The 201,903-nt window shown below is 62.7% G+C and carries 190 protein-coding genes, 1 tRNA gene, 2 pseudogenes and 1 other annotated feature (1 of these 194 only partly in view); of the genes and pseudogenes, 102 read left to right on the top strand and 91 right to left on the bottom strand.

Annotated elements, in window-relative coordinates; translation table 11 throughout:
- Nucleotides 1-462 precede the first annotated feature (462 nt).
- A complete protein-coding gene (locus AC3YOG_RS18315) occupies nt 463-1,041 on the top strand; it encodes a carboxymuconolactone decarboxylase family protein (RefSeq protein ID WP_489936113.1) in 579 nt (192 codons plus the stop codon).
- Nucleotides 1,042-1,201: 160 nt separating this feature from the next.
- Here the strand turns inward: AC3YOG_RS18315 and AC3YOG_RS18310 are convergent, their stop codons facing one another.
- Nucleotides 1,202-1,390 (bottom strand): hypothetical protein, encoded by a 189-nt coding sequence (locus AC3YOG_RS18310; RefSeq protein WP_489936112.1) that lies wholly within the window; start codon nt 1,388-1,390, stop codon nt 1,202-1,204.
- A 678-nt stretch (nt 1,391-2,068) separates the two neighbouring features.
- Here AC3YOG_RS18310 and AC3YOG_RS18305 point away from each other — a divergent pair.
- Together AC3YOG_RS18305 and AC3YOG_RS18300 are read left to right on the top strand one after the other, a co-directional pair.
- Nucleotides 2,069-2,356, top strand: coding sequence for a GIY-YIG nuclease family protein (locus AC3YOG_RS18305; RefSeq protein WP_489936111.1), 288 nt, complete (start codon nt 2,069-2,071; stop codon nt 2,354-2,356).
- A 1,013-nt stretch (nt 2,357-3,369) separates the two neighbouring features.
- Nucleotides 3,370-4,611, top strand: a complete 1,242-nt coding sequence (locus tag AC3YOG_RS18300) for an MFS transporter (protein WP_489936110.1) — start codon at nt 3,370-3,372, stop codon at nt 4,609-4,611.
- A 49-nt stretch (nt 4,612-4,660) separates the two neighbouring features.
- Here AC3YOG_RS18300 and AC3YOG_RS18295 read toward each other — a convergent pair whose 3' ends face one another.
- The 4 genes from AC3YOG_RS18295 to AC3YOG_RS18280 form a co-directional block, all read right to left on the bottom strand.
- Entirely contained in the window at nt 4,661-7,162 is a 2,502-nt protein-coding gene (locus AC3YOG_RS18295) for an ABC transporter permease (protein WP_489936109.1), read from the bottom strand.
- Nucleotides 7,163-7,200: 38 nt separating this feature from the next.
- A complete protein-coding gene (locus AC3YOG_RS18290) occupies nt 7,201-7,932 on the bottom strand; it encodes an ABC transporter ATP-binding protein (RefSeq protein WP_489936108.1) in 732 nt (243 codons plus the stop codon).
- Between the two features lie 100 nt (nt 7,933-8,032).
- Nucleotides 8,033-8,551 carry a hypothetical protein gene (locus AC3YOG_RS18285; RefSeq protein ID WP_127753304.1) on the bottom strand — a complete coding sequence of 173 codons (519 nt, stop codon included), beginning with the start codon at nt 8,549-8,551 and terminating at the stop codon, nt 8,033-8,035.
- Nucleotides 8,552-8,748: 197 nt separating this feature from the next.
- Nucleotides 8,749-10,227, bottom strand: coding sequence for an alanine/glycine:cation symporter family protein (locus tag AC3YOG_RS18280; RefSeq protein ID WP_489936107.1), 1,479 nt, complete (start codon nt 10,225-10,227; stop codon nt 8,749-8,751).
- A 405-nt stretch (nt 10,228-10,632) separates the two neighbouring features.
- Here AC3YOG_RS18280 and AC3YOG_RS18275 point away from each other — a divergent pair, with 405 nt between their 5' ends.
- On the top strand, nt 10,633-11,058 hold the full coding sequence (locus tag AC3YOG_RS18275) for a GlcG/HbpS family heme-binding protein (RefSeq protein WP_172123466.1): 426 nt from the start codon (nt 10,633-10,635) through the stop codon (nt 11,056-11,058).
- A 40-nt stretch (nt 11,059-11,098) separates the two neighbouring features.
- Here the strand turns inward: AC3YOG_RS18275 and AC3YOG_RS18270 are convergent, their stop codons facing one another.
- Nucleotides 11,099-12,031, bottom strand: a complete 933-nt coding sequence (locus AC3YOG_RS18270) for a helix-turn-helix domain-containing protein (protein WP_489936106.1) — start codon at nt 12,029-12,031, stop codon at nt 11,099-11,101.
- A 152-nt stretch (nt 12,032-12,183) separates the two neighbouring features.
- Here AC3YOG_RS18270 and AC3YOG_RS18265 point away from each other — a divergent pair, with 152 nt between their 5' ends.
- From AC3YOG_RS18265 to AC3YOG_RS18245, 5 genes are all read left to right on the top strand, one after another.
- On the top strand, nt 12,184-14,277 hold the full coding sequence (locus AC3YOG_RS18265) for an ABC transporter substrate-binding protein (RefSeq protein ID WP_489936105.1): 2,094 nt from the start codon (nt 12,184-12,186) through the stop codon (nt 14,275-14,277).
- Nucleotides 14,278-14,344: 67 nt separating this feature from the next.
- On the top strand, nt 14,345-15,349 hold the full coding sequence (locus AC3YOG_RS18260) for an ABC transporter permease (RefSeq protein ID WP_489936104.1): 1,005 nt from the start codon (nt 14,345-14,347) through the stop codon (nt 15,347-15,349).
- Complete coding sequence (locus AC3YOG_RS18255) at nt 15,349-16,539, top strand: ABC transporter permease (RefSeq protein WP_489936103.1); 1,191 nt, start codon at nt 15,349-15,351, stop codon at nt 16,537-16,539. Before AC3YOG_RS18260 ends, AC3YOG_RS18255 begins: the two co-directional genes overlap by 1 nt.
- Before the next feature lie 10 nt (nt 16,540-16,549).
- Entirely contained in the window at nt 16,550-18,217 is a 1,668-nt protein-coding gene (locus AC3YOG_RS18250; protein ID WP_127753311.1) for an ABC transporter ATP-binding protein, read from the top strand.
- Nucleotides 18,218-18,229: 12 nt separating this feature from the next.
- Nucleotides 18,230-19,600, top strand: coding sequence for an alpha-glucosidase/alpha-galactosidase (locus tag AC3YOG_RS18245; protein WP_489936102.1), 1,371 nt, complete (start codon nt 18,230-18,232; stop codon nt 19,598-19,600).
- A 78-nt stretch (nt 19,601-19,678) separates the two neighbouring features.
- On the opposite strand, the gene AC3YOG_RS18240 is transcribed toward AC3YOG_RS18245, so the two are convergent.
- Nucleotides 19,679-21,133, bottom strand: coding sequence for an alpha-glucosidase/alpha-galactosidase (locus AC3YOG_RS18240; RefSeq protein WP_489936101.1), 1,455 nt, complete (start codon nt 21,131-21,133; stop codon nt 19,679-19,681).
- 104 nt (nt 21,134-21,237) lie between these two features.
- Between AC3YOG_RS18240 and AC3YOG_RS18235 the strand changes: the two genes are divergently transcribed.
- Nucleotides 21,238-22,110: a helix-turn-helix domain-containing protein gene (locus tag AC3YOG_RS18235; protein ID WP_489936100.1), complete on the top strand. Its 873-nt coding sequence runs from the start codon at nt 21,238-21,240 to the stop codon at nt 22,108-22,110.
- Here the strand turns inward: AC3YOG_RS18235 and AC3YOG_RS18230 are convergent.
- The 5 genes from AC3YOG_RS18230 to AC3YOG_RS18210 form a co-directional block, all read right to left on the bottom strand.
- Entirely contained in the window at nt 22,107-23,162 is a 1,056-nt protein-coding gene (locus AC3YOG_RS18230) for an ABC transporter ATP-binding protein (RefSeq protein ID WP_489936099.1), read from the bottom strand. The genes AC3YOG_RS18235 and AC3YOG_RS18230 overlap by 4 nt on opposite strands.
- A 64-nt stretch (nt 23,163-23,226) precedes the next feature.
- Entirely contained in the window at nt 23,227-26,421 is a 3,195-nt protein-coding gene (locus AC3YOG_RS18225) for an alpha-mannosidase (RefSeq protein WP_489936098.1), read from the bottom strand.
- Nucleotides 26,418-27,236, bottom strand: a complete 819-nt coding sequence (locus AC3YOG_RS18220; protein ID WP_489936097.1) for a carbohydrate ABC transporter permease — start codon at nt 27,234-27,236, stop codon at nt 26,418-26,420. The genes AC3YOG_RS18225 and AC3YOG_RS18220 overlap by 4 nt, the downstream gene beginning before the upstream one ends.
- Nucleotides 27,233-28,123, bottom strand: coding sequence for a carbohydrate ABC transporter permease (locus AC3YOG_RS18215; protein WP_489936096.1), 891 nt, complete (start codon nt 28,121-28,123; stop codon nt 27,233-27,235). Before AC3YOG_RS18215 ends, AC3YOG_RS18220 begins: the two co-directional genes overlap by 4 nt.
- Nucleotides 28,124-28,228: 105 nt before the next feature.
- Nucleotides 28,229-29,545, bottom strand: coding sequence for an extracellular solute-binding protein (locus tag AC3YOG_RS18210; protein ID WP_489936095.1), 1,317 nt, complete (start codon nt 29,543-29,545; stop codon nt 28,229-28,231).
- 279 nt (nt 29,546-29,824) lie between these two features.
- Here AC3YOG_RS18210 and AC3YOG_RS18205 point away from each other — a divergent pair, with 279 nt between their 5' ends.
- Nucleotides 29,825-30,901, top strand: a complete 1,077-nt coding sequence (locus AC3YOG_RS18205) for a LacI family transcriptional regulator (protein ID WP_489936094.1) — start codon at nt 29,825-29,827, stop codon at nt 30,899-30,901.
- Here the strand turns inward: AC3YOG_RS18205 and AC3YOG_RS18200 are convergent.
- On the bottom strand, nt 30,896-31,693 hold the full coding sequence (locus AC3YOG_RS18200) for a helix-turn-helix domain-containing protein (RefSeq protein ID WP_489936093.1): 798 nt from the start codon (nt 31,691-31,693) through the stop codon (nt 30,896-30,898). The two genes, AC3YOG_RS18205 and AC3YOG_RS18200, sit on opposite strands and share 6 nt — an antisense overlap.
- Nucleotides 31,694-31,822: 129 nt before the next feature.
- Between AC3YOG_RS18200 and AC3YOG_RS18195 the strand changes: the two genes are divergently transcribed.
- A complete protein-coding gene (locus AC3YOG_RS18195; RefSeq protein WP_489936092.1) occupies nt 31,823-32,212 on the top strand; it encodes a hypothetical protein in 390 nt (129 codons plus the stop codon).
- A 182-nt stretch (nt 32,213-32,394) separates the two neighbouring features.
- Nucleotides 32,395-32,745: a hypothetical protein gene (locus tag AC3YOG_RS18190; protein ID WP_489936091.1), complete on the top strand. Its 351-nt coding sequence runs from the start codon at nt 32,395-32,397 to the stop codon at nt 32,743-32,745.
- Nucleotides 32,746-32,757: 12 nt separating this feature from the next.
- Here the strand turns inward: AC3YOG_RS18190 and AC3YOG_RS18185 are convergent, their stop codons facing one another.
- Both AC3YOG_RS18185 and greA read right to left on the bottom strand, forming a co-directional pair.
- Nucleotides 32,758-33,249, bottom strand: coding sequence for a hypothetical protein (locus AC3YOG_RS18185; RefSeq protein ID WP_127753324.1), 492 nt, complete (start codon nt 33,247-33,249; stop codon nt 32,758-32,760).
- Nucleotides 33,250-33,861: 612 nt separating this feature from the next.
- Nucleotides 33,862-34,344 (bottom strand): transcription elongation factor GreA, encoded by a 483-nt coding sequence (gene greA / locus AC3YOG_RS18180; RefSeq protein ID WP_489936090.1) that lies wholly within the window; start codon nt 34,342-34,344, stop codon nt 33,862-33,864.
- A gap of 270 nt (nt 34,345-34,614) precedes the next feature.
- On the opposite strand from greA, the gene AC3YOG_RS18175 reads away from it, so the two are divergent.
- Nucleotides 34,615-35,565, top strand: a complete 951-nt coding sequence (locus AC3YOG_RS18175) for a LysR family transcriptional regulator (RefSeq protein WP_489936089.1) — start codon at nt 34,615-34,617, stop codon at nt 35,563-35,565.
- Between the two features lie 131 nt (nt 35,566-35,696).
- Nucleotides 35,697-36,059: a hypothetical protein gene (locus AC3YOG_RS18170; protein WP_127753327.1), complete on the top strand. Its 363-nt coding sequence runs from the start codon at nt 35,697-35,699 to the stop codon at nt 36,057-36,059.
- A 245-nt stretch (nt 36,060-36,304) separates the two neighbouring features.
- On the opposite strand, the gene AC3YOG_RS18165 is transcribed toward AC3YOG_RS18170, so the two are convergent.
- Nucleotides 36,305-37,423, bottom strand: coding sequence for a Gfo/Idh/MocA family protein (locus AC3YOG_RS18165; protein ID WP_489936088.1), 1,119 nt, complete (start codon nt 37,421-37,423; stop codon nt 36,305-36,307).
- Nucleotides 37,424-37,539: 116 nt separating this feature from the next.
- On the opposite strand from AC3YOG_RS18165, the gene AC3YOG_RS18160 reads away from it, so the two are divergent.
- From AC3YOG_RS18160 to iolB, 6 genes are all read left to right on the top strand, one after another.
- Nucleotides 37,540-38,382: a MurR/RpiR family transcriptional regulator gene (locus AC3YOG_RS18160; RefSeq protein WP_489889170.1), complete on the top strand. Its 843-nt coding sequence runs from the start codon at nt 37,540-37,542 to the stop codon at nt 38,380-38,382.
- A 150-nt stretch (nt 38,383-38,532) separates the two neighbouring features.
- Entirely contained in the window at nt 38,533-40,482 is a 1,950-nt protein-coding gene (locus tag AC3YOG_RS18155) for a bifunctional 5-dehydro-2-deoxygluconokinase/5-dehydro-2-deoxyphosphogluconate aldolase (protein ID WP_489936087.1), read from the top strand.
- Nucleotides 40,483-40,550: 68 nt separating this feature from the next.
- Nucleotides 40,551-42,398, top strand: coding sequence for a 3D-(3,5/4)-trihydroxycyclohexane-1,2-dione acylhydrolase (decyclizing) (gene iolD / locus AC3YOG_RS18150; protein ID WP_489936086.1), 1,848 nt, complete (start codon nt 40,551-40,553; stop codon nt 42,396-42,398).
- 161 nt (nt 42,399-42,559) lie between these two features.
- The gene (iolE, locus tag AC3YOG_RS18145) at nt 42,560-43,489 is read left to right on the top strand and encodes a myo-inosose-2 dehydratase (protein ID WP_489936085.1); all 930 of its coding nucleotides are present in this window, start codon (nt 42,560-42,562) and stop codon (nt 43,487-43,489) included.
- Nucleotides 43,490-43,525: 36 nt separating this feature from the next.
- Entirely contained in the window at nt 43,526-43,777 is a 252-nt protein-coding gene (locus tag AC3YOG_RS18140) for a hypothetical protein (RefSeq protein WP_489936084.1), read from the top strand.
- Entirely contained in the window at nt 43,722-44,522 is an 801-nt protein-coding gene (gene iolB, locus AC3YOG_RS18135; RefSeq protein WP_489936083.1) for a 5-deoxy-glucuronate isomerase, read from the top strand. The genes AC3YOG_RS18140 and iolB overlap by 56 nt, the downstream gene beginning before the upstream one ends.
- Nucleotides 44,523-44,525: 3 nt before the next feature.
- Here iolB and iolG read toward each other — a convergent pair whose 3' ends face one another.
- The 11 genes from iolG to AC3YOG_RS18080 all read right to left on the bottom strand — a co-directional run bounded on the left by iolG (nt 44,526) and on the right by AC3YOG_RS18080 (nt 57,493).
- Entirely contained in the window at nt 44,526-45,536 is a 1,011-nt protein-coding gene (iolG, locus tag AC3YOG_RS18130; RefSeq protein ID WP_489936082.1) for an inositol 2-dehydrogenase, read from the bottom strand.
- Between the two features lie 162 nt (nt 45,537-45,698).
- A complete protein-coding gene (locus AC3YOG_RS18125; RefSeq protein WP_489936081.1) occupies nt 45,699-46,715 on the bottom strand; it encodes an ABC transporter permease in 1,017 nt (338 codons plus the stop codon).
- Between the two features lie 38 nt (nt 46,716-46,753).
- Nucleotides 46,754-48,292 (bottom strand): sugar ABC transporter ATP-binding protein, encoded by a 1,539-nt coding sequence (locus tag AC3YOG_RS18120; protein WP_489936080.1) that lies wholly within the window; start codon nt 48,290-48,292, stop codon nt 46,754-46,756.
- Nucleotides 48,293-48,398: 106 nt separating this feature from the next.
- Nucleotides 48,399-49,316 (bottom strand): sugar ABC transporter substrate-binding protein, encoded by a 918-nt coding sequence (locus AC3YOG_RS18115; RefSeq protein ID WP_489936122.1) that lies wholly within the window; start codon nt 49,314-49,316, stop codon nt 48,399-48,401.
- A 426-nt stretch (nt 49,317-49,742) separates the two neighbouring features.
- Nucleotides 49,743-50,813 (bottom strand): Gfo/Idh/MocA family protein, encoded by a 1,071-nt coding sequence (locus AC3YOG_RS18110; protein ID WP_489936079.1) that lies wholly within the window; start codon nt 50,811-50,813, stop codon nt 49,743-49,745.
- A complete protein-coding gene (locus tag AC3YOG_RS18105; protein ID WP_489936078.1) occupies nt 50,810-51,664 on the bottom strand; it encodes a sugar phosphate isomerase/epimerase family protein in 855 nt (284 codons plus the stop codon). The genes AC3YOG_RS18110 and AC3YOG_RS18105 overlap by 4 nt, the downstream gene beginning before the upstream one ends.
- 5 nt (nt 51,665-51,669) lie before the next feature.
- Nucleotides 51,670-53,076, bottom strand: a complete 1,407-nt coding sequence (locus AC3YOG_RS18100; protein ID WP_489936077.1) for a CehA/McbA family metallohydrolase — start codon at nt 53,074-53,076, stop codon at nt 51,670-51,672.
- Nucleotides 53,073-54,185: an ABC transporter ATP-binding protein gene (locus AC3YOG_RS18095; RefSeq protein WP_489936076.1), complete on the bottom strand. Its 1,113-nt coding sequence runs from the start codon at nt 54,183-54,185 to the stop codon at nt 53,073-53,075. Before AC3YOG_RS18095 ends, AC3YOG_RS18100 begins: the two co-directional genes overlap by 4 nt.
- Before the next feature lie 5 nt (nt 54,186-54,190).
- The gene (locus AC3YOG_RS18090; protein ID WP_489936075.1) at nt 54,191-55,021 is read right to left on the bottom strand and encodes a carbohydrate ABC transporter permease; all 831 of its coding nucleotides are present in this window, start codon (nt 55,019-55,021) and stop codon (nt 54,191-54,193) included.
- Between the two features lie 2 nt (nt 55,022-55,023).
- A complete protein-coding gene (locus AC3YOG_RS18085) occupies nt 55,024-55,965 on the bottom strand; it encodes a carbohydrate ABC transporter permease (RefSeq protein ID WP_489936074.1) in 942 nt (313 codons plus the stop codon).
- 178 nt (nt 55,966-56,143) lie between these two features.
- Nucleotides 56,144-57,493, bottom strand: coding sequence for an extracellular solute-binding protein (locus AC3YOG_RS18080; protein WP_489889158.1), 1,350 nt, complete (start codon nt 57,491-57,493; stop codon nt 56,144-56,146).
- A gap of 314 nt (nt 57,494-57,807) precedes the next feature.
- Here AC3YOG_RS18080 and AC3YOG_RS18075 point away from each other — a divergent pair, with 314 nt between their 5' ends.
- The 9 genes from AC3YOG_RS18075 (at nt 57,808) to AC3YOG_RS18035 (ending at nt 67,759) form a co-directional block, all read left to right on the top strand.
- A complete protein-coding gene (locus AC3YOG_RS18075; RefSeq protein ID WP_248305302.1) occupies nt 57,808-58,848 on the top strand; it encodes a LacI family DNA-binding transcriptional regulator in 1,041 nt (346 codons plus the stop codon).
- Between the two features lie 5 nt (nt 58,849-58,853).
- Complete coding sequence (locus AC3YOG_RS18070) at nt 58,854-60,776, top strand: DUF5054 domain-containing protein (protein WP_489936073.1); 1,923 nt, start codon at nt 58,854-58,856, stop codon at nt 60,774-60,776.
- A gap of 102 nt (nt 60,777-60,878) precedes the next feature.
- Nucleotides 60,879-61,889, top strand: coding sequence for a LacI family DNA-binding transcriptional regulator (locus AC3YOG_RS18065; protein ID WP_489936072.1), 1,011 nt, complete (start codon nt 60,879-60,881; stop codon nt 61,887-61,889).
- Between the two features lie 329 nt (nt 61,890-62,218).
- Complete coding sequence (locus AC3YOG_RS18060; protein WP_489936071.1) at nt 62,219-63,370, top strand: extracellular solute-binding protein; 1,152 nt, start codon at nt 62,219-62,221, stop codon at nt 63,368-63,370.
- Nucleotides 63,371-63,396: 26 nt separating this feature from the next.
- A complete protein-coding gene (locus AC3YOG_RS18055) occupies nt 63,397-64,245 on the top strand; it encodes an ABC transporter permease (RefSeq protein ID WP_489936121.1) in 849 nt (282 codons plus the stop codon).
- 1 nt (nt 64,246) lies between these two features.
- Entirely contained in the window at nt 64,247-65,065 is an 819-nt protein-coding gene (locus AC3YOG_RS18050; RefSeq protein WP_489936070.1) for an ABC transporter permease, read from the top strand.
- 9 nt (nt 65,066-65,074) lie between these two features.
- Nucleotides 65,075-66,109, top strand: coding sequence for an ABC transporter ATP-binding protein (locus AC3YOG_RS18045; protein WP_127753348.1), 1,035 nt, complete (start codon nt 65,075-65,077; stop codon nt 66,107-66,109).
- 1 nt (nt 66,110) lies between these two features.
- Complete coding sequence (locus AC3YOG_RS18040; protein WP_489936069.1) at nt 66,111-66,947, top strand: glycerophosphodiester phosphodiesterase; 837 nt, start codon at nt 66,111-66,113, stop codon at nt 66,945-66,947.
- Nucleotides 66,944-67,759: an inositol monophosphatase family protein gene (locus tag AC3YOG_RS18035; protein WP_489936068.1), complete on the top strand. Its 816-nt coding sequence runs from the start codon at nt 66,944-66,946 to the stop codon at nt 67,757-67,759. The genes AC3YOG_RS18040 and AC3YOG_RS18035 overlap by 4 nt, the downstream gene beginning before the upstream one ends.
- 92 nt (nt 67,760-67,851) lie before the next feature.
- Here AC3YOG_RS18035 and AC3YOG_RS18030 read toward each other — a convergent pair whose 3' ends face one another.
- Nucleotides 67,852-69,438: a GMC oxidoreductase gene (locus AC3YOG_RS18030; protein ID WP_489936067.1), complete on the bottom strand. Its 1,587-nt coding sequence runs from the start codon at nt 69,436-69,438 to the stop codon at nt 67,852-67,854.
- A 219-nt stretch (nt 69,439-69,657) separates the two neighbouring features.
- Here AC3YOG_RS18030 and AC3YOG_RS18025 point away from each other — a divergent pair, with 219 nt between their 5' ends.
- Together AC3YOG_RS18025 and AC3YOG_RS18020 are read left to right on the top strand one after the other, a co-directional pair.
- On the top strand, nt 69,658-70,566 hold the full coding sequence (locus tag AC3YOG_RS18025) for a glycosyltransferase family 2 protein (RefSeq protein WP_489936066.1): 909 nt from the start codon (nt 69,658-69,660) through the stop codon (nt 70,564-70,566).
- Between the two features lie 156 nt (nt 70,567-70,722).
- A complete protein-coding gene (locus tag AC3YOG_RS18020) occupies nt 70,723-71,931 on the top strand; it encodes a hypothetical protein (protein ID WP_489936065.1) in 1,209 nt (402 codons plus the stop codon).
- 17 nt (nt 71,932-71,948) lie between these two features.
- Here the strand turns inward: AC3YOG_RS18020 and AC3YOG_RS18015 are convergent, their stop codons facing one another.
- From AC3YOG_RS18015 to AC3YOG_RS18000, 4 genes are read right to left on the bottom strand one after another with little or no spacing between them, the layout of a single operon-like run.
- Nucleotides 71,949-73,343: an HlyD family type I secretion periplasmic adaptor subunit gene (locus AC3YOG_RS18015; protein ID WP_489936064.1), complete on the bottom strand. Its 1,395-nt coding sequence runs from the start codon at nt 73,341-73,343 to the stop codon at nt 71,949-71,951.
- On the bottom strand, nt 73,340-75,490 hold the full coding sequence (locus tag AC3YOG_RS18010) for a peptidase domain-containing ABC transporter (protein ID WP_489936063.1): 2,151 nt from the start codon (nt 75,488-75,490) through the stop codon (nt 73,340-73,342). The genes AC3YOG_RS18015 and AC3YOG_RS18010 overlap by 4 nt, the downstream gene beginning before the upstream one ends.
- Nucleotides 75,491-75,505: 15 nt before the next feature.
- Entirely contained in the window at nt 75,506-75,817 is a 312-nt protein-coding gene (locus AC3YOG_RS18005) for a hypothetical protein (protein ID WP_489936062.1), read from the bottom strand.
- 27 nt (nt 75,818-75,844) lie between these two features.
- Nucleotides 75,845-81,190: a DUF4082 domain-containing protein gene (locus AC3YOG_RS18000; RefSeq protein WP_489936061.1), complete on the bottom strand. Its 5,346-nt coding sequence runs from the start codon at nt 81,188-81,190 to the stop codon at nt 75,845-75,847.
- A 618-nt stretch (nt 81,191-81,808) separates the two neighbouring features.
- Here AC3YOG_RS18000 and AC3YOG_RS17995 point away from each other — a divergent pair.
- Nucleotides 81,809-83,116: a glycosyltransferase family 4 protein gene (locus tag AC3YOG_RS17995; RefSeq protein ID WP_489936060.1), complete on the top strand. Its 1,308-nt coding sequence runs from the start codon at nt 81,809-81,811 to the stop codon at nt 83,114-83,116.
- On the opposite strand, the gene AC3YOG_RS17990 is transcribed toward AC3YOG_RS17995, so the two are convergent.
- Nucleotides 83,073-84,005, bottom strand: coding sequence for a glycosyltransferase family 2 protein (locus AC3YOG_RS17990; protein ID WP_127753358.1), 933 nt, complete (start codon nt 84,003-84,005; stop codon nt 83,073-83,075). The genes AC3YOG_RS17995 and AC3YOG_RS17990 overlap by 44 nt on opposite strands.
- Before the next feature lie 285 nt (nt 84,006-84,290).
- Here AC3YOG_RS17990 and AC3YOG_RS17985 point away from each other — a divergent pair, with 285 nt between their 5' ends.
- Nucleotides 84,291-85,181 (top strand): glycosyltransferase family 2 protein, encoded by an 891-nt coding sequence (locus AC3YOG_RS17985; RefSeq protein WP_489936059.1) that lies wholly within the window; start codon nt 84,291-84,293, stop codon nt 85,179-85,181.
- On the opposite strand, the gene AC3YOG_RS17980 is transcribed toward AC3YOG_RS17985, so the two are convergent.
- Together AC3YOG_RS17980 and AC3YOG_RS17975 are read right to left on the bottom strand one after the other, a co-directional pair.
- Entirely contained in the window at nt 85,178-86,416 is a 1,239-nt protein-coding gene (locus AC3YOG_RS17980; protein ID WP_489936058.1) for a glycosyltransferase family 4 protein, read from the bottom strand. The two genes, AC3YOG_RS17985 and AC3YOG_RS17980, sit on opposite strands and share 4 nt — an antisense overlap.
- Nucleotides 86,416-87,783, bottom strand: coding sequence for an O-antigen ligase family protein (locus tag AC3YOG_RS17975; protein WP_489936057.1), 1,368 nt, complete (start codon nt 87,781-87,783; stop codon nt 86,416-86,418). The genes AC3YOG_RS17980 and AC3YOG_RS17975 overlap by 1 nt, the downstream gene beginning before the upstream one ends.
- A gap of 289 nt (nt 87,784-88,072) precedes the next feature.
- On the opposite strand from AC3YOG_RS17975, the gene AC3YOG_RS17970 reads away from it, so the two are divergent.
- The 4 genes from AC3YOG_RS17970 to wecC all read left to right on the top strand — a co-directional run bounded on the left by AC3YOG_RS17970 (nt 88,073) and on the right by wecC (nt 93,650).
- A complete protein-coding gene (locus AC3YOG_RS17970) occupies nt 88,073-89,050 on the top strand; it encodes an FkbM family methyltransferase (protein ID WP_489936056.1) in 978 nt (325 codons plus the stop codon).
- Nucleotides 89,051-89,410: 360 nt separating this feature from the next.
- Nucleotides 89,411-91,246: a M10 family metallopeptidase C-terminal domain-containing protein gene (locus AC3YOG_RS17965; RefSeq protein WP_489936055.1), complete on the top strand. Its 1,836-nt coding sequence runs from the start codon at nt 89,411-89,413 to the stop codon at nt 91,244-91,246.
- Nucleotides 91,247-91,512: 266 nt separating this feature from the next.
- Entirely contained in the window at nt 91,513-92,364 is an 852-nt protein-coding gene (locus AC3YOG_RS17960; protein ID WP_489936054.1) for a WecB/TagA/CpsF family glycosyltransferase, read from the top strand.
- 26 nt (nt 92,365-92,390) lie between these two features.
- Complete coding sequence (gene wecC / locus AC3YOG_RS17955; RefSeq protein WP_489936053.1) at nt 92,391-93,650, top strand: UDP-N-acetyl-D-mannosamine dehydrogenase; 1,260 nt, start codon at nt 92,391-92,393, stop codon at nt 93,648-93,650.
- Here wecC and wecB read toward each other — a convergent pair.
- Entirely contained in the window at nt 93,623-94,801 is a 1,179-nt protein-coding gene (gene wecB / locus AC3YOG_RS17950; protein WP_127753365.1) for a non-hydrolyzing UDP-N-acetylglucosamine 2-epimerase, read from the bottom strand. The two genes, wecC and wecB, sit on opposite strands and share 28 nt — an antisense overlap.
- A gap of 460 nt (nt 94,802-95,261) precedes the next feature.
- On the opposite strand from wecB, the gene AC3YOG_RS17945 reads away from it, so the two are divergent.
- Nucleotides 95,262-95,945, top strand: coding sequence for a sugar transferase (locus tag AC3YOG_RS17945; protein WP_489936052.1), 684 nt, complete (start codon nt 95,262-95,264; stop codon nt 95,943-95,945).
- 12 nt (nt 95,946-95,957) lie between these two features.
- Here AC3YOG_RS17945 and AC3YOG_RS17940 read toward each other — a convergent pair whose 3' ends face one another.
- Complete coding sequence (locus AC3YOG_RS17940; RefSeq protein ID WP_489936051.1) at nt 95,958-97,268, bottom strand: polysaccharide biosynthesis/export family protein; 1,311 nt, start codon at nt 97,266-97,268, stop codon at nt 95,958-95,960.
- A gap of 193 nt (nt 97,269-97,461) precedes the next feature.
- On the opposite strand from AC3YOG_RS17940, the gene AC3YOG_RS17935 reads away from it, so the two are divergent.
- From AC3YOG_RS17935 to AC3YOG_RS17900, 8 genes are all read left to right on the top strand, one after another.
- Entirely contained in the window at nt 97,462-99,012 is a 1,551-nt protein-coding gene (locus AC3YOG_RS17935; RefSeq protein WP_489936050.1) for a GumC family protein, read from the top strand.
- Nucleotides 99,009-99,785, top strand: coding sequence for a CpsD/CapB family tyrosine-protein kinase (locus AC3YOG_RS17930; RefSeq protein WP_489936049.1), 777 nt, complete (start codon nt 99,009-99,011; stop codon nt 99,783-99,785). Before AC3YOG_RS17935 ends, AC3YOG_RS17930 begins: the two co-directional genes overlap by 4 nt.
- Before the next feature lie 386 nt (nt 99,786-100,171).
- Nucleotides 100,172-100,672, top strand: coding sequence for an acyltransferase (locus tag AC3YOG_RS17925; RefSeq protein WP_489936048.1), 501 nt, complete (start codon nt 100,172-100,174; stop codon nt 100,670-100,672).
- Complete coding sequence (locus AC3YOG_RS17920) at nt 100,669-101,706, top strand: Gfo/Idh/MocA family protein (protein WP_489936047.1); 1,038 nt, start codon at nt 100,669-100,671, stop codon at nt 101,704-101,706. Before AC3YOG_RS17925 ends, AC3YOG_RS17920 begins: the two co-directional genes overlap by 4 nt.
- On the top strand, nt 101,703-102,806 hold the full coding sequence (locus AC3YOG_RS17915) for a DegT/DnrJ/EryC1/StrS family aminotransferase (RefSeq protein WP_489936046.1): 1,104 nt from the start codon (nt 101,703-101,705) through the stop codon (nt 102,804-102,806). Before AC3YOG_RS17920 ends, AC3YOG_RS17915 begins: the two co-directional genes overlap by 4 nt.
- Nucleotides 102,796-103,512 (top strand): acyltransferase, encoded by a 717-nt coding sequence (locus AC3YOG_RS17910; RefSeq protein WP_489936045.1) that lies wholly within the window; start codon nt 102,796-102,798, stop codon nt 103,510-103,512. The genes AC3YOG_RS17915 and AC3YOG_RS17910 overlap by 11 nt, the downstream gene beginning before the upstream one ends.
- Nucleotides 103,512-104,486, top strand: coding sequence for an NAD-dependent epimerase/dehydratase family protein (locus AC3YOG_RS17905; RefSeq protein WP_172123520.1), 975 nt, complete (start codon nt 103,512-103,514; stop codon nt 104,484-104,486). Before AC3YOG_RS17910 ends, AC3YOG_RS17905 begins: the two co-directional genes overlap by 1 nt.
- A complete protein-coding gene (locus tag AC3YOG_RS17900) occupies nt 104,483-105,667 on the top strand; it encodes a DegT/DnrJ/EryC1/StrS family aminotransferase (protein ID WP_172123521.1) in 1,185 nt (394 codons plus the stop codon). The genes AC3YOG_RS17905 and AC3YOG_RS17900 overlap by 4 nt, the downstream gene beginning before the upstream one ends.
- On the opposite strand, the gene AC3YOG_RS17895 is transcribed toward AC3YOG_RS17900, so the two are convergent.
- Nucleotides 105,664-107,220 carry an O-antigen translocase gene (locus tag AC3YOG_RS17895; protein WP_489936120.1) on the bottom strand — a complete coding sequence of 519 codons (1,557 nt, stop codon included), beginning with the start codon at nt 107,218-107,220 and terminating at the stop codon, nt 105,664-105,666. The two genes, AC3YOG_RS17900 and AC3YOG_RS17895, sit on opposite strands and share 4 nt — an antisense overlap.
- Nucleotides 107,221-108,117: 897 nt before the next feature.
- Here AC3YOG_RS17895 and AC3YOG_RS17890 point away from each other — a divergent pair.
- Nucleotides 108,118-108,912 carry a response regulator transcription factor gene (locus AC3YOG_RS17890; RefSeq protein WP_127753376.1) on the top strand — a complete coding sequence of 265 codons (795 nt, stop codon included), beginning with the start codon at nt 108,118-108,120 and terminating at the stop codon, nt 108,910-108,912.
- A 359-nt stretch (nt 108,913-109,271) separates the two neighbouring features.
- Nucleotides 109,272-109,880 (top strand): AfsR/SARP family transcriptional regulator, encoded by a 609-nt coding sequence (locus tag AC3YOG_RS17885; protein WP_489936044.1) that lies wholly within the window; start codon nt 109,272-109,274, stop codon nt 109,878-109,880.
- Here AC3YOG_RS17885 and lhgO read toward each other — a convergent pair.
- A complete protein-coding gene (gene lhgO / locus AC3YOG_RS17880; protein WP_489936043.1) occupies nt 109,877-111,073 on the bottom strand; it encodes an L-2-hydroxyglutarate oxidase in 1,197 nt (398 codons plus the stop codon). The two genes, AC3YOG_RS17885 and lhgO, sit on opposite strands and share 4 nt — an antisense overlap.
- Before the next feature lie 222 nt (nt 111,074-111,295).
- Between lhgO and AC3YOG_RS17875 the strand changes: the two genes are divergently transcribed.
- Nucleotides 111,296-111,892, top strand: coding sequence for an NADPH-dependent F420 reductase (locus AC3YOG_RS17875; RefSeq protein WP_489936042.1), 597 nt, complete (start codon nt 111,296-111,298; stop codon nt 111,890-111,892).
- 8 nt (nt 111,893-111,900) lie between these two features.
- On the opposite strand, the gene AC3YOG_RS17870 is transcribed toward AC3YOG_RS17875, so the two are convergent.
- Nucleotides 111,901-112,488: an SOS response-associated peptidase gene (locus AC3YOG_RS17870; RefSeq protein WP_172123525.1), complete on the bottom strand. Its 588-nt coding sequence runs from the start codon at nt 112,486-112,488 to the stop codon at nt 111,901-111,903.
- Between the two features lie 132 nt (nt 112,489-112,620).
- Between AC3YOG_RS17870 and AC3YOG_RS17865 the strand changes: the two genes are divergently transcribed.
- Both AC3YOG_RS17865 and AC3YOG_RS17860 read left to right on the top strand, forming a co-directional pair.
- Nucleotides 112,621-112,926 (top strand): hypothetical protein, encoded by a 306-nt coding sequence (locus AC3YOG_RS17865; RefSeq protein WP_172123526.1) that lies wholly within the window; start codon nt 112,621-112,623, stop codon nt 112,924-112,926.
- A 485-nt stretch (nt 112,927-113,411) separates the two neighbouring features.
- A complete protein-coding gene (locus tag AC3YOG_RS17860; RefSeq protein WP_489936041.1) occupies nt 113,412-114,629 on the top strand; it encodes an MFS transporter in 1,218 nt (405 codons plus the stop codon).
- A 5-nt stretch (nt 114,630-114,634) separates the two neighbouring features.
- Here the strand turns inward: AC3YOG_RS17860 and AC3YOG_RS17855 are convergent, their stop codons facing one another.
- From AC3YOG_RS17855 to AC3YOG_RS17845, 3 genes are all read right to left on the bottom strand, one after another.
- Nucleotides 114,635-115,198, bottom strand: a complete 564-nt coding sequence (locus AC3YOG_RS17855) for an NAD(P)H-dependent oxidoreductase (RefSeq protein ID WP_489936040.1) — start codon at nt 115,196-115,198, stop codon at nt 114,635-114,637.
- An 84-nt stretch (nt 115,199-115,282) separates the two neighbouring features.
- Nucleotides 115,283-115,792: a 3'-5' exonuclease gene (locus tag AC3YOG_RS17850; protein WP_489936039.1), complete on the bottom strand. Its 510-nt coding sequence runs from the start codon at nt 115,790-115,792 to the stop codon at nt 115,283-115,285.
- A gap of 3 nt (nt 115,793-115,795) precedes the next feature.
- The gene (locus AC3YOG_RS17845) at nt 115,796-117,094 is read right to left on the bottom strand and encodes a mechanosensitive ion channel family protein (RefSeq protein ID WP_489936038.1); all 1,299 of its coding nucleotides are present in this window, start codon (nt 117,092-117,094) and stop codon (nt 115,796-115,798) included.
- Between the two features lie 108 nt (nt 117,095-117,202).
- On the opposite strand from AC3YOG_RS17845, the gene uvsE reads away from it, so the two are divergent.
- Nucleotides 117,203-118,240: a UV DNA damage repair endonuclease UvsE gene (uvsE, locus tag AC3YOG_RS17840; RefSeq protein ID WP_489936037.1), complete on the top strand. Its 1,038-nt coding sequence runs from the start codon at nt 117,203-117,205 to the stop codon at nt 118,238-118,240.
- Between the two features lie 17 nt (nt 118,241-118,257).
- Here uvsE and AC3YOG_RS17835 read toward each other — a convergent pair whose 3' ends face one another.
- Nucleotides 118,258-118,554 (bottom strand): hypothetical protein, encoded by a 297-nt coding sequence (locus tag AC3YOG_RS17835; RefSeq protein ID WP_172123532.1) that lies wholly within the window; start codon nt 118,552-118,554, stop codon nt 118,258-118,260.
- Between the two features lie 88 nt (nt 118,555-118,642).
- Nucleotides 118,643-118,987 carry a hypothetical protein gene (locus AC3YOG_RS17830; protein WP_489936036.1) on the bottom strand — a complete coding sequence of 115 codons (345 nt, stop codon included), beginning with the start codon at nt 118,985-118,987 and terminating at the stop codon, nt 118,643-118,645.
- A gap of 162 nt (nt 118,988-119,149) precedes the next feature.
- Here AC3YOG_RS17830 and AC3YOG_RS17825 point away from each other — a divergent pair, with 162 nt between their 5' ends.
- Together AC3YOG_RS17825 and AC3YOG_RS17820 are read left to right on the top strand one after the other, a co-directional pair.
- Entirely contained in the window at nt 119,150-119,461 is a 312-nt protein-coding gene (locus tag AC3YOG_RS17825) for a hypothetical protein (RefSeq protein WP_489889118.1), read from the top strand.
- 107 nt (nt 119,462-119,568) lie between these two features.
- Nucleotides 119,569-120,027 (top strand): annotated as a pseudogene (locus AC3YOG_RS17820) (cell wall hydrolase); the annotation flags it as partial.
- 9 nt (nt 120,028-120,036) lie between these two features.
- Here the strand turns inward: AC3YOG_RS17820 and AC3YOG_RS17815 are convergent.
- The 3 genes from AC3YOG_RS17815 to AC3YOG_RS17805 all read right to left on the bottom strand — a co-directional run bounded on the left by AC3YOG_RS17815 (nt 120,037) and on the right by AC3YOG_RS17805 (nt 122,210).
- Nucleotides 120,037-120,624 carry a DUF2076 domain-containing protein gene (locus AC3YOG_RS17815; protein ID WP_173087985.1) on the bottom strand — a complete coding sequence of 196 codons (588 nt, stop codon included), beginning with the start codon at nt 120,622-120,624 and terminating at the stop codon, nt 120,037-120,039.
- 79 nt (nt 120,625-120,703) lie between these two features.
- Nucleotides 120,704-121,297 carry an exopolysaccharide biosynthesis protein gene (locus AC3YOG_RS17810; RefSeq protein ID WP_489936119.1) on the bottom strand — a complete coding sequence of 198 codons (594 nt, stop codon included), beginning with the start codon at nt 121,295-121,297 and terminating at the stop codon, nt 120,704-120,706.
- Between the two features lie 172 nt (nt 121,298-121,469).
- Nucleotides 121,470-122,210: a glycosyltransferase family 2 protein gene (locus tag AC3YOG_RS17805; protein ID WP_127753392.1), complete on the bottom strand. Its 741-nt coding sequence runs from the start codon at nt 122,208-122,210 to the stop codon at nt 121,470-121,472.
- A gap of 130 nt (nt 122,211-122,340) precedes the next feature.
- On the opposite strand from AC3YOG_RS17805, the gene AC3YOG_RS17800 reads away from it, so the two are divergent.
- A complete protein-coding gene (locus AC3YOG_RS17800) occupies nt 122,341-122,877 on the top strand; it encodes a hypothetical protein (RefSeq protein ID WP_127753393.1) in 537 nt (178 codons plus the stop codon).
- A gap of 106 nt (nt 122,878-122,983) precedes the next feature.
- Entirely contained in the window at nt 122,984-123,604 is a 621-nt protein-coding gene (locus AC3YOG_RS17795) for a transglutaminase-like cysteine peptidase (protein WP_248305087.1), read from the top strand.
- 73 nt (nt 123,605-123,677) lie between these two features.
- On the opposite strand, the gene AC3YOG_RS17790 is transcribed toward AC3YOG_RS17795, so the two are convergent.
- Entirely contained in the window at nt 123,678-123,995 is a 318-nt protein-coding gene (locus AC3YOG_RS17790) for a DUF6949 family protein (RefSeq protein WP_489936035.1), read from the bottom strand.
- Nucleotides 123,996-124,109: 114 nt separating this feature from the next.
- Here AC3YOG_RS17790 and AC3YOG_RS17785 point away from each other — a divergent pair, with 114 nt between their 5' ends.
- A complete protein-coding gene (locus AC3YOG_RS17785) occupies nt 124,110-124,793 on the top strand; it encodes a hypothetical protein (RefSeq protein WP_489936034.1) in 684 nt (227 codons plus the stop codon).
- A gap of 5 nt (nt 124,794-124,798) precedes the next feature.
- Here AC3YOG_RS17785 and AC3YOG_RS17780 read toward each other — a convergent pair whose 3' ends face one another.
- The 3 genes from AC3YOG_RS17780 to AC3YOG_RS17770 all read right to left on the bottom strand — a co-directional run bounded on the left by AC3YOG_RS17780 (nt 124,799) and on the right by AC3YOG_RS17770 (nt 126,793).
- A complete protein-coding gene (locus AC3YOG_RS17780; RefSeq protein WP_127753396.1) occupies nt 124,799-125,017 on the bottom strand; it encodes a DUF3126 family protein in 219 nt (72 codons plus the stop codon).
- A 98-nt stretch (nt 125,018-125,115) separates the two neighbouring features.
- A complete protein-coding gene (cysE, locus tag AC3YOG_RS17775; protein WP_489936033.1) occupies nt 125,116-125,943 on the bottom strand; it encodes a serine O-acetyltransferase in 828 nt (275 codons plus the stop codon).
- Between the two features lie 79 nt (nt 125,944-126,022).
- Nucleotides 126,023-126,793 (bottom strand): alpha/beta fold hydrolase, encoded by a 771-nt coding sequence (locus AC3YOG_RS17770; RefSeq protein ID WP_489936032.1) that lies wholly within the window; start codon nt 126,791-126,793, stop codon nt 126,023-126,025.
- 142 nt (nt 126,794-126,935) lie between these two features.
- Between AC3YOG_RS17770 and AC3YOG_RS17765 the strand changes: the two genes are divergently transcribed.
- The 4 genes from AC3YOG_RS17765 to AC3YOG_RS17750 all read left to right on the top strand — a co-directional run bounded on the left by AC3YOG_RS17765 (nt 126,936) and on the right by AC3YOG_RS17750 (nt 130,318).
- On the top strand, nt 126,936-127,181 hold the full coding sequence (locus AC3YOG_RS17765) for a zinc-finger domain-containing protein (RefSeq protein WP_172123536.1): 246 nt from the start codon (nt 126,936-126,938) through the stop codon (nt 127,179-127,181).
- A gap of 21 nt (nt 127,182-127,202) precedes the next feature.
- The gene (locus AC3YOG_RS17760; RefSeq protein WP_489936031.1) at nt 127,203-128,396 is read left to right on the top strand and encodes an FAD-dependent monooxygenase; all 1,194 of its coding nucleotides are present in this window, start codon (nt 127,203-127,205) and stop codon (nt 128,394-128,396) included.
- A 125-nt stretch (nt 128,397-128,521) separates the two neighbouring features.
- Nucleotides 128,522-129,832 carry a TCR/Tet family MFS transporter gene (locus AC3YOG_RS17755; RefSeq protein WP_127753401.1) on the top strand — a complete coding sequence of 437 codons (1,311 nt, stop codon included), beginning with the start codon at nt 128,522-128,524 and terminating at the stop codon, nt 129,830-129,832.
- A 3-nt stretch (nt 129,833-129,835) separates the two neighbouring features.
- Nucleotides 129,836-130,318 (top strand): GNAT family N-acetyltransferase, encoded by a 483-nt coding sequence (locus tag AC3YOG_RS17750; RefSeq protein WP_489936030.1) that lies wholly within the window; start codon nt 129,836-129,838, stop codon nt 130,316-130,318.
- A 56-nt stretch (nt 130,319-130,374) separates the two neighbouring features.
- On the opposite strand, the gene gndA is transcribed toward AC3YOG_RS17750, so the two are convergent.
- Nucleotides 130,375-131,820 carry an NADP-dependent phosphogluconate dehydrogenase gene (gene gndA, locus AC3YOG_RS17745; protein ID WP_489936029.1) on the bottom strand — a complete coding sequence of 482 codons (1,446 nt, stop codon included), beginning with the start codon at nt 131,818-131,820 and terminating at the stop codon, nt 130,375-130,377.
- A 201-nt stretch (nt 131,821-132,021) separates the two neighbouring features.
- On the opposite strand from gndA, the gene AC3YOG_RS17740 reads away from it, so the two are divergent.
- Together AC3YOG_RS17740 and AC3YOG_RS17735 are read left to right on the top strand one after the other, a co-directional pair.
- A complete protein-coding gene (locus AC3YOG_RS17740; RefSeq protein ID WP_489936028.1) occupies nt 132,022-132,792 on the top strand; it encodes an SDR family oxidoreductase in 771 nt (256 codons plus the stop codon).
- Complete coding sequence (locus tag AC3YOG_RS17735; RefSeq protein WP_489936027.1) at nt 132,761-133,321, top strand: gluconokinase; 561 nt, start codon at nt 132,761-132,763, stop codon at nt 133,319-133,321. Before AC3YOG_RS17740 ends, AC3YOG_RS17735 begins: the two co-directional genes overlap by 32 nt.
- Nucleotides 133,322-133,372: 51 nt before the next feature.
- On the opposite strand, the gene AC3YOG_RS17730 is transcribed toward AC3YOG_RS17735, so the two are convergent.
- The 4 genes from AC3YOG_RS17730 to AC3YOG_RS17715 form a co-directional block, all read right to left on the bottom strand.
- A complete protein-coding gene (locus AC3YOG_RS17730; protein WP_489936026.1) occupies nt 133,373-134,857 on the bottom strand; it encodes a SulP family inorganic anion transporter in 1,485 nt (494 codons plus the stop codon).
- A 59-nt stretch (nt 134,858-134,916) separates the two neighbouring features.
- Nucleotides 134,917-134,972: a sequence feature (sul1 is cis-regulatory element that is thought to sense ions involved in sulfur or methionine metabolism; They are found in Alphaproteobacteria), on the bottom strand.
- 105 nt (nt 134,973-135,077) lie between these two features.
- Entirely contained in the window at nt 135,078-135,530 is a 453-nt protein-coding gene (locus AC3YOG_RS17725) for a CYTH domain-containing protein (RefSeq protein ID WP_172123543.1), read from the bottom strand.
- 1 nt (nt 135,531) lies between these two features.
- Nucleotides 135,532-136,440, bottom strand: coding sequence for a CHAD domain-containing protein (locus AC3YOG_RS17720; RefSeq protein ID WP_489936025.1), 909 nt, complete (start codon nt 136,438-136,440; stop codon nt 135,532-135,534).
- Nucleotides 136,441-136,570: 130 nt separating this feature from the next.
- Nucleotides 136,571-136,753, bottom strand: a complete 183-nt coding sequence (locus AC3YOG_RS17715; protein ID WP_172123545.1) for a CsbD family protein — start codon at nt 136,751-136,753, stop codon at nt 136,571-136,573.
- Nucleotides 136,754-136,863: 110 nt separating this feature from the next.
- On the opposite strand from AC3YOG_RS17715, the gene AC3YOG_RS17710 reads away from it, so the two are divergent.
- Nucleotides 136,864-137,535: an RluA family pseudouridine synthase gene (locus tag AC3YOG_RS17710; RefSeq protein WP_489936024.1), complete on the top strand. Its 672-nt coding sequence runs from the start codon at nt 136,864-136,866 to the stop codon at nt 137,533-137,535.
- On the opposite strand, the gene AC3YOG_RS17705 is transcribed toward AC3YOG_RS17710, so the two are convergent.
- The 5 genes from AC3YOG_RS17705 to AC3YOG_RS17685 all read right to left on the bottom strand — a co-directional run bounded on the left by AC3YOG_RS17705 (nt 137,514) and on the right by AC3YOG_RS17685 (nt 139,672).
- On the bottom strand, nt 137,514-137,816 hold the full coding sequence (locus AC3YOG_RS17705) for an ASCH domain-containing protein (protein WP_127753410.1): 303 nt from the start codon (nt 137,814-137,816) through the stop codon (nt 137,514-137,516). The genes AC3YOG_RS17710 and AC3YOG_RS17705 overlap by 22 nt on opposite strands.
- 2 nt (nt 137,817-137,818) lie before the next feature.
- Complete coding sequence (locus tag AC3YOG_RS17700; RefSeq protein WP_127753411.1) at nt 137,819-138,196, bottom strand: RidA family protein; 378 nt, start codon at nt 138,194-138,196, stop codon at nt 137,819-137,821.
- A 13-nt stretch (nt 138,197-138,209) separates the two neighbouring features.
- Nucleotides 138,210-138,295: transfer RNA gene (locus AC3YOG_RS17695), tRNA-Leu, on the bottom strand.
- Between the two features lie 31 nt (nt 138,296-138,326).
- On the bottom strand, nt 138,327-138,824 hold the full coding sequence (gene gpt, locus AC3YOG_RS17690) for a xanthine phosphoribosyltransferase (protein ID WP_127753412.1): 498 nt from the start codon (nt 138,822-138,824) through the stop codon (nt 138,327-138,329).
- Between the two features lie 80 nt (nt 138,825-138,904).
- The gene (locus AC3YOG_RS17685) at nt 138,905-139,672 is read right to left on the bottom strand and encodes a competence/damage-inducible protein A (RefSeq protein ID WP_127753413.1); all 768 of its coding nucleotides are present in this window, start codon (nt 139,670-139,672) and stop codon (nt 138,905-138,907) included.
- Nucleotides 139,673-139,804: 132 nt separating this feature from the next.
- Between AC3YOG_RS17685 and map the strand changes: the two genes are divergently transcribed.
- Both map and radC read left to right on the top strand, forming a co-directional pair.
- Nucleotides 139,805-140,641, top strand: coding sequence for a type I methionyl aminopeptidase (gene map, locus AC3YOG_RS17680; RefSeq protein ID WP_489936118.1), 837 nt, complete (start codon nt 139,805-139,807; stop codon nt 140,639-140,641).
- Nucleotides 140,642-140,718: 77 nt separating this feature from the next.
- Complete coding sequence (gene radC / locus AC3YOG_RS17675; protein WP_489936117.1) at nt 140,719-141,420, top strand: RadC family protein; 702 nt, start codon at nt 140,719-140,721, stop codon at nt 141,418-141,420.
- Between the two features lie 2 nt (nt 141,421-141,422).
- Here the strand turns inward: radC and AC3YOG_RS17670 are convergent, their stop codons facing one another.
- A complete protein-coding gene (locus AC3YOG_RS17670) occupies nt 141,423-142,157 on the bottom strand; it encodes a cytochrome c biogenesis CcdA family protein (RefSeq protein ID WP_489936023.1) in 735 nt (244 codons plus the stop codon).
- A 170-nt stretch (nt 142,158-142,327) separates the two neighbouring features.
- Here AC3YOG_RS17670 and rpe point away from each other — a divergent pair, with 170 nt between their 5' ends.
- The 4 genes and pseudogenes from rpe to AC3YOG_RS17650 all read left to right on the top strand — a co-directional run bounded on the left by rpe (nt 142,328) and on the right by AC3YOG_RS17650 (nt 145,337).
- Nucleotides 142,328-143,005 carry a ribulose-phosphate 3-epimerase gene (gene rpe, locus AC3YOG_RS17665; protein ID WP_489889100.1) on the top strand — a complete coding sequence of 226 codons (678 nt, stop codon included), beginning with the start codon at nt 142,328-142,330 and terminating at the stop codon, nt 143,003-143,005.
- Nucleotides 143,006-143,060: 55 nt separating this feature from the next.
- Nucleotides 143,061-143,449: pseudogene (locus AC3YOG_RS17660) on the top strand (VOC family protein).
- A complete protein-coding gene (purB, locus tag AC3YOG_RS17655; RefSeq protein ID WP_489936022.1) occupies nt 143,446-144,783 on the top strand; it encodes an adenylosuccinate lyase in 1,338 nt (445 codons plus the stop codon). Before AC3YOG_RS17660 ends, purB begins: the two are co-directional and overlap by 4 nt.
- A complete protein-coding gene (locus AC3YOG_RS17650; RefSeq protein ID WP_127753418.1) occupies nt 144,780-145,337 on the top strand; it encodes an RBBP9/YdeN family alpha/beta hydrolase in 558 nt (185 codons plus the stop codon). Before purB ends, AC3YOG_RS17650 begins: the two co-directional genes overlap by 4 nt.
- A gap of 53 nt (nt 145,338-145,390) precedes the next feature.
- Here AC3YOG_RS17650 and AC3YOG_RS17645 read toward each other — a convergent pair whose 3' ends face one another.
- Nucleotides 145,391-145,714 carry a DUF1476 domain-containing protein gene (locus AC3YOG_RS17645; protein WP_489889098.1) on the bottom strand — a complete coding sequence of 108 codons (324 nt, stop codon included), beginning with the start codon at nt 145,712-145,714 and terminating at the stop codon, nt 145,391-145,393.
- Nucleotides 145,715-145,945: 231 nt separating this feature from the next.
- Here AC3YOG_RS17645 and purC point away from each other — a divergent pair, with 231 nt between their 5' ends.
- The 8 genes from purC to grxD all read left to right on the top strand — a co-directional run bounded on the left by purC (nt 145,946) and on the right by grxD (nt 152,436).
- Nucleotides 145,946-146,710: a phosphoribosylaminoimidazolesuccinocarboxamide synthase gene (gene purC, locus AC3YOG_RS17640; RefSeq protein ID WP_489889097.1), complete on the top strand. Its 765-nt coding sequence runs from the start codon at nt 145,946-145,948 to the stop codon at nt 146,708-146,710.
- A gap of 21 nt (nt 146,711-146,731) precedes the next feature.
- Nucleotides 146,732-146,974 (top strand): phosphoribosylformylglycinamidine synthase subunit PurS, encoded by a 243-nt coding sequence (gene purS, locus AC3YOG_RS17635; RefSeq protein ID WP_127753421.1) that lies wholly within the window; start codon nt 146,732-146,734, stop codon nt 146,972-146,974.
- 277 nt (nt 146,975-147,251) lie between these two features.
- A complete protein-coding gene (locus AC3YOG_RS17630; protein WP_489936021.1) occupies nt 147,252-148,331 on the top strand; it encodes an acyltransferase family protein in 1,080 nt (359 codons plus the stop codon).
- Between the two features lie 87 nt (nt 148,332-148,418).
- Nucleotides 148,419-149,087 carry a phosphoribosylformylglycinamidine synthase subunit PurQ gene (gene purQ, locus AC3YOG_RS17625; protein ID WP_489936020.1) on the top strand — a complete coding sequence of 223 codons (669 nt, stop codon included), beginning with the start codon at nt 148,419-148,421 and terminating at the stop codon, nt 149,085-149,087.
- Nucleotides 149,088-149,116: 29 nt separating this feature from the next.
- Nucleotides 149,117-151,366, top strand: a complete 2,250-nt coding sequence (gene purL / locus AC3YOG_RS17620; protein WP_489936019.1) for a phosphoribosylformylglycinamidine synthase subunit PurL — start codon at nt 149,117-149,119, stop codon at nt 151,364-151,366.
- A gap of 70 nt (nt 151,367-151,436) precedes the next feature.
- Nucleotides 151,437-151,673: a BolA family protein gene (locus AC3YOG_RS17615; protein ID WP_127753425.1), complete on the top strand. Its 237-nt coding sequence runs from the start codon at nt 151,437-151,439 to the stop codon at nt 151,671-151,673.
- Nucleotides 151,674-151,678: 5 nt separating this feature from the next.
- On the top strand, nt 151,679-151,996 hold the full coding sequence (locus AC3YOG_RS17610; RefSeq protein WP_127753426.1) for a DUF6665 family protein: 318 nt from the start codon (nt 151,679-151,681) through the stop codon (nt 151,994-151,996).
- Between the two features lie 104 nt (nt 151,997-152,100).
- Nucleotides 152,101-152,436, top strand: a complete 336-nt coding sequence (gene grxD / locus AC3YOG_RS17605) for a Grx4 family monothiol glutaredoxin (protein WP_489936018.1) — start codon at nt 152,101-152,103, stop codon at nt 152,434-152,436.
- Nucleotides 152,437-152,486: 50 nt separating this feature from the next.
- On the opposite strand, the gene AC3YOG_RS17600 is transcribed toward grxD, so the two are convergent.
- Entirely contained in the window at nt 152,487-152,771 is a 285-nt protein-coding gene (locus tag AC3YOG_RS17600) for a Dabb family protein (protein ID WP_489889201.1), read from the bottom strand.
- A gap of 151 nt (nt 152,772-152,922) precedes the next feature.
- Between AC3YOG_RS17600 and AC3YOG_RS17595 the strand changes: the two genes are divergently transcribed.
- Both AC3YOG_RS17595 and AC3YOG_RS17590 read left to right on the top strand, forming a co-directional pair.
- On the top strand, nt 152,923-154,137 hold the full coding sequence (locus AC3YOG_RS17595; protein ID WP_489936017.1) for an MFS transporter: 1,215 nt from the start codon (nt 152,923-152,925) through the stop codon (nt 154,135-154,137).
- Nucleotides 154,138-154,260: 123 nt separating this feature from the next.
- The gene (locus AC3YOG_RS17590) at nt 154,261-155,508 is read left to right on the top strand and encodes a multidrug effflux MFS transporter (protein ID WP_172123562.1); all 1,248 of its coding nucleotides are present in this window, start codon (nt 154,261-154,263) and stop codon (nt 155,506-155,508) included.
- Between the two features lie 16 nt (nt 155,509-155,524).
- On the opposite strand, the gene AC3YOG_RS17585 is transcribed toward AC3YOG_RS17590, so the two are convergent.
- A complete protein-coding gene (locus tag AC3YOG_RS17585; protein WP_489936016.1) occupies nt 155,525-156,343 on the bottom strand; it encodes an inositol monophosphatase family protein in 819 nt (272 codons plus the stop codon).
- Nucleotides 156,344-156,345: 2 nt separating this feature from the next.
- A complete protein-coding gene (gene ttcA, locus AC3YOG_RS17580) occupies nt 156,346-157,200 on the bottom strand; it encodes a tRNA 2-thiocytidine(32) synthetase TtcA (protein WP_489936015.1) in 855 nt (284 codons plus the stop codon).
- Between the two features lie 180 nt (nt 157,201-157,380).
- Here ttcA and AC3YOG_RS17575 point away from each other — a divergent pair, with 180 nt between their 5' ends.
- Nucleotides 157,381-158,763, top strand: a complete 1,383-nt coding sequence (locus AC3YOG_RS17575; RefSeq protein ID WP_172123563.1) for an SbmA/BacA-like family transporter — start codon at nt 157,381-157,383, stop codon at nt 158,761-158,763.
- Nucleotides 158,764-158,952: 189 nt separating this feature from the next.
- On the opposite strand, the gene rpsD is transcribed toward AC3YOG_RS17575, so the two are convergent.
- From rpsD to AC3YOG_RS17550, 5 genes are all read right to left on the bottom strand, one after another.
- Complete coding sequence (rpsD, locus tag AC3YOG_RS17570) at nt 158,953-159,570, bottom strand: 30S ribosomal protein S4 (RefSeq protein WP_127753433.1); 618 nt, start codon at nt 159,568-159,570, stop codon at nt 158,953-158,955.
- Nucleotides 159,571-159,745: 175 nt separating this feature from the next.
- Nucleotides 159,746-161,017: an MFS transporter gene (locus AC3YOG_RS17565; RefSeq protein ID WP_489936014.1), complete on the bottom strand. Its 1,272-nt coding sequence runs from the start codon at nt 161,015-161,017 to the stop codon at nt 159,746-159,748.
- Nucleotides 161,018-161,092: 75 nt separating this feature from the next.
- Nucleotides 161,093-161,896 (bottom strand): RNA methyltransferase, encoded by an 804-nt coding sequence (locus tag AC3YOG_RS17560; RefSeq protein ID WP_172123564.1) that lies wholly within the window; start codon nt 161,894-161,896, stop codon nt 161,093-161,095.
- Nucleotides 161,897-161,999: 103 nt separating this feature from the next.
- Nucleotides 162,000-162,596 (bottom strand): GNAT family N-acetyltransferase, encoded by a 597-nt coding sequence (locus AC3YOG_RS17555; protein ID WP_164854834.1) that lies wholly within the window; start codon nt 162,594-162,596, stop codon nt 162,000-162,002.
- 96 nt (nt 162,597-162,692) lie between these two features.
- On the bottom strand, nt 162,693-163,268 hold the full coding sequence (locus tag AC3YOG_RS17550; protein ID WP_489936013.1) for a GNAT family N-acetyltransferase: 576 nt from the start codon (nt 163,266-163,268) through the stop codon (nt 162,693-162,695).
- Between the two features lie 99 nt (nt 163,269-163,367).
- Here AC3YOG_RS17550 and AC3YOG_RS17545 point away from each other — a divergent pair, with 99 nt between their 5' ends.
- The 5 genes from AC3YOG_RS17545 (at nt 163,368) to AC3YOG_RS17525 (ending at nt 168,765) form a co-directional block, all read left to right on the top strand.
- Nucleotides 163,368-163,808 (top strand): GFA family protein, encoded by a 441-nt coding sequence (locus tag AC3YOG_RS17545; RefSeq protein ID WP_489936012.1) that lies wholly within the window; start codon nt 163,368-163,370, stop codon nt 163,806-163,808.
- A gap of 129 nt (nt 163,809-163,937) precedes the next feature.
- Complete coding sequence (locus AC3YOG_RS17540) at nt 163,938-165,149, top strand: NADP-dependent isocitrate dehydrogenase (RefSeq protein ID WP_489936011.1); 1,212 nt, start codon at nt 163,938-163,940, stop codon at nt 165,147-165,149.
- A 79-nt stretch (nt 165,150-165,228) separates the two neighbouring features.
- Nucleotides 165,229-165,864: an exopolysaccharide biosynthesis protein gene (locus AC3YOG_RS17535; protein ID WP_489936010.1), complete on the top strand. Its 636-nt coding sequence runs from the start codon at nt 165,229-165,231 to the stop codon at nt 165,862-165,864.
- A gap of 56 nt (nt 165,865-165,920) precedes the next feature.
- Nucleotides 165,921-167,672: an alpha/beta hydrolase gene (locus tag AC3YOG_RS17530; protein ID WP_489936009.1), complete on the top strand. Its 1,752-nt coding sequence runs from the start codon at nt 165,921-165,923 to the stop codon at nt 167,670-167,672.
- A gap of 112 nt (nt 167,673-167,784) precedes the next feature.
- On the top strand, nt 167,785-168,765 hold the full coding sequence (locus AC3YOG_RS17525; protein WP_489889080.1) for a Tim44 domain-containing protein: 981 nt from the start codon (nt 167,785-167,787) through the stop codon (nt 168,763-168,765).
- A 77-nt stretch (nt 168,766-168,842) separates the two neighbouring features.
- Here the strand turns inward: AC3YOG_RS17525 and alaS are convergent, their stop codons facing one another.
- A complete protein-coding gene (gene alaS / locus AC3YOG_RS17520; protein ID WP_489936008.1) occupies nt 168,843-171,482 on the bottom strand; it encodes an alanine--tRNA ligase in 2,640 nt (879 codons plus the stop codon).
- 288 nt (nt 171,483-171,770) lie between these two features.
- The gene (recA, locus tag AC3YOG_RS17515) at nt 171,771-172,844 is read right to left on the bottom strand and encodes a recombinase RecA (protein ID WP_127753443.1); all 1,074 of its coding nucleotides are present in this window, start codon (nt 172,842-172,844) and stop codon (nt 171,771-171,773) included.
- Nucleotides 172,845-173,126: 282 nt separating this feature from the next.
- On the opposite strand from recA, the gene araD1 reads away from it, so the two are divergent.
- On the top strand, nt 173,127-174,122 hold the full coding sequence (araD1, locus tag AC3YOG_RS17510) for an AraD1 family protein (protein WP_489936007.1): 996 nt from the start codon (nt 173,127-173,129) through the stop codon (nt 174,120-174,122).
- Nucleotides 174,123-174,132: 10 nt separating this feature from the next.
- Here araD1 and AC3YOG_RS17505 read toward each other — a convergent pair whose 3' ends face one another.
- The 8 genes from AC3YOG_RS17505 to flgB all read right to left on the bottom strand — a co-directional run bounded on the left by AC3YOG_RS17505 (nt 174,133) and on the right by flgB (nt 180,758).
- Nucleotides 174,133-174,528 (bottom strand): DUF2237 family protein, encoded by a 396-nt coding sequence (locus AC3YOG_RS17505; RefSeq protein WP_489936006.1) that lies wholly within the window; start codon nt 174,526-174,528, stop codon nt 174,133-174,135.
- Nucleotides 174,525-177,098 (bottom strand): cell cycle histidine kinase CckA, encoded by a 2,574-nt coding sequence (gene cckA, locus AC3YOG_RS17500; protein ID WP_172123572.1) that lies wholly within the window; start codon nt 177,096-177,098, stop codon nt 174,525-174,527. Before cckA ends, AC3YOG_RS17505 begins: the two co-directional genes overlap by 4 nt.
- 207 nt (nt 177,099-177,305) lie before the next feature.
- Nucleotides 177,306-178,391, bottom strand: a complete 1,086-nt coding sequence (flhB, locus tag AC3YOG_RS17495) for a flagellar biosynthesis protein FlhB (protein ID WP_489936005.1) — start codon at nt 178,389-178,391, stop codon at nt 177,306-177,308.
- Nucleotides 178,392-178,401: 10 nt separating this feature from the next.
- Nucleotides 178,402-179,169, bottom strand: a complete 768-nt coding sequence (gene fliR, locus AC3YOG_RS17490) for a flagellar biosynthetic protein FliR (RefSeq protein WP_248305092.1) — start codon at nt 179,167-179,169, stop codon at nt 178,402-178,404.
- Nucleotide 179,170: 1 nt separating this feature from the next.
- A complete protein-coding gene (fliQ, locus tag AC3YOG_RS17485) occupies nt 179,171-179,437 on the bottom strand; it encodes a flagellar biosynthesis protein FliQ (RefSeq protein ID WP_127753448.1) in 267 nt (88 codons plus the stop codon).
- Nucleotides 179,438-179,528: 91 nt separating this feature from the next.
- The gene (fliE, locus tag AC3YOG_RS17480) at nt 179,529-179,852 is read right to left on the bottom strand and encodes a flagellar hook-basal body complex protein FliE (RefSeq protein ID WP_172123573.1); all 324 of its coding nucleotides are present in this window, start codon (nt 179,850-179,852) and stop codon (nt 179,529-179,531) included.
- Nucleotides 179,853-179,880: 28 nt separating this feature from the next.
- The gene (gene flgC / locus AC3YOG_RS17475; RefSeq protein WP_172123574.1) at nt 179,881-180,291 is read right to left on the bottom strand and encodes a flagellar basal body rod protein FlgC; all 411 of its coding nucleotides are present in this window, start codon (nt 180,289-180,291) and stop codon (nt 179,881-179,883) included.
- 14 nt (nt 180,292-180,305) lie between these two features.
- Complete coding sequence (flgB, locus tag AC3YOG_RS17470) at nt 180,306-180,758, bottom strand: flagellar basal body rod protein FlgB (protein WP_489936004.1); 453 nt, start codon at nt 180,756-180,758, stop codon at nt 180,306-180,308.
- Nucleotides 180,759-180,876: 118 nt separating this feature from the next.
- Between flgB and AC3YOG_RS17465 the strand changes: the two genes are divergently transcribed.
- Nucleotides 180,877-181,542, top strand: coding sequence for a flagellar biosynthetic protein FliO (locus AC3YOG_RS17465; RefSeq protein ID WP_248307054.1), 666 nt, complete (start codon nt 180,877-180,879; stop codon nt 181,540-181,542).
- Nucleotides 181,535-182,302 carry a flagellar type III secretion system pore protein FliP gene (gene fliP, locus AC3YOG_RS17460; RefSeq protein WP_489936116.1) on the top strand — a complete coding sequence of 256 codons (768 nt, stop codon included), beginning with the start codon at nt 181,535-181,537 and terminating at the stop codon, nt 182,300-182,302. The genes AC3YOG_RS17465 and fliP overlap by 8 nt, the downstream gene beginning before the upstream one ends.
- Before the next feature lie 3 nt (nt 182,303-182,305).
- Here the strand turns inward: fliP and AC3YOG_RS17455 are convergent, their stop codons facing one another.
- The 5 genes from AC3YOG_RS17455 to AC3YOG_RS17435 all read right to left on the bottom strand — a co-directional run bounded on the left by AC3YOG_RS17455 (nt 182,306) and on the right by AC3YOG_RS17435 (nt 188,840).
- The gene (locus tag AC3YOG_RS17455) at nt 182,306-185,596 is read right to left on the bottom strand and encodes a hypothetical protein (protein ID WP_489936003.1); all 3,291 of its coding nucleotides are present in this window, start codon (nt 185,594-185,596) and stop codon (nt 182,306-182,308) included.
- 181 nt (nt 185,597-185,777) lie between these two features.
- Nucleotides 185,778-186,815, bottom strand: a complete 1,038-nt coding sequence (locus AC3YOG_RS17450) for a MotE family protein (RefSeq protein WP_489936002.1) — start codon at nt 186,813-186,815, stop codon at nt 185,778-185,780.
- Nucleotides 186,812-187,258 carry a DUF6468 domain-containing protein gene (locus tag AC3YOG_RS17445; protein WP_127753455.1) on the bottom strand — a complete coding sequence of 149 codons (447 nt, stop codon included), beginning with the start codon at nt 187,256-187,258 and terminating at the stop codon, nt 186,812-186,814. Before AC3YOG_RS17445 ends, AC3YOG_RS17450 begins: the two co-directional genes overlap by 4 nt.
- On the bottom strand, nt 187,258-188,346 hold the full coding sequence (gene fliM / locus AC3YOG_RS17440) for a flagellar motor switch protein FliM (protein WP_489936001.1): 1,089 nt from the start codon (nt 188,344-188,346) through the stop codon (nt 187,258-187,260). Before fliM ends, AC3YOG_RS17445 begins: the two co-directional genes overlap by 1 nt.
- The gene (locus AC3YOG_RS17435; RefSeq protein ID WP_127753457.1) at nt 188,346-188,840 is read right to left on the bottom strand and encodes a flagellar basal body-associated FliL family protein; all 495 of its coding nucleotides are present in this window, start codon (nt 188,838-188,840) and stop codon (nt 188,346-188,348) included. Before AC3YOG_RS17435 ends, fliM begins: the two co-directional genes overlap by 1 nt.
- A gap of 281 nt (nt 188,841-189,121) precedes the next feature.
- On the opposite strand from AC3YOG_RS17435, the gene flgF reads away from it, so the two are divergent.
- The 6 genes from flgF to AC3YOG_RS17405 all read left to right on the top strand — a co-directional run bounded on the left by flgF (nt 189,122) and on the right by AC3YOG_RS17405 (nt 194,797).
- Nucleotides 189,122-189,859, top strand: a complete 738-nt coding sequence (gene flgF, locus AC3YOG_RS17430; RefSeq protein ID WP_489936115.1) for a flagellar basal-body rod protein FlgF — start codon at nt 189,122-189,124, stop codon at nt 189,857-189,859.
- Between the two features lie 16 nt (nt 189,860-189,875).
- Complete coding sequence (gene flgG, locus AC3YOG_RS17425; RefSeq protein ID WP_127753458.1) at nt 189,876-190,661, top strand: flagellar basal-body rod protein FlgG; 786 nt, start codon at nt 189,876-189,878, stop codon at nt 190,659-190,661.
- A gap of 11 nt (nt 190,662-190,672) precedes the next feature.
- Nucleotides 190,673-191,614 carry a flagellar basal body P-ring formation chaperone FlgA gene (flgA, locus tag AC3YOG_RS17420; RefSeq protein ID WP_489936000.1) on the top strand — a complete coding sequence of 314 codons (942 nt, stop codon included), beginning with the start codon at nt 190,673-190,675 and terminating at the stop codon, nt 191,612-191,614.
- Nucleotides 191,615-191,637: 23 nt separating this feature from the next.
- Nucleotides 191,638-192,375, top strand: a complete 738-nt coding sequence (gene flgH / locus AC3YOG_RS17415; protein WP_172123582.1) for a flagellar basal body L-ring protein FlgH — start codon at nt 191,638-191,640, stop codon at nt 192,373-192,375.
- 221 nt (nt 192,376-192,596) lie between these two features.
- Nucleotides 192,597-193,280 (top strand): HAD family hydrolase, encoded by a 684-nt coding sequence (locus tag AC3YOG_RS17410; protein ID WP_489935999.1) that lies wholly within the window; start codon nt 192,597-192,599, stop codon nt 193,278-193,280.
- A 32-nt stretch (nt 193,281-193,312) separates the two neighbouring features.
- Nucleotides 193,313-194,797, top strand: coding sequence for a cation:proton antiporter (locus AC3YOG_RS17405; protein ID WP_489935998.1), 1,485 nt, complete (start codon nt 193,313-193,315; stop codon nt 194,795-194,797).
- A gap of 100 nt (nt 194,798-194,897) precedes the next feature.
- Here AC3YOG_RS17405 and AC3YOG_RS17400 read toward each other — a convergent pair whose 3' ends face one another.
- Entirely contained in the window at nt 194,898-195,518 is a 621-nt protein-coding gene (locus AC3YOG_RS17400) for an SAM-dependent methyltransferase (RefSeq protein ID WP_172123585.1), read from the bottom strand.
- A 292-nt stretch (nt 195,519-195,810) separates the two neighbouring features.
- Here AC3YOG_RS17400 and AC3YOG_RS17395 point away from each other — a divergent pair, with 292 nt between their 5' ends.
- Complete coding sequence (locus AC3YOG_RS17395) at nt 195,811-196,290, top strand: VOC family protein (RefSeq protein ID WP_172123586.1); 480 nt, start codon at nt 195,811-195,813, stop codon at nt 196,288-196,290.
- Nucleotides 196,291-196,434: 144 nt separating this feature from the next.
- Here the strand turns inward: AC3YOG_RS17395 and AC3YOG_RS17390 are convergent, their stop codons facing one another.
- Nucleotides 196,435-196,737, bottom strand: coding sequence for a hypothetical protein (locus tag AC3YOG_RS17390; protein ID WP_489935997.1), 303 nt, complete (start codon nt 196,735-196,737; stop codon nt 196,435-196,437).
- Between the two features lie 196 nt (nt 196,738-196,933).
- Here AC3YOG_RS17390 and AC3YOG_RS17385 point away from each other — a divergent pair, with 196 nt between their 5' ends.
- Nucleotides 196,934-198,424 (top strand): carboxypeptidase M32, encoded by a 1,491-nt coding sequence (locus tag AC3YOG_RS17385; RefSeq protein WP_489935996.1) that lies wholly within the window; start codon nt 196,934-196,936, stop codon nt 198,422-198,424.
- Between the two features lie 72 nt (nt 198,425-198,496).
- Here the strand turns inward: AC3YOG_RS17385 and dksA are convergent, their stop codons facing one another.
- Both dksA and AC3YOG_RS17375 read right to left on the bottom strand, forming a co-directional pair.
- Entirely contained in the window at nt 198,497-198,916 is a 420-nt protein-coding gene (gene dksA, locus AC3YOG_RS17380; protein ID WP_127753467.1) for an RNA polymerase-binding protein DksA, read from the bottom strand.
- Nucleotides 198,917-199,075: 159 nt separating this feature from the next.
- A complete protein-coding gene (locus tag AC3YOG_RS17375) occupies nt 199,076-199,489 on the bottom strand; it encodes a flagellar assembly protein FliX (RefSeq protein WP_489935995.1) in 414 nt (137 codons plus the stop codon).
- 268 nt (nt 199,490-199,757) lie between these two features.
- On the opposite strand from AC3YOG_RS17375, the gene AC3YOG_RS17370 reads away from it, so the two are divergent.
- The 4 genes from AC3YOG_RS17370 to AC3YOG_RS17355 form a co-directional block, all read left to right on the top strand.
- Nucleotides 199,758-200,834, top strand: a complete 1,077-nt coding sequence (locus AC3YOG_RS17370) for a flagellar basal body P-ring protein FlgI (protein WP_127755253.1) — start codon at nt 199,758-199,760, stop codon at nt 200,832-200,834.
- A complete protein-coding gene (locus AC3YOG_RS17365) occupies nt 200,834-201,154 on the top strand; it encodes a rod-binding protein (protein WP_489935994.1) in 321 nt (106 codons plus the stop codon). The genes AC3YOG_RS17370 and AC3YOG_RS17365 overlap by 1 nt, the downstream gene beginning before the upstream one ends.
- Entirely contained in the window at nt 201,151-201,618 is a 468-nt protein-coding gene (locus tag AC3YOG_RS17360; protein WP_489935993.1) for a flagellar protein FlgN, read from the top strand. Before AC3YOG_RS17365 ends, AC3YOG_RS17360 begins: the two co-directional genes overlap by 4 nt.
- 247 nt (nt 201,619-201,865) lie before the next feature.
- Nucleotides 201,866-201,903 carry the 5' portion of a flagellin N-terminal helical domain-containing protein gene (locus AC3YOG_RS17355; protein ID WP_489935992.1) on the top strand. It continues 1,387 nt past the right edge of the window, so the window shows 38 of its 1,425 coding nt (coding positions 1-38); the start codon lies at nt 201,866-201,868; its stop codon lies off the right edge, out of view.

The following is a 201,903-nucleotide window of genomic DNA, read 5'->3' as shown; positions in this document are numbered from 1 at the left end:
ATTGACATTCCGACGCCGCGGACTGATCCCGATAGATGCTGCATCGAGTGGGCCACGAACCTGCAGAAGGAAAGAGGAAACCACGGCTACTCTGCCTCCCGGGCGCCGCGGCGTCAGCCTTGCCGCCCTTTGTGCCTCGCGCACCATCATCACGCCCCCGGGGGTAGAGGACATCGGTGCGCAGGGCTGGAGGTGGAGATTCCGCAAGAGGACGCCTTTAACGATGGGCTCGTACTCGACGCTCTGCGTGACAGCTTTATCAAGCGCACCGCATGCTGATCGCGACTACGGCCCTTCTGCTCACCTCTTTGCCCGCCTGCGCTCAGCCGAAGCCGGGCCGTCAGCAGCCGGCATCCTACAACGAACAGCTGAGGCAACTTTCGACAACCCCTTTGCCACATCGTACCAGGAGAACTCATCCACGAGAGAATGCAGCAGCATACACTAGCCAAGGAGGAGACGATGTTTATACGGACTGTGGGGCCGGACAAGGCCGAGGGCGAAGTGGCATCGATCTATGCGAACGAAGTCGCGTCAACTGGACGTGTCATGCAGGCCACCCAATGTTTGTCAGCCAGACCTGACATTCTGCCGCCGGTTGAGCATTTGCTGCACCAGATCCGGGACGGGTTCTCTCTGGGGCTGATCAACTTCCGCCTTATCACCTTGATAACGGCCAAGCACGTGCCTTCGAGCTATTGCTCTCACGTCTATTTCAAAGCGCTCTCGGCGATGATCGGGCGCGAGCAGACGCTGGCGGTGCATCGCGACTACCGAAACGCCGGGCTGACAGAACAACAAGTAGCCATGCTGGCCTATGCCGAGCAGATCACGATCAATGCTTCGCACATAACCCAAAGCAATATTGACGCGCTGCGCGCCGTCGGTCTGAGCGACCTCAACATCGCCGACATCGCCCTGGCCGCCTCGTTCCGGAACTTCGTAAGCCGCTACTTCGACGCTGTTGGGGCCAAAGCCGAGCCAGAGTTTCTGGACGGGGACTCCAACGTTCGCAAGGAGTTGTCGGTCGGCGGTCGCTGACGGAGACGCCTAACCGGCCCGTTGCCGCCGTTCAGCCAGTCCGATCAAGCTCTGAAAGCGGCTGTTCTGGTTCGGCGCCCCGGAACGGCTTCTTGCTGGGAAAGCGGACTGGCTGCTGGCGGTGCGCAGTCGCGGAAACTGGACACCGCTTTTCTCGCCATTATCTCAGCTGTTCGGCCACCTTTGTCGCAAGCAGTTCAATACCCTTTGTGACCATGCCAAAGGGCTGGCCCCCAATTTCGATCTGGCCAACATAGCGTGAAGCGCCGGTGACTTCAGCGAGCGCCGACCACTTGTCGAGCACCTTTTGAACCGAGCCACCAACGTGAGTGCCTTCGGGCGTGAGCATCTAGGATAGGTGGGGTGGTATCTGCCCCCTCAACATCGGATCCGAGGGCAGAACTTTGCGCGACTCCGGACCAGAACTTTGTGCGACAGATTTCTGCGGTGCAGAAAGCGATCAAAATTCAAAGGGATGCCAGGACCCTAGGGCAGAACTTTGCGACATTCACCAATTGATTGGCCCGACCTCCTCCGGTCGGGCCAATCTCGTAAGGAGAACAAAACGAGACTCATTTCCTAAGAATCAAAAAGGCCGAGGCGGCAACCTAGACCTTTGATCCGCGCAACCACCTGTGCGGCTCGCGTGGAGGCAATCTGAGTTGGAATCCAAACTGCAGGTTCACCCTGCAGCCGCCCTGTCCCTCGAGGCCGCTACGCGGCACCTCAGGATGAGGGCTGCCGCAAGGGCGGGGAAAACCGACGCCCCCAGAACCGATCTCCCACCCAGCATTACCGCCCCCTAGCCCTCATGGTGAGGCGCGAAGCGCAGCGCAGCCTCGAACCACGGGTGCGCAGCCCCGATGCCGTCCATAGCACCCACCGCGATTTCAGCAAGCCGCCCCCGTCCTTCGAGGCCGCTGCGCGGCACCTCAGGATGAGGGCTCCCAACACGCCTTGGTAATGGCCGCGCAAGCCCCTTGCACCCACCCCGTTTCCGCCCCGGCATCAGGCTCCGGAGGGCATCATGGAAGTCACCGTTTACCTGCTGCGCTGCTCGGATGGCTCCTTTTACACCGGCCTCACCAAAAAGCCGGTCGAACAGCGGGTTTGGGAACACAATGAGGGGCTCACTGAAGGCTACACCAAAAGCCGCCGCCCCGTGGAACTGGTGTTCACCGAAACCTATGAGCGGATCGTCGATGCCATCGAGCGCGAGCGGCAGATCAAGGGCTGGAGCCGGCGCAAGAAGGAAGCGCTGATCAGGTATGATTATGAGGCACTGCCTGCTCTGGCCAGCCGCAGGGAGCAGTGATTGCCTCCCTCGCCCTTCGAGGCTGCTGCGCGGCACCTCAGGATGAGGGCTCATCGAGGTCCCGCAACCGACCAGATCCATCCGGAGCCTTCATGGTGAGGTGCGCAGCGCAGCCTCGAACCACGAGGGCGGCCAACACCGGTCCCACGGCGCGCCCCCACCCACAAACTTATCCCCGCCCCCGAAACCTGGGGCATGATCACCCTGTTCCCGGGCAAGCTGCGCGGTCGCGACGAACGGTCGGTGCGGGAATATCGGATGGGTTTGGGGTCGCCCAAATTCCTTCGGGACGAGGATGATCCGGGACCGATTTCATCCCCCGGTCCAATGAAGCCCCTGGGCTTCTGGCGTTTGGCACGGGTCTAGCCACGGACGGTCCTCACCGAAGAGTCTCCGATGGAGCATGGGGCGAAGCTTGCTTCACCTTCTACCCTTTTGCCGGACGACCGGCACCGAGGCGAACTTCGCCCCATGTCGCAGTTCTTGCTGCGATGCCCGCCTGCCCATACCCGCACGGCCCAAGGCCGGTGCGGCTTCAGGCGCATCCAGCAGCCGATGGGGCCTGCTAGGCCTTTGGCTCCACCCCCTGGCAGATGCCGATCGAGGTCCAGCCGCCCTCGCACTGCGTACCGTCACGGCGCGGCTCAACCAGACACTGATGCTGGCGCCCTCCAGGGTCGTCATCACCTCCGTGATCGCGATCGGGGGGGTGCCGCTGGTTTCCCGGTCAACCGCATTGTGCCGGTTGCCAATAGCAGCTTCCTTGCCGAAAACCTCGCTGCCGCAAAGCTGCTGGAAATCGCTGCTATCGCGCTCCCTGCGGTGAAACAATGGTGCCGGCAGCACCAAGGCATCGAACAGCAGGATGCCGGCTGGATTGCGAATAATCCTCACCTGGTTCCGCTTACTCGGGGAGGCCGCACGGCATCAACCAACTGGTCGCGAGCCGGTCTGGCTTGGGACCGCTTCTGCGGTTCCGGGTTTTAACATTAGCACAAGGGCCGGAGAAACACATGCTGCGATCCATTCGCCCAATCCTGCCGGTGCTGGCCAGCGTCGCCATCCTCATGCTGGGCAATGGGGCGCTCAGCACCCTGATTGGCCTGCGCATGACCAATACCGGGGCAAGCTCGCTCGCCGTGGGCGCCGTGACGGCCGCGTTCTTTGCCGGCCTGACCTTTGGCTCGCTGCAGTGCTTCCGTTTCATCAAGCAGGCGGGCCATATCCGCGCCTTCGCGGCATTCGCCTCGGTCTATTCCGCCGCCTCGCTCGGCCATGCCCTGTCGGACAATCTCATCCTGTGGGCGGCCTTGCGCTTTGCCGAAGGCGTGTGCCTTGCCGGCATCTATATGTGCATCGAGAGTTGGCTCAATGCCGAAGCCAGCAACAAGACGCGCGGCCTGATCGTGTCGTCCTACATGGTCACGCTCTACGCGGCGATGGCTGCAGGCCAGCAACTGCTGAACCTCAATGCGGCCGGCAGCCCGCTGCTGTTCATGATCATCTCGATCCTGCTTTCGCTGTCGCTGGTGCCGGTCTGCCTGACCCGCTCGGCGCCACCGTCGCTGCCTGATGTCAGCTCCTTCAGCCTGCGCGCCCTCTACCAAGCCTCTCCATTGGGGTTGGTTGGCGTGTTCCTTAGCGGCGGGGTGATCGGGGCCATCTATGGCCTCGCGCCCGTCTATGCGGCCGCGACGGGCCTCGGCATGACGGGGACGGCAACCTTCATGACCGTGCTGATCGCCGGGGGCGTGCTGTTGCAATTTCCCCTCGGCAAACTCTCCGACGCCTTCGACCGACGCACCATCATCATCGGTGTATGCGGGGCCCTGGCGCTCTTGAGCATTGCTATGCTCACCTCCGGCTATGGCAGCTGGATGTTCCTGCTCTCTACCCTGTTGTTTGGCGGCATTTCCTTCAGCATCTATCCGCTCTGCCTCGCCCACGCCAATGATCACGTGGCGAGGGCCGACCTCGTCGCGGCCAGTGGCGGGCTGATCCTCCTCAATTCCGTGGGCTCGATCCTGGGCCCACTGATCGCATCGTTCAGCATGTCGCTGTTCGGACCCGATGGGCTCTTCATCTTTTCTGCTGCCATGGGTCTCGCAGCTGGCGGCTTTGGCATCTGGCGCACCCGGATCCGACCGTCCCCCCAAGCCAGCGACCAGGCCATATTCCGACCCATCCCCCAGACTACCCCGGTGGTCGCGCCCCTCCATGCCGACGTTGAGGCGCCGGGAAAACCGGCTAACTAGAAAAGCCCATCAGAAGGTCGAGTAGGTCCCGCCCCAAGGGCGACGCCGGCTACAACTCGCGCAGCAGCCGGGCCGGTGCAGCCGTGGTGGCGCGCAGCAAGGTCGCGGCCCCCAATGCGCCGGTAAGCGCAATGCTGGCGATCACGACACTGAACAGCGTGGCCGCCTCGGCGGTAAATTCCACATCAGTCAACAGCCGGCTGACGAGCCAGCCCAGGCCAAGTCCCACCACCATTGCGGGGATCGCCGCCAGCAGCCCGAGCACAAGATACTGCACCAGCGCCGTGGTCAGGATGGTTGGCCGCGCCTTGCCCAGCATCTTGTTGATCACGGCATCAGCCTCCCGCTGCTTGAGGCCGGTCGCAATGCTGCCCAGCACCACCAACAACCCATTACCGACCGCCAATCCACCCACGAGCAAGGCGGCGAAGGAAAGTTGCTGCAGCGCGTCCGTGACCTGCTTAAGCGTTTCACCCACAGGGATGAAGTTCACGTCCGGCAAGGTGCTGGCAAGCGCGCGCTCTACTGGCTCCTCGGCGCCGGGCGCCGCTGTCACCGCGGCAAACAGCGTCGTTGGATATTCCTCCAGCACGCCGGGCGAGAAGGTCGCGAGAAAGTCGATGCCGCCCTGCCAGGAATAATCGCGGAAGCTCGCGACCGTAACCGTGATCGGCTCGCCGAAAATGCTGAAGGTCAACTCGTCACCAACATCGACACCAAGGCCCTCCCGCAGGCTCCGGTGCAGCGAAACCAGGCCGGGCCCTTCATAGTTCGCCGGCCACCACTCGCCCGTCGTCACCACCGAGGAGGTCGGCAAGGCATCTCGATAGGTCAGGGGCACTTCGCCCGACAGCAGGAACGTGGCTTCGGGGCCGCGCGGCCGCAGCGTGTCCACGGGCTCACCAGCCACCTCGGCCAGCGCGCCGCGGAGCATGGGGGTCGCCACGACAGCTTCGATCCCAGCCGTGGTTGCCCGCATGGCCTCGAGATCTTCCATCTCGTCAGGGAACAGGTCTGAGGCCACCAGCGTGGGGACATCAAAGGCCGAAGCGCCGAGGAACTCCTGGCGCAGATTGCCCTGCAGCACGAGCACAATGATCAGCATCGTCAGCGTCATGCCTACCGCGGTCACGATGGAGGCGGCCGCCGTTTGCGACACTGCAATGGACCGCACGGCATGGCGCAGCACCTGCCCTGGCATTTCGGGCAGCCCGGCAATCGTCGCTCGTACCGCGCGGACAAAGAGCTGGAACAGCACCACCGAGAGCGCACTCGCCACGGCGAAGGCCGCGACCAGCAGTGCATCGCCGGTGATCAGATAAGCCAGCCAGAAGAGGCCAATACCGGCGATGATCATCGGCAGGCCCTGCGGCATGCGCAACAGATCGGTCCACTTGGCGCTGCCAACGTCCAGCCCCTTGGCGCGGAACAGCAGGATGGGCCGGATCGCCTGCGTGCGCTGCAGCGGCTGGTAGGAAAACGCGAAGGCGGTCAAGATCCCTGCCGCAGCTGCAACCAGCAGCGGTTGCGGATTGATGCTGGGCCGCAGGCCGATACCCATGGCTTCGCCCACATAAGGCAGCACGAAATAAGCAACACCGCCGCCAATGGCGATGCCAGCCACCACGCCAACCAGCGCCAGCGCGCCCACTTGGGACAGGAAGTGCACCAACACCCGGTTATGCGTCGCACCAATACTGCGCAGCACTGCAATCACCTGGGTGCGCTCGGCGATATAAGCCTGCATGCTGGTCCAGACGCTGACGCCCCCGATCAGCAGCGAGCCCAACCCGACAATCATCAGGAAGCGCATGAACTGGTCGTAATAGCGCACCATGTCGCCCAGCCCGTCGCGCGCCGTACGAATGGTCCAGCCGGTATCAGCCAGTGCCGTAGCGATCTCCCCCTGCACCGCTTCGGCGTCACCTTCCTCGAGCAGCAGCTTGTAGCGATACCATACGCCCAAACCCGGCAGCGGCGAGGTCCGATCCGATACGGTGGCAAAAGCATCGGTTGAAATCAGCGTCGTCAGACCCAGCTTGAAGCCGCGCACCGCCGCATCGGGCAACCTCGACAAGGTGCCGCGCGCCTCGAACTCGGTGCCCCCGAGCTGGAAGCGATCACCGACGCCGATCCCCAATTGGTCCAGCATCACCGCGTCAACCAGCGCGCCGAACGCACCTTCCTGCTCGCTCAAAAATTCGTTGGCGGCGGCATTCCCCAATTCAGGGCTGACCACATGCCCCACCAGCGGATACCCCTCGCCAGCCGCCACCAGGTCGACAAAGGCGTCCGCTTCAGCCCCCTTGGCGCGCAGATTGGTGTCCACGATCGGCGCAATCCGGCCAAACTGGCGCATCGCGTCAAGTTCCTCGGGCGTTGCAGGGCGATCGGCCCGCGACAACTCCAGATCACCGCCCATCAGTTCGGCGGCGCTGCGGTCCATGGCCTCGGTGATGCTGGCGCCGATCGAGCCAACCCCGCCAATCAGCGCGGTACCGATAGCAAGGCACGCGACCAGCAGCACAAAGCGGCGGAGGTCGCCGCGCATATCCAGCAACCCAACCCGGATGGCTCGCAACAAAGAGCTCATCGAGCTGCCGTGGTTTCGGTAAGGTGGCCCTGGCTCATGGTCAGCACCCGGTCGGCGCGCGCCGCGAGCTTGGGATCATGGGTGACCAGCACCACGGCGGTCTGATTCTTCCGGGCAAGGCCGAACATCAGCTCGATCACCACTTCGCCGGTCTTTTCGTCAAGATTGCCAGTGGGCTCATCGGCCAGCAACAGGGGCGGCTTGGCGATCATCGCGCGAGCAAGGCCAACGCGCTGCTGTTCGCCCCCCGAAAGTGCGGACGGCCGATGATCCGCCCGCCCGCCCAAGCCAACCGCTTCAAGCGCCTCAGCGGCGCGACGGCGCACCTCTGGCAGGGCCAGTTCAGGCGCGGCGATTTCGAGCGCGAGTCCGACATTCTCGATCGCGGTCAGCGATGGAATAAGATGGAAGCTCTGGAATACGATACCAAGGGAGCCCCTGCGGAACCGGGCAAGCTCGTCCTCGCCCATCGTGCCAAGGTCGGTGCCGCGCACCAGGATCTTGCCTGAAGTTGCCCGGTCCAGCCCCGCCAGCAGCATCAGTAGCGAAGTCTTGCCGCTGCCTGACGCGCCGACGATGGCGACCACTTCGGCGGGCCGGACCACCAGGTTGACATCGTGCAAAATGTTGAGCGGCCGGGATGCGACATTGAGCGTGTAACCAACGTCATGCCCCTCGATGACGTTTTGGTGCTGTCGGGCCAGGGCATTGCTCCCCATCTCATTCATTGATTCAATCCAACTCTGGCCATCACGAGGCCAGGCCAGACTGCCACGGATCTGTTCCGAGGAACAGAGCCGCAGCGTCGCGTCACCTGTCTGTCTTGAACTAGCGGTTGAAGGGGACCTGGGCGGTAAGCACCTCGCCCGAATTGTTGAATTCGACCTCGAAGTCCACCCGCACCTGATCATTCTTCAAGATGATCGTAGCGCCGATTCGCACGTCGCTGCCGCCGCGATCCTTCTGCTGCTCACGCAGGTTGAAGGTGATGTCGCTGCCCCGCTGCTGGCCAACAGCCGTGCCGGTAAAGCCGGCATTGGAGCTCATCGCCGCTTCGTAGCGGTCGGCCTGCCCGTTATAGGCGATGGTGCCACTCACCGACAGGGTTGAGCGCGCCAGATTGCAGCGGCCCGAATAGTTGATCTTGCCGGCATTGCCTCTGGTGATGTTCAGCCGGCAGCGCAGCGCCTCGGGCTCGTCCCCGCCAACCAAAGCACCGTTGCCGCGCCAGTCACCCGTGTAGGATGCAAGCAATGCCATGTTGGATTCGGCCGCGCTGGCCGGCGCGAGCATGGAGCCAATTTGCAACAAAGCGGCCAAGGCTGCGGTCACTACGTATTTTTTCATCGTCCAGATCATCTCTCAAAGGAACGCATGCAAACGCATGGTTTCGCGCTCGGATGCACTATGCCTATCAATTCATAAGATAAGCAATGAAACAGCGTTAAGGGTTCCCGCGCAGGTACACGAATCCGGCACCGCGACCACGCGCCCCACCCTTGAAGCCGCTGCGGCGCCCTCCAGCAACAATGCCAATTTCGCCCCTAGGCCCCCAAGGCAGGCGGGTTGCCCACCGGCTGCGCCCTGCCCTGCGATTCCTCTTTGGCATAGGGCCAGGCCGTGGGGTCGATATCGAGATCGCTGAAATCTTCGGGCCGGAATACTGGGCGCTCGACCCCTTGCTTTAGCTGGGCGCGGAAGTCGTTGAGAATGCGCAGCGCCACCGGGAACAGCATCATGATTGCCATGAGATTGACCAAAGCGAGGACCCCCATCAACGGGTCCGAGAAAAAGAACACGGCCGTGGCTGCCGGTGCCGAGGCGCCCAAAAACACGACAAGGACAATGCCAACCCGAAGAGCGTGCAGTGCCGCATCGTTCCCCGTGATCACCTTGAGCGCGGTTTCGCCTAGATAGTAATTGTAGATGATCGAGCTGAACGCAAACAGCAGGATCGCAAAGGTCAGCAGATATTGCGACCATCCACCCAACTGGCTGACGAGCGACTGCTGCGTCAGCACCACCCCGTCCACTCCCTCGACGCCGGGCACATAAACCGGGCTCAGCAGAATGATGAAGGCGGTGCAGGAACAAACGATGATGGTGTCGATGAACACCGAAAAGGACTGCGTGATCCCCTGGCTGATCGGGTGCCTGACATCCGCGGTTGCCGCGACATTGGGCGCCGAACCGAGGCCCGCCTCGTTGGAAAACAAGCCCCGTCGCAGCCCCTGCGCCAGCGCCGCGCCGACCCCACCACCCACAACCTCCTCCAAGCCGAAGGCATTGGCAAAGATCGACCACAGCACCCCCGGCAGCGCCGTGATGTTGAGGGCGATCACCAATAGGGCCATCCCGATATAGGCAACGGCCATGATCGGGATGATCACATCGGCGACCTTGGCGATGCGGCGAATGCCGCCATAAACGATAAGCCCGGTCACCACGGCGAGGAAGGCGCCGGTCCAGATCCGGTCGATGCCAAGGCTGTCATTGGCCGCGCCGGCAAAGGTATTGCCCTGGAATGCATTGAACCCCAGCCCAAACGCCGCCAGGAGGCAAACGGCATACACCACTGCCAACCACCGGTACTGCGCCCCCAGCCCATGAATGATGTAAGCGGCCGGGCCGCCCCGATAGGTGCCATCGCCATTGGCGCGCTTATAGAGCTGCGCCAGTGAGGATTCGACGAGACTCGTCGCCATTCCCAGCAGGGCCACGGCCCACATCCAGAATACGGCCCCCGGGCCGCCCAGTGTGATCGCCACCGCCACCCCGGCAATATTGCCGCCGCCGACCCGGCCGCCCACCGAAACCAGCAGGGCTTCCCGCGCACTGATCGCATTGGGATCCCCGCTCTGGTTCTTGGACGACAGCACGCGGAACATGCGCCCGAAATACTCGATCTGGACGAACCCGCTCATGGCCGTGATGAAGCCGCCAAAGATGATGAGGATGGGGATCAGCGACCACCCCCAGGTGAACTCTTCGATGAGACTGAACAGTTGATTGAGAAGGTCCACGATTCCTATCCTCCAACTGGGTTGGTCGAGGTGCCGCCTTCAGCCCAGGTCCAAGCTCGGCAAACGGGTGAGACCCTAAGGTTTACGCGCGGCGGTCGGAAACGAAGCCGAAATCGGCGCAAGTTTGTCCAACCATGGTTTCCGCTTCCATTCGTGCACCGGTTGGGAATGGTGCCAACCGGCTCGGCAGGCCGGCCCCTTATTTCTCCCCGCCCCGAAAACCTCAGGCACAATCCCCCCTGCTCCCGCACAAGCTGCGCCGTCGCAACGAACGGTGGGCAGAGGATATCGGATAAGTTTGGGGGAAACATCGACACGCCGCCGGCTCTCTCGCGCTACACGGGTGCGCGCGCAACACCGGCGTGCTAGGCCACAGCCGCTTGTGAACCCCACACTGGAACCGCCATGCTGACCATCACCCGCCTCGATATCACCGACGCCCACACCATCATCGCGGGCGCCCGCGCCAAGGCTGAATCGATTGGCGTGCCGATGTGCATTGCCGTAACCGATGAAAGCGGCAATCTGATCGCCTTTGAGCGGATGGATGGCGGCAAGATCACCAGCATCACCATTGCCATCGACAAATCCTTCACCGCCTCGGCGGCCAAGAAGGCGACGCACGAATATGGCGCGGCCAGCCAACCGGGCGCTCCCGCCTATGGCATCGGTTCAGCTATCGGTGGCCGCCTGATGGTGGTCGGCGGTGGCCTGCCCATCCTCGTCGATGGCGCGGTTGTCGGTGGCATCGGCGTGAGCTCCGGCACCCCGGCGCAGGACACCGAAGTCGCCCAGGCCGGCATCGATCACTTCACCGCCTCGCTGCAATAATGAACGCTTCGGGGCGGCTGCTTGCGGCCGCCCTCCTCGTTCAGCCCGCGATAGTGTGCCGGCGCAACTGACTTGGTGTCATGCCATAGGCCTTGCGGAAATGCTCATAAAACTGAGTTTGGCTGCTGAAGCCGGATTGAAAGGCGACATTGGCCACCGATAGACTGCCCGCGAACAACAGCGAACGGGCGCGGATCAGGCGCATGCGGACGACAAATTTCTGCACCGAGATGTGCATAACCTTGCTGAAGAGATTGGTCGCATAGTTCGGGTGCAGCCCTACCACCTCGGCAATGTCTTCGGCGCTGAGCGGATCGGTGATATTTTCAACGATATGGCGCACCATGCGGACCACATAGCGCACCGGCGAGCCGGTTCGCGTCCGGGTGCCTGATGCCTCGACCCAGGCTGGCAGCAGCGTTTCCCAACCCGTGATCGCGGCGCGGCGGAACATGGTGCCGATTTCCGAGCGCACAATATCGCTGCGCAGCGCGTTGCCGCTCCGATAATCCTGGTGCCAGCGCTCAAGGGTTTCGAGCCCGATGCAATCGGGCAGCAGCTGAATGACACCGCCTCCCATCAAGGTTTCCGTCAAACGCCCGAGTTGCGGCATTTCCAGGAAAGTATCCATTGGCAGGTAGATGTTGAGCTGCCGCCCTCTGAACGCGGCTGCACTCAAGCCAATCGTGCGGTGGGGAATACCCGCCCAGAACGCTGCCAGTCGTCCCGCACCCAAGGTCACGGGCCCGCCATCGAACTGGTACTCCATGGTGCCGTTGGTCAGCCAGTTAAGCTCGATATGCCCGTGGCTATGCGGCTGCGCCATCAGCTGCGGGGCGAACGAGCGGATGCCGAAGCGGCCAAAGGCCTTGCCAGAGGAGTAGAAATTTCGATCCGGCCGAGGCGTCGGACGCGGCGCGCGTTCGCGCGCCACCACAGTTCCGATCCCGTCTACCTCAGCCATCTTATCCATGGATATCTTAGAAACCCGGAATAGGTCTCTATCATTCCGGATTGCATGGACGCTGGCAAGGCGTACCATTTCAGCCCGAGGGTAGGATTTAAACCGGAAGGGAGTGTCCGGCTTCGGCAATCAAAGCCGACCTACTGCTCTGGGAGGTTTCGATGAGAACACACGCAAGGGCCCTTGGCGGGGCAGGATTGCTGCTGGGCGTTTCGGTGCTGGCAGCGCAGGCTCAAACTGTTGCACCCACAACGCCGCCCGAGCCACCAAAGTTCGATGCTCAGCAGGTCCCCACCTTTGTCGGCATCAAGGACATTCTCGAATTCCGGGCCTTGCCCGAATACCATGAGCCCGACTTCGTCAAGGACTTCGTAGACGCCGGCAAGCTGCCGCCGGTGGCCGAGCGTCTGCCCAAGGAGCCGCTGGTCTACAAAACCGCCAACATGCCCGATGGTGTAGGGGTCTATGGCGATGTGATCCGCCATGTCGTGGGCGGCCGGCCCGAGGGCTGGAACTACAGCGCCGGCCAGACGCAGGGCTGGGGCGGCATTGATATCGCTCTGTCGGAATGCCTCACCCGGACCGGCCCGCTGTTCCAGGTCCGGGCTGAAGAACTCGAGCCCTTGCCGAACCTCGCGAAAAGCTGGGAATGGTCCGAAGACGGGCATGAGTTGACCATGCACCTTATCGAAGGGGCGAAATGGTCCGACGGCGACCCCTTCGATGCCGAAGACATCATGTTCTACTGGAACGACGTTTTGGCGGACCCCCAGGTTACCCCGCTCAACGGCGCTTCGCCCGAAACCTTTGGCGTCGGCACCACACTGGAGAAAGTGGACGACTACACGGTCAAATGGACCTTCAAGGCCGAGCGCCCCACGCAATATCTCTACTCCATGGCTTACGGCAATTTCTGCCCCGGCCCGAGTCACATTCTGAAGGCCGAACACCCCGCCTACAAGGACGGCGCCACCTATAACGAGTTCGAGAACGCCTTCCCGCCCGAATATCTCAACATGCCCACCATGGGCGGCTGGGTGCCGGTGGAATATCGCGCGGACGACATCATCGTCCTGCGCCGCAACCCTTACTACTGGAAGGTCGACGAGAACGGCAATCAGCTGCCCTATCTCGATGAGATGCAGTATCGCCTGTCCACCTGGGCCGATCGCGACGTTCAGGCCGTGGCCGGTTCGGGCGACCTTTCCAATCTCGAGCAGCCCGAAAGCTTTGTGGAAGCGCTGCGCCGCTCCGCCGAGGAAACCGCGCCCGCCCGCCTAGCTTTCGGTGCCCGCACCATCTCCTATTCGATTTATCCCAACCTCTCGGGCAATGGCTGGGGCGAACCAGATGCCCGCAGCCAGGCCGTGCGCGAGCTCAATCGCAATCTCGACTTCCGCAAGGCCGTCACCTATGCGCTGGATCGCTCGGCGTTGGGCGAAGCGCTGGTCAAGGGCCCCTTCACTTCGCCTTACCCAGGCGGCCTGATGGCGCCGACCAGCTATTACGATAAGGATTCGACCGTCTACTACCCGTACTCGCTGGAGGACGCCAAGGCACTGCTGGAAAAGGTCGGCCTTGTCGATTCCGACGGCAATGGATTCGTCAATTTTCCCGCCGATGTGCAGGGAGGAGCTGATGTCGAGATCACGCTCCTGTCCACAGTCGATTACCAGACCGACAAGAGCCTGTCCGAAGGCGTCATTGCCCAGATGGAACGGCTGGGGCTGCGGGTCATCTCGATGGCCCAGGCCGGCAATCAGCGCGACGCCAATGAGCCGGCGGGCAAGTTCGACTGGACCCTGCGCCGCAACGAGTCCGAGCTGATCACCGTGGTGCAGAACACCCAGGATCTGGCGCCGACGGGCCCCCAGATCAGCACCGGTCACCGCGCCGGGCCTGACGGAACGCTCGACCTCCTGCCGTTCGAGCAGGAGATGGTCGACACCATCAACGCCTTTGTCGAGACGGCAGATCCGGCCGAGCGCATCGAGCTGATGAAGACCTATCAGCGCCTTTACACCGAGAACGTGTTTGGCATCGGCCTGACCCAATATCCAGGTGCGCTGATCATCAACAAGCGCTTTGCCAATGTGCCGGCGGGCACCCCCATCCTCCAGTTCAACTGGGCCGAGGACGGGCTGATCCGCGAGCGTCTCTATGTGCCGGCCGACCGGCAGTCGGACGCCCAGTTGCATCCCGACACGCTCCCGGGTGCACCTGGCCAGGGCAACGGCCCCATCACCAGCAACTAAGCTGGTCGCATAGGCGAGGGGCCCGGGCCCCTCGCCATCCCCGGACTAAAGAATAAAGGCGGCCCAGATGATCCGTTTCCTCTTGTCGCGCATCCTGTCGGCCATCCCGATCCTGCTCCTCTTGAGCATCGTGACTTTCGCCATCATCCAGGCCCCGCCCGGCGACTATGGTGATTATATCCGCTCCATGGCCATGAATCAGGGTGGGGCATCCTTTGAGGCCGCCAATGCCCAGGCCGAAGCCTATCGGGCCGCCAATGGCCTGAACGACCCCCTCCACATCCAGTATTTCCGCTGGCTCTACGGCATCCTGACCCGTTTCGATTTCGGCCATTCGCTCTACTTCAACAAGCCCGTGGGCGCGGTTGTTGCCGAGCGCCTGCCCGCCACCATCCTCCTCGCCCTGACCTGCCACGTCCTCGCATCGGTCATCGGCATCAGCCTCGGCATCGTGGCCGCCACCCGTCAGTATTCCTGGATCGACACCCTTTTCGGCTTCATCTCGTTTCTCGGCATGACGATCCCGCGTTTCCTGCTGGCGATCATCATTCTCTACATCCTCGTCTTCCGCATGGGCGTGCAGGATGTCGGCAACTTCTTCTCGCCGCGTTATGGCGGTGCACCCTGGAGCTGGGACAAGTTCGTCGACTTGATCAAGCATGTCTGGCCGGTGATCGCGATCGCGACTTTTGGCGGCCTCGCCTACAATATGCGAGTAATGCGGGCCAATCTCTTGGACGTGCTCAACGCCCAATATGTGGAAACCGCACGCGCAAAGGGCCTCAGCCACGGCGCCGTGGTGATGAAGCATGCCGTTCCCAATGCTCTTCATCCCCTCGTTGCCTATCAGGGAGTGGTGCTGCCCTATATGCTGACCGGCGAGATCGAAGTTGCCATAGTCTTCGGGCTCGCGACCGTCGGCCCCGCCATCACCGGCTCGATGGCGGTGGGCGATGTCTGGGTCACCGCCACCTTCATGCTGGTGCTCGCCACCACGCTGATCATTGGCAACATCATCTCCGACATGCTGCTGGCCCTGCTTGATCCGCGCATCCGGCTGGGAGGCGCCTGATGGAACGCGAACTCGTGGCCCAATCCATCCCCCTGCCCGCCCAGCCCGGCACCGCCGCGCCAACCCCCGCCACCGAAGCTGTTGCCGACGCCGGCGCGATCCCCCAGCGTTACGCCGAGAGCGAGAGCTATCGCAGCCTCGTATGGCGGCGCTTCCGCCGTTCGGTCATGGGCATGATCGGGCTGGTCCTCGTCGTGCTGCTGCTGCTGGTGGCGGTATTTGCCGACTTCTTCGCGCCGCTCGATCCAAAGCAGGCCAATATCGGTTTCGCCCCGCCCGATACGCTCAGCTTCATGCGTGCCGATGGCAGCTTCTCGCTGCTACCGGTCGTTTATCAGCTGAGCGAAGGCGAAGAGCTCGACCCCATCACCTTCCAGCCCATCATCGGGCCCGACTACGACAATCCCATCGAGCTCGGCTTTTTCGTCAAGGGCTATCCCTACCATCTGCTTTGGGTCATCCCCGCCGATATCCACTTCTTTGGCGCCACCGATCCAACGCGGACCGTCCACCTGCTCGGCACCGACAAGTTCGGCCGCGACATCCTCTCGCGCGGCATTGTCGGCTCGCGCATTTCGCTCACCATCGCTCTTGTCGTCACTGCCCTGACGACGGTGATCGGCACGCTGGTCGGCATCACCTCGGGCTATCTTGGCGGGAGGTTTGATAGCTGGACGCAAAAGTTCGTCGAGTTCGTCCTCGCCTTCCCCCAGCTGCCACTCTACCTCGCGCTCACCTCGCTCATCCCCATTACCGCCCCGTCCAATGTGTTCATCGCCTTCGTCATCGGCGTCATGGCCGTGCTGGGTTGGGCGCAACTGAGCCGCGAAGTGCGCTCCAAGACGCTCTCCCTCGCGCGGATTGATTATGTGCGGGCCGCCATCGCGGTCGGCGCCGGCGACGGGCGGATCATCACCCGCCATATCCTGCCCAACGTGCTCAGCCACGTCATCGTCGCCGTGACCCTTTCGGTGCCGACCGTGGTGCTGCTCGAAAGCTTCCTTGGCTTCCTCGGCTTTGCGGTCAAGCCGCCCCTGATCTCCTGGGGCCTCATGCTGCAGGACACCGGCTCATTTTCGGTCATCGGCTCCTATCCATGGATCCTGTCGCCCGTGATCTTCGTGCTGATCACCGTTTTTGCCTTCAACGCGCTGGGCGATGGCCTGCGCGATGCCGTCGACCCCTATTGAGAGCCAAGCCATGACCAACACCACTCAAGGGCCTGTCTCCCTCACCCGCCACGACCATGGCAACCATGAGCGCGAACTGATCCTCGATGCGCGCAATATCGGGGTCGATTTCAAGGTCGAAGGCGGCGTCGTCCATGCGGTCAAGGATGTATCCTTCCAGCTCCACAAGGGCGAAACCATCGCCCTTGTCGGGGAGTCCGGCTCGGGCAAATCGGTCACCGCCCGCACCTTGATGAAGCTCTTGACCAAGCGGGCGACCATCCTGCCCGCAACCCGCATTACCCTGGCGGGCAAGGATGTGGTCGCCATGAGCGAGCACGCCATGCGCAAGCTGCGCGGCAACGACGTCGCCATGATCTTTCAGGAGCCGATGAGCTCGCTCAATCCGGTTTATACGATCGGCCAGCAGCTGTGCGAGGTGCTGCACTTGCACAACTGGATATCCCGGGCCGAGGCGATGCAGCGCGCCGAAAAGCTGCTCGAGGAAGTGCAGATCCCCGAGCCGCGCGCGCGCCTCAACAACTATCCGCACCAGCTTTCTGGCGGACAGCGCCAGCGCGTGATGATCGCCATGGCGCTCGCCAACCGGCCCGAGGTGCTCATCGCCGATGAGCCCACGACCGCCCTTGATGTGACGGTGCAGGCGCAGATCCTTAACCTGCTCAAGGACCTCAAGGACAAGTACGGCATGGCGGTGATCCTGATCACCCATGACCTGACCGTGGTCCGCCAGTTCAGCGACTATGTCTATGTGATGCAGAACGGCCGGGTGCAGGAGCACAACACCACCGAAGCGCTGTTCGCCGATCCGCAGCACCCCTATACCCGGCACCTCCTCGCCTCCGAGCCCAAGGGCACCGCCCTGCCCCTTGCCGAAGGCCGCCAGACGCTGCTCGAGGGCCGCGACGTCAAGGTCAGCTTCACGCTCAAGCGTGGCGGCTTCTTCAAGCCCGATTTCTTCGAGCTCAAGGCCGTCGACAACCTCGACATCCGCCTCGCCCGCCACGAAACCCTGGGCATCGTTGGAGAATCGGGTTCAGGCAAAACCACTTTCGGACAGGCCTTGATCCGGCTCATCAACAACCAGGGCGGCGAGATCTACTTTGACGGCCAGCCCATCCACGACAAGGACCGTACCGCCATGCGGCCGCTGCGCAGCCGCATGCAGATCGTCTTCCAGGACCCGTTCGCCAGCCTCAATCCGCGCATGTCGATCCGGCAGATCATCGAGGAAGGGCTGATCGTCAACAAGATCGGCGCCAATGGCGCCGAGCGGCTCGATCGCGTGCGCCAGGCGCTGCAGGATGCGGGCATGCCCGATGGCATTCTCAACCGCTTCCCCCACGAGTTCTCGGGCGGCCAGCGCCAGCGCATCGCCATCGCCCGCGCCATCGCGCTCGAGCCCGAGTTCATCCTCCTCGACGAGCCGACCTCGGCGCTTGACCTATCGGTGCAGGCCCAGATCATCGACCTCCTCCGCAAACTGCAGGACGAAAAGGGCCTCTCCTATCTCTTCATCAGCCACGACCTCAAAGTCGTGCGGGCCCTCTGCCACCGCGTCCTGGTCATGCAGCATGGCAAGATCATTGAGCAAGGCCCCGTCGCCGAAGTTCTTTCCAATCCTCAAACCGAATACACGGCCCGCCTGTTGCGCGCCGCGTTCGACATTGCCGCCTAGGAGCATTCAGTTATGGCAAATCCCAAGATCACCTTTATCGGCGCGGGCTCATCGGTGTTCATGAAGAACATCGTGGGCGATATTCTCCAGCGCCCCGCCCTTGCCGGCGCCACCATCCGGCTGATGGACATCAATCCCACGCGCCTCACCGAAAGCGAGATCATCGCCAGCAAGCTGATCGCGACCCTTGGCGTGCCCGCAACCGTCGAGACCTATTCCAACCAGCGCCAGGCGCTTGATGGCACTAATTTCGTGGTGGTCTGCTTCCAAATCGGCGGCTACGAACCCTCTACCGTCATCGATTTCGACGTGCCCAAGAAGTACAATCTGCGCCAGACCATCGCCGACACTCTCGGGGTCGGCGGCATCATGCGCGGCCTGCGTACCGTGCCCCATCTCTGGAGCATCTGCGAGGACATGCTGCAGGTCGCGCCCGACGCGGTGATGCTGCAATACGTCAACCCCATGGCCATCAACACCTGGGCCATTGCCGAGAAATACCCGACCATCAAGCAGGTCGGTTTGTGCCATTCCGTACAAGGCACGGCCATGGAATTGGCCCATGATCTCGACATTCCTTACGAGGAAATTCGCTACCGCTCGGCCGGCATCAACCATATGGCCTTCTTCCTCAACTTCGAGCACCGCCTGCCAGACGGCTCATACCAGGACCTTTATCCCGCGCTGCTCAAAGCCTATGCCGAAGGCCGTGCCCCCAAGCCCAGCAGCTGGAACCCGCGCCAGAACAACAAGGTGCGCTACGAGATGCTGACCCGTCTCGGCTATTTCGTCACCGAGAGCAGCGAGCACTTTGCCGAATACACCCCCTATTTCATCAAAGAGGGTCGCGAGGACCTGATCGAGAAGTTCGGCGTGCCGCTCGATGAATATCCCAAGCGCTGCATCGAGCAGATCGCGCGCTGGAAGAAGACGTCCGAGGATTACAAGAAGGCCGACCGGATTGAGGTCAAGCCGTCCAAGGAATATGCCTCGTCCATCGTTAACTCGGTCTGGACTGGCGAGCCTTCGGTGATCTACGGCAATCTACGCAACAATGGCGTCATCACCAACCTGCCCAACAATGCCGCAGTGGAAGTGCCCTGCCTCGTTGACGACAACGGCCTGCAGCCCACCTATATCGGCGATCTGCCCCCGCAACTCACGGCCCTCATCCGCACCAACATCAATGTGCAGGAGCTCACCGTCGCAGCGCTGATGACCGAAAACCGCGAGCACATCTACCATGCGGCGATGATGGACCCCCACACCGCGGCCGAGCTCGACCTCGACCAGATCTGGAACCTCGTCGATGATCTGACCGAAGCTCATGGTGACATGCTGCCCCAATGGGCCCGCGGCACCCGCAAGCAGCGCGTAGCCTAAAGCCGCGCGCCGTCCCAGCTCCCAAGCAAAAACGGGGCGCCCCAGGCGCCCCGTTTTCTTGTCTTCGGCTATTTCTGCCTAGTGGTGTCCACCCACCACTTCACGCAGCTCTTCCACCGATCGCACCTGCTTGCGCGCCGCGCCATTCCAGTCTCGCGTCTTGACCGTGGACTTCGCCGCCCGCTCGGCCGCCGCCGGCACCGCATCGGCATATTGCGGCAGCCACTGCGCCTGGGCCACAACCATCTCGTCGACCATGGCCCAGACTTCGTCGGGCGTGCAGATTGCGCCCACCAGCGGGTCGTGCAGCACCGCCAGCTTGAGCGTATCGATATTCCCGGTCATCGCCGCTTCCACCGACAAGCGCTGCACCGAAATCGACACTGAACAGGTCGCCGCGCAGGCCGTTGGCAGCGTGATGCCCTCGATCATGTTGATGCCGAACCGGTCGACATAGCCGGGGCTCTCGATGATCGCGTCGGCCGGCAGATTGGTGATGATGCCGTTGTTGCGCCGGTTGAAATGCCCGCGATAAGCGCGGCCGGTTTCCTTGGCCTCGATGATATAGCTGGCATGTTCGCTGGTGCGCTTGTGCTCGGACAACGGCTTGTTGGCCTGCTCCTTGAACATGGGGAAGTCTGTTTCGAACCAGTTCCGGCGCTCGGTGGAATAGCGCAGATAGCCGCCGGTTTCCCCATGGATCCAGTCGCTCATGTCGATCCAGCGGCCGATCTCCTCGGGGCGCTTGCGATACCAGGGCAGGTACTCGCTCAGATGCCCGTTGCTTTCGGTGGAATACACCCCGAAGCGCTTGAGCACGTCGATGCGCACCTTTTCCTGCTTTGAATACACCGGATGCGCCTCGAACCCGGCGATCAGTTCGTCCGCCTCGATCTTGCGGCCCTTGGCGCGGATATCGATATACCAGGTCTGGTGATTGATACCCGAGCAGACATAGTCGAGTTCGTCGTCACGCACCCCCAGCACCTTGGCGATCTGGTGCGCCCCATGTTGCACGCCGTGGCAGAGCCCCACCACATCGACGCCGCCATAAAGATCGGCCGCCCAGGTGTTCATCGCCATGGGGTTGGCATAGTTGAGGAACAGCGCGCCGGGCTCGGCCACTTCCCGGATGTCCTTGCAGAAGTCGAGGATCACCGGAATGTTGCGCTGCCCGTAAAGAATGCCGCCCGCGCAAATCGTGTCGCCGACGCATTGGTCCACCCCGTATTTGAGCGGAATGGAGATATCGGTCGAAAAGGCCTCGAGCCCACCCACGCGCACGCAGCTCATCACATAGCGGGCACCGCTGATCGCTTCGCGACGATCCGTCGTGGCCGTAACCTTGGCCGGCAGCCGGTTGACCGCAACGATCGTCTCGATCACCTGCCTGACCATGTCGAGATTGTGCGGGTTGATGTCAGTGAGCGCGAACTCGCAATCCACGAATTCCGGCACCTTGAGCAGGTCCGAGATCAGGGTTTTGGTGAAGCCGATCGAGCCGGCCCCGATAACGGTGACTTTAAACGACAAACTGGTTCTCCCCAGGCCTGTTGGCGGCAATTGCCTTGGTCCTAGTGCTAGCCTCCGCCACCGCGTCGATGCTAGAGAAAGGTTGTGCCGAACAGGGTAATTTTGTGCTCACCGACCTCGTCGCTCATGGCTTTGACATCCGCCTGCTGCGCTTGCCCAAAAGTGCCGTGCCTCTGCACTGCATGGCCGTGAGCGCGGGATATGAGCAGCGGCGCAACGAGGTGTATTCCTGGGACGGTTTACAGCGTGGCACCGCGCCGTTCCTCGTCATTCAGCACACGCTTGTTGGCGAAGGCCGGCTCGATTTTGCCGGCGTGCAGCACCGGCTGGTGCCGGGGCAAACCATGGTTCTGTCCATGCCCCATGCCCACCGCTATTGGCTCGAGCGCGGCGGCCACTGGGAGTATTTCTGGATGGTGCTCAACGGGCGCGAGGCGCTGCGTCTCGTGCGGCAGGTGATCGATGCCCGCGGCCCCGTCGTCACCCTCCCTGACATCATCATCGATCGCCTGGCCGGCGCCTGCCTCACCTTGATGGCCCAGCCCGAGCTCACCCCCGGCGAAGCCTCGAGCGCCGCCTATGCGGGCCTTGCCGCTCTCCATGACGGCGTGTTTGGCGCCAGCACGGAACCGGAGGAAACCCTGCTGCCGGCCCTGGCGCGGGTCGTCGCCCATGTGGAAACCCATCTCGCCGACCCGCTCAATGTCGAGCGCCTCGCGGCCGTCGCCGAAATGAGCCGCAGCCATTTCGTGCGCCAGTTCAGTGCCGTTGTGGGGATCGCTCCGGCCGATTTCGTGCTGCAGCGGCGCCTTGAGCGCATCGAGCGGCTGCTGCTTGCCACCGATATAAGCGTCGTCAGCATTGCCCGGGCGCATGGCTTTGCCGATGCCAATTACCTGGCCAAGGTGTTCCGCAAGAAGCGCGGCGTGTCGCCCCTGCAATATCGCGCCGACGGCCGGGCCGCGGCCGGAACCTAGCTCCGCAGCGCCCGCCCCCCTTCGTCGAACACATGCAACGAGCCCGGTGGCACGGCCATGTGGATGGGCTGGTTGGGCGCAAGCTCGGGCGCGCCCTCGAGCTTGATGGTGATGAGGTCGCCACTGGGCAGCTCGACATAGGCCAGCGCATATTCGCCGAACTGCTCGATCAGCGACAGGGTGCCACTGAGGTCCGCGTCTCCGGCACTCGCCAGCGCCAGATGCTCGGGCCGGATGCCGATGGTGCGGATATTGGCTTGGCCTTCGAGCCGCTGCCGCAGCCGCGGCGAGCTGGCCAGCAAAGCATTGGCGCCGTCCTTGAGGTCAATGAAGTTCATGCGCTGGTTAGCGATAAAGCCCGCCACGAAGGTGTTGACCGGATTGCGATAGAGCTCGAGCGGGGTGCCCACCTGCTCGATCCGCCCGGCATTGAGCACGACAATCCGATCCGCCAGCGTCATCGCCTCGACCTGATCGTGGGTGACATAGATCATCGTTGCGTCGAGCGCCCCATGGAGCTTGGCGATCTCGATGCGGGTCTGGGCCCGCAAGGAGGCATCGAGATTGGAAAGCGGTTCGTCAAAGAGGAACACCTGCGGCGCTCGCACGATCGCCCGGCCGATCGCCACGCGCTGGCGTTGCCCGCCCGACAGGGCCTTGGGCATGCGGTCGAGATAGGTCTCGATCTGGAGAATGCGCGCGGCCTCACGTACGCGCCCATCCATTTCCTCCTTGGGCGTCTTGGCCAGCCGCAGCCCGAAAGCCATGTTGTCGTAGACATTCATGTGCGGATACAGCGCATAGCTCTGAAACACCATGGCGATCCCCCGCTGGGGCGAGGGAATGTCATTGACTACCCTGCCCCCGATCGAGATCTCCCCGCCCGAGATCGGCTCGAGCCCCGCGATCATGCGCAACAGCGTGGACTTGCCGCAGCCCGAGGGCCCGACAAACACCACGAACTCTCCCGAGCCGATCTCGAGGTCAACGCCATGGATGACCTCGAGAGCGCCATAGGACTTGCGGATGCCACGCAGGGAAACTTCGGCCATTTTCCTCTCCAGTGTCTGGGTCGCTGCCCCTCCTCAAGAAAGAAGGGGCAGCACGGCTTGGGTCTCAGGTCTCGATCAGAAGGGTTGCGATCTCGAAGGGACGCAGGGAGAGGCTGACGCTGCTGCCACTCACTTGGAGCGGGGTGGCATCGCCTTCCTCCATCAGATTGACCAGGCGTACCGATTTAACCGCCACGCCAAAGGTGATCCTGGCCTCGGCGCGCATATTGGCGTGCTCAAACACCCGCAGCACGATGGCGTCGGATTTTTCGGCCTTCTTGACCGTCTCGAGCGTGACATTGGCTTGGTCGACACTGGCAAAGCTGAAGCTTGCCAGCGCCCCTGCCGCCGCTGCCGCCGGCGTGAGATCGCCGACCACCGCCACCGGATTGTTGAAGCGCTCGGCCGCCCGATGCACTTGCGCCAGGTCGGCAACGCCATCATGGATCATCAGTGCGTAGCGCAGGCGGTGCTCGCCCAGATCAGCCATGGGATCGGGGAAGGTCGAGCCGCGCACCAGCGTCAGTCGGACCGATTGCTCAAGGCAGTCATAGGCATATTTGCAGTCGTTAAGCAGCGCGACGCCCCAGTCGGCTTCGCTTAGGTCCACCCAGCGATGCATGGAGGCCTCGAAGCGCGCCTTGTCCCAAGAGGTGTTGCGGTGGGTCGGCCGTTTGACATGGCCGAACTGGATTTCCGAGCGGATCTCCGAGGTGTTGAGATCGAACGGGAATTGCGCCTTGAGCACCGTCTGGCGTTCCTGCCAGTCGATAAAGGTATCGAACTCGATCTGGCGCGCCCCGGCCGCAAGCGAGATCACCTGCACCACCGTGGAAACCTGGTATTGCCGCTCTACGCGGATGGCGGCGCGGTGCGGGCCGGTTTCCACCACGCTGATCGTGCAGGGGCCGTCCGCCAGCGGCCAGAACTGTTCCTCGAAATAGCGGTCGATATCCCAGGCGTCCCATTCCATCGGCTTGTCTTCATAGGCAATGAGCCGATTGGCCGTTTGCCCCGGTAGGAGCGCCTCGCGGTTGCGCGTCTTGTCGAAGACCGAGGTGATTTCCCCTCGTTTGTCGAAGCTTACGCGCAGCACTTCGTTTTCGAGATGCGTTTCGGAAACCGAGACGGCCGAGCTGGGGTCCGCCGCCCCGCCTCCAACCAGTTGCGCATCCGTCCAGCCCAGTGACGGCAGCGCTGCCACGGGAGCGACCGCTTCGCTGCTGCCATCGGCGCGGCTGATGGCCTGCACCGGGTGCGCGCCGCCCGCTGTGGCCAGCGCTAGTCCCGCGAGCCCCCCGCCCGAGCCAAGATTGACAAGCCCGGAGCGGGTTTGCCCGGTGAAGTTGAACAACCGCAGCTGCCGGGCACCGCCGAGCGCGTTGGCCGCGGCGTGCCAAGGGCCGTTGCGGGAGCCAAGGGTGGAAAAAATCTGCCCATATTCATTGTCGCTGTCGACATAGACCTCGGGAATGGACGTCCCGGGCAGGATGTCGTGGAACTGGTTGATCAGCACCAGTTCCCACAACTCGGCGAGCGTTTCCGCCGGATAGGCAGCCCCGGTGCGCAGCATCGCCATGGCACCGAGGAATTCCAACTCGCGCAGCATGCGCTCGGCGCGGCGGTTGTTCGCCTTGTTCTTGGCAACCGAAGTCAGCGTGCCGCGATGATATTGCAGGTAAAGCTCGCCGTTCCAGGTGGGAAAGCGTGAGCCAACCGCGTCCATGCGCTGCCCCAGTCGCTCGAGAAACGGCACGATGCCTTCGAGCTTGACCCTAGGTGCGCCGGGAATACCGCGCTGCAGGCGAATACCGCGTTCGATCATCGCCCGGGTGGGGCCGCCCCCGCCATCGCCATAGCCATAGGACATCACGACTTCATTGTGGACCGCCTTGGGCTCATAGCGCTTCCAGGCGCCCATGGTCTCGCTGACCGACAAATCGCCATTATAGGTGGTGTAGATCGCCTCGGACTCAAAGCGCTGCGCCGTGATCAGCTGCGCCTTGGTCACCGTCCCGTCGATCCCGCGCCAGAAAAAGCTATCATAGGGGTGCCGGTCGGTGTCGTTCCAGCTGAGCTTGGAGGTGACGAAATATTTGAGCCCCGACTTGTCCATGATTTGGGGCAGGTTCGCCGAATAGCCGAAGGTGTCGGGCAGCCAGACGGTCTTCGGGTCGACTCCGAAATGGTCGAGGTGAAAACGGCGCCCGCGCATGATCTGGCGCACCAGGCTTTCGCCCGAAACGATGTTGACGTCGGGCTCCACCCACATGGCGCCTTCGATTTCGAACTGCCCCGATTTCACCTTGGCGAGCATGCGCTCCCACAGTTCGGGATAGTCGCGCTTGAGGAAGTCGAAGAGCACCGACTGGTTATACATGAAGACGAATTCAGGATATTCCTCCATCAGGTTGAGAACCGTCGCGAAGGACCGCCCCGTCTTGTCGCGGGTGTGCATCACCCGCCACAGCCAGCCCACATCGAGATGGGTCGAGCCCACCGCCGTGATCTGCGGCTGCACTTCGGTGTCGACGATCTGGTAGATTTCAGCGGCGATCTTTTCCGCATCGCCGAGCGAAGCCGCAAAAGCTTCAGTATGCGCGCCGCGCCGGTCCAGCGCCCGCAAGGCACGGTCCACGGTCGACAGAATGGCATGGCGGCGCGGATCGGCCTGCGGCAACCGAATGGCGACGTCCAGCGGGGTTTGCAGATCGTAATAGAGCTTTTCGGCGCGCTCGTTGCGCACGAAGAACTCCACGCCAAAGCCTACCAGCGGCCGATCGAAAAAGGTGAAGGCGTTGACCAGCAGGGTATGGGAGTTCCCCGGCCTGGCATTGCGCTCGATCACCAGTTCCGTGTGGTTGCCGTCGAGCGCCTGGGCAATCCTGCCATCCAGATAGGCCAGGCATTGCGGGTCGGTTGAGCCCGGCCGGCTCTGCCATTGCGAGGTAAAGGCAAGCACCAGCGTTTGGCCAGCCGCCGCCTCGGGCACGACCACCTCGGCAGCAAACCAGGTGTGACCCTGCTTTTTCGCCCAGACCGAGCGCGGGCCGAACGGCTCCCAGGCGCGCCAGTCCGCAGCGAGCGCCTGCTCAACGGCCATGTCGGCATGCTGCACATGCCATTGAAACGGCGCGTCGGGGATCGGGGTCAGGATCTTGTGCTGCAGGTCGGCGCACAGCCGCAGCAGCTTTCCCTCCATCTTGAGATCATCGTCGCCCAGGCCGAGCTTTGATGCGAGGGGATTGGAATAGGTCATCCTTTAACTCCGACACCGGCGAACCCTGTGTTCATGTTCCGCCGCAACAGGAAATACACGCCGACCGCCGGCGCCGCGTAGATGATGGAAAAGGCCGTGAGGAACCCGTAATTGATTGCCCCCTGCTGGCCGAACGCCGCATACAGCCCGACCGACATGGGGAAGGCGTCCTGCACGCGGGCAAAGATCAGGGGCAGCAAGAACTCGTTCCAGGCGCCCGTGAAGCTATAGAACCACACCACCGCGATCCCGGCCCTCGACATGGGCAGGACGACCTTGCTGACGATCTGCAACAGCGAGGCGCCTTCGACATAGGCGGCCTCCTCGAGCTCGATGGGTACGGTGTCAAAGAAGTTCTTGAGCAGCAGCAGCGTGAACGGCAGGTTGAGGATGGTAAGCGCGATGATTACCCCGAACTGGTTGAGCAGCCCGCTCCGCTGCGCCGCAAAATAGAGCGGCACCAGCACGCCAGCCGAAGGCAGCATACGCAGCAGCACCAAGGTCCACAAAAAGGCATTCCGTCCCGGAATGCGCAGCCGCGACAACGGATAGGCCGCGGCAATGCCCACCAGCACGCTCAGCGTAGCCGTCCCGGCGGCGATCAGCATCGAGTTCAGGAACTGCTTGCCCGCATTGCCGCTGACCGCCTGGGCAAAGTTCTCGAGTCCCACGGAGCGTGGTATTTCAAGCTGGCCTGTCGACAGTGGGTTGAAAGCGTTGAGTACGAGCCAGGAAAATGGGCTCACCCAGATCACGGCCACAAAGGCCAGGGCAATTGCGGTCAGCCGCGATTGAGCGGGGTTGCCCTCCATCATTTGGGCTCCCGCAACAGGCGAAGATAGAACAGCGACAGCACGCCCACGATCACCAGCATCGCCACCGAAATGGCGCTGCCAAAGCCCAGATTGCCGCGCGAAAAACTCTGATTGTAAAGGAAGATCGCCAGCGTCTGGGTTTGCGTGCCCGGCCCGCCCCCGGTCATGGCAAAGATCAGCGGGAAGTAGGTGAAGGTCCAGATGGTGATGAACAGCATATTGGTCGCGATATGAGGCCGGATGATCGGCAACATCACCAGCCAGATGCGCTGGAACGGCGTCGCTCCATCGACCTTGGCCGCCTCCACCACTTCGCGCGACACCGAATCCAGCGCCGCCGAAAACAGCAGGTAGGACCACGCCGTGCCCTTCCAGATATTGGCGATGATCACCACGGGCAGCGCATACTGATTGATGAAGTTGACCGGTGGGAAGCCAAGCGGCACGATGATGAGCTGGTTGATGAGCCCGGTCTGCGAAGTCGTGGCCGACCACAGGAATGCCGCGACGATATCGGGCAAAAGCCAGCCCAGCATGATGCAGGCTTCCACCACGCTGCGCAGCGTCGAGCGTGAGCCGCGTAAGCTGGCCGCCAGCAGAAAGCCGAGGACGGATTGGCCAACAATGGCCGAAAAAAACACGAAGATCACCGTGGTCCAGAGCGACTCCAGAAACCCCCGGCGGGTGAACAGGCGTTCATAATTTTCCCAGCCCACCCAGCTCCATTCCACTGCCTTGCGGCCCACCAATGCCAAGTCGGTGAAGCTGAAGGCAAAGGCCCAGGCGGTGAAATACAGCAGCGCCCCGATCAGGACGGCAGCGGGCAACAGTCCCATGGCCAGGACAAGGAGATTGCTGGTGAGCCAGGGATTGGCCTGGTTTTTCATGGATGGGTTCTCACTCGCTGGCGGAGTGTTCCAATGGCCGCGGCAAGCCTTCCCGGCCGGCGGCACCCGGAAAGATCCTGGGTGCCGCCGCTCAAGGAGGAACGCCTACTCGTAAGTGATGACGTTTTCTTCGCCGAACTCGTCCACCAGCGCGTCGTGATATTCCGCGATCACATCTTCCACCGCAGCACCATCGAGAATATCGGCCGTCGCCTGCTGCACCAAAGCAGAGACGGTCTGGTAGCCCGGCACTGTGTCGCGACCGGTCGTGTCAGCGGCCAGCTGGGTCGCCGCCGCCAGGAACGCATCTTCCTTGTATTCGGGGGAATCCGAAATGTCGGTGCGCACCGCCATGCGGTGGTTGGCCAGCGTCCAGGCCTTGAAATTCTCTTCGTCGAAGATCGCCGTGACCAGCTGGAAGGCCATATCCTTGTCGGCGGCATTGGCGTTGATCCCGAGCGTCCAGCCGCCCGAAATATTAGTGGTCGCCTTCGTGCCGGGCTCGCCCGAGCCGGGCCAGGGCGTCCAGCCGACCTGCGCGTCCCGCTCCTCGCGGCTGGGGGGATTGTTGCAGTCCCAGAGGCACGCATCCTCCCACGAGCCCGACGCGTGAATCCCGAGCTTGTCGTCCGCCAGCGCCTGGCGAACCGCCGCCGAGATATCGGTTGCATAGTTGAGATCGGCCGGGTTCAGCTCGTCCTCGACATAGACCCGGTGGTAAAGATCGAAGGTGCGGCGCAGGCCGGGGCTGTCGCCGATCCACTGATTGGTTTCGCGGTTCAGCAGCCGGTTGCGATCCCCCTCGGGCACATCGGCGCCCAGCAGCGCCATGTAAACGCCCTGCATGGTCGCCGCTTCCGCCTGCTTGGTGCCGGCGGGTAGCTGGAACGGGTATTGCACCCCCGCATCCTTGAGCTTTTGTGCCGCATTAAGCACATCAGCCCAGCTCTTTGGCTGCCACGGCACGGGTATGCCCGCCTTTTCGAAATTGGACTTGTCGTACCAAAGCATGCGCACATCGGTATCGGTGGGCAGCGCATAAAGCTCGCCCTGATAGGACGCGACTTCCAGCAGCCCCGGCAGGTAATACTGGAACTGGTCCCAGCCGGCCGCGAGCGGGCCAAGCGGCGCGAGATAGCCCGCCGAAGCCAACTCGCTGACCATGAAACTGTCGATCAGGTTCACATCGGCTGCGGTGCCGGCGCTCAGATCGAGGGCAATGCGCTGGTCATAGCCCTGCCCCGGCAGCTTGATGGCATTCACCGTTTCCCCGGTTTCCGCCTCGAAATCCTTGATCCCTTCCTCGATCAGGGACGCAAAGGATTCCATATACATGATGGAGATTTCGGCATGCGCCGGGATTGCAGCGCTCGTCATCAGCAACAGCGTAGCAGCCGCGGTCAGAAAACCACGTGTGAGCATCAACTCCTCCTCGATTGCTCCCGCCACCTCTTGCGGGCGGCTCGTGCCAGAACCTCCATTCCGGCACGGTTACCAAGCCATAGTTTTTGCAACGTTGCAAACGGATTTACCGAATCGAGCGGGTCAGCTGCGAACAACTCCTGCAATCCCCCGTAAGCACAATGATTTAGCTTCCGACTGATCTTCCGCCCGCCGGAGCAACAATCCCTGCATCGTTGCAATGTGAAGAATTGGCTTCCCTAGAGCGCTGGTGTAGAACTGCGGCTCGGGAAGAGATCAATGAGCAGCAAAAAGAGCTTGGACAGTGCCCGGAGCACTGGCACCGGCCAACGGGTAACACTCCGCACTATCGCCCAAGCCACCGGGCTGAGCCTGTCGACGGTGTCGCTGTCGCTGCGCGGTGGCACGACGCTCAAGCAGGAAACCCGCGACAAGGTCAACGCGGTGGCTCGCTCGCTCGGCTACATTCCCGATCGTGCCGGCGTGCGCCTGCGTACGGGAAAAACCAATGTGATTGCCCTCGTGCTGGACGGCGCGGAAGACGCCATCGACTTTGCGCGCCAGATGATCCAGGGGATCGGGCAAGCCATTAAGGGCACCCGCTACCATCTGACCGTGATCCCCGAATTTGACCGGCACTCATCCGCCGACACCATCCGCTATGTGCTCGACAACCGCACGGCCGACGGCGTGATCCTGACCCATACCGGCCCGCGCGACCCGCGCGTGCAGATGCTGATGGATGCCGGTTTTCCCTTTGTCAGCCACGGGCGGACCGAGTTCCACACCCCCCACCCTTATCACGACTTCCATTCCGAAGTGTTTGCCGCCATGGCGGTGGAGCGTCTGGCGCAAAAGGGCTGTCGGCGCATCATGCTGGCGGCCGGCGACGATAGTACGATGAACCACCACAACATCGTCACGGCGTTCAACAAGGCCGCTGGCCGAGCTGGGCTCGAAACCAGCCTGCTGGAAAACACGCAAGGGTTGCCGCCATCCGCGTTGCGGCGCTTGGCGCTGGATCTGGCACAAGGCCCGGAGCGCCCCCATGGCATCATCTGCGACAGCGAGTTGCGCACGATTTCTCTGGTGGCCGGCTTGCAGGATGGTGGCCTTCTTCCTGGCCGGGACATCCACCTGGTTTACAAGCAAACCTCGGGGATCCTGCCCACCCTGTTCCCCGCCATCGACAGCATCCGCGAGGACGTGTTTTCGGCCGGCGAGGAGCTTACCCGACTGCTGCTGCAGCGTATTGCGGGCGCCGAGATCAACACCCTGCAAACGCTGGCCGAACCCGTCCCGTGTTGGCGCAGCCAAGAACCTTCGCCGGCGCTTATTGCACCTCAGGACCTATAGATCGGCGAGCCGCATCATCACCTCCGCCGTATGCGGGTCAGCCGGGAAAAAGGTCTCGATCGTCAGTTCTGACAGGGTGATATCGAGCGCCGACCCGAAGATCGTGGTGGTCGAAAGGAACGACAACACGCCCTGTGGGCTGGTAAGCCGAAGCGGAACCGCTATGGGGTGACCACCTGCGAGCTTCCCCGAATGGGGCTCCGCCTTGGCGGGCACCGGAAAGGATCGGATCTCGTCCAGCAATGCCACCAGCTCTTGGTCGCCGGTGAGTTCGATCTGCTGGATCAACCGTTGGACGATATGGGCTTTCCAATGCCGATAATTGATGATCCGCGGTGCTAGACCCAGCGGATGCAGGCTCAGCCGCAACACATTGACCGGCGCTTGCGCCAGACTAGCGTCGGCGCCGTCCATGAGCCGCAACGCCGGCTCGTTTGCGATCAGCAGGTTCCAGTGCCGGTCAAGGGCGAGCGCCGGGTGCGGGCGGTGACCATCGAGGATGGATTGCACCGCCTGGCGGGCCGCCGCCATCTCGATGTGGTCGATGCTTTGCTCCCGATAGCTCGGCGCATGGCCTGCCGCCACGAGGAGGGCATTGCGCTCGCGCATAGGCACGCTCATCTGCTCGGAAAGCCGCAGCACCATGTCGCGGCTCGGGCGGGAACGACCCGATTCGAGAAAGCTGAGATGCCGTTGTGAGATCCCCGCTTCCAGGGCCAGTTCAAGCTGGCTCATCCTGCGGCGGCGGCGCCAGCCCGCAATAAGTTCACCAATGCTGAGGGTATCGGTCATACTCATGCGCCCTGAGTAGCGGTGCGGTCATCTTGTGCCGATTACCTGGCAGGTAATCGACCTCAGCACACATCAATAGCAGGTTCTCCTCACCGGCCGTGCTGGCCGGCTCAACCGAGGACCAATCCGATGCCAAATCTATCGCTTCGTCGTCTGCTGTTCATTGATGCGGCAACTTGCACCGCAATGGCTTTGCTGTTGCTCGCTGGCCCAGGGCCGTTATCAAGGCTGACCGCCATCCCGTCCGGGCTCCTGTTCTATGCCGGCATGCTGCTGCTTCCCATCGCCATCTTTATGGCCATCACCGCCTGCCGCCAGCACCCGGCGAACTGGGCAACCAACTTCATCATCTTGGGCAACATTGCCTGGGTAGTCGCCAGTATCGCCCTGCCCTTCGCTGGTCGCTTCACCCCCAGCGCATTGGGCTGGACCTTTCTCCTCGCCCAGGCCGCGATCGTTCTTGTGCTGGCGCTGCTGGAACGTCGCGCCACAGCGGAAATCCCCGTTTTTGCCGCGTGACGGGGGAATGGACGATCGACCAAGGAGAGTGCCGGCCGCCCGGACCAACCTGAAACCACCGTCCGGGTGGCCACTGCTCCGGGGGCCAGGAAGGCCGGACCCAAGCCCCGCATGCCGCTAGCGACACGCGCGCTCCGAACGGCTAAGCTAACCCGTGTAACGCCAGAACCAGGAGCCTCCCGATGCCCCGCTTTCTCGCCCTTTACACCATGCAGCCCGAGAACGTCGTCCGCTTCCGCGCCCTCCCGAAGGCCGAACAGGACGCCATTGATGCCAAAGGCGTCGCGCAATGGACGGAATGGGAGAGCCGCAACGCCGCTCATATCCCCGACCGCGGCGGCATGGTCGGCAAGACCCTGCGCGTTTCCAGCTCAGGAACCGCGCCCGCCACCAACGCGGTCTGCGGCTATCTCACGGTGGAAGCACCAACCATCGAGGACGCTGCGCGCCTCTTTGAAAACCATCCCCATTTCAGCGTGTTTCCCGGGGATAGCGTCGATATCATGCCCTTCGTGACTGAGCCGCCTGCATAGGATCGCCCGGCCCTAGCTACATTTAGCCAGCACCTTGGCGATGGCGCCCGAGGAACCCTTGGCGCCAAAGACATTGGTGTCGAATACGTCGAGCCCACTGCCGGCCGGCCGCACATAGGCGACCCGGATACGATCGCGCGCGCCTTGCGCGATCTTGGCCCACTGGCGCGCTACGGGGCCGCGGACGATCACTGAGGAGCCATCGGAATGCACCAGCGGCATGTCCTGGGCAAAGCTGGTGCCGGCCCCACCAGTAACTTTGCTGCCCTCGGCCGGGTCCGGAGTAATGGCGAGGCTTAGGGCCGTACTGCCGGCAACCGCCGCGTCGGGCTTGCGCACCCAAAAGCCCATGGCTAGCTGGCCGCCACGGCAGGCGAACTGGAACTGGGCATCGCCATTATCGAACCAGGCAATGGGAACATTGCCCCCTTCATATTTCCATTCGGCAGCACCAGCGGAGGTCACCAGCAACAGGCCGAGGACGGCGAAAAGGGCTTTGCGCATGCGTGATTCCTGGTCAGGCAATTGCCACCACTCCTCCCCGAAATTGGCTAATTTTCCCTTTCACCCGCGCCTTGCAGCGCTCGGACACGCTCACAAGCCTGAAACGGGATGACAAACCGAGCGCGCGCAAGCGGCCGAGTAAACACGGAGCCGGAGCCCTCATGGTGAGGTGCGTAGCGAAGCGCAGCCTCGAACCACGAGGGCGGCCATCACCGCCCCCAATAAACTTATCCCCGCCCCCGAAAACCTCAGGCACAATCCCCTTGTTCCCGGGCAAGCTGCGCGGTCGCGACGAACGGTCGGTGCGGGAATATCGGATGGGTTTGGGGTCGCCCAAGCTCCTTCGGGACGAGGATGATCCGGGACCGATTTCATCCCCCGGTCCATGAAGCTTCAGGGCTTCTGGCGTTTGGCACGGGTCTAGCCACGGACGGTCCTCACCGAAGAGTCTCCGATAGAGCATGGGGCGAAGCTTGCTTCACCTTCTATTTCCCGCCGGACGACCGGCACCGAGGCGAACTTCGCCCCATGTCGCAGCCCTCGCTGCGACGCCCGCCTGCCCCATACCCGCACGGCCCAAGGCCGGTGCGGCTTCAGCTGCAGCTTGCCGGCTTATGCGATGTCCACGATCTCGAGTTCTTGCGCGCCCAGGTTAGCCGCATCGCCTACGGCCTTGCCCATCAGCGCCGCGGCGATGGGCGAAGCGTAGGAGATGGAGCCGGCCTTCGGGTCGGCCTCGTCTTCCCCCACGATACGATAAGTCTGCACCCGCCCGTCATCGCGCCGAAAGGTCACTGTGCTGCCAAACAGCACCCTATCGGTGCCCGCCGGCTCGGGCATAACCTGCGCAGTGCGCACCCGTTCGGTGAAATAGCGCAGGTCGCGCAAGGGGCCCGCCCCTTCGCGCCGCTTTTCATCGGTGTCCTCGATCGCCATGGCAGCTTCATAGGCGGCGCGCGCCGCCTCCAACTGCGCCTGCAGCGCCGTCAATCCCGCTTCGGTCACCAGATTGGGTGCCGCCGGGATCGGGCGATCCGGCAGCATGGTTTCCGCCGCGGTTTGCGCACTGTCTTCCTTGGTAAAGGCTACGCTCACTCGCATTCCTCCCTGCGGCGGTGGCTCGCTGCATCCCTAAGGCCATAACGCCAATCGCCAGCGCTTGGCAATCAACCCGCCGGGGTCCAGCCGCTGTCACCGCGGCTAACAGCATATTGGCAACAATTGTTGCGCAGAAGAAATCCACGTGGCACCCAAACCGTGACAGACTGCGCCCTCGCGGCCAAACCTGCCTCCACCTGGCTGCGCGAGCTGCCCGGTCGCCGGGCCCCGGGAAGGCGGCTCGGAGCGTCTCGGCGAGATGGACACATGCATACGATGCTCGATCTGAACGATCTCTACTTCTTCCACTCCGTTGCCACCCATGGCGGCTTCACCGCTGCCGGCCGAGCTACGGGCACGCCCAAGGCAACGTTGAGCAAGCGCGTAGCCCAGCTCGAAGCCCAGCTCGGCGTACGCCTGCTGGAGCGCACCACGCGCCACTTACGGCTCACCGAAGTCGGCCGCGCCGTCTTTGAGCAGGCGGAAACCATGTTGGCCGGTGCCGAAGGCGCCCAGGCCGTCGCCGCGCAAGCTCAGACCGAGCCCAACGGCATCGTCCGTCTCAGCTGTCCCCAGGCCCTGCTCGATGAATTGATCAACGAGCTCCTCCCCGAATTCCTCGCCCGCTATTCGCGGGTTCGCGTGCAGGTCAAGGTCATCGACCGGGCTGCCGATCTGGTCGAGGACGGCGTCGATGTCGCCATTCGGGCCCGTTCGAGCCTGGATTCCGACCCGAACTTGATCGTGCGCCGTCTTGGGCAGGCCCGGGGCGTCCTTGTCGCCAGCCCTGCCTTGGTAGAAGCGGTGCGTCACCCCATCACTATCGATACCCTGTCGCAACTGCCCACCTTATCCTCTCTCAACGTCCACGAGGAGGTAGACTGGCTTTTAACCGGGCCCGATGGCGAAACCCGCCAGATCCGCAGTCGGCCGCGCTTGATGTGCAGCAGCTTTGTTGTTCTGCGCACCAGCGCCATTGCCGGCCTGGGCGTGACTGTCTTGCCTGAATATGCCGCGGCCCCCGCCTTTGCCCGCGGCGAATTGGTGCATTTGCTTCCCGGCTGGTACACGCCGGATGGCATCGTTCATGCCGTTTTTTCGTCACGCAAAGGTCTTGTTCCGGCTGTAAGGGTCTTGCTGGATTACCTCGCCGGCGCAGTACCCGAGCGGCTCGCCACCTGCGAGCGATTGGCCGATCAGGCCAACGCGGCAGCCTGACAGGAGCCCCCGGCTCCCACCAGCTGATTGTCTCTGTAGAGAAACAAAGCTTCTACATTCCACGTCTTATTCGGGGACCATGGTCGACCTAGCTATCAGTCACACGGAAATTCAAACGAAAGGATTCTTCCATGTCACTGAAAATCAGCCTCGTCGCCCTCGCTCTCCTCGCTACAGCACCCGTCACAATGGCCGCTGAAAGCCTGGTTGAGACCCGCGAAATCAACGGCCGCACCATCAACGAGATCACCTCGGTTCTGGCGCACCGCGACATCGACGCCACCAGCGTCGAGCAGTGGGGCGACGCCATCCGCGTGCAGGCAGTCAACCCTGATGGCAGCCACTATGTCGTGCTCGTTGATCGCTATACGCTTAGCCCACTCGGCAGCACCAACGCTGTTGGCACCAATCTCGATGTAGGCGCCAGCGCACCAGCGGCCCGCACCTCTTCGACTTTCGCTCCCGCATCGCTGTCGCTCAACACCGACGACTAAGTGGCGACTGACTAACGCTTCGACCCGGGGCGACCAAGCCCTGGGCCCTAACTGCGTTCAACTATCCCGACCTTGCGCTCCGACCGATTTTCGGCCAGAGCGCTGACCCTCTTCCCCCACAGCCCATCGTCGGCCGCTGGAATCCAGCGCCATCCTTGCGGCTCCTCCGCCGCGTTGGCGGCGACCGCAGCGTCCTTGCCGAAATCGTGGAACGCGAACGCGCCGCCTTCTGTCCGGCCCCGTCTCTAATCGACCTCCACCCAGCGCTGCTCGCGATGCGACTGACCCATCGCATGCACCGCCCGTTCGATTTGCAGCCCAGCCTCAAAATCGATCACCCGCGCCGGCTCGCCGGCAATCGCCCGCAGCAATTCGTGGCATTCGATGATCTTGAGATCATTGAACCCCAATGTATGCCCCGCCGCCGGCACGAAGCGGTCATAAGGCGGATGCTGCGGACCTGACAGGATGGTGCGGAACCCCTGCTCGCTTGGCTTGTCGCTCGTCACATAAAGCTGCAGCTCGTTGAGCCGCTCCTGGTCATAGGCGATGCTGCCCTTGCTGCCAAAGATCTGCAGCGCGATCCGCCCCTTGCGCCCCCACGCCGTGCGGCTCAGCGCCATGAGGCCACTAATCTCGGGCCCGAGTTCAAACAGGATACTGCTGACATCCCAGTTCTCGACACTGCGCCGCCCGCCCTCGCGGCTGGGCCGGTCAGGATAGGGCTTGCTGAGATTGGCAAACACCCGGCTGGGCAGGCCGAACAGCACCTGCAGGAGGCTGAGCGGATGCACCCCGAAATCGTCGATCGCGCCATAGCCCGCCGCCAGCTCGTTCTTCCAGAAGAACGGCGCCTCGGGATCGGCCATGAAATCCTCGTCCATCTCCAGCCGGACATGATTGACCTTGCCAATCGTGCCCTCGGCGAGGATGGCGCCGATCTGCCGGATCATCGGGTTCTGGATATAGTTGTAGCCCAGCACCGCGGTCTTGCCCGAAGCCCGTGCCGCCGCCGTCATCCGCTCGGCATCGGCCAGCGTCACCGCCATCGGCTTTTCGCACCACACATGCTTGCCCGCTTCGAGCGCCGCCACCGCCATTTCCGCGTGAAACGCATTGGGCGTGGTGATCGACACCACCTCGACATCGGGGTCGGCCACGAGTACGCGCCAATCCCCGGTTGAGCGCTCGAACCCGAACTCCTCGGCCCGGCGCGCCGCCAATCCCGCATCCACCTCCGCCAGATGCACCAGCCGGGGCCGCGGCCCGTCCCCGAACACGGCCTTGACGCCGGTCCAGGCCAGGGCATGGCATTTGCCCATATAGCCGGTGCCGATCAGGCCCACACCAATCGAATTATCCATCACGTCCTCCCTCGTGCTAAAATGGATAATCGAGCTTGGGGTGATCGGGAATAGGGCTCGCGCCTTGCGCCATCCGGGGGCTTGAGGATTATGAGAGGGGAACCGGGATATCGCCGATGACTGACGCCGCCGCCAAGCCCCTCACCCCTGCCGACTACGATGCCCTGCGCGCCACCATTCTCGAGCGCAAGAACGAGCTGCCCAAGCGGCTGACCCAGGTGGCCGCCTATGCCCTCGACAATCCCGACGAGATCGCCTTCGGTACCGCCGCCAGCATCGCCCTCTCGGCCGATGTCCAACCCTCGACCCTGGTGCGCTTCGCCCAGCATTTCGGCTTTGACGGCTTTTCCGGCCTGCAACAGCTCTTTCGCGCCCGCCTGCGCGAACGCACCTCATCCTATGAGGAGCGCCTGCGCACCCTCGAGCAGGACGGGACGGCGCGGGCGGAGAGCACCAATATCTTCAACGGCTTTTTGGCGGCGGCACACCGCTCCATTGATGCCATCGGCGCCGCTGTCGATCCGGACAGCTTTGAGCGCGCGGTAACGCTGCTGGCCAGGGCCGACACCATCTATCTCATCGCCAAGCGCCGCTCCTACCCCATCAGCAGCTACATGGCCTATGCCTTCGGCAAGCTGCGCGTGCGCTGCCAGCTGGTGGGCACCGCCAATGGCATGGATGACGACCTTCTCGCCATGGCCACCCCCCGCGACGCCGCTTTTGCGGTGAGTTTTTCGCCCTACGCGCCCGAAAGCGCCGCCCAAGCCCGCACCCTCGCGGCGCGAGATATACCCGTTGTTTCCCTCACCGACTCCGCCTTTTCGCCCCTCGCGGAATGCTCGCGCGAATGGTTTGAGGTGGTGGAAGCCGACCATGCGGGGTTCCGCTCCCTTTCCGCGAGCATGGCCTTCGCCATGGCCCTGACCGTCAGCATCGCCGAACAGCGCCGCCGCGCCTGACGACCGCGATCTTGGGCATCCGCATGGAGGCTCCAGCCCTCTCGATTGGAACGGCAGTTCCATGTTGACGCAGCGCAGAACCCATGTTTCAAAAGGTCAAGCAGCACGCTGCATGACTGCAAATCGGCCAAGCCGAATGGGAGGATCGCTGTGAGGAGTTCGAACCCCAGCACCGGGGATAAACCCCTCGACGTCATCACCATCGGACGCGCCTCCGTTGACCTCTACGGCCAGCAGATCGGCACCCGCCTCGAAGACATTGGCAGCTTCGCTAAATCCGTCGGCGGCTGCCCCGCCAATATCGCCGTCGGCACCGCGCGGCTGGGACTCAAATCGGCGCTGATCACTCGGGTCGGCAACGAACAGATGGGCCGCTTCATCCGCGAACAGCTCGAACGCGAAGGCGTGCAGACTACCGGCGTTCATACCGATCCCGAGCGCCTCACCGCCCTGGTCCTGCTGTCGGTAGAAGCCGAGGGCGTCTCGCCCATGATCTTTTACCGTACCGATTGCGCCGACATGGCGCTGTCCGAGGACGATATTGACGAAAGCTTCATCGCTTCGGCTGGCGCCGTGATCGTCACGGGCACCCATTTCTCCCGTCCTGACAGCGAGGCGGCGCAGAAAAAGGCCATCCGCCTGGCCAAAGCCCATGGCGCCCGCGTCGGCTTCGACATCGACTATCGCCCCAATCTCTGGGGCCTGGCCGGGCATGAAGCGGGCTTCTCGCGCTATGTTGCCTCGGATGTCGTTAGCGAAAAATACAAGAGCGTCTTGCCCGATTGCGACCTGATCGTGGGCACCGAGGAAGAAGTGCTGATCGCCTCGGGGGAGGCCGACTTGTCCGCGGCTCTACGCACCATCCGCGCTCTCTCCTCCGCCACCATCGTGCTCAAGCGCGGGCCTATGGGCTGCATCGTTTATGACGGCCCCATTCCCGACAACCTCGAAGACGGCATTGTCGGGAAGGGCTTTCCCATCGAAGTCTACAATGTCCTGGGGGCCGGCGATGCCTTCATGAGCGGCTGGCTTCGCGGTTGGCTGCGCGGCGAGGATCATGCCACCAGCGCCACCTGGGCCAATGCCTGCGGCGCCTTCGCCGTGTCGCGCCTCCTCTGCTCGCCCGAATATCCCAGCTGGACCGAGCTCAACCACTTCCTCGCCAAGGGCAGCTCCGACCGCGCCCTCCGCAAGGATGCCGAGCTCAACCACATCCACTGGGCCACGACACGTCGCCGCCAGATCCCCAGCCTCATGGCCCTGGCCATTGATCACCGCAGCCAGCTCGAGGATCTTGCCGGCGGCGACCCGCAACAGCTGGCCCGCATCCCCGCCTTCAAGGCCCTGGCCGTCAAGGCCGCTGCCGCCATCGCCAACGGCCGTCCCGGCTTTGGCATGCTGCTCGACGACAAATATGGCCGCGATGCCCTGTTCGCCGCGGCCGCCCTGCCCGACTTCTGGATTGGCCGCCCCGTCGAGTTGCCCGGCTCCCGGCCCCTGCGCTTCGAGTTCAGCCAGGACCTTGGCTCCCGCCTCGTGGATTGGCCAGTCGACCACTGCCTCAAAGTGCTCTGCTTTTTCCACCCCGACGACCCCGCCGATCTGAAGCGTGACCAGATCGACAAGCTGCGCACCGCCTACGAGGCCGCCCGCAAGGTCGGACGCGACATTCTGGTTGAGATCATTGCCGGCAAGCACGGCCCCGTCGCCGACGATACGATCAGCCGCGCCATGAGCGAGATCTATGCCGCTGGCATCAAGCCCGACTGGTGGAAGCTCGAAAGCCAGAAGACCCCCGCGGCCTGGTCTGCCATTGACGCCGTGATCGAAGGCAACGACCCTTATTGCCGGGGCGTGGTGCTGCTGGGCCTTGAAGCGCCGCACGATGTGCTGGAAGCTGGCTTCTCGACCGCTCGCAATTCGCGGTGGGTCAAAGGCTTTGCAGTGGGCCGCACCATCTTCGCGGACGCGGCCAGACAATGGCTCGCCGGCACCATGAGCGACGAGGAGGCAGTCGCCGACATGGCCCAGCGCTTCGGCGCGCTGGTGGAAGTATGGGAGCGGCTGGGCGAAAGCCGGCGGCTTGAGGTGGCCGGCTGAAAGCATCAGGCTGCCGAGTTGATCCCAAGGGGCACCACATTGCAGACGCAGGAACCGAGACAAAGATCATGAGCCAGCAAACTGTTCGACTAACCATGGCCCAGGCCGTGGCCCGGTTCCTGACCAAGCAGATGACGGTGGTCGACGGCGAAACTGTGCCCATCTTCGGCGGTGTGTTCGCCATTTTCGGACACGGCAATGTCGCGGGGATCGGCGAGGCGCTCTATGGCGTCCGCGACACCCTGCCCACCTATCGCGGCCAGAACGAGCAGGGCATGGCCCATGCCGCCATCGGCTTTGCCAAGGCGAGCTTTCGCCGCCGCTTCATGGCTGTCACGAGCTCCATCGGCCCGGGCGCGCTCAACATGGTCACGGCTGCCGCCCTTGCCCATGTCAATCGCCTGCCGCTGCTGCTCCTGCCGGGCGACGTCTTTGCCAATCGCCTCCCCGATCCCGTGCTGCAGCAGGTCGAAAACTGGGGCGACGGCACGACTTCGGCCAATGATTGCTTCCGCCCGGTGAGCCGGTATTTCGACCGCATCACCCGGCCCGAGCAGATCATTCCCGCCCTGCGCCGCGCCATGCAGGTGCTGACCGATCCGGCCGAATGCGGCCCGGTGACTCTCAGCCTCTGCCAGGATGTGCAGGCCGAAGCCTATGACTATCCCGAGAGCTTTTTTGCCGAAAAGATCTGGACGGTCCGCCGCATCATGCCCGATGGCGACGAGTTCGCCCAAGCCGCCACGGCGCTGCTCCACGCAAAAAAGCCGGTGATCATCTCGGGCGGCGGCACGCTTTATTCCTTGGCCACCGACACTCTGCGCAACTTTGCCGAACGCTATGGCGTGCCGGTAATGGAAACCCAGTCCGGCAAATCGAGCCTCCCCCACGATCACCCCCTCAACATGGGCTCGGTCGGCGTCACGGGCAGTTCCGCTTCCAACAAGCTCGCCGAGGAGGCCGATGTGGTGCTGGCCGTCGGCACGCGGCTGCAGGATTTCACCACCGGCTCCTGGGCCCTGTTCAAGAACCCCGACCTCAAGATCATCGGGCTCAATGTGCAGCCCTTTGATGCGCAAAAGCACGCCGCCCTACCCCTCGTCGCCGATGCCCGCGCGGGCCTCGAAGCGCTCAACGCCGCCCTGACCGGCTGGCAGGCTGACCCCGAATGGACCGACAAGGCCCATGCCGAAAAAGACGAATGGCTCATCGCAGCCGACGCCGTCACCGCAGCCACCAATGCCGAGCTGCCCTCCGACGCCCAGGTGATCGGAGCCGTGCAGCGGGCCCGCCCCGGCGCCACCCTGGTCTGTGCCTCGGGCGGTCTGCCCGGCGAATTGCACAAGCTCTGGAAAGCCGAAGGCCCCGGCAGCTACCACATGGAATACGGCTTTTCGACCATGGGCTACGAAATCGCCGGCGGCCTCGGCGTCAAGCTCGCCCGCCCGGAGGATGACGTCGTCGTTATGCTGGGCGATGGCAGCTATATGATGCTCAATTCCGAAATCGTCAGCGCCATCATGCTGGGCGCCAAGCTTACGATCGTGCTGCTCGACAATGCCGGCTTTGGCTGCATCAACCGGCTGCAGATGGCCACCGGCGGAGCCAACTTCAACAACCTTCTCAAGGACACCCAGCACACCACCCTGCCCAATATCGACTTTGCCGCCCATGCCGCCGCCATGGGTGCCGTCTCGCGCAAGGTGGCTTCCATCAGCGAGTTGGAAGCGGCGCTGCAGGAAACCGAAACCTCCACCCAGACCACGGTGATCGTCATCGACACCGATCCGTTGATCGCCACAGAAGCGGGCGGGCACTGGTGGGACGTCGCCGTGCCCGAGGTCAGCGACCGCCCCCAGGTCAACGCCGCTCGCGAAGCCTATGTGGCAACGCTCAAGGCCCAGCAGGTCGGCTAGGTGCCACGTCCTCGTGGTTCGAGGCTCGCGAAGAGTTCGCCCCCCACAACGAGGACCATCGGAAGCTCGTACCAACTCAGCGCCCCAGTAGCCCTCATGGTGAGGCGGGAGCGCAGCGACCCTCGAACCACGAGGGCGTGGCAGCAAAGAAGGCAAAAAACATGAAAGCCAAGCTTGGCATGTCCCCCATCGCCTGGTGGAACGACGACCTCGCCGAACTGAGCGATGATGTGTCGCTCGAGGAATGCCTGCGCCAGTCGCGCTCGACGGGGTTCACCGGCATGGAGAAAGGCCGCCGCTTCCCCGAGGATCCCGCCACCATGCTGCCGATCCTGCGGGCCGCCGATGTCACGCTCTGCGGCGGCTGGTTTTCCGGCACCCTCGTGGATGAGGAACTGGCCGCCAATCAGGACCGCATCGCCCCCATGATCGAGCTCTTCAAGGCCGTGGGCGCGCCCTGCATCGTTTATGGCGAAGTCGGACGCTCCATCCAGGGCGACCGCTCCAAGCCGCTCGCCACCAAGCCGCGCCTTTCCGACGATGAAATGAAGGCCTATGCCGCCCGGGTCACCCGCTTTGGCGAGTGGTGCGCCGACCAGGGCATGCCCTTGAGCTACCACCACCACATGGCCGCGGTGGTTGAAACCGAGGCCGAACTCGACGCCTTCATGCGCCATTCCGGCCCCGGCATTCCGCTGCTGCTCGACGCCGGCCATCTGGCCTTCGCCGGCGGCGATGTGCTGCGCGCCATCGACAACCACCACGCCCGCATCAATCATGTCCACGTCAAGGATGTCCGCCTCGAGGTCATCAAGGCGCTTGATCGCTCGCGCCAGTCCTTCCTCGATGCCGTAGCCCTTGGCGCCTTCACCGTGCCCGGCGATGGCTCGCTCGATTTCGGCGCCATCGTGCAGCGCTTGGCCGATTACGGTTATGAAGGTTGGTTTGTGGTGGAAGCCGAGCAGGACCCGCGCCAGAACCCGCCACTGCGGATGGCGCAAATTGGTCATGCCGAACTTATGCGCGTCATGACCGCCGCGGGTTACACTGTGGAAACACAAGGCTTTCCCAACGGGCAGGCTTTCCCGTAAGAAAAAGGGGGGAGTTCCCCCGCAGGAGGCTCGCGCGTGGCGCTTAAATCCAACGACATTTCCTGGTTCCAGCCCCTCTGGCGCCGCGTGGCCGTCGCCATCTTTCTGGTGATCTGGTGCGCCTGGGAATGGGTCTGGAACCAGGAGCCGTTCTGGGGTGTGCTGGTCGGTGCCGCCTTGGCCTACTTCCTCTACAATTACTTCTACGCCTTCCCCAAGCAGGAGCCCGGCAATGAGCCAGAGCAGTCTACGCGTCCGCCCGATGGCCAAGACGGGCCTGGTACATGATGTAACCCCCGCTTCGGCGGGCTGGAGCCATGTCGGTTTCGCCCTCCACAAGCTTGAGGCCGGCCAGGTGGCGGGCGGCGAGGCGGGCATCAACGAACTCTGCCTCGTCTTCGTCAGCGGGAAGGCCCGCGTTTCGGTGGATGGGGTCGATCTGGGGGAACTCGGCGAGCGCATGTCGCCCTTCGAGGGCGCACCCTGGGCCGTATATGTGCCGATGGGCAGCGAATGGGTCGTGGACGCCACCACCCCGCTGGAACTGGCGGTCTGCTCGGCCCCCGGCGGCGGCGCCTACACCGCCCAGGTAATCGAGCCGGGCCGGCATCCCCGCATTACCCGCGGCAAGGGCGCCAATGTCCGGCATGTCTACAACATCATGCCCGAGGAGGACGGCGCGGCTAACGCGCTGCTGGTGGTGGAAGTGATCACCCCCCAGGGTAACACCTCGTCCTACCCGCCCCACAAACATGACACGGACAATCTCCCTCATGAAAGCCAGCTGGAGGAGACCTATTTCCACCGGCTCAACCCGCCCCAGGGCTTTGCCATGCAGCGGGTTTACACCGATGATCGCAGCCTTGATGAAGCGCTGGTGATCGAGGATGGCGACGTCACGCTCGTGCCGCGCGGCTACCATCCTGTGGCGACCACCGCCGGCTACGACCTTTATTATCTCAACGTCATGGCCGGGCCCAAGCGCATCTGGAAATTCCACAATGCGCCTGAGCATGAGTGGCTGCTGAAATAGCGCTTAGCTGTTGGGCAGAATTTCAGTGAGCTTGACCGTGCGGCCCTCCCGCACGGATCGGAGCGCCGCATCGGCCAGCGCCAGCGCTATCAATCCATCAAGCCCGCTCGGCGACGCCGGTGCCTTGGCTTGCACGGCATCGATAAAGGCCTCGATTTCGCGCGCATAGGCTTCGGTATAGCGCGTCATGAAGAAGTCGTGCAGCGGCGGGCGGGTATAGCCCGAGGCATTGGCGACCTCGATTGACACCGGACGCTGGTTCTCAGCGGCGACCGACCCCTTGGAGCCATGCACCTCGATGCGCTGGTCATAGCCATAGGTGGCCCGCCGGGAGTTGGAGATCGTGGCGTGCTTGCCCGTGGCGGTCTGCAGCATCACCGAAACGCTGTCGAAATCACCGGCCTCTCCGATAGCCGGATCGACCAGCACGGAGGCCTGCGCGGTAACGCTCTCGATCTCTTCGCCCAGCAGGAACCGCGCCATGTCGAAATCATGGATCGTCATGTCGCGGAAAATGCCGCCCGAGCGCTTGATGTAATCGACCGGCGGCGCCCCGGGATCGCGCGACACGATAGTGACCATCTCCACCTGCCCGATCTCGTGCCGGTCGATCACCTCCTTGACCGCGGTGAAGTGCGGGTCGAACCTGCGGTTGAAGCCCACCATCAGGGTCGCGCCTTCCGCATCCACCACGGAAAGGCATGCCCGCACCCGAGCCACATCGAGATCGATGGGCTTCTCGCAAAAGATCGCCTTGCCCGCACGCGCAAACTGCTCGATCAGATCGGCATGGGTGTCGGTGGGCGTGCAGATCACCACCGCATCGATATCGGCGGCGTCGCGGATCTGCTCAGTGCTGCGGATCTCGGCGCCATAAATCCCCGCCAGATCGCCGGCAGCCTGCGGGAAGGCGTCGGCCACCGCCACCAGTTTCGCCTGGGAATTGGCAGTGATCGCCTTGGCATGCACCTTGCCAATGCGGCCAGCACCCAGAAGGCCGAAACGAACCGTCATGTGTAGTCTCCGAAATGTGCGCCAGGCTCCTGACGCGGCTGGTTCAACTCTGCTCGGCGCATAACCCGGCCATGCGCCGCGGTCGATGCCGAGATTTCAGGATGCCACCGGATGAAACCAGCGGCATCGTGATGGAAGGGGAGTTGGCGCGCTGCGCCAATCCTAGACTTTCTTGCGCTTGCGCTGGCGATACTGGTCGGCCACCACGGCCGCAACGATGATCATGCCCTTGATGATCTCCTGGTAGTAGGCGTCGATGCGCAAAAAGGTGAATCCAGACGTCATCGTCCCGAGGATAATCGTACCGATCACCGTGCCGGTGATCCGCCCCTGCCCGCCCGCCAGCGACGTGCCGCCGATCACGGCGGCAGCGATGGCATCGAGTTCATACATCACCCCCATGCCCGACTGCGCTGTTTGCGCCCGGGCCGCGGTGACAAGGCCCGCGAGCCCCGCCAGCATGCCGGCAATGGCATAAACCTTGATGAGGTGGCGCTCGATATCGATGCCGGATACGCGCGCCGCCTGCGGGTTGGCGCCGATGGCATAGGTGAACTTGCCGTAGCGCGTATAGCGCAGCGCGATGTGGAAGATCAGCGCCACCCCCAAAAAGATCAGCACCGGCCAGATCCCGAAGCCGATCGAGGTGAACTCTGGCGTAAGCCCCGAAACCGGCTGCCCCTTGGTGTACCATTTGGCGACACCCCGCGCCGAAACCATCATACCAAGCGTGGCAATAAAGGGCGGGATCTTGGTGAAGGCGATCAGCGAGCCATTGATCACCCCGGCCAGCGTGCCGATCGCCAGCCCGATCAGGATCGGCACCACGACGGGAAGGCTGACCAGCCCCGGATAAACTGGCCGCGCCCAATCGGCGCTCTGGGCAAAGCTCGCGGCAATCATCGCTGTCATGCCCACCACCGAGCCAGAGCTCAAATCGATGCCGCCGGTGATGATCACCTGGGTGACGCCCACCGCGATGATCCCCACCACCGAAACCTGCAGGATCATGATGGTGAGGCGCTGCTGATTGAGCAGGAAGGATTGGCCGATAAATATCCAGCCTAAGGCCTCAAAGGTGAGGGCAATGCCAACAAGAACCAACAGGATCGAGAGTTCCGTTGGCAAGCGGCGCCGGCGGACGCGCGGCGGGGCCATGGTATCGGATGTGATGGTCATGGCTCAGGTCCTTCCTGCGGCCGTGTTGCAGTGCTCACTCATCGCGCAGCCAGGTCCATGATCTTGACCTGATCGGCTTCGGCGCGATCGAGGATCCCCGTGACGCGGCCCTGATGCATCACCATGATGCGGTCGCTCATGCCCAGCACCTCCGGGAGTTCGGAGGAAATCATGATCACCGCCACGCCCTGCCGCGCCAGTTGCGTCACGAGCCGATGGATCTCGGCCTTGGCCCCCACATCGATGCCGCGGGTGGGCTCATCGAGGATCAGTATCTTGGGTCCGGTCAGCAGCCAGCGGCCGATCAGCACTTTCTGCTGGTTGCCTCCCGACAGATTCTCCACCCGCTCCTCAAGGCTCGGCGCCTTGATCCGCAACTTGGCACTCATCTCCTCGCAGGCGCGGCTGAGCGGCCCTTGCTGCACAAAGCCTGCGCGGGTGAACCTGTCTTGGATCACCGCCAGCTGCATGTTCTCCTGAATGTCGAGCATTAGCAGGCAGCCCGTCTCCTTGCGATCCTCGGTGATCAGCGCCATGCCATGATGGATCGCGACCGTGGGCGAGGTGACATCCAGTTGCTCTCCCCGCACCTCGATCGTGCCCGCAGTGGCCGGCGTGATGCCAAAGATCGTTTCGGCGACATTGGAGCGCCCCGAACCCACAAGGCCCGCAATGCCCAGGATTTCCCCGGCATGCACGTCGAACGAAATGTCGGCGAACACCCCCTCGAGCGCGAGGTCCTTGACCGAAATCACCACCTCCCCGATCGGCACCTCCTCCTTGGGGAAGAGCTGGGTGATCTCGCGGCCCACCATCATGCGGATGATCTCGTCGCGCGTGACCTCTGCCGCAGGATGGGTGCCGATATAGCGTCCGTCCCGGAACACCGAGACCTCGTCGGCGATCTCGAAAAGCTCGCTCATCTTGTGGGTGATGTAGACAATGCCCTTCCCGTCGCTGCGCAGGTCGCGGATGATCGCAAACAGATGCGCCACTTCCGTTTCGGTCAGGGCCGAAGTGGGCTCGTCCATGATCAGCACATCGCTCTCATAGGAGACTGCCTTGGCGATCTCGACCATCTGGCGGCTGGCCACCGTGAGACTCGAAACCTGCACTTCTGGGTCGATGTCGATATGGAGCCGATCAAACAGCTCCTGCGTCCGCCGGTTGAGTACGCGATGGTCAACCAGCCCGAAGCGGTTGAGCGGCTCGCGCCGAATCCAGATATTTTCCGCCACCGTCATATAGGGCATCAGGTTGAGTTCCTGATGGATCATGGCAATGCCGTTCTCGAGCGCATCGAGCGGGGACTTGAGGCGGATCTCCTGCCCCCGCAGCCGCACCGAGCCACTATCGGGCGTGTAGATCCCGGCAATGATCTTCATCAGCGTTGATTTGCCTGCCCCGTTCTCCCCCATCAGCGCATGCACGGTGCCGCGCCGCAGTTGCAACGACACATCGTCCAGCGCCACCACCCCCGGGAACTCCTTGCGGGCATGGGCAATCTCCAGAAGAAACGGCGAATTGGGCACCGCCCCGCTCTCGCGAACGGCGCGCATCGTCTGTGGACTAACCATCGCCCCGCCTCCCTTCCTTGCGCCAAAGGTCGGGGCCCGTTGAGCCAGCTCATCCGGCAACGGACCCCCTGCTCTCGGCCCGCTCTCTGGGAGCGGGAAACAGTGCCTAGTTCTTGTTCTGGTACTCGGCGAGGTTGTCGGGGGTCACGAGTTCAAAAGGAATCCAGACTTCCCGCTCAACCTCTTCGCCCCGGGCCAAGGCGAGGGCCGCATCGAGCGCCCCCTGGCCCTGTCCGGCGGCGTTTTGGAACACGGTGACATCGAGATCCCCGGCCTCCATGGCGGCCAGACCATCCTGGGTCGCGTCCACCCCGCCCACGATCATGGCGTCCATGTCGGTACCCGCGGCCTTGAGGGCCTGGATCGCACCAATGGCCATCTCGTCATTATTAGCGATGACCGCGTCGAACTGGATGCCGGCCGAAAGCCAGTTGGTCATGAGATCGGCCCCCTGCTGGCGTGACCAGTTGGCAGTCTGCTCTTCCACAACCGTCATGAACGAGCATTCGTCTGTGGCAATCACATCATGCACATCCTGCGTGCGCTGGCGGGCCGCCTGGTTGGACAACTCGCCCATCATCACCACCACATTGGCCTCCGTCTTGCCGGCTTCCTTGAGCAAACGGCAGACTTCCTTGGTCTCGAGGGTCCCGGAATCCACTTCGTTGGAGGCAACGAAAGCCTGGTTCTCGGGCAGCGCATCGAGGTTCACCGGCTGCCGGTTCACATAAACCAGCGGAATGCCGGCATCAGCGGCCAGCTGGGACATGGGAGCCGTCGCATCCGTATCCACTGCATTGACGATGATGGCGTCCACGCCTGAAGCGATGAAATTCTGGATCTGGCTCATCTGCTTGGAAACGTCGCTCTGGGCGTCCTCCACCTGCAGTTCGACCCCCTCCAGCGTCGTTGCATAATCAGCCATGCCATTGCGCAGCACGGTCAGGAAATTGTCGTCAAAGGCCGCCATGCTGACACCCACGGTTTCAGCATGGGCAGCACCGGCAAAGCCGGTCGACAGCATGGTCGTGGCCAGTGCGGCCAGCGCGATCTTGTTCATGTCCTCGTCTCCTCCACAGAGCAGGCGTCCGGTCTCGCCCCTTTGTTCCGGATGTCCCTTGGCGGGAACTGAAATCTCCGACGTTCACGCCCTCGACTGCCCCGCCCCTCCATCATGGGAAACTGCGAAGCGCCTGGGGAACAGCAGGCATCGAGCCGCGCCTCCAGGGCACTGGCCCAAAGGTCTCCAAGCCGCGGCTGCGGCACAAATATGTGGTTGATTGCGAACTGGGACGCCACAACGGAACTCCCCCTCAACCGGGGCTCTTCGTGGCCCATTCATCCGGCTGAGTTGAGGAAATCCCGGTTCTGCTGCTTTGTCAACGCGGAACATACATTCCAAAATACCCAGCGACTCGCGGCTGCCGCTGGCGGCAAGCCGCCGCGTGGTTTAGCGCCGGAAGTGTTGCCCGACCTCCCGGAACAGCCTGAGGTCTTCGAGCGAATCCTCCAGTCCCGTCCGCGGCGGCTGGCCGGTGCTGACGCTATCAAGAAACGCATTGAGCTCGATCCGGAACGGATCCTCATAAACGGGGCCGATGATTTCGGTGCCGGTTTCCGTGTCCGAGGAGGTCGTGATCTCCAGCCGGGTGGGCAGATTGCGGATATAGGGGGTATCGTAGTTGAGCTTGAAGTGCTGGGTCCGTGTCAGCACTTCGATGCCGGCATCAAAGCGCGAGACATCATCGATCACGGCCTCATAAAGCGCGGTGAAGTGGCCGTAGTCAAACAGGGCGATCACCGTCTCGCCGTTGTGCTGGGTGGCATAACGCACGCCCTTGGGCGGGCCCAACAGATCTCGCATGGCGGAAAAGCTGTGTGAAGAAAGGCCAGTCAGCACCTGATAGGCGCGCAGAGTTTCGGGCGGGCACTCTTCGCCCATAACCGATCGGAGCATGGCTTGCGTGCTGGCCCGACCTTGCGCGATCACCTCGGCCGGAACGTCACTGGGCCGGAACACATTGCGGGTCTGGCCCACAAAGAACGGTGCCTCGCGGATGATATCGCGCACCCGCACATGCCGGATGGCCGCCAGGGGCGGACGGCGCCGTTTGAGCTCGAGAAACGGACGCGAGAACCGGCGCATGTAACCGACAAAGACGATCTGCCCGTCGCGGCGCGGCACCGACAGGATCGGCTCCAACTGTTCCAGCGTCAGGCAGGCCGGCTTTTCCACAAAGACATGCTTGCCCGACCGGATGGATTTTTCCAGCAGCTCGGCATGGAGATGATCGGGCGTGAGGATAAAGACGGCATCGACAGACGGATCGGCAATCAGCGCGTCAGCCGTGCTGTGTCGCGAGGGGACACCGTAGCGGGTGGCAATATAGTCGAGAAGGCTCAGCGAAACATCGCTGATTGCAGTGATGGCGAAGCGCTGGTCATCGGCGAGGAGCGGCAGGTGCATAAGCTGGGCGACTTCCCCCAACCCGATCAGCCCGACCTTGAGTGGAGTGGTCATTCCCCAATTCCTTTCACAAACGCAAGATTGCGCGCGGCTAGCTGCACTGGCGTTTCAGCGGCGTTAGCGGCAACATCCTGTTCCACCACAACGGGTCCGGCGAAATTGCCCGCTTGGAGGAAAGCCATCACGCCGGCGATATCGACAACGCCATCGGGCAGCGGACACATGATGCCGGCGCCGTAGGAATCCGCGATCGAAAGCTCTCCAGCAAGCATCCAGCCCCGCACGACGGGGTCGACGTTCTTGAGATGCATATAGGCGATGCGGGGGAAGACCTTTTCCATATAGGCGAGCGGGTCCTGCGCCCAAAAGGCGTGATGGCCGGTGTCGAAGCAAAGGTCAATCTCGGTGTCGTGCAGCAGCCGGTCGATTTGATCCTCCCGCTCCACTGCGGTGCCGACATGTGGATGAAAGCTGAGCTTGAGGCCGAACTCACCCTCGACCAGCTGTTGGGCATCCCGGACCATGCCAATCAGCCCGTGCCAAGCCGGCGCATCAAGCACACCCTCCTGCCCTTCAGGATACCAATTGCTTTCATCCATGATCACGAGGTGCCGCGCGCCAAGCTTGGCAAGCAGGTCCGCCAATTCGCGCAGGGTCTGGGTGAACTGCGCAGCAGTCGTGGCATCGCCAAAAGTGTGCACATGGGTGGCGCCGATCAGCGTCAGCTGGCGTTTGGCCAACTCATCGTTGAGCAGGGCGGCGTCCTTGGGCAAAAAGCCAAACGGCCCCAGCTCGGTCCCGGCATAGCCAGCCTCTGCCACTTCATCGAGATATTGCTGCCAGGTGTAGCGGTTGCCGGTGGGATAGTTGATGCCCCAGGAACAAGGGGCGTTGCCGATAAGCATGGTGTTCAAGACCTGAGATAGATGGGATTGCTGAGGGCACGACGAATGGGTTGATCGAGCAGATCCGCCCCCTTGAGCTGCCAGGGCAGTTCGCGGCCCTCGAGCGCGGCGGTGAACTGGTCAACAAGGGCCGCACGGCTCGCCCCGGCGATGATTTCCGCCCGAACGAATTTTTGTGGCGCAGACAGTGCGACAGTGGTGCGCCAGTCGTCGCTGGTGATCTCGGTGCGGGCGACACGGCCGGCGGCGTCGATCAGCACCAGTTCATCGCCCGCGGCGCCACTGACGCGGACGTCGATGGCAGCAAGGCTGGCGGCGGTGCCACCCATCGCGACGGGGCCGGCGCTGATCTCAAGATGCGGGCCGCTCGGGCTTTCAGTGACATAGCCGTGGCCCGACCTCATCGCGGCCAGAACAGCGTCTTCGCTGAGTTGGGGCAGCCAAAGCACCGTGGTCGGACGCGCCAGCACTAGGGGACCCTCCGGCAGCAGGCGGTCCGGCTGGTGGAAGTCCGACCCGCCTATGGCCGACAGCTTGAGGCCGGAGGCGAGCCGCTGCTGGTAGCGCTCCAGCGCGATCCAGTTCCAGGCCAGCCAGGTCGATTGCCACACTTCCTGGCAATCGGCGGCGGGAAATTCGTAGTCCCAGGGAATGGTGGGCTTGTCGTGGTTGATCGACAACAGCCCGCCACGTCGGTGCACCAGGTCAGCCAGCACATGCGCGTCGGCTGGCGCCGTCATGCGAAAGTCGATCCAGTCATCCACGCCAAAAACATTGGCGTGCCCCACGGCGGTGGTCACCTCCATGGCGCGCACAAAGATGAGGTCTGTCGAGGATTGCGGGTGAAAATAGCGGCGCTGGCTGATCGTGTTGTGGTCGGCAACCGCGAGGAAGTCGAGCCCGGCCTGCCGGGCGGCTGCATGGAGCAGTTCGGGCGCGCCGCGGGCGTCGGAATGGAAGGTGTGGCAATGCAGATCCCCTCTGTACCATCCGGCCCCCTCCCGCACGGGCAAGGTTCGGGCGGGCTGCGGGGCGAGCTTACGGGGCGTAGCATCGAGACTGATCGTGACGCTGACCTGCGCACCTTCGGGCGGAACCTTGTAGAGCCCAAGGACGATTTTCCAGGTACCGGGCTGGATCCCGCCGTACATATAGCCGGGCGTCGCATCATCGGTGGCGATGAAGAAGCTCTCACGCGCCCCGCCGCTCCAGCCGCGAAAGCCCTCTTGGGTGGGATAGCCAGTGTCACGCGGATCAAAGGCGCCGAGATCAATGACGCAGTCCTCGGCCTTGGAGTAAACGAGGGTCACGTCGATGCGGGTTATTCCCTCGGGTACTTCAAAGGGAAGATAGAAATAGGGGTTCCGAGCCTGCTCGGCCGGGGTGACCCGGGCAGTGATGGTCTGGCTCACGCCCGATCCTCCCCCGCAGCGGGAATACGGTTCTGGGCGCCGTCGAACAAATGCACATGCTCCAGCGAGAAGCCGAGGGTGACCATTTCATCAAGGTCTAGGTGCTCGTCGGTGAAGATGCGGGCCGTAGCACGCACCCCTTGCCCGCGATCAATGGTGACGAGACTCTCCGGACCCATATTCTCGTTGGCGAACAAGGGCGCCGTGATGGTGTTGGCGCTGCCAGGAGTTGCAATGCCGAGATGTTCGGGGCGTACGCCCATGGTGAGCTTGGGCCCCTGTGCCAGCGCCTTGCAAATGGCGTCGCTCATCGGCAAGGCCGCGATGGTCAGACCATCGGCCGAGAGGCGCAGCATGCCGTCGCCGTGCATGCCCTCGACCTCGATCAGGTTCATCGGCGGATTGCCGACGAAGTTGGCCACGAAAGTGGTGGCAGGCCGCCGGTAGATCTCGATCGGCGGGGCATATTGCACGATGCGCCCGGCGTCCATCACCGCGATACGGGTCGCCAGCGCCATGGCCTCCGCCTGGTCGTGGGTCACGTAAACGGCCGTAATGCCCATGTCGCGTTGCAGGTGATTGAGAAAGCCACGAGCTTCGAGGCGCAGCTTGGCGTCGAGGTTGGAAAGCGGCTCGTCGAACAGATAAACCTTGGCCGGATACACCAGCGCCCGCGCGAGCGACGTACGCTGCTGCTGGCCGCCCGAAATCTGGCTCGGCAGCCGGCCGAGCAGATGGCCGATCTTGAGCACATCGGCCACTTCCTTGGCGCGCCCGTGCCGGTTGGCAACGGACTCGCCGCGCACCTTGAGTGGATAGGCGATGTTGTCGGCCAAGTTCATATGCGGATAAAGCGCGTAGTCCTGGAACACCATGGCGATGTTGCGGTCCTTGGGGTGGAGGCCCGTGACCTCCTCGCCACCGATCAGGATCTGGCCGGAGCTCGGGGTTTCAAGTCCCGCAATCATGCGCAGCGAAGTTGTTTTGCCGCAGCCGGACGGCCCGAGCAGGCAAACGAACTCGCCATCCCCGATATCCAAGCTGACATCGCTCACGGCATTGAACTCGCCGAAGCGCTTGGTGATGTTCTTGAACTGGACTGATGCCATGTAACCTAAGCCTTGATGCCGCCAAAGAACCGGAAGCCGAATCTCCAGCTGACAAAGAGATAAAGCGCTATCACCGGCAGCGAGTAGATCAGCGAATAGGCCGCCAACAGCGTCACAATGGGCGTGCCGGCCTCCGAATAGAACGAATAGATCGCGACCGAGGCCGGCATGTTGCTGTCACTGCGCAAGAGGATGAAGGGGATCAGGAACGAGCCCCAGATATTGACGAAGCTCCACACAACGATGACGACGATCCCCGGACGGATCACCGGCAGCGCAACATCAAAAAACGCCTGCACGGGGGAAGCACCTGCCACCATCGCACTCTCCTCATAGGACTTGGGGATGGAGTCGATGAAGTCGCGCAGAATGAACATCGCCGTCGGCAGCAGGCCACCGGCAAAAGTCAGGATGACAGCCAGATGCGTGTCCATGAGCCCGGCGGCCGAGATGATCAGGAAGATCGGCACCATGGCGGCCGAACCCGAGACGACCGAGGAAAACAGCAGCAGGATATAGGTAACCGCCCCCTTGCCGGGGATCGAGGAGCGGCTCAGGGCATAAGCGGCAAGCGTTGCCGCCGCACCCACAAGGATCACCCCGCCGATCGCCTGGATGAAACTGTTCCACAGCGCCTGCACGGCATAGGAATTGCCAAAGACAGTGAAGAAGTTGGAGAGCGTCCAGGGGTCGGGCACCGCCAGCCCCAGTTCCGCGCGGGCGTTGAATGGGGCGAACAGGAACCACAGCAAGGGCAGTGCGAAGACGACGCCGATCAGCGCCGCCAGTGCCGAAAAGGCGATGCGACCGACAAAGGCAGGAATGGTGAGGCCCATGCTCAGCGCACCTTTTTCTTGCGGCCGATGCTGAGATAGATCAGCGCAAAAGCCAGGTTGATCAGCATCATGATCACGCCGACGGCCGCACCCTTGCCGAACTGGAAGTCCTGGAAGGCGACCCGGTAATTGTAGATGGACACCAGCTCCGTCCGATAACTCGGCCCGCCATTGGTGAGCAGAAAGGGCGTGAAGGTATTGAACGTCCACATGGTGATGAGGATGAGATCGGTGACGATGTGCCCGCGGATCAGCGGCAGCCCGATGTCGCGGAACTTTTGCCAGCTCGAAGCACCCGCCACATCGGCCGCCTGGAAATAGCTGGGCGGAATCGACGAAAATGCCGAGCTGAACAGCATCATGGAGAAGGCCGCGCCCCGCCAGGTATTGAAGACGACGATCACCCAGAAGGGCTGCTGAAGGAGGAAGTCGCCCGGCGGCAGGCCAACGCCTTCTAGGATCATGTTCAGCGTGCCCTGGTCTCGATCGAGAAACGCGAACCAGGCAAAGCCGATGACAACCTCAGGCAGAATCCAGGCGGCAATGACAAAGGTTTCGGTGATGCGCTTGACCCAGGGCGGCACGGTCTGGATCAGCCAGGCCAGCAGCAGGCCAAGCAAAGCCTGGCCGAGCAGCGCCGAGGCGAGCACGAACTGCGTCGTCAGGATCAGCGAGAAGCCGAACTGCCCGCGCTGAAAGAAGGTCGCCGGATCAAACAGGGTGAGATAGTTGCCCAAGCCGACAAATTCGGGATTGAGCGCGGTGCGACCCAGGAGCGTTCGGTTGGTGAATGAAACAAAGATCACCCAAAAGAAGGGCACGATCACGAACACCGACACCAGGATCCCCGCCGGCGTAAGGAACGCCGCTCCCGCCCAGTTCGACAAAAGGGCGAAGTTGCGGGGCTTGCGCTTGCGGGGAGCTGCGGTGGTCTCGGTGGTCATGCTGGCCCCGCGTAGTCAGAAGTCAAACTAGAGCTCGGCCGCTCCGGCGTGAGGATGAGAGGCTGGCACAAACCCTGTTGCGCTGACCGGCTGGTTCGAGGCTTTGCCCGGGCAAAGCACCTCACGGTGTGAGAGCAGGCGCGCCGGATTGCTCCAGCGCGCCCAGCGCCTGGGAGGGCTAGAGCAGACTGACGGTGTTTTCCTCGCCGACGATCGCAATAACCGCCGACCCGTATTGAGCCATTGCATCCTCGGGCGAGAGTTCGCCCGAAACCACCGCTTCGGTCATGCGCTGGATCTCAGCCGACACCGCATTGTAGTTGGGATCGTTTGGGCGTGCGGTGGTCAGCGGCAGGAGCGCCTGGCTGGTTTCCGTCAGGAATGGATTATTGGGAATCTCAACATCGGTACGCGCGGTGATCCGCGGCTGTATCGCCTGGAAGGCGGCTAGCTGCTCGGGCTCGTTCATGAACGACAGGAACGCCCATGCCTCGGCGGGTGCATCAGTTGCCGGGTTGATGACAAACCCGGTACCGCCTGAGATGGTGACAAAATCCTGCCCGCGAATGCCAGCGCCGGGCGCCTTGGCCGGGATCTTGGCCCACCCGAGGACGGCATCACGATCAGGCACTGCGAACTCGGAGCCCTCGGGGGTCACGGAGCGATAGAAATAGTCGCCCTCAAACAACAGCGCCGTTACGCCGTCGCGGAAATTGGCAAAGGAGCGGTTCCGCCCATCGGCCAGGAGTTGGGCGCGCTGATCACCCAATTGCTCATCGACATAGATGGTCTTGTAAAGGTTGAGCGTATCGAGAATGCCCTGGCTGGCAACAATGAACTTGCCGCTCTCGTCGGTAACACCCTCGCCGGTGCCGAGCAGCGCCAGCCAATAACCCTGCATCGTGGTGGCCTCGCCCATGGCAACGCCGGCGTTGAGTTGAATGGGGAAGCTATCCGGCTTGACCTGCTTGATCGCTCGTGCTGCCGCCAGAATGTCGTCCCAGGAGGCGGGCTGCCAGTTCTCTGCATCGATCCCCGCTTCGCTCAGGATATCCTTGCGCGTATAAAGCATACGCACATCGGTCCCCAGCGGGATGCCGTAATAATCGCCCTGATAGGCCATCAGCGCACGCGATCCCTCCGAAAGCGCCGCCCAGCCCGTCCAACTATCGACCGCTTCACCGGCGACCGCGTTCAATGGCTTGAGCAAGCCGCCTTCCACAAAGGAGGGGATCAGGAAGCCATCGAAGGCAGAGACATCGGGACCTGCGCCGGTCGAGAAATCCAGCGCCAGCTGCTGGGTGAGCTGCGCGTCCTCGCCGCCGAACTGATTGAGCCGGACATCGACGTCGGGATGCGCCGCTTCAAAAGCCGGGATGACGCTGTTTTCGATCCACTCGGCCGTGCCGCTGTTGACGCCACCAATCACGCAACGGCAGGTGACATCGAGATCAACGGCAAAAGCCGGAATAGCCGTGGCTGCTGCCCCGGCCACACCAAGCGCAACTGCACGCCAACGATTGCTCATTGCAAAACCTCCCATGTGGTGGCTCCGAATTCTCCGGTAGCCCTATATTGGCCGGGGCGTCGGACAGTACCTGTGCTCCACCAGCCCAGCGAGAATGAACACGTTATCACAGAACGTCAATGCGGAGATTCGCAGCCCCGTTTGCGGCCCCATTGAGTCCCGGCAGCCCAGATGGCATGTATTGGTGACGTTCCAGTGACGATTACCGACGAAAAGCCAGCTCGTGCTCAATGGGCTATTCTTGACAGATCGACGCGCTGCGCCCAGAGGTTTGTACACGCTTTCATCTTTTTGGCAGATGACGGGAGGCGCGTTTGAACGAATTAGGTGGGGCCCTTCGCGGCCGGGCGACTGCGGAAATGGTCGCAGCGCGCGCCAATGTTTCGCGGGTTGCCGTGTCCCGCGCCTTTAATCCCCATGCGTCGCTCAAGCCCGCCAAGCGCGAACTGATCCTGCGCATCGCCAAGGAGTTGGACTACACTCCCGACCGAGCTGCCCGTGCGCTGGTCAGCGGGCGCTCCCACCTAGTTGGCATCATCGTGCCCGACGTCTACGCCTATTGGGAAAGCCAGGAGATTGACGCGCTGACCACTGCACTGCAGCACGAGGGTTTTGCCACCCTCCTGTTCAAGACGCGCACCGACTACTCCATGGACGAGCAGCTGCTGGCCACGATGCGGGGCCACAACCCCGATTCCGTGATTGCCTTTGTCGAGAACGTCAAGCCGAGCACCTTGGCCCGGTTCATGGGCCGCGCGGTGCCCATTTATGTGCACTATCCCGCGCCCGGTGCCGCCGACCAGCCCAGCAGCGGCCCTATGCATGACCGGCTCAACGTGTTGCACTGGGATGGGATCGATCAGGCGGTTGCCCTGCTGCAGGGTTATGGTGCGCGGCGCATCGCCTATCTTTCGGGAGCGCGCGGATCTCGCGCCAACGCGTCGCGGCAGCACACCCTCGAACAGGTGATGGCGCGACGCGGCCTGCCTCCACCAGTCGTGATCAAGGGCGACTATAGCTATGACACCGCCTACCAGGCCACGGTGAACTTCTTTCGCGTTCGCGACAGCGCGGATGCGATTTTCGCCGCCAACGATGTCGGCGCCTTCGGGGTTATCGATGCGCTGCGTCATGAACTCGGCCTGCGCGTGCCTCAGGACGTCAAGGTCGTAGGCTTTGACGACATCGCCCAGTCCCATTGGAAAAGCTACAACCTGACCACGGTCAAGTTCGACCTAGACGAGCGGGTCAGTGCCCTGGTGCGTCTGATTCTGCGCCGCCTTAACGAGCCCGACGCTGCGGGGTTTCACGAAACCCTAAACACCAGGCTCATCGTGCGTGGAACGGTTGGTTGAACTCCATGGCCAAACATATTCACCTGATCTTCAAGACCCATCTCGATATCGGCTTTACCGACCACGCCGCGCGGGTTCGCGAGCAATATCATGAACAGTTTATTCCCCAGGCGATCCGGACGGGGGAGCACTTTTTTGCCGAAAATCCCGTCTATCCCGCATTTATCTGGACCACGGGCGCCTGGCTGATCTGGGATCACCTCCATTCCCAGGACTGGGAGCGTGTCAAGCGCCTGGAGCGTGCCATCGGACGCGGGCTGATCACCTGGCACGCCCTGCCCTTCACCACCCATACCGAGCTCATGTCGCCAGCCTTGTTCCAAGCCGGGCTATCCTATTCCGAGGAACTCAACCGCCGCTTCGGCCGCACCACCACGGCGGCCAAGATGACCGATGTGCCGGGACATACGCTGGGCATGGTCCCGCTGCTCGCCGCCGCCGGGGTGCACTTCCTGCATCTGGGGGTTAATACCGCGAGCCCGGTTCCCGACGTGCCGCCGATTTTCCGCTGGCGCGCCCCGGGCGGTGCGGAAATCGTAGTGATGTATCAAGGCTCCTATGGCGCCACCGACTTTCCCGCCGGCCACGATATTGGGCTCAGCTTTGCCCACACCGCCGACAATATCGGGCCGCAAAGCGTGCCGCAGACGGTAGAAACGCTCCGCCACATCCAGCACGCCAATCCCGGCTCGACCATTACCGCCTCGACCCTGAATGCCTTTGGCGAGTTGATGTGGGAGCGGCGAGACAGCTTTCCCGTAGTCACCGAGGAGATCGGCGATAGCTGGATCCATGGCACGGCGAGCGACCCGCACAAGCTGGCGCGTTTTCGCGCTCTGCAGCGGCTCCATGACAGCTGGATTGGCGAACCGACGACCGAGCGCCGCGCCTTTGGCCGCGGCCTCGCCATGGTGGCGGAACATACCTGGGGCGTCGACATCAAGACCTATCTGCGCGACGAAACGGCCTGGGATCGGGTCGGCTTCGAACAGGCACGCGCAACTGACTATCGCTTCAGCTATACCGAGCAATCCTGGGCCGAGCAGCGCACTTATCTCGATACCGCACTGGCAGAGCTCCAGCCCATCGATCGGGAGATCGCCGAAGCCGCACTTGCAGAAACTTTGCCGGGCGCTGCGCCGGTGCCAAGTGCAACTGGCAACCGCATCAGCGATGCCGGCTGGGTCGCGGATCTAGATCCAGTCACCGGCGGGATTCGAGCGCTGCTATCGCCCGCAGGCTCGCGCATTGAGGGGCAGAACGGGCTCCTGCTCGGCTATAGCCACGAAAGCTATGACTGGGCAGCGTTGCAGGAGCACCTCGACAGCTATCTTCAGCATCGCGAAATCTGGGCCATTCTCGACCACGACAAGCCCGGCCTGCAAACCGCCAGGACTGCGCGCACCGCCAGTTTCGTCCCAAGCCTGGTTGGGGTAGCGGGCGTCAGCACGGCCATGGCCACCCTGCCCCCCCAAGCTCATGCCGAACTCGGCGCGCCGGCTCAGTGCGAAATTGCGCTACATGGTCTCGGCGAGCGGCAGGTTGAGATCCGCCTTATCTTGCGCAACAAGCCGGCCAACCGCATGCCCGAAGCTGGCTTCCTCCAGTTCAGCCCTGCAGGCCTCAGCAACTGGTACCTGTGCAAGCTGGGACTCTGGCACGACTCGAGGGCCATCGTCCGCAAGGGCGGCGGTCAGCTTCAAGTGGTGGAGGCGGTTCGGGCCAAGGGTGCAATTGGCGAGATTACGCTTGACCTGCTCGACGCCGCCCTCGTCGCCCCGGCCGGCTCGCCCTTCCTGCCGTTCCAGCCTGATGTGCCAGATTTTTCTGCCGGACTGCGGGTCAATCTCTATAACAACAAATGGGGCACCAATTTCCCCATGTGGTGGGAAGGCGATGCGCTCTTCCGCTTCGTGCTGACTCTCTGAGCGGCTTGCCCGCCGATCCCAGCACTGCCGAACACCCTCCCATCTTGACGTCGATTGTGTTCTCCCGGCTAATCGCGCCGCCCGAGCAGGATGGCGCACACCATGAGCGACAGACCCAGAACCTTCGTCACAGCCCAGATGGTGGCGGAGCGCGCCGGCGTCTCCCGTTCGGCGGTGTCGCGCACCTTCACGGACGGCGCCAGCGTATCGGAAGCCACCCGCCGCAAGGTGCTCGATGCAGCGAGCGCCCTTGGCTACCACGTCAACCACCTTGCCCGCGGCCTGCGCGAAAACAGCAATATCGTCTGCTTGGTCGTCGCCAATCTCACCACCCCTATCCGCGCCCGCCTCGTCGATGTGCTGACCCGCAGGCTGCAGGCGGTGGGCAAGATCATCATGATCATCAACACCCAAACCGATCAGGAAAGCGCGGCGCAAGCCTTGCGCCAAACGCTCAACTACCGCGCCGATGCTACGGTGGTGCTATCCGGCACGCCCCCCGCGAGCCTGATCGAGACTTGCCTTGCCAACGGCCAGCAGGTGATTCTGATCAACCGCGACGAGCGGCTGGTTGGTAGCTCCAATCTGGGCGTCGACAACGCCATGGCGGGCGCCGAGGCGCAGTACCTGCTGCAGCGCGCGGGCTGCCTGCGCCTTGCTGTTGTCACCTCCAACACCCGCACGGCGAGTCTGGTGGAACGGCAGCGTGCATTTGTTGCGGCCGCGACAGCTGCCGGCATGGCCGTAACCGCCACCGAGGTCGGCCCTTCCAGCTATGCCGAAGGACAGCTGGCAGCCCGGCGGCTGTTTGGCCGCTCCCAGGCTCCGGACGGCGTTTTTTGCGTAACCGACCTCTTTGCGCTGGGGTTCATGGACGCCGCGCGCGAGGAATTTGCCTTGCGCATTCCGCAAGACCTGTGTGTCATCGGTTTCGACGATATCGAGCAGGCCGGTTGGGCATCCTACAACCTGACCACCTTCTCCCAGCCGCTCGAGGTGATCGCCGATGAAGTCGTGGCACTGCTGCAGCAGCCCGACAATGCGGACTCGACGCGAAGGGTGATCGAGCCGATGCCGATCTGGCGCCGCTCGGTTCGTCCGGGCGCGCCCTAGCCGCATCCTTGCACACGTGCGCAACGCGCGTGTTTGTCATTAGAGCGTTATGCAACCGCGCTAGACACACCGACGAAAAATGTTCGCTGCTGCACTTGTGTGCAGTCGTATTTCGGTGTTGTCTTGGCCCCAGCATATGTCTCGCCGGCCGGCAAAACCCAGCACCAGATTGGGTCGGCCTCGTCGATGCGCATGCGCGGGAGGAGCCCATGGGGCGAACGAGTCGGCGCCGATCCGGTTCGTTGTTTGGCCAAGAGCCGCCATCCGCCTCCGCGATCGGCACGGAAAAGGCGGCGATCCGCCCCGGATCGCCTCATGGGAGAAGCACAATGAAACGCCGCACCTTCATGATCTCAGCTGCCGGCGCAGCAGCCGGAATGGCCGTCCTGCCCCGCATGTCCTTCGCCGCCGAAGGCACCATCGACTGGTACACGAGCTCGGATCAGAACATTCTAGACTTCTGGACCAATGTAGTGAAGCCCGCTTTCGAAGCGGCCAATCCGGGCACCACGCTCAACCTGGTGGACGGCGGGGACAACGCGGGCCTCCAGTCCATCGCCGAGCGCGGCCTCGCTGCCATGAGCTCGAACGCCGACCCCCAGGCAGATTTCTTCGAAGGTTTTGACTCGCGGCAACCGGTCGGCGCCTTGGAACAAGGTCTGTGGGTCGACTTCGAGCAGGCGGGGCTGTCCAACTACTCCAAGCTTAATCCGCTTGGCATCGACATCCCCACCAATTTGCCCTACCGCGGCTCGCAGGTGCTGCTGGCATACGACACCACCAAGCTTGATCCCGCCAATGCGCCCAAGACCTGGCCGGACCTGATGGCTTGGATCAAAGCCAATCCAGGCCAGTTCATCTATAATCGCCCCAACAAGGGCGGTTCGGGTCTCAATTTCGTGCGACGGGCTGTGCTCGAAGCCAATGGCCAGGATCTCAGCAAGTTTACGGTCGATAATGCCACGCCCGAAAACACCGCGGCTATGCTGCCCGGGGCATGGGAAATCCTCAAAAATATTGCCCCGTCGCTGTTCGACCAGGGTGCGTATACATCCGGCAATACCCAATCGCTGCAGTTGCTCGGGCAGGCTGCCGTAACCATGATCCCGGCATGGTCCGATCAGGTGCTCAAGGCCATCGAACAAGGGGTGCTCCCAGAAACCACCGGCCTGGTGCAGTTGCAGGATCTTGGACTGCCCGGCGGCTTCTCGCGCATCACCATTCTCTCCAATGGCGTCAACAAGGATGCGGCGATCAAGCTGGCTGATTTCGTTCTGAGCGAAGAAATCCAGTCGGCAGTTCTGACCGAACTCGGCGGCTTTCCCGGCGTATCTTGGGACTATGTGGCGTCTGATCTGCGCGAGCGCTTCGCCGACATCATCCCCAGCTCCATCCCAGTTTTCCCCAGCGGCCCCTGGGAAGTTGCTATCAATGATGGCTGGTATCGCACGGTGGCGCCAAACGTGGACCCCGCCTCGTGACCGCAATCGACGCGGGCCGACCGGTTATGCCCGCTTCGCCAGAACGCAGGAGGCCGGTCGGCCTCCTGCTCGTCGCCGTGCCGGTGCTTCTGGTTCTCTGGCTCGTGATCTGGCCCATCATCTCGGCCGTGATCACCACCATCTGGTTGAGGACACCCGAAGGGACCCAGTTCTCGCTCGAGACCTACCGCTTCTTCTTTTCAGACAGCTACAGCCTGTCAAACCTGTCGGTCACACTGTGGACCACTGGCGTCTGCGCCATTTTGCTGCTCGTCATCTGCCTGCCGATCGCGCTCTACCTGCGCTTCTCCGACAGCAAGGTAGCGGCCTATGTGCAGGGCCTCGCCATCTTTCCCATGTTCGTGCCCTCGATCATCCTGAGCTTCGCCCTTATCCGCGTTCTTGGCCCCAATGGCACCGTAGACTTGCTGCTTAATGCGATTAGCCTGCCCAAGATCCGCTCCCCCTATCTAACGCCATGGGGACCCGTGATCGGCCTCGTCTGGGACAATATCCCGCTGACCGTTCTGATCCTGCTTTCGGGTCTCGGCAATGTGTCCAATCAAGCGATCGAGGCCGCAAGAGACGTCGGCGCCGGCCGCTTCGCGCTGCTTTGGCATATCATTCTGCCGCGTATCACCAATTCCATCCTGGTCGCCATCTCCTTTGCCGTGCTGGGCATCTTCTCGGCCTTCACCCTGCCCTACATCCTGGGCCCAGCGGCGCCCGAAATGATGGGCCCCTTCATGCAGCGCACCTTCCGCGACCTTTATGATCCAACCAGTGCCATTACCCAGGCCGTCGTGACCTTCGGGTTCTGCATCGTGTTCGGTCTTTTCTATGTGCGCTCGGTCGCCAAGAACAGGACGCCCTAGCATGGCCACTCTTGTGCATCGCCGCGTCGACTGGACCGGCATCATCCTGGCCGTTGTTTTAACGCTAGCTATCGTGTTCCCGCTGCTCGTGGTGGGAACCTGGGCCTTCACCAATGTGTGGCGCTATCCTTCGGTGATCCCGCAGGAGTTCGGTCTCCGCTTCTGGGGGCAGACCCTGGGCCGCGCCGATGTCTGGACCTCCATCACGATGAGCCTGACCCTGGCGACGACGGTCACGCTGATCTCGGCTGCCATCTGCCTGCCGGCCGCCTATGCCTTCGCCCGGTTGGAGTTTCCCGGCCGGGACCTCCTGTTCTTCTCGTTTCTCGCCGGCCACGCCTTCCCCAAATTTGGCCTCCTCGTCGCCATTGCCGGCATTTTCCTGCAGCTCAATCTTATCGGCACCTTTTGGGGTGTGGTGCTGATCCAGCTCGTGGGCACCTTGTTGTTCATGATCTGGATTCCGGTGGCGGCATTCCAATCCGTGGACCGGCGCATGGAAGAAGCGGCGCGCGATGTCGGTGCAGGGCCATTCCGGGTGTTCTGGTCCATCACCCTGCCCCAGGCTGGCCCCACCATCGCAGCGGCAATCCTCCTCAGCTTTGTCGGCACTTTCTATGAAACCGAAGGCGCCTGGCTGATCGGCGCCCCGCAGGTGCGCACGCTGCCGGTGCTGATGATTTCCTTCATCAACAACCAGCCCGTGATCCAGTTCGGCGCGGTGCTGTCCGTGCTGCTTTGGGTGCCAAGTTTCATTGCCCTGCTGTTTGCCCGCCGGGTTGTTAATTCCGGTTCGTTCGCCCGCGGCTTCGGCGGCTAGGAAAAACTGATGTCCGTTCTCGAGATCAAAGACGTATCCAAAATTTTTGGCGGCGCCGTCAGCGCCGTGGACAGCTTCTCGCTTGATGTGGCCGATGGCGAACTTGTGTGCCTGCTCGGCCCCTCCGGCTCCGGCAAATCCACCCTGCTGCGCATGGTGGGCGGGTTCGAGCGCCCCACCAGCGGCCACATGACCATTGATGGCGAAGACATCACCCATGTGCCCGCCGAAAAGCGCCCCACCGGCATGGTATTCCAGAGCCACGCGCTTTGGACCCATATGAACGTGTTCAAGAACCTCGCCTTCGGACTAAAACTGCGCAAAGTGGCTCCGGATGAGATCAAGCGGCGTGTCGAGGCCGTGCTCGATCTCGTGGGCCTCTCCGGCTACGGCACCCGCCATGTCGCCAAGCTTTCGGGCGGACAGCAGCAACGCGTAGCGCTGGCCCGCTCGCTGGTGCTTGAACCCAAGATCCTGCTGCTGGACGAGCCTTTTGCCAGCCTCGACCAGCACTTGCGCGAACGCCTTCGCGAGGAGGTGCGCGACATCCAGCAGCGCCTCAAGATTACGACGCTGTTCGTCACCCACGGCCAGGACGAGGCGCTCTCCATGGCCGACCGCATCGTAGTAATGCGCGATGGTCGCACCGAACAGATCGACCGGCCGGATGTGGTTTATCGTGATCCGCAGACGCCCTTCGTCGCTGGTTTCATCGGCACCATGAATCTGGTGGAAGGCGAGGTGCGCAACGGCAGTTTCAGCCATGCGGGTCTCACAGTGCCGCTGCCTATCTCTGACGGTGCGGCAATCCTCGCCGTGCGGCCTGAAGCACTCGACTTGGAAGCTTCGGAGGATGCTCCAGCCAAGGTGCACCGCGTCACCGATTTTGGCACCCACGGCCTGGTGGACCTGGCGCTGCCCGACGGCACTCGCCTCAAAGCGATGGTGTCCCACCCCGACCTGTTCAAGACCGGGCAAGGCGCTCATCTCCGGCCGCGGGCCATAATGGCCTATCGCGACGATCGGCAGGTCTTTCGGAGCTGAAATGACTGATCCACTCTATATCGAGCGGGACGGCCACCGCACTTGGCTGAAATGGCATAGGGCACGCCGCCGGGTTTCCGACCCGGTGTTTACCCGCCGCCGCATTCTCGAAGCCATGCGGCTGGGCGCCAGCGTGGAGGTTGACTTGGTCGTTCACGCCGACCACGGCTTTGCCATCCTCCACAACCCAACTCTCGAAGCGGAAACAACTGGCGCCGGACGGGTGCGCGAAAGCGGTACCGCGATGCTGCGCAGTCTGCATTTGCGGGATAATCAGGGCACACCATTACCTGACCGGGTGATGCTGCTGGAGGACCTCTGCCAGCTGTTGCAGCGCAATCCTCCCCATCCCGACGCTTTGCTGCAACTCGACTTCAAGGAAGATCTTGCGGCACTGGATCCGCAGACAGTCGCAAACTTTGCTGCAAGCGTTGCGCCGGTAGCTGGTTCATTGATCCTTTCGGGGGGCGACTCAGCGGCGATCGAAGTCCTCGCCCAAGCGGCGCCGGGTCTCCGCACCGGCTACGACCCCTGCTACGGGGAGTCGCTGGCACGACTGCGCGCTACCGGCGACTACTGCAGCTTCATTGCCGACGCGTTCGCGGCCGCTCCGAAAGCCGAGATGATCTACCTGGCCTATGAAATCGTCTTGTCCGCGCGAGCCGCGGGCTTTGACATCATCGCGCCCATCCACGCCGCGGGGCGCCGGATTGATGCCTGGACCATTCGCCAGATCACCCCCGAAACCCTCGCCCAGGTTGACAAGCTCCTTGAGCTCAAGGTTGACCAGATCACAACCGACGACCCGGAGGAGCTGCTCGCGGCTCTCGCAAGATGATCACGGATTACAGCAAGATACTCGACGAAATGGTTGCTACGGCGCGCGAGGCGGGAGCCTTGACCCTGGGGCACTTCAAGAATTTTCGCAACCTTGAGGTCGGCATCAAGGGTCCGGGTGACTTCGTTTCCGATGCGGATCGAGAGTCCGAGCAACTGATCCGCAAGCGCCTTTTTGCCATCAATCCTGATTGGAGCCTGACGGGAGAAGAATTTGCCCCGGTCGAAGGCGCGGACCGCGAGCACCGCTGGCTGGTTGACCCCATCGATGGCACCACCAACTTCCTTTTCGGCCAGCACTACACCATCACCATCGCCTTGCGGCGGGGCAACGAGACCGTCTGTGGCCTCGTCTATAATCCGGTTTCGGACGAGATGTTCACGGCCACCAAGGGCGGCGGCGCCTGGCTCAATGGCGAACGCCTCTATGTCAGCCGCTCCACTGACATCGGCCTTATGTGCGTCGGCACTGGCCTGCCCACCCCAGGCCTGGAGCTTTACCCTGGGGCCTACGAGCGGCTCGATGCCATCCGCGCCGAGATCGGCGCCGTACGCGTTGTCGGCAGCGCGGCCAATTCCTGCGCCTATGTGGCGTGCGGGCGCCTCACCGGTTATTTCGAGGAAACCGGCTTTGTCGATACGGCGGCGGGTATTCTCCTTGTGGAGGAAGCCGGTGGTGTCGTCACCGACTGGTGGGGTCGCGGCGCCGACATATTCGAGCGCACCGGCGCGCTTATCGTTGCGAACGCTGCAACCCACGCCCACCTACTCCAGCACCTCAGCGCCGTGCCAACAAAGGATCCAGTTGTGTGAGGATCGGGTCGCCTCCGCAGCAACCACTTATGCCGTATTGCTCATCCCTTAGACAAGTCACCAACCGGACCTGCCTCGTCTCTCGTCCACATCTAAGCGCCGATCAACAGGTAGGAATCGGCAAGCCATAGCGCCAACTGCATGATCGTGAAGGTCGGATTGGCGCTGCCTGCGGTTGGAAACACCGAGGCGCTGGCGACCGCAACATTGGGCACGTGGTGGCAGCGAAGATCGGGGCCAACCACCGAGGTCGCTGGGTTGGTTCCCATGCGCGTCGAGCCGGACGGGTGGGCGCAGGCTTCAACCGTTTCGATGATCTGGCCATCCGGGCTGTTGACGCCGGGAGCCCATATCAATGGGCAGAGATTATCCAGACCCGCTCGGGACCAATAGGTCCTGAGCCTGCGGGCAGCCGAGCGGAAGGTCCGCTCGTCTCTCGGTAGCACCTTCCAGTGCAGCAAAGCTTTGCGCACCCCCAACTGGTCGGTTTTCTCCGATAGGGAGATGCGGTTCTTGGGGTCGGGCAGTTGCTCGACCAGCGCCATGAGGCGCAAATCCACCGCGGGCGGCACATAAAGCTGCTTGTGCCAGAAGCGCCAGAACCCGCTTTTGGCGATCAGGCCGACATCCCGAACTGCCGTGCCGATCTGGCGTGGTTCCACTTCCTGTCGTTGCACGCCCTTGGCGAAACTCTTGATCGCCGCCATGCCACTATTGCCCATATCCATGGCGACATAGATGAAACCGCTTGAAACCTGGTCTTCGCGCTGGGCGCTGCCGGATAGCTCAAGATGCAAGTCGCGGCGGATACCCCGAACGAAGCGGCAACTCAGCAGATGATTGGTAAGGTCGGCACGCGTACGATCCACCAAAGCAACTTCCGCTTTCAAATGATCCTGGAAGTAGCGCCCCAAGGCGTCAGTTCGCTCGAAGGCGCGATTGCCGCTGGCCGCGTCAAGCAGCAGCAGCAGTCGTGTGGACTCGATGGTGCCGGCTGCGAGGGCGAATTCCTCGGCGCGCACGGTAAGCTCGTGCCCGTAAAGGCTCTTGGCGGCGATAGCGCGCAGCTTCCCAGCCTCGGTATCCAGATCGAAACCACACACCGTCGCGTTAAGCCAGACCGTAATGTTGGGATTGGATCGGATCTCCCGTCCCAGGATCGAGATGATGTTGCAGCGCTTGAACGTGGGGCATTTCGCCCAACGGGTCATGAGATCCTCACCAGTATCGATAAGCAGGCCCGCCGAACCCGGCGCTCTCGTATCGAGCTCATCAAAAGAATCGTGGCCGACACCAAACAACGCTTCCAGCTCTTGCTGGTAGCGTCTCAGGATGTGCGGGCCCACCGGCCACTCGGGCTGGTCGACATGTTCGCGAGCGCCCTGATCGAACCCCGCAATGGGGATCATCCGCCCGCCCCAGCGTGACGACGAGCCTCCAAGGCCGCGGTAGCGGCCCGTCATGGCACGGCCATACCCCCCACCCGCGTCATCAATGTCGTTGAGCTCGTGGATAGCGGGATCAAACGCGACGGTGCCGCTTTCAACGACAATGACTTTCCTGTTGTGCCGGGCAAGTCGTGTGGCCAGCAGCAATCCCGCAATGCCGGCTCCGACCACGCAAAACGGTGCGCTATGGCTTTGGCCACTGAGCTCCCTTGCGAGGTCCCGGATTGGCATGACGTTGATCCTCCCGCCCAGTATTGCATTTGACCCAAATCCTATCGGTGGCTCGCGCTTCTGTGATCTGAACACATCGGGGCGTCAGGCCAGCCTTCTTAGTTAGCCAGGCCCGCGATGGGATTATTGCTGCACAAATCTGGTCGGACCACACTGAGTGCCTAGGGGCAATCGAGGCGAAGCAACAACGCTTCCCCCGCTTGGTGAGGGGGCATCAAGATGGCTAATCCACCGCTCGTCAGCATCATCATTCCACATCTCAACGAACCCGATCTGCCGGCATGCCTGCATTCCTTGGCCCGGCAGGCAGGCCGGGGCATTTCGTTCGAGATCATCGTGGTCGATAATGGCTCGCGCGACCTGCCGCGCGCTGCGGTCTCTGCCGTTCCGCAAGCCCGTCTGGTGGTCCAACCTATCCCGGGACCAGGCCCGGCCCGCAATCTCGGTGTGGCGGAAGCCGCCGGTGAGATCCTGGCCTTCATCGATGCGGACTGCGTCGCCGCGCCAAACTGGCTGGCGGCAATCGTAGCCTGGTTTCAGCACCACCCCGAAACTGACATTGTGGGGGGTGACATCCGGATCAGGCCGACCGATCCCGACCATCTCACGGCGATCGAAGCCTACGAGAATATCTTCAGCTACCGCGCTTGCGAATATGTCGAACGGCATGGCTTCGCCGCCACAGGCAATATGGCCGTGCGCGCCAAGATATTCCCCAAGGTGGGGCTGTTTGGGGGCATTGGCACCATGGAAGACACCGAGTGGGGTCAGCGCGCCACCGCCATGGGCCACGGCATCGCCTTTGTCGGGGATGCTCGCGTCTATACCCCCTCCTGCAAGTGCTTCAGCGAGCTGGCTCGCCGCTGGGACCGCCATGTGGCCCATGAATTCAAAGCGGCCAGCGGGACCCAGGGTCGGATCAAATGGCTGGCCAAGAGTGCCGTGATTGCGGCCTCGCCAGCCTTGGAGGTGGTACGGATCTGGCGCTCCGATCGTGCCGGCAGTTTGCGCGAACGTGTCCTGGCGCTCAGATGCGTGACCCAGGTCCGGCTTTATCGCGCCGGCCGGATGCTGCGCCTGGTCTGGAACGACAACGCCGCAAGCATGGTGAACATGTGGAATCGCTAGGGCGACGCTCCCTCAGCACCGCGGGGCGCTAGTCCGCTCGGATGATCCTGCCCTCTTCAAACTGCACCATAAGAGCGAAGTGCGCACCACCACCCCCCATGCAAGATTCAGATTCTGGCGGACCCCATGCAAAGCGCGCGCATGGAAATCAGGGGTATGAACATGTTGCAGGATTTCGGCTCCAACCCTAGTCCCAAGCGAGTGCGAGGACCTGAGTTCGATCGCATTCTACAGCTCGAAGAAGATTATCCCCTGGCGCGCGAACGCTTGCCGAGGCTGTGCAGCCTGGCGGTTGACGGCCTGCGGCACATGGCGCTGTCAAACATGCGGTTTCCCCACACGATGCGCAGCACCGACGCTAGAAAGGCTGCAGCACCCCGCCCCGAGGGCGACAATCTGCGCTACACGATCAATGTTGCCCAAGGTCTGGCCTGGATGCCCGAAACGGTGCAGCGCGGTGTGCTGCATGGGCATAGCGCGAGGGAACTCGCTCAGGCCTGCATTGACCGTGCCGCCCAATCGCGCGAGCCCGGAGCCGTCGCGCTGGCTGCGTGGGCTGCAGCGGAAACTGCGGGGATCTTTGCCCGGAACCTTTTCGATATCCTTGTCGAGATCCTTGCTGAAAGCGAGAGCGTCGAGTTGGTGCCATGTGCCTGGGCGCTCACCGCCGCAATTGCTGGCCAGCACTTGGGAGATACGAGGCGCGTCAAGGATCTGGCCTGGATCATGTTGCGTGACGCCCAGTCGCCCAGCGGAGTGTTTCCCCATGTTACCCCGGTCTCGGCCGGTGGCTGGGTGCGTGGCCATGTGGGCTCTTTCGCCGATCAGGTTTATCCCATCCAGGCCATGGCCCGCCTCGGCTATGCCGACGACAACATAGCCGCTCTACAGGCCGCTGATGCCTGCGCTGCTAGGATTGTCGAGTTGCAAGGCAGCGCCGGCCAATGGTGGTGGCACTACGATACGCGTGATGGCAGCGTAGTTGAGGGCTATCCAGTCTATAGTGTGCACCAGCATGCCATGGCCCCAATGGCCCTGCTCGATCTGCTGGATGCCGGCGGACGGGATCACCGCGCCGCCATCGTCAAGGGCCTGGGCTGGCTGGATGATCATCCCGAAACGGACCAGCCGATGATCTCGGAACAGCACAGCGTGATCTGGCGCAAGGTTGCCAGAACCGAGCCCCCTAAGCTGGCCCGTCGGATCGCCGCCGGCACCACGGCGCTCAAAAAGGGTTGGCACCTACCCGGCCTCGACGCAGTGTTGCGGCCTGGCAAGATCGATTACGAATGCCGGCCATATGAATTTGGCTGGTTGCTTTACGCTTGGCGGTCGCGGGCGGTGGTGCAGGACTTGCACCCCTGAACTGACGCGCCCAACCCTTAGGGTTCATGCAGGCTTTCATCGATGCCGCGCATCAGGGGATAAAGGAAATAGGAGATCACGCTCCGCTCCCCCGCGTGGATCTCGGCTGAAACCGTCATGCCCGGGAGCAAGCGGAAATCGGCCGGCGTCCGCCGCAGCTTTTCTTGGCTCAGACCGATGCGCACCCGATAAAACGCCGTGCCTCCCGCCGGATCCTCGCCGGGCTGCTTGGCAAAAGAGTTTTCGCTGATCGAGGCCACTGTGCCCGCAACTGTCCCATGTTCCTGGAAGGGGAAGGCATCGAACTTGATCCGTGCCGCATCGCCAACGGCCAGATGCCCGATGTCATTGCTGGGCACAGCCACTTCAACCTCAAGCGCAACATTGAGCGGCACCAGGGTAACCAGCGGCTCGGCGGCTTGCACCACTGAAGCCTGGGAGCGTTGCGCCACCTCCAGCACCGCGGCATCCGCTGGCGCCAGCAGATGGGACATGGCAGCGCGTAAGGTCACTTTGCGCACTTCCTCGTTGATTCCCGCCTGCTTCTCCTCTAGCTCGACCAGCGCTTCCAAGGTCTGGCGCCGGTAATCCTCGACGAAGTTCTGCCGCTCGGCCTGCACCTGCTGAAGCCCGTGCAGAGCTTCGGCATATTGCCCTTGCACCTGAGTGAGCGTTACTTCGAGCTCCAGCCCGAGATCACGGCTCTGCAGAAATGCCAGCCGCGAGCCATTCCCGCTATCCGCCAGCGTAGAATGCATATCTTGGATTTCGCGCAAACCGCCCAGGCGCCTGCGCAGCGTTACTTCCTGCGCCTTTGCCGCCTGCATCAGCGCCTCGCCATGGGCAATCTGCGCGTCAAAATCGGCCAACCTGGCTTCGAAGGCGGCCCGCCGCTGCCGGGCCAATTCCGCCTGCATCTGCGCCTCGGGAGAAGCGTGGAGCGGTGGCGCATAAACCGCTCCTGACAGCTCAGCCTCCATGCGGGCGATTTGGGCCACGAAGCGCGCCAGCTTGGCTTGCAATTGACTGGCATCGGCATCGGCAAAGGTCGGATCAAGGGTAGCGAGCAGTTGCCCTTTGCGCACCACATCGCCAGGCTTGACCGCAATCGACTGGACAATGGAGGTTTCAAAGGGCTGCACTACCAGGGTCGGTTGGCTGGTGGTCAGCTTGCCCGGCGCGACAACAATCTGGTCGATCCGCGACACGCTGGCCCAGAAAACACCAGCACCAATCGCGGTGGCGACGAGGTAAAGCGTCAGCCGGGCCGTGATCGGCGGACGGCGTTCTTCGAGCGCAATCGCGTCGGTTTGGAAATCCCGGATCGCCGGCGCGGTTCCTGGCTCCACGAGTTTGAGTTCGGGCCTGCCGGTGGGCCTGAGCCGCGCGGGGTCCTTTTCAACGGCACTCATCCGACGAGCTTCATCTGCTGGTTCCACAAATGGCGATAGGTGGTGCAGCGCGAAACCAATTGGCTATGGGGTCCCACATCCACCAGCCGCCCGCGGTCGATAACAAGGATTGCATCGGCATCGGTGAGCATGGAGAGCCGGTGCGAAACGATGATCACGGTGCGCCCCGCAGCGATGCCCTTGATGCTCTGCTTGACGATCGCCTCGCTTTCGGGATCCAACGCGCTGGTCGCCTCGTCGAGGATCAGGATACGCGGATTGGTGACGAGGGCTCGTGCGATCGAGAGCCGCTGGCGCTGGCCGCCCGAAAGATTCTCTGCCCCCTCCTCGATCAAGGTGTCGTAACCGCGCGAGAGCTGCTCGATGAACTCGACGGCGCCTGCGAGTCTGGCTGCATCCACCACCTCCTCGAAGGTCGCATCCGGCTTGGCTGCCGCGATGTTGTCGCGCACCGTGCCACGGAACAGGAAATTATCCTGCAGCACCACACCGACGCTGCGGCGGAGATGGTTGAGGTCCAGTTCGCGCAAGTCATGGCCGCCGATGCGGATCACCCCTTGCTGAGCCGGATAGAGGCCCTGGATCAGTCGGGTGACGGTGCTCTTGCCACTGCCGCTGCGCCCCACCACCCCCATGATCGTATTGCCCGGCACGGCAAAGCTGATTTCGTTGAGCGCAAAGGGCCCGTCGTCACGATAACGGAACGAGACATCCTGGAATTCCACCGCGCCCTCTAATTCGGGGCGCAGTCCTTCCGTGCTGCCGCTGCGCTCCACCTTCTCGTTCATCACCTCGCCCAGCATGCGCACCGACAGCGCCACCTCCTGGTACTCGTGCACCATGGTGACGATCTGCACTAAGGGTCCTGAAACGCGGCCAGCCAGCATGTTAAAAGCGATCAGCGCGCCCACGCTCATCGCGCCATCAAACACCAGAAGCGCGCCAACACTGATGATCGCGACCGCCATCAGCTTTTCCAGCAGCCCGGTGACGGCCTGCGCCGAGATCGAGATAGTCTCGACTTTAAAACGGGTGTTGATGGTCTGGGCTGACCGGTCATCCCAAACCCGCCGCTGCAGCGGCTCCATGGCGAGGGACTTGAGAGTTCGCATGCCGTGCATGGTCTCCACCAAGAGGCCCTGGCGTTCACCCTCCGCGGCGTAAAGCGCTGCCAGCCGCTTGCGAAAGGGCGCCACCAGCAGCGCCACCACCAGCGCGATCAGGGCACTGAATCCGAGCACGATCAGGGAAAGTTGCACGCTATACATCAGCAGAACGGGGATGAAGACAAACAGCGACAGCGTGTCGAGCATGGTCAGAAACAGCCTGCCGGTGAGAAATTCCCGAATGCGGCTGGATTGCTGCATGTGCTTGACCAGAACGCCTGCCGAGGAGCGTTCGAAGAAGTTGATTGGCAGATCGAGCAGGTGCCGGAAGGTGCGGGTGGCCACCCGAATATCGATCCGGTTGGTGGCGTAGATCAGCAGGTAGCGGCGCAGGAACACGAACACCGCCTCAAACACCAGCGCCACACCAATCCCGATGGCGAGCACGATCAGCGTTGAATAGCTCTGGTGCACCAGCACCTTGTCGATCACGAGCTGGAAAAAGACCGGCGTGGCCAGTCCCAGCGCATAAAGAAACAAGGCGGCGATCGCGACATCGATGAACAACCGTTTCTGATGCAAAATTTCAGGGACGAACCACGCAAAGCCAAAGGGTTGCTCAGGATCGGCAATGGCATAGCTGCGCTTGACCAGCAGCAACTCGCCATTCCACCGCCTAGCGAACTGCTCGAGCTTGACCACGATCATCCCGCCCGGAGTATTCGCTAGGGGGTCGAATATGCGCAGCACCACGGCGCCGGTTTCATCCTGCTGGGCCCCCAGGATCGACACCCAATTGCCGTTCCCGAGCCGAGCCAGCGCCGGGTAAGCCTGCCCCAAGCGCAAGATGGTGGCGGGCTTGGCCTTGATGCGGCGCGCCCGCAGCCCTGACTCCCGCGCCATGCGCAGCATCAGGTCAAAGCCTATGCCTTCGGCGCCGATCGCATGCTCGGCCACCAGCCGCCCACCGTTGCCATCGAGGCCATGGTGGCGCAAAGCCGCGGCAAGGCATTCCGGGCCAGTTTGAACAAACGCCTGCATGGCAACGGGAACCGGCTAGGAGTCGAAATTGGGTGAGGCGCTTTGCTGGCTGTTGCCGTTTGCCCTGGGCGGATTCACCGGAATGCCATTGCTCGGTTCATTGCGTCGAATGGCGCCGGCCTCGATCAGTCCGTTCATGGCGTTTTGCAGCACCTCGAAACTGTTGGCAAACCCCTCTAACGACATGACGATGCGCTGCCGGTGTTCTGGTATCGGCTGGCCGCCCGTATCGCGCATGGTTGCGGAAAGGCTGACCAAATCGATCCGCACCACCGTCCCCGTGACGGTGATCTCCCCGATGGCATCTGCATAGAGTTCGCCTTGCATGACTGCTTCCCTGACTTTGGTTCTGGCTCATGAGGCCAGTGCGTTGAAGATCACATCGACATGGTAGTTTGTGGCGTTGTAGCTGCCGTTGGGGAAGGCGCTGGTCCCGCCATAGGCGAACAGACCATTGCCGCCGCTGGAGGCGCTTGACGGTGCAGTCAGCGGCCCGGAGGTTACCGGGGAGGCGAGGCCAAATGGCGTGGCCGAGTAGTTGCCATTGGTGTGGTAGGAAACGACATAGGTGGTGTTCGCCTCAATGGCGATCGGGGTGGCAAAGGAGGCTGTCTGCCAGCCGCTGGCGGTCTCGTTCTGGAAGATCACGCTGCCCTTTGACTGGCCGTCGGCAGTCCAAAGCGCGCCCGTGTGCAGCCCGGTATTTTGGGGCCCCTTGTAGAACTTGATCCCGCTCACCACGCCAGCCACCGAACTGGTGAACTTCATTCCCAGTTGAACCGGACTAGGATCATTGACGGTCACCGTTACGGGCGTCGCCGTTTCGGGGAACAGCGAGATCCCCGTCGCCGCCGGAGCTACCGTTACCGCCACGTGGGCCGAAGCCGTCCCGCCACGCCCGTCAGCCACCGTATACGAGAACCCTGCCGGACCTGCGTAATCCGCTGCTGGTGTAAAGGTGACCAGCTTGGTCTGTGGATCGAATACCACCGTGCCATTGCTGGCGCCGCTCACGCCGGTGATCGTGAGCGTATCGCCATCGCTATCGCTGTCATTGGCCAACAAGGACGCGGCCGTGACCTGCATCGCAGCATTGAGCTGCGTGGTGAGGCCAGCATCGTTGACTGCAACCGGCGCGGTGTTGGCGCCCTGCTGATAAAACACGTCCACCCAGTAATTGGTCGCGTTCAGGCTACGGTCGGGTGGGGTATTTGTGTTCTCATAGGAGAACAGCCCGTTGAGACTCCCCGGACTGCTCTGCGGCGCAGTGAGCAGCCCATTTGTTGTAGCAGTGTTGAAGTAACCGGGGCTGGCCGAGTAATGGCCGTTCGGTGCGCGATAGGAAACGATGTAGCTGGCGCCGGCGGAGATCGCGATGGGCGTGCTGAAATTGGCCGATTGCCACCCAGATGCCGTCTCGTTTTCAAAGACGACAGTGCCCATCACGGCACCAGTGCTGGACCATAAAGTGCCGGTATGGATCCCCGTATTCTGTGGGCCCTTGTAGAAGCGCATCCCCGAAATAAAGCCGCTGGATGCAGCGGTGAACCGCATGCCCAATTCCACTGATCGCGCCTCATTTACGCTGACCGTTGCCGGCGTGACGTTATCGGCAAAGACGTTGCTGCCTACCACTGGCTCGGTGACGGCCACGCCCACGGAAGCTGACGCGGTTCCCCCACGGCCGTCCGAGACTGCATAATTGAAACTCGCCTGCCCGGCATACCCGGCATTGGGTGTGAAGGTCACGACATTGGTCTGTGCATTAAAGCCCACGGCACCGTTCACCGCACCACTGACGCCCGTGATGGTCAGCGGGTCTCCGTCCGGGTCATTGTCATTGGCAAGGAGGGTCGGGGCGGCGATCTGGAGCACCTGCCCCCGCCCCGTGACCATCCCCGTGTCATTGGCGGCCACGGGAGCACGATTGACGGGTGGCGTTACGGTCACGGCCACACTTGCGCTGGCTGTCCCGCCCTCCCCATCCGCTACCGTGTAGCTAAAGGACGCCGCGCCGGAAAAGCCGCTGGTGGGGGTAAAGACGATCGTGTTGGTCTGGACGTTGAACACGGCCGTGCCATTGTTGGACCCGCTAATGCCCGTAACGGTCAGCGGGTCACCGTCGGGATCGGTGTCATTGGCGAGGAGGGTCGCGGCATTGATCGTTAGCGCCGTATTGACGACCGTGTTGAAGCCGCTATCGTCGCCCGGGACAGGGTCCCGGTTGAGCTGAACGGCTGACTCGAACAGCACGTCCACCCAGTAGTTCGTTCCCTTGAAGCTACTGGTCGGCATGAGGTTGTCGGCGCCGTAAGTGAAAACGCCGTTGCCTGCTGCTGGCGCCGTAAGCGGGCCGTTGCTCTGGGGCGCGGTGAAATAATTCGACGTCGTGGCGTAGCCGCCATTGCTTTGGAAGCTGGCGACATAGGTCGTGCCGGCGGTGATCTGAACCGGATTGCTGAAGAGAACCGTCTGCCAGCCACTGGCCGTTTCGTTCACAAAGGTTGCCGTGGCCAGTTGCTTGCCGGTGCTGCTCCAAAGCGTGCCGGTATGCGTGCCGGTATCGGTAGCGCTCTTGTAGTACTTGATCCCGGTGATTGCCCCGGCCGCGGAAGCCACGAACTTGATGCCCAGATTGACCTCTGACTGGTCCGTTCCGCTCACAACGGCCGGGGCCGCCCCTGGCGCAAACAGCGAGGTAGTGGAAAGTGTCGGCACCACCGCCATGTTGACCTGCGCCGAACCGGTGCCACCGCGCCCATCCGACACCGAATACCCAAACGAGGCTTCACCGACAAAGCCTGACGTGGGGGTGAAAGTCAGGGTCTGCGCGTTAGCGTCGAAGACCACCGAACCGCCTGAGGCGGCCCCAGCCCCGATAATGGTGAGTGGATCATTGTTGGGGTCGGCATCGTTCGCCAGCAGTGTCGAGGCGAGAAACGTAATCGGCCGATCCCGGAGCACCGGGAAGCCGTCGTCGTTCTGTGGCGCGGGCGGATCATTGGGCGTGGGAACACCGCTATAAACGACATCTACCCAGTAATTGGTGTTGGACTGCGTAACTGGAGCTACGTCTGAGTTGCCGTAGCTGAAGACCCCGCTGGTTGATGTCAGCCCTCCACGCGTTTTGGGCGTGGCAAAATAGTTGGTGGTTGCCGCATAGCCCCCCCGGGTGGACAAGCTCGCCACATAGGTGGTCCCCGCCGTGATCGAAACGGGCGAGTCGAAGATCACCGTTTGCCAGCCGCTCGCTGTCTCCGCTGTGAAAGTAGCCTTGGCCAACCGAACGTCCCCGGGACCCCATAAAGTGCCGATATGCTCGCCGGCATTGCCCATGCCCTTGTAGTAGCGGATCCCCACTATGCTGCCCGAAGTGGCGGCGCTGAAGCGCACGCCGACATTGACCGGGTTAGGATCGCGGTTGAGCGGGTTGGCCGGAAGATCATTGGGCCCGAACAGGTGACCGGTGCCACCCTGGTCGACATTGACGGTCACCCCGGCAGCCGGCGTTTCCAGATTGATGCTGTCATCCACCGCGCGCGTGCGAATGGTGTAGTTGCCGCCCGAAATGGGCGTCCAGCTATAGGTCCAGTTTGTGGTGCCGCTGGCCCGGTGCCACGAGGTGCCGCCATTGGTCGAAACCTCGACCACGGCCACACTCCCCCCGCCGGCATCAGTTGCCGTGCCGGTGATCGTCACTGTTTGGGCAGCAGTCAGCTGGCCGGTTGCCGTTGGCGACGTGATCGTTGTCGTGGGCGCCAGTTCATCTTCGCTCTCGGAAGCGGCAACCAGGCTTTCCATCAGGGTGGCCGGTTGCACCCCCATCTCGGCGAACAGGTTGATCATGGCCTGTTGCACATTGGGGTCGGTCGGGGTCGCTTCGTTGTCGTGGTGGCTGTCCAGGCCCCAGGACCAGTAAACCGTGCCGGCACTAAACACCAAGGCGCCGCTGGGCGCCCGATACATGGTCAAGCTGTGGGACGCCGTTCCCGAGCCAACCGCACTGCCATAGTCCAGCAGCAGGCTTTCGACGTCCACAGTAGTGGAGGACAGCGGCACCAAGCCCGCTGGTCGGAAACCGTTGTCGAGATCGGAATTCCACTCATAACCGAGCAGGTTCTTGGTGAGCGTATAAACCTCGCCCGGCTCCAGATCGGCAACCTCCGTATTGCTCCAAAAGCGCAGGTTGGACATGTCATAGGGTATGTCGATGGCGTCCAGCCGATAGGAATCGACGGTGAAGATCGTGCCCGTTAGCGCGTTCTCGGGCTTGCCGGAGCCAAGCACCGGGTCGCGCCAGGTGGACGTGGTTCCCTCTGCGTCCGTATTAGCGTTGTCCCAGCGCTCTTTATAGGAGACCAGCGTCTTGTATGGCGTATTGGTGCCATCGATGCTGTTTTCCCAGCGGGTCTCCCAATAAACGTCATTGCCGCTCCAGAACGACAGATTGACGCCCGCATCGCGTGCCGCCTCGACATTGGCCCGCTGCTCGCTCGACCAATATTCGTCGTGGCCGACGGTGAGGAAGATCTCGCCATTAAGCAGTTGGGCTGCGTCCGAGGCGGTGTCGATCCCGGAAATGTAATCGACGTCATAGCCGTTCTGCTCGAGAAAGCGGATCGCGGCATATTCCGCGCCAAACACATAGTTCTGCGGGCCGGACGAGAAACCACCATCGCGTGAAATAATCGGCCGGTTATAGCTGACCGCACTCGCACGACCCGCCCGGCCGCCGGCTTCAATGCCGCCATAAAGGTTGTAGCCGCCCCACCAGTTGTAGGCCTGCCAGGTCGTGTCAGAAGTCTGGAAGGTTATGTCGCTCGGAGCATCATCATCGCGCACGATGAAGGGGATCATGTTTTCCCCGCCTGAGCCGTCAAACCGCGTCAGCTTGGCGAAATACACGCCTGAAACGGCGTCGTCCGGGATTTCCCACGAGGCTGATACTGACCAGTTGCCCGCATCAACCAGCTTGGTTTCCTCATCCTTGTAGGGGATCGGCTGCATCACCGGGGCGGCCAAGTCCCGGTCGATGCTGTCCATCAGCCGGGCACCCGCCCCGCCATAATAGCCAAGCCGGTAGATATCGATCCGGTAGTCAGTCGAATCGGTGTTGATCTTGAAGTCGACGGTTTCGCCATGATTGCTGGTGAACTGCGCCGCAAAACCCTCGATCGAGGCATCGGCCTTGCCAATCATCCACTCGCTCTCGGGCGTACCCTCTTCCAGGTTTTCCAGCACAATGGCGTTGGGCGGGGGCGCGCCAGGGAGATCGGAAGGAGCCGCCGACGGATCCAGCCCAATTCCGGGCGATCCCCGCGGCGGCGTAGGGGCGGCAATCTCATCGGATGGCTCAAGCAGGATCAGCGTATTGGGCGAATAACCGGTCGGCAGCCCACTGCTGGCCGTCGGCCCACCGGTGCGCACCGAACACATGGTGCAGGCCCGTCCGGTACAGGATCCGCAGGGGGTCGTCGCAGCAGCGTTCAGCCAGCTGCCGCGCCAGTCGGGGCTGGCCGCTCCTGCCGGCGTCAATGTGGGAGTCGCTGCAACAGTCGCCGTTTCGGCGCTGACCTTGAGGGCTGCAGGTGTCGCTGCGCTCGACTTGTCTTCCCGGCCCAAGCTAGCACTGGCTGCAGTTGCCTGGGCAAGATCGGGCGCGCTGCTCGTCGGCAGTTCCACCGAGCCGGCTACAGCCATGGCCACTGCTGCCGGCGGCAACATCGGTGTTGGCTTACTCGCGGAACTGTCCCGGGCGGACAGAGCTAAGTTGGACGGGGACACCTCGGCACTTGGCAGCAGAATGGGCTTTCCCGCTTGGGAAAAATACGTTTCCTTGTCGGTATTTGCGCCGAGGTTTTGAAGTCTGTTCGGTCGATACTGCATCGCGCCGGACCCGGCAGTTCCGACGGAGCTCGCGGCATTGCCCGCCCGGTAGCTGGTGCTTGCGCGTTCGCCTGCCTTGAACTGGGGAGCGGGGCTGCTGAACATTGCGCTGCCGCCCGACGCACCCTGGTAGCGGCCCGTCGACTGGCTGCCGCCGTTGCTGCGATAGGATTTCATGTCAGCCCGCCAAATGCTTGAAGACCATGAAAATTGCATGCGTAGCCGTAAGCCGAAATCAACCGAAGGATTGCTCGCGCCTAGCTCACATTGCAGCCTGATCCGGAAAGATACGCAGGTTGCACCCCGCAGGTCCGCTCGGAGCGGCGCCACTACTCCTAGCCCGTTCCGGTGATTGCATCGCCGCCCGCACTATTCCTAGCATCGGCTGTTCGACCGAGCTCCGCTTGAGGGGCCGTTAGCAGGAGCACCGCCTTGGAGATTCTGGTCTTTGCGCACAAGCTCGAGGTCGGCGGCACCCAGGTTAACGCCATCGAGTTAGCCGCCCAGTTGCGGGATGCGCATGGCCACGATGTCGTGCTTTTCGCCGTGCCCGGTCCTATGGTCGCGCTCGCCGAGGACAAGGGGCTTCGCTATATCCCCGCCCCGACCGGCGCCGGCTATTCCCCTAGGCGGATGCGAGCGTTATATCGGCTAGCCCAAGCCGAGCGCCCCGACCTCATCCATGTCTGGGATGCACCGCAATACCTGGAAGCGATGTTTGCCGTCCACCTTTGGACGCGGGTGCCTATGGTGGTCACCTCCATGGCCATGGTGGTGAACAACGAGTTCCCGCGGCACATCCGGACTACTTTCGGGACGCCCGACCTCGTGGCCCAGGCGGTGCGCTCCGGCCGCCGGGCAAGCCCGCTCTTGCCGCCGGTGGATACCGACTTCAACCAGCCTGACCCCGCGCAAGGCCAGGACTTTCGCGAACGCCACTCCTTCTCGGAGCGAGACATTGTTCTCGTCACCGTCAGCCGTCTTGTGCACTGGATGAAAGCCGAAAGCTTGCGGGACACGATCGAGGCCGTCCGCACTCTAGGTCACGATCTGCCCCTGCACTTCGTGATCGTTGGTGACGGCACCGCCCGCCCCGAGATCGAAGCGCTATCTGAAGAGGTCAATCGCGAACTCGGCCGCACTGCCGTGCATGTGATCGGCCCGATGCTCGATCCCCGTCCGGCCTATGCTGCGGCTGACATCGTCATCGGCATGGGCGGATCCGCCTTACGTGGGATGGCTTTCGCCAAGCCGGTTATCGTAGTGGGCGAACAGGGGTTCTCCGGCGCTTTCACGCCTGAGACGGCACCCAGTTTCCTCCAGATGGGCATCTACGGCCTTGGCGAGGGCCAGTCCGGCCGCGCGCAACTAACCCGGCATATCGCCGAGCTTGCGGCCGGCCCCGAACGTCTCGCCGAACTGGGCGCGTTCGGCCGAGCCTTTGTCAGCCGCAACTTCAGCCTGGCCCAAGTTGCCAGCGATCTGCACCAACTCATGGCCGATTGCGTCGTCGCACAGCCGAGCTTTGGGCAATTTGCGGCCGACATGACGCGCACAACCGCGCTGTTCGTCTCGCATCGGCTTCTTCCCTATCAATGGCGGGCCCGGCTCAGCTGGGCCAAGTCCCGGCACCGCCAGCAGCTGCTAGCCTCCCTCCAGTTCCGGGGGCAGGCTTCGGCGACCCTCGACTTGCCGACTAACCCGACTGCACCAAGCCAAGGCGCTGGCCCGCCAGCGTAACCCCGCCGCGGAGTTTCCGGCTCAAGCTTTCAAGAACCGTCATCGTGCTGGGCGGATAATGAGCAATGCTGGCCAGCAACAGGCGCCGCGCCATTCTGGGTTTGCCGGTCTTGAACAGGACGCGGGCAGCGTTACGCATGATGGCAGCCTTTTGCCGCGGATAACGCTGCAGCAGTTGCTTATTGTTCTTGGCAATCAGCAACTCGCCCAGCATCTGGCGGCGCGAGTTCATCGAGATGCTGTCACCCGACACAAACCCTAGCACTGCGGCGTCTGTATGCTCGAAAATCTTGGTGTGCTGCGCCAGCCGAACCGCAAATTCCCAATCCTCATTGGCCCGGGCCCGCTCATCGAACCAAGGGCCTGGCGGCATGCAGTCGGCCCGGAACAGCGCGCACTGAACGCTTAGCCGGTTCTCATCGAGCAGGCGGCCCACCTGGTCACCAACTGCGGGCAATCGCCCCTTAGGCGAGGGCGTCACCGAAACATAGCCCGGCCCGTAACGGAGCCGGTCATCCCGTCCATAATAGATCTTGGGGCCCGTAACCGCACCGAACTCGGCTTCGAGCCCTGCCAACAGCACAAGCTGCCCCTCGAGTTTGCCCGGCAGCCACAGATCATCGCTATCCTGAAAGGCGATGAACGCGCCGCGCGCTTCGGCAATCCCGCTATTGCGCGCCGCTCCGGCGCCGCCATTGACCGGCCGGCGAACCAGCCGCACCCGTGGGTCATCGATCTGCTGCACCAGCGCCGCGATATCCTGGGTAGAGGCGTCGTCTACGACGATGACTTCGAGATCCTGGAACGACTGGGTCAACACCGAACCCATCGCGCTGGGCAAACTATGGGCTCGATTGAAGGTCGGCAGGATAACCGAGATGAGTGGCATGAATGCGCTCTGCTTGATCTTCGGCGCGACCCAACTCGGCCGCGCGTCTCCGTGCTGGCGACAGTAAGGAGCTCACCCCCGCTAGGGAGGCTACCTAAAGGACAGCTGACCCAAACCATTGGGCGTAACCCACGGTGCCGCCTACATCGAACCACGGATCGATGTTGACGCTTCACCCTGATTGCTGAGGTGAAAAACCGTTGGAGATCAACCAGGATAACAACCAGTTCCGACCCTTGCTGTCATGGCGCGGACACTGGACTTGCGTTTAACGGAGACACTGAATTGAACGCGATCGCTGAACCGGCCGAGCGGCTGGCCATCATCATAGTGGCCTACAACAGTGCCGATGCCCTGCCCGGCTTGCTCGACTCGATCCAGCAGCACCGCACCGAAGTCGCACGACTGGACGTCTTTGTGATCGACAACGACTCCCACGATGACTCCGTCGCCATTTCCCAGGCCCATCCTGTGGGTGCTATTGTCGTGCCAACCCGCCGCAATGGCGGCTATGCGGCCGGCATCAATATCGGTGCGGCCCTGGCCGGACCTGAGGCGCACCTGCTGATCCTCAACCCGGACACCAGGCTCCAGCCTGGCACCATGCGCCTCTTGCTCGAGCGTATCGTCGATCCGCGGATCGGGGTTGCCGTGCCCAAGCTGCTCCACGACGACGGCACCCTCGCCGCTTCGCTGCGGCGTGAGCCCTCGGTGATCACGGCCTGGTCCGACGCCTTGGTCGGCACCGCCGTTGCCGCCCGCATGGGCTTGGGTGAAATCGTCGCCAGCAAGGACCTTTATGAAAAGGGCGGGGAAATCGAATGGGCCAGCGGCGCCGCGTTGCTGGTCTCGGCCGAGGCGCGCCGCGCCGTCGGTGAATGGGACGAGTCCTTCTTTCTTTACAGCGAAGAGGTCGATTATCTCCGCCGCGTCCGGGTCGCCGGTTTTACCCCGGCCTATGTCGCGCAAGCCCATGTCACCCATAAGGGCGGCGCCTATCATGAGAGCACCTATCTCTCGGCGCTGATGACCACGAACCGCATCCGCTACTTCCGCCGCCATCATGGTCCGCTGGCCACTTGGGCCTTCCGGATGGCGCTGATTGTGGGCTCCACCATGCGCACGCCCCTTGGCCGCGGCCACCGCGCCGCCCTGCGTGCCGCCTTGGCCGGTTAGCTGGAACCGACCAGCCGCACGCTTGGCTGCCCGGCCCCGATCTCGTCATAGATCGCCTCGATCCGACCTATCCGAGCCGACCACAAGCCGGTCGCCTTGACGTGGTGGTAGGCCGCCTGCCCCATCCGCGCGCGCTGCTCGGGATCGCCGGTCAGCTGCCGAATCGCAGCGGCAACTTCCCGGGCCAGGCTCTCGGGCGTGCTCGCCTGCAGCCGGATCGCACATTGGGGCGAGACCGCGTTCCCCGGTCCTCCTCGGTCCACCACGATCAAGGGCAGCGAATAGGACATGGCTTCCAACGCCACATTGCCACCAGGTTCGCGATAGCTTGGAAATACGAACAGATCAGCATTGCGGTAGAAGGCGTCGAGCTCGGCCCTGGCCTTCCAGCCATGAAAGGTAATGCGGCTGGACACACCCATCTCCCCCGCCAGTGCCTCGCAAATCGGCTGCTCGGGGCCCGTGCCCACCACGTCTAGCGTCACCGCAACGTCACTCAGCAACTGCATGGCCCGGACAATGTCGCGCACGCCTTTGGTGCGCACCAGCCGCCCCACAAACAGCAGTTTGACGGTGGGCCCCCTGTCCGTCCGGACAATTGGTTCGGGCACCTGCTCAAGGGCCGTTTCGCTCATGAACTCGAGCCGTTTCAGCGACAACTCCGCCAGCGTCTCGCCCACATAGGGTGCAATGCCCAGCACGCAATCGGCACTTTCATAAGAGGCGCGCAGCAGCGGATCGAACTGCAGGCGATACCGGTCCATCCCCCGCAGTCGCATGAACCAGGGATTGCTGCCTTCTTCCTCCGCAAAGCCGGGCGGCGACGCCAGCGCACCCCCAACGGGGCCGATCACCAGCGGAATGCCCAGCCCCGCCGCCGGCGACGGATAGCGCATGGCCACCGGCGTTGGTTGATGGGCGACATCAAACTGCTCCCCCCGTGCTAGTGCGGTTTTGATCCAGCGGCGCGCGCGAAAATAGAACGGTACATAACTCGGCTTGAGCATGCTGTTGAGCCGCTCGGCCCGCGTGAACAGCGCCATTTCCGGCCACTCGATCACCCGCATCCCCCGCAACTGCTCGGCCGCAGGGCGAGCACTGCGCTTGTGATAGGTCAGCAGCGTCACCTCTGCCCGTTCCGCTAGCCGTGACGCCCACTGGAACGCAACCCAGGCTTCACCGACATCGGCGCCATCGCAGGTGGGCGCGATCAGGAGCAATTTGCGACGACCCATCACGCTCTCCTGACCCCTCGCTGGGGAAGCGGCTCCGGACGGCCTTCTCTTGTTATCGACGGGCGAGCCGGCCGGGGATCACGCGGTGCCCGGACCTCGCGAGCCGGCGCCACCGCCTCGACGCGGCTTCCCTCAGGCACATCCATCAGCCACAGCCCGCTGCCCATCAAAAACATGAACAGGACATAGGTCGCGTTCCAGTAGTGAACGGTCCACCCGACCACGAAGAACCCGGCCATGCAGATGAGGTAGCCCATCCGATAGGAATACTCCCTTGGCGGCAAATTGTGCTTGCGGCCAACGCCGATCGTGCTGCCCAGGAAAGCCGTGAACATCATCAAGCTGGCGGGGATTCCGAACACGATGGCGGGATAAAGCCAGAACATGTCGATGCTCTGCGTCATCCAGGACGGATGATCCCACATCCCATAGCCGACGCCGAACCAGGGATGGTTCAGGGCCGATTCCGATCCGAAATTCCAGATAAGAACGCGATAATAGGCGGACTCCCCATCGAGCGCGATGGTAGACAGCAGCACATTGGGCAGCGGCCGCTTGGCGAAAAGCTCGATGGCGAGGAGCGCGAGGCCAATCATTACAAGTAAAATCGTCCAGCGTGCCTTGAAGGGCCGCAACACCCACCCCCACAACAGCAACAAGATTTGCGCAACGAGCCCGCTCATCGGCCCGGCTGACAGCGAGGTGAAGGAGGTAAGCGCCACAAGGAAGGCGGTGCCCCAGCGGTGCCAAACCGGGCGCTCGTAACCCAGGACTGCAAAGCTGAGGGCCAGCGCGCTTCCGGTGCAGACACCAAAAAGGATCGGGTGATCAAGAACCGACTGCACCCGCTCCAGCCCCAGCCGCCCCGGCATCCTGAACTCGTTGATCGACGACATTACGGAAGAAAAGGTCCGCAACAGGATGTTCTGGCCTGTCACCGTTTCAATCAAAGCAAATGGCAAAAGGAGGAGAATGGCCGTAACCAGCACCGCGCACATGCGGCGAATATCCTCGGCAGTCCGGATCAGGGTTCGGGCAAGGAAATAGCTGCCCACCGTTTCCATGCCCTGCACGCCGCCGGACTGGAATCCCACATCGCCACCATGATTGACCCCAAGGCTGATCGCGCCCCAAAGCGCATATCCAAGCACGGCAAAATCGGGGAGACGTACCGGCCCCGCCCTGCCGCTCGCCCACAGCCACAAACAAGGAATGGCCGTCAGCAGCAGCAGGAGCCGGTAAGGGCTGATAACCAGCGCCCCCACATGGAACAGCCAGGGCACGAACAAGGAGAATAGCAGCACCGGAACCAGTGGGTTCAGACCCTTGACGCGATCTGCCAACGGGGGTGCTTCCCTCGCGCTCATGCGCGCGCCGTGATTTCGGGTTGCAGTGGACCGAAGCCCACTTGCGGTTCGCCCGGCCCCGGCAATTGCGACTTGTTCCATCAACCCTACCAGCAAGTCCCGGTCAGCCCCCGTCTTGCTGCAGACTAGAGAACCGCGTGACGCTCTCAACTACATCCTTCGGATCAGCCCCTCCTCCCGCGACAGCCTTGATTGGCTAATGCGGGCCGCCTTGTCCTCCTGAATGCTCGCACCCGGGGCGCCTAGCATCTACCGGCGCCGAACAAACTCGAGCAAGCGGAGGAACAAAGTGAACGTAAACAACCGTCTTGCATCGATGCTGGCTAGCTCCCGGTCGCACGCCCACAAGCTTGGCTGGGGCATGCGTTCGGTAGGGATCACGGCGACGCTTCGGGGTGCTGTGCGTTCCGCCCTTCTCCATCTGCAGCGCCCGCAACACGCCCAGATCAAGCTCGCCTCCGGCCCTGTCATTGAGTTCGATTATCCCAGCCAGGTTCCCACGGCGCTCGTCATGTTCGGTGACCTGATCGATCCCGAATTCGCATTCCTGCGCCGCATTGCCCGGCCAGACTGGATCGTCGCCGATATCGGCGCCGCTATCGGGCAGTTCACGTTATTTGCCGGCTGCCTGCCAGTTGCTTGCGTCCATGCCTTTGAGCCGAGCGGGGCCAATATCCGCACCCTGCAGCGCAACATCGAGCGCAATTGCCTTGCCGACCGCGTCCATATCCATCAGCTGGCGCTCGGTGAAGCTGAATATGAGGCGGTGTTCGAAACCACTGACCACACCTGGGTCAGCCGTCTGGCGCAAAGCTCCAGCCATTCGGGGGCCGTTGAGCAAACCGAAACGGTGCAGGTGCGCACCCTCGCCGGAGAACTCGAGCACCTCGGCGTCGACCATCTCTCCCTACTCAAGATCAACGTGGCTGGCTTTGAAACCGCTGTTCTAGCCGGCGCCGAACCACTGCTCAGGCGCGGCGGCGCCGACATTCTGGTGCTGCTCCTCGGTCTCGCATCGCTGCCAGAATATGCCAAACTTGCGGGCTGGGGTTACCGCTTCTTCTACTTCCATCCGCGCGAAGCGGCCCTCTATGAGGTCACCCAGTTCGATGCTGCTGCCGTTCTCGATCATCGTCCCTGGCCAGCTCGCCACATCATCGCCATCCATAATGCGGCTCTGGCACGTGGCCTGATCGGCGACTTGGCCGTCAGAAAGCCCCATGCTGCCCCGGCAGCTCCCGAACCACGTGAGTTGGAGCTTTCATAATCCTTGCCTGTACTTAGATAGTACTCGGCAAGAAACAGAACGAATCAGGATCAACAAGCCCCTTCCACCATCAAATCTCACGGAAGATGTTGCATACCTGCATCATCTGGGTTGAATCCATATACTTTCCCGCCAAGAACCTGGCCGAGTATTGCTCCAAATGGGGCAGCTCTTCGACAACCGCCAGTTCAAGAAAACGGAATGTCGATCAACGGATTGCCTCGAAAAACGTGACGCCGGCGCGTTTAGCATGTGGCAGCACTATGGCGGATCATCCCGATCGGAACACCAACTGGTCCCATTCCACCGTCACCTAATACCGCGCATCCAAACGGGGGTGCGGTAATTCAGGAGACGTACATGCCCTTGGATCTCACAAGGACGCTGCAAGGCTTCCCTGACGCGGACAGCACCGGCGTTCGGTCAGGCGTGAATCTTAAACAGGTTGGCGGGTTCACCGTCACCGAGGACAACGCGGTGATCAGTGGGCTCGATATTCGCGGCACTCTGACCATCGAAGCAAAGAACGTCACCATCGTAGACTGCCGCATTGTCGGCAACAGCTACAACGGCATCATCTCGCAGCGAAACGACGTAACCGTCGAGCACTGTGACATTGTGGGCGGCACCAACGGGATCTCCGGGTCGGGGACCTTCCGCTACAACGACATTTCCCAAGTTGACAACGGCATCAACGTTTATTCGCCCAGCGTGATCGAGCACAACTACATCCACGATCTGGAGGGCGGTCCCGACGCTCACTACGATGGGATCGAGATCAATGGTGGCGGCGGTTCAGCCGAGCAGACCATCATCCGCCACAACACGATCATCAATGATCACGGCCAAACCTCCGCGATCATGATCGACAACTACTTTGGCGGTGTCGGCAATATCCTTATCGACAACAACTACCTGACTGGCGGTGGCTACACCATCTACTCCGATGGCCGGTTCACCGACGAGCAGATCAGCGGCGTGCAGATCACCAACAACGTTCTCGGCGAAGGGCAATGGGGCTACTACGCCTTCTTCGAGAACCGCCCCCAAGTGTCCGGCAATACCGAGATCGGGGACCTTTGGCCACTGCCCGACTCTGGCGGAGCTCCCAACGAACCGGCTCCTCAGCCACAGCCACAGCCACAACCGCAGCCTGATCCTGATCCTCAGCCCCAGCAGCCCGGTGGAACCGGCACTGATGCCGCCGACACCATCACGGGGGATGGCGCTGCCAATGTGCTGGATGGCAGGGCCGGCAATGACGTCATCAATGGCGCCGGTGGCAACGACACCATCATCGGTGGTCTGGGCCGTGACACCCTGACCGGCGGCGCTGGCAATGATCTCTTCGTCTTCAAGAACGTCGCCGAGATGGGCCGCAGTGCCTTTAGCCGCGACGTCATCACCGACTTCACTCCGGGGCAGGACAAGATCGATCTGTCAGCCCTTGACGCCAATAATCAATTGGCGGGCAAGCAGGGCTTCACCTGGCTCGCCCAGGACAATGCCAGCTTCACCGGTCGTGCCGGTGAATTGGCCTGGCACACAGAGGCGGGCGCGAACCGAACGGTGATCCAGGGCGACACCAATGGCGACCGTATTCATGACTTCGAAATCCAGCTCAGCGGCATCGTCAAGCTTAGCGCCAGCGATATCGCCGGGCTGGCCAGCGGGACCACCCCTTCCCCCGCTCCTGAAGTGCCACCCGCCACTGTTATTTCCGGCACCTCGCGCAGCGATAGTCTGGTTGGCGACGACGGCGCCAATTCTATCGACGGGCGCGGCGGCAATGACACGATAGATGCTCGGGGTGGCGCCGACACCATCATCGGCGGCTGGGGCTGGGATACCATGACTGGCGGCGGAGGAGACGACACCTTCGTCTTCCGCACCGCGGCGGAGACGGGCTCCTATGTCGGCTCGCGTGACGTCATCACCGACTTCGAGGCCGGTCGGGACACGATCGACCTGTCCAGCCTGGACGCTGACCCCAATGTCGATGGCATCCAGAGCTTCTCCTTTCTCGCCCGGAATGGCGCCAGCTTTACAGGCACACGCGGGGAAATCGCCTGGCACACCGAGCCGGGGCAGAACCGCACCGTCGTCCAGGGCGATGTAAACGGAGATGGACGGCATGATTTCGAAATCGAACTCAGCGGCACCGTCCAGTTGACCGCAAACGACTTCCTGTTCTAGTCCCGCATCAACCCGTGAGGGCCGGCGTCAACCGCGTCGGCCCTCAGGCTTAGCAACTATGGTTATCGCTGCACTGCGCGGTCTGCCCGAGCCCCCAAAAGCTAGCGAGAACGAACTATCGACAAGCTCGGCTACCTCCGCCCTCAGTCCGGCCGCTCCCCGCCTAAGCCCACTAGCTTAAACTCCCGCAAAATGGGTTTATTGCGACCCCGTCAGCGACGCACCTAGGCTCCCTGCAGCAGAAGAAATCTGCCAGAGGAGCCTCCATGCACCAGGGAGTTCATTCACCCCACGGGCGGCCAGATGGCCCCTCACAGGGGCGAGCCGTCCCGGATCGCCGCCTGCTGTTTGGCGTGCAGCTTGATGCCGTGTGCATGGAGCAGGCGGTGGATCGTTGCCGCGAAGCAATGCTCACCCGCAAGCCCCTGCTGATCGGCGTCGTCAATGCCGCCAAGATCGTCAACATGCAGCGCGACCCGCAGCTCCAGGAAGCCGTGCTCGATTGCGACATGGTGCTGGCCGATGGCCAGTCCGTCGTCTGGGCCAGCAAGCTGCTGCGCCGGCCCCTGCCCGAGCGCGTCGCCGGCATCGATCTCTTCGAACAATTGCTGGATATGGCCCACCGTGAAAGCCGCAGCGTTTACCTGCTAGGCGCCAAGCCGCAGGTACTCGCCGCCCTCGTTCGCCAGATCGTCACGCGTTGGCCAGGATTGCGGATCGCTGGAAGCCAGCATGGCTATTACGACGAGGCGCAGGTCGAGGATGTAGCAGCCCAGATCAGCGCCTCGGGAGCCGATATGCTGTTTTTGGGCATGGCCTCGCCGCGCAAGGAAATCTTCCTCAAGCGCTTCCGGCACGAGCTAGGCGTGCCGATCCTGCACGGGGTCGGCGGTTCTTTCGACGTAATGGCCGGCCTCACCAAGCGCGCTCCGCGCAGCTGGCAGCGGCTCGGCCTCGAATGGGCCTACCGCCTGCTCCAGGAGCCCGGCCGCATGTGGAAGCGCTATCTCGTCACCAACACCGCCTTTGTCGCCCTGACCCTGCGCGAAGCTTTGCGCCCGGCCGGCGCCCTTTCCCCCACACCGCCAGCTGCGCCGCCGCCGCGCACCCCGGCTTGATGTCTGCGGCTCACAGGATCGAACTCATGTTGAACGAAGTCTTCAGCGGCACGCTGGCCGTAATCGGGATGGGCTATATCGGCCTGCCCACCGCTACCGTTCTCGCCACCCGGGGCATCCAGGTCATCGGCGTGGACGTCAATCCGCGCATTGTGGAAGCGATTTCGCGCGGTGAAACCCCCTTTATCGAGCCCGACCTGGCCGTCGCGGTAAGCGGCGCGGTGGCGATGGGTCGCCTGTCCATGTCGCGCGAGATCCCTGAGGCGGATGCCTTCATCATCGCCGTGCCCACCCCATTCAACCCCGATCACACCGCCGATCTTTCCTATGTCCAGGCGGCGGCCGAGCAGGTCGCGCTCAAGCTGCGCCCCGGCAATATTGTGGTGCTCGAATCCACCAGCCCGCCCGGCACCACCGAAAAGGTCAGCCGTTGGATCGGTGCGGTCCGGCCCGATCTCAAGATGCCCCATATCGTCGGGGGCAGCGCCGATGTTTACGTCGCCCACTGCCCCGAGCGAGTGCTGCCGGGCCGCATCATGATCGAGATGATCACCAATAATCGCGTTGTCGGCGGGCTAACCACCACTTGTGCCATCAAGGCGGCCAGCATCTACCGGGTCTTTTCCCAAGGTGAGATCCTCCTCACCGACGCCGCAAGCGCCGAAATGGCCAAGCTGGTGGAAAACGCCTATCGCGACGTCAACATCGCCTTTGCCAATGAGCTCTCCCTGATCACCGAGCACCTGCGGCTCGATGTGTGGGAGGTCATTCGCCTTGCCAACCAGCATCCCCGGGTCAATGTCCTGTCACCTGGACCCGGTGTTGGCGGCCACTGCATCCCGGTTGATCCCTGGTTCATCGTCGCGGCTGCACCGGATACCGCCAGACTTATCCGCACGGCGCGCGAAGTGAACGACCACAAGCCCCACCATGTCGCCAATCAGGTCATCGCCAAGGCCCAGCGCTTCCGCACGCCCTCCATTGCCTGCCTTGGGCTCACCTTCAAAGCCAACGTGGATGACGTCAGGGAAAGCCCGGCCATCGATGTGGTGGGCTTGATCGCCAACGCCCTGCCGGAGGTCGAGATCATGGTGGCCGATCCCTATGTCAGCGATCTCCCACCCAAACTGCACAGCAATGCCAATCTGCGGCTGGTGCCCGCCGGGCAGGCGGTGGACGAGGCCGATATCATCGTGCTTCTCGTCGAGCACGATGCCTTCAAGGCGCTACGTCACAACCGGCACAACGGCAAGGTGGTTTACGACACCCGCGGTGCCTGGGCCTGAGCGGCATCGAGGCTGGGAGCGAAATCGACCGGCCGCTCAGCCACGAGGCCGAAATAATGCGCAATGGCCTTCACGCAACGATCTGAGGCATGGCCGTCGCCGTAAGGGTTGACGGCCTTTGCCATCGCATCATAGGCGGCCCGGTCGGTGAGCAACCGGCTCACCTCGTCAAAGATGCGGTTCTCATTGGTGCCAACCAGCTTGACCGTTCCCGCCAGCACAGCTTCAGGTCGCTCGGTGGTTGCCCGCATCACCAGCACCGGCTTGCCAAGGCTGGGCGCCTCCTCCTGCACGCCCCCGCTATCGGTCAACACAATATCCGAGGCCTGCATCGCGCCCACGAAGTCGCTATAGCCTAGCGGCTCGGTGATGAGCACGTTCTCCAGATGCTGCAGGTGCGGCAGCAGGATCTCGCGCACAGCCGGGTTCAGATGCACCGGCAGCAACAGCTGGATGTCGGGGAACGCCTGCGCGAGGCGCGCCATGGCCCGCGCTGCCTGCGCCATCGGTTCCCCCCAGGACTCGCGCCGATGGGCGGTGATCAGCACGGTGCGGCGCCCTTGTAGCTTGAGCAGGTCCGGATTTGCCGGCGGCAGCTGGAGCGCCGCCACTTCCAGCAGCGCATCGATCACCGTATTGCCCGTCACGGCAACCGCGCTTGGCGAAATCGCCTCTGCTACGAGGTTCTGCCGCGATGTCGCCGTGGGTGCCAGATGCAGCTCGGCGATCCGGGACACCATGGTCCGGTTCACCTCCTCAGGGAACGGATTATAGTTGTTGTGCGTCCGCAGGCCCGCCTCAAGATGGATCACCGGCACCCGCTGGTAGAATGCCGCAAGCGCAGCGGCAAAGCAGGTGGTGGTATCTCCCTGCACCAGCACTGCGTCCGGTTGCTCCTCGGCAATAATGGCGGAAACCCCTTCCAGGGCCCGGCAGGTGATTCCCGTCAGCAACTGGCGCTCCGTGATGATGTTGAGATCATGCTTGGGGACGATGCCGAACAAGGCATTGACCTGGTCGAGCATCTGCCGATGCTGCCCCGTTACCGCAACCACCGGCTCGACCAGCCCCGACTCCGCCAGTGCCGCCACCAGCGGGGCCATCTTTATCGCTTCGGGTCGGGTTCCATAGGCCACCAGTATCTTGGGCATGATCTTGTCCTCGTCCACGCCCCGGTCGGGCGCGGAAAGACGCTAGGGCGCGGCTGCCACGATCGGCATAATCACATCAACCTAGTGGGCGGAGCGGCAAGCACGCTTGCTCCCTCCACGGTATGGCACGGCAATCAATTAGATAGGTCGGGCGCCAGCGGCAGGCGGAAATGGCCTAGGCCGAGCCGCACCCGTAACTCCTTGAGGGTACTTAAACCTACGGAAACCCTCGCAATTATTGATACGAAGCCGACTTCACCTAAGGCGCTCGGAGCTTGTTGGGGTTCCTCTCTGCGACAGCTTAATCCCCTCGGCGAGTTTTGCCCCCGTGTGGGAGGTCCTAACGTTCCAACACGCAGGAACTGCATCCGCATGAGCTTTGGCGGCAACAACGGCCCCGGCTGCCGCCACTCGCCAACATCGGCATCTGGCGCCTGCCATGCAACAAGCGAGGCCTATAATGTTTGACAGTTTCGTCGGCAAGCCGGCCAAGCCCGGTGCCGGTGTCGCCCCCAGCAAGCGCCGGCTCGCCCTCGCCCGCCGCTTCTATCAACCGACCAAGCGCCTAAGCGATCTGGTGTTGGTACTGGTGTTCGGGCCACTGTTCCTGCCGCTCATCGCGATGCTTGCCCTGTTGGTGCGCCTTGATGGAGGGCCGTCATTTTATCGCCAGCCGCGCCTGGGGCGCCACGGTCGCGTGTTTCGGCTCGTCAAGCTTCGCACCATGGTGGTGGATGCCGATGCCGCGCTGGCCCGGCATCTCGAGAGCGATCCAGCAGCACGCGCCGAATGGGCCGCAACGCAAAAACTGCGCCGCGATCCGCGGCTGACACCCATTGGCGGCTTCCTCCGCCGCTATTCGCTCGATGAACTGCCCCAGCTCTGGAATGTGCTGATCGGGGAAATGAGCCTTGTCGGCCCGCGTCCCATGCTGCCCTCCCAACGCCCACTTTATCACGGCACCGCTTATTTCGACATGCTGCCGGGACTGACCGGCCTTTGGCAGATCAGCGAGCGCAATGACTGCTCCTTTGCCGCCCGGGCCGATTACGACACGCGCTACGGGCAAATAGCCTCAATCGGCACTGATTTCCGCATCCTTTGGCGCACGGTTGAAGTCGTGTTCCGCGGCACCGGTTGCTAGGCTGCGCCTTTCCTAGGGAATGATGGCGAGGTCCACCGGGCCCGCCGTGCCGCCGGGCGTCTGCGCTGGTGATCGTCCCGGTAGTTGCACCTCCAGCGCTACCCGCACCAGGTCTCCCGGCACCAACACGCTGGCTTCACTGGCGTCCAGCGACACTGTTTGCTCCCCTTCCTGGCGCAATATGGAATAGCTGATCCCCGTTTTCGCCGTCTGGGCCAGCGTGGCGTTGGCGTCGAAATCCATCGATTGGCGCAGCATGCGCATCGTTGCTGTTTGGTTGAGCATCAGCTTTTCCAGCGTCGCCTGCTGTTCTTGCAATTGCGCCGCAGCATAGGATTGCTGCTCGTCCTGCAGCTTGGCCAAGTCCCGCTCGGATCGGTTGAGATTTTCCCGCGCCGACATCGTGGCAATGACATTGTCGAGCTTGTCCGAGCGCAGATCATCAAGGATACGCTCCGCATCGGTCAGCCGCGCCACCGTGGAAGCACCTGCGGCCAGCAGCGTCTTGAGCGAATCCACCTGCTGTTGCGCCCGCTCGATCTGCTGATCGATTGCGCCCGACTTTTGCTCCAGCGCATCGATCTCGGCCTTGTAGAGTACGGCCAACTGCTCCAGCCCGATCTGCTGGCGCAACAACTCGTTGGTGTGCGCATCAAAGATGCGCCGCTCCTGCTCCATGATTTCGGCCACCACCGGATCGGCAGAGTTGAGGGTGGGGTCGAACGTGATCTCAGCCTCGCGGGCAAATTCGGCCTTGAGCCGCGCCAACCGCGTCGTGGTGCGCAGGATATCGCGGCTATAACCCTCAAGGTCCCATTGCAGCTTGATGGTTTCGGACAAACCCGAGGCCCCTTCGATCCGCTGCTCGCCCCCTGCCAACGCCATGGCCTGGATCACCGTCATGCCGGGGCGATAGCTGTATGCGCCCGGCGCTTCGACATTGCCCACCACATAAACCGGCGGATATTCCAGCACCTGCACCGACGCATTGGGCGCATCGAGCAGCCCCAGCTCGGTCTGCAGCAACTCGCCGATGCGGGTGCCAAGATCCTCGGCGCTCAGGCCCGAGACATCCATGGAGCCCAGCGTAGGGACCGCCAGCGAGCCATCGGGCCCGATCACGAACTCTCCGCTCACTGCGTCCCAGCGCTTGTAGTCGCCCGTTGCCGGAACAAACTGCACTACACTGATCCTGAGCTTGGTCAGCGGGGCAAGTGGCGCCGGCGCCGCCATCGCGGCGGAGGCGAGCGAAACGCCCGCCAGCAACACCGCCAGGCGCATCCTGCGCCGTATCGCCAGCGAGAAATCGTGCAAGTTCAACATGGTGGGCCCCGCTCCAGCAGCATTGCCTGATCGTATCGCGAGGCGGGGGCAAAAGAACCAGCTACAGCGGCTTAGCTCCAGCGGCCTACCGTATCCCCGGTCTCACCCGTGTTGGCGATGGAGCCGCTGATGAGTCGCGCTCTAGGTTCGTCGCCAGACAATTTTGGCTGAGGCGCCGCTGCAGACCGGTCGGGTGAGTGACGTGAATGCACTGAGCAATATCGACTTCAGATTTTATCTATCCCTCTTTATGCGGCGCTTGCCGCTTTTCCTGATCGTCCTGGTGATCGCGACAAGCGCCGGCGTGATCGCCACCGTGTTGCGCCCCATCGTCTTTCAGGCGACCGCTCGCATTCTTGTTGAATCCCCGCAGATCCCGGCAGAACTCGCCAAGTCCACCGTGCCTACCGGCGCGGCCGAGCAGTTCCAGATCATTCAGCAGCACGTGCTTTCGCGCGACAATCTGCTCGCGCTCGCCGACCGACTGGCCCTCTATCAGGGCCGCCCACCAATGTCGCGCGCCGAAACCTATGACGATCTGATCCGGCGCCTCGAAATCGCGCCCACCCATATTGAAAGCGGTACCGGAGCTGTTGCCACCGTATTCCGGATAGCCTTCAAGGCGGGTGACCCTGATAGCGCCGCGAACTTCGTCAATACACTCGTGACCCAGATCCTCGACAAGGACATCCAGCTGCGCACCGGTCGCGCCACCGACACCGTCACCTTTTTCGATGGCGAAGCGGCCCGGCTTGATCAGGCCCTGCGCGAAGCGGACAGCAGGATTCTTGCCTTCAAGAACGAGCACATCGACGCACTGCCCGACAGCCTCGACTTCCGCCGCGAGCAGCAAACCGTTGAGCAGCGACGCCTTTTGGTTTTGGCGCAGGAAGAATCAATGCTGCGCAAGCAGCGAACAGACCTCGAATCCCGCCCGCTGGAACTTGGCGTGATGCCGACTTCCCCGGTAGAGCAGAACCTCCAGGCGCTACGCCAATCGCTGGTGCAGCAGCAGGCGCTGTTTGCCGAAGACAGCCCGACCATCAAGGGACTGCGTGGCCGTATCGCCGCCATCGAGGGCGATCTTGCCGGAGCCAGCTCTCAACCGGGCTCCGACCGCCCCACCAACGCGCGCCAGTTCCAGATCGCTGACATTACCGACCGGCTCGCCGCCATCGCTCAGGAGCGCGAGCAGGTCCAGCGCAAGATCGCCGATCTCAGCGCCTCCATCGCCCGCACCCCGAGCAATGAAACCCGGCTCAATTCGCTCCTGCGCGATCATCATAACCTGCAGGCGCAATACGACCTGGCTGTAGCGCGCCTCGCCGAAGCATCCACGGGCAAGCAGATCGAACTGCTGCTAAAGGGCGAACGGCTTTCCTTGATCGAAAGCGCGGTCCCACCGCGTAACTTCCAAGGATTTGGCACCCGCATGCTGCTGTTCGCCAGCCTCATTGTCGGCGTGCTGGCCGGTCTTGTCGCCGTGGTCGTGCCGGAGTTCTTCAACCGTCGCATTCGCCGTCCAGCCGAGCTCACATCCCGCTTGCAGATCGTCCCCTATATCACTGTTCCATATATCGAACGTCGCATTTTTGATCATCGGCGCCTCGCAATGAGCGTCGCGGCGACTCTCACCATTCCCGTGCTGCTGCTGTTCGCCGAGATCTATCTTTCTCCGCACAAGAATATCATTGGCCAGATCCAGGCCGCGACTGCCTCACCCTTGCCGGGAGTTCAGCCATGACCATCGAAGCCGAACCCCACGCCGCCGCGACGACTTTCCCGCTAAAGCCCACGGGCCCCAGTTCCCTTGCCTGGTCGCAACTGACCGACCTGCCAGTGGACCCGCGCTGGCTCACCAAGCAGAAGATCGTTTCCTTCCAGCGCCGGCACAAGGCTGCTCTTGCCTTTGACATCTTGCGCACCAAACTGCTCAAGGCCGCCCGCGAGCAGGGCTGGAAAACCCTGGGCATCACCTCGCCCGATGCTGGCTGCGGCAAGGCGACCATTGCGGCCAACCTGGCGATCAGCCTGACTAAGCACGAGCAGGTCCGCGTCGCACTTGTGGATCTCGACCTGCGCCGGCCAGGCATCGCCCAGATCTTTGCCCATAAGAGCCGCTACAGCACCGAGGAGTTCCTCCGGGGCGAATGCCTGCCCGAGGATTTCCTGGTCCGCGTCGGCGACAATCTGGCTATTGGCGCCAGCTCTGACCAAACGGGCTACCCCGCCGAACTGCTGCACGGGCCTGGTGCAGCCCAAATGCTCGAACGCCTGCGCCAGGGACTGGGCGCCGACATGCTCATCTTCAACCTGCCTTCGATGCTGGAAAGCGATGACTGCCTGGGGCTCTTGCCCCAAGTGGAAGCCGCACTGCTGGTGGTTGGCGCCGACCACAGTACCGTCGATGATATTGATGTATGCGAGCGGGAGCTGCGCGCCCAAACCCGCATGCTCGGCGTCGTGCTCAACAAGTGCCGCTACGCCTTCGACCAGAACGTGAACTTCCAGCTTTAGCGCAGTCCCTGCCCTGCCGGACCGCGGCCCCGCGCCCCGCCACGGCTCGTTTGACGCGACCTCCCCATCGTTTCCCATCCACATCTCGAACTAGGTGCGGCTTGCCACGTCCACGGCAGAGTTCCACGGCGACCCATAACTATCCCGACGGGAGTGCCCCGCTCAAAGGACGGGTGCGGACCTCGGCAATAAATCCTTAAGCTTACGGGGCACGCGCCGACCAATAGCCCCGGCAGCGATTTTAGCTCGCTGCCCGGAAAGGCAGCTAACTCGCTAGCTCGATTAGCAAATTGCCCATCGCCCAGGGATCGCTAGCTTTGCCGGAAGTCGAGCACTGCGCGCAGCAATCACTGCCTTCACCCGCTCGCCATCTCAGGGGTAACCACATGCTGACGCGCGTCCAGCTCGAAGACGGGGTAATCATCCGACAACCCGATCTGGTCAATCTTTACGACTGCTCCATTGGTGCCGGCACCCGCATCGGCGCCTTTGTCGAAATCCAGAAAAACGCGGTCGTGGGCCGCAACTGCAAGATCTCGAGCCACAGCTTCCTCTGCGAAGGCGTCACCATCGACGACGGCGTCTTCATCGGCCACGGCGTGATGTTCACCAATGATCTCTTCCCCCGCGCCACCACCACCACCGGCGAGCCGCAGGAAGGCGATGACTGGACGGTGGTGCCCACTTTCGTGCGCCGCAACGCCTCCATCGGCAGCAATGCCACCATTCTCGCCGGCATCACCATTGGGGAAGGCGCCATGATCGGCGCCGGCGCCGTGGTGACCCGCGACGTGCCCGCCGGAGCGGTGGTGGCGGGCGTGCCCGCGCGCCCCCTCGCCGCCTCCGCCCAACCCGCCCAATTGGATACCGGAAGGCTGCAACAATGATCGGCGTCGGCGTTATTGGCTATGGCTATTGGGGTCCCAACCTCGTCCGCAACTTCTCCGATATCCCCAGTGTCGATCTGCGCTGGGTGTGCGATCTGCAGACCGAGCGGCTGGCCCGACTGCGCCTGCGCTATCCGGCGGTCAGCATCACGGAAGATCTCAACGATGTGCTCTCCGATCCCAAGGTGGATGCCGTAGCCATCGCTACCCCGGTCTCCACCCATTTCGATCTGGCCATGCGCGCCCTGTGCGCCGGCAAGAGCGTCTTTGTCGAAAAGCCGATCACCGCCACCGCCGAGCAGGCTGAACGGCTGATCGAGGAAGCAGACCGGCGCGGCCTCGTTGTGGCGGTGGACCACACCTTCATCCACACCGGCGCCGTCAAGAAGCTCCGCGAGGTCATCCAGAAGGATTTGGGTCAGGTCTACTACTACGACTCCGTCCGCGTGAATCTCGGGCTCTTCCAGCACGATGTCAGCGTGGTCTGGGACCTCGCGGTCCATGATCTTTCGATCATGGATTACGTGCTGGGCGTAGAGCCCCGCGCCGTTTCAGCCACCGGCATCGCTCATATCGCCGGCTCGCCCGAAAACATGGCCTATCTCAACCTGCATTTCGACACGACGCTGATGGCCCATATCCACGTCAACTGGCTGGCCCCGGTTAAGGTGCGCCGCACCCTCGTGGGCGGCAGCAACAAGATGGTGGTCTACGACGATCTCGAGCCCAGCGAGAAGATCAAGGTCTATGACAGCGGCATCACGCTCGACCCCATGGCCCCTCGCGCCGGCGAGCAAAAGCAGCAGATGCGCATCGGCTATCGTGCGGGCGACATGTTCGCCCCCAAGCTCGATATCACCGAGGCGCTGGGCTCCGAACTCGCCGAATTCATCGCCTGCGTGCAGCGCGGCACCAGCCCCACTGCCGATGGCGCCGCGGGCCTGCGCGTCGTCCGCATTCTTGAAGCTGCAACCCGCTCCATGGCGCAAGGCGGGACTGTGATCGAACTTGCCCCCCAACGAGTGCTGGCATGATCCCCTTTCTCAACCTGCGCGCGCAATACGCCGCCATTCAGCCCCAGATCGAAGCCGCCGCTCTTGGCGTCCTGCGCTCCACCCAATATGTGCTGGGCGCCGAGGTGGAGGCGTTCGAAGAAGAGTTCGCCGCCTATTGCGGCACCCGCCACGCCATCGCGGTTAACACCGGCACCAGCGCTTTGCAGCTGGCGCTGCTGGCTGCCGGCATCAAGGCCGGCGACGAAGTGATCACCACCCCGTTCACCTTCGTGGCCACCGCCGCCGCCATCCGCTATATCGGCGCCCGCCCGGTCTTTGTGGATATCGATCCACGCACCTTCTGCATCGATCCCAATCTCATCGAGCGGGCGATTACGCCCCGCACCCGCGCGATCATGCCGGTCCATCTCTACGGCCAGATGGCCGATATGGACGCCATCGGCATGGTCGCCGCCAAGCATGGCCTTGCGGTCATCGAGGACGCTTGTCAGGCCCACGGCGCCACCACCGAGGGACAATGCGCCGGCAGCTTTGGCCTTTCCGGCTGCTTCAGCTTTTATCCCGGCAAGAACCTGGGCGCCTGCGGCGAAGGCGGCATCGTTGTCACCAGCAATGACCAGCAGGCCCGTCTCATCCGGATGCTGCGCGACTGGGGCCAGGACCGGCGCTATCACCACGTGCTCGAAGGCTACAACTTCCGCATGGATGCCATTCAGGGCGCGGTGCTGCGCGTAAAACTGCGCGAGCTCGAGAACTGGACCGAAGCGCGCCGGGCCTGCGCCGGCGAATACAAGCAGCTGCTGGCCGGCGGGCCGGTAGAGCTCCCCTACGAAGCGCCGGGCCGCCGCCATGTCTGGCACATCTTCGCCATCCGCACGCGCGACCGCGATGGCCTGCGCGAGATGCTGGCCCGCGATGGCGTGGAAACTGGGCTGCATTACCCCGTCCCGGTGCATCTGCAGCCCAGCTATGTCGATCTGGGCCACGCGCCCGGCGACTTCCCCCAGGCCGAGGCGGCCGCCGCCACCGTCCTGTCCTTGCCCATCTACCCCGAACTCAGCACCCAGGAAGTCGAGATCATCTCCGATCTGGTGCACCAGGATGCCTATGTCTATTGAAACCCTGGATACCCCCCGCATCGCCCGCTCGGTGCATGGTCGCCGCGAGATTGAGCCGGGTCCCGCCTTTGAGGACGGCATGGTCGCCTGGCTGCGCCAGCACTACCCGGCCTCAGCCGTACGCGACCTTTATGGCCGCTTCGCCGTTGGCGATGGCGACCTCGACGCCTTGATGCGCCAATTCGTCTGGCGCAGTGCCGCCCGGCGCTGCGGGCCGGGGCTGCAGGTCGGCAGCCAGGCCGGCTTCAAGCACATCGAAACCTTCGAGATTGGCGCCAATGTCTTTATCGGGGCTGGTGCCTACATCCAGGGCCGCTTCGATGGCACCTGCATCATCGGCGACAAGGTCTGGATCGGCCCTCAGGCCTATTTCGATGCCCGCAATCTCGTCATCGGCGATTATGTCGGCTGGGGCCCCGGCGCCAAGTTGCTGGGCTCCCAGCACACCGGCCTGCCCGTCTCCGAGCCCATCATCGCCACCGATCTCGACATCCGCCCCGTGCGTATCGGCGCCGGCGCCGATATCGGCACCAATGCCACCATTCTGCCCGGCGTCACCATCGGGGAAGGCGCCATCATCGGCGCCGGTGCCGTGGTGACCACCGATATTCCCGCCTACGCCGTCGCCGCGGGTGTCCCCGCCCGCGTGCTGCGCTGGCGCAAGGACGACGACATCGTCCAAAACCCCAATCAAGGAGCGTCCTGATGCAAGGCAAACGGGTTCTGATCACGGGTGGAGCCGGCCTTATCGGCTCCCATATTGCCGATCTGGTCGCCGACCAATCTCCAGCCGAAATCGTCATCCTCGACAATTTCGTGCGCGGCCGCATGGACAACCTGGCCGCAGCGCAAGCCAAGGCGCCGATCCGGATCATCGAGGGTGATGTCCGCGACATCGCCCTGGTCCATGCCAGCATGGCGGGGATCGACACGCTCTTTCACCAGGCCGCCATCCGCATCACTCAGTGCGCCGAAGACCCGCGCCTCGCCCATGATGTGCTGGCGACCGGTACCTTCAACGTGCTCGAAGCCGCGGTGAAAGCCGGCGTCGGCAAGGTCGTTGCCGCCTCTTCCGCCTCGGTGCTCGGCGCCGCCGATCAGTTCCCCACCACCGAGCTGCACCACCCCTACAACAACCGCACCATCTATGGCGCCGCCAAGACCTACAACGAAGCGCTGCTGCGCAGTTTCAACGAGATGTATGGCCTGCCCTATGTCGCCTTGCGCTATTTCAACGTCTACGGCCCGCGCATGGATGTCTACGGTGCCTATACCGAGGTGCTGATCCGCTGGATGGAGCGCATCGCCAATGGCCTGCCCCCCATCATCATGGGCGATGGCACCCAGACCATGGATTTCGTGCATGTGCGCGATATCGCCCGCGCCAATGTGCTGGCCGCCGCAGCGCCCGCCAGCGACACCGTCTACAATGTGGCGAGCGGCACTGAAACGAGCCTCGCCGAGCTGGCCCGCACCCTCCTCGATGTCATGGGCTCGTCCTTGGCGCCGATCCACGAGCCGGCCCGCAAGGTCAACCCCGTCGCCCGCCGCCTCGCTTCAACCGAAAAAGCGACGCGCGAGCTGGGCTTCACCGCCGAAATCTCGATGAAGGAAGGCCTGCGCGATCTCGTCGCCTGGTGGCAGGCGAGCCGCGGCCTTGTCAGGAGCGATGTAGCATGACCGCCATCCGCCCCCAGCTTCCCGTCGCCAAGCCCGTGCTCGATGAACGCGAGGTCGAAGCCGCCCGCCGCGTCATCCTTTCCGGCTGGGTCACCCAGGGCCCCGAAGTCGCCCAGTTCGAGCAGGAATTCGCCGCCTATGTCGGCGCCCCCCATGCCTGTGCCCTCTCCAACTGCACCACGGCGCTGCACTTGGCGCTGATGGCCGTGGGCGTCGCCGCCGGCGACGAGGTGATCACCGTCAGCCATTCCTTCATCGCCACCGCCAACGCCGTGCGCTATTGCGGCGCCACTCCGGTCTTTGTCGACATTGCGCCCGGCACCTTCAATATCGATTCCGATCGCATCGCCGCCGCCATCACGCCGCGCACCCGCGCCATCCTCGTCGTGCACCAGCTCGGCATGCCTTGCGATCTCGCTGCGATCCTCGCCATTGCCCGCGAACATGATCTGAAAGTGGTGGAAGACGCCGCCTGCGCCACCGGCAGCGAAATCCTCTGGAACGGATCTTGGGAGCGCATCGGCCGCCCGCATGGCGACGTCGCCTGCTTTTCCTTCCACCCCCGCAAAGTCGTCACCACCGGCGACGGCGGCATGTTGACTACAGCCAGCCCTGACTTCGACCGGGCCTTCCGCCATTTGCGCCAACATGCCATGTCGGTGCCCGACACCGTCCGCCACGGCGCCCGCCAGGTGATCTTCGAGAGCTATACCGAGGTCGGTTACAACTACCGCATGACGGACCTGCAGGCCGCAATTGGCCGCGTCCAGCTCGAGCGTCTCCCCGGCATCATCGCTGATCGCCGGCGTCTTGCGGCTCTCTACACAAGCTTGCTCTCGGCCATTCCCGGTCTGCAACCACCGGCTGAGCCAGCCTGGGCGCGCAGCAACTGGCAGAGCTATTGCGTCACCCTGCCCACCCATGCCGATCAGTTGGCTGTTATGCAGGCCCTGCTCGATCGCGGCATCTCTGCCCGGCGCGCCGTGATGAACTCCCATCTCGAGCCCGCCTATGCCCGCAAGAACCTCCATCGGCAGGCCGGCTCGCTCGAGCACTCCGAGCACGCCCAGCGCACCGGGATCATGCTGCCGCTCTTTGCGCAGATGAGTGAAGACGATGTGCGCTTCGTTGTTGCGGAACTGGCCCAGATTCTCGAGCAGGTTCCCGAACTCGCGTCCTAAACCCCATCAACAGCTGACGCCGTCCGCGTCGGCTTCATCCCGAGCCCCACCCGTACCACCGTGGGCAACCAAGCGGGTATCCAGCGCTGCGGCAACAGCGCAATTAACTGGCTGAGTGCATACCAGCTCGCTCCGGCCGTCGCGATCGCCGCAACCGCAAAGCCGGGCCAGAATGGCAGCAGTTCCACTGCCGCCAGCACCGCGGCGCTCAGGGTAACAAACCCCGATCCCAGCACCAGGTTCTCGCGCGACCAGCGAAAGCCATCAAGGCTCCGCACCAGCCCATAGATCAGCATGCCGTGCCAGAGATAAAGCCCCACAAAGGCGATGCCTGCGCCGGCCAGGCCAACAAGATCGAGCAGCAACCAGGTCAACCCGACCTGCACCGTTGCCGCCGCGAGCTCCGTCCAGAAGAAGATCTGCTGCTTGCCCTTGGCTAGGATGATGAACCCCATCGGCCAGGCCACCACGCGCAACAGCATCCCGAGACAAAACCAGCGTAGCAACGGCACCGCGCCTGCAAACTCTGCTGAGTAAAACACCGCCATCACCAGCGGAGCCAGCGCCAGCGTGGCCAGCAGTCCAGGTCCCGCGAGGAGGAGACTAACCCGCGCCTGCTCGTTGACCATGCGTGTGCTGGCGACCTGGTCATCGGCAACCGCCGAAAGGCGCGGGTAAAAGTCGGTGCCCATCGCCTGGAGGATAAAGCCGACATAAATGCCCCCCAGCGCCCAGGCCGCCTGGTAGTTGCCGGCGGCATCCACGCCCAGTTCCTGCACCACGAGGATCCGGATAAGAAAGGCCGATCCGGCCATCAGCAACCCGCTAGCCATGAAGGCAAAGCCCAGCATCAACAGCCCCTTGGCCTCGGCACTAAACTCAGGCAGCGAAAGGCTGACCTCAGGCAGCGTGATTTTGCGGCAATACCACAGCGCCGCAATCCAGGTGGTCGCCGCCACCGCAATCAGCGACGGCACAATGCCGGCCTCCCCGAGCCAATATACCAGCGGAACCGCCACCACCGTGTTGAGCACCGCACCCACCACCGTCATCCTCGCTAGATCCCCGATGCGGCGACTGCCTTGGATGATCGCCATCGGTGCGCCCGCGAGGATCCGCAGCAGCACCGCTACACTCACCAGCATCACCGCGCCCGCATGCGCCGCCGTTCCAAAGGACAAGGTGGCGATCGGAACCGCAAAACCGATCAGCAAAACCATCCCCAGTACACCCAGCAGCAACGAAGCGCGCGCCAGCACTTTGGCCACGCGTGCAACCTTGAGTGCGTCCCCGGTCCCGCTGGCGAGTGCCACCTGCCGCACCCCGCTGGCCTGGATGCCCAACCCGGCAATGCTCGCGCCGAGGTCGATGATCACGTTGAACAGCCCGAACAGCCCCACGCCTGCAGGGCCCAGAAGCACAGCAAGCACTTTGAGACGCACTACGGACATGAGGATATTGATGACCGATGACCCTCCAATGAGGGAGGTTGATTTCAGGATCGCTTCATATCGGGTTTGCGCCCGGTCATCCTCACTTGTATCGCTCACCACGGATCCTGAAATATGCTGCCTTGTGCCATCAGGATTGCAGCCGCCAAGGCCAATGGGCAATCGCCCGAACTTGTGGTGTCGCGGCAATCGCTAGTCCAGAGGATCGGCCGTGCCCCGGTCTGCTAAAACATGTGGACTAGCGGGCCTGCTTCCATACCACCCGCGAGCGAACACTGCGTCGCATCAACTGTCAGTAGCCGCGCAGCCGGCCGCCACATGCCGTCCCAAACTGAGACACTCCCCGCCACATGCGAAGCAGCGGTCCGTCAGTCATCCTGACCTTTCTAGAGAGTTCAATCCATAATTTACTTGCTCATTGATCGCCCAAATCCAGCGGAAGCAAGCAATTTACAAGAAAAGCCGAGATATGATGATTCTTGTCGCCAATATTTTTTCTGTGGCAATTCAGCCGCATCTTGCGCGCAATCTCGCCGACCGCGACGGGGAGACGGGCCGAAAAGCGCCCGCCCAGTAGGAGGTTGTAACAAGCCTTTAACCCTATGGCTCCTCGCCTACCAAGATAACGGCCCACTGGGGAGTTGCCGGAACTCGGCTGCCCGAGCAAACTACTCCGCTTCACAGAACCAGCCTAATTATCTGAAAATGCAAGGGATTGTTCAAGAACGCCAGTTCGGCCCCGCCCCGTGCACAAGAAAATCTCACCCAGTTTGACTCGCTTCGAAGAACTCCCGCCGGAACCCAATGCAACTCCCCGGAGCGTTTTTCGGCTACTATTTGGGCCTACTGGCCTTACCGCACCCAAGATAATCAACTGCCGAGATACTTGCGCTCGTCTGGCTGAAGATCCGAGCTTTGTCACGGCTGTGTCACGAGGGGTATGTTCCTTGGGAGCGTCCTAAGTTAAATAGGACTAAAAAATCATCAGTTGGGGCAATCATGTTGGAAGTCATCAACCACAAGGAAGAAGGCATCTATGCCTTCTGGCACACGACCCCGTCGCGCGATGCAGAGGGCCGGGACGGAATTCTCATCCTGGCGAACACTGGCGTGACATTCCAGAGCCTGCTCAAGGCCGCTCAGCAGTGCTTCTTGCGCGTGGGGGTAACCCTATCGAGTCAGCTGCCTGAGGACGCCACGGTTCCATACAAGCCGCGGCTGATCTTGCTGGACGCTCTAGCCTTTCGCAATATACCGGGCATGATCTCGCAATGCCGCGAGCGCTACCCGGACTCGCCCATCGCGCTCTTGGTCGAGAATGGCTGGAGCGAGGATCCGGCGCTACGTGCTGTTGTGGCCGAACGCGCGATCCAGGGCCTCGTGCCCTTCAACCTCCAGATCAATGTCTGGCTAGCTGCAATCTGGCTCCTGCTTAATGGTGGCGAGTATTTTCCGAGCGTCGCCTCCCCTCGCTCAGCCGCGCGCGGCTTTCTGACCCGCCGCAGTCCCTCGAGTGGCCCGGAAGGAGCCACGGGCAGCGACACCGTTGGGGTACTGTCCAACCGGGAAGCCGAAGTGCTTGAGCTGATGTCCGACGGCTATCAGAACAAGATCATCGCGGCCAAGATGGAGCTGTCCGAGCACACGGTGAAAGTGCACGTGCACAACATCATCCGTAAGCTAAAGGTGCATAACCGCACCCAGGCAGCGGCTGTGTTTCGCTCGTTTGATCGACGACCGGGCTATGACACCCCACCAGCCGGCACCATGCCCGCTATCGTACGGACGCTATGAAGGGGCGTTAAAAACCCCTAGCGTGAGTAAATTGAAGTCCAGGCGGCCACGGACAGCAACACCAGTCAATCCGCGCAAACCACTACAATAATAGACTGACTGTTGCCGCGACCCATCCGCTACGATCACCGTCGTAAGGAGGGCCGACGAGTTAGGCGTGTCATAATTGCTAAACTACAGATCGTAAGCCGGAACCCGGGGGGGATATCATGTATGTGATAGACGGCCGAACGGCACAGGTGTCGATTTTTACCTTCGGAAATTGCCATGTGCAATCTTCGGGCAGGTTGATCAATCCACCGTTCAACTTGCTGCGAATTTTGGTCTACATCCTGCTTGAAGGACACGGAAAACCGGTTGTGCGACGGCGTATCGGCGATCTGATCTGGTCGGACAATGGCTCCGAACAGGCCAATGCCGATATCCGCCAAACGGTGGCGCGTATCCGCAAGTTCCAGGACGACAACAACTTCGAGTTGTTTTCTGCCGACCAACAGATGGCCTGGCTCAATCTGGACCAGAACATCTACATCGACTTGGCCGAATTCTTGGATATTTCCGCCAATCCCACCTCCAAGGGCTGCGTGCGGATGTGCGAGATCTATCGGGGGGAACTGCTGGAATCCCTGCGCTCTGCGGGCGAAGGGTTCGAGGAGTGGCTGGCTTTTCAGCGAACTGCCCTGCGTTACGAATTCATCAGTGCGGTCTCCCAGGCCATCGAGCTCGACACCGATCTAACGGCTCAGGAGCGCCATGCCTGTGCCACCCGCTTGCTGCAGATCGACCCATATCATGAGGGCGCCCACCGCGCCTTGATGTATGACGCGGCTGCCAAGGGCCAGTTCTCGTTCGTCAAGCAACTCTTCAATGATTGCAGCAAGCGGCTGCGGGAGGAGCTGGGTGTCGGGCCCGATGCTGAAACAGTACGGCTTTACCGCGAACTGATCAGCAGAAGCCCTACCGCCTAGTTCGCCGCTTCGAGCACTTCGCGCGCGATGTGCTCGCCGATCGGCAGGGCCGATGTTGCCGCGGGAGATGGTGCATTGCACACATGCAGCATGCGCTCCCCCCGCAGCAGCAGGAAATCCTGCACCATGGTCCCGTCGCGCCGCACCGCCTGCGCCCTGATGCCCGCCGGCATCGGGGTCAGGTCTTGGAGGGTGAGCGACGGGCAGTACTTGCGGCACGCCTCCAGATAGCGCCGCCGGAACAGGCTATTGGCCATTTCCTCGGCGCCCGCCCGAAAATGGCGGCCCATCGTGCGCCAGAACCCGGGAAACCCCACCGCTGCCGCGATGTCGGGCAGGGAGACCGCGCCCTTGTTGTAGCCCTCGCGCGCCAAACCCAGCACCGCATTGGGCCCTACGCTCACCCCACCGCCGATCATCGGCGTCAGGTGAATGCCCAGAAACGGCAAATCGGGGTCGGGCACTGGATAGATCATGGCCCTGACCACCTGGTCGCGCTGGCTGGCGAGCCGGTAGTATTCCCCGCGATACGGCACGATGGCAAAGTCTACCTCAAGGCCCGCCATGCGCGCCACCCGGTCCGATTGCAGCCCGGCGCAGGCGACCAACTGCCCGGCCGTGAACGGCACGCCTCCCGCTGACAACTCCACCCAGCGGCCGCGCGCCTGAATATAGTCCGCCGTTGTCGATAACCGGATCTCGGCCCCCGCTTCCGCCAGCTCGGCCGCCAGCGCCGCAAGGATCTGCTTGTAGTCGACGATTGCCGAACTCCTGACCAGCAGGGCGCTCAGGCCGGTGATATTGGGCTCCATCGCCTCAATACCAGCGCGGTCGAGCAGCTCCACCGCAATCCCGTTTTCTTGCGCCCGCTGGTGCAGCTTGGCCAGCCGCTCCTCCTCAAGCGCATTGGTCGCCACGATCAGCTTTCCGCGTTCCTCAAAGGCAATGCCCTGCTCGCGGCAATATTGCTTGGTCCGCGCCATACCCTCCTTGCACAGCCGGGCCTTGAGGCTCCCCGGCGCATAATAAATGCCCGAATGAATCACCCCCGAATTGCGACCTGTCTGGTGCAGCCCGAGGCTGGCTTCCTTTTCCAGCAACACCAGCGTAGCGCCTGGCCGCTTGGCCAACAGCGCCTTGGCCGTCGCCAGGCCGACAATGCCGCCCCCGATCACACAGAAATCGTAATGCATGCTGCTCGGTCCGCTTTGGCGCGCGATCGCTCGAGGGAGGGATGCTCACCACTACGCTCATCCTCGCTTGCCCGCCAAGCCAATCATAGTGATTGCCCGGTTAATCCCGAGCCGGCGCCGCGATGAACCCATTGCGCCGGCTCCGCGTTTATCGCCCTTGCCGACCGCTCACGCCGATCCCATTGTCGGTGCTAACCGGCTCATACCCCCTGGAGGTTGCCCATGCGTATCGCCGTATTTGGAACTGGTGAGGTCGGTTCGGCCGTTGCCGGCAAGCTCAAATCCCTCGGCCACGACGTCGTGTTCGGCTCGCGCCATCCCCGCCCTGATCAGGATGGCATCCCCGTCCTCAGCCATTCGGAGGCGGCCCGACACGGCGAATGGGTGGTCAATGCCCTTCACGGTGAAGACGCCATGGCGACCTTGCCGCCCCTGCCTCTTGCCGGCAAGCTCCTGATCGATATCGGCAACTTCCAATCCGTCATCACGGGTCCCCTCACCCATACGCTGGGCGAAAGCTTGCAGGAGGCGCTGCCCGACACCCGTGTGGTCAAGACGCTCAACTTCGTCAGCGCCCAACTGATGGGCGCCCCCGAACGCCTGCCGGCGCCCCACACCATGTTTATTGCCGCCAATGACGCAGGAGCCCGCGCCACAGTCACCGAACTGCTGCAGGATTTCGGCTGGCGCGACATTCTTGATCTGGGCGACTTGACGGCCTGCCGGGCCATGGAAAGCCTCGCGCCCATGTGGATCCGGCTCTACGAGACCCTTGGCCATGTTTATTTCAACATCGCCATAGTCCGCGATCCCGTCTGAACGGGGCACTACTCCGCCCCTTTTCGCACCACCTCTACCTGGAGCGAGCCTGCGGGCAGCGGCGCCAGCAGTTCCGCTTCCGGCCGCGTCAGGAACAGCCAGGCTGCCCAGTCCTTGGGCCGCAACACGCAAATTTGCCGGTCATGGATCGGTGCTATGTCGGGGCCAGGCTCTGTGGTGAGCATGGTAAAGCTCAGCGCCCCGTCTTCCGCCTCGCTCCACAACCCGGCAATTCCCATCACAGGCGAGTCGTGCAGCGTAAAGCGGTACTTGGTCTTGGGATATTTGCTGCCGGTGAATTCAAAGAACCCGGACAGCACCACGACGCAGCGCCGGGAATCGGCAAAATGCCGCCCATCGGATTTGAAGTTGAACACGGGCCCCGCCTTGGGCCGCGGCGGCGGAAAGCCAAAGCGCATCAGCACCAGTTCCACCCCGTTGCCTGCGGCGCGCAGCACCGGCCCCTCATCGCCGATGCGGATATCATCGGCCCGGATCAGCGCCGCTTCGGGCTCCCCCGCTACGCCCACCTCCAGCGCCGCAATCGCCCGCGCATAGTCCGCCTGGCTGACATGTTGTTCATAGTCGTTGCACATAGCCGGGAGCAAACCACGCCGCCTCAACGGGTTCAACTTTTCTGCGAGGCCGTGCTGCCCCTCAAGGGCTGAAACCCTTCAAAACCGGGCCCTCCATCACCATATAAGTGGCTGAAAACCGGAGCTAAAAGGATGTTTAACGAAACCACGTTTCGGCGCCATGCCGAAGAAACCTTGGCCTTGTCAGCCAGGCTCAAGCAGGTCCGGCGCCTGTTCAAGACGGAAGGTGGTCACCTCACCAATGCCGGCCGCGCCATTGTCGCCGAGGGCCTCAAGCAGGGCATGACCACCGCCGATCTGGCCGAACTGCTCGAGGTCAATCCAGCCGTGGTGCGTTACCATGCCCGCCAGCTCGGCCACGCCCTCCAGGGTGAACTGCGCCTGCGCCCGGCCCGCCGCGATCACGCCGAACCCCAGCGCCTGCTCCAAGCAAGCTGACCCGTTCGCTCGATCTGGGCTAGGCCCGGCGGCTCCCGGCAAGCGAGGCGGCCCGCTTCGAACTTATCCCCGGTGCCAAAAGGTCGGTTATTGTTGCCCCATCTTCATGCGTAACTGCGCGGTCGCGACGAACGGTCGGCATGGAGAGGCCGGATGGCATGGGGGTCGCTCCATGTCCTGTGGTTTAAAGGATGATCTGTGACCCGATTTGAGCCCCCGGGTTTTCTTTCGGCACGGGCTTAAGCCGAGGACGGTCCTTTCCATAGAGTCTCCGGGATAGCATGGGGCAAGGCTTGCTTCACCTATACCTTTTGCCGGACGACCGGCACCGAGGCGATCCTTGCCCCATGTCGCAGCCGCTGACCTCCGGTCGAGCGGAGATTTGGCACGCCTGCATGCCGCCTTGAAAAAATATGTGATCGCCAATGTCGAGCGACCCGCGCGCCAATCGTCTATAACCAAGGCAAGCTTGGAGGAGCCGGGGAATGGAGCGTGGTTATGGTTGGGTGATCGTCGCCGCCGGCGCCGTGATCACCTGTGTGGCGGCGGGCTCGATGTTCGCCCTTCCGGTTTATCTGCAGCCCATGGCCGATGACACCGGCTGGAGCCGCGCCGGCATCTCGCTCGCCATGACAATGGGCTTTCTCGTCATGGGTGTAGCCGGCTTTGCCTGGGGCACGGTCACCGACCGCATTGGCGCCCGCCCCGTCGTGCTGCTGGCTTCCTTTATCCTGGGTCTGGGGCTGCTCATCGCCAGCCGCGCCCCCAATCTTCTGGTCTTCCAGCTCGCTTATGGCGGGGTTATGGGCGCCTCCATCGGCGCCTTCTTTGCCCCAATCATGGCGACCACCATCGGCTGGTTCAATCAGAACCGCGGCCTTGCCGTGGCGCTGGTGTCGATCGGCGGAGGCGTTGCGCCCATGGTCGTCACCCCACTTGCCAGCGTGCTCATTACCGCCTATGGCTGGCGCTCGGCCATGCTGCTCACCGCCATTGTCGCCTGGGCCATTCTCCTGCCCACAGCCCTGCTGATCCGCCGCGCCCCGGCCGAAGCCCCCGCTTCCGAGCCAACTCAAAACGCTACCAGCACAGCGCCCAAGGGCTCGATCGGCACCGTGCTGCGCACCCCGCAATTCGTCGTCCTCGCTGGCACCTTCTTTCTCTGCTGTGCCGCCCATTCCGGCCCCATCTTCCACACCGTCTCCTACGCCATGCTCTGCGGCGCCTCCTCCCTCGCTGCCGCCAGCATCTATAGCGTCGAGGGCCTGGCCGGCCTCTTTGGTCGCCTCATCTTCGGCCTCCTCGCCGACCGGCTGGGCGTCAAGCGCATCATCATCGGCGGGCTCCTGCTCCAGGCGGCCGGCATCTACACCTATATCTATGTGACGCAGATCACCGACTTTTACATGCTGGCCGCCGTGCTCGGCCTCGCCTATGGCGGCGTCATGCCCCTCTATGCCGTGCTGGCCCGCGACTACTTCCCCGCCCATGTCATGGGCACGGTTCTGGGCGGCATCACCATGACCTCAAGCATTGGCATGGCCTTCGGCCCCATTGGCGGCGGCTGGATCTTCGATACCTTCGGCGATTACCACTGGCTCTATATCGCCTCGGCCCTGATCGGGCTGGCAGCGGCAGCCGTCGCCCTCGCCTTCCCACGCCCGAGACAACCCTCCGGGCGGCTCGAGCCGGTACCGGCCTGAGGGAGCTAAACAGCGCGGCGCACCTGCTCGAGATATTTCTCCCGCTGCGCCGCGCTCGACGTCTTGATCCCCCCGAACCGGGTGACCTTGACGGGCTTGATCCCGCAAAACTGCAGCACCGCGTTCTTGACCGTCGCCACATCGCTGTTGCGATAGGCCAGCAGCAGGTAGATCGTGGGCCCATCCGAAGTGGTGAACAGCTGCGCGTCGCGCCCCTTCAAGAGCTTGTCCCAGAACGGATCGTTCTCGTGGTAGCTGAAGGCCTGCCCCGGCAGGATCGCTCGGTCGAAAAAGCCCTTGAGCAACGCCGGCACCGACCCCCACCACACCGGGTAAAACAGCACGATCCGTTCGCACCATTCGATATTCTCCTGCGCGGCCTTGAGGTCAGGCTCGAGCTCCTGGATCACCTCATAGCCGTGCCACAAAATGGGATCGAACTTGAGCTCCCCCAGATTGTGCCGGCGTACCTCATGCCCCTTGGCCTCTGCCGCCGCCTGGTAGGCATCGGCTAGCGCACCATTGAAACTCTCCGCATCGGGGTGTCCGAGAACAAGATAGATGCGCATGGCGGCCCTCCGATTTTGGCATCGCCCGATCCTGCCGGGCAGTCTGCTGCCAGTGTTGATCAGCCAGCTTCCTCGCGCAACCGCTCAGGCCTCGCCCAGCACCTTGCGCCATATCTGCCATTCTCGCCGGGCATCCTCCTGCGCCCGGTGGGCCACTGGCTGACTGTCCGCTTCCGCCCGCGCCGCTTCGATCACCGCCTGTGCCTCCTCCGGCGCCAGGCCTCGACTTGCCGCGGCCTCAGCAAAGGCCAGGTCCGTTGCTTCCAGCCGCACCAGATGCCGTGGATGCCCTGCCGCTCGCAGCAACATGCTTAGCCAATGCCCATCCCAGGATGGGGCGCTGGCAAGCACGCGGTTGCCATCCCAAAGCTGCAGCACCCGCTCGCAGGCTTCCGTCGCCTCAACACCCTTATCCACCAGCTCTTCCCGCGTGATATGGTGAATAGCTTCGGCACCCGGATCCCAATCGGTCCATCCCGGTGCCGGTTTGATCAGGAGGCTTTCGCCGCTGCCGTCTTCCCGCACCCAGCCCACTTCGATCGGATAGCTCTGTTTTTCCAGCGATGATGCCTCGAAGTCGAGAAATACGAGCACGAGCTACACTTCCTTTTCGAGGCGCAACGGGGTTTTGAACCGCACATCCTGCTGCGGGAACGGGATTTCGATCCCTTCCACCTTGAACGCGTCCCACAGCGCCAGCAGCACTTGCCCGCGCACATTGGTCAGCCCGTTTTGCGGATCGTTGATCCAGAACCGCAATTTGAAGTCCAGCGACGATGCACCGAACGCGGTCATCCAGCACACCGGCTCCTTGAAGGCGCTCACCCGCTCGACCCCCCGGGCAGCGGCAATGGCCACGGCCGTGACATGATGGGGATCGGATTCGTAACTGACGCCGAACTCCACATCGATGCGCACATTCTGGTCCGAATAGCTCCAGTTGATCACCTGCTGGGTAATGAAATCCTCGTTCGGTATCAGGTATTTGCGCCCATCCCGCGTCACCACCGAAACAAAGCGCGCCCGCAATTCGGTGATCCAGCCAAAGGTCTCGCCCACCTCGATCGTGTCCCCCGGCTTCACCGAGCGATCAAGGAGGATCAGGATGCCAGAGATGAAGTTGGACACGACCTTTTGCAGGCCAAAGCCGATGCCAACACCAACAGCGCCCGAAATCACGGTCAGGGCCGTCAGATCCACCCCGGTCGCTGTGAGCGCAAATGCGCCCGCCCCGATCACCAGCACAATGCGGATCAGCTTGGACAACAGCACCTTGCCCGAAGCCGACATATCATCGGCGCGCGCAATCCGGCCCTCGATCACATGGCTGATAAACAGCGCCAGCCACACGACCCCGGTGACCACCAGTGCCGCGCGGATCACCAGCAGCGCCGAAATGCGCACCTCGCCGATGCTGAACGCCAGATGATCGAGCGCTTGAGCCACGGGCGTGCCGATCCCTAGCACCAGCACGGCCACATAGATCCAGCCGATCGCCGCCACCACCTGGGCCAGGCTCCGATTGCGGATCAGCCGCGTGAGCACCGAAAGCACCAGCCAGGCCGCCGACAGCAGCAGCACGCTCGCCAGCAGCGCATCTGGAACATCGGCCGCGATCATGGTGAGCCGCATTACGAAGAGGACGACCACGAACACCACCCAGCGCGAGCGCCGGATCGTGGCAATCACCAGTCGCAGCAGGTCGGGGTTGCCCTTTATGCTCCGGCCCCAGCGCTCCAGCCGCCGCTCCAGCGCCTTGCCGGCAAACCTCGCGATCACCCAAGCCAGGGCGATGAGCACCGCCTGTAGCAGCGTCCACTCGTTCCAGTAGAGCCCGAGGAAGTCGCGCACCCAGCGCTCAACTGCGTTTCCCCACTGCGCCCATTGCTGCGGCATCGTGCCTGGTCCCTCACCTGCCAGCTTAACGAGGCAGCCGGTGAATGGTTGTCATCCGTCAAGGGAACGCGCCGCCGGGCGCGGCATTCCCTTCTGCGGAGGTACCGGATGGACAATTTCCCGATGCGCTTGGGCGTACCCGTCAAGATAATGGGCAAGCCCGATCTTAAGAGCAACGATGCCCGGCGCGCCCAGAACGCCCCGCATCTCAAAGTCTCGCTGGGGTACCTCGACGCCATCTTTGATTATCTGGTGGGTCACGGCATCCACATGTACCGCATGAGTTCGGACCTGGCCCCCTATGCCACCCACCCCGACATGCCGCTCTTTCATTCCATGGTGGCCGACAGCCGCGCCGAGCTTGCCGCCACCGGCGCCAAGGCCCGCCAGCTGGGGCTGCGCCTGTCCTTCCATCCCAGTCAGTTCGTGGTCCTCAACAGCCCCGATCCGGAGCTCGTACGCAAAAGCGTCTGGGACCTGACCTCCCAGGCCGAAATGCTCGATGCCATGGAGCTTGGTCCCGAGGCCGTGCTGGTGATCCATGTCGGCGGCGTTTACGACGACAAGGAGGCCGCCCGCACCCGTTGGGTGGAAACCTGGAAGAGCCTGCCCGAGCCGGTGCAGCGCCGCCTCGTGCTCGAACACGACGACCTGCGTTTCTCGGCGGCCGACGTCTTATGGATCCACCAGCATACCGGCGTGCGGCTGATCTTTGACCACCAGCATTTCTGGTGCCTCAATCCCGAACATGCCGGCCTGCGCGAAACGCTTACTGCCATTCTGCGCACCTGGCCAGATGGCGTGCGCCCAAAGGTGCACTTCTCCTCCCCGCGCACAGAGATGCGACAATTGCCGCGCAAGGACAAGAAAACGGGGAAAACCACCATGGTCAATGCCGCGCCGGTCTGGACGGGTCACGCCGATTTCGTCAACCCCTTTGAGTTCGCCACCTTTATGCGCACGGCGGCCGGGCTCGACTTTGACGTAATGCTGGAAGCCAAGGTCAAGGACCTCGCGCTGATCCGCCTCCGCCCGGACTTGATCCGCTACGCGCCCGATGTGGCCGAGCGCTTCGGTCTGGTCCAAGCCCTCCAGGCACAACTCGACAGCGAGCAGTCAAGCCTGCTCGAACTCGATCCAGCCTAACAAGGGACTCGAAGGCTTCAGCGCCAGTGCTGGGGCCAATACACGTCATCCCGATAGTCGGCCGGGATTGGCGCCAGCCGGCAGATCGCTGCCGTGGCCAGGTTGATCTGGTCTTCCATCTGCCGGATCTCGGGTGGCATCTGCCGTCCGGTCACAAATGCCCGCCGTCGCCATTCATCGATCCGCAACAGGCGCAAGCGGCGCTCGGCTTCTGCCTCGACATCCTCGGCAAACACCGCATCGCTTGCCACCGGCCGCCGGGCCTTGGCAGGTCTTGTCCAGGCTGCTTCGAACACTGCTTCCGAATTGCGCATCACGACCTTCAGTCTGGCAGCGTTCCAGTGCTGCCCGTCCTGCAGATTGCGATGCGAAGGTTACAAATCTGCAAACGCTGGGCGGTAACTATTCGGGCGGGGTCTCGGGGTTCTGCGCCGCCTTGCGGTCGCGCCGCTTGCGCCGCCAAGTCGTCCATTTACGCGTGCCAGTCACAATCACGGCGTTCACCGGCCCGCGCAAAAACGGCAGATCGATCGCCAGCAACAGCAAGCCCAGCGGCAGCATCCAGGCCCCCAGCACCGGCAGAAAGCTGAAGACGCCGCCAAGGATCAACAACACCCCAAGGGGGATCCGCACCAGTCGCGCTCCGGGCCGTCGAAGCCATTCCAGAGCCCTTGCGGCAAAATTGGGCACGCGCCGCTCCAACTTGTCGAACTGGCGAAACAGGCGAGCCTTGCTCTTGCCGGACATTGGGGCGTTCCTCTGATGTAAACGCCATATCGTGACGCCGCTCACGCAATCCAAGGGCAGCCCCTGCGGTTCCCTCCTCAGGGTTGGCAAAAAGCGCTGGCGGAACCCCATTCTTTCCCCGGTGTTGTGCAATCAGTTAAAACCAGGGCGGAGCGTCACCCCATGGCCAATGTTACCGAGCATGCACTTTCCCGTATCGAAGACCTGGCTCGCCAGCTAGCTCATCTGCGCAAGGAGCTTGCCGAGCGGGTCGCCCCCAGCCGCAAGGCCGGCAGCCATGCGCTGCACGATGCACAACACCAGGCCGTCGAGCTGGCCAGGGATTTGCAGGAGCATGGCTCGGCCGCCGCACACCTGCTGGGACGACAGGCGCGCCATGCCGGCAAGGCCATCAGCAAGGACCCCATTCCCCTCGTCGTGGCCCTTGGCACTTTCGTGCTGCTGTCATCGCTCTTCGCACGTCGCCGCCGCTGAGTTCGGCTTGGTTAGCGGCTGATTAACCGCTTCTGGCAGACTTTCCTTAAATATGTTCCGGCATTTTCGGTCTGGCATGCTTTTGTGCCACACACCGGAGTCCGCCGATGCGCGCTGCCACCAGAACCATTCTGCGCCTCGTCGCCGTAACCGTAGCCGCCTCAACTCTGGGCGGCTGCAGTTTTTTGGGCATGAGCTTCGGCACTGCCCGGCTCAGCGAAAAAGAATGCCTCATGCGCGCGATGTATTTCGAGTCCAACCGCTCGAGCTCTGAAGGCATGCTTGCGGTTGGTACCGTGGTAATGAACCGGGTCAATGACCCCCGCTATCCCAAATCGGTCTGTGGCGTCGTCGGCCAACCCAAGCAATTCGCCCAGGGGGTGCTCAGCCGGAAGATGACGGATTCTGGGGCGATCCTGGCCGCCCAAACGGCCGACCAGGTCATGCGCGGAGCCCGCCACCCCGGCGTGCGGGGCGCCAAGCACTTCCACACCGCCGGGCTGCGCTTCCCCTACAACAACATGCACTATGTCCTCGAAGCGGGCGGCAACGAGTTCTACGAGAAGTACTGACTCCTAGAATTCGCCGCCAATATCGAAGTCGGAATCGTCGCCGCCTCCAAAATCCTGCTCAGCATCTTGCTCGCTGCCGTTATCCCCGCCCGGCTCATCGGCGTTAAGCTCTCCGGCGTGAGCATCGCCCGAAAACATCCCGGCAATCGCACTGCCCAGCAAAACGCCACCGGTTATGCCCAGCGCCGTTTGCGCGGCGCCGGCTAGAAAGCCGCCGCCCCCGCCCATCCCTGGGCTGCGGCGCTCCTGGTAGTCACCACTGTCGCGTCGGCCCCAAGGCCCCTGCCGATTGTTTTGCTGCCCACTAGGTCGGTTTGCGTCGCCAAACACGCCGCCGAGAAAGCCGCCGCCCGAACCGCGCTGCGCCTGTGCCAATTCAGCTTCCAGTTGCTCGATGCGCTCCTGGGCGCCTTCCAGGGCGCGCTCCTGCACGATGATGGTTTGCGCCATGTAGTAGGGCGAAGCCGGCGCTTCGGTCAGCCGCTGCCGGATCAGCATCTCCGCTTCCCGGTCCCGTGGCGGGCTATTGCGCGCCACCTGCTCGATGCGCTCGAACAAGCCGTCAATCGCGTAGCGGTCTTCGGAGTTCATGCTGACTCTCCCTTTCTGGATCAACAGGGGGGAAATGGTCACGCCGGGCAAGCGTTGCAACCATGCGACAAAGCGTGCCTCAGGCGCCGAAGCTGAACCCGAACACATGGCCGAGCACGAACAAGGCGCTCCACAGCAATGCGAGTGTAACGCCCCAAACAATCACCACCGCCGCGACGGCGCAGAACATGCCGATGAGGATCCACACCCCATCCCGTTGCAACACGCCCAGCGACAACACACAAATGGTGAAAGCCGGCAGCATATTCCCCAGTGGGATGGGCAAGAAGAGGATGATGGACAACAATAGGCAGACAGCACCAACGACATATTCCGCCGGCGGCCGGGCCAGCATCTGCAGCCGCGGTTGCATCAGGCGTTCCGCCTTGCCGAGCCACGGCGCCGCCAGATTGGCCACCTTCTCGAACTCGGTGCGGGACAAGGAGCGGTTGGTGATCACCTTGGGCAGCCATGGCCGCTGGCCGAGCATGAGCTGGAACGCCAGGAAAATCAGCGGAGCCCCGAGCACCGCGGAGACACCGGGAGGCACCGGGATGGCATTGGGAACCGCGAACAGGAACATCAGTGCCCCGCTCGCCCGATGCTGCAGAGCTTGCAGCAGATCCCCGATGGAGATCCGCTCACGTTCCGCATTCTGGGCGATGCCAAGCAGGATTGCAGATAATGGTTCCGGCGCGTCGGGCGCGGGATCTGCAGCTATTTCGATGGTCCGATCCTGGGTTATGGCATTCGCCTTTCGCTTGGGTCCGAACCCATACTGTCCCGCCCAAAATCAAAACGCCAGTGGCTTGTCAGCCGCAGGCCGATTTCTACTTGGGTGGCAGTTAATTGCGGCGAATGTCGTTGTAGTCCTTGGTCACCGGCTTGCCCCGGAAGGTCACCCAGAAAAAGTTCAGCGTATAGGTGCCCGCGGTGCGGAACACGCCTTCCTTTTCCAGCCGCCGACCCGATGTCTTCATCTTGAGCGCGAAGGTCCATTTCACGCCACCGACCTTGGACAAGCGCACCGCCACGTCGGTATCCTCGCCAAAGAACTGGATCGAGCGGTCATAACCGCCGACCTGGGCCCAGGCGGCCCGCTTGAACACGAAATTGCCGCCCTGCACCACCGATCCAACGCGCAGGATGAAGCGATTAACGATGTAGATGAGGTAGGTCAGCCCATAAAAGGCATTCACGAGTGCGCGGTTGAACCAGCTCATGTCGTAATAGATATAGGGCCCGCTGAGACAGACGAGCTTGGGGTCTTTGCCGAATTCCCGCAGCACCGTATCGATCCAACCCTCGGGCACCATCGTATCGCTGTCGATATTGGCAATCAGTTCGGCGTTCGTGGCGTTGAAGCCAGCATCGCGCGCATTGACAAGACCCTTCTTGGGCTCGTCCACCACGCGCACTGTGGGGAAGCTGCGCGCGATCTCGCCCGTGCGGTCGGTCGAGGCATTATTGACCACGATGATTTCGGCATCGGCACCGGAGCGGGCAATCTCCGCCACGACCGATTCCAGGCACTTTCCGATCAGCGCTTCTTCGTTATAGGCCGGAATAACAAAGGCCAACTTCATGGACATGCCCCTTTTTGCGCACTGGCGCCGGGCCTTGGATTAGCCGCTGCCGTGCGCCAGAGCAACAAGCACCGCTGCCGCAGCAATGCTCGCTGCTGGTTTGCCCACCAAAAGCGGCTATGTTGACCTCATGACCCGCTTCGCCCCCGCCATTGCCCTCCTGCTTGTTACCGGCAGCACGATCCTGATCTCCGGCGCCCTTGCCGATGGCCGGGGTGATTGGCACGGCTATGCGTGGCAGAGCATCAAGGTGGCCGACTGCGTTCCGCAGCCCACCGGCACTCTCGCCTGCCCGCACTTTCACGAAAAGTGGGATTGGAAACGCGACCAATGGGTCGATATCACCATCACGCTTGATCGGGACCGCCAAACCCTGCATCTGCGCCAGCAGCTGAGCGACAATGACCGGCGCGACACCGACTATGTCTGCGTCACCGCCGTAGTGGTCGACGCCGAAGGCCACAACCTGGCTGTGCATCACCAGAACTGGCTGATACACGGTGGACAAAGCCGCGCAGCCGATTTCACCTATGCCAGCCCGCGTCTGCCGACGGCCACCAGCATCCAGATCGGCTCCAAGCAATGCCGCGACGGGGCGGGGCAGGACGACGATGCTTATGCCACCGTGCTGGCCCGCCTGGCCGAAGCACCAGGCCCTCATGGTTAACCAGCGCCTCCTTCAATCGATAAAACTCGCATAAAAACTACTCGGCAGTGTTCGGACCGGTGCAAGCGGCGCCTTCTAGTTTGGTCTCCATCGAGGAGATCACGCAATGCACCGCACCAAGATGGCTTTAGTTTCAGCCTTGCTCACCCTGGCCTTCGGCCTGGGAGCGGTGCCCGCCCAGGCGCTCGATCTCACCAATGTTGCTTATGTGCAAACCGCCACCGCTCCAACGAGCATTCCGGTCGGCCATGCCGAGTTTTGCGCCTCACGCCCGGCGGAGTGCAGGCCCAACACCGAAGTGGTCGCTGCCATGCCGTTGACCCCGGCGCGCTGGCAGCAGCTGCTCGATGTGAACACCAACATCAACACCACGATTGTTCCGGTCACCGACGAGATCCTCTACCAAGTCAGCGAATTCTGGACCTACCCCAATGGCTATGGTGACTGCGAAGACTTCGCCCTCGCCAAGCGCCGCGACCTGATCAAGGCCGGCTGGCCCGCCAGCACGCTGCTGATCACTGTGGTTCGGGAAGCCAACGGCAACGGCCATGCCGTTCTCACCGTCCGCACCGATCGTGGTGACCTTGTGCTAGACAATCAAGACGGCGATGTGCGGCTGTGGAGCGAAACGCCCTATCAGTTCATCAAGCGCCAGGCGCAGGACAATCCGGGTCAGTGGGTGGACATGATCGACAGCCGCGAAATGATCATCGCCGCCGTCAACTAGCCCCGGCAACAGCCAACAAAAGGGCCCGCTTCAGCCGTGAAGCGGGCCTTCGTGATTCAATCTACTTGTCCCGTCAGAACCGGACGGCGACGTAGATGCTCATGAACAACAACCCCGTCACGAACGCCCAACCAAAGGCAACCATCGCCCCTACCAGCGCCGAGGCGACAGAGATATGGCCGCTGTCGCGCTCAAGGCCCATCTGCAACATGATATAGGGGCCGCACACAAAGCTCATCACCAGATGTCCCAGCGACACCGGCAATGTTGGGCCATCGACGCGAAGCAGCGCCTGCTCCCGCGCCAGCCATTGATAAAGGTGGGTACCGGCGCCGGCCACGCACAGCCCCACCCCAATTATGAACCCTGCCAGCAGCAATTCACTCGACATGTTTTGTGTCCCGCCCGGACCGGGCGAAGCCCCGGCCATTAACCTTCCATTAAGCATATTGCGCGTCCAATGCGCTGTCACCCCGATCCTTAACACCTGGTTAATGCTGTCCACATGCAAACACGCTCAGCCTCGACCGCCATGTCCCAGGCCCCCTCGATGGCCTATAATCTTGCCGGGATCGCGGTTCTGGTCTTGTTGCTGGCGGTAGGCGCGGCCTATCTGCTCGACGGGTTCACCAGGGCTTCTGCACCCGCCCAGCCGAGCCTTGCTGACGGGAATACGATTCGTCAGACCATTTCAGGACGTGAACTCACCATACCGGCGTCATGGTTCCGTTACGGGGAGCCAGTTCACGGTGGCTTTACCGACCAGATCGATCTGCGGGTGATGTTTGCGCCCCAAGGCGCGGGCAAAGCCTTGCCCGTCGACATTTCTCTGGTGCCCCGCAGTCGCGCTCGCACCAGCAGCACCTTGCTGGACGCAGTCTATCTGCACCAGTTCGGGGATGACACACTAGCGGGGGTTCCGGGTCTTGTCGGCAAGCCGCTGGGGATGGGTCAGGGCTATATGGGGGAAAGCGTCTGGTACGACGCGCTCTCGCCCAACCCATTCGTCGCCAAATGCGCCGAGCCGGTGGAAGCGGGTACACCGCCCCGTTGCCTGCGCACGGTTTATCTCGGGTCCGGCATCGCTGCCGTCTATGCATTTGACGCCACGATCCTTGGATCGTGGCGCCTGTTCGATGCGGAAATGCGGCGCTGGCTCGAGCCGATCGGCGCCTGGCAGAACGGCTAAAAAAGCTAGTTCACTTCATCCAGGTCGATATCGAGGATCGACATGTTGAAGATATAGGATTTGTCGCCGTCTTCGTCGTCGGCATGGATCAGCCCGATCGACTCATCGCCGATAAACACCTCAACGGAGTCGTTGAGCTTGGGACGCGGGCGCACGTCGATATTCTTGTTGCCGAACTTGGTTTGCAGGAACTTCTGCAGCTTGATGATCTCGGGATGGTTCACGGGCGTGGTGTCCTGCTGATTGGTGTTGGCCGCAATCTAGTCAGGAGACAAACGCGCACAACCCCGCCTGGTGGCATTTTAGCGGTAACAATCGCCACTCAGGCGTTGAGGTCGTGGACCAGCACCACTTGATCCATCACCAGCGCCGGCTGAGCGCAGCCCGCTTCTCCAATGATCTTTGCCGGCACTCCGGCCACGGTGACGCGCGGCGGCACTTCCTTGAGCACCACCGATCCGGCGCCGATTCGCGAACAATCGCCGATCTTGATATTGCCCAACACCTTGGCGCCGGCGCCGATCAAAACCCCGTTGCCAATCTTGGGGTGACGGTCCTGGTCCGACTTGCCCGTGCCGCCCAGGGTCACGTTCTGCAGCATGGAGACATTGTCGCCGATGACCGCGGTCTCCCCGATCACGAGGCCGGTACCGTGGTCCAGCATAATCCCCTGCCCGATCACCACGGCTGGGTTGATGTCCACCTGGAACACCTGGCTCGCCCGGCTCTGCAGATAAAGCGCGAAGTCGAGCCGCCCCGATTCGTACATCGCATGGGCAAAACGATGGGTCTGGATCGCCTGATAACCCTTGAAGAACAATAGGGGCTCCACCGCCCGATGGCAGGCTGGATCGCGCTCGAGCGTCGCAGCAAGGTCCACCCGCGCGGCCTGTCCTATCTCGGGATGGTCAGCCAGAACTTCGCCAAAGGCCTGCCGGATCAGGTCGGCCGAAACATCATCATGGTCGAGCCGCGCCGCCAGCCGATGCGCCAGCGCCTGCTCGAAGCTATCATGGTTGAGCACAGCGGAGAGCGCCAGGTTTGCCAGCGAGGGTTCATTGGCTGCAATCTGCCGGGCACCGGCGCGCACCGCTTCCCAAACGGGATCGACGATTTGCAGGTCAGCAGACTTCTTGGCGTTGCTGGTCACGGCCGCAGCTCCGTTCATCGGGAAGTGCCGATATAGGCCATTTCATTCTACAAGACAAAGCCCCAGCCGCGCTTTTGGTTCACGAACCTTGCTGAGCCGGGAAAGTCCTCCCCAGAAATTCTAGCGCGGCGGCCTTGAACTTGGTGTCACCCGTCGCTCGCATATGGTCGCGTCGGGGAATCACGAAGGCCTCGCCCTGCGGCAGCAACGCCGCCAGCTCATCGGGGGAACCCGCCATCTCATCGGCCTCCCCCACCGCCACTAGCACCGGCACCGGAATCCGTCGCACATCGGCACGCGCCATCGGTTGCCGCGAGGTTTCCATGCAGGCGGCCAATGCCTCGCGATCGGACTTGGTGTGGTCGGCAAAGATGCGGAACTGGCGCGCAGTCGGATGCGTCAGCCCGGTAAGGCTCGGCGCTGTCAGGCCCGCGATGATGTCACTGCTATCGGTCAGCCCATTGATGAGGTTCATTCCCATGCCCCCGAGCACTAGCGCAGCCACCCGCTCTTCATGCTCAAACGCCATGAACGCTGCCACCCGCGCACCCATCGAGTAGCCCAGCACCGCCGCCTGTCCGATGCCGAGATGGTCCAGCAGCGCCACAGCATCGCGCACCATCGCGGTGGGATAGTAAGCCTCCGGATCATGCGGCCGGTCCGACTCGCCATGCCCGCGATTATCGATGGTGATGGCCTGGTATCCGGCTCCGGTCAGGGTCTCGACCCAGCCGGTGTCCACCCAGTTCACCTTGCCGCTCGAGGCAAAGCCATGGATGCACAATATGGGGGGACCTTCTCCATAGCTGGCATAGGCAAGGCTCAGGCCATCCGTTTCAAAGCGTGGCAAGTTCGCATCCTCTTGAGCTGATTGCCGTCCGGTTTTGCGGCATCGGCGCGTTAAAGCAAGCCCAAAGGCGGGCCGCCGTCGCCCTTTTCTTGTTGCTTGCCTTGCACTATGGTCCGGCCACTCCAATCACTCCGGGTCTGACATGGCACACGGCACCACGCCTCACTTCCACAACACTGATGGCCTCGCCCAGATTGAGATAGGTGCCAAGGAGTTCCAGTGCATCGGCGCGTTGCCTCCCTTTGACCACCCCCACATCTACCTGGATATGGGCAAGGACGATGACGTTGTCTGCCCCTATTGCTCTACCCATTATGTGTTCAGCCCGACTCTGCCCGCCGGCACTGCCATCCCTCCCACTGCCGTTTACCGGGCCGATGTGATCTGAGGCATCGGCACGTTACGGAACATGCCAGCTTCTGGCCGCACATTCTTTATTGCCGGCGCCGGCATCGGCGGCCTGACCCTGGCTCTCGCGCTCGCTAAGTTCGGCGCTCACGTCGTTATACTGGAGCGGAGCCCTCGGCTGTCTGACTTCGGCGCTGGGCTCCAAATCAGCCCCAATGCCCGACGTGTGCTCGACCGGCTAGGTGTTGGCGAACTGGTCAACGCTCGCGGCTTCGAGCCGGCCGGCATTGACGTTTATCCGTTCGGCCGTCCTGACCCGCTCGTTACGATGGAACTCGGCCCCTTGATGCTCGAGCGGTTTGGTGCGGCCTATACGGTGATGCACCGCGCCGATCTCGCCGAAACGCTCTATGAGGCCTCGCGGCGATTCGCCAATATCGACGTGATGTTTGGCGTGGGCAATTGGAACGCCCAGACCACCGAGGCCGGCGTCTCCCTCACGATCGAGGAAGCGGGCGGCCAAAACCGCACCTTGCGCGGCGCCGCGCTGATTGGCGCGGACGGCGTACACTCCCGCACCCGCACCCAATTGCTGGGCGGTCCCGCCGCGACATATTCGGGTCGGATTGCTTGGCGCACGCTGCTCCCGCTCGATGCGCTGCACGGGCAGATAGCGCTTGATCGGGTGTCCGTACTGTTCGGCCCTCACCTGCACCTGGTGTGCTATCCCCTGCCCCATCGAAACCTTGTCAACCTGGCGCTCTTCACCGAACACAGGGACGACAAAACTGCGCAGCATCCAACATTGGCCTTCAAGCCATCTCATAGCCCGCGGCTGCGAGCGATCCTGGATTTGGCGGGTGATCAATGGACTGCGTGGCCCCTTTACACCGTCTCGACCGACACGTGGCACCGGGGGCCAATCGCGCTGTTGGGTGATGCCGCCCATGCCATGGTGCCGTTCCAGGCGCAGGGCGCAGCCATGGCGATTGAAGACGCTGCCTCGCTGGCGCCTCTGCTCATGGAGATCAATGATCCGGCCGAAGCTTTCATGCGTTACGCGGCACTCCGCCAGCCCCGGGTAAAAAGGGTAGCCAAGCTGTCACGCAAAAACGGCCGCATCTTTCACCTGCCCTGGCCATTCTCCAGCGCCCGCAATCTCGGCATCACCCTGCAGGGTCGCCGCGGCCACCTCAGGCGCTTGGCCTGGCTTTATGGTTTCGACACCGATGCGCCACAGCCTCGCCCCAGATAACGCTCTATTGCGGATCAAGAGGCGGGATGTTCGCTTCTGATCTGCCCTCATGCCCTTGCGTTGGGGAGCCTGCCTGTGTCAACTGCAAGCCGTTTCGACAATAATTTCAATGGGAGCGCCCGCTCATGCAAACCGCGATCCGCTCCCGCCTGACCCTTACCTGCATCCTCGTTACCATCCTTCTGGATATGATCGGCGTCGGCATCATCGTGCCCGTGCTGCCCGAGCTGCTTGAGGAACTGACAGGCGGCGGTGTCGCGCAGGCGGCGGTCATCGGCGGCTATCTTGTGTTCGCTTATGCGTTCATGCAGTTCGTGTTTTCGCCCGTGCTCGGCAATCTGTCCGACCGCTACGGGCGCCGACCAGTCTTGCTGTGTTCCCTGCTCGGCCTCACCTTCGATTACCTGATGATGAGCATCGCGCCCTTCGTCTGGTATTTGTTTATCGGCCGGATCATTGCCGGCATCGCCGGAGCGGCGCTTGCCACGGCAACCGCCTATATGGCCGACATCACTCCGCCCCATAAACGCACCCAGCGCTTCGGATTGATCGGCGCGGCATTCGGCCTCGGCTTTATTATCGGCCCGGTGATTGGCGGCGAATTGGGTGAAATCGGGCCCCGCGTTCCTTTCTATGCTGCAGCCGGCCTGGCCTTTGCCAATTTCCTGTTCGGCCTGCTGGTCCTCCCCGAAAGCCTGCCCAAGGCTTCGCGCCGCAAGTTCGACATCCGCCGCGCCAATCCCTTCGGCGCGGTTGCCGCCCTTCGTAAATACCCGGCCGTACTCTGGCTGCTGGCCGTGCTCTTCTTCTTGCAGCTGACCACTCAGGCGCTGCCCAACGTGTTCCCCTATTACGCTGTGGATATGTTCAACTTCACATCGTCCTCTATCGGCCGCACGCTGGGCGCATTCGGGGTCGGTTTCGCTATCAGCCAGGCTGTCCTGGCAGCGCCTTTGTCGAAACGCATCGGTGAACCGGCGGTCGGTATTATCGGGCTGTTGGCAGCAGCAACGGCCTTTGCCGGCATCGCTTTTTCAGCGGATGTCTACCAGCTCTATCTGTTCATCGCCGTCGGAACGATCAGCGGGCTCGCCCCACCTGCCATCAACGGCGTGCTGTCGCGGCAGGTCCCAGACAATTCCCAGGGTGAACTACAAGGTGCGGTCAATGCCGCCAGCTCCCTCGCCACGATTATCGGTCCGCTGGCCGCCACACAGATATTTTCCTACTACACGAGCGCACCGGAATCCGGACACTACTTCCCCGGCGCTCCGTTCGTCGCCAGCGGCATCGCCGTGCTCGTAGCCTTGGTGCTCTTTGGCGTTGCCGCGTGGCGCTTTGAACTCAGCCATCGCCCGAGCGTGGCTAACCACCCCGTTGTTCCCGAAATGGCGCCGCCCGGCCAGTTGCGCACCCCGCCTCTGGATGAGAAATAACCAATGCAGATTCGCCCGGCCGTTGAGGGTGACCGTTCGGCGGTCCTCGCCATCGTTGCGCCAGTCCTCCGGGCCGGCGAAACCTACGCCATGCCTCGCGACCTCGATGACGAGCAGGTGCTGGCATATTGGTTTAGCCCCGCCCATCAGGTCTTCGTGGCCGAAGATGACAACGGCGTGCTGGGTACCTATTACCTTAAACCCAACCAGCTTGGCCCCGGCGCCCATGTCGCCAACTGCGGTTACATGACCGCCGCTGCCGCCCAGGGCCGCGGCGTTGCGAGGGCAATGGGCACGCACTCGATTGAGCAGGCGGGCGCCCGCGGCTTCCGGGCCATCCAGTTCAATCATGTGGTCTCCACCAACCAGCGCGCTGTGGCCCTGTGGCAGTCGCTCGGCTTCGCCATAGTCGGAACCCTGCCGAAAGCGTTCGATCATCCCGTCCACGGCTTTGTGGACAGCTACGTAATGTTCAGGACGCTCTAGGCAACGGAAAGGGCCCCGCCTCAGCGGAGCCCCTGTGCTTGCTGTGTCTTTGAGTCTCAGCCGCCGATCACCGGCTTGAGCGCTGCGATCTCGAGGGTTGACGGCCACTTGGCATGCAGGTTCGAGCCACGTCCCTCGATCTCGAACCCATGCGCACCAAAGAAATCACGCTGCCCCTGGATCAGATTGGCCGTGCCCTGAGCCTGGCGATAGCTGTCGAAATAGCTCAGCGCCGCCGAAAGGCAGACCAGCGGGAATTCTCCCACAGCGCCCGCCGCCACCACCTTGCGCAGCGACGGATGGGCTTCTTTCATCAGAGCGACAAAGTCTGGCACCACCAGCAGATTGGTGTTGCCCCCTTTGGCATAGGCCGCCGACATCTGGTCGAGGAAGCGAGAACGAATGATGCAGCCAGCGCGCCAGATCTTGGCGATGGTTGCCAGCGGCAAGGCCCAGCCATTTTCCTCGGAGGCCTTGGCGATTACCGCAAAGCCCTGCGCATAGGACACGATCTTGCCGGCGAGCAGTGCCTGTTCCAGTTCGGCCAGCGTCACCTCGGTCTTGGTCCGGTTCGGCTTGCCATAAATCGCTTCGGCCGCTACGCGCTCATCCTTGCGCGCCGAAATCGAGCGGGCTGCTACGGCGCCCTCGATGGCGGTTGCCGGCACGCCCATCTGCTGGGCGGCAATGGCCGACCAAACGCCGGTGCCCTTCTGCCCCGCCTTGTCGAGAATCAACTCGACCAGCGGCTGCCCGGTCTGCTCGTCGATGGCGGCCAGCACATGGCCGGTGATCTCGATCAGGTAGGAATTGAGCGGACCCTTGTTCCATTCCTTGAACACATCGGCGCATTCACCCGGGCTCATGCCCAACCCGTCGCGCATCACGCCATAAACTTCGGCGATCATCTGCATGTCGCCATACTCGATGCCGTTGTGGATGGTCTTGACGAAGTGGCCCGCGCCACCTTCACCCAGATAAGCGCAGCAGCTTTCACCATTGAACTGGGCCGCAATCGCGGTCAGCACCGCCTCGGCATTGTGCCACTGCTGCTCGGAACCACCCACCATGATCGAGGGACCATGGCGAGCGCCTTCTTCGCCGCCCGAAACGCCGACGCCGAGATAGCCGATATTCTTGGGCTTGAGGTAATCGAATCGGCGCTGGGTATCGGTGAACAGCGAATTGCCGCACTCGATGATCGCGTCGCCTTCTTCCAGATACGGCAGCAGGTGCTCGATCATCTCGTCAACCGGCGCGCCGGCCTTGACCATGATGATGATCGAGCGGGGACGCTTGATCGACTGAATGAACTCAGCCAGGTCAGCCTTTGCGATCACATTGCCGGCCAGTCCCTGCTCGGTTGCCATGGCAACAAAGTCATCGATACGAGACGCAGTGCGATTGTGAACGGCAACGGTATAGCCTTTTTCGGCGATGTTGAGCGCCAGGTTCGAGCCCATCACTGCCAGCCCGATAAGGCCGATATCCGCTGTCGACATGCAAACAGTCCTTCTAAGAAAATGCGTCGCCATTCATGCGCGGGAATGCTTGCCCCGCGCGGCGGCGAACCTGACCACAAACGGACCATCGACGGAAGGCCCTGCCGGGGCATATTTTACGCCTAAAAGCCGCATGTATGGAAGGCGCCATTGCCTCGCGCCGTTCGCGCCCGTAGGTTTGCGCAACTTTGGGGGATCACCGTGCCATCTTCGTCTCTGTTCAGCCTTGCGGGAAAGCGGGCTCTTGTCACTGGCTCAAGTCGCGGCCTTGGGCTCGCCATGGCAACTGCCCTGGCCCAAGCGGGCGCCGCCGTGATCCTCAATGCGCGGGATGCAACCGCGCTGGGCGGGGCAGCGGCCGAACTCGCCACCACCGGCGCCACCGTCAATGCAGTGGCCTTCGACGTCACCAGCATCGATAGCATTGAAGAGGCGGTCGCTTATTGCGAGGCCGAGCTCGGGCCCATCGACATCCTCATCAACAATGCCGGCATCCAGATTCGGGGTCCCCTCGAGGATTTCCCGCTCGACAAGTTCGAAACCATGCTGGCGACCCATGTCACCGCCACCTTCGCGGTCAGCAAGACGGTGGCCAAGCACATGATTGCGCGCCGCCAGGGCAAGATCATCAATATCTGCTCGATCCTGACCAATGTCGCCCGGCCCAATGTCGCCCCTTATGGCGCAGCCAAGGCGGCGATTGCCAATTTGACCCGCGGCATGGCGGCAGACTGGGCTCGCCATGGTCTCAACATCAACGCCATTGCCCCGGGCTACTTCAAGACCGAGCTCAACGAGGCGCTGATAGCCGATCCTCAGTTCAACCATTGGGTCGAAACCCGCACCCCAATGGGCCGTTGGGGCGAAGTTGCCGAACTTGGACCGCCCGCGGTATTTCTCGCTTCCGACGCAGCTAGCTTCATCAATGGACACATTCTCTATGTCGACGGCGCCTTTTCAGCCACGGTCTAACGCCCGCATCATCATCGTTATGGGGGTCAGTTCCTCGGGCAAATCCACCACGGGCCAGTCCATCGCCCGGCGCCTCCATACGCCCTTTCTCGATGGCGACGGCTATCATCCGCCCGCCAATGTGGAAAAAATGCGCGCCGGCATTCCGCTTGTCGATGAGGATCGCTGGCCCTGGCTTCAGCGGCTCGCTCAAGCCCTGCACGAGGCCGCGGACAAGAAGGGTGCAGCAGTCGGCGCCTGCTCCTCGCTCAAGCGGGCTTATCGCGACTACCTGCTCGAGCAGGCGGGCGAGCCGATCCTGTTCGTCTACCTCCAGGGAGACCGACAGGTGATCGGCGAGCGCATGGCGCGGCGCCAGCACGAATACATGCCGGCCAGCCTGCTCGACAGCCAGTTCGCGACCCTGGAAGAGCCCGATCCCGCCACCGAGAACGTGCTCGTCGTGCCTGTTACCGACAGTGTGGAAAAGATCACCACCACGGTGACCAAGACGCTCGAACACCTCAAGACCTTCAAGCGCTGGCAATAAGCCGCGTTCGGCTAAAAGGAATGCCCCGCTGCAAGGCGGGGCACCAAACCGTCAATGGCCCAGCATGCGTTCCATCGCACCGGGCTGGTCATGCTCGGCGAACTTGTCCATGATCGTGGCGCTCGCCTCATTCATGCCGACCAGCTCGACCTCGGCTCCATTCCGGCGCAGCTTCAGCACCGCCATGTCGATCGCTCCAACTCCGGTCAGGTCCCAGATATGGGCGCGGCTGACATCGATTCGCGCCCGCGCGAGCTTCTCCTTGAAGTCGAAGGCGGCTAGGAAATCGTCAGCTGAGGCGAAGAAGAGCTGCCCCTCAACGAGGTAGCGGCGTTCCTGCCCGTCAGGCGACAGGGTCGAGCTCACCCGGAAGAATTGCGCGACCTTCCAGGCGAAAAAGATCCCTGACAACAGCACGCCTACCCCCACCCCGAAGGCCAGGTTGTGAGTCCAGAGCACCATTATCACCGTCGCCAGCATCACGATGCTCGACCGCCGCGGATGGGAGCGCAGATTGTTGAGCGAGGCCCAGCTGAACGTGCCGATCGAAACCAAGATCATGATGGCCACGAGCGCCGGCATGGGGATGAGCCCCACCACATCGCCCAGCACCAGCAGCAAGAACAGCAGGAACGCACCGGCCACGAAGGTCGACAGCCGCCCGCGTCCACCCGAGCGGACATTGATCACCGACTGCCCGATCATCGCGCAACCCGCCATGCCGCCAAACAGCCCCGAGGCGATATTGGCAATGCCCTGCCCCACCGACTCGCGGTTCTTGTCGCTGGTGGTATCGGTCATCCCATCAATAATGGAGGCGGTCAGCAGGCTTTCCAGCAGCCCCACAGCAGCTACCCCGGCCGAGTACGGCAGGATGATCCACAAGGTCTCGAGCGTCAGCGGCACATTGGGCAGCAACAGGCTGGGCAGTGCGGACGGCAACTCGCCAAGATTGGCGACGGTGCGTACATCAACCCCCAGCGCCAGCGACACCGCCGTCAGCACGAGGATGCACACCAGCGGCGATGGAATGGCTTTGGTCACCCGCGGAAACAGGTAAATGATCGCCAGTCCCGCCGCGATCATCGCATAGGTCTGCCACGACACCCCGATCAGCTCGGGTAGCTGTGCCATGAAGATCAGGATTGCAAGCGCATTGACGAAGCCCGTCATCACCGAGCGCGACACGAACTTCATCAGATACCCGACCCGGGCATAGCCCGCGAGGATCTGGAGCACGCCGGCCAGCAGCGTGGCCGACAGCAGATAGTCCAGCCCGTGCTCGCGGACCAACGTTCCCATGAGCACGGCTGTTGCGGCCGTGGCGGCGGAGATCATTGCGGGTCGCCCCCCGGCAAAGGAGATGACGATGGCGATCACCACCGAGGCATAAAGCCCAACCTTGGGGTCTACGCCCGCGATGATCGAAAAACCGATCGCCTCGGGAATAAGGGCGAGCGCGACAACAATGCCCGCGAGCACATCGCCACGGATGTTGGAAAGCCAGTCAAGGCGGAGAGTTTGGGTAAAAGTCATGGTGGTCCAGGCTGCGCTGGCCCTGTCGCAAGGCGATCAAAGCGAAGCAGTTCGTGCTGGATTGTCTGGCGGATCGGCGGCCAGAAGAGCCACCCGGATTTGCACCGGGTCCGATGAATGCTGTGCTTGTGCAGAAGCTCACAGCAAAAATCAACCCACCGGGAGCTCCGCGTCCAGGATCAAGCCCGCGTGGGTCAACAACAGCAAGGGATGCGGCGCGCTAGCTGCGCGCCAGAGTTGCGTTATAGTAGCGCTCGTCATCGCTGACTTCTTTGCCAACCCAGCTCGGCAGGTCCACCTGCTGGTCGTCGCTATCGAGCTCGATCTCGGCCAGCACCAATCCATGGTGCCGGCCCTCGAACACATCCACTTCCCAGGTCAACCCGTCATGGGGCACATGGTAGCGCCGTTTCTCCAGCACTTGTGGCTGCGCCATCAGCAACAGCTCACGCGCGTCCTCGATCGGGATAGGGTACTCGTATTCCGGGCGAACAATACCGGCGACCTTACCTTTGAGCGTAATCACGGCCTCCCGATCATCAAAGCTGCGAACCCGCACCGTCGCCTTGGCATTGGCCGAGAGATAACCCTGGCGGATCAGCCGGCCACCGTCAGCAGAGCCACGCCACTCGTCTGATCGCACGAGGAACTTGCGTTCGATCTCTTGTCCCACCTCAATGCCCCTTCTTGGCCAGTGCCCAATACTGGCCCAACCGGCCGACCAGCGCGTCGGGCTTTTCCGCACTCAGCTGCCGTCCCAAGCCAATAGCCTGCTGCCCGAGGTGATCGCGCTTCTGGCGGATGGTGATCTGGATCGAAGGGACGCTGGGGTCGGACAGACCGCCGACAAACACATCCAGAACCGTCAGGTCGTGGTGGTTGCCCAGGGTCGTTTCGAGCTCTGCAACAGCGGCGCGATAGGGCTTGGTTATGGCCGGAGCACAGGCACTGAGCAAGCTCAGATGATGCCAGAAATACTTGGCGGCCTTTCGCCACTCGTGAAATTCGTTTGGATCTTCACTTGCTTCAGCTGCGTCCATTTCCTGGCGCATCCGTCGATAGTTGTCATGCAGACCATCCGCCAGACTATCAAACCCGTGCCCACGCACTTTCCAATGTGGAATGCGTTCCTGCAACGCCTCGAAGCGCTCGCTGAACTGCTGGACGAGCGTGTCTGGGTCGCCTTGTTCCGCAGCAGCCTCGATGTTGGCTCCGAGCATTGCCCGCACTGCGGTGATGGGCAGGTTGACGTCCTCCTCCAGCAGGCCTTCCAGCGTCTTGATCATCACCGCAGCATCGCGATTCCCTGCCAAGCCTGTGGCTGCCTCCCGAATTGCGGCGTTTTCCTCGGCAAAGTGCTTGAAATTGGGCTTGATGAGCCGAAGCAGCCCGCGCAGCTTCTTGCAGCGCCGCCGCAGCGAATGGATCGTCTCATCAGGATTGGACAGGTCTTTGGCTTCCGCGAGCGCAGCCTCTACCTGTTCAAGCGCGATGCGGCGAACCCCTACACCTGAACCCTCATCCTGCGGCTGAAACTTGAAACCCAAGGCTGCGCTCCTTTGCTTGCTTGCAGGATCAAGCACGACGCCACTGTCATAGTTCCAAAACCCGGCAAGCCGGCTTAGAGGTCATCCCATGCCTTCTCACGTAACGCCTCAAAAACAGTAAAGGCCGCCCACTGGGCGGCCTTTGAAGAACTTGGTGCAAGACGTGCTACTTTTTAAGCATATCTCGGGCGGCGTCTTTAACTTCCCCGACCTTCTGCTGGACCTTGCCCTGCGCCTTGTCAGCCTTGCCTTCGGCCTGGAGACGTTCGTCGCCCGTCAGCCCGCCAACGGCGTCCTTGATCGCGCCCTTGGCCTGGTTACCGGCGCCCTTTGCTTCGTCCTTATGCATCGAAAGCTCCTTTGTTTGGTGTCGTATAATAAACGACTGGCGTCACGCATGGTTCCGAATGCGCCGTCTTGTCGACTATGCCTGCCCGGCAAGACCTGCTAGATCGCGCCATGCCCGGTCCAATGCCCACCCTCCTCAACTACCACCCGCCCCTCGAGCCCTATCTGTCGGTTATCCATGTGGATGACGACATCTTGGTGCTCGATAAACCGAGCGGCTTGCTCAGCGTGCCGGGCAAAGACCCATCCTTGTGGGACTGCCTAGAGTACCGGGCGCGTCAAACCTGGCCGACCGCCGGCATGTGCCATCGCCTCGACAAGGACACCTCCGGCGTTCTCGTGATGGCGCTCAACAAGCGCGCCCATGGCCGTATCGGCTCGCAGTTTGAGCACCGGCAAACCAAGAAGAGCTATGTTGCGCGCGTGAGCGGCTTCATCGAAGCCGATACCGGCCTGGTTGACCTGCCGCTCGCCACGGATTGGGACAACAAGCCGCGCCAGCGTGTCGACCATGAGAATGGCCGGCCGGCGCAAACCGAATGGACCGTGCTGGAGCGCGAAGCCGCGGCCACCCGGGTGCGCCTGCATCCACTGACCGGCCGCACCCACCAGCTGCGGGTTCACATGATGGCCGTCGGCCACGTAATCTTGGGAGATGCGTTCTACGCCGGCCCGGAAGATTTCGCCGCCGCCGATCGCCTGCAACTGCACGCCGCGGAACTGGGCTTCACCCATCCCACCACCGGCGAGTTCATTCTGTTTCAGGCACCCGTGCCGTTCTGATCCCCACCCAGATAGCGCAGCTGGATGCGGTGAAACAGATGGCCCGGCTTCATGCTGTCGAGCCAACGCCGGAACGCATCGAGATCGGCAAAGCCCGCCCGCTGCGCATCGGCGAGGGTCACGTTGGCCGGGTCCATCTCATCCATCGCGTCGATGGAAAGGATGCCAATCTTGGTCTTGAGCGTGCCGCCGGCCCGGACGGTCGGCCGGCTCCAGCGCCGAAACACCAAGTCGACCTTGCCAGCCTTGATGTCCTCGAGCAGTTCGCGTTTGAGCAGCACGGCTAGCTCAGCACTGCAGTAGCAAGGAGCTCGACGCGCAAGCCCTCGGCGAGCAGTTCCTTGACCACCACCGTCGCGCGCACGGGATAAGGCGGCTGGAAGTGCCGGACATAGGCGTGGTTCATGCCTGCCGCATCGGCCTTGTCGATCAGAAACACCTGCACCTGCACGATATCGGCCAGTGTGCCCCCTGCCGCTCGCATGGCGATCTCGAGATTGCCGATGGCGCGCTCGGTTTGCACCTCGATATCGCCGCTGACGATTTCACCGGTTGCCGGGTCTTCAGCCACGGCCACAAGCCAAATCTGTTTGCCGGCGCGTACCGCATCGTTCACGGGAGCCGAAGAAGGCGCAATGCCGGTTTCAATTCGTTCAAACATGACTGTCCAGTTCTGGTGCGGGCGGCGGGACTCGAACCCGCACGGGGATACCCCCTCCGGATTTTAAGTCCGGTGTGTCTACCATTCCACCACGCCCGCGTTCGGGTTCCAGCAGTGCCGAAACTCGTGCTTAGTCGGTGCCGCCGCTGATCGGGGCGACATAGGCCACGTCCAGATCCCACGGGAAGAAGATCCAGGTGTCCTGGCTGACTTCAGTGATGAAGGTATCAACCAGCTCGCGGCCCATCGGCTTGGCATAAACGGTGGCAAAATGGGCACCTGGCAGCATGTCGCGCACGGCGCGCGCCGTATTGCCGGTATCCACCAGGTCGTCCACAATCAGCACCTTGCCGCCGCCCTGCGCCATCTCGATGATCTGCGGCGCAATGGGCTTGAGCACCTTCACCGAACCCTTGTTCTGGTGATCGTAGGATTTCACCGAAACCGATTCCACCACACGGATATTGAGTTCGCGCGCCGCAATGGTCGCTGGCACCAGCCCGCCACGAGCGATGGCCACCACCGCGTCGAAATTCCCCATCCCCATCAGGCGCCATGCCAGGGCGCGACTATCCCGATGGAACTGGTCCCAGGTGACGGGGAAATTCTTCTGGTAAGGGTTGCTCAAATCGATCTCCATACGCATCCGAGGCCAGGGAGGCGCTCGAAAGCCGTCGCTTCCTTAGCAAACCTGGGGTGCAACGCCAATCAGTCTTGCGGCGCGTCCACACCCGCGGCGCGATGTGCCGCATCCACCATGGCGCGCACTTTCTCGGTCGCCTCAGCCAGCCTTTGCGCATCCGACGAGCGCAGCACCAGCTCGGTCATCACCCGGCCATGCCCCATCTGCGGATAGGAGCCCATCTTCACATCGGGATACTGCGCCTGCAATTCGCCCAAGGGTCCACCAACCGTACCCTCGCCCACCGCCGCCCGCACCGTCTCCGACAAGACGCGCTTGCCGCCCTGGAGCGTCGGCGCCAAAGCCTCGAGCATGGCGCGCATGATGATCGGCACCCCTGCCATCACATGCACATTGCCGATGCGGAATCCTGGCGCGGCGCTCACGCTGTTGACGATGAGGTCGGCGCCCTCGGGAATGCGCGCCATGCGCAGCCGCGCTTCGTTGACCTCGGTCCCGGTTTCGCGCCAGCGCGCTTCGAGCATCGCTCGGGCATCGGGGTTGATCGGCAGCGCGACCCCGAAAGCCTTGGCGATGGCATCGGCGGTGATATCGTCATGCGTCGGCCCGATGCCGCCGGTCGTGAACACGTAGGTGTAGCGCGAGCGCAGCGCGTTCACCGCCGCAATGATGTCGTCGGTGTCATCGCTGACCACCCGCACTTCCTTGAGCTCGATCCCCAGATCGGTGCAGAAATCGGCGGTCGCGCCGATATTGACGTCCTTGGTGCGGCCCGAAAGAATCTCATCGCCAATCACCAGAAGCCCGGCGGTCACGGAAGCTGCGCTCGACATGGGAAATCAACCTGTTATTGCCCCCCAGCAATGCCCCGCGCCATCAGGTGCGTCAAGCCAACACGCAGTGAGCGTTGGCTCTTCCAATCACCCGATTGGACGATTATCTTTGCCCCTTAGCCGGAGAGCATGATGATTACCTATGTCGATGCCGAAACCAAGGGCCGCCGCACGCCAGGCGTTATTCCGCTGCACGGACCGGAAGGCTTTGAGGGCATGCGCAAGGCCGGCCAGCTGACCGCGCGCGCCCTCGACATCCTCACCGAATATGTCGAGCCGGGCGTGCCCACCGCCACGCTCGACCGCATTGCCTATGAGTTCGCGCGCGACAATGGCGCGATGCCGGCAACCCTGTTCTACAAGGGCTTCCGCCACTCGCTGTGCACCTCCATCAACCATGTCGTGTGCCACGGCATTCCCGATGAGCGCCCGCTCAAGGAAGGCGACATCGTCAATATTGACCTGACGCTGATTGTGGACGATTGGTACGGCGATTCCAGCCGCATGTATCCGGTGGGCGAAATTTCGCGCAAGGCCGAGCGCCTGATCGAAGTCACCTATCAGAGCCTCGAAGCGGGCCTTGCGGCCGCCAAGCCGGGCAACACCACCGGCGATATCGGCGCTGCCATCCAGACCCTGGCCGAAGGCGAGCGCACCAGCGTGGTGCGCGACTTTGTGGGGCATGGCGTTGGCAAGCTCTTTCATGACGAGCCCAATATCCTCCATTTCGGCCAGCCCGGCACCGGTGTGCCCCTCAAGCCCGGCATGATCTTCACAATCGAGCCGATGCTCAATCTGGGACGGCCGCACGTCAAGATTCTCTCCGATGGCTGGACCGCGGTCACCCGCGACCGCACCCTGTCCTCGCAATGCGAGCACTCCATTGGCATCACAGAAACCGGACACGAGATTTTCACGACCTCCCCGGCCGGCTTGTTCAATCCTCTGGCCGCACGGCAAGCCGCATGACCAAGGCCCGGGGCGAGGAGTTCGACGAAGCCAGTTTCCTAGTCGCCGACACTCCTGACCCTAACGATCACGCTTCGATGGCTCCCGCCAAAAGTGCCGCGCCAAAGTCCGATCACGTGGGCCATCGCAAACGACTGAGGGACCGTTTTCTTAAGGTCGGGGGCGATGCCTTCGAGGACTACGAACTGCTGGAGCTGGCTCTGCACCTGGTCATCCCGCAGAAGGACACCAAGCCGCTGGCAAAGCAGTTGCTGAAGGAGTTCGGGTCTTTTTCGGGCGTGTTCGCTGCCAGCGAAGCGCGCCTGCGCAACATTGACGGGCTTGGAGAAACCTCGGTGGCCAATCTCAAGGTCATCCAGGCCGTCGCCGCCCGTTTCGGCCGCGACCGGATCGCCGTGGAAAAGCCGATCCTGTCCTCTTGGTCCCAGCTGATCGACTACTGCACCACCCAGATGGCCTTCGAGAGCATCGAGCAGTTCCGCATCCTCTTCCTCGACAAAAAGAACCGGCTGATTGCCGACGAGGTGCAGCAAACCGGCACCGTCGATCACACTCCGGTCTACCCGCGCGAAGTGATCAAGCGCTCGCTCGAACTAGGCGCCACGGCGCTGATCTTGCTCCACAACCACCCGTCGGGCGACCCGTCGCCCTCTTCGGCCGATGTGCGCATGACCCGCGAAATCGCGGATATAGCCAAGCCGCTCGGCATCACGCTGCACGACCATCTCGTGATCGGCAAGAACGGCCACGCCTCGCTGCGCGCGCTCAAGCTGATCTGAGCCTAGCCGAAGGTCGCCAGCACCGGGAAGGTCTCGAGAAACCAGAACGAGATGCGGGTAAAATTGCCCGTGAGGAACAGCACCCCGGTCACGACCAGCAAAGCGCCCATCACCCGCTCCACTGTGTGCAGGTGCTTCTTGAAGCCGTTAAAGAACGTCAGGAACGGCCCGATAGCAATGCCGGCCAGGAAAAACGGCACACCGAGTCCAAGAGAATATAGCCCGAGCAGCGATGCGCCCTCCCAGGCCGTGTCCCGGCTCGCCGCCACAGACAGCACTGCAGCCAGCACCGGCCCAATACACGGGGTCCATCCGATCGCAAAGGCTAGGCCCAATAGGAACCCGCCCAGCGGACCGCTGGCAACGCCCGGCCCCTGATGGCGCACCTGCCGATCCAGCAAGGCGATCCGGTACACGCCTAGGAAATGCAGCCCCATGGCGATGATCAGGAGGCCGGCCAGCGGCGTGAGGATCGGCAACGCCTGCCGGAACACCTGCCCAAACGCCGTGGCGGTGGCGCCCAGCGCAATGAACACGACGCTAAACCCAAGGATGAAAAACACCGAAGTGCCCATCACCCGCCGCTGCAGCGCCCCCGCGCCACCCTCTTCGGCCCGCAGCTGGTCGAAACTGGCGCCGCTCATATAGGTCAGATAGGGCGGAACAAGGGGCAGCACGCATGGGCTGAGAAAACTCAGCACCCCGGCGCCAAACACCATCGGCAGCGAAAACTCCACAACACAGCTCCGTTGATCGCGACCCTGTGTAGCGCGTCACCCGCACAAAGCAACCGCCACACCGCCGCATCGCCCCCTTGTGAAACCCGCGCCCGCACTACGCACTGCCTTGTCGGCGCCGTGCCCCTTATGTAGAGCAAAGGCTTCTCCTGCGGCAAAAGGCCAGCCTCATGACCCAACCCATCCGCATCGCTCCCTCCATCCTCTCGGCAGACTTTGCCCGGCTGGGCGAGGAAATCAGCGCTATCGATGCGGCGGGTGCGGACTATATCCATGTGGATGTGATGGACGGCCATTTCGTGCCCAACATCTCCTTTGGCCCCACCGTCATGGCTGCCGTGCGTGCCCGCACCAAAAAGCCCTTCGACGTGCATCTGATGATTTCTCCGGTGGATGTCTATCTGCCGGCCTTCGCTGCGGCGGGGGCCGATATCATCACCGTCCACGCCGAAGCGGGTCCGCATCTTCACCGCACGCTCCAGGCCATTCGTGGCCTTGGCGTAAAGGCGGGGGTTGCGATCAATCCCGGCACCCCGGTATCAACCATTGAACCCGTGCTCGACGATGTCGACCTGGTTCTTGTGATGAGCGTCAATCCCGGCTTTGGCGGGCAAAGCTTTATTCCCTCGACGCTTTCGCGCTTGCGCCAGGCCCGTGCCCTCATTGGCGGCCGCCCGATCGATCTGGAAGTGGATGGCGGCATTTCCGCTGACAATGCTCGCGCAGTGGCGGAAGCGGGCGCCAATGTATTTGTTGCCGGCTCCTCCATCTATGGCAGCAACGATCCCTCCACCTATGCCGCGCGCATTGCCGCCATCCGCGACGCGGCCACAACACTCAGTGTCTGATCCGCGGCCGCAGGGCCTGAGCCACCTGACCTTCATCGTGGCCGACCTGGACCGGATGGAAACCATCCTCACCCGGGTGCTTGGGGCGGAAAAGATCTACGACAGCGGCAGCACGACCTTTTCGCTCTCGCCCGAGCGCTTCTTCCTGCTGGGCGATGACGAACTCTGGATCGCCATCATGCAGGGCGACCCCCTACCCGCCCGCAGCTACAATCATGTCGCCTTCAAGATCGCCGAAGCCGACTTCGAGCTTTACCGCGAGCGCATCACAGCTTTAGGGCTCGACTTGCGCGAAGCCGCCCCCGCCTTGCTGAAGAAGGCCGATCGCTTTATTTCGAAGATCACGACAATCACCTGTTCGAACTTCATACCGGAACGCTGTCGGAACGCCTGACGCGCTACCGGGCCGCGCCGCCTGCTCAAACTCAAGGTCCAGATCAATGATCCCTCGCTATTCCCGTCCCGAAATGGTCGCCATCTGGTCCGCCGAAACGCGCTTTTCCATCTGGTTTGAGATCGAGGCGCACGCGACCACCAAGCTCGCTGAACTTGGCGTCGTGCCCAAGGAAGCCGCCCAACGCATCTGGGACGTGATGAATGCCCGCAAGGCCGAGCATGGCGACTACGCCTTCGACGTCGCCCGGATCGATGAAATCGAGCGCACCACCAAGCACGACGTCATCGCTTTCCTCACTCACCTCTCCGAAATTGTCGGCCCCGAAGCCCGCTTCGTGCATCAGGGTATGACCTCGTCCGATATCCTCGACACAACGCTCTCGGTCCAGCTTGCCCGCGCCGCCGACCTGCTGATCGCCGATGTCGACGCGCTTTTGGCCGCCCTCAAGCGCCGCGCCCTTGAGCACAAGCACACCATAACCATCGGCCGCTCGCACGGCATCCACGCCGAACCCACGACCTTCGGCGTCAAGCTGGCCGAAGCTTATGCCGAATTCACCCGTAACCGGCAGCGTCTCGTTCACGCCCGCGAGGAGATCGCCACGGCCGCCATTTCGGGCGCGATCGGCACCTTCGCCAATATCGATCCCTCGGTTGAGCAATATGTCGCTAACAAACTCGGCCTTGCCATCGAGCCGGTGTCCACCCAGGTGATTCCGCGTGACCGCCACGCCATGTTCTTCGCGACCCTGGGCGTCGTCGCCTCCTCGATCGAACGGGTCGCCGTCGAGATCCGGCATCTCCAGCGCACCGAAGTGCTCGAGGCCGAGGAATATTTCTCGCCGGGCCAGAAGGGCTCCTCGGCCATGCCGCACAAGCGCAATCCGGTGCTGACCGAGAACCTAACCGGTCTTGCCCGACTGGTGCGCGGCATGGTCACCCCCGCGCTCGAAAACGTCGCCCTCTGGCATGAGCGCGACATTTCGCACTCCTCGGTCGAGCGCATGATTGGCCCTGACGCTACCGTCACCCTCGATTTTGCCCTCGCACGCCTCACCGGCGTCATCGACAAGCTTGTGGTCTATCCCGAGAATATGCGCCGCAATCTCGACCTGCTCGGCGGCCTGCATAACTCCCAGCGCGTGCTGCTGGCCCTCACCCAGGCCGGCTACTCGCGCGAGGACAGCTATGCCGCCGTCCAGCGCAACGCCATGCAGGTCTGGGAAATGCGGGGCGACCGCACCGGGCAGTTTGCACGCAACCTAAAGGCCGACCCGGCCGTCTCCCTGTCTGACGAGCAGATCGACGCCATGTTTGACGATGCCTATCACCTCAAGCATGTCGACACGATCTTTGCCCGGGTATTTGGGGAAACGGCATGAAGCTGTCCGAAGCTGACATTCTGATCATTCCGGGCCTGGGCGGCTCCCCGTCCGGTCACTGGCAGCAACGCTGGGCCGAACGCATGGCCAATGCCGCCATTGTCGAGCAAGCCGATTGGGACGAGCCTGACCCCGACGACTGGATTTCGACGATCGAGCAGGCCGTGTTGATGGCGACCCGGCCCGTTGTGCTGGTTGCCCATTCCCTGGGCGTGCTTGCCGCCGTGGGCGCTGCCGGCCGCTTGACCGACACCAAGGTGCGAGGCGCCTTCCTCGTAGCGCCGCCCGATGTCGAACTGCATCCCGATGCGCCCGAAGCGGCGATTGCCTTCCGCCCGATCCCGCGCGACCCGCTGCCCTTCCCCTCGCTGATGGTTGCGTCCACCAATGACCCCTATTGCACGGTCGAGCGCGCCGTGGAGTTCTCGACCTGCTGGGGCTCGGAATTTCACGAAGCAGGCGAAGCGGGTCACATCAACCTCGACTCGGGGCATGGCCCCTGGCCTGAGGGGCTCTTGATGTTCACCCGCTTGATGCAGCGCATCCGCCAATAAAAAACCCGCGGGCACTGCTCGCGGGCTCTCAACTCATTGGAGATGGGACGAACTCAGCCCTCGGCTGCAATCTGCTCGCTGGCCGTCTGCTTGAGCTGGGCCATCTTCTGGCGAATCACGTCCTCGCCGATGTTCAGCCCCTTGGCCTTGAGGTCGCCCGAAACCTTGCGGAACACGTCCTCGTCGCCCGCTTCGGCGAAATCGGCCGCGACCACTTCCGCCGCATAGCTCTTGGCTTCATCCGCAGGCAGACTCATCAGTTCCGCCGCCCAGATACCCAGCAACTTGTTGCGGCGCGCTTCTGCCTTGAACTGCTTTTCAGCGTCAAAGGCGAACTTGGTTTCCTCGCCCCGCCGACGATCTTCGAATCCGCTCATGCAACACTCCGATTGCTTCGCCGCCCTCCCTTTGGGGCCGCCTTCAGTCTCGACATAGGCGGTCGGCGCGGCCAAATCAACGCTTCGGCGGCAGGCGCAACACTCCACCTGCGGCACTCTGCACACCGCAGGGCTTTGGAAGCTGACTCGAAATAGCTTGCATTTTTGCGCGGTTCTGGCGCATGAAGCGGCCCATTCCTCCCCTTCCCCTTCATCGCTATTGGACCCCTCATGACCCGTCGGCGCAGAATCTATGAAGGCAAGGCCAAGATTCTTTTCGAAGGCCCCGAGCCCGGGACCCTGGTTCAGTATTTCAAGGACGATGCCACCGCTGGCAATGGCGCCAAGCACGACGTCATTGACGGCAAGGGCGTGCTGAACAACCGCATCAGCGAGTTCATCTTCACCAAGCTCAATGGCCTTGGCATTCCCACGCACTTCCTCAAGCGCATCAACATGCGCGAACAGCTGATCAAGGAAGTCGAGATCATCCCGCTCGAGATCATCGTGCGCAACTATGCCGCCGGCTCGCTGGTCAAGCGCCTCGGCCTTGAGCCCGGCACGCAGTTGCCCCGCTCCATCATCGAGTTTTGTTACAAGGACGATGCCCTGGGCGACCCCATGGTCTCCGAAGAGCACATCACGGCCTTTGGCTGGGCCACCCCCGCCGAGCTCGACGACATCATGTCGCTCGCCATCCGCGTCAACGACTTCCTGACCGGCCTTTTCATGGGCGTCGGCATCCAGCTGGTCGATTTCAAGATCGAGTGCGGTCGTCTCTATGAAGGCGACATGATGCGCATCGTTCTGGCCGACGAAATCTCGCCCGATAGCTGCCGCCTCTGGGACATCAAGACCCGCAACAAGCTCGACAAGGATCGCTTCCGCGAAGACCTTGGCGGCCTCGTCGAGTCGTACCGGGAAGTAGCGCAGCGCCTCGGCATCTTGGTGGAAACCGAGAATGCCCTGACCACCGGCCCGCGTCTGGTCCAGTAACTACTCGTTTAGGACAACACCATGAAAGCCCGCGTTACCGTTACGCTCAAGCCAGGCGTCCTCGACCCGCAAGGTCAGGCGATTGAAGGATCTTTGGCCAGCCTGGGCTTTGCGGGTGTTGCATCTGTGCGACAGGGCAAGGTGTTTGATATCGAGCTGCACGGAACCGAGGAGTCGGACGTGCGTTTTCAGATCAACAGCATGTGTGAACGCCTGCTGGCGAACACCGTGATCGAAAACTACGCCGTCGAAATTCTCGATTAACGCCTTTGTTGTATTTTTATATTCGCGCCGTTCTTGGGGGCGCAGGACCATATTGCCATGCTTAAAACCGTTTCCCTCTCGGTCATGTTCTTCGCCACTCTCGGCCTGATGTTTGCGGCCTACGCTTCGGTTCCGGTCTGAAGCTCCCAAGCGTCCCGGCCCCGTTCACCTGCCCTTCACCGGAGCAGCTGACAGCGCGTTAATCTTGTTCCAAGCTCAACCGTCACTTCACCTCCGTTCAACCCTATAAGGGGCTCGAACTGGCGCGGAGTGAACCATGAGAGAGAGCAAGCAACGCCTGGATTGGGTCGATACTGCCAAAGGCATTTCGATCCTTTTGGTGGTGATGATGCACTCGGCGATCGGGGTTGGTGAAGTCACCAACCAGGTCAGCTATCTGCACTGGATCATTGCTTGGGCCTCGCCATTCCGCATGCCCGAGTTCTTCTTGATCTCGGGCCTATTTCTTTCACAGGTCATTGATCGCGACTGGCGGCGCTATGCCGACCGGCGTGTGGTCCATTATCTTTACTTCTACGCGCTCTGGGCCGTGATCCACCTCCTGTTCAAGGAAGCGGTTGGCGCTGGCCATCCGGTAACGGCCATGACCCATATGCTCTGGGCCATTGTCGAGCCCTATGGCGTGCTGTGGTTCATTTACATGCTCGCCGCCTTCAGCGCCGTGGCCAAGCTACTCCACAACGCCAGGGCGCCCCATTGGCTTGTGCTCATCGGCGCCGCTCTGCTCCAACTGGTCCATGTTCAGACCGGCTGGTATCTGCTCGACCAGTTCGCCGAGCACTTCATCTATTTCTATTCCGGCTACGCCTTCGCACCGGTCGTGTTCCGGCTGATTGCCTGGGCGCAGGACCATGTCGTCCAGACCTTGGCTGGCCTCTCGCTTTGGGCACTGCTCGAAACACTGCTGGTGTTCTCGCCAGGTTATCGGGTTCTGCCCATGACCATCCATATGGGCCTGTCGACCGCCCCGGGCATTCACCTGGCGCTGGCGCTTGCCGGCTCTGTCGCCCTTTGCGTTGTTGCGGGCCTGGTGTCCAAGCTTGCGTTCATGGATTGGCTGCGCTGGCTCGGAGCTCAGTCTATAGTGGTCTACCTGGCCTTCGCCCTGCCCATGGCCGCGACCCGCATCCTGCTTGTCAGAGTCGGATTCACCAATGCTGATCTGATCAGCACCCTGGTGATGGCCAGCGCCGTCCTTACGCCCTTGGTCCTGTTCTGGCTGATCCAGCGGACCGGGCGCGGCCGGTCCCTGTTCGAACGCCCGACTTGGGCCCGCCTGCCCGGCACGCCGGGTGCGCGAATCGGCACAACGGCCGTGCGGACGCCAGCGGAATAGGCGCTCTTCGGCTCTTGCCCCTTGCCTTTTGCCGCAAGAGCCACGACAAGGTCCCCGCATAATCCCTAGCTCGCGAGGACCCCGCCGATGAAGGCCGCTGTCATCATCTTTCCAGGGCTTAACCGCGACCGAGATATGGTTGCTGCGCTCACCAAGATTTCCGGCCGCGCGCCAACGACGGTCTGGCACGGAGAACGTTACCTTCCCGAAGCCGACCTGATCGTCATTCCCGGCGGTTTCTCCTACGGCGACTATTTGCGTTGCGGCGCTATTGCTGCCCGCTCCCCCATCATGGACGCAGTGCGCGAGCGTGCAACCGATGGCGTTCGCATCCTGGGCGTCTGCAACGGCTTTCAGATCCTGACCGAAGCCGGTCTCCTGCCCGGGGCCCTCATGCGGAACACCTCGCTCAAATTCGTCTGCCGCGAGGTCAAGCTGCAAGTCGCCAATGCAGATACGCCCTTTACCCGGCTTTACCAGCAAGGCCAGGTTGTCCGCTGCCCCGTAGCGCATCACGATGGCAACTACTTCGCCGATGCCGAGACGATCGAGCGGCTCGAGGGCGAAGGCCGGGTGGCCTTCCGCTATGCCGACGGCACCAATCCCAATGGTTCGATCAACGACATCGCCGGCATTCTCAACGAGAACAAGAATGTCCTGGGGATCATGCCGCACCCGGAAAATTTAATCGAGCTCGCCCATGGCGGCGATGATGGCCGCGCGCTCTTTGCCAGCGCCCTTGATCTCGTCGCTTGACCCAGCCGCTCCAGCCGGACAGTTCAACCATGCCCTACGACAATCACATCGCCATCACGCCTGAACTCGTCGCCGATCATGGCATCAAGCCCGACGAGTTCGACAAGATTGTTGCCCTGATTGGCCGGCAGCCGACCTATACCGAGCTGGGCATCTTTTCCGCGATGTGGAACGAGCACTGCTCCTACAAATCCTCCAAGAAGTGGCTCAAGACTCTTCCAACCACCGGCCCTCGCGTCATCCAGGGTCCGGGCGAGAACGCTGGCGTGGTTGATATCGGCGACGGCCAGGCGGTCGTCTTCAAAATGGAGTCGCACAACCATCCGAGCTTCATCGAGCCCTATCAGGGCGCCGGCACCGGCATGGGCGGCATCTTGCGTGACGTCTTCACCATGGGTGCCCGTCCTGTTGCCGCCATGAACGCGCTGCGCTTCGGCGCGCCCGACCACGAAAAAACCCGCCACCTAGTGTCGGGGGTTGTCGCCGGCATCGGCGGGTATGGCAACGCGTTTGGCGTGCCCACCGTTGGCGGCGAGGTCGAGTTCGATCCGCGCTACAACGGCAATATCCTCGTCAATGCCTTTGCCGCTGGCTTGGCCGATACCGACAAGATCTTCTACTCCAAGGCGGAAGGCGTCGGCCTTCCGGTGGTTTATCTCGGCGCCAAGACCGGCCGCGATGGCGTCGGCGGCGCCACCATGGCCTCGGCCGAGTTTGGCGACGACATCGAGCAGAAGCGCCCCACCGTCCAGGTCGGCGACCCCTTTACCGAAAAGCGCCTCCTTGAAGCCTGCCTCGAACTCATGCCCACCGGCGCCGTCATCGCCATCCAGGACATGGGTGCGGCCGGGCTGACCTGCTCGGCCGTGGAAATGGGCGCCAAGGGCGATCTCGGAATCGAGCTGAACCTCGATATGGTTCCGGTCCGCGAAACCGAAATGACGCCCTATGAGATGATGCTCTCCGAGTCCCAGGAGCGCATGCTGATGGTGCTGCATCCGGCCAAGGAAGCCGAAGCACGCGCCGTGTTCCAGAAATGGGAACTCGATTTCGCGACCGTGGGCAAAACCACCGACGATCTGCGCTTCCGCGTCATGTGGCGCGGCGAGGAAGTCGCCAACCTCCCCATCAAGGAGCTCGGCGACGAAGCTCCCGAATATGATCGCCCCTGGATTGAGCCGGCCCGGCCCGCACCGCTCGCTGCAAGCGACGTCCCGCAGATGGATGTCGCCGACGCTCTCCTCAAACTCATGGGCGGCCACCAGATCGCCTCGCGCCGCTGGGTCTACGAGCAGTATGATACTCTCATTGGCGGCAACTCGCTCCAGCGTCCCGGCGGCGATGCCGGTGTCATCCGCGTCGATGGCCATGCCGCCAAGGCGCTCGCCTTCTCGTCCGACGTCACCCCCCGCTACTGCGAGGCCGACCCCTTTGAAGGCGGCAAGCAGGCCGTGGCCGAGTGCTGGCGCAACCTGACCGCTACCGGCGCCGAGCCACTGGCGGCCACAGACAACCTCAATTTCGGCAATCCCGAACGCCCCGAAATCATGGGCCAGTTGGTCGGCGCGATCAAAGGCATCGGTGAGGCCTGCCGCGCGCTTGAGTTCCCGATCGTCTCCGGCAATGTCTCGCTCTACAACGAAACCAATGGCCAAGGCATCCTTCCCACCCCCACCATTGGCGGCGTCGGCCTGATCGATGACTGGTCGAAGATGGTCCGTACCGGCTTTGCGTCAGCGGGCGAAGTCATCCTCCTCGTGGGCGCGCCGCCCCAGCGGGGGACCCATCTCGGACAGTCCATCTATCTGCGCGATCTCTTCGGCCGTGCCGATGGCGCTCCACCGCCGGTTGACCTCGCCCATGAAAAGCGCACGGGCGATTTCGTACGCAAGCTGATCCGCTCGGGCATCGCCACTGCCGTGCATGACCTCTCCGACGGCGGCCTTGCCGTGGGGCTGGCGGAAATGGCCGTAGCCTCTGGCATTGGCGCTACAGTCGTCGACCTCGAGGACCAGGACCCCATTCTGCAATACTTTGCCGAAGATCAGGGGCGCTACCTTGTCACCGTGAACCTGGACCCGCAGGGCGAGGAACTGGCCGAACTATGGGCCGAGGCCCAGGCGCTCGGCATCTTTGCGCCCTGGATCGGCTCCACTGGGGGCACGGACCTTGTCCTCGGCGCCGCTCGCCCCCTCCCCCTGGCGCAGCTGAAGTCGGCGCATGACGACTGGTTCCCCAGCTTCATGTCCGGCATGGCTGCCGACAATGCCGGCCATTGAAGCGCCTCGGCGACCATGCAATATCGAAGTGACCGGCCACGTCGCCGGCGAACTATGACGGAGTAGCGCTATGCCAATGGACGCAATCGAGATCGAGCGCCGCATCAAGGCCGCGCTACCCGATGCCGAAATCGACATTCGCGATCTGGCCGGCGACGGCGATCACTACGCCGCCACTGTCGTGTCCACCGCGTTTAAGGGCAAATCGCGCGTGCAGCAGCACCAGATCGTTTATCAGGCGATTGGCGGCGACATGGGCGGTGCCCTCCACGCTTTGGCGCTGCAAACCAGCGCCCCGCCCGAGTAAGCACCATGTCGCTGCGCGACTCGCTCGATCTCATCCGCATGGTCCGCCCGGAAGCGGGCACATCGGCAATCGAGCACGAGATTGTTGCCGAGCGCGCGTCATCGCTCGGCAGCGCCGAAGCCCGGGTGATAGCGGCAATGGCAGCGCTCGCCGAGCCCGACTCGAACCGCCAGCAATGTCTTGAAACTGCCCGCCAGGCGGTCTGGGCCTACTTCGTTCAGCGTGAACTCATCGGCTTCCGTAGTCACAATGATGTCATCCGCGAACTCAAGATCACGCCCGAAGTGCTCGTCGGACTGGGCGCGGCGCCCTCTCGCCGCTAGAGCCGCGTGATTTCGCTGCCACTGTTCTCGACACCGCTGGGACGATGACCTATTTATCTACCAACAATGTCCGCTTTTCGGAGCGTGCAAGCGAGAGAGCAGCCATGACCGACATCAACGCCTTCATCACCGACAAGGTAACCAACAACGACGTGTTCCTCTTCATGAAGGGGTCGCCCGATTTCCCGCAATGCGGTTTTTCTGGCCAGGTCGTTCAGATTCTCAACTATCTCGGCGTTGAATATGGCAGCGCCAATGTGCTGGAAAGCGCCGAACTGCGCGACGGCATCAAGGCCTTTACCAACTGGCCGACCATTCCGCAGCTCTATGTGAAGGGCGAGTTTGTTGGCGGCGCCGACATCGTGCGCGAGATGTTCCAGGCTGGTGAACTGCAGTCCCATTTCGAACAGGCCGGCATCCCGGTCAAGCAAAGCGCCTGATCGCGCCCAACTCAGACAACAACGCCGGCCCTCGGGCCGGCGTTGTTGCTTCAAACCTCGATATCGGCTGAAAAGCGCAACTCCCGCATCGGCTGCACCTTGCGGGTCGTTTCCGCATAAGTGGGATGGGCCTTGTAAGCTGCCAGTGCAGCGGCATCGGCGAACTCGGCATAAACCACCACATCGATCTCATTGGAGATCTGGTCGACCTTGCTGTTGCGCCGCACCTCGAAGTGGGACGAGTGCGGGATAGTGCCCAGCGGCTCAAGGCCCTGGCAGATCGCCTCGATCTTGTCGGGTGATGGGGCGGTGAAGAATATGATGTGGCGGATCAAGGCAAACGGCTCCTGCGCGAAGCGCGTGTTGTTCCCGCCGGCGGGGCAGCGGTCAACCCCATCACCCAAATTCATCGAAGTCATTCCGCATTATCGCTTTGCGACATAGGACCGCAGGCGTAGACAGGATTGTCTTTCTTGGATTCCTGCCATGCCCAGCAGCCTTCGCCCCGCCGTACCTCTGCTTGCGCTGATCATCTGCGGCTGCCTCATCGCGGCGATCGGCAACGGCGTTCGCACCAGCTTTGGGCTGTTTACGCTGCCCATCTCCACCGATCTGGGCCTCACCCGCGAAGGCTATGGCATGGCCATGGCGATCCAGAACCTGGCCTGGGGCGTCGCCCAGCCCTTTGCGGGCGCCTGGGCCGACCGCTACGGCACCGGCCGCACCCTCGCCGGCGGCGCCGCCATCTACGCCTTGGGCGTGATCCTCATGGCCTTCTCTCCCACGGCCAGTCTGCTCACCATCACCGGCGGCGTTATCACCGGCGTCGGCATTGCCGTATCATCCTTCAGCGTCGTCATGGTCGCCTTCGGCCGTTCCGTCCCGCAGGAAAAGCGCACCCTGATCTTCGGCGTCGCCACTGCCGCCTCGTCCTTCGGCCAGTTCATCTTTGCCCCAATCAGCCAGGGCTTCATCAACAGCTTTGGCTGGCACACTGCCCTCATCTATCTCGGCACGATGCTCGTGCTCATCATCCCCTTGAGCTACGCCCTGCGCGGTCGCACCGAGAACCCCGTCGGCCATGCCGACCTGCGCTTCATGGACGCTCTGGCGCGCGCCTGGGGACATGGCTCATACCGCCTTCTCGTCATCGGCTTCTTTGTCTGCGGCTTTCATCTGGCGTTCATCAACGTTCATATGCCCGCCTATTTGGTGCAATGCGGCCTCTCTCCCGAGGTCGGCAGCTGGACCATTGCCGTGATCGGGCTGTTCAATATCGTCGGCTCGCTCCTCTCCGGCTATCTCGGCAGTCGCCTCCCCAAGCAGATGCTGCTCGCCAGCATCTACTTCCTGCGGGCAGTGGCTATCGCCGTGTTTCTGCTGGTCCCGGTCTCGGAATGGACCGCCTATGCCTTTGCCGCGACCATGGGCGTGCTCTGGCTCTCCACCGTTCCACTCACGGCTGGCCTCGTGACCCTGTTCTTTGGTGCCCGCTACATGGGCATGCTCTACGGCGTCGCCTTTTTCAGCCACCAGGTCGGCTCTTTCGTGGGCGTCTGGTTGGGCGGCTATGTCTATGACGTGACCGGCTCCTATAGTCTGGTCTGGTATCTGGGCATAGTTCTCGGCCTGGCCTCGGCCGCCATCCACCTTCCCATCAACGAAAAAGTCGACGTAAAATTCGCCCCGCAACCCGCCTGACCTTGACCTAAAAGGCGCTTCCACCATCGCCTTTTAACGATATAGCCGGTTGCCAAATTAGGCTTCCGGGTTCATGGTCCGGCACATCGTGTCGCGTCCGGCGGCAGCCTCGAGATCCAGAACATGTCCAAACATTTGACCCGGGTGCTTTCCCGTCCGGAATTTATTGCCCTGATGGCAGCGATGATGTCGCTCAATGCCCTCGCTATCGATGTCATGCTTCCCGCCCTGCCCTATATGGGCGAGGCCCTTGGCATCAGCAGCGAAAACGAGCGCCAGTTCGTCGTCTCCGTCTACATGTTCGGCTTCGGTGCCGCGCAGCTGGCTTTCGGCCCGCTGTCTGATCGATTCGGCCGTCGCGCGCCGCTCCTGCTCGGCATTATCCTTTATATCGTCGCGGTCGTCGCCGCGGCCTTCTCGCCCAATTTCGCCACCCTGCTGATTCTGCGCTTCGTACAGGGAATCGGCGCCGCCGGCACTCGGGTCATCACCACCTCCCTGGTGCGCGACCTTTATTCCGGCCGCGCCATGGCCGAGGTCATGTCGCTGACCTTCATGGTCTTCATGGCCATCCCGGTGATTGCGCCCGGCATCGGGCAGATCCTGCTCCTGACCGGCCCCTGGCAGACCATCTTCATCTTCATGGGCGTGCTGGCCACGATCTTCGGCATTTGGGGCTATTTCCGCCTGCCCGAAACCCTGCCGCTCGACAAGCGCCGCCCGCTGACCTTCGGCTCGGTGGTGGATGGCTTCCGCATCGTGTTCACCAACCGCGTGGCGTTCTCCTATGGCCTTGCCGGCATGTTCCTGTTTGCGGCGCTGTTTGGCTTCATCAGCTCCTCCCAGCAGATCTATGTCGACATCTATGGCCTGGGCGTCTACTTCCCCGTCGCCTTTGCCGCTATTGCGGGCCTGATGGCCGTGTCGTCCTTCACCAATTCCAAGATCGTGCGCCGCTTCGGCATGCGCCGGCTCTCTCACGGCGCGGTGCTGGTCTACACCCTGGTGAGCGGCGTCTGGGTTGTCCTCGCGGTCACTGGCAACCTGCCGCTCTGGCTGTTCCTGAGCTGCCTGGCCGTTATCATGTTCTGCTTTGGCTGGGCCGCCTCCAACATGAACTCGCTGTCCATGGAGCCGCTCGGCGCCGTCGCCGGTACCGCTTCCTCGGTCTTTGGCTTCATCCAGACCGTGGGTGGCGTGATCATCGGCGGCTATATCGGCCAGCACTTCGATGGCACCGTGGTGCCGGTGGCCGTCGGCTACTTCATCATGGGCTGCCTCGCCATCGCCTGCATCCTCGTGGCCGAACGCGGCAAGCTGTTCCGCACCGAGAACGGCCCCATTGCGGCCGATCTCTCCGCCGCCCACTAGGCCCCGCTGCTGCGGCTCAGAACGTGAAAACGTTACGCCGCAGCTGCTCCCAGCTTTCCTTGTCGATGGCGGCCAGCAGACCGCCCTCGATATGGTGCGGACGATAGGCCGAGCCATCCATCCGCGCCACATAGCCACCGGCCTCCTGCGCCATAAGCGCGCCCCCTAGGTGGTCCCAGGGCATCAGCTTGTTGTAGCTCACGAACTGCGAATGCCCCGACACAAAGGTGCGGTATTCGTGCCCCGCCACGCGGTAATGCGACACGAGCCGCACCTTGGCGAAGTTCTGCAAGATCTCGACCTTCTTGCCCGGCGGCACAAAGGCAATGGAAGCGGTGCCCACCATCTCGGGCAACGGCAAGGGTGGGGCAACATGCAGGCGTCTGCCGGTGCCATCGGGCCGGCGCAGCCAGGTGCCGCCGCCCTGTTCCGCCAGCATCCAGTCATCCCCCATCGGGTCGTAGATGATCCCGGCAACCGTTTCGCCGCCCACGACCACCGCCGCCATCACGGCAAACAGCGGCAAGCCAGCTGCGTAGTTGGCGGTCCCATCAATCGGGTCAACAACCACAGCCAGCTCCGCATCGGCGAGCGCCCTGAGCAGTTGCGGGTCGGCGGCCACCGATTCTTCGCCGACAAACAGCGCCGATGGCATTTTCCGGCTGATCTCGGCCTTGATGAATTGCTCGGCAGCCAGATCGGCCGCGGTCACCAGGTCGATGGCCTCGGTTTTAACCTGAATGTCGATATCCTCAAGCCGCCGGAACCGGGGGAGGATCTCAGCCTTGGCCGCTGCGCGCAGCACGCCGGCAAGCCACTCGATATCGATGTTCACGATTAGCTTCTCCGTTCGGCCAGGCCGGCAAAGTCAAACAACCGCGGATCGAGCATATGACTGGGATTAATGTTGCCTAGCGCACGGATCATCACGTCCTTGCGCCCCGGCATGCGTTTTTCGATATCGGCAAGCATGGCCTTCATCGCATTGCGCTCCAGCCCATCCTGCGACCCACAAAGGTCACAGGGAATGATGGGAAACTGCATCTGCTCGGCAAAGCGCGCTAAGTCGTCCTCGGCGCAATAAATCAGCGGCCGCAGCACTTCCACATTGCCGTCATCGTTCAACAGGCGCGGCGGCATGGCGGCGAGCTTGCCACCATGGAACAGGTTCATGAAAAACGTTTCGAGACTATCGTCCCGGTGGTGCCCCAGCACCAGCGCCGAACAGCCCTCCTCGCGCGCAATGCGATAAAGATTGCCGCGTCGCAGCCGCGAACAAAGCGAACAATAGGTCGCACCGGCCGGCAGCTTGTCGGTGACGATCGAATAGGTGTCCTTGTATTCGATCCGGTGCTCGATCCCGAGCCCACTGAGAAACTCGGGCAGGATGTGCTTGGGAAAATTGGGCTGCCCCTGGTCGAGATTGCACGCCAGCAGCTCCACCGGCAGCAGCCCGCGCCATTTCAGATCCAGCAGCAAAGCCAGCAAGCCATAGCTGTCCTTCCCCCCTGACAGCGCCACCAGCCACCGCTCGCCCGGTCGGACCATGGCAAACTTCTCGAGCGCCTCGCGCGTATTGCGGATCAGCCGCTTGCGCAGCTTGTTGAACTCCACGCTGCGCGGGGCATCGGCATAGATGGGATGCGCGCCGCTTTCCGCCGCATCTGTCTCGGGCGTGGCAAGATCGTCCATCACCGCACTCATGGCGTTAACTCTCGTTGAACAACGTGTCCTGCTGATAGCCCTATGGAACACGGAGGGGAAGGAAAACCGAACTTCGCTATCCTTACCAAAGCTTAATTTCGCTTTCTTGCATTCGCCCAAACTCGGCGGCTAGATGCGGCGATATTCTCGGCACCAAGGAGTCGCGCGGTGTTTCGGTCCTTTTTCCCCGTTCCAAAAATCTTCTTCAGTTCAGCGGCCTTATGGCTGCTGGCATCAGTGCTGTTGTGGTTCTCCATCGGGGAACCATTGCGCGCCGTGATCAGCATTGACCGGTTCACCCATCCAGTGATGGCGGCCACCGTCTCCGATCAGCCCACCACAGCCGACCAGCCGGTGCCTGATCCTGCCGCGGGAGCCGAGCAAACCAATCCTAATGCTCCCGCTTCCACCGAGAGCGAAGCTCCGGTCACTCCTAATCCAGCGGCAGCTGCCGCCGAAGGTGCCAGCCTCAATTTCCTGACGGCCGAGCGGGTATGGCTCTACCAATACGTTGTTATGGTGGCGCTGGTTTTCTGCGTCTTCTGGTACTTCTACAAGCGCAATGAGTGGTACTGGTGGTCGGTGGTTTCTTCCGCTGTCATCCTGCTGGTCATCTACTTCCAGGTGCAGGTGCAGGCCTTCGTCAATGAATGGTCGGGCTCGTTCTTCAACACCATCCAATTGGCACTGACGCAGCCGGGATCAGTAACACCCGATCAGCTTTACGGACTGACCTGGACCATCATCCTCGTCACCATCCCCAATGTGCTCGTCGCCGTCGCCCTGGCCTTCTACACGTCCCACTACGTGTTCCGCTGGCGCAAGGCCATGAACTTCTACTACATGACTTACTGGCCCGAGATCCGGCACACCGAAGGGGCGGCACAGCGCGTTCAGGAAGATACAATGCGCTTCGCCTCGATCATGGAAGATCTGGGCACCGCGTTCTTCGACTCACTGATCACGCTAGTCGTCTTTCTGCCCCTGCTCTGGAGCCTTTCTGCCAATATCAGCGAGCTGCCGATCTTTGGCGCCGCGCCAGGTGGCCTAGTCTGGGTGGCTCTGCTGGGTGCTGCAGCGGGCACGGCGCTGCTGGCGCTCGTCGGAATAAAGTTGCCGGGCCTCAACTTCGCCAACCAGCGTGTCGAAGCGGCCTACCGCAAAGAGCTGGTCTTCGGCGAAGACCATGCTGATCGTGCCCAACCCCCGACGATCCGTCACCTCTTCGCCGATGTGCAGAGGAACTACTTCCGCCTGTATTTTCACTACACCTACTTCAACCTTGCCAGGTACGGCTACACCAACATGGTCGGCTATGTGCCGCTCCTCGTCATGGCGCCCTCCATCCTTGCCGGCACACTCACCATGGGCCTCTACCAGCAGATACAGATCGCCTTCGGACAGGTTTTCAGCTCCTTCCAGTTCTTCGCGCGCGCCTGGACGGTAATTGTGGAGCTACAATCGGTCGTCATGCGCCTGCGCAAGTTCGAAAGCTACATCCCCCAGGATCAGGAACCGATAAAGGTCAGCCTCAGCGGCGCTTCCGCCTAGCAACCGCCTCGCTGGACGCAATGAAGGGCCGCTCATGGAGCGGCCCTTCTTCTTTGGTATGAGTTCCGATCACCACATCAGGACGCGCCGCTCTGTCCGGTGACCATCCCCATCACGCCCCCCGCAGCCCACAAACAAAAAAGGGCCGCTCCGAAGAGCGGCCCTTTTACATTCCAAACTCTGGTTCGCTTAGCGCGAGTAGAATTCCACCACCAGATTTGGCTCCATCTGCACCGGATAGGGCACATCCGAGAGGGCCGGCACGCGAACATAGGTCGCGGTCATCTTGTTGTGGTCGACTTCCACATAGTCGGGCACATCACGCTCAGCCAGCTGGATGGCTTCGAGCAGAACGGTGAGCTGCTTGGAGCGCTCGCGCACTTCGATCTTGTCGCCAACCTTGACCTGGTAGGACGGGATGTTGACGCGCTTGCCATTGACCATCACATGGCCATGGTTGACGAACTGGCGGGCAGCAAACGGGGTTGCCACGAACTTGGCACGATAGACGATCGCGTCCAGGCGCGACTCGAGCAGGCCGATCAGGTTCTCGCCGGTGTCGCCCTTGACGCGGGCAGCTTCGTTGTAGAGCTTCTTGAACGACTTCTCGGTAATCGAGGCATAGTAGCCCTTCAGCTTCTGCTTGGCGCGCAGCTGCAGACCATAATCGCTCAGCTTGCCCTTGCGGCGCTGGCCGTGCTGGCCGGGGCCATAGGCACGAGCATTAAGCGGGCTCGACGGACGACCCCAGATATTTTCGCCAAGACGGCGGTCAATCTTGTGCTTGGCAGAAATGCGCTTCGACATCGCGTATCCTTTCATGAAACGTCGAAATGGATCGCGCCCTCCTCTGCCTGCCGGTGAACCGACAGGCTGACAGACCTCTGATGAAAGAAGATCCCGGGTGCGCCTAGGGCCCGAAGGCCGCAATAGGTGGCCGGTTGATAAAAGGGGCCAGCGGCAAAGTCAAGCCGGCCGGCCTCTAAGGGGTCGACAGCGGCTCGGCCACGCCATCCCTGACCATCTTGCGGTCAAGTGTATCCTGCTTGCGCAGCCCGGGAAACACCCGGCTCCAGATCGCCGCGACCGCCATGGCGCCCACGCCACCCACCACCACCGCGCCAACCGGCCCAATGAAATGGGCGACTGTTCCGGCTCGAAATTCGCCAAGCTCGTTGGACGCACCGATGAACACCGAATTGACCGCATTGACGCGTCCGCGCACCTCTTCAGGCGTCCAGAGCTGCATGATGGTCTCGCGGATGGTTACGCTCACCATATCCGAGGCGCCCACCAGCATCAGTGCTCCAATCGACAGCCACACATTGCTCGACAGCCCGAACACCGTCGTGAACAAACCAAACAGCGCCACGAACACGAACAGCATCTTGCCGGCATGATGCCGGATGGGGAAGCGCGTCAGCGTCAACGCCATCAACAGCGCGCCAACGCCGGGCGACGCCCGCAAAATGCCGAACTCCACCGGCCCACCATGCAGTATCTCTTCAGTGAAGGCCGGCAGCAAGGCCACTGCCCCGCCCATCAGCACGGCGAACATGTCGAGCGAAATGGCGCCCAGTACCACCTTGTTGCTCAGGATATAACGGAATCCGCCAAAGATCGTCTCAAGGCTGGTCGCCTGCTGCGATTGGCGCTGCTGCGGCTTGGGGATCAGCAGCACACAACCGCTGGCTACCAGCAACAGCACGCCCGCGGTGCCAAACGCAACGACCGGGCTCAGGGCATACAGCACACCACCAATCGAGGGTCCCATGATCGCCGCAAACTGCCAGGCCGATGCATTGACCGTAATCGCATTGCTCAGTGCTTCAGGGGGCACCAGGTTTGGCGCCAGCGACTGGGCTGCCGGGCTCCAGAAGGCGCGGGCGGTGCCCAGCACCACTAGGATGGCAAAGATCGGCCAAACCTCATGCTCCTGCGCATTCACCAGCATGAGAAAACCGATCGCGCAACCCAGCTCCACTGCCAGGCACACTGCCATGATCATCCGGCGGTTGAACCGGTCCGCCGCTAGGCCCGTCACCAGCATCAACACCAGAGCCGGCATAAACAAGCAAAGGCCCACCAGCCCGAGCAGGAAATAATCGCCGGTGATCGCAAAGATCTGCCAGGCGATGGATACAGACATGATCTGGACGGCAAAGCTGACCAGCAGCGTGGTCAGCCAAAAGAAGCGGAAGCCGGTGTAACTGAAAGCGAGGCGGGATTTATCATGCGGTGCGGGCGTGCTCATCATTTGCCCATGGCATGCCGGTAAACGCTCGTCAAAGCCTCAAACACACCCGAACTCAGACCGACCGCCGATTTTCTAGCCTTTGTCACTTTCGCGCGGCTGCCGGTTTGGATTGGGGCGCTGATGGCGCCGGTCAATCGAAGAAATTACGCCGCGCAAAGTGCGGATTTCCTGGCTGGTGAACTTGCCGCGCTCGAGCATCGTGCGCAAATTGTTGACCACTGTGGGCCGCTTGTCCGGTGCGGTAAAGAATCCCGATTGGTCGAGCGTCGCTTCCAAATGCCCGAACAAGCCAACCAGTTCTTCGCGCGGCGCAACCTGCGCCAGATTATCATCGAATGGCAGCGTGGTTCCGGCGGCGCTGTGGCGGCGCCATTCATAGGCCAGCAGCAACACGGCCTGCGCGATGTTGAGCGAAGCAAAGGCAGGCTCCACCGGCAAGGTCACGATGGCATCGGCCAAGGCCACCTCGTCATTGAGCAACCCCCAGCGCTCACGCCCGAACAGAAGGCCGGCACCACGACCACCACCGATATGGCTGGCCATCCGTTGCGCTGCCTCGTCGGGGCCGATCACCGCCTTCTGCAAGTCGCGCGAGCGGGCCGTCGTGGCATAAACCAGGGTAAGGTCGCTGATCGCCGCTTCAAGCGTATCGAACACCCGCACCCGTTCGAGCACATGATCGGCACGGGAAGCGGCGTTCACCGCCTTCTCATTAGGCCAGCCGTCGCGCGGCCGCACCAGCCGCAAGTCCCACAGCCCGAAATTAGCCATGGCCCGAGCGGCCGTGCCAATGTTCTCGCCCAGCTGCGGCTCGCACAGGATAATCGCCGGTGACGGCGCCAGGGTGATGGGAATGGATGAATCGGTGCCGGCCATGATGCCCCTTCTCGCTATCAGCCGCACTTAGCGGAGCGCCGCGGCAAACGCAAACGGCGCCCCGCTGGAGCGCCGTTCTGAATTCGAGATATCCAAGCGCCGTTCAGGCAACGCGATGGCGGATCGGCAGTTCCTTGACCTTGCTGGAGCGGTTCCATTCCCGGTCGAGAATGGCGAAATGCAGTTCTTCGTCCCACTCGCCCTGGAACAGCGCATGCTCGCGGTAATGCGCTTCGAGGCGCAGGCCGAGCTTTTGCATTAGCTTGATGGAATTGTGGTTGCGCCCGTCACACCGGACAAATACCCGGTGGATGTGGAACCGCTCGAAAGCGAGATCGAACATGGCGCCCAGCGCTTCGGCGGCATAGCCCTGTCCCGAATAGCTGGGATTGATGCAGAAGCGAACTTCGCCCTGCCCCGATGTTGCGTCCTGCCAATTCAGCGAAACATGGCCGATGACCTTCTTGTCGCCCTTGCGCACCATGGCCAGGGTCAGCGTGTCTCCAGGCCGCTGCAGGCTCACATGTCCCCGCAGGACGTTGAGCGCATCGGCAACATCGGCCTCATCGCGCGTTCGGCTGAACACATAGCGCTGCATGGATGGAAGGGTATGATAGGCCGCGAGATCCGCAAGGTCGGCGCGCTCGAAGGTCCGCAGCATCAACCGATCTGTTTGCAAGGGCAAAGATGGTGACGACATGATGGCGAACCTCCCGAATAGATACTGACCGATCATGAACGGATCACGTCAGCGGGAAGTTCCAGCACTAGCGCAAGTTAGTTGAAGATGCTGGGACTAGGTCTGGGGCGTGTTCCGGCTCAGCCACTCGCCCTGCAAAATAGCGTAAATGAACTCTTCATCCCACACACCTTTGGTGACGGCGTGCTCGCGGAAATGCGCTTCCCGCCGCATGCCCAGGCGCTCCATGAGATGGAACGATGACGCATTCTCGGCTGCGCAGCGGGCAATCACCCGATGCAGATTTGCCTGCCTGAACGCCAGGTCCAGCATCGCGCCCGCCGCTTCCGTGCCATAGCCCTGCCCGTGATAGTCCGGGTGCAGGATCCAGCCCACTTCCCCTTGTTGGCTGTCGACGCTCCGCCAGATCAGCGAAACTTCGCCGATCAGTTCGCCGGTGCCGGGCAGTTCCACCCCGAGAACGATTTTGTCGCCCTCGTCGATCAGCGTGGTTTGCGCGATCCGCTGCTGCACCGCCAGTGCGCATTCCTCCCGGCTGAGTGCCGAGTCGAACAGAAACCGCGCCACGTCATCGCGCTGCCGATAGGCAAACACGGCATCAACATCGCCGCGTGTAAACGGGCGCAAACGCAGCCGCTTGGTTTCCATCGGATAGGTCGGATAAAGCGCCATGCGTCCTCCTGGCGGAAGCCACTCTTTGTTGCGGTTCGGGAGAATCAAGGCAAGGCCATTGCTCTTGTTCCTCGCCAACCCGCATGGCAGCCTGCCTCCATGAGCAAACAAGACCGAGTGTCGGTGAACGTGAAAGCCAGTTGCGCCTGCGGGGCGCTGACCATGGCCATCACCGGTCCGGTCGGCTCCATGTTCATGTGCGCTTGCCTACATTGCCAGCAGGCGAGCGGCACGGGTCATTCCACCGTGGCCCTCGTGTCCGAGCAACACCTGATCGTCTCCGGGCAAGCCGGCAGTTTCTCGCGGCCAAGTGCGTCGGGCGCAACCTTCACCCGTCACTTCTGTCCCCATTGCGGCACGCCGCTTTATGGCCAGTCCTCCCGCGCTCCATCCGTGCGCCTAGTCGCGGCAGGCTTTTTCGCCGGCGACAACGCTTGGTTTGTGCCCAATCAACTGATCTTCGCCCGCACCCACCTGGGCTGGGACGCGGTTGCCGATCACCTTCCACAGCACGAGACCTACCGCCGTTCGCCCGCCTGAACCCGCCCGCCCTGCCCGCCCTGGGCAAGAGGCCTTGCCGAGCCAGTCTTTGCGCTTTTCCCTTGCAATGCTATAGGGGCGCCAACACGGCTGTGGGCCGACAGGCAGGACACCAAGGGAGAACTCTTCATGAGCAAGATCAAAGTCGCCAATCCCGTCGTCGATCTCGACGGCGATGAGATGACGCGCATCATCTGGCAGGCGATCAAGGACAAGCTCATCCACCCCTATCTCGATCTGCCGATCGAATATTACGATCTCAGCGTCCAAAGCCGCGACGCCACCAACGACCAGATCACGATCGATGCCGCCAAGGCGATCCAGAAGTACGGCGTCGGCATCAAATGCGCCACCATCACCCCCGATGAGCAGCGCGTCGAGGAATTCAAGCTCAAGAAGATGTGGAAGTCGCCCAACGGCACCATCCGCAATATCCTGGGCGGCGTGATCTTCCGCGAGCCGATCATCTGCCAGAACGTGCCGCGCCTCGTCCCCGGCTGGACCCAGCCGATCATCGTCGGCCGCCACGCCTTTGGCGATCAGTACCGCGCCACCGACTTCACCTTCCCGGGCAAGGGCACGCTGACCATCAAGTTCACCGGCGAAGACGGCCAAGTGATCGAGCACGAAGTGTTCCAGTCGCCCGGCGCTGGCGTTGCCATGGCCATGTACAACCTGGACGATTCCATCCGCGACTTCGCTTATTCCAGCTTCAACTACGCGCTTGCCCGCGGTGTGCCGTGCTATCTCTCGACCAAGAACACCATCCTCAAGGCCTATGACGGCCGCTTCAAGGACATCTTCCAGGAAATTTACGAAGCCGAGTTCAAGGAAAAGTTCGAAGCCGCCAAGATCTGGTACGAGCACCGCCTGATCGACGACATGGTCGCCTCGGCACTCAAGTGGTCCGGCGGCTATGTCTGGGCGTGCAAGAACTATGACGGCGATGTGCAGTCCGACATCGTGGCCCAGGGCTTTGGCTCGCTCGGTCTGATGACCTCGGTTCTGGCCACCCCCGATGGCAAGATCGTCGAAGCCGAAGCTGCCCACGGGACGGTGACGCGTCACTACCGCCAGCACCAGCAGGGCAAGGAAACCTCAACCAACTCCACCGCCTCCATCTTTGCCTGGACGCGTGGCCTGGCGCATCGCGCCAAGCTCGATGACAACGAAGCCCTCGCCAAGTTCGCCGCGACCCTCGAAAAGGTCACCGTCGACACCATCGAAGAAGGCAAGATGACCAAGGACCTTTCCCTGCTCGTCGGCCCGGATCAGCCATGGCTGTCGACCATCGGCTTCCTCGATGCCATCGATCAAAACCTGCAGAAGGCCATGGCCTGAGCGGTCTCGAGAGAGTAATGCGAGCGGCGCCCCTGGGCGCCGTTTTGCTTTTGCGCCTTTCGCGCCGGCCTGAATAGCAATGCCCCTTTCTCCGCACGCCAGCCCGGTTGAACTCCAGCTCGATGCCATGCGGCAGGCGCTGCACCTGTCTGCGAGCGGCCAAGCGCCGGAACTGACCTTTTCGGGCCTCATCCAGGTTCTTGGCGTCAACAGCCACACTCTCATCATCTTCGTTTTCAGCTTGCTCAACATGATCCCGGGTGCCCCAGGCTATGGCGGGTTGGTGGCACTGGCCATGTTTGGCTTTGCCATGGCCATGCTGCTGGGCCGCCCCGTGCGCCTGCCGCGTTTTGTGGGTGACCGGCGCGTCCCAGTTAAGCTCCTGCTCAAACTGCTGGCCCGTTTGCTGCGCTATTCGCGCGCACTGGCGCGCATCTCCTTTCCCCGCTTCCGAGCCCTGGTTGGCACAGGAACGGGTCGCCCCTTTGCCCTCATCGTCATGGTGCTGTGCCTGCCCATGGTGGTCCCTATCCCCTTTATGAACGCCATCCCCAATGTCGGGGTCGCGGTAATGTGCCTGTCCCGGTTGAACCGCGACGGTTTGGGCCTCATCATCGGCCTCCTCATCGGGGCAGTCGGCATCCTGGTCGATGCGTGGGTGATCTGGACGGTGATTTCGCTCGGTTTTTCTGCCGGCGGTTTTCTGAGGGGGTAGTGCGGTGGGCGCCTGGTTGTTGGCATTGTGGGCTCCAGCGCTCATGTGGAATGGCCATGCGCGCACCTGCCGCTAGCGCCTGGCGCATGCAGCGTCTCCTGCCACGCCTCCTCCTGGCGCTGGATCGCTTGCCAACGGGCGGCGTCCTTGTCGGAGTGTTGTTCTTTGCCCTTTCCCTCACGCCTTCGCTGCTGCCCCGTCACTTCGTGCTGCAGGGTATTCTGAGCGGCTGCGTCTTTGCTGCCGGCTACGGCATCGGCGTGTTTGGGGAGTGGCTGTGGACCTTCATGGAACTGAGCATCCCGGGTCGCACCCGCGCGCGCCGGATCAAGCTGATCGCCCTTTTGGTCTGCACGCTCACGGCCATTGTTTTTCTGTGGCTATCCACCGGTTGGCAAAACTCCATCCGCGAGGTCATGGGCATGGCCCCCGTTCATTCCACCCAGCCCGTACGCGTTGCCGCGATTGCGGCTCTCCCCGCCGCCCTGCTGATCGGCATCGGCACCGCCATCGTGCGCTTCGTGCGGGCCGTGGCCAATTGGCTGGCGCGCATCCTGCCGCGCCGGGTGGCGCTGGTTGGCGGCATGCTCATCGTCGGCGTCGTGACCAGCCTCTTTGTCAACGGCATCGTGGTACGCGGCGTTCTTTATGCTGCCGATCAGTTCTATGGCGAACTGGATGCCCTCGCGGGCCAATATGAAGAGCCCCCGGCCGATCCCCTGCGTTCGGGCAGCGCCGGCTCCCTCATCGACTGGGACACGATTGGGCTCGACGCCCGGGTTTACGTCCAGTCCGGTCCCACCGCCCCCGATATCCAAGCCCTGATCGGGCGCCCAGCCAAGAGCCCGCTTCGGGTTTATGTTGGGCTCCGTTCGGCCGAAACGGTGGACCAGCGGGCCCAGCTTGCCCTTGCGGAAATGGAGCGGATCGGCGCCTTTGATCGCTCTGTGCTGGTGCTGATCATGCCAGTGGGCACCGGCTGGGTTGACCCCCCCGCCATCGACACGCTCGAAATCCTGCATGCCGGTGACGTCGCGAGCGTGGCCCTGCAATATTCATATCTCACCAGTTGGCTCTCGCTCCTTGCCGAACCTGATGTTGGCACGGCTTCGGCCCAGGCGCTGTTCAACGCGGTTTACGATTACTGGACCGAGTTGCCCCCCGACACCCGGCCCAGGCTTTATCTGCATGGTCTGAGCCTGGGTGCCTATGCGTCACAAGCCTCCGCCACCCTTTACGACGTGCTGGCCGATCCGTTCCAGGGCGCGCTTTGGGCCGGCCCGCCCTTCGCCAGCCCCTCCTGGCGCAATGCCACCGCGAACCGCCAGGCCGGCACTCCGGAATGGCTGCCGCGCTTCAACGACAGCTCCATCATCCGCTTTACCAACCAGAGCAATGCCCTCGACATTCCCGGTGCCAGCTGGGGTCCCATGCGCCTGGTTTACCTGCAATATGCCAGCGACCCCATTGTCTTCTTCGAACCCCAGGTGCTGTATCGTCCGCCCGAATGGCTGACCAGCAATCGGCCGCCCGACGTCTCGCGCCAGCTCACCTGGTACCCAGTCGTCACCTTCCTACAGCTCGCGCTCGACATGGCCCTGGCCCAAACCTCGCCCGTTGGGTTCGGCCATGTTTACGCGCCCCAGCATTATCTTGATGCCTGGCTCGCCATCACCGATCCCCCAAATTGGGACGCTCCAAATCTGCAGCGACTGCGCGACCGGCTCACGCGCTCCGGCGGGGCACAGGATATCGGCCCCGGCTGGTTCCGGGATAAAGCGCCTGTTGTAACATCCGCTGTGCCTTGAGCGACGTAGCCGCCTAACGCAACTTTCCCGCACTCTCATGGCTTTCAGGGGATGCAATTGCCTGGCCCTGCCCCCATATAGGCCTCAAGTTCAGTCCGAGGAGATTTTCCTGATGTTCATCGCCCGCCGCTTCCGGCTAGCCAGCGCGTTTGCCGCACTTGTTGTCGCATTCTCGATGGCCGCTGTGGATACCGCGGACGCGCGCGCCCGTGGCAGCTTTGGCAGCCGCGGCACCCGCACCTTCCAGTCGGCGCCTCCAACCAACACGGCACCCAACACCGTAGCCCCTATCCAGCGCTCCACCACGCCCGCACAGCAGGCACGACCCAACGCTAACGCCCAGAACCCTGCCGCCGCCCAGCAGCGTGGCGGATTCCTGGGCGGCCTTGGTGGCTCCCTGTTCCGTGGCTTGATGCTTGGCGGCTTGCTCGGTTTGCTCTTTGGCGCTGGCTTTGGCGGCATTGGCGGCTTGTTCAGCCTGCTCTTCCAGGTTCTCCTGATTGGCGGCGTCGTCTGGCTGGTAATGCGCCTCGTCCGCGGCGGCGCGCGCCGTCCGGCTATGGCCGGCGGGCCAGACAACACCAACCGCACCGGCTTTGAGAACTTCGGCCGCAATCTTGGCGGCTTGGGTGGCTCGGGTGCCGGCAATGCCACCCGCCCCTCGCGCGCTCGCCCGGCCAATCCGGACGAACTGGGCGTTGGCCAGCGGGACCTCGATAGCTTCGAGCAGATGCTGGGTCAGGTTCAGACTGCTTATGGCGCCGAGGACTATGAAACCCTGCGTCGCCTGACCACGCCCGAAATGATGGGCTACCTGGCCGAACAAATGGCCGCCAACGCCACCCGCGGCCTGCACAACCAGCTTGCCGACATCAAGCTGCTCCAGGGTGACATCGCCGAAAGCTGGCGCGAGGATAACAGCGATTACGCCACCGCTGCCTTGCGCTACAGCCTGCGCGACTGGACCGTGGAACGCGCCACCGATCGGGTCGTCGAGGGCGACCCCGCCGAACCCACCGAGGCCACCGAACTCTGGACTTTTGTCCGCCCGCGGGGCGGCGACTGGAAGCTATCAGCGATCCAGGAAGCTTAAGCGCTCCGCTACAACCACACAAAAAGGCCCGCCTCCAGCTCAGGAGGCGGGCCTTTCCTTTTTTCTCTATCCTTGGTCTAGAGCAGCGCGCGGATAGCGGCCAGTGCGTCTTCGGCCTTGCTGCCATCCGGACCACCGGCCTGCGCCATGTCGGGACGACCGCCGCCGCCCTGCCCGCCCATCGCAGCGGATCCCGCCCGTACCAGATCCACGGCCGAAGCCTTGCCGATCAGATCCTCGGTGATACCGACCGCCAGCCCCGCTTTGCCATCTTCCGCCAACCCGATAATGGCAACCACACCCGATCCCACCTGCTTTTTGGTCTGGTCGACTAGTCCGCGCAGATCCTTGGGCTGCAGGCCATCAACGATGCGGCCGATAAAGGGCGTGCCGTTGATCGCTTCCACCTCACTGCCCCCGGCGGCGCCGCCGCCCATGGCCAGCTTCTGCTTGGCATCGCTGAGCGCCCGATCGGAGCGCTTGAGCTGCTCCTGCAGCGCCGCGATACGCTCAAGCACATCCTGGCTGCCGGCACGCAGCATCCCCGCTGCAGTTTCAACAATGGCAACATGGGTGTTGCCGCGAAGGCGCGCCGCATTGCCGGTCAGCGCCTCGATGCGACGCACGCCGGCCCCCACGGCACTTTCAGCCACCACCGACACGAGCCCGATATCGCCGGTGCGCCTGACATGGGTGCCCCCGCACAGCTCCACCGACCACCCGAGGCTGTTGCCCGTCGGCTCGCCCATCGAGACCACGCGCACTTCGTCGCCGTATTTTTCGCCGAACAGCGCGCGGGCGCCCGAATCCTTGGCTTCCTCAACTCCCATCAGCCGCGTTTCGACCGGCGCGTTTTGCAGGATAATGGCATTGGCCAGGTCCTCGACCTCCGCCAGTTCCAGCGGGCTCATGGCCTTGGTATGCACAAAGTCGAAACGCAGCCGATCCGGCGAAACCAGCGATCCCTTTTGAGCAACATGGTCACCCAGCACGACCCGCAGCGCTTCATGCAGCAGATGGGTGGCGGAGTGATTGGCACGAATGGCCGAACGGCGAGCGTGGTCAACCACGAGTTCGAGGGCCTGCCCCACGCGCAGCGCTCCAGTCTCGACCTTCACCTTGTGCGCGAACACACCATGGTACTTTTGCGTGTCGGTGACCACAACGCTGAGGCCGTCACCACGCATGGAGCCGGCATCGCCAACCTGCCCGCCGCTCTCGCCATAGAACGGGGTTTGGTTGAGTACTACATAACCTTCTTGCCCGGCCTCAAGCCGATCGATCTCGGCCCCGTCGCGCAGCAATGCGGTGACTTCCCCTTCGGCCGTTTCGGTTTCGTAGCCCAGAAACTCCGTGGGCCCAAGCCGATCAGCCAGCCCATACCAGACCGCGTCGGTGGCCGCCTCGCCCGAGCCTGACCAGCTCCGGCGCGCTTCTGCCTTTTGCTGGGCCATAGCGGCATCAAAGCCGGCTTGGTCCACAGCAATGCCGCGCGCCCGCAGCGCATCCTGGGTGAGATCGAGCGGGAACCCATAGGTGTCATAAAGCTTGAACGCGGTGGCGCCGTTCAGCGTATCGCCTTCGGCGAGAGTGCTCGTTTCATCCGAGAGAATCTGCAGGCCCCGTCCAAGGGTCTTAAGGAAGCGCCCCTCCTCCAGCCGCACCGTTTCGCTGATCATGGCCTCCCCGCGCGAAAGCTCGGGATAAGCTTGGCCCATTTCGCGCACCAGCGCTGGAACGAGCTTATGGATCACCGGCTCTTCAGCGCCGAGCAGCGTGGCATGGCGCATTGCGCGCCGCATGATCCGCCGCAGCACATAGCCACGCCCTTCATTGGAGGGCAGCACGCCTTCGGCGATCAGGAACGACATCGAGCGCAGGTGATCGGCGATCACCCGCAGGCTGCGGTTACCCTCGCCCTCGACTTCGGTGCCGATCGCCGAGGCAGCAGCCCCGATCAGCGCCTTGAACAGGTCGATATCGTAATTGTCGTGCACACCCTGCATCACGGCGGCAATACGCTCAAGGCCCATGCCAGTGTCGATTGACGGGCGTGGCAATGGTGTGCGCGAGCCGTCGGCATGCTGCTCGAACTGCATGAACACGAGGTTCCAGATCTCGATCCAGCGATCGCCATCTTCATCCGGCGAGCCGGGAGGGCCGCCCCAGACCTTGTCGCCATGGTCGTAGAAGATCTCCGAGCACGGCCCGCACGGGCCTGTGTCGCCCATCTGCCAAAAGTTGGACTTGGCGCCCAGCCGCACAATCCGGTCCTCGCCGATCCCGGCGATCTTCTTCCATAGCTCCATGGCCTGGTCGTCGTCCTCGTAGACGGTAACCATCAGCAGGTCTTTGGGAAGACCCCAGTCCTTGGTCAGCAAGGTCCAGGCCAGTTCAATGGCGTGGTCCTTGAAGTAATCGCCAAAGGAGAAATTCCCCAGCATCTCGAAAAAGGTGTGGTGGCGGGCGGTAAATCCGACATTGTCCAGATCGTTGTGCTTGCCACCGGCGCGCACGCATTTCTGCGCCGAAGTGGCGGTCGTATAGGGGCGCTTTTCGAGACCGGTAAAGACGTTCTTGAACTGCACCATGCCAGCATTGGTGAACATCAATGTGGGATCATTGCGCGGTACCAATGGGCTCGACGGAACCGCCTCGTGACCATTCCGGGCAAAAAAGTCGATAAAGCTCGAGCGGAGATCGTTTACGCTGGTCATAGAATGGCTTTCATGGCGGATTGGCGCCCGTGGACGCCGCAAGACTTTGGCTGGCTTTCTAGCCCGTGCGGCGCAGCGCTGTCCAGCATCGGTGCGCCCCGCTTACTGCTAGGTATCGGGACGCCGGCTAGAGGGCTCGATGAGCATCGCCAGGCCCGATATAAACGATTCCAGATTGCGTTGGCGGCAGCTCTGTCTCGCCTGCTTGCAGCCGGGCGCCTGCCGTTCAGACTCAAAAGAAAAGGCACCGCTCTCGCGATGCCTTTCTTCACCCTGCATGGGAACTGCTTATTCGTCGCTGTCGGCAGCGTCGTCACCGCCCGATACCAGCAGTACTTCTCCGAGCAGGCCCGAGCTTTCGCGCACGCCCTGCTCGATAGTTGCCGCAGCCGCCGGATTGTCCTTGAGGAACTGGCGCGCATTCTCACGCCCCTGCCCCATGCGCTGGCTGTCATAGGAGAACCAGGCGCCCGACTTTTCCACCACGCCGCTCTTGACCCCAAGATCGAGCAACTCGCCAGTCTTGGAGATACCTTCGCCATACATGATGTCGAATTCAACCTGGCGGAACGGCGGGGCCAGCTTGTTCTTGACCACCTTGACGCGGGTCTGGTTGCCCACGATCTCCTCGCGGTCCTTGATGGCGCCGATCCGGCGAATGTCGAGCCGCACCGAGGCATAGAATTTGAGCGCATTGCCGCCGGTCGTGGTTTCGGGCGAACCATACATCACGCCAATCTTCATGCGGATCTGGTTGATGAAGATCACCAGGCACTTGGATTTGGAAATCGACGAGGTCAGCTTGCGCATGGCCTGGCTCATCAACCGGGCCTGCAGCCCCGGCAGCGAGTCGCCCATTTCGCCTTCAAGCTCGGCCCGCGGCGTCAATGCCGCTACCGAATCAACCACCAGCACATCGATCGCGCCCGAGCGCACCAGCGTGTCGGTGATTTCGAGCGCCTGTTCGCCGGCGTCAGGCTGGGAAATCAGCAGATCATCCACATTGACGCCCAGCTTGCGGGCATAGATCGGATCGAGCGCGTGCTCGGCATCCACAAAAGCGCAAACGCCACCCTTGCGCTGCGCCTCGGCAATCACATGCAGCGCCAACGTGGTCTTGCCTGAGCTTTCCGGCCCGAAGATTTCAACGATGCGGCCCTTGGGCAGGCCACCAATTCCGAGCGCAATATCAAGCCCGAGCGAGCCCGTCGATATTGCCTCAACCTCGATCGAGGCAGCCTCGCCAAGGCGCATGATCGAGCCCTTGCCGAAATTTCGCTCGATTTGGCTCAGCGCCGCGGCGAGAGCCTTGTCCTTGTCCATTGATCCACCTTCAACGATCCGAAGCGGGGTATTTGCCATACGAGTCTCTCCTTATTCCACGCTCCGGGACCGGGCGCAACGCGCTGCTTTCCGGAAGATCAATCCACGAGAAGTGCCCTCTTGTTCTCATTTTGTTCCGCTCCTGTCAAGGCGATTTCTCGCGCCCCTTGCAACAAAAGAACCGCAGTCCCTGGACCGCAGCCCTTCCGTGCCCAGATGGAACTCTGACCGCCACGCGGCGCGCAAAAGAGCTTGCCGGGCCGGCCCGGGTTGCGCTTTATGCACGGGACGACCGCAACGGGCAATCGAGGAGCAAACCCCGTGAATCTCATCCAGTTTTTCGATCAATCGGGCGCCCGCGCCGTGGCCGCAGTAGAGGGTGACGTCGCCCGCCGGGTCAACACCACCACCAGCGTTTATGAGCTCGCCACGACCGCCCTCGCCCAAGGCACGGGTCTTGCGGCGCTCGTGGCCCAGCGTGGGCTTGGAGACGCCGTCAATCGGCACGACATCCTGGCTGAAGGGCGCATGCTCGCGCCGATCGATCATCCCGATCCGGCCCATCTTTATATCACCGGCACAGGGCTGACCCATCTGGGCTCGGCCGCCACGCGCGATGCCATGCACAAGGGCAACGCCGCCAAGCAAGCCGAACAGCTGACCGATTCCATGAAGATGTTCCAGATGGGCCTTGAAGGGGGCAAGCCCGAAGGCGGCGCCCGGGGCGTCCAGCCGGAATGGTTCTACAAGGGCAATGGCACGACCGTGGTCAATCCCGGTCACCCCATTCCATCCCCGTCCTTTGCCCGCGATGCTGGCGAAGAGCCAGAGATCGCCGGCATCTACCTGATCGACGCCAATGGCCAGCCCCGCCGCCTTGGTTTCGCGCTGGCCAATGAGTTTTCCGATCATGTGACGGAACGGGTCAACTATCTCTATCTCGCCCATTCCAAGCTGCGAGCCTGCGCCTTTGGTCCCGAGCTGCGGGTGGGTGATCTACCCGACCATATCGAAGGCATGTCGCGCATTTATCGCGATGGTGCGGTGATCTGGGAAAAGCCGTTCCTGTCGGGCGAGGCCAATATGAGCCACACCATCGCCAATCTGGAATATCACCACTTCAAATATGGCCTGTTCCGCCAGCCTGGCGACGTGCATGTGCATATGTTCGGCACGGCGACGCTCAGCTTTGCGGACAACATCGTCACTCAGCCCAATGACGTATTCGAGATCGAGGAAAGCCAGTTCGGCGCTCCCCTGCGCAATCCCGTCCGGATCGAGGACGAGCATCCGCTGATCATCGGCGATCTCTACTAGGGGGAGCCGCTCAATTCAAATCGCGTGCATGAGCCTTGAGATCAGCAAGGCTTAGCCCGTCCAGCACCGCTTCATTGGTTGAGTGCATGAAGACGCGGGGCGCCTGCCCCGCTTCCAGCGCCTGTGCCCACCGCTCGGCCAGAAGGCACCAGCGGTCTCCTGCCTTCAGTCCAGGAAAGCCCCATTCGGGGCGGGGCGTGGACAGATCATTGCCGGCGACTTTGGAGTAGGCGAGAAAGGCTTCGCTCGCCTCGATGCAGACCAGATGCCGGGCCACGCCTTCTGGGCCCGCCGCACAATAGCCGCTGCGGAAGAACCCCGTCAGCGGACTGGTGGAGCAGGGCTCGAGCGGTTCGCCCAGCACATTGCGCTCCCCCGCCCCTTCACCGAAATTGCGCGCGTTCACTGCGCCTGGCCTTCGTCCTGCTTTTGCAGCACCTCTTTGACCTTGGAATTGATCTGGTCCAGCGAATAAGGCTTGGGCAGGAACTCGACGCTCTGATCATCCTCGATATCGCGGCGCACGCTTTCCTCGGCATAACCCGACACAAAGATCACCTTGAGCCGCGGCATGGTCTTGCGCACATGCTTGAGCAGGGTTGGCCCATCCATCTCGGGCATCACCACATCCGAGATCATCAGATCGATCTTGAACTCGAGCTCCTCGAGCACCTCGAGCGCTTCTTCGCCGCCGTCAGCCTCGAACACCTCGTAACCAGTCGCGCGCAACGCGCGAGCGGAGAATGCCCGCACGCTTTCCTCGTCCTCAACCAACAGGATACGCTCTTCGCCCGTCAGGTCCCGCACTGGCGCCGCTGCCGCGGCTACTTTGGCCGTGGCCTCGATCTCAGAGGGCACATAGCGGGGCAGGAAGATTTTGAACGTGGTGCCAACCCCGACGGTCGAGACCGGATAGATATAGCCTTCGGTCTGCTTGATAATGCCGTAGACCGTCGACAACCCCAGCCCGGTGCCCTTACCCAGCTCCTTGGTGGTAAAAAAGGGCTCGAAGATCTTGGTGAGCACTTCCTGGCTCATCCCGGTGCCGGTGTCCTGCACTTCGATCAACACATAATCGGCCGCCACCATGCCATCGAACTGCATGGCCTCGGCCTCGGCGCGGCTGACATTGCTGGTGCGAATGGTGATGGAGCCACCATCGGGCATGGCGTCGCGAGCATTGACCACGAGGTTGATCACCACCTGTTCGAGCTGGACCACATCGGCGCGCACCGGCCAGATATTGCGGCCGTGATCAACGCCTAGCGTGTTCTTGTCCCCGATCATCCGCTTGAGCAGCACGGTCAGATCGTCAACGATCAGCGGCAGCTCAAGCACTTGCGGCCGCAGAGTTTGCCGGCGCGAGAACGCCAACAGCTGCCGTGTCAGCCCCGCTGCACGGTTGGCGTTCTGCTTGATCTGCATCAGTTCGCTGAACGATGGATCGCCCGGCTTATGCTTAAGCAGCAGCAGATCGGAAAAACCGATGATTGCGGTCAGTAAGTTGTTGAAATCATGCGCAACGCCGCCGGCGAGCTGTCCCACGGCCTGCATCTTCTGGCTTTGGGCAAACTGCGCCTCAAGCTTGCGCTGGTCGGTCATGTCGAGGGCATAGACATTGACCTGCTCGGGCGAGCCCGACAGGGTTTCAGAGCCCGATAGATAAAGCCGCACGGCGTGCTCGCCTTCCGCGCTCAGCAACGCATCCACCGGCTCCACTGCCGAGCGATGCGCCGAAGCATCGGCGATGGCGCGCGCAAAACGGTCGCGGCTGCCTTGGCCGATCAGGTCGATCAGCGGCTGCATTTCAAGGCTCTTTTCCTCACCCGACCAATGGAAGATGCGCCCAAATGGGGCATTGGTGCGGATAATCCGCCCTTCGCTGTCGAGCGTCGCGATTGCAAATGGCGTATCGTTGAAAAAGCGCGAGAACCGGATTTCCGCCGCCCGCAACGCTTCCTCGGTATCGGGCGCGCTGGTCATGTCGAGCACCAGGGTGCGCGTTTCGCCCAGTTCACCGTCGGCCATGCGAGCCGCGCGATGCAGGAGACGCACCGGCAATGTTGTGCCGTTGCGGCGCACCAGGTCGATATCGATGATCTCGGTGCGGATTTCCCCGTCACCGCGACCACGCATCAACAACGTCGCGCCATCGCCATGCACCACGTCGCGCAGACTGAGCTGGCCGGCATTGAATTCAGCCAGATCGTAACCCAGCCAGTCGGCAAGGGTTGAGTTCAGATACTGGATCCGCCCACGCGCATCAGCCGAGAAAAAGCCCGCCGGCGAATGATCGAGATAATCGATCGCGCGCTGCAGATCGCGGAAAGCGCTTTCATTATTGTCGCGGTCGCGGGTGATGTCCTCGACCGTCCAGATCACCTTGGGCTTGGATTCGCCTTCGGTGACCGGCAATGGCCGCACTCCAACCCGGTACCAGAAGGCGCGATTGCTTTCGGCCTGGGACCCCCCCAGCCCCCCGATCAGGCGGATATCCTCCACCGCGCTGCGCCCGTCCTTGGCCGCGCGCGACAGGCGGTAAATCGCTTCGCTGGCATCGGATTGTCCGGCAAACAAGCGCGGCACGCCCACCGGAACCCCATTGTTGAGCGCCCCCGCAAAGCTGCCATAGTGCGCATTCACATAGGAAATGCGCCCATCCCGATCCGCCACCACCGCGCCAAAGGGCAGGCTGTCGACGATGGCGTGGGACGTGGTGCGCCGCTCCTCATTACCGGCAAAGCGGAACAGGCCCGCAGCCAGTCCAAACAGGCAGAACACGCCGACCACTGCCAGCATGCCCACAAAGGTCATCACCAGATCAAGCGGCACGTGATCACCGAACATCGCGTAGCCCACCGCCAGCGCCACCAGCGCCAGTCCCAGTGCCACAACGCGCCAGAGCCCGTATCCGCCCCGCCCCGAATCCACCAGCGGCTCGGGATAATTGTCATCCCGGATCGGCGTGACGGCCATGTTCAAGCTCCTAGGTCTTCGGTCGCAAGGCTTTCGGACCGCTTCGCATGGTCTGGCACAGAGCCAGCTTACCAAGGCAATGCTTGGCTTTCGTTCGCAACGCAAGCGCGTACACCATCTGGCCGCCCGAATCAGGTGCCCAGAAAGGTTTAGCAAATGGTCTGCCGCGGGGGGAGATATTGCTTGTTATCAACAGGCTTGCCAGCCTCAGCGTGTTGGCCGCCACCCTGTGCTGGGGCGCAATCGCATCACAAAGCCGACCACCTCCGCGACGGCCTTGAAGTGCTCGGCCGGAATGGGCTCATCGACTTCGACGCTCGCGAACAATGCCCGAGCTAGCGGCGGGTTCTCTACAATCGGCACATTGTGCTCGCCGGCCAGCGTGCGGATGCGCAGGGCCACCGCGTCAGCGCCCTTGGCAACGCAAAGCGGCGCTCGCATCGAGCGATCATATTTCAGCGCTACTGCAAAGTGCGTCGGATTGGTGACCACCACCGTGGCGTCAGGCACCGCGGCCATCATGCGCTTGCGCGAGCGCTCCTGGCGCAGTTGGCGGATGCGGCCCTTGACGTGCGGGTCGCCTTCCATCTGCTTGTATTCGTCCTTGGTTTCCTGGAGCGTCATCATCTGGCGCGTCCACCATTTGCGGCGCACATAAACATAATCCGCCATGGCGATCAGCGTCACTACGGCCAGCGTCGCACCGAACACCTTGAGCCCGATATCCTGGAAGAATTGCAGGATCAGCAGCGGGTCGGCCGTCATCATCGTGTCGAGCCGGTCGCGCTCGGGCCAAACGACACCCACCAGCACCGCTCCCACCAGTCCCAGCTTGACCAGCCCCTTGAGGAAGTTGACCAGCGCTTCCCCCGAAAACAGCCGCTTGAACCCCGCCAGCGGCGAAATCTTGGACAGTTTGGGCGTGATTGGCTCGGCCGAAAACAGGAACCGATGCTGCACCAGATTGGCCACAACAGCGCAGAACGACAAGATCAGCAGCGGCACCATGATCGTGCCCACAAGGGCCAGCGCCAGCCCGTTGAAGAACGAGCCGAATGCGGGACCACCCAGCTCGTACCGATCGGCATTGGTGAGCAGCGTTTTGAGCGACCCCATCAAGCTGGCGCTGGTGGATGGCCCAAGCAGCGCAAACACTGCCGCCGAGCCTGCCAGCATGAACCAGGTGGTCACCTCCTGGCTCTTGGCCACGTCACCCTTTTTGTGCGCGTCCTCGAGCTTTTTGGCGGAAGGGTCTTCGGTTTTGCTGGATTTTTCGGGCGCCTCGTCCGACATCTGCCCGGCCCTAGCCCCGCCACATCGCCAGATGCTGCTCGAAGGCGCTGATATACCAGCCCATCATCATCGTCAGCAGCAAGGCAAAGAGGATCAAGCCGACCATCACATTGGCCGGCATCAATACGAAAAACACCTGCAGCGCCGGCATCAGCCGCGCCAGGATCCCCGCGCCCAGATTGAACACGAGACCGAACACGATAAACGGCGCCGACATCTGCACCCCGACCGTGAACGCCCCGCTCACCGTGCGGATCGCCAGTTGCGCCGCATCCTCCCACATCAGCGGATCGGTCGGGCTGAACAGGGTGTAGCTGTCATAGGTCGCGGCGAGCGCCACATGATGCAAATCGGTGGCAAAGATCAGCGCCACGCCCACAAACGACAAAAAGGTGCCAAACACCGCGCCCTGGATGCCGCCCTGGGTAGGGTCGGCGGTCTGGGCCATGCTCATCCCGGCATTGAACGCCACGATCGCGCCCGCCACCTGCGTCGCCATCACCGTGATCCGGGCGATCGCGCCCAGGATCAGGCCCACCGCCAGTTCATGAAACAGCAACGGCACGATGCCCATGATCCCTGTCGGCAGCGGCGGCATCTGCCCGGCCAAGAGCGGGTACAGCACCAGCGTAAACGCCAGCGCAAAACTGAGCCGCATCCGCGCCGGGATGGTTTGCTCCCCCAGCCCCGGCATCAGCATCAAAATGGCCCCGATCCGGGCAAACAGTAGCAGGTACACAAAGGCCATGTTGGGCAGCCAGTTGAGCGCGAGAGACACCTCAACCGCCCACGATGATCATGTCGACGACCCGAGACATATAGGCCCCCATCTGCGCGCCCGCGAATGGCAGCGTCAGCAGCATGGTGATGAAGATCGCGATGATCTTGGGCACGAACACCAGGGTCTGCTCCTGGATCTGCGTCAGCGCCTGGAACAACGCGATCACCACGCCCACCAGCAGCCCAACGATCATCATCGGCGCCGAAACAATGATCAGCGTCCAGATCCCATCGGTGGCAATGTCGAGAACTTCAGCGCCGGTCATCGCTCTCTCGGGTCAGCGGCGAATCATGGCTCGCCCAAGCTGATCATAAGCCAGCTCGGTCGCTTCTGCTCAGCTTACCCTCGGTACCGGCCTAGATCGGCATCCGCATAATTTCTTCATAAGCCGAGATCACCCGGTCACGTACCGCTACCATGCTTTCGATCGCGATTTCCGTCTGCGAGATGGCTGTCACCATGTCCACCGGATTGGCTTTGCCATTGACCATGTCGATGGCCATCTGGTCCGAGGCTCGGCCGGTCTCCACCACGCCCTGCACGCTTTGCGCCAGCATCTGCGCAAAGTCCGGCCCGCCAGCCCCCTTGGCGAGCAGGTCCGTGCCCGGCTTGGCCGCCTGGCTGATCAGGCGCGAAGCATTGCCATAGGCGGCGGTGGCGGCATTGAACGGGATGGCCATGGGTGAACTTCTTGCTGAAGGGAAAAGACTAGCCGCGCAGGATGTCGAGCGTGCGCCCGAGCATCTGGCGGGTCACGGAAACGACGTTCAGATTGGCTTCATAGGTGCGCTGGGCCTCGCGCATATCCATGCTTTCGATCAGCGGGTCGACATTGGGATATTGCACATAGCCGCTCTCGTCGGCGGCCGGATGGCCTGGCTCATAGCGGCTGGTGAAATCGCTCATGTCATAGGCAAGCTTGCCCACTTCCACGATGCGTGCGCCCGTCTCGTTGTCGAGCCCCACCTCAAAGGTCGGCACTCGCCGACGATAAGGCTCGTCCCCCGGCGCCTTGCCGGCCGAATCGGTGTTGGCAAGGTTTTCCGCGATGACGCGCATCCGCGCGGTCTGGGCATGCAGCCCCGTAGCGGCAATGCGGAGTGAGGCGTTGAAATCCATGAACCCTGATACTCCTAAGCCGATTTGCCGAGCGCGGTGCGAATGATCTTGATGCTCTTCTGGTAGAGCGAGGTGGCTGCCTGGTAATCCATCAGATTGGTGGTCACCTTCATCATCTCGTCTTCCAGCGTCACCCCATTGCCTTCCGGCGTGATCTCGAAATTGGCCATGCGCTGGGCGCCAAAGCCCCCATTGCTGCTTGAAACGCTGAAATGGGTGGGCTGCGTCGCCGAAGTGACAATGCTGGCGGATGAGCTGGAACCCTGCGCCCCGAATTCGAACTGCGCTAAATCGCGGCCGCGATAGCCCGGCGTTTCCGCATTGGCAACGTTCTCGGCCAATAAGCCTTGACGGGCTTGGTGCCAGCGCATTTTGTCGGTCAAGGCATTAAAGACCGGCAGATCCATCAGGCCCATGGCCAGCAAACCCTTTAGGTGGGAGCGATGGGCAATTCTTGCCGGGTCCATGGTTAACGTCGCGTTAATCTGATTGTCGTCATAGCTCGTGCGGCCTCGTATTAGCGGCGATTGCGGCGTTTACTCGGCAAGAATTACCGCCGGCATAGCGGTTTGGAGGAGAATGATCATGGGTTTCATCACCAGCATACTGGGCGACTCGGGAGCAACGCTCCTTACCGCCCTGTTCGCCCTGGGCGCGGTGCTGGTCCTGATCGTGCTTGCGGTATGGCTGCTCAAATTCGTGTTCACCGCCACCGGCAAGCCGGCGCGCGCCGGCCGCGGCCCACGTCTGGGTGTGGTGGAAACCCTGCAGCTCGATGGCCGGCGCCAATTGCTCCTCGTTCGCCGCGACAATGTCGAACATCTCGTGCTGACCGGCGGTACCCAGGACCTGCTGCTTGAAGCGGGTATCCCGGTTGATGACCTTCCCACGCCGACGCGTCGTCCGGTCCCCGTGGTCCCCTCCCGCCGCACCCGGCCCGCGCCGGCGCCTCAGGCGGCCACACCGGCAGTTGCTCCCGCCCCGGCAGCACCTGCTCCGGTGGCTCCTGTTGCGGCACCGCCCCCTTCCGCCATCGAGCGTTTGCGCGATTTCGGCCGGGGCACTCAGCCCAAGCCAGTTTCCTTGCGCCACACCGGCCTGCTCAAGCCCGGCAGCAACGGCGACAATCACCCGGCGCATAACCCCGACAATTCGGCTGCGCACCCGCTCGACTCAGCTAAAGAGAACACTGGGGCGAAGAGCAGGGAAAACGCGGAGAGTGTCGGCGGCACCACCAAAGGCGATCGATAACTCGCAGCCAGGCCGGCGGCGGTTGCGCGCCGCTCATCTTCTTCCCCTCGCCAGCATCATCTTGCTGCTGGCGCCGAGCCTGGCATTTGGCCAGGACGTCAACATTGATTTCGGCGACGATGCCAGCCTGACCGAGCGTGCCGTTCAGCTGATCGGCCTCGTCACGATTCTCGCGCTGGCGCCCTCGATCCTCGTCATGGTGACGAGCTTCACCCGCATCGTCGTAGTGCTGTCGCTGCTGCGGACCGCCATTGGCCTGCAAACCGCTCCACCCAATTCGGTGATGGTATCGCTAGCCCTGTTCCTCACCATCTTTGTCATGCAGCCAACGCTGCAGCAGACCTATGACCTGGGTGTTGCTCCCCTCATTGCTGGCGAGATTGAAGCCCCCGAGGCCTTTGAGCTGGGCAGCGCCCCCATCCATGCGTTCATGCGCGCCAATGTGCGCGACAAGGATCTCGAGCTCTTCTACGACCTGACCGAAGCCGAACCTCCTGCCGATCCCGAAGCGATCTCGCTCCAGCTCCTGATCCCTGCCTTCATGATCTCTGAGCTGCGGCGCGCCTTCGAGATCGGCTTTCTGCTTTTCCTGCCCTTTGTCATCATCGACATGGTCGTAGCGTCGGTGCTGATGTCCATGGGCATGATGATGCTGCCGCCCGTGGTGATCTCGCTGCCTTTCAAGCTGATCTTTTTCGTTTTGGTGGACGGCTGGTATCTGGTCGCCGGATCGCTGGTGCGCAGCTTTGTCAGCGGCTAGTGCCTAGTTCGCGGATGCAAGATCCCCATCGGCCTTGCTTGCCGCCAGCGGCGTCAAGGCGCCGTCCTTGCCATAGAATTCACGATAGGACGCAAGAAACGCATTAAGGCCATCGAGACCGGCCACCTCATTGGCCACGCTCTTGAACTCAAGGCTGGAGGCGGTGATCGGCCCGGTGACGAAGTCGAACATCGCCCATTCCGGTGTCTTGACCAGCCGCTCGGCAAACTTCTCGCGCAAGCGCAACAGGCCGCTATTGTCATTGGCCAGCACAAAGCCCACGGCCGCCTTGATCAGGTCCATGCGCGCCGGCTGGCTCAGCGGCTCACTAACGCCTGCCTGCCCATACATGGTTTCCAGCAACCCGCTGGCCTGGCTGTAGCGCTTGGCCCGCCACTGGGCATCCACCCGCAACAGGTCGGCATCGCGTCCATCCATGTCGCTCAGCAATTGCAGCGCCAGCTCGTTGCGTCCGCCATCGATCATCGCCCGAGCTTCGAGCAGCCGTCGCTGCCGCGCCAGCCCGGCCGGCAGGTCCGGTAAGCGTGAGGCGTTGAGCACGCGCAAGGCGTCCTGCGGCCGCCGGTCCGCGAGGTAGATCACCGCCAGGTCTGCGGCCACCTGCGTCTGCGCCACCCCACGGAGGCGGTTCTCCAGCTGATACTGCAACAGCTCGGCCGCTTGCGCTAGGAGATCCACCCCGACCAGCCGGCGCGCCAGCTTGCGGATCATCTCGTCACCGCGCGCGCCCGGCGGCGTCAGCTGCGGGAAGTCGTAAAACAATCCCAGCGCATCCACCGGCCCGAGCTTGTCGGCCTGGCCATCCAGGAACAATTCCTCGAACACCTGCTGCGCCCGATCGCCCAGCGCATTGATCGAGGGATCAGCGCCATGCTGGGCCACCGCCTGCTTTACCGCTTCAAACCCCGAGCGATATTCGCCCGACCGGAAGTAAAGGTCGGCCAGCAGCTTTTGCATTTCGGCTTCCAGCGCATTGCCGCGCCACATCAGCGCCTCGGCCGCCAGGGTCTGCGTTGCTTTTTCGAGGTTGAGTGTTCCCTTGCCGTCCAACAGCAGCATGGTCCGGTAAACCGCCTCCGCCCGAGTCGGTCGGAAATCGGCAGCAATCACCTGCCCATAGGCATCGATCGCTTCTTCCGCAGCCCCGCCTTCTTCCAGGAGGCGCGCGGTCAGCAGATGGTAGCGGCTCGACTCCTCGGCGCTCAACTCGGCCGGCGTAACCTTGTCCAGCAACTGTTCGGCGAATGTGCGATCGCCGGTTTGCAAGCTCGCCCCGCTGGCGGCGAGCAGAAATCGATTGCGCGCCCATTGCGGGTAGCTCGCAAGCACGCCCTGCGCCTCCCGCGCATCCTGCCGAGCGCCCTGATAGTCGGCGAGATCAGCCCGAGCAATGGCGCGCCAAAACAGGGCATCCACATCCCCGTTAAACGCCGGCGCATTGAGCACCTTCAGCGCATCCGCCGATCGCGAGGCCACCGTATTGGCGATGACCTCTGTCATGCCGATCCGGCGGGTCAGTTCTTCCGCACTGGCTTCACCCGCCACGGTGCGGAGCACGCCGAGCGCCTCATGGGCGAACCGGTTGGCGACAAGATATTGCGCCAGATCCAGCCGCGCTGCGTCGCGCTGCTGCCCTTCGGCCGCCGCGGCCGCGCGCATCAGCTCTTGGCGCCGCTCGATGAAGCCGTTCGGATCGCTTTGTTCCAGCGCCGCCAAGTCGATGAACCGGTTCCGCGCGCCATCTCCCGCGCCCTGGCCTGCACCCCGTGGGGCATCATAGGCGGAAACACTCAGCCCACGCGCCGCCGAGATCACCGCCAGCTGCTCTTCGATCTTGACGCCCAGATCGCCGGCTTCGGGCTTGATCACCAGCCCATGCACGCTGCGCAGCGCCGAAAATTCCACGTAATCGAGCAGCCGGGTGATGCCGCGGGCCGGCGGATAAGCCGTCACCACCTGTAGGGTATCGCCCACCAGCGGGTCGCGGAACTCGTGCACGCGAGCGGGCCGCAACACATCGGCCACCATCTCGAACGAACCGGCATTATCACGCCGTCTCGTCAGCTGCATCGGCTGGGTCGGGGTCAGAACCACATCGCCCAGCGAGAGCACCCAGGCCATGCCTTCCGAGCCAAGCGTTGCCAGCCGATCCTGCGCCAGATCGATCCGCACCACCTGCGTATCCGCAGCCGGCACCACGCTGAACTCTTGGGCGATGGTGTCGAGTTCGGGCGACTGGGTTGGCGCAGCAATGCCAGCCACCGTGTCAAACATTAGCCAGACAGTGTCGCCGCGCCGAAACACTGCTGCCGGCGTTTCCTGCTCAAACGGAAACACCACCCGCACCGTGGAGCCCAGCACGCTGGCAAACGGCGTCACAACCGCTGCGGGATTTGCCGGATAGCGGGTTTGCTCGCTGCCGGCTGCGGCATGTTCCGTCCCATGCGCCTCCGCCTCGGCATGTGTTACCTCAGCGACAACATCTTCAGCATCAAGGCTGGGCAGCCCCTGCCCCGCCAGATCCACATCAAGCACATATTGCCGGTCCGAGTTCTGGTAAAAGCGCGGTACGACGCCCTTGGCAAACTGCATTTGCACCGACGACCCATCAGGCGTGACCACGTTATCTGCTGCTACGATCTCGGCCGGCAGGTCGACCAGCAGATCGCGCAGATCCACCGGCACCGGCCATTCAAAGGCGATCAGCCCGTGCTCGCCCTCGGGCAGGTATTGGCCAGAGGTGGGCACGTTCCAGTCGAACTGCAGGCGCAGAAAGGTCGGGTTGCGCCCCACCCGAACGCTGGGCGTGGCTCCAAGCTCGGCCGCCTGCCGCGCCTTGCGCTCCTGCTCGGTCTCGATGGCTTCGAGGCGAGCACGCTCCGCCAGTTCATCGAGCACCTCCTGCGGCAGCGCCGGCGGCATGCCCTGCCAATCGGCCGGCAATAGATCGATAAGCAGCTTTTCGCCCGCTTCAGTGCGATTGAAATTGAAGCTCGATCTCAACCCGACGCGCAAGCCGCGCCCATTGGCATCGAGCCGGGCGATGGACAGATATTGCGGCAGCGTCGTGCCTACATCGGGCAGCACGAGTTGCACCGCTTCATCGAACTCAACCGACAGAACGCCATTTTCAACGCGCAGCTTGTGCCCTGGCAGATCGTCACGGCCAGGAAAGCTCAGCACCAGCCGGGCATAGCCCTCTTCGGCGGTGGCAAAGAGCTGCCCCTGCTCCTGGGCCGCCGCGGGGATGGCCAGCGTGGCTAGCCACAACACGCCGACCAACCCGCACAAAATCTTCTGTTTGCCGCTCTTCACCAACTGCCTACCGCACCCAGCCGCGCGGTTCCGGGCAAGGCTTGCAACCACCGAACCCACGCAGGCGACACATCAGAGCGCCACCCTAGCTCCTTCGGCTTAACACCCGCTTACGCAACCGCCGCGCAGTGTGCAGGCGCTACTGCCCCACAATCTGCGGCAGTTGCGACAGGTCATTGGCTGTCATCTGCCCGGCAGGCTGGTCCGCCAGATCGGCCATGCGCACGGTGAGCTCCTGCGCGCGCGCCGGCTCCATTGCCGCCAGGATGGGCGCCATCTTGCGGGGGCTCATGATCTTGGCGACCCGCAGCAGCACTTCCATCTCGAGCGTATTGAAGATCTTGGCGGCGTCCTTGGGCTTCATGGCCTCATACATCGCCACGATCCCGGCAAACTGCCCGGTTTCCAGCTTCTCGCGCTGGTCGACCAGAGCCGTGATCTGCGCTTCCATGGCCTGGAGCGTTCCCTGGCGTTCTTCAAGTCGCTTTTCGGCGGCATCCACCAGCGCCTGCCGCATCGCCAGCTCTTCGGCATAGGCATCAAGCTCGCCGCGCCGCCCCGAAAGGCGTTCCAGCAGCGCGGCTTGAGCGGCAGATGCGCCATCGGGGCCCGTGAGAGGCACCTTGTTGCCCTGCGCGTCGAACTGCATGGGAACAGCGTCCCCGCCCGTGTCGCATTCGGTGCTGAGCAGGCTCTCGGCGAGCGGATTGGCAGTGCCATGCCCGTCACCAGCAGTTTCCGCCGGCTCACTTTCTCCATGCGTCGCTTCGGTCACCGCTTCTGCGCAACTGGTTTCCGCCGCGACTGTGGCACCATGCTCGGCTTCAACTGCATGCTCAGCTTCGGCAGCGTGCTCGGCAGGCGCACCATGCTCGGCCGCAGGTGCCGCTGGCGCACCGTGGCCGCCGGCTGCGCCCGAAGATTCAAGCACGGGTGCGGGATCAGCCATGGTGGGGCTGGCATCGCTCATTGTGGGTTCGCTCAGCATTGCGCCGGCCTCGCCCGCTCCGGAGGTCTCTGCAGGAGCGCCATGCCCGCCCGAACTGCCACCACCGGCAGCAAGCGCCGGCATTGGCCCAAGCACATATGAACCGTTGAACACCAGTCCAGCGGTCTTGAGCACCAGCAGCGACGAAATCGCCACCACGAGGACGGGCAGCAGGCGGATTGATTTCACGCCGCATTCTCCCGCTCGCGCTGCCGCGCTTGCAACTGCGCCAATGCTGATTGCAGCTTGCTTGGCTGCTCGGCCATCTGGACGGATGCCGCCGGCTCTGCGGGACTTGCCGCCCGGGCCGCCGTGGTGATCTTGACGATGCGCTCCATCAGCGCCGTGCCGGCACTTACATGATTGGCGAGTTCGATCCCGAAGCGCTCGGCTTCCTCGAGGCGGGTGTTCAGCGTCACATCAGCCTCGACAGCGGTGGCTTTGAGCTCCTTGATCGCCTGGTTGGCCAGATTGGTCGCCCCCACCAGGTCCGAAATCATCTGCCGCAATACATCGCGATCGGCATGGAGCCGCTTCAGGCGGCCGTTCAGTACGACGCAATAACCAATGGTCAGCGCCAGCAGCACCGCCACGGCGCCTTCGATCACCAGCCCCAAAGAAAATCCAGCCATCATCGCCCTTCCCCCACTTCGCCCAGCGCTTCAAATTCTGCCATCGTCACCTTGGGCGGGTTGAGCGGCCGGGTCACCCGCACCGAAACATGGCTGCCAATATGGCCCATGATCGCTTCGGTCAGCTCCACCCCGCCGCACCGCAGCAAAATGGGATCGGTAGGCGCACGCTCGAACATCACCGTGTCCCCCGCCTTGAGCGCCAGCATGCGCGACAGCGGCAGCTGCTGCTCATGCAGAACGGCATCGATCTCGACTTCGGCGGCATAGATTTCCGTCGCCAGATGCCCTTCCCAGATCGGGTCGCGGCCGAATTTTTCGCCCATGAACATCTGCAGCAATTGCTCGCGGATCGGCTCGATCGTGGCATAGGGCAACAGGATCTCGATCTTGCCGCCCCGCTCCTCCATTTCGATGCTGAGCTCGATCAGGATCGCCGCATTGGCGGGGCGCGAGATTGCAGCAAAGCGCGGATTGGTTTCCATCCGCTCCAGCTTGAAATTGACCTGGGTCAGCGGCTCAAACGCGCGGTGGGTATCATCGAGGATCACCTCGATCATGCGCCGCGCCAGCGCCAGCTCGATTGTCGTATAGGGTCGCCCGTCGACCCGTACCGGGCTGGTCACGCGGCGGCCACCCAGCAGCACATCGATCATGGAATAGATCAGGCCTGAGTCCACCGTCAGCAGGCCGTAATTCTCCCATTCCTCGGCCTTGATCACCGACAGGATCGCGGGCAGTGGAATGGAATTGATGTAGTCCCCGAACCGCACCGAGGAAATGGCGTCCAGCGTCACCTCCACATTATCGGAGGTGAAATTGCGCAGCGACGTAGTCATCAACCGCACGAGGCGGTCGAACACGATTTCCAGCATCGGCAAGCGTTCATAGCTTACCAGCGCCGAATTGATCAGCGCCTGAACGCCCGTGACTTCCACGTCACCCTTGGCGGCCGGCTCAAAGCCGCGGCCCGCTTCGGCAGAGCCCCCGTTTCGAGATGCTTCCCTAACCCCGTTCGCCATCACCGCAGTTTCGAGTTCATCGAGCGGCCATTCTTCGGCGAGTTTGTCGTCGTCGCTCTCCGCCATCACTGCACCAGGATTTCTTTGAACAGCACGCTGTCCACCTGGGCGGGATAGATCGCAACATTGACCCGCCGCAGCAATTCTTCCTTCAGCCGGTAAATTCCCGCCGATCCTTCAAGATCGCTGCGCCGCAACTCACGCAGATAAACTTGGAAGGCATCGACCACCTTGGCCATGCGAGGCTGGATCTCGACCATCACCGCTTCGCTCGCCACTTCCAGCGCCACGCTCAGCTTCATGAAGGCGGGAGCAGCCTCGCCTTCGGAGTTGAGGTTCACCGTCATCGGGGGCAAGTTGAAGATGAAACTTGGGGCAGCCGCTTCGGCATGCGCGGTCTCGCCGTGCCCCGCGGCACTGGCGCTCGCGCTGCCAGCCGACAGGAACATGTAGAGCCCGGCGCCTGCGAGCAGCACCACGGCTGCTGCTGCGCCAATAATCATCAGCTTGCGCGACTTCTTGGGGGCCACGGCCTCACCGGCTTCTGCTTCTGCGGCCATGCTTGTTCTGTGCTCGGACTCGGAAAAAACCGGAGGAATCCGGCTCTGCTCCAGCTAAGGGCTAGATGGTTAACGAGCCGTTACCATTGGCGCCCGGGCGGCAGATTTTGCCGGGCAGCTTTTGCCGCACGTCCTACGCTTCCCGCAAGCATTGCCGCACACCCGTTCTTCTACATCGTTGAATTGTAACGACAAGCTGGAATGGCATGGTTCTCGCAAAGTAAACAACGAGACCAAGGCTTGGGGAAGCGGCGGTCTCGTAACCGATGGGGATCGGAATGATCGAGAATGCGCAACTGATCAGCCTGTCACGGCAGATCGCCTTGCAGCGGCAGATGAATGTGGTGGCCAACAACATGGCCAATATCAACACCACTGGCTTCAAGGCCGAGAACATCCTGTTCGAGCAATACAAGATGCCGGTGGCCAGCAACCGCGACTTTCCGCGGGGCGACCAGACCCTCTCCTATGTGCAGGATTGGGCCACCATGCACGATCTGTCCGCCGGTGCCACGGTGCAGACCGGCAACGAACTCGATCTCGCCCTTAGTGGCGACGGCTTTTTTGCCGTGCAAACCCCGGCCGGCGAACGCTGGACCCGCTCGGGCTCCTTTGCCGTCGACAATGCCGGAACTCTCGTTGATCTGAACGGCAACCCCGTCCTCGGTGAAGGCGGTCCCATCCAGTTCGGCCCCGAGGAAACCGGCGTCTCGGTCGCCACCGATGGCTCGGTCACCTCCAGCGCTGGCGCCAAGGGTCAGCTCCGTCTCGTCGAGTTCGCCAATGCCCAGCAGCTGACGCGGGACGGCGCCAATCTGTTCAACGGTGGCACACCCGTTCCCGCCACCGGCACCAGGGTAATGCAAGGCTTTATCGAACGCTCCAATGTTTCGGGCGTAGCCGAAATGGCCGAAATGATCCGCGTCACCCGCGCCTATGAATCCGTCGTGTCCTTGACCCAGAAGCAGGATGAGCTGCGCCGCTCCGCCATCCAGCGCCTGGGCGACACCAACGCTTGAACCTGAGGAACCCGCCATGAAAGCGCTTTATATCGCATCCACCGGCATGAGTGCCCAGGAACGCAACGTCGAAGTCATCTCCAACAACATCGCCAATATGCGCACCACCGGCTACAAGCGCGCGCGTGCCGAGTTCCAGGATCTGCTCTACCAGCAATATAACCGCGCCGGCTCGCAGACCTCGGCTCAGGGCACCATGATCCCGGCCGGCCTCGAGATTGGCTCTGGCGTGCGCACCGTCGCCACCCCCCGCGTCATGAGCCAGGGCACCGTTACCCCCACCGACCGCGAGTTGGATCTGGCCGTGCGCGGCGAAGGCTTCTTCATGGTCCAACTGCCCGATGGCCGCATGGGCTATACCCGCGACGGCTCGTTTGAGCGCAGCCCCGATGGCACCCTGGTCAACTCGAGCGGCTACCAGCTCGAGCCGGGCATCGCCATTCCCGACAACGCCAATTCGGTGTCCATCTCTGCCGATGGTACGGTCGAAGCCTTTATCGGCACCGCCGCCACCCCCACCCAGCTGGGCCAGCTCCAGCTCGCCCGCTTCGTCAACAAGTCGGGCCTGGAATCAGCCGGCGACAACCTGTTCACCGAAACCGCCGCCAGCGGCCCGGCCCAGATCGGCACTGCCAACAGCGAAGGCATGGGCAATCTGCTCCAGGGCAATCTGGAAATGGCCAACGTTAATTCCGTCACCGAAATTGCCGACCTGATCGCCGCTCAGCGCGCCTATGAGATGAACGCTCGCGTCATCTCTGGGGCCGACGAGATGATGCAGGCCACGAGCCAGCTGCGTTAAGGAGCCGCCCCATGATCCGTCCCATCCTCGCCCTCATGGCCACCGCCCTCCTTGCCACTACGGCTTTTGCCGCCCCGGTGCTGCGCAACGAGGTTGTGGTCGCGGCCCCCATCGTCACCGTGGGCGACATGTTCGCCGATGCCGGTTCAGTTGCCGAACAGCCTCTGTTCCGCGCCCCCCAGCCCGGCACCAGCGGCCAGGTTTCCCTCGCCGAAGTCACCGCCGCCGCAACCCGCGCCGGCCTTGTCGCCTTCCAGAACAATGGCGCCCTCTCTGTCCGCGTCAGCCGCGCCGCCGCCACGGTCGACGAAGCCGTCTTGACCGACCTGCTCACCCGCGAACTGCAGACCCGCGGCATCGCCGCTGCGGGCACCTCAGCCGAAATCCTTTTCAGCACCCCCGCCCCCACCCTCGCCGCTGAAGCGGTGGATGAGCCGGCCCGCATCGAAAGCCTGCGCTACCTGCCCGCAAGCGGCGCCTTTACCGCCCGCTTCGCCATTGCCGGCCATCCGGCTCCCCTCGATCTGGCCGGCTCGATCGAACTTCTGGTCGAGGCTCCCCACCTCGCCGCCAATCTCGCCGCCGGCACGGTCCTCACCTCAGCCGATATCGTGATGCGCCCGATCCCCGCCCATTACGCCGAAAGCCTCGGGGTGGCGCAGCCCGATCAACTCGTGGGCATGCAGCTCAATCGCCAAAGCCGCCAGGGCATGATCCTCAAGCCCGGCGATGTAACCAAGCCACTGACCGTCGCGCGCAACGACCTCGTCACCATCTATTTCCGCCGCGGCGCCATGACCCTGACCGTCAAGGGCCAGGCCGTCACCGGTGCCGCGGCCGGCGCACCCCTCCAGGTGCTCAACCTCATGTCCAACCGCGTGCTGAGCGCCACCGTGCTGTCCCCCGGCGCGGTGGAAGTGAGCGCCGACCCCCTTACCCTTGCCGGCCTTTGATCCGCAGCTTCAGGAACCCTGCCATGAACCGCTTCAAACTCACCGCTGTCCTGATGCTGGCTGCCGCCCTTGCCGGCTGCAACACCACCGACCGGCTCGCCAATATCGGCAATCCCCCGCCGCTGACCGCCATCGAGGACCCCACCACCGTCGCTGGCTACCAACCCGTGCGCATGCCCATGCCCGCGGCCATCGCCGACACCTACCAGGCCAATTCGCTCTACCGCACCTCGGCCAAGGGCTTTTTCAAGGATGAGCGCGCCCATCGTATCGGCGACATCCTCACCGTCATCGTCACCATCGATGACAGCGCCAAGATCGCCAACAACACCCAGCGCAGCCGCAATTCCACCAACACCGCGGGCATGGGCGGCATCTTCGGCACGGCCGTCACCTCTGTCACGGGCGGCGCCATCGACCCATCGGCGGCGGTGGACTTCACCTCGGGCCTCAAGGATGCCGGCAATGGCTCGGTCAACCGGTCGGAATCGCTCGAAACCTCGGTCGCGGCTGTGGTCACGCAGGTGCTCCCCAATGGCAATCTGGTGATCGAGGGTCGCCAGGAAGTGCGCGTCAATTTCGAAGTGCGGGACCTCGTCGTCGCCGGCATCGTGCGCCCCTCCGATATCCAGGCCAACAACACCATCCCCTCCACCAAAATCGCCGAAGCACGCATCGCCTACGGCGGCCGCGGCCAGATCACCGACGTCCAGCAGCCCCGCTACGGCCAGCAAGTGATGGACGCCATCCTGCCCTTCTAAAGCCACTACGCGGCCAAGCACCGCCCGGACCAGCAAACCCCTGCCGCAATCCCCCTTTTTGTGCGGCCGGGGCTTCCCCAAGGCGCAGCCCTCCCCAGGCTGCGCCTTTCGCTTGCCCGCCGGCTCAGCCGCCCCCATCACATCACCTGGGTTGCCGGCGTTAATAAAGGGGCAACCTTAGCGGCCAGCCTCCGTTGGATGTCTCCCCCTGGAGCACCCCAATGCCCAAAGCCGTGATCTTCGACGTCGATGGCACTTTGATCGACTCCAACGACCTGCATACCGAATGCTGGCTTGAAGCCTTCCGTAATTTCGGTCTCCATTTCACCTTCGACCAGGTCCGCGGCCAGATCGGCAAAGGGGGCGACCAGCTCCTGCCAGCCCTGCTCCCGCCCCAAACCTTTCAACAACAAGGGGAGGCCATCTCCGAGTTTCGGAACGACCTGTTCAAGCGCAACTACCTGGCGCAGGTCCGTCCATTTCCCGGCGTCAAGGCGCTGTTCGAGCGCATTCACGGGGACGGCGCGGTGATCGTGCTCGCATCTTCCGGCCTCAAGGTCGAGGTGGACCAGCATGTCGAGATGCTCGGCATCGGCGCCCTCATTTCTTCCGCCACCACCGCCGATGATGCCCAAAGCTCCAAGCCCGCGCCCGACATCTTTGAGGCAGCGCTCAAGCGTCTCCGGGCGGACGCCCGCAATGACGTCTGGGTGGTCGGTGACACGCCGTATGATGCGCAGGCCGCTGGCAAGGCCGGGTTGCGCACCATCGGTCTGTTATGCGGCGGTTTTCCCGAAACCGTCCTCCGCGACGCCGGGTGCCTCGCTATCTTCGAGAGCCCCGAACATCTGCTCGCCAACTACGACACTTCGCCCCTCGCCAAGCTCGCTCCTGCCTACGCCTGACCTGACCACCAATAACCAGCGAGGGGGTGCCGTTGAACGTCTATCAATTCGCCGCTCTCATCCTCGCCGTAATCGGCCCGGTGCTGGCGTTGAGCGGTTATCTCAGGGCGCCCGCCTCGGTGGTTCTCTTCGCTCTTGGTGTTGCTTCCGCATTTCTGCCCGGCCTGCCCCAGGTCAATCTCGATGCCGATCTGGCGCTAACCTTATTCCTGCCGCTGCTGGTTTACGCCTCGACCCTGCGCGTTTCGTGGCATTTGCTGCGCTTCACCTTTGTGCCAGGCGTCCTGCTCGGCGGCGCGCAGATCCTCGTCACAGTTGTGCTGGTGGTCGGCGCCGCCAAGCTGCTGCTGCCCGGCCTGTCCTGGCCCGCCGCGCTGTTCTTGGGGGTCATCGCCTCGATATTTGATACCCAGCTGTTTCACGAAGCCAAGGGGCGTCCTCGCGTGCCGCGCGCCATCGCCGATGTCCTCAAGGCGCGCGAACTCGTTTCGCGCGTCTTCATCCTCGGCACCCTCGCGCTCGCCGGAGAAGCGTTAAACGCCGGGGAGATCACGGCTTCGGGCATCGCCTTCAACTATCTCTTCGACATCCCCGCCGGCATTGTGCTCGGCTGCGCCATTGGCTACGCCATTGTCTGGCTCCGCCGCCGCGTCGACCCTGCCCCGGTGGAAATTGCCGTTTCCATCGCCGCCCCATACATCGCCGCTCTCTTGGCCGAACTTCTCGGCATCTCCGGCGTCGCAGCAATCACCGCTACAGCCCTCGTGATCTCGGCCGAACGGATCAATCGCCACACCGGCGCGACGGTATCATCGGCGGAGTCGCGCATCAGTTCGGTCGCCTTTTGGGAACAGGCGAGCCTGATGGTCTCGAGCGTCCTGTTCGTTCTCGCCGGCAGAGCCCTCCCCGAAGCGCTTGCAAGCCTGGAAAGCTGGTCCATCTCCATGCTGGTTCTGGTCACCAGCGTCCTTCTCGCGATTACCCTCGCCGTTCAGTTCGCCGCATCGCTCCCCGCCGTGCTGATCGAACCCATCGCTGGGGCCTTGCAGGCTCGCAAAGGCCGGCCTGCGCTGGGGCTGCAGACCGCCGGCGTCATGGCCTGGGCCTCGACGCGCTCGGTGATCGCCCTGATCATTGCACTCTCCATCCCCGCTCAAACCGAAGCAGGCGCCCCGTTCCCCGAGCGCAACCTGATCGTCGTGATCGCCGCCTTCCTTGTGATCGGCTCCCTTGTCCTTCAGGGCCTCACCCTCAAGCCGGTCGTGGTGCGTGCCGACCTCGTGGATGAGGGCGAGGAAGAAGGCGAGGTAGACCTCGCTCGCGCCACCATCCGCCGGGCTGCAGAATCTGGCGATCCCGACGAGCCGCACCGACCGGCCCGCCAGGCGCTTCTGGCCCTGCGCGTTGACAACCGCATCGGCGACGAGGTTCTCACCCGCATGCTGCGCGAAACCGATCTCGACGCTCGCGCTTCCGAAGAAAACGTTCTCCCCGGCGCAGGCCCGCCGAACCCCTGATAGGGGCGAGCCACCAACCCGGCGCATGCGCCAGCTTCCTTGGGGCGCTCGGCGGGGGAACAATCTCGGAACCCTGCGCCCGAACGCCCTAGCGCGTCCCCTACGCAGCCCGCTTGCGCATCACCACCACATTGTCGAGCACCTCAGCGGTTTCCCCATGCGGGCCCTTCGCCTGACGCGCCGGCGCACCAACAAAAATCGGCTCCCAGCTCTCATCCAGTTCGAGTGACGCAAGCGTTTCCTCAACCGTGCTGAAGGGTGTGGTGCTTTTGAACGACCACGGCGCGGCGGTGGAATGCTCGACAAGGAGGAACACTCCTCTCGACGCGACGGCCGCGGCCGCTCGCCGCAGCACCTGGGCGCGCGGAAAGGCGATCGGCGACTGGAAGTAAAGCGCCGTCACCAGCTCGAACTCCCCGGCCGGAAAGCTCTCGGCCAAGTCATGCCGCTCCCAGCGCACTCGGTCGCTCACCCCGGCAGCCTTGGCCCGCTCCGCCGCAACCCCCAAGGCTGTGGCCGAAATATCCACTCCCGTGGCCTGCCAGCCTCGACTGGCAAGCCAGATCACGTCATCCCCGCGTGAGCAACCCAGGTCCAGTGCTCGCCCGGCCGGCAGATCGGCGGCATATTCCACGAGCTTGGCCGTTGGCCGCCCGTTCGGTGTCCCGGTCATGTTCTGATAGCGCTGTTCCCAGAACTGTTCGGAAGTTTGGTTTGTCATGGTTCATGTCCTCGGTTGACCCAGGCGGTGCTCGGCAGCTAGCCACAAGCTCGTTCGCAGCTGCAGCTCACGCAACTACACTGGTTGCATAATTCTCGCAACAATGAAAGTTGCAGACCGGGTAAAGCTGCGCCTGCCCGGATCTGGGCACAAAATGGCGCAGCGGATGTCGGCAGGGCCGCGGGTCGGCCGTCAAGTGACCGCCACCCGGTTGCGCCTTGAGCCTTAGGGCTGCAAGCTCATGCTCTTGAGCAGACCAACCAACAAAAGCTGAACTTCAGGAGGAACTGCCATGGCCACGGCCAAGAACACTCTTTGCCTTTGGTACAACAACGACGCGGAAGACGCCGCACGCTTCTATGCAGCGACCTTCCCCGATAGCGAGGTCACCGCTGTCCACCGCGCCCCCAGCGACTATCCTTCAGGCAAGGCCGGGGACGTGCTCACCGTGCAATTCACCGTCTGCGGCATCCCCTGCATCGGACTCAATGGCGGGGACATCTTCACCCACAGCGAAGCCTTCTCGTTCCAGATCGCCACCGACGATCAGGAGGAAACCGATCGTTACTGGAACGCCATCGTCGGCAATGGCGGCGAGGAAAGCCAATGCGGCTGGTGCAGGGACAAATGGGGCCTCTCCTGGCAGATCACCCCGCGCGTCCTCACCGACGCAATGGCGCGCGGCGGTGGCGAAGCCAAGCGCGCCTTCGAGGCGATGATGCCGATGCGCAAGATCGATGTCGCCAAGATCGAAGCCGCCATCCGCGGCTAATCACCGGATAGTCGCCACCTCGCGCCCGCCGCGCAGTTCTGCTTCCCCTCCCCCTCGGGGGGAGGGGCAAGGGGTGGGCTCCCTCACCTCGTCACCGGACCCTGACATACGCAAATCTGGTGCTCCGAGGCTGACCCTATGCCCCTACCTCGCGCATCGTCGCATGGCGCGGGTGGCATTTCCCGCAGCCGTCACATAAGTCTCCAGCGACTTTTCAAGCTCCGCCCGTGCCGCGTCCAGTTCCACCATCGCCTGCCGCTCTACGCCCCTGAACCGGGTCAGCACGTTGAGATTCTCTGTCCGCTGCAGCCCCTCCAGCAGCACGCCCATTTGCGTGGTCATCGCGGCCAGCGGCTCCTGCATCGCCCGGCAATTGGTTTTGCTGGACTGGGCGGCCGCAGCCGAATTCATCGCGAGAACCAGAAGCAAGCTGATCCACATCCGCATGGCTTTTCCTTTCAGATCGCGTGGCGCCGCTGGCAGTCGAGCTGGGACGGCGGTGAAGTGAATCTAGGCTAGCACAGCCCCGGGCGCCAACCATGCAATGGCACGGCTCGGCTCGATCCTATTCTGTGTTCCAGCACAGGCGCTTGCCCGCGCTTCTGGCTTGTGAAACATCTGGTTCCGACCTTGGGGAGCCATCATGTCCTTTGAAAAACTCGATCAACTCGGCCGCCGTCTGGAAGCGCTTGAGCATGCCCTGTCCATTCTTGGCGCCGATGAAGCGACGCATATGGCGGTCGGCGGCGGCGAAAAACGCGCCGAAGCCATGGCAAATCTTGCCGGCATGTACCACGCCCAATCAACCGCTCCAGAGATCGCCGACTGGATCGAGGCCGCGCAGCCCCAAACCGAGGACCAGCAACTCGCCCTAGCCGAATTCAAGCGGCAATATCTCAACGCCACCTGCCTGCCCACCGAGTTCGTTGAGCGCAAGACTGCCGCGACCATGCGCTCCGAACAGCTCTGGCGCGAACTGCGCGCGGTGGGGGACTGGGACAGCTACCTGCCAGCCCTGGAAGGCGTCGTGGAACTGGTGCGCGAAGAAGCCCGGCTGCGTGCCGATGCCCTGAAGCTCGCCCCCTATGACGCCCTGATGGAACAATATGATCCGGGCAACCGCACCGCGACGCTCGATCCGGTCTTTGCTGACCTCAAGACCTTCCTCAAGGAGTTCGTGCCCGAAGCCATGGAAGTGCAGGAGCGGCGCCACCAGCGCCGCCCACGCAGGGACCTGAACGGCCCCTACCCCATCGAGCATCAGCGCGAACTTGGCCTCGCCGCCATGCGCGCGGTCGGCTTTGATTTCACCCATGGCTCGCTTGCCGTTTCGCACCACCCCTTCTGCGGCGGCGTACCCACCGATGTGCGCATGACCACCCGCTACCGCACGGACGATTTCCTGTCCTCGCTGATGGGCGTGCTGCACGAAACCGGCCACGCCCTTTACGAACAGGGCCTGCCAAAGGAATGGTCGCATTGGCCCCTCGGCAAGGCGCGCGGCATGGGCATCCACGAAAGCCAGTCGCTCTTTGTGGAGATGCAACTGGCCCGTAGTCCCGAGTTCTGGCATTTCATGCTGCCCCTGGTGCAACTGCATCTGGGGCGGAATGCGCTGCCCGGCTGGGACATCGAGGACGTGCTGAGCGAGGTCAACCATGTCGAGCGCGGCTATATCCGGGTCGACGCCGATGAGGTGACCTACCCCCTCCACGTCATCCTCCGCTACGAGTTGGAGCAGGTTCTTGTGGCGGGCAAACTCGAGGTCAGCCAGATCCCCGAGGCCTGGGACGCCAAGATGACCGAATATCTCGGCATCTCCACCATCAACGATCCCAAGGACGGCCCCATGCAGGATGTGCATTGGCCAGGCGGCGCCTTTGGCTATTTCCCCAGTTATACCTTGGGGGCCATGATCGCCGCCCAGCAATGGGCGGCTCTCGAAAAGGCCCAGCCCAATCTGCGTGACAGCGTGCGTAAGGGCGATTTCACCGGCATCAACCAGTGGCGCGCCGAACATATCTGGAGTCAGGGCTCGCGCTGGTCAACGCCCGACCTGATTACCCGCGCCACCGGCGAGCCCCTGAACCCGGCTTATTTCAAGGCCCATCTGCGCCGCCGCTACGGCGACTGATCGTCTTCCCCAAGAACAGAAACAACAAAGCCCGCATCGCTGCGGGCTTCTTGTTGTCTCTTGGCTCTTTGCTTACTCGTCGCGATAAACCTTTTCGCGCCGCTCATGCATTTCCTGGGCTTCCAGGCTCAGCGTCGCGATCGGGCGCGCGTCAAGTCGGGCGAGCCCGATCGGATCCCCGGTTTCCTCGCAATAGCCGTAAGTGCCGTCATCGATCCGCTTGAGCGCCGCATCGATCTTGGCGATCAGCTTGCGCTGCCGGTCCCGCGTCCGCAACTCCAGCGAGCGATCGCTTTCGGAAGAGGCACGGTCGGCCATGTCGGGATGGTTCTGGCTTTCCTCCTGGAGGTTCTCCAGGGTTTCGCGGCTTTCGCGAAGAATATCTTCCTTCCAGGCATTAAGCTTGGCTCGAAAGTAATCCCGTTGGCGTGGGTTCATGAACGGCTCATCGTCACTGGGCCGGTATGCGATTACGTCAACCCCCGAGTTCATCAGCAGACTCAACTCCAATGCGCCCTTTATTTGCGCCTCTATAGTGCAGCTATTTAAACCCTGCAAGATGGACACGGCGCAGTGATTGACTGGGGCAATGATTGTTGAACCGCCGCTTTCATCAATGCCGCAAGGGGTTTTACTGATCTCAGCTTGCGCTCAAGGGAAGCGGCCGAACTTCGCCAATTCCACCCGCACCCGAAGTTCGATGTCGTCCAGCACCCCGTCCAGCCCGGGCTCGGACCGGCCACGCTCTTCCGCGATCATGCTCATCAATTGGTCCAGCCGGTTGGCGCTCACTTGCCCGACGAGGAGATCGGCCTTGATCGCCTCCATCTGGTCCAGCATGGAAGCACCGCGCCGCACCGCCTTGCGTCGTCCCTGGGTCGGATCTTCCACCGCCTGCAACGCCAGCAACGCACTCAGGCTAGCCGTGGGCGCCGTGCCGGCAACTTGTCCGGCCTGCCGCGGCGCCTCTGTACCGGCCGGAACAAAAGCGGGTCCGCCCGCCGCACGCTGGGCCGAACCGCGCCCCGCCAGGCCGGCGGCGCGAGAATTGCTGTCGATGCGCATGGGCGGACTCAGCTGGGAAAGGAACACCTCGGCAAAATCTGCCCGCTTTGGTTAACGGCGGCTTAACGCGCCCGGCAAGAATTGCTCACCCCCATTCCGGCGAGAAAACAAGAGAGGCCCACCATGCTCAATAAGGCTGCAAGAACAGCGCACTAGCCCCTCGACCCGAGTTTGGCACGCTTCTGGCAATGCACTGGGCAGATCATCCCGCGGGAGCCCATCAGTGCACAGTTTCGTCCGAACCATCTTCGCATCGCTGCTGACGCCCATGCTCTTGCTCGCCCCCACGCTGCCCGCTGTCGCTGCCTCTGCCCGCATCAAGGATGTCGTCGACATCGAAGGCGTGCGTGAAAACCAGCTCGTGGGTTATGGCCTCGTGGTCGGCCTCAACGGCACCGGCGATAGCCTCAACAACGCGCCCTTCACCAAGCAATCGCTGCAATCCATGCTGGAGCGCCTCGGCGTCAACACGGCCGGCGAGAATGTGCGCACCGCCAATGTGGCCGCCGTCATGGTCACCGCCAATCTGCCCCCGTTTGCCACCCAGGGCTCGCGCATGGATGTCACCGTCTCGGCGCTGGGCGATGCCGACAGCCTCCAGGGCGGCACCCTCCTTGTTACTCCGCTGCTCGGCGCCGATGGCGAAGTCTATGCCATCGCCCAGGGCTCGGTTTCCATCAATGGCTTCAAGGCCGAGGGCGACGCCGCGACAATCATCTCGGGCGTGCCCACCACCGGCCGCATTTCCTCGGGCGCCCTCATCGAGCGCGAGATCGAGTTCGCCCTTGGGGCCCAGCACTCCCTGCGCCTTGCCTTGCGCAACCCCGATCTCACCACCTCGCGCCGCATTGCGCTGGCCATCAACGACTTCATCGGCGTGCCAACCGCCACGCCGGAAAATCCCGCCACTGTCCGCATTACCCTGCCCAAGGGCTTTAACGGCAACATCGTCGATCTCCTGACCGATATCGAGCAGTTGATGGTCCAGACCGATCAGACCGCCAAGATCGTCATCGACGAGAATTCCGGCATCATCGTCATGGGCAAGGATGTCCGCGTTTCGAGCGTCGCCGTCGCCCAATCCAATCTCACCGTCACCATTGCCGAAACCCCCGAAGTGGTTCAACCCGAGCCCTTCAGCAATGGCGTCACCGCGGTGGAGCCAAACACCGACCTTGATGTGATGCAGTCCGATACCGCGCTCGCCGTGGTCAACGAGTCCGTCACGCTGCAGGAGCTCGTCGATGGCCTCAATGCCCTGGGCATCGCCCCGCGCGATCTCATCGCCATTCTCCAGGCCATCAAGGCCACCGGCGCCCTCCAGGCCGAAATCGAGGTTCTGTGATGCTAGCCCACCAACTCCAGGCCAAGCCTGGCGCCAGCCTCACCCCTGCCCAGGTGGCCAAGGTGCGCAGCCAGGCCGAGGAATTCGAAGGCGTGTTCCTCAATACCCTCGTCAAGGAAATGTTTGCCACCCTCAAAGGCGACGGCGGCTTTGGCGAGGAAACCTGGCGCTCCGTGCAGTCCGAGCAGCTCGCCGCCAGCATGGCCGGCAATGGCGGACTTGGCATTGCCGACCAGATGCTGGGCGACCTGCTGGCCATGCAGGAAGCCGCCAATAACCAGATCAACCAACCCGTCCTTATGGGAGTTTCCACCCGATGACCGCTGCCGCCCGCCTCGCCGCCCGTGATGCCCTTTCCGCCCACGAGCTGTGCCGAAATGCCGAAGCGGCCCTGACGGCGCTGGTTGATGTGATGAACCAGGAAACCACGCTCCTGCGCGCCGGTCGCTTGCGCGACGCTGGAACCCTCACTGCTGACAAGGCCCGCCTGGCGCAGGATTATGTGGAATTTGCCCGCTCCATCCAGCGCGAAAACCTGCGCCTCAAAGCCGAAGCACCTGATGCCCTCGATCGGCTTCGCCTCGGCCACGAGCAACTTGCCACCCAAATGGCCGAAAACCTGCGCGTCCTCGCCACGGCCCGCACCGTCACCGAGGACCTCCTCTCCGACGTCGCCACGGTCGTGGGCAAGCAGAACCGCGCTCAAACCTACGGCCGTGCCGGCACCCTCGCCAACGACCCCACCCACGCCGCCCGCGGCATCGCAGTAAACCGGGCTCTGTGACGGTTCCACTGCTCCGGCAGAATTGCCCGTCGTGGTTAACCAAAGCTTTCGCTTCGAAAACAGCTAAACACCCGCAAAGGCCCGCAGCGCGGGCCTTTCGCGCCAACGCCGCATCAACTGCGCCACCCCAAGCAACGAAGCCTTAAGGCCCTCACTTAACTGTTCTTTATGCGCTGCTGCGCCAGGATCGACCGTGCCTCAGGAAGAGGCGCGTTAGTAATGCGTATCCTAGAAAAGGACTACCACTTTGGGTGATATCTCCCTCTCGAAAGCCGTTCGCTCGAA

Source organism: Devosia sp. Z6_126, from assembly GCF_058133495.1.
Note: the sequence above shows the minus strand (reverse complement) of the source record. Positions and strands in the feature narration are given on the sequence as shown.

Excerpts from the sequence above, each read along its gene's own strand:
- AC3YOG_RS17615 (WP_127753425.1), top strand. The coding sequence starts at position 151,437 with ATGCCAATGGACGCAATCGAGATCGAGCGCCGCATCAAGGCCGCGCTA.
- AC3YOG_RS18115 (WP_489936122.1), bottom strand. The coding sequence starts at position 49,316 with ATGCTGTCGACCGGCTTTGCCGGTGCTGCCCATGCTGAAACCGTGGGT.
- AC3YOG_RS17870 (WP_172123525.1), bottom strand. The coding sequence starts at position 112,488 with ATGTGCAACGACTATGAACAACATGTCAGCCAGGCGGACTATGCGCGG.
- AC3YOG_RS18175 (WP_489936089.1), top strand. The coding sequence starts at position 34,615 with ATGCATACGATGCTCGATCTGAACGATCTCTACTTCTTCCACTCCGTT.
- AC3YOG_RS18000 (WP_489936061.1), bottom strand. The coding sequence starts at position 81,190 with ATGGCTGTAGCCGGCTCGGTGGAACTGCCGACGAGCAGCGCGCCCGAT.
- cckA (WP_172123572.1), bottom strand. The coding sequence starts at position 177,098 with ATGGCCGTCACGCCGATCCGGGATGACAATTATCCCGAGCCGCTGGTG.
- flgC (WP_172123574.1), bottom strand. The coding sequence starts at position 180,291 with ATGGATTTCAACGCCTCACTCCGCATTGCCGCTACGGGGCTGCATGCC.
- AC3YOG_RS18285 (WP_127753304.1), bottom strand. The coding sequence starts at position 8,551 with ATGAAAAAATACGTAGTGACCGCAGCCTTGGCCGCTTTGTTGCAAATT.
- gndA (WP_489936029.1), bottom strand. The coding sequence starts at position 131,820 with ATGTCGACAGCGGATATCGGCCTTATCGGGCTGGCAGTGATGGGCTCG.
- AC3YOG_RS17855 (WP_489936040.1), bottom strand. The coding sequence starts at position 115,198 with ATGCGCATCTATCTTGTTCTCGGACACCCCGATGCGGAGAGTTTCAAT.
- AC3YOG_RS17965 (WP_489936055.1), top strand. The coding sequence starts at position 89,411 with ATGCCCTTGGATCTCACAAGGACGCTGCAAGGCTTCCCTGACGCGGAC.
- AC3YOG_RS17975 (WP_489936057.1), bottom strand. The coding sequence starts at position 87,783 with ATGAGCGCGAGGGAAGCACCCCCGTTGGCAGATCGCGTCAAGGGTCTG.
- AC3YOG_RS17915 (WP_489936046.1), top strand. The coding sequence starts at position 101,703 with ATGATCCCCTTTCTCAACCTGCGCGCGCAATACGCCGCCATTCAGCCC.
- flgA (WP_489936000.1), top strand. The coding sequence starts at position 190,673 with ATGATCCGTCCCATCCTCGCCCTCATGGCCACCGCCCTCCTTGCCACT.
- AC3YOG_RS17760 (WP_489936031.1), top strand. The coding sequence starts at position 127,203 with ATGCCAGCTTCTGGCCGCACATTCTTTATTGCCGGCGCCGGCATCGGC.
- AC3YOG_RS17530 (WP_489936009.1), top strand. The coding sequence starts at position 165,921 with ATGCGCGCACCTGCCGCTAGCGCCTGGCGCATGCAGCGTCTCCTGCCA.
- AC3YOG_RS18290 (WP_489936108.1), bottom strand. The coding sequence starts at position 7,932 with ATGAATGAGATGGGGAGCAATGCCCTGGCCCGACAGCACCAAAACGTC.
- AC3YOG_RS17875 (WP_489936042.1), top strand. The coding sequence starts at position 111,296 with ATGCGTATCGCCGTATTTGGAACTGGTGAGGTCGGTTCGGCCGTTGCC.
- map (WP_489936118.1), top strand. The coding sequence starts at position 139,805 with ATGATTACCTATGTCGATGCCGAAACCAAGGGCCGCCGCACGCCAGGC.
- AC3YOG_RS17590 (WP_172123562.1), top strand. The coding sequence starts at position 154,261 with ATGTCCAAACATTTGACCCGGGTGCTTTCCCGTCCGGAATTTATTGCC.
- AC3YOG_RS18080 (WP_489889158.1), bottom strand. The coding sequence starts at position 57,493 with ATGAGCAATCGTTGGCGTGCAGTTGCGCTTGGTGTGGCCGGGGCAGCA.
- AC3YOG_RS18225 (WP_489936098.1), bottom strand. The coding sequence starts at position 26,421 with ATGACCTATTCCAATCCCCTCGCATCAAAGCTCGGCCTGGGCGACGAT.
- AC3YOG_RS18050 (WP_489936070.1), top strand. The coding sequence starts at position 64,247 with ATGGCCACTCTTGTGCATCGCCGCGTCGACTGGACCGGCATCATCCTG.
- AC3YOG_RS18070 (WP_489936073.1), top strand. The coding sequence starts at position 58,854 with ATGGCCAAACATATTCACCTGATCTTCAAGACCCATCTCGATATCGGC.
- AC3YOG_RS17930 (WP_489936049.1), top strand. The coding sequence starts at position 99,009 with ATGACCATCGAAGCCGAACCCCACGCCGCCGCGACGACTTTCCCGCTA.
- AC3YOG_RS17790 (WP_489936035.1), bottom strand. The coding sequence starts at position 123,995 with ATGTCGAGTGAATTGCTGCTGGCAGGGTTCATAATTGGGGTGGGGCTG.
- AC3YOG_RS17715 (WP_172123545.1), bottom strand. The coding sequence starts at position 136,753 with ATGCATAAGGACGAAGCAAAGGGCGCCGGTAACCAGGCCAAGGGCGCG.
- alaS (WP_489936008.1), bottom strand. The coding sequence starts at position 171,482 with ATGACCAGCGTAAACGATCTCCGCTCGAGCTTTATCGACTTTTTTGCC.
- fliM (WP_489936001.1), bottom strand. The coding sequence starts at position 188,346 with ATGGCGGAGAGCGACGACGACAAACTCGCCGAAGAATGGCCGCTCGAT.
- AC3YOG_RS18260 (WP_489936104.1), top strand. The coding sequence starts at position 14,345 with ATGATCCGTTTCCTCTTGTCGCGCATCCTGTCGGCCATCCCGATCCTG.
- AC3YOG_RS17990 (WP_127753358.1), bottom strand. The coding sequence starts at position 84,005 with ATGCCACTCATCTCGGTTATCCTGCCGACCTTCAATCGAGCCCATAGT.
- AC3YOG_RS18245 (WP_489936102.1), top strand. The coding sequence starts at position 18,230 with ATGGCAAATCCCAAGATCACCTTTATCGGCGCGGGCTCATCGGTGTTC.
- AC3YOG_RS17865 (WP_172123526.1), top strand. The coding sequence starts at position 112,621 with ATGTTTAACGAAACCACGTTTCGGCGCCATGCCGAAGAAACCTTGGCC.
- fliE (WP_172123573.1), bottom strand. The coding sequence starts at position 179,852 with ATGGCCATCCCGTTCAATGCCGCCACCGCCGCCTATGGCAATGCTTCG.
- AC3YOG_RS17550 (WP_489936013.1), bottom strand. The coding sequence starts at position 163,268 with ATGGCGCTTTATCCGACCTATCCGATGGAAACCAAGCGGCTGCGTTTG.
- AC3YOG_RS17845 (WP_489936038.1), bottom strand. The coding sequence starts at position 117,094 with ATGCCGCAGCAATGGGCGCAGTGGGGAAACGCAGTTGAGCGCTGGGTG.
- purQ (WP_489936020.1), top strand. The coding sequence starts at position 148,419 with ATGAAGGCCGCTGTCATCATCTTTCCAGGGCTTAACCGCGACCGAGAT.
- AC3YOG_RS17960 (WP_489936054.1), top strand. The coding sequence starts at position 91,513 with ATGCACCAGGGAGTTCATTCACCCCACGGGCGGCCAGATGGCCCCTCA.
- AC3YOG_RS17565 (WP_489936014.1), bottom strand. The coding sequence starts at position 161,017 with ATGAGCACGCCCGCACCGCATGATAAATCCCGCCTCGCTTTCAGTTAC.
- AC3YOG_RS17890 (WP_127753376.1), top strand. The coding sequence starts at position 108,118 with ATGTTGGAAGTCATCAACCACAAGGAAGAAGGCATCTATGCCTTCTGG.
- AC3YOG_RS17525 (WP_489889080.1), top strand. The coding sequence starts at position 167,785 with ATGTTCATCGCCCGCCGCTTCCGGCTAGCCAGCGCGTTTGCCGCACTT.
- recA (WP_127753443.1), bottom strand. The coding sequence starts at position 172,844 with ATGGCAAATACCCCGCTTCGGATCGTTGAAGGTGGATCAATGGACAAG.
- AC3YOG_RS18015 (WP_489936064.1), bottom strand. The coding sequence starts at position 73,343 with ATGAGTGCCGTTGAAAAGGACCCCGCGCGGCTCAGGCCCACCGGCAGG.
- AC3YOG_RS18250 (WP_127753311.1), top strand. The coding sequence starts at position 16,550 with ATGACCAACACCACTCAAGGGCCTGTCTCCCTCACCCGCCACGACCAT.
- AC3YOG_RS17390 (WP_489935997.1), bottom strand. The coding sequence starts at position 196,737 with ATGCGGATGTGGATCAGCTTGCTTCTGGTTCTCGCGATGAATTCGGCT.
- AC3YOG_RS18210 (WP_489936095.1), bottom strand. The coding sequence starts at position 29,545 with ATGCTCACACGTGGTTTTCTGACCGCGGCTGCTACGCTGTTGCTGATG.
- AC3YOG_RS17650 (WP_127753418.1), top strand. The coding sequence starts at position 144,780 with ATGAAGCTGTCCGAAGCTGACATTCTGATCATTCCGGGCCTGGGCGGC.
- AC3YOG_RS17750 (WP_489936030.1), top strand. The coding sequence starts at position 129,836 with ATGCAGATTCGCCCGGCCGTTGAGGGTGACCGTTCGGCGGTCCTCGCC.
- AC3YOG_RS18045 (WP_127753348.1), top strand. The coding sequence starts at position 65,075 with ATGTCCGTTCTCGAGATCAAAGACGTATCCAAAATTTTTGGCGGCGCC.
- AC3YOG_RS17400 (WP_172123585.1), bottom strand. The coding sequence starts at position 195,518 with ATGACAAACCAAACTTCCGAACAGTTCTGGGAACAGCGCTATCAGAAC.
- AC3YOG_RS17360 (WP_489935993.1), top strand. The coding sequence starts at position 201,151 with ATGACCGCTGCCGCCCGCCTCGCCGCCCGTGATGCCCTTTCCGCCCAC.
- AC3YOG_RS18005 (WP_489936062.1), bottom strand. The coding sequence starts at position 75,817 with ATGCAAGGCGAACTCTATGCAGATGCCATCGGGGAGATCACCGTCACG.
- AC3YOG_RS18200 (WP_489936093.1), bottom strand. The coding sequence starts at position 31,693 with ATGACCGATACCCTCAGCATTGGTGAACTTATTGCGGGCTGGCGCCGC.
- AC3YOG_RS17910 (WP_489936045.1), top strand. The coding sequence starts at position 102,796 with ATGTCTATTGAAACCCTGGATACCCCCCGCATCGCCCGCTCGGTGCAT.
- AC3YOG_RS18030 (WP_489936067.1), bottom strand. The coding sequence starts at position 69,438 with ATGCCAATCCGGGACCTCGCAAGGGAGCTCAGTGGCCAAAGCCATAGC.
- AC3YOG_RS17445 (WP_127753455.1), bottom strand. The coding sequence starts at position 187,258 with ATGGCTGGATTTTCTTTGGGGCTGGTGATCGAAGGCGCCGTGGCGGTG.
- AC3YOG_RS17905 (WP_172123520.1), top strand. The coding sequence starts at position 103,512 with ATGCAAGGCAAACGGGTTCTGATCACGGGTGGAGCCGGCCTTATCGGC.
- AC3YOG_RS17755 (WP_127753401.1), top strand. The coding sequence starts at position 128,522 with ATGCAAACCGCGATCCGCTCCCGCCTGACCCTTACCTGCATCCTCGTT.
- wecC (WP_489936053.1), top strand. The coding sequence starts at position 92,391 with ATGTTGAACGAAGTCTTCAGCGGCACGCTGGCCGTAATCGGGATGGGC.
- AC3YOG_RS17375 (WP_489935995.1), bottom strand. The coding sequence starts at position 199,489 with ATGCGCATCGACAGCAATTCTCGCGCCGCCGGCCTGGCGGGGCGCGGT.
- AC3YOG_RS17395 (WP_172123586.1), top strand. The coding sequence starts at position 195,811 with ATGGCCACGGCCAAGAACACTCTTTGCCTTTGGTACAACAACGACGCG.
- AC3YOG_RS18110 (WP_489936079.1), bottom strand. The coding sequence starts at position 50,813 with ATGACCACTCCACTCAAGGTCGGGCTGATCGGGTTGGGGGAAGTCGCC.
- AC3YOG_RS17685 (WP_127753413.1), bottom strand. The coding sequence starts at position 139,672 with ATGTCGAGCGCAGCTTCCGTGACCGCCGGGCTTCTGGTGATTGGCGAT.
- flgB (WP_489936004.1), bottom strand. The coding sequence starts at position 180,758 with ATGGACCCGGCAAGAATTGCCCATCGCTCCCACCTAAAGGGTTTGCTG.
- AC3YOG_RS17710 (WP_489936024.1), top strand. The coding sequence starts at position 136,864 with ATGCCCGGTCCAATGCCCACCCTCCTCAACTACCACCCGCCCCTCGAG.
- AC3YOG_RS18220 (WP_489936097.1), bottom strand. The coding sequence starts at position 27,236 with ATGATGGAGGGCAACCCCGCTCAATCGCGGCTGACCGCAATTGCCCTG.
- AC3YOG_RS17925 (WP_489936048.1), top strand. The coding sequence starts at position 100,172 with ATGCTGACGCGCGTCCAGCTCGAAGACGGGGTAATCATCCGACAACCC.
- uvsE (WP_489936037.1), top strand. The coding sequence starts at position 117,203 with ATGGACAATTTCCCGATGCGCTTGGGCGTACCCGTCAAGATAATGGGC.
- AC3YOG_RS17385 (WP_489935996.1), top strand. The coding sequence starts at position 196,934 with ATGTCCTTTGAAAAACTCGATCAACTCGGCCGCCGTCTGGAAGCGCTT.
- AC3YOG_RS18055 (WP_489936121.1), top strand. The coding sequence starts at position 63,397 with ATGCCCGCTTCGCCAGAACGCAGGAGGCCGGTCGGCCTCCTGCTCGTC.
- AC3YOG_RS18170 (WP_127753327.1), top strand. The coding sequence starts at position 35,697 with ATGTCACTGAAAATCAGCCTCGTCGCCCTCGCTCTCCTCGCTACAGCA.
- AC3YOG_RS18020 (WP_489936065.1), top strand. The coding sequence starts at position 70,723 with ATGAACATGTTGCAGGATTTCGGCTCCAACCCTAGTCCCAAGCGAGTG.
- AC3YOG_RS17435 (WP_127753457.1), bottom strand. The coding sequence starts at position 188,840 with ATGGCCGCAGAAGCAGAAGCCGGTGAGGCCGTGGCCCCCAAGAAGTCG.
- AC3YOG_RS18165 (WP_489936088.1), bottom strand. The coding sequence starts at position 37,423 with ATGGATAATTCGATTGGTGTGGGCCTGATCGGCACCGGCTATATGGGC.
- AC3YOG_RS17645 (WP_489889098.1), bottom strand. The coding sequence starts at position 145,714 with ATGAGCGGATTCGAAGATCGTCGGCGGGGCGAGGAAACCAAGTTCGCC.
- AC3YOG_RS18105 (WP_489936078.1), bottom strand. The coding sequence starts at position 51,664 with ATGCTTATCGGCAACGCCCCTTGTTCCTGGGGCATCAACTATCCCACC.
- AC3YOG_RS17555 (WP_164854834.1), bottom strand. The coding sequence starts at position 162,596 with ATGTCGTCACCATCTTTGCCCTTGCAAACAGATCGGTTGATGCTGCGG.
- AC3YOG_RS18310 (WP_489936112.1), bottom strand. The coding sequence starts at position 1,390 with ATGCTCACGCCCGAAGGCACTCACGTTGGTGGCTCGGTTCAAAAGGTG.
- AC3YOG_RS17945 (WP_489936052.1), top strand. The coding sequence starts at position 95,262 with ATGTTTGACAGTTTCGTCGGCAAGCCGGCCAAGCCCGGTGCCGGTGTC.
- purS (WP_127753421.1), top strand. The coding sequence starts at position 146,732 with ATGAAAGCCCGCGTTACCGTTACGCTCAAGCCAGGCGTCCTCGACCCG.
- AC3YOG_RS17595 (WP_489936017.1), top strand. The coding sequence starts at position 152,923 with ATGCCCAGCAGCCTTCGCCCCGCCGTACCTCTGCTTGCGCTGATCATC.
- AC3YOG_RS18085 (WP_489936074.1), bottom strand. The coding sequence starts at position 55,965 with ATGACCACCGAGACCACCGCAGCTCCCCGCAAGCGCAAGCCCCGCAAC.
- AC3YOG_RS17800 (WP_127753393.1), top strand. The coding sequence starts at position 122,341 with ATGACCCGCTTCGCCCCCGCCATTGCCCTCCTGCTTGTTACCGGCAGC.
- AC3YOG_RS17630 (WP_489936021.1), top strand. The coding sequence starts at position 147,252 with ATGAGAGAGAGCAAGCAACGCCTGGATTGGGTCGATACTGCCAAAGGC.
- AC3YOG_RS18035 (WP_489936068.1), top strand. The coding sequence starts at position 66,944 with ATGATCACGGATTACAGCAAGATACTCGACGAAATGGTTGCTACGGCG.
- AC3YOG_RS17560 (WP_172123564.1), bottom strand. The coding sequence starts at position 161,896 with ATGGCCGGCACCGATTCATCCATTCCCATCACCCTGGCGCCGTCACCG.
- AC3YOG_RS18300 (WP_489936110.1), top strand. The coding sequence starts at position 3,370 with ATGCTGCGATCCATTCGCCCAATCCTGCCGGTGCTGGCCAGCGTCGCC.
- AC3YOG_RS17785 (WP_489936034.1), top strand. The coding sequence starts at position 124,110 with ATGCAAACACGCTCAGCCTCGACCGCCATGTCCCAGGCCCCCTCGATG.
- iolE (WP_489936085.1), top strand. The coding sequence starts at position 42,560 with ATGAAAGCCAAGCTTGGCATGTCCCCCATCGCCTGGTGGAACGACGAC.
- AC3YOG_RS17410 (WP_489935999.1), top strand. The coding sequence starts at position 192,597 with ATGCCCAAAGCCGTGATCTTCGACGTCGATGGCACTTTGATCGACTCC.
- AC3YOG_RS17900 (WP_172123521.1), top strand. The coding sequence starts at position 104,483 with ATGACCGCCATCCGCCCCCAGCTTCCCGTCGCCAAGCCCGTGCTCGAT.
- rpsD (WP_127753433.1), bottom strand. The coding sequence starts at position 159,570 with ATGTCGAAGCGCATTTCTGCCAAGCACAAGATTGACCGCCGTCTTGGC.
- AC3YOG_RS17980 (WP_489936058.1), bottom strand. The coding sequence starts at position 86,416 with ATGGGTCGTCGCAAATTGCTCCTGATCGCGCCCACCTGCGATGGCGCC.
- AC3YOG_RS18295 (WP_489936109.1), bottom strand. The coding sequence starts at position 7,162 with ATGCGCGGCGACCTCCGCCGCTTTGTGCTGCTGGTCGCGTGCCTTGCT.
- wecB (WP_127753365.1), bottom strand. The coding sequence starts at position 94,801 with ATGCCCAAGATACTGGTGGCCTATGGAACCCGACCCGAAGCGATAAAG.
- AC3YOG_RS18195 (WP_489936092.1), top strand. The coding sequence starts at position 31,823 with ATGCCAAATCTATCGCTTCGTCGTCTGCTGTTCATTGATGCGGCAACT.
- AC3YOG_RS18185 (WP_127753324.1), bottom strand. The coding sequence starts at position 33,249 with ATGCGCAAAGCCCTTTTCGCCGTCCTCGGCCTGTTGCTGGTGACCTCC.
- radC (WP_489936117.1), top strand. The coding sequence starts at position 140,719 with ATGGCTCCCGCCAAAAGTGCCGCGCCAAAGTCCGATCACGTGGGCCAT.
- AC3YOG_RS17535 (WP_489936010.1), top strand. The coding sequence starts at position 165,229 with ATGCCCCTTTCTCCGCACGCCAGCCCGGTTGAACTCCAGCTCGATGCC.
- AC3YOG_RS18065 (WP_489936072.1), top strand. The coding sequence starts at position 60,879 with ATGAGCGACAGACCCAGAACCTTCGTCACAGCCCAGATGGTGGCGGAG.
- AC3YOG_RS18315 (WP_489936113.1), top strand. The coding sequence starts at position 463 with ATGTTTATACGGACTGTGGGGCCGGACAAGGCCGAGGGCGAAGTGGCA.
- AC3YOG_RS18275 (WP_172123466.1), top strand. The coding sequence starts at position 10,633 with ATGCTGACCATCACCCGCCTCGATATCACCGACGCCCACACCATCATC.
- dksA (WP_127753467.1), bottom strand. The coding sequence starts at position 198,916 with ATGAACTCGGGGGTTGACGTAATCGCATACCGGCCCAGTGACGATGAG.
- AC3YOG_RS17940 (WP_489936051.1), bottom strand. The coding sequence starts at position 97,268 with ATGTTGAACTTGCACGATTTCTCGCTGGCGATACGGCGCAGGATGCGC.
- fliQ (WP_127753448.1), bottom strand. The coding sequence starts at position 179,437 with ATGACCGGCGCTGAAGTTCTCGACATTGCCACCGATGGGATCTGGACG.
- AC3YOG_RS18125 (WP_489936081.1), bottom strand. The coding sequence starts at position 46,715 with ATGACCATCACATCCGATACCATGGCCCCGCCGCGCGTCCGCCGGCGC.
- AC3YOG_RS18025 (WP_489936066.1), top strand. The coding sequence starts at position 69,658 with ATGGCTAATCCACCGCTCGTCAGCATCATCATTCCACATCTCAACGAA.
- flhB (WP_489936005.1), bottom strand. The coding sequence starts at position 178,391 with ATGTCGGACGAGGCGCCCGAAAAATCCAGCAAAACCGAAGACCCTTCC.
- AC3YOG_RS17765 (WP_172123536.1), top strand. The coding sequence starts at position 126,936 with ATGGCACACGGCACCACGCCTCACTTCCACAACACTGATGGCCTCGCC.
- AC3YOG_RS17370 (WP_127755253.1), top strand. The coding sequence starts at position 199,758 with ATGCTCTTGCTCGCCCCCACGCTGCCCGCTGTCGCTGCCTCTGCCCGC.
- AC3YOG_RS17735 (WP_489936027.1), top strand. The coding sequence starts at position 132,761 with ATGTCGACGGCGCCTTTTCAGCCACGGTCTAACGCCCGCATCATCATC.
- AC3YOG_RS17815 (WP_173087985.1), bottom strand. The coding sequence starts at position 120,624 with ATGAACTCCGAAGACCGCTACGCGATTGACGGCTTGTTCGAGCGCATC.
- AC3YOG_RS17365 (WP_489935994.1), top strand. The coding sequence starts at position 200,834 with ATGCTAGCCCACCAACTCCAGGCCAAGCCTGGCGCCAGCCTCACCCCT.
- purB (WP_489936022.1), top strand. The coding sequence starts at position 143,446 with ATGATCCCTCGCTATTCCCGTCCCGAAATGGTCGCCATCTGGTCCGCC.
- AC3YOG_RS18095 (WP_489936076.1), bottom strand. The coding sequence starts at position 54,185 with ATGGCATCAGTCCAGTTCAAGAACATCACCAAGCGCTTCGGCGAGTTC.
- AC3YOG_RS17795 (WP_248305087.1), top strand. The coding sequence starts at position 122,984 with ATGCACCGCACCAAGATGGCTTTAGTTTCAGCCTTGCTCACCCTGGCC.
- AC3YOG_RS18120 (WP_489936080.1), bottom strand. The coding sequence starts at position 48,292 with ATGGTTAGTCCACAGACGATGCGCGCCGTTCGCGAGAGCGGGGCGGTG.
- AC3YOG_RS18190 (WP_489936091.1), top strand. The coding sequence starts at position 32,395 with ATGCCCCGCTTTCTCGCCCTTTACACCATGCAGCCCGAGAACGTCGTC.
- flgG (WP_127753458.1), top strand. The coding sequence starts at position 189,876 with ATGAAAGCGCTTTATATCGCATCCACCGGCATGAGTGCCCAGGAACGC.
- AC3YOG_RS18090 (WP_489936075.1), bottom strand. The coding sequence starts at position 55,021 with ATGGGCCTCACCATTCCTGCCTTTGTCGGTCGCATCGCCTTTTCGGCA.
- AC3YOG_RS18255 (WP_489936103.1), top strand. The coding sequence starts at position 15,349 with ATGGAACGCGAACTCGTGGCCCAATCCATCCCCCTGCCCGCCCAGCCC.
- AC3YOG_RS17920 (WP_489936047.1), top strand. The coding sequence starts at position 100,669 with ATGATCGGCGTCGGCGTTATTGGCTATGGCTATTGGGGTCCCAACCTC.
- AC3YOG_RS18270 (WP_489936106.1), bottom strand. The coding sequence starts at position 12,031 with ATGGATAAGATGGCTGAGGTAGACGGGATCGGAACTGTGGTGGCGCGC.
- AC3YOG_RS18010 (WP_489936063.1), bottom strand. The coding sequence starts at position 75,490 with ATGCAGGCGTTTGTTCAAACTGGCCCGGAATGCCTTGCCGCGGCTTTG.
- AC3YOG_RS17835 (WP_172123532.1), bottom strand. The coding sequence starts at position 118,554 with ATGCGCAATTCGGAAGCAGTGTTCGAAGCAGCCTGGACAAGACCTGCC.
- AC3YOG_RS17860 (WP_489936041.1), top strand. The coding sequence starts at position 113,412 with ATGGAGCGTGGTTATGGTTGGGTGATCGTCGCCGCCGGCGCCGTGATC.
- iolD (WP_489936086.1), top strand. The coding sequence starts at position 40,551 with ATGAGCCAGCAAACTGTTCGACTAACCATGGCCCAGGCCGTGGCCCGG.
- iolB (WP_489936083.1), top strand. The coding sequence starts at position 43,722 with ATGAGCCAGAGCAGTCTACGCGTCCGCCCGATGGCCAAGACGGGCCTG.
- AC3YOG_RS18160 (WP_489889170.1), top strand. The coding sequence starts at position 37,540 with ATGACTGACGCCGCCGCCAAGCCCCTCACCCCTGCCGACTACGATGCC.
- lhgO (WP_489936043.1), bottom strand. The coding sequence starts at position 111,073 with ATGCATTACGATTTCTGTGTGATCGGGGGCGGCATTGTCGGCCTGGCG.
- AC3YOG_RS17545 (WP_489936012.1), top strand. The coding sequence starts at position 163,368 with ATGAGCAAACAAGACCGAGTGTCGGTGAACGTGAAAGCCAGTTGCGCC.
- AC3YOG_RS17830 (WP_489936036.1), bottom strand. The coding sequence starts at position 118,987 with ATGTCCGGCAAGAGCAAGGCTCGCCTGTTTCGCCAGTTCGACAAGTTG.
- AC3YOG_RS17610 (WP_127753426.1), top strand. The coding sequence starts at position 151,679 with ATGTCGCTGCGCGACTCGCTCGATCTCATCCGCATGGTCCGCCCGGAA.
- AC3YOG_RS17465 (WP_248307054.1), top strand. The coding sequence starts at position 180,877 with ATGGGTTTCATCACCAGCATACTGGGCGACTCGGGAGCAACGCTCCTT.
- AC3YOG_RS18060 (WP_489936071.1), top strand. The coding sequence starts at position 62,219 with ATGAAACGCCGCACCTTCATGATCTCAGCTGCCGGCGCAGCAGCCGGA.
- AC3YOG_RS18230 (WP_489936099.1), bottom strand. The coding sequence starts at position 23,162 with ATGGCCGAAGTTTCCCTGCGTGGCATCCGCAAGTCCTATGGCGCTCTC.
- AC3YOG_RS17730 (WP_489936026.1), bottom strand. The coding sequence starts at position 134,857 with ATGACTTTTACCCAAACTCTCCGCCTTGACTGGCTTTCCAACATCCGT.
- AC3YOG_RS17825 (WP_489889118.1), top strand. The coding sequence starts at position 119,150 with ATGGCCAATGTTACCGAGCATGCACTTTCCCGTATCGAAGACCTGGCT.
- iolG (WP_489936082.1), bottom strand. The coding sequence starts at position 45,536 with ATGACGGTTCGTTTCGGCCTTCTGGGTGCTGGCCGCATTGGCAAGGTG.
- AC3YOG_RS18215 (WP_489936096.1), bottom strand. The coding sequence starts at position 28,123 with ATGAAAAACCAGGCCAATCCCTGGCTCACCAGCAATCTCCTTGTCCTG.
- AC3YOG_RS17540 (WP_489936011.1), top strand. The coding sequence starts at position 163,938 with ATGAGCAAGATCAAAGTCGCCAATCCCGTCGTCGATCTCGACGGCGAT.
- AC3YOG_RS18305 (WP_489936111.1), top strand. The coding sequence starts at position 2,069 with ATGGAAGTCACCGTTTACCTGCTGCGCTGCTCGGATGGCTCCTTTTAC.
- purL (WP_489936019.1), top strand. The coding sequence starts at position 149,117 with ATGCCCTACGACAATCACATCGCCATCACGCCTGAACTCGTCGCCGAT.
- AC3YOG_RS18265 (WP_489936105.1), top strand. The coding sequence starts at position 12,184 with ATGAGAACACACGCAAGGGCCCTTGGCGGGGCAGGATTGCTGCTGGGC.
- AC3YOG_RS18205 (WP_489936094.1), top strand. The coding sequence starts at position 29,825 with ATGAGCAGCAAAAAGAGCTTGGACAGTGCCCGGAGCACTGGCACCGGC.
- grxD (WP_489936018.1), top strand. The coding sequence starts at position 152,101 with ATGACCGACATCAACGCCTTCATCACCGACAAGGTAACCAACAACGAC.
- flgH (WP_172123582.1), top strand. The coding sequence starts at position 191,638 with ATGAACCGCTTCAAACTCACCGCTGTCCTGATGCTGGCTGCCGCCCTT.
- AC3YOG_RS18040 (WP_489936069.1), top strand. The coding sequence starts at position 66,111 with ATGACTGATCCACTCTATATCGAGCGGGACGGCCACCGCACTTGGCTG.
- ttcA (WP_489936015.1), bottom strand. The coding sequence starts at position 157,200 with ATGGACGATCTTGCCACGCCCGAGACAGATGCGGCGGAAAGCGGCGCG.
- purC (WP_489889097.1), top strand. The coding sequence starts at position 145,946 with ATGACCCGTCGGCGCAGAATCTATGAAGGCAAGGCCAAGATTCTTTTC.
- rpe (WP_489889100.1), top strand. The coding sequence starts at position 142,328 with ATGACCCAACCCATCCGCATCGCTCCCTCCATCCTCTCGGCAGACTTT.
- AC3YOG_RS17805 (WP_127753392.1), bottom strand. The coding sequence starts at position 122,210 with ATGAAGTTGGCCTTTGTTATTCCGGCCTATAACGAAGAAGCGCTGATC.
- AC3YOG_RS17700 (WP_127753411.1), bottom strand. The coding sequence starts at position 138,196 with ATGTTTGAACGAATTGAAACCGGCATTGCGCCTTCTTCGGCTCCCGTG.